168 protein-coding genes, 5 tRNA genes, 4 pseudogenes and 1 riboswitch are annotated in these 200,268 nt (G+C 51.2%); of the genes and pseudogenes, 24 read left to right on the forward strand and 153 right to left on the reverse strand.

Translation table 11 applies throughout. From position 1 onward, the window contains the following. Positions 1-299: 299 nt before the first annotated feature. The 8 genes from LIZ87_RS03705 to LIZ87_RS03740 form a co-directional block, all read right to left on the reverse strand. Positions 300-1,970, reverse strand: coding sequence for a phospho-sugar mutase (locus LIZ87_RS03705; protein WP_227145344.1), 1,671 nt, complete (start codon positions 1,968-1,970; stop codon positions 300-302). Beyond that, positions 1,971-2,972: a glycoside hydrolase family 130 protein gene (locus LIZ87_RS03710; protein ID WP_227145346.1), complete on the reverse strand. Its 1,002-nt coding sequence runs from the start codon at positions 2,970-2,972 to the stop codon at positions 1,971-1,973. It abuts the gene before it with no gap. 1 nt (position 2,973) lies between these two features. Then, positions 2,974-4,593: a response regulator gene (locus LIZ87_RS03715; RefSeq protein ID WP_227145348.1), complete on the reverse strand. Its 1,620-nt coding sequence runs from the start codon at positions 4,591-4,593 to the stop codon at positions 2,974-2,976. Between the two features lie 2 nt (positions 4,594-4,595). Then, complete coding sequence (locus tag LIZ87_RS03720; RefSeq protein WP_178316125.1) at positions 4,596-6,419, reverse strand: cache domain-containing sensor histidine kinase; 1,824 nt, start codon at positions 6,417-6,419, stop codon at positions 4,596-4,598. 70 nt (positions 6,420-6,489) lie between these two features. Continuing rightward, the gene (locus LIZ87_RS03725; protein ID WP_178316126.1) at positions 6,490-7,332 is read right to left on the reverse strand and encodes a carbohydrate ABC transporter permease; all 843 of its coding nucleotides are present in this window, start codon (positions 7,330-7,332) and stop codon (positions 6,490-6,492) included. Between the two features lie 14 nt (positions 7,333-7,346). Next, positions 7,347-8,288 carry a carbohydrate ABC transporter permease gene (locus LIZ87_RS03730; RefSeq protein ID WP_227145350.1) on the reverse strand — a complete coding sequence of 314 codons (942 nt, stop codon included), beginning with the start codon at positions 8,286-8,288 and terminating at the stop codon, positions 7,347-7,349. Between the two features lie 26 nt (positions 8,289-8,314). Further along, positions 8,315-9,727: an ABC transporter substrate-binding protein gene (locus tag LIZ87_RS03735; RefSeq protein WP_227145352.1), complete on the reverse strand. Its 1,413-nt coding sequence runs from the start codon at positions 9,725-9,727 to the stop codon at positions 8,315-8,317. 126 nt (positions 9,728-9,853) lie between these two features. Further along, positions 9,854-11,203, reverse strand: a complete 1,350-nt coding sequence (locus tag LIZ87_RS03740) for an FAD-dependent oxidoreductase (RefSeq protein WP_227145354.1) — start codon at positions 11,201-11,203, stop codon at positions 9,854-9,856. Between the two features lie 390 nt (positions 11,204-11,593). Here LIZ87_RS03740 and LIZ87_RS03745 point away from each other — a divergent pair, with 390 nt between their 5' ends. Together LIZ87_RS03745 and LIZ87_RS03750 are read left to right on the forward strand one after the other, a co-directional pair. Continuing rightward, positions 11,594-12,934 (forward strand): sodium:proton antiporter, encoded by a 1,341-nt coding sequence (locus LIZ87_RS03745; RefSeq protein ID WP_227145534.1) that lies wholly within the window; start codon positions 11,594-11,596, stop codon positions 12,932-12,934. A 13-nt stretch (positions 12,935-12,947) separates the two neighbouring features. Further along, complete coding sequence (locus LIZ87_RS03750) at positions 12,948-14,006, forward strand: cytidylate kinase-like family protein (protein WP_227145356.1); 1,059 nt, start codon at positions 12,948-12,950, stop codon at positions 14,004-14,006. Here the strand turns inward: LIZ87_RS03750 and LIZ87_RS03755 are convergent. From LIZ87_RS03755 to LIZ87_RS03900, 30 genes are all read right to left on the reverse strand, one after another. Next, on the reverse strand, positions 14,003-14,671 hold the full coding sequence (locus LIZ87_RS03755; protein ID WP_178317063.1) for a gamma-glutamyl-gamma-aminobutyrate hydrolase family protein: 669 nt from the start codon (positions 14,669-14,671) through the stop codon (positions 14,003-14,005). The two genes, LIZ87_RS03750 and LIZ87_RS03755, sit on opposite strands and share 4 nt — an antisense overlap. Before the next feature lie 69 nt (positions 14,672-14,740). Beyond that, the gene (locus LIZ87_RS03760) at positions 14,741-17,023 is read right to left on the reverse strand and encodes a xanthine dehydrogenase family protein molybdopterin-binding subunit (RefSeq protein ID WP_227145359.1); all 2,283 of its coding nucleotides are present in this window, start codon (positions 17,021-17,023) and stop codon (positions 14,741-14,743) included. Next, positions 17,020-17,493, reverse strand: coding sequence for a (2Fe-2S)-binding protein (locus tag LIZ87_RS03765; protein ID WP_227145361.1), 474 nt, complete (start codon positions 17,491-17,493; stop codon positions 17,020-17,022). Before LIZ87_RS03765 ends, LIZ87_RS03760 begins: the two co-directional genes overlap by 4 nt. A gap of 71 nt (positions 17,494-17,564) precedes the next feature. Beyond that, the gene (locus LIZ87_RS03770; protein WP_227145362.1) at positions 17,565-18,755 is read right to left on the reverse strand and encodes a YgeY family selenium metabolism-linked hydrolase; all 1,191 of its coding nucleotides are present in this window, start codon (positions 18,753-18,755) and stop codon (positions 17,565-17,567) included. 161 nt (positions 18,756-18,916) lie between these two features. Next, the gene (locus LIZ87_RS03775) at positions 18,917-20,029 is read right to left on the reverse strand and encodes a 4Fe-4S binding protein (protein WP_227145364.1); all 1,113 of its coding nucleotides are present in this window, start codon (positions 20,027-20,029) and stop codon (positions 18,917-18,919) included. 3 nt (positions 20,030-20,032) lie between these two features. Next, the gene (locus LIZ87_RS03780) at positions 20,033-21,433 is read right to left on the reverse strand and encodes an amidohydrolase family protein (RefSeq protein ID WP_227145366.1); all 1,401 of its coding nucleotides are present in this window, start codon (positions 21,431-21,433) and stop codon (positions 20,033-20,035) included. Between the two features lie 48 nt (positions 21,434-21,481). Beyond that, positions 21,482-22,888, reverse strand: a complete 1,407-nt coding sequence (locus tag LIZ87_RS03785; protein WP_227145368.1) for an amidohydrolase family protein — start codon at positions 22,886-22,888, stop codon at positions 21,482-21,484. Positions 22,889-22,916: 28 nt separating this feature from the next. Next, positions 22,917-25,190 carry a xanthine dehydrogenase family protein molybdopterin-binding subunit gene (locus tag LIZ87_RS03790; protein WP_227145370.1) on the reverse strand — a complete coding sequence of 758 codons (2,274 nt, stop codon included), beginning with the start codon at positions 25,188-25,190 and terminating at the stop codon, positions 22,917-22,919. After that, positions 25,177-25,662: a (2Fe-2S)-binding protein gene (locus LIZ87_RS03795; RefSeq protein ID WP_178313740.1), complete on the reverse strand. Its 486-nt coding sequence runs from the start codon at positions 25,660-25,662 to the stop codon at positions 25,177-25,179. Before LIZ87_RS03795 ends, LIZ87_RS03790 begins: the two co-directional genes overlap by 14 nt. Before the next feature lie 54 nt (positions 25,663-25,716). Then, the gene (locus LIZ87_RS03800; protein WP_227145372.1) at positions 25,717-26,343 is read right to left on the reverse strand and encodes a flavodoxin family protein; all 627 of its coding nucleotides are present in this window, start codon (positions 26,341-26,343) and stop codon (positions 25,717-25,719) included. A gap of 23 nt (positions 26,344-26,366) precedes the next feature. Then, positions 26,367-27,308 (reverse strand): FAD binding domain-containing protein, encoded by a 942-nt coding sequence (locus LIZ87_RS03805; protein WP_227145374.1) that lies wholly within the window; start codon positions 27,306-27,308, stop codon positions 26,367-26,369. 63 nt (positions 27,309-27,371) lie between these two features. Beyond that, entirely contained in the window at positions 27,372-27,866 is a 495-nt protein-coding gene (locus LIZ87_RS03810; RefSeq protein ID WP_227145375.1) for a (2Fe-2S)-binding protein, read from the reverse strand. Next, on the reverse strand, positions 27,856-30,183 hold the full coding sequence (locus tag LIZ87_RS03815) for a xanthine dehydrogenase family protein molybdopterin-binding subunit (RefSeq protein WP_227145378.1): 2,328 nt from the start codon (positions 30,181-30,183) through the stop codon (positions 27,856-27,858). The genes LIZ87_RS03810 and LIZ87_RS03815 overlap by 11 nt, the downstream gene beginning before the upstream one ends. Before the next feature lie 36 nt (positions 30,184-30,219). Beyond that, positions 30,220-31,734, reverse strand: a complete 1,515-nt coding sequence (locus tag LIZ87_RS03820) for an ABC transporter ATP-binding protein (RefSeq protein WP_227145379.1) — start codon at positions 31,732-31,734, stop codon at positions 30,220-30,222. Between the two features lie 45 nt (positions 31,735-31,779). Further along, positions 31,780-32,892 (reverse strand): BMP family protein, encoded by a 1,113-nt coding sequence (locus LIZ87_RS03825; protein WP_227145381.1) that lies wholly within the window; start codon positions 32,890-32,892, stop codon positions 31,780-31,782. A 237-nt stretch (positions 32,893-33,129) separates the two neighbouring features. Further along, positions 33,130-34,008, reverse strand: coding sequence for an ABC transporter permease (locus LIZ87_RS03830; RefSeq protein WP_227145383.1), 879 nt, complete (start codon positions 34,006-34,008; stop codon positions 33,130-33,132). Between the two features lie 2 nt (positions 34,009-34,010). Continuing rightward, complete coding sequence (locus LIZ87_RS03835; RefSeq protein ID WP_227145385.1) at positions 34,011-35,024, reverse strand: ABC transporter permease; 1,014 nt, start codon at positions 35,022-35,024, stop codon at positions 34,011-34,013. Positions 35,025-35,139: 115 nt separating this feature from the next. After that, positions 35,140-35,319, reverse strand: a complete 180-nt coding sequence (locus tag LIZ87_RS03840; RefSeq protein WP_227145387.1) for a hypothetical protein — start codon at positions 35,317-35,319, stop codon at positions 35,140-35,142. A 323-nt stretch (positions 35,320-35,642) separates the two neighbouring features. Beyond that, complete coding sequence (hydA, locus tag LIZ87_RS03845) at positions 35,643-37,007, reverse strand: dihydropyrimidinase (RefSeq protein ID WP_227145389.1); 1,365 nt, start codon at positions 37,005-37,007, stop codon at positions 35,643-35,645. A gap of 39 nt (positions 37,008-37,046) precedes the next feature. Continuing rightward, entirely contained in the window at positions 37,047-38,276 is a 1,230-nt protein-coding gene (gene pepT, locus LIZ87_RS03850; RefSeq protein ID WP_227145391.1) for a peptidase T, read from the reverse strand. Between the two features lie 115 nt (positions 38,277-38,391). Beyond that, a complete protein-coding gene (hisIE, locus tag LIZ87_RS03855; RefSeq protein WP_227145393.1) occupies positions 38,392-39,705 on the reverse strand; it encodes a bifunctional phosphoribosyl-AMP cyclohydrolase/phosphoribosyl-ATP diphosphatase HisIE in 1,314 nt (437 codons plus the stop codon). 24 nt (positions 39,706-39,729) lie between these two features. Beyond that, positions 39,730-40,452, reverse strand: coding sequence for a 1-(5-phosphoribosyl)-5-[(5-phosphoribosylamino)methylideneamino]imidazole-4-carboxamide isomerase (gene hisA, locus LIZ87_RS03860; RefSeq protein WP_227145395.1), 723 nt, complete (start codon positions 40,450-40,452; stop codon positions 39,730-39,732). Between the two features lie 235 nt (positions 40,453-40,687). Then, positions 40,688-41,710: a hypothetical protein gene (locus LIZ87_RS03865; RefSeq protein WP_227145397.1), complete on the reverse strand. Its 1,023-nt coding sequence runs from the start codon at positions 41,708-41,710 to the stop codon at positions 40,688-40,690. Positions 41,711-41,743: 33 nt separating this feature from the next. Further along, a complete protein-coding gene (gene hisB / locus LIZ87_RS03870) occupies positions 41,744-42,331 on the reverse strand; it encodes an imidazoleglycerol-phosphate dehydratase HisB (RefSeq protein WP_227145399.1) in 588 nt (195 codons plus the stop codon). A 59-nt stretch (positions 42,332-42,390) separates the two neighbouring features. After that, the gene (hisD, locus tag LIZ87_RS03875; RefSeq protein WP_178315125.1) at positions 42,391-43,680 is read right to left on the reverse strand and encodes a histidinol dehydrogenase; all 1,290 of its coding nucleotides are present in this window, start codon (positions 43,678-43,680) and stop codon (positions 42,391-42,393) included. A gap of 20 nt (positions 43,681-43,700) precedes the next feature. Beyond that, positions 43,701-44,348 (reverse strand): ATP phosphoribosyltransferase, encoded by a 648-nt coding sequence (gene hisG / locus LIZ87_RS03880; RefSeq protein ID WP_178315127.1) that lies wholly within the window; start codon positions 44,346-44,348, stop codon positions 43,701-43,703. A gap of 74 nt (positions 44,349-44,422) precedes the next feature. Continuing rightward, complete coding sequence (hisZ, locus tag LIZ87_RS03885) at positions 44,423-45,691, reverse strand: ATP phosphoribosyltransferase regulatory subunit (RefSeq protein WP_227145401.1); 1,269 nt, start codon at positions 45,689-45,691, stop codon at positions 44,423-44,425. 168 nt (positions 45,692-45,859) lie between these two features. Beyond that, positions 45,860-46,408 (reverse strand): Holliday junction resolvase RecU, encoded by a 549-nt coding sequence (locus LIZ87_RS03890; protein WP_178315718.1) that lies wholly within the window; start codon positions 46,406-46,408, stop codon positions 45,860-45,862. A gap of 80 nt (positions 46,409-46,488) precedes the next feature. Further along, the gene (locus LIZ87_RS03895; protein WP_227145403.1) at positions 46,489-46,965 is read right to left on the reverse strand and encodes a GNAT family N-acetyltransferase; all 477 of its coding nucleotides are present in this window, start codon (positions 46,963-46,965) and stop codon (positions 46,489-46,491) included. Between the two features lie 13 nt (positions 46,966-46,978). After that, positions 46,979-48,358, reverse strand: coding sequence for a DUF6688 domain-containing protein (locus LIZ87_RS03900; protein WP_227145404.1), 1,380 nt, complete (start codon positions 48,356-48,358; stop codon positions 46,979-46,981). A 355-nt stretch (positions 48,359-48,713) separates the two neighbouring features. Between LIZ87_RS03900 and LIZ87_RS22820 the strand changes: the two are divergent. Further along, positions 48,714-48,851: pseudogene (locus LIZ87_RS22820) on the forward strand (aldo/keto reductase); the annotation flags it as partial. Positions 48,852-49,035: 184 nt separating this feature from the next. Here LIZ87_RS22820 and LIZ87_RS03910 read toward each other — a convergent pair. From LIZ87_RS03910 to LIZ87_RS03930, 6 genes are all read right to left on the reverse strand, one after another. After that, positions 49,036-49,836 (reverse strand): MerR family transcriptional regulator, encoded by an 801-nt coding sequence (locus LIZ87_RS03910; protein WP_227145405.1) that lies wholly within the window; start codon positions 49,834-49,836, stop codon positions 49,036-49,038. Between the two features lie 76 nt (positions 49,837-49,912). Beyond that, a complete protein-coding gene (locus LIZ87_RS03915; protein WP_178313311.1) occupies positions 49,913-50,494 on the reverse strand; it encodes a YitT family protein in 582 nt (193 codons plus the stop codon). Beyond that, on the reverse strand, positions 50,491-50,784 hold the full coding sequence (locus tag LIZ87_RS22700) for an alanine:cation symporter family protein (protein WP_330664532.1): 294 nt from the start codon (positions 50,782-50,784) through the stop codon (positions 50,491-50,493). Before LIZ87_RS22700 ends, LIZ87_RS03915 begins: the two co-directional genes overlap by 4 nt. Beyond that, positions 50,739-51,842, reverse strand: a complete 1,104-nt coding sequence (locus LIZ87_RS03920) for an alanine/glycine:cation symporter family protein (RefSeq protein WP_330664533.1) — start codon at positions 51,840-51,842, stop codon at positions 50,739-50,741. Before LIZ87_RS03920 ends, LIZ87_RS22700 begins: the two co-directional genes overlap by 46 nt. Before the next feature lie 29 nt (positions 51,843-51,871). Further along, positions 51,872-52,915 (reverse strand): sugar phosphate isomerase/epimerase family protein, encoded by a 1,044-nt coding sequence (locus LIZ87_RS03925; RefSeq protein WP_227145407.1) that lies wholly within the window; start codon positions 52,913-52,915, stop codon positions 51,872-51,874. Positions 52,916-52,939: 24 nt separating this feature from the next. After that, positions 52,940-54,229 (reverse strand): MFS transporter, encoded by a 1,290-nt coding sequence (locus LIZ87_RS03930; RefSeq protein WP_178313314.1) that lies wholly within the window; start codon positions 54,227-54,229, stop codon positions 52,940-52,942. Between the two features lie 319 nt (positions 54,230-54,548). On the opposite strand from LIZ87_RS03930, the pseudogene LIZ87_RS22825 reads away from it, so the two are divergent. Together LIZ87_RS22825 and LIZ87_RS03940 are read left to right on the forward strand one after the other, a co-directional pair. Further along, positions 54,549-54,719, forward strand: a pseudogene (locus tag LIZ87_RS22825) (DeoR family transcriptional regulator); the annotation flags it as partial. Between the two features lie 18 nt (positions 54,720-54,737). After that, complete coding sequence (locus LIZ87_RS03940; protein ID WP_227145535.1) at positions 54,738-55,367, forward strand: DeoR/GlpR family DNA-binding transcription regulator; 630 nt, start codon at positions 54,738-54,740, stop codon at positions 55,365-55,367. Positions 55,368-55,416: 49 nt separating this feature from the next. Here LIZ87_RS03940 and trpS read toward each other — a convergent pair whose 3' ends face one another. The 8 genes from trpS to LIZ87_RS03980 form a co-directional block, all read right to left on the reverse strand. After that, positions 55,417-56,508 (reverse strand): tryptophan--tRNA ligase, encoded by a 1,092-nt coding sequence (gene trpS / locus LIZ87_RS03945; protein ID WP_227145409.1) that lies wholly within the window; start codon positions 56,506-56,508, stop codon positions 55,417-55,419. A 365-nt stretch (positions 56,509-56,873) separates the two neighbouring features. Beyond that, a complete protein-coding gene (locus LIZ87_RS03950; RefSeq protein ID WP_227145411.1) occupies positions 56,874-57,905 on the reverse strand; it encodes an RluA family pseudouridine synthase in 1,032 nt (343 codons plus the stop codon). Between the two features lie 22 nt (positions 57,906-57,927). Beyond that, positions 57,928-58,728 (reverse strand): SDR family NAD(P)-dependent oxidoreductase, encoded by an 801-nt coding sequence (locus LIZ87_RS03955; protein WP_227145413.1) that lies wholly within the window; start codon positions 58,726-58,728, stop codon positions 57,928-57,930. 85 nt (positions 58,729-58,813) lie between these two features. Next, on the reverse strand, positions 58,814-60,844 hold the full coding sequence (locus LIZ87_RS03960) for a YgiQ family radical SAM protein (protein ID WP_227145415.1): 2,031 nt from the start codon (positions 60,842-60,844) through the stop codon (positions 58,814-58,816). Beyond that, positions 60,841-61,503, reverse strand: coding sequence for an HAD family hydrolase (locus LIZ87_RS03965; RefSeq protein WP_178314481.1), 663 nt, complete (start codon positions 61,501-61,503; stop codon positions 60,841-60,843). Before LIZ87_RS03965 ends, LIZ87_RS03960 begins: the two co-directional genes overlap by 4 nt. A 97-nt stretch (positions 61,504-61,600) precedes the next feature. Then, positions 61,601-62,344: a pseudouridine synthase gene (locus LIZ87_RS03970; RefSeq protein WP_227145417.1), complete on the reverse strand. Its 744-nt coding sequence runs from the start codon at positions 62,342-62,344 to the stop codon at positions 61,601-61,603. Positions 62,345-62,382: 38 nt separating this feature from the next. Then, the gene (locus LIZ87_RS03975; RefSeq protein WP_227145537.1) at positions 62,383-63,942 is read right to left on the reverse strand and encodes an RsmF rRNA methyltransferase first C-terminal domain-containing protein; all 1,560 of its coding nucleotides are present in this window, start codon (positions 63,940-63,942) and stop codon (positions 62,383-62,385) included. A gap of 271 nt (positions 63,943-64,213) precedes the next feature. Further along, the gene (locus LIZ87_RS03980) at positions 64,214-65,068 is read right to left on the reverse strand and encodes a M23 family metallopeptidase (RefSeq protein ID WP_227145419.1); all 855 of its coding nucleotides are present in this window, start codon (positions 65,066-65,068) and stop codon (positions 64,214-64,216) included. 68 nt (positions 65,069-65,136) lie between these two features. Between LIZ87_RS03980 and LIZ87_RS03985 the strand changes: the two genes are divergently transcribed. Continuing rightward, complete coding sequence (locus LIZ87_RS03985) at positions 65,137-66,204, forward strand: nucleoside recognition protein (RefSeq protein WP_178314349.1); 1,068 nt, start codon at positions 65,137-65,139, stop codon at positions 66,202-66,204. Here LIZ87_RS03985 and LIZ87_RS03990 read toward each other — a convergent pair. Next, positions 66,183-66,668 carry a MerR family transcriptional regulator gene (locus tag LIZ87_RS03990; protein WP_178314347.1) on the reverse strand — a complete coding sequence of 162 codons (486 nt, stop codon included), beginning with the start codon at positions 66,666-66,668 and terminating at the stop codon, positions 66,183-66,185. The two genes, LIZ87_RS03985 and LIZ87_RS03990, sit on opposite strands and share 22 nt — an antisense overlap. Positions 66,669-66,794: 126 nt before the next feature. Between LIZ87_RS03990 and LIZ87_RS03995 the strand changes: the two genes are divergently transcribed. Genes LIZ87_RS03995 through LIZ87_RS04015 form a run of 5 tightly spaced genes read left to right on the forward strand, consistent with a single transcriptional unit; the run spans position 66,795 to position 73,051 of the window. Next, a complete protein-coding gene (locus tag LIZ87_RS03995; RefSeq protein ID WP_178314345.1) occupies positions 66,795-67,460 on the forward strand; it encodes an Lcl domain-containing protein in 666 nt (221 codons plus the stop codon). Between the two features lie 11 nt (positions 67,461-67,471). Beyond that, on the forward strand, positions 67,472-68,893 hold the full coding sequence (locus tag LIZ87_RS04000; protein WP_227145422.1) for an MBOAT family O-acyltransferase: 1,422 nt from the start codon (positions 67,472-67,474) through the stop codon (positions 68,891-68,893). Positions 68,894-68,912: 19 nt separating this feature from the next. Beyond that, the gene (locus tag LIZ87_RS04005; RefSeq protein ID WP_227145423.1) at positions 68,913-70,067 is read left to right on the forward strand and encodes a DHHW family protein; all 1,155 of its coding nucleotides are present in this window, start codon (positions 68,913-68,915) and stop codon (positions 70,065-70,067) included. 24 nt (positions 70,068-70,091) lie between these two features. After that, positions 70,092-71,237: a DUF4358 domain-containing protein gene (locus LIZ87_RS04010; protein WP_227145425.1), complete on the forward strand. Its 1,146-nt coding sequence runs from the start codon at positions 70,092-70,094 to the stop codon at positions 71,235-71,237. 41 nt (positions 71,238-71,278) lie between these two features. Beyond that, positions 71,279-73,051 (forward strand): 1-deoxy-D-xylulose-5-phosphate synthase, encoded by a 1,773-nt coding sequence (locus LIZ87_RS04015; RefSeq protein ID WP_227145427.1) that lies wholly within the window; start codon positions 71,279-71,281, stop codon positions 73,049-73,051. 165 nt (positions 73,052-73,216) lie between these two features. Here LIZ87_RS04015 and LIZ87_RS04020 read toward each other — a convergent pair whose 3' ends face one another. The 4 genes from LIZ87_RS04020 to LIZ87_RS04035 form a co-directional block, all read right to left on the reverse strand. Next, on the reverse strand, positions 73,217-73,840 hold the full coding sequence (locus LIZ87_RS04020; protein ID WP_178313201.1) for a vacuolar family H+-ATPase subunit H: 624 nt from the start codon (positions 73,838-73,840) through the stop codon (positions 73,217-73,219). 36 nt (positions 73,841-73,876) lie between these two features. Beyond that, the gene (coaD, locus tag LIZ87_RS04025; protein ID WP_178313202.1) at positions 73,877-74,365 is read right to left on the reverse strand and encodes a pantetheine-phosphate adenylyltransferase; all 489 of its coding nucleotides are present in this window, start codon (positions 74,363-74,365) and stop codon (positions 73,877-73,879) included. Continuing rightward, positions 74,366-74,923, reverse strand: coding sequence for a 16S rRNA (guanine(966)-N(2))-methyltransferase RsmD (gene rsmD, locus LIZ87_RS04030; RefSeq protein ID WP_227145429.1), 558 nt, complete (start codon positions 74,921-74,923; stop codon positions 74,366-74,368). Positions 74,924-75,076: 153 nt separating this feature from the next. Continuing rightward, positions 75,077-75,754 (reverse strand): TIGR00266 family protein, encoded by a 678-nt coding sequence (locus LIZ87_RS04035; RefSeq protein ID WP_178313204.1) that lies wholly within the window; start codon positions 75,752-75,754, stop codon positions 75,077-75,079. Positions 75,755-76,002: 248 nt separating this feature from the next. Between LIZ87_RS04035 and LIZ87_RS04040 the strand changes: the two genes are divergently transcribed. Further along, entirely contained in the window at positions 76,003-76,206 is a 204-nt protein-coding gene (locus LIZ87_RS04040; RefSeq protein WP_178313205.1) for an alpha/beta-type small acid-soluble spore protein, read from the forward strand. Between the two features lie 87 nt (positions 76,207-76,293). Here LIZ87_RS04040 and LIZ87_RS04045 read toward each other — a convergent pair whose 3' ends face one another. The 6 genes from LIZ87_RS04045 to LIZ87_RS04070 form a co-directional block, all read right to left on the reverse strand. Then, positions 76,294-76,809: a nitroreductase family protein gene (locus LIZ87_RS04045; RefSeq protein ID WP_178313206.1), complete on the reverse strand. Its 516-nt coding sequence runs from the start codon at positions 76,807-76,809 to the stop codon at positions 76,294-76,296. A 104-nt stretch (positions 76,810-76,913) separates the two neighbouring features. After that, the gene (gene recG, locus LIZ87_RS04050) at positions 76,914-78,968 is read right to left on the reverse strand and encodes an ATP-dependent DNA helicase RecG (RefSeq protein WP_227145431.1); all 2,055 of its coding nucleotides are present in this window, start codon (positions 78,966-78,968) and stop codon (positions 76,914-76,916) included. Positions 78,969-78,972: 4 nt separating this feature from the next. After that, positions 78,973-79,845 carry an ROK family protein gene (locus tag LIZ87_RS04055; protein WP_178313222.1) on the reverse strand — a complete coding sequence of 291 codons (873 nt, stop codon included), beginning with the start codon at positions 79,843-79,845 and terminating at the stop codon, positions 78,973-78,975. 20 nt (positions 79,846-79,865) lie between these two features. Then, on the reverse strand, positions 79,866-80,576 hold the full coding sequence (locus LIZ87_RS04060) for a Bax inhibitor-1/YccA family protein (RefSeq protein WP_178313208.1): 711 nt from the start codon (positions 80,574-80,576) through the stop codon (positions 79,866-79,868). Positions 80,577-80,637: 61 nt separating this feature from the next. Next, complete coding sequence (locus tag LIZ87_RS04065; protein ID WP_178313209.1) at positions 80,638-82,338, reverse strand: DAK2 domain-containing protein; 1,701 nt, start codon at positions 82,336-82,338, stop codon at positions 80,638-80,640. Positions 82,339-82,351: 13 nt separating this feature from the next. Beyond that, entirely contained in the window at positions 82,352-82,708 is a 357-nt protein-coding gene (locus LIZ87_RS04070; RefSeq protein WP_178313210.1) for an Asp23/Gls24 family envelope stress response protein, read from the reverse strand. 165 nt (positions 82,709-82,873) lie between these two features. Between LIZ87_RS04070 and rpmB the strand changes: the two genes are divergently transcribed. After that, the gene (rpmB, locus tag LIZ87_RS04075) at positions 82,874-83,059 is read left to right on the forward strand and encodes a 50S ribosomal protein L28 (protein WP_066548750.1); all 186 of its coding nucleotides are present in this window, start codon (positions 82,874-82,876) and stop codon (positions 83,057-83,059) included. Between the two features lie 73 nt (positions 83,060-83,132). Here rpmB and LIZ87_RS04080 read toward each other — a convergent pair whose 3' ends face one another. Continuing rightward, positions 83,133-83,270, reverse strand: coding sequence for a hypothetical protein (locus tag LIZ87_RS04080; protein WP_166436606.1), 138 nt, complete (start codon positions 83,268-83,270; stop codon positions 83,133-83,135). A gap of 131 nt (positions 83,271-83,401) precedes the next feature. On the opposite strand from LIZ87_RS04080, the gene LIZ87_RS04085 reads away from it, so the two are divergent. Beyond that, positions 83,402-83,475, forward strand: a tRNA-Val gene (locus LIZ87_RS04085). A 176-nt stretch (positions 83,476-83,651) separates the two neighbouring features. Here the strand turns inward: LIZ87_RS04085 and LIZ87_RS04090 are convergent. The 10 genes from LIZ87_RS04090 to LIZ87_RS04135 form a co-directional block, all read right to left on the reverse strand. Then, positions 83,652-84,077 (reverse strand): GerW family sporulation protein, encoded by a 426-nt coding sequence (locus LIZ87_RS04090; protein WP_178313211.1) that lies wholly within the window; start codon positions 84,075-84,077, stop codon positions 83,652-83,654. Positions 84,078-84,224: 147 nt separating this feature from the next. Further along, positions 84,225-85,229, reverse strand: coding sequence for a DUF2953 domain-containing protein (locus tag LIZ87_RS04095; protein WP_178313212.1), 1,005 nt, complete (start codon positions 85,227-85,229; stop codon positions 84,225-84,227). 3 nt (positions 85,230-85,232) lie between these two features. Further along, entirely contained in the window at positions 85,233-85,529 is a 297-nt protein-coding gene (locus LIZ87_RS04100) for a hypothetical protein (RefSeq protein WP_178313213.1), read from the reverse strand. A gap of 55 nt (positions 85,530-85,584) precedes the next feature. Continuing rightward, a complete protein-coding gene (locus tag LIZ87_RS04105; protein WP_178313214.1) occupies positions 85,585-86,913 on the reverse strand; it encodes a hypothetical protein in 1,329 nt (442 codons plus the stop codon). A gap of 11 nt (positions 86,914-86,924) precedes the next feature. Continuing rightward, positions 86,925-88,181: a competence/damage-inducible protein A gene (locus LIZ87_RS04110; protein WP_178313215.1), complete on the reverse strand. Its 1,257-nt coding sequence runs from the start codon at positions 88,179-88,181 to the stop codon at positions 86,925-86,927. A 1-nt stretch (position 88,182) separates the two neighbouring features. After that, the gene (gene pgsA / locus LIZ87_RS04115) at positions 88,183-88,725 is read right to left on the reverse strand and encodes a CDP-diacylglycerol--glycerol-3-phosphate 3-phosphatidyltransferase (RefSeq protein WP_227145433.1); all 543 of its coding nucleotides are present in this window, start codon (positions 88,723-88,725) and stop codon (positions 88,183-88,185) included. Continuing rightward, positions 88,709-90,091 carry a 30S ribosomal protein S12 methylthiotransferase RimO gene (rimO, locus tag LIZ87_RS04120; protein ID WP_227145435.1) on the reverse strand — a complete coding sequence of 461 codons (1,383 nt, stop codon included), beginning with the start codon at positions 90,089-90,091 and terminating at the stop codon, positions 88,709-88,711. The genes pgsA and rimO overlap by 17 nt, the downstream gene beginning before the upstream one ends. Before the next feature lie 213 nt (positions 90,092-90,304). Continuing rightward, positions 90,305-90,565, reverse strand: a complete 261-nt coding sequence (gene rpoZ / locus LIZ87_RS04125) for a DNA-directed RNA polymerase subunit omega (protein WP_178313218.1) — start codon at positions 90,563-90,565, stop codon at positions 90,305-90,307. A 34-nt stretch (positions 90,566-90,599) separates the two neighbouring features. Beyond that, positions 90,600-91,235: a guanylate kinase gene (gene gmk, locus LIZ87_RS04130; RefSeq protein ID WP_178313219.1), complete on the reverse strand. Its 636-nt coding sequence runs from the start codon at positions 91,233-91,235 to the stop codon at positions 90,600-90,602. 184 nt (positions 91,236-91,419) lie between these two features. Then, entirely contained in the window at positions 91,420-92,298 is an 879-nt protein-coding gene (locus LIZ87_RS04135; protein ID WP_178313220.1) for a YicC/YloC family endoribonuclease, read from the reverse strand. A 292-nt stretch (positions 92,299-92,590) separates the two neighbouring features. On the opposite strand from LIZ87_RS04135, the gene LIZ87_RS04140 reads away from it, so the two are divergent. Next, on the forward strand, positions 92,591-94,336 hold the full coding sequence (locus LIZ87_RS04140; protein ID WP_227145437.1) for an Rqc2 family fibronectin-binding protein: 1,746 nt from the start codon (positions 92,591-92,593) through the stop codon (positions 94,334-94,336). A gap of 21 nt (positions 94,337-94,357) precedes the next feature. On the opposite strand, the gene LIZ87_RS04145 is transcribed toward LIZ87_RS04140, so the two are convergent. Next, positions 94,358-94,678, reverse strand: a complete 321-nt coding sequence (locus LIZ87_RS04145) for a hypothetical protein (protein WP_227145439.1) — start codon at positions 94,676-94,678, stop codon at positions 94,358-94,360. Between the two features lie 194 nt (positions 94,679-94,872). Between LIZ87_RS04145 and LIZ87_RS04150 the strand changes: the two genes are divergently transcribed. Further along, positions 94,873-95,697, forward strand: a complete 825-nt coding sequence (locus tag LIZ87_RS04150) for a hypothetical protein (RefSeq protein WP_178317280.1) — start codon at positions 94,873-94,875, stop codon at positions 95,695-95,697. Between the two features lie 69 nt (positions 95,698-95,766). Next, positions 95,767-96,396 (forward strand): uracil phosphoribosyltransferase, encoded by a 630-nt coding sequence (upp, locus tag LIZ87_RS04155; RefSeq protein WP_178317279.1) that lies wholly within the window; start codon positions 95,767-95,769, stop codon positions 96,394-96,396. A 92-nt stretch (positions 96,397-96,488) separates the two neighbouring features. Here upp and LIZ87_RS04160 read toward each other — a convergent pair whose 3' ends face one another. From LIZ87_RS04160 to LIZ87_RS04365, 42 genes are all read right to left on the reverse strand, one after another. Next, positions 96,489-97,337, reverse strand: a complete 849-nt coding sequence (locus LIZ87_RS04160) for an acyltransferase (RefSeq protein WP_227145441.1) — start codon at positions 97,335-97,337, stop codon at positions 96,489-96,491. Positions 97,338-97,340: 3 nt separating this feature from the next. Continuing rightward, positions 97,341-99,401 (reverse strand): DNA topoisomerase, encoded by a 2,061-nt coding sequence (locus LIZ87_RS04165; protein ID WP_227145443.1) that lies wholly within the window; start codon positions 99,399-99,401, stop codon positions 97,341-97,343. 273 nt (positions 99,402-99,674) lie between these two features. Further along, positions 99,675-100,733, reverse strand: coding sequence for an aldose epimerase family protein (locus tag LIZ87_RS04170; RefSeq protein ID WP_227145445.1), 1,059 nt, complete (start codon positions 100,731-100,733; stop codon positions 99,675-99,677). Between the two features lie 310 nt (positions 100,734-101,043). Beyond that, positions 101,044-102,129 carry an aspartate-semialdehyde dehydrogenase gene (gene asd, locus LIZ87_RS04175; RefSeq protein ID WP_178317096.1) on the reverse strand — a complete coding sequence of 362 codons (1,086 nt, stop codon included), beginning with the start codon at positions 102,127-102,129 and terminating at the stop codon, positions 101,044-101,046. Between the two features lie 201 nt (positions 102,130-102,330). After that, a complete protein-coding gene (locus LIZ87_RS04180; RefSeq protein ID WP_227145446.1) occupies positions 102,331-104,565 on the reverse strand; it encodes a DNA gyrase/topoisomerase IV subunit A in 2,235 nt (744 codons plus the stop codon). Between the two features lie 95 nt (positions 104,566-104,660). Next, a complete protein-coding gene (locus LIZ87_RS04185; protein WP_227145448.1) occupies positions 104,661-106,580 on the reverse strand; it encodes a DNA gyrase/topoisomerase IV subunit B in 1,920 nt (639 codons plus the stop codon). A 343-nt stretch (positions 106,581-106,923) separates the two neighbouring features. After that, positions 106,924-107,145 carry a hypothetical protein gene (locus tag LIZ87_RS04190; protein WP_178315311.1) on the reverse strand — a complete coding sequence of 74 codons (222 nt, stop codon included), beginning with the start codon at positions 107,143-107,145 and terminating at the stop codon, positions 106,924-106,926. 328 nt (positions 107,146-107,473) lie between these two features. Continuing rightward, a tRNA-Gly gene (locus tag LIZ87_RS04195) sits at positions 107,474-107,544 on the reverse strand. A gap of 49 nt (positions 107,545-107,593) precedes the next feature. After that, positions 107,594-109,558: a fructose-1,6-bisphosphatase gene (locus LIZ87_RS04200; protein ID WP_178315313.1), complete on the reverse strand. Its 1,965-nt coding sequence runs from the start codon at positions 109,556-109,558 to the stop codon at positions 107,594-107,596. A 26-nt stretch (positions 109,559-109,584) separates the two neighbouring features. Beyond that, positions 109,585-110,829 (reverse strand): AI-2E family transporter, encoded by a 1,245-nt coding sequence (locus tag LIZ87_RS04205; RefSeq protein WP_178315315.1) that lies wholly within the window; start codon positions 110,827-110,829, stop codon positions 109,585-109,587. A 260-nt stretch (positions 110,830-111,089) separates the two neighbouring features. After that, positions 111,090-112,565: a carbon starvation CstA family protein gene (locus LIZ87_RS04210; protein WP_227145449.1), complete on the reverse strand. Its 1,476-nt coding sequence runs from the start codon at positions 112,563-112,565 to the stop codon at positions 111,090-111,092. Positions 112,566-112,705: 140 nt separating this feature from the next. Beyond that, the gene (locus tag LIZ87_RS04215) at positions 112,706-113,425 is read right to left on the reverse strand and encodes a LytR/AlgR family response regulator transcription factor (protein ID WP_227145451.1); all 720 of its coding nucleotides are present in this window, start codon (positions 113,423-113,425) and stop codon (positions 112,706-112,708) included. Between the two features lie 36 nt (positions 113,426-113,461). Next, on the reverse strand, positions 113,462-115,207 hold the full coding sequence (locus LIZ87_RS04220) for a LytS/YhcK type 5TM receptor domain-containing protein (protein ID WP_178314927.1): 1,746 nt from the start codon (positions 115,205-115,207) through the stop codon (positions 113,462-113,464). Positions 115,208-115,357: 150 nt separating this feature from the next. Beyond that, positions 115,358-115,430 (reverse strand) — tRNA-Thr (locus LIZ87_RS04225). A 64-nt stretch (positions 115,431-115,494) separates the two neighbouring features. Continuing rightward, a tRNA-Glu gene (locus LIZ87_RS04230) sits at positions 115,495-115,566 on the reverse strand. Positions 115,567-115,632: 66 nt separating this feature from the next. Beyond that, positions 115,633-115,706, reverse strand: a tRNA-Pro gene (locus tag LIZ87_RS04235). A gap of 74 nt (positions 115,707-115,780) precedes the next feature. After that, complete coding sequence (locus LIZ87_RS04240; protein WP_178314931.1) at positions 115,781-116,869, reverse strand: hypothetical protein; 1,089 nt, start codon at positions 116,867-116,869, stop codon at positions 115,781-115,783. Positions 116,870-116,952: 83 nt separating this feature from the next. Beyond that, positions 116,953-118,371 (reverse strand): MBOAT family O-acyltransferase, encoded by a 1,419-nt coding sequence (locus LIZ87_RS04245; RefSeq protein ID WP_227145455.1) that lies wholly within the window; start codon positions 118,369-118,371, stop codon positions 116,953-116,955. 25 nt (positions 118,372-118,396) lie between these two features. Continuing rightward, on the reverse strand, positions 118,397-119,767 hold the full coding sequence (locus tag LIZ87_RS04250; protein ID WP_227145539.1) for a sodium-dependent transporter: 1,371 nt from the start codon (positions 119,765-119,767) through the stop codon (positions 118,397-118,399). Between the two features lie 202 nt (positions 119,768-119,969). Beyond that, positions 119,970-124,805, reverse strand: coding sequence for a PolC-type DNA polymerase III (locus LIZ87_RS04255; RefSeq protein ID WP_227145457.1), 4,836 nt, complete (start codon positions 124,803-124,805; stop codon positions 119,970-119,972). 121 nt (positions 124,806-124,926) lie between these two features. After that, complete coding sequence (gene ispG / locus LIZ87_RS04260; protein WP_178316179.1) at positions 124,927-125,991, reverse strand: flavodoxin-dependent (E)-4-hydroxy-3-methylbut-2-enyl-diphosphate synthase; 1,065 nt, start codon at positions 125,989-125,991, stop codon at positions 124,927-124,929. 23 nt (positions 125,992-126,014) lie between these two features. Beyond that, the gene (gene rseP / locus LIZ87_RS04265; protein ID WP_227145459.1) at positions 126,015-127,064 is read right to left on the reverse strand and encodes an RIP metalloprotease RseP; all 1,050 of its coding nucleotides are present in this window, start codon (positions 127,062-127,064) and stop codon (positions 126,015-126,017) included. Positions 127,065-127,125: 61 nt separating this feature from the next. Then, a complete protein-coding gene (dxr, locus tag LIZ87_RS04270; protein ID WP_178316919.1) occupies positions 127,126-128,274 on the reverse strand; it encodes a 1-deoxy-D-xylulose-5-phosphate reductoisomerase in 1,149 nt (382 codons plus the stop codon). A 28-nt stretch (positions 128,275-128,302) separates the two neighbouring features. Further along, on the reverse strand, positions 128,303-129,103 hold the full coding sequence (locus LIZ87_RS04275; protein WP_178316920.1) for a phosphatidate cytidylyltransferase: 801 nt from the start codon (positions 129,101-129,103) through the stop codon (positions 128,303-128,305). 15 nt (positions 129,104-129,118) lie between these two features. After that, positions 129,119-129,838: an isoprenyl transferase gene (locus tag LIZ87_RS04280; RefSeq protein ID WP_227145460.1), complete on the reverse strand. Its 720-nt coding sequence runs from the start codon at positions 129,836-129,838 to the stop codon at positions 129,119-129,121. An 88-nt stretch (positions 129,839-129,926) separates the two neighbouring features. Beyond that, positions 129,927-130,478 (reverse strand): ribosome recycling factor, encoded by a 552-nt coding sequence (gene frr / locus LIZ87_RS04285; protein WP_178316922.1) that lies wholly within the window; start codon positions 130,476-130,478, stop codon positions 129,927-129,929. Positions 130,479-130,518: 40 nt separating this feature from the next. Continuing rightward, entirely contained in the window at positions 130,519-131,220 is a 702-nt protein-coding gene (pyrH, locus tag LIZ87_RS04290; RefSeq protein ID WP_227145462.1) for a UMP kinase, read from the reverse strand. 407 nt (positions 131,221-131,627) lie between these two features. Beyond that, complete coding sequence (locus LIZ87_RS04295) at positions 131,628-132,452, reverse strand: mechanosensitive ion channel family protein (protein WP_227145464.1); 825 nt, start codon at positions 132,450-132,452, stop codon at positions 131,628-131,630. Between the two features lie 101 nt (positions 132,453-132,553). Beyond that, positions 132,554-132,868, reverse strand: coding sequence for a hypothetical protein (locus LIZ87_RS04300; protein ID WP_227145466.1), 315 nt, complete (start codon positions 132,866-132,868; stop codon positions 132,554-132,556). 414 nt (positions 132,869-133,282) lie between these two features. Beyond that, the gene (locus LIZ87_RS04305; protein ID WP_178315595.1) at positions 133,283-133,957 is read right to left on the reverse strand and encodes an RloB family protein; all 675 of its coding nucleotides are present in this window, start codon (positions 133,955-133,957) and stop codon (positions 133,283-133,285) included. Next, complete coding sequence (locus LIZ87_RS04310) at positions 133,954-135,159, reverse strand: AAA family ATPase (RefSeq protein ID WP_227145468.1); 1,206 nt, start codon at positions 135,157-135,159, stop codon at positions 133,954-133,956. The genes LIZ87_RS04305 and LIZ87_RS04310 overlap by 4 nt, the downstream gene beginning before the upstream one ends. Before the next feature lie 158 nt (positions 135,160-135,317). Further along, positions 135,318-136,931 (reverse strand): amidohydrolase, encoded by a 1,614-nt coding sequence (locus tag LIZ87_RS04315; RefSeq protein ID WP_227145470.1) that lies wholly within the window; start codon positions 136,929-136,931, stop codon positions 135,318-135,320. Positions 136,932-136,947: 16 nt separating this feature from the next. Next, positions 136,948-138,426, reverse strand: coding sequence for an alanine/glycine:cation symporter family protein (locus LIZ87_RS04320; protein WP_227145472.1), 1,479 nt, complete (start codon positions 138,424-138,426; stop codon positions 136,948-136,950). 89 nt (positions 138,427-138,515) lie between these two features. Then, positions 138,516-138,689, reverse strand: a riboswitch (Lysine riboswitch). A 42-nt stretch (positions 138,690-138,731) separates the two neighbouring features. Beyond that, entirely contained in the window at positions 138,732-139,682 is a 951-nt protein-coding gene (locus LIZ87_RS04325) for an alpha/beta fold hydrolase (RefSeq protein ID WP_227145474.1), read from the reverse strand. A gap of 294 nt (positions 139,683-139,976) precedes the next feature. Then, positions 139,977-141,767, reverse strand: coding sequence for a Na/Pi cotransporter family protein (locus LIZ87_RS04330; protein ID WP_227145476.1), 1,791 nt, complete (start codon positions 141,765-141,767; stop codon positions 139,977-139,979). Positions 141,768-141,903: 136 nt separating this feature from the next. Continuing rightward, entirely contained in the window at positions 141,904-143,649 is a 1,746-nt protein-coding gene (locus tag LIZ87_RS04335; protein ID WP_227145478.1) for an ABC transporter ATP-binding protein, read from the reverse strand. Then, on the reverse strand, positions 143,642-145,435 hold the full coding sequence (locus LIZ87_RS04340; RefSeq protein ID WP_264467893.1) for an ABC transporter ATP-binding protein: 1,794 nt from the start codon (positions 145,433-145,435) through the stop codon (positions 143,642-143,644). The genes LIZ87_RS04335 and LIZ87_RS04340 overlap by 8 nt, the downstream gene beginning before the upstream one ends. 501 nt (positions 145,436-145,936) lie before the next feature. Continuing rightward, entirely contained in the window at positions 145,937-147,274 is a 1,338-nt protein-coding gene (locus tag LIZ87_RS04345; protein ID WP_178316437.1) for an ATP-binding protein, read from the reverse strand. A gap of 284 nt (positions 147,275-147,558) precedes the next feature. Next, entirely contained in the window at positions 147,559-148,224 is a 666-nt protein-coding gene (locus LIZ87_RS04350; protein ID WP_330664536.1) for a TetR/AcrR family transcriptional regulator, read from the reverse strand. Positions 148,225-148,578: 354 nt separating this feature from the next. Next, positions 148,579-149,874 (reverse strand): phosphopyruvate hydratase, encoded by a 1,296-nt coding sequence (eno, locus tag LIZ87_RS04355; RefSeq protein ID WP_227145481.1) that lies wholly within the window; start codon positions 149,872-149,874, stop codon positions 148,579-148,581. 190 nt (positions 149,875-150,064) lie between these two features. Further along, positions 150,065-151,051 (reverse strand): patatin-like phospholipase family protein, encoded by a 987-nt coding sequence (locus tag LIZ87_RS04360; RefSeq protein WP_227145483.1) that lies wholly within the window; start codon positions 151,049-151,051, stop codon positions 150,065-150,067. Positions 151,052-151,162: 111 nt separating this feature from the next. Continuing rightward, positions 151,163-151,996, reverse strand: coding sequence for a DegV family protein (locus tag LIZ87_RS04365; protein ID WP_178317092.1), 834 nt, complete (start codon positions 151,994-151,996; stop codon positions 151,163-151,165). Positions 151,997-152,256: 260 nt separating this feature from the next. On the opposite strand from LIZ87_RS04365, the pseudogene LIZ87_RS22830 reads away from it, so the two are divergent. From LIZ87_RS22830 to LIZ87_RS04380, 3 genes and pseudogenes are all read left to right on the forward strand, one after another. Then, positions 152,257-152,703 (forward strand): annotated as a pseudogene (locus tag LIZ87_RS22830) (GNAT family N-acetyltransferase); the annotation flags it as partial. 54 nt (positions 152,704-152,757) lie between these two features. After that, positions 152,758-153,276 (forward strand): annotated as a pseudogene (locus LIZ87_RS22835) (dihydrofolate reductase family protein); the annotation flags it as partial. Further along, complete coding sequence (locus LIZ87_RS04380) at positions 153,273-153,743, forward strand: GNAT family N-acetyltransferase (RefSeq protein ID WP_227145485.1); 471 nt, start codon at positions 153,273-153,275, stop codon at positions 153,741-153,743. The pseudogene LIZ87_RS22835 and the gene LIZ87_RS04380, both read left to right, overlap by 4 nt. A 69-nt stretch (positions 153,744-153,812) precedes the next feature. Here the strand turns inward: LIZ87_RS04380 and LIZ87_RS04385 are convergent, their stop codons facing one another. From LIZ87_RS04385 to LIZ87_RS04435, 11 genes are all read right to left on the reverse strand, one after another. Beyond that, on the reverse strand, positions 153,813-154,709 hold the full coding sequence (locus LIZ87_RS04385) for a LysR family transcriptional regulator (RefSeq protein ID WP_227145487.1): 897 nt from the start codon (positions 154,707-154,709) through the stop codon (positions 153,813-153,815). Positions 154,710-154,837: 128 nt separating this feature from the next. Then, complete coding sequence (locus LIZ87_RS04390) at positions 154,838-156,139, reverse strand: GntP family permease (RefSeq protein ID WP_227145489.1); 1,302 nt, start codon at positions 156,137-156,139, stop codon at positions 154,838-154,840. Positions 156,140-156,154: 15 nt separating this feature from the next. Next, positions 156,155-156,751, reverse strand: coding sequence for a hypothetical protein (locus LIZ87_RS04395; protein WP_227145491.1), 597 nt, complete (start codon positions 156,749-156,751; stop codon positions 156,155-156,157). 13 nt (positions 156,752-156,764) lie between these two features. Beyond that, a complete protein-coding gene (gene fadK, locus LIZ87_RS04400) occupies positions 156,765-158,411 on the reverse strand; it encodes a medium-chain fatty-acid--CoA ligase (protein WP_227145493.1) in 1,647 nt (548 codons plus the stop codon). A gap of 53 nt (positions 158,412-158,464) precedes the next feature. After that, on the reverse strand, positions 158,465-159,475 hold the full coding sequence (locus tag LIZ87_RS04405; protein WP_178313462.1) for an electron transfer flavoprotein subunit alpha/FixB family protein: 1,011 nt from the start codon (positions 159,473-159,475) through the stop codon (positions 158,465-158,467). Positions 159,476-159,488: 13 nt separating this feature from the next. Beyond that, positions 159,489-160,277: an electron transfer flavoprotein subunit beta/FixA family protein gene (locus tag LIZ87_RS04410; protein ID WP_178313464.1), complete on the reverse strand. Its 789-nt coding sequence runs from the start codon at positions 160,275-160,277 to the stop codon at positions 159,489-159,491. Between the two features lie 11 nt (positions 160,278-160,288). Further along, positions 160,289-161,431, reverse strand: a complete 1,143-nt coding sequence (locus LIZ87_RS04415; protein ID WP_227145495.1) for an acyl-CoA dehydrogenase family protein — start codon at positions 161,429-161,431, stop codon at positions 160,289-160,291. An 83-nt stretch (positions 161,432-161,514) separates the two neighbouring features. Then, positions 161,515-162,741, reverse strand: coding sequence for a CaiB/BaiF CoA transferase family protein (locus LIZ87_RS04420; RefSeq protein ID WP_178313468.1), 1,227 nt, complete (start codon positions 162,739-162,741; stop codon positions 161,515-161,517). A 145-nt stretch (positions 162,742-162,886) separates the two neighbouring features. Then, positions 162,887-164,071, reverse strand: coding sequence for an acyl-CoA dehydrogenase family protein (locus LIZ87_RS04425; RefSeq protein WP_178313470.1), 1,185 nt, complete (start codon positions 164,069-164,071; stop codon positions 162,887-162,889). 455 nt (positions 164,072-164,526) lie between these two features. After that, positions 164,527-165,159: a class I SAM-dependent methyltransferase gene (locus LIZ87_RS04430; protein ID WP_178313472.1), complete on the reverse strand. Its 633-nt coding sequence runs from the start codon at positions 165,157-165,159 to the stop codon at positions 164,527-164,529. 261 nt (positions 165,160-165,420) lie between these two features. Beyond that, positions 165,421-165,642 carry a hypothetical protein gene (locus LIZ87_RS04435; RefSeq protein ID WP_178313474.1) on the reverse strand — a complete coding sequence of 74 codons (222 nt, stop codon included), beginning with the start codon at positions 165,640-165,642 and terminating at the stop codon, positions 165,421-165,423. Between the two features lie 358 nt (positions 165,643-166,000). On the opposite strand from LIZ87_RS04435, the gene LIZ87_RS04440 reads away from it, so the two are divergent. After that, positions 166,001-166,780, forward strand: a complete 780-nt coding sequence (locus LIZ87_RS04440) for a class I SAM-dependent methyltransferase (RefSeq protein WP_178316247.1) — start codon at positions 166,001-166,003, stop codon at positions 166,778-166,780. 26 nt (positions 166,781-166,806) lie between these two features. On the opposite strand, the gene LIZ87_RS04445 is transcribed toward LIZ87_RS04440, so the two are convergent. Together LIZ87_RS04445 and LIZ87_RS04450 are read right to left on the reverse strand one after the other, a co-directional pair. Further along, positions 166,807-167,433, reverse strand: coding sequence for a GTP pyrophosphokinase (locus LIZ87_RS04445; RefSeq protein ID WP_178316248.1), 627 nt, complete (start codon positions 167,431-167,433; stop codon positions 166,807-166,809). A gap of 345 nt (positions 167,434-167,778) precedes the next feature. Further along, positions 167,779-168,792 (reverse strand): MBL fold metallo-hydrolase, encoded by a 1,014-nt coding sequence (locus LIZ87_RS04450; RefSeq protein ID WP_178316249.1) that lies wholly within the window; start codon positions 168,790-168,792, stop codon positions 167,779-167,781. A 332-nt stretch (positions 168,793-169,124) separates the two neighbouring features. Between LIZ87_RS04450 and LIZ87_RS04455 the strand changes: the two genes are divergently transcribed. Together LIZ87_RS04455 and LIZ87_RS04460 are read left to right on the forward strand one after the other, a co-directional pair. Further along, positions 169,125-169,985 carry a LysR family transcriptional regulator gene (locus tag LIZ87_RS04455; RefSeq protein WP_227145497.1) on the forward strand — a complete coding sequence of 287 codons (861 nt, stop codon included), beginning with the start codon at positions 169,125-169,127 and terminating at the stop codon, positions 169,983-169,985. 23 nt (positions 169,986-170,008) lie between these two features. Then, entirely contained in the window at positions 170,009-170,278 is a 270-nt protein-coding gene (locus tag LIZ87_RS04460; protein WP_227145499.1) for a hypothetical protein, read from the forward strand. A gap of 91 nt (positions 170,279-170,369) precedes the next feature. Here the strand turns inward: LIZ87_RS04460 and LIZ87_RS22340 are convergent, their stop codons facing one another. The 7 genes from LIZ87_RS22340 to LIZ87_RS04490 form a co-directional block, all read right to left on the reverse strand. Next, positions 170,370-170,492, reverse strand: coding sequence for a hypothetical protein (locus tag LIZ87_RS22340; RefSeq protein WP_264467885.1), 123 nt, complete (start codon positions 170,490-170,492; stop codon positions 170,370-170,372). A 138-nt stretch (positions 170,493-170,630) separates the two neighbouring features. Then, on the reverse strand, positions 170,631-172,520 hold the full coding sequence (locus LIZ87_RS04465) for an ABC transporter ATP-binding protein (protein WP_227145501.1): 1,890 nt from the start codon (positions 172,518-172,520) through the stop codon (positions 170,631-170,633). Between the two features lie 3 nt (positions 172,521-172,523). Further along, on the reverse strand, positions 172,524-174,296 hold the full coding sequence (locus tag LIZ87_RS04470) for an ABC transporter ATP-binding protein (RefSeq protein ID WP_227145503.1): 1,773 nt from the start codon (positions 174,294-174,296) through the stop codon (positions 172,524-172,526). After that, a complete protein-coding gene (locus LIZ87_RS04475; protein WP_227145505.1) occupies positions 174,293-174,748 on the reverse strand; it encodes a MarR family winged helix-turn-helix transcriptional regulator in 456 nt (151 codons plus the stop codon). Before LIZ87_RS04475 ends, LIZ87_RS04470 begins: the two co-directional genes overlap by 4 nt. Positions 174,749-175,019: 271 nt before the next feature. Further along, a complete protein-coding gene (gene malQ, locus LIZ87_RS04480) occupies positions 175,020-176,528 on the reverse strand; it encodes a 4-alpha-glucanotransferase (protein WP_227145508.1) in 1,509 nt (502 codons plus the stop codon). Positions 176,529-176,543: 15 nt separating this feature from the next. Then, positions 176,544-177,434: an endonuclease/exonuclease/phosphatase family protein gene (locus LIZ87_RS04485; protein ID WP_178314833.1), complete on the reverse strand. Its 891-nt coding sequence runs from the start codon at positions 177,432-177,434 to the stop codon at positions 176,544-176,546. 102 nt (positions 177,435-177,536) lie between these two features. Next, positions 177,537-179,810 (reverse strand): PTS transporter subunit IIBC, encoded by a 2,274-nt coding sequence (locus LIZ87_RS04490; RefSeq protein WP_178314831.1) that lies wholly within the window; start codon positions 179,808-179,810, stop codon positions 177,537-177,539. Between the two features lie 293 nt (positions 179,811-180,103). Here LIZ87_RS04490 and LIZ87_RS04495 point away from each other — a divergent pair, with 293 nt between their 5' ends. Next, positions 180,104-181,123 (forward strand): LacI family DNA-binding transcriptional regulator, encoded by a 1,020-nt coding sequence (locus LIZ87_RS04495; protein WP_227145510.1) that lies wholly within the window; start codon positions 180,104-180,106, stop codon positions 181,121-181,123. A gap of 82 nt (positions 181,124-181,205) precedes the next feature. Here LIZ87_RS04495 and LIZ87_RS04500 read toward each other — a convergent pair whose 3' ends face one another. The 16 genes from LIZ87_RS04500 to LIZ87_RS04575 form a co-directional block, all read right to left on the reverse strand. Further along, a complete protein-coding gene (locus LIZ87_RS04500; RefSeq protein WP_227145512.1) occupies positions 181,206-182,567 on the reverse strand; it encodes an MATE family efflux transporter in 1,362 nt (453 codons plus the stop codon). Between the two features lie 68 nt (positions 182,568-182,635). Next, a complete protein-coding gene (locus tag LIZ87_RS04505; protein ID WP_178317395.1) occupies positions 182,636-183,409 on the reverse strand; it encodes a hypothetical protein in 774 nt (257 codons plus the stop codon). A 23-nt stretch (positions 183,410-183,432) separates the two neighbouring features. Further along, a complete protein-coding gene (locus LIZ87_RS04510; protein WP_178317394.1) occupies positions 183,433-184,209 on the reverse strand; it encodes a hypothetical protein in 777 nt (258 codons plus the stop codon). 18 nt (positions 184,210-184,227) lie between these two features. After that, complete coding sequence (locus LIZ87_RS04515) at positions 184,228-184,989, reverse strand: hypothetical protein (RefSeq protein ID WP_227145513.1); 762 nt, start codon at positions 184,987-184,989, stop codon at positions 184,228-184,230. Between the two features lie 134 nt (positions 184,990-185,123). Continuing rightward, positions 185,124-186,239, reverse strand: coding sequence for an ABC transporter substrate-binding protein (locus LIZ87_RS04520; RefSeq protein WP_227145541.1), 1,116 nt, complete (start codon positions 186,237-186,239; stop codon positions 185,124-185,126). After that, positions 186,185-186,538 carry a hypothetical protein gene (locus LIZ87_RS04525; RefSeq protein ID WP_227145515.1) on the reverse strand — a complete coding sequence of 118 codons (354 nt, stop codon included), beginning with the start codon at positions 186,536-186,538 and terminating at the stop codon, positions 186,185-186,187. Before LIZ87_RS04525 ends, LIZ87_RS04520 begins: the two co-directional genes overlap by 55 nt. Before the next feature lie 71 nt (positions 186,539-186,609). Beyond that, positions 186,610-187,440, reverse strand: coding sequence for a carbohydrate ABC transporter permease (locus LIZ87_RS04530; protein ID WP_227145517.1), 831 nt, complete (start codon positions 187,438-187,440; stop codon positions 186,610-186,612). Continuing rightward, positions 187,440-188,339 (reverse strand): carbohydrate ABC transporter permease, encoded by a 900-nt coding sequence (locus tag LIZ87_RS04535; RefSeq protein ID WP_227145519.1) that lies wholly within the window; start codon positions 188,337-188,339, stop codon positions 187,440-187,442. Before LIZ87_RS04535 ends, LIZ87_RS04530 begins: the two co-directional genes overlap by 1 nt. Before the next feature lie 175 nt (positions 188,340-188,514). Beyond that, positions 188,515-190,095 carry a response regulator transcription factor gene (locus LIZ87_RS04540; protein WP_227145521.1) on the reverse strand — a complete coding sequence of 527 codons (1,581 nt, stop codon included), beginning with the start codon at positions 190,093-190,095 and terminating at the stop codon, positions 188,515-188,517. Further along, positions 190,092-192,002, reverse strand: a complete 1,911-nt coding sequence (locus LIZ87_RS04545) for a cache domain-containing sensor histidine kinase (RefSeq protein WP_227145522.1) — start codon at positions 192,000-192,002, stop codon at positions 190,092-190,094. The genes LIZ87_RS04540 and LIZ87_RS04545 overlap by 4 nt, the downstream gene beginning before the upstream one ends. Further along, positions 191,983-192,816, reverse strand: coding sequence for a sugar phosphate isomerase/epimerase family protein (locus LIZ87_RS04550; RefSeq protein WP_227145524.1), 834 nt, complete (start codon positions 192,814-192,816; stop codon positions 191,983-191,985). The genes LIZ87_RS04545 and LIZ87_RS04550 overlap by 20 nt, the downstream gene beginning before the upstream one ends. A 157-nt stretch (positions 192,817-192,973) precedes the next feature. Beyond that, positions 192,974-194,122 (reverse strand): aldo/keto reductase, encoded by a 1,149-nt coding sequence (locus tag LIZ87_RS04555; RefSeq protein WP_227145527.1) that lies wholly within the window; start codon positions 194,120-194,122, stop codon positions 192,974-192,976. A 138-nt stretch (positions 194,123-194,260) separates the two neighbouring features. Further along, entirely contained in the window at positions 194,261-195,487 is a 1,227-nt protein-coding gene (sstT, locus tag LIZ87_RS04560; protein ID WP_227145528.1) for a serine/threonine transporter SstT, read from the reverse strand. A gap of 195 nt (positions 195,488-195,682) precedes the next feature. After that, the gene (locus tag LIZ87_RS04565) at positions 195,683-197,092 is read right to left on the reverse strand and encodes a cation:dicarboxylate symporter family transporter (RefSeq protein WP_178317360.1); all 1,410 of its coding nucleotides are present in this window, start codon (positions 197,090-197,092) and stop codon (positions 195,683-195,685) included. A gap of 34 nt (positions 197,093-197,126) precedes the next feature. Further along, a complete protein-coding gene (locus tag LIZ87_RS04570; protein WP_227145530.1) occupies positions 197,127-198,824 on the reverse strand; it encodes an FAD-dependent oxidoreductase in 1,698 nt (565 codons plus the stop codon). Between the two features lie 44 nt (positions 198,825-198,868). Continuing rightward, positions 198,869-200,053 carry a MalY/PatB family protein gene (locus tag LIZ87_RS04575; RefSeq protein WP_227145532.1) on the reverse strand — a complete coding sequence of 395 codons (1,185 nt, stop codon included), beginning with the start codon at positions 200,051-200,053 and terminating at the stop codon, positions 198,869-198,871. Between the last annotated feature and the right edge of the window lie 215 nt (positions 200,054-200,268).

Here is a 200,268-nt window from a genome sequence, read left to right on the forward strand (position 1 = left end):
AAGAAAAGTGGTGCTGGGCGTAATCAACTAGCACCAACTTTGTCTACAGTCTGAGGCAGCCTATCTGGCTGCCTTCAAACTGTAGACAAATGATGCTTTCTGGAATGGGAGCTCGAGGGCAAGGCCCTCGAACTGGAATCACGCAGGTGGAATTCACTTCCACCGTAGTGTAAACGTACGATTTCTAGGGGCTTTTGCCCTTGTACGAGGAAATCGTACGTTTTCCTTAGCATCTGGAATTTATGGCTGCGTCATAAATTCCAACAGAGCGGCGACTTTGTCGACACTCTGAGAGCAGCCTATCTGGCTGCCCTCTCCTTATAACCATAATAATATTTGATTTTCGGCTCTGTTCCTGAAGGCCTTGCACACCACCATCCATCTTCCTCCAGCTCAAAATACAGCACATTGGATTTTGGCAGTCCGCTAGGTCTTACAGCGCCTGTCCTAAGGTCCGTGATGGTTCCTGACTCATAATCCCTCATGGCAAGGACTGCTTTGTCCTTTATCTTTGCCGGAGGGTTGGCGCGCAGGCCGTCCATGCGTTCCTTTATTTTTTGTGCACCCTGCACTCCCTGTAAGGTGACGGTTTCCAGTGTTTCCCTGTAATCTCCATATGTGCGGTACAGCTTCTGCATCTGATCCCAGATCGTCAGACCTTGCTTTTTATAAAAGGCTGCGGCTTCGCAGAGAGCGGCTACGGCTCCCACCGCATCCTTATCCCTGGCGTATGTCCCGGTCAGGCAGCCATAGCTCTCCTCAAAGCCAAACAGGTAGGAATATATTCCCTGTTCTTCATACCATTTGATCTGTTCCCCAATGTATTTAAAGCCTGTCAGCACCTCCATGACCGTTACATTGTAATCCTTCGCCAGCCGATCTATCATGTTGGTTGTCACAATGGTCTTTACAATAACTCCGTTTTCCGGCAGGCGGTTTAGAGCCTTTCTCTGGCTCAGCAGATATTCCGCCAGCAGCACGCCGGTCATGTTGCCTGTAAATGGATGGTACTCTCCCGTTTCACGATCCTTCCCGTAGACACCCAGGCGGTCCGCATCAGGATCCGTGGCAAGGATCAGGTCTGCATCCACCTTTTTGGCCAGCTTTAAGGCCAAGGTAAATACTGCGGGATCCTCTGGATTGGGGTAGCTTACCGTAGGGAAATCTCCATCTGGAAGTTCCTGCTCTGCCACCACATACACATGTTCAAAGCCCAGCTCCTTCAGCACCTCTTTTACCGGAATACGGCCCGTTCCATGGAGGGGAGTATAGACGATCTTCAGCTTATCCGCCATCTCATCTATGATTTCCTGGTGCAGCACAAGCTTCCTGATCTCCTCTATATATGCCTTATCAAGAGTTTCATCCGGCACCCGGTAAAGTCCTGCCTCCGCCGCCTGTTTCTTTGGCATCACAGGGATTGCATGAAGATCTGTGACATGATTGACGCACTGGATGATCTCACTGTCTCTGGGCGCTGTGATCTGGGCGCCATCCTCCCAGTAGACCTTATAGCCATTATATTCCGGCGGGTTGTGGCTTGCTGTGATGACGATTCCTGCCATGCAGCCCAGTTTTCTCACAGCATAAGATAGCTCCGGCGTAGGGCGAAGAGATGGAAAACGGTAAGTCCGTATGCCGTTGGCATTGAGACAGAGGGCAGCCTCCTCGCTGAACTCTTCTGACATGTGCCGTGAATCATAGGCAATGGCTACGCCCTTTTCCTGTCCTCCATGGCGGAGGATATACTCTGCCAGTCCCTGGGTGGCCCTGCGGACAGTATAGATATTCATGCGGTTGGTGCCCGCTCCCAAAATCCCGCGCAGTCCTCCTGTTCCAAACTCCAGGTTCCGGTAAAAACGGTCCTTTATCTCCTCTTCGTTTCCGCTTAATGACTCCAGCTCCTGTCTGGTCTCCTTGTCAAAATAGGGATCTTTGCACCAGCTTCTGTATGCATCCATGTAGTCCATCTATCTGCCCTCCAAAAGCCCCAGCAGATCCTCCAGCCTGGCAGTCGCCATACACTCCACTGTATCAGAGGCGCCGTAATAGATCTTTACTGTGCCATCGTCCTCCAGGATCATGCCTCCCGGAAAGATCACATTTGTGCGGAAGCCTCCCTCCACCTCATACTCCGTCTCAGGAGCGATCAGAGGTTCCTTGTACATCCCTATGATTTTGGATGGATCCTTTAAATCAAGGAGCATGAGTCCGGCACAGTAACGCTTCTGCCACCGCTCCTCCCATCCGTTTTTCCCTCTGGTCCTGTCAATGTCCACCGTATGGAACAGCGTCAGCCATCCGGCCTCTGTTTTAACAGGAGGGGCTCCCGGACCGATCTTATCATTGGCATAGGGCACGTCCTCCACGCCCATTAACAGCTGGGACTCTCCCCAGTATACCAGGTCAGGTGATTTTGACATCAAGATGTCAAAGCGGTCTATGCCTCCCCTGGAGTACACTGGAAATGGACGTTCCAGGCGGACATATTTTCCATCGATCTTTTCGGGGAACAGTACCATATTGCGGTTATCCGGCACGGTTAAGGACAACACCTCTACATGCTCAAAATCATCTGTAACGCCGATGCCTCCGCGCAGGCCGTGCTTTGTATCCACTGCAAAGCAGAGATAGCATCTGCCTTCAATGGCAATGAGCCTGGGGTCATAGACCTTTGTAACATCCGGGTCATGGAGGTCTTCCACTGTGAGAAAAGGCTTATCCTGCACATCCCAATGGATGCCATCCTGGGAAAATGCCAATCCGATCACACATTTTCCAAAGGCCCCTACCCCGTCAAACTGATAATCATTGCGGAAAGCCATCACATACCTTCCGTTAAACTTTACAACGCCTGCATTGAAAATGCAGTCTGCCTCATAGGGGATATCCTTTTTACTTAAAATGGGCTCCCCGCCGTGATAGCGGGTGATCACACTGCTTGATCTTAGTTCCGGGAACATTTTAGCCATGTTATGTTTCTCCTTCCAGTTGATTTCGATATTCCGTAGGCGTACAGCCATAATATTTCTTAAAACAGCTTGCAAAGTATCTCTGGTTGCTGTAACCAGTTTTGACAGCCACATCCTGTATTTTCAGGGTTCCATTTTTCAGAAGCTCCCTGGCCGTCTCCATTCTTCTGCGGATCAGGTATTCCATAAAGCTCTCTCCGGTGATCTGCTTAAAGATCTGGCGGATATAGTTATGGCTGAAATACAGCTTGCCCGAAGCCTCCTCCAGGCCAAATTCTTCATTATCAATATTCTTTTCGATCAATTCCTTTACCTGGAAAACGATCCGTTCTCCCTGGCTCTCATTGACAGAGGCAAAGCGTCTGCAGCACTTTATAATATAGGAGCACAAAACCTCCTTTGCGTCCCGCAGACTGCCATAGGCAAAGTGCTCCTTTAAGTACTCTACCACATCCTCGTCCTCCCATACCTGCCCCTGGCCTCCCGCCTTTAACAGGGTGCTGGAGATGTCAAAAACCAGCTCCACCAGGGAAATACGGACAAAATCCCCAAGCTTCACATCCATCCTCTCATAATACTGCAGGATGTCGTACAGGCATTCCTCCGCCTTCTCCTCCTGCCCCATCTGTATATGGATCAGAAGCTGCTGTTCCAGCTCTCTGGGGCGCTCAAACTGGCCCTTATGACTGCTCTCGCCATTCGCATCCTGATCCCCGAAAAAAAGAACAGGATCCGGATTTTCCAGTGTTCCTCTCCAGACAGATAATGCATCCTTGTAGGAATCCGGGATATGGGTCCACTCTTCATAAATACCGCCGATAATGCACTCTGCCTTGAAATCATAATACCGCTCCATACTCTCTTCAATGGATACCAGCCCGTCCCTTACCACACGGCGGAAAGACTGGACATTGCGGTAATCTCCCAGAAACAGGATGACGATCTGCTTTGCATGGAACCTGGTAATGTAAATCTGACAGCTTTGGGGGAAATAGGTGTCCTTTGTCATAGAGAGAAGATCCTTGATATCGCGCTCCTGCTCCTGGATATTCTGACGTATCCTTAAGATTCCCACTGCACAGTAAGGGACTTCCAGACAGATCCCGGCCGCCTCTGCCTCCTTCTGTATGATCTCCGGACGCATGATCCTCTGGATCAGCTTGCGCACCACCTGCTCCTGCACGATCTGGCGGCTGTCTTTTAACTGCTCCTTCATTTCCTGAATATTATTCATAAGGGTCTTCTGGCGCTCCAGCTCTGTCCTTATTTTGTTCAACACCTCATAAAGCTCATCCGGTGAAAAGGGCTTTAACAGATAATCTGTCACACCCAGGGTCAGCGCCTGCTTTGCGTAGGAAAAATCATCATATCCGCTGATGATCACTGTCTTCACAGGATGCTCCAGCTCCTGGAGCTGGCGTATTAGCTCTAATCCGCTGACAAAGGGCATGCAGATATCCGTCACAAGGATATCCGGCTTATACTCTTTCACGAGCCGGACAGCCTCCCTTCCATCCGCTGCCTTTGCCACCACCTGGAAGCCTTCCATGGACTGGTTGATATTTTTCGATAACAGCTCTCTTACATATTCTTCATCGTCTGCAAGGATGATCCGGTACATATTCAACGCTCCTCCTCTGTGGTCTGAATGGGAATCACAAGCGTAGCCCTGGTCCACTTCTTATATTCGCTTTCCAGTTCCAGCCCGTAGGCATTACCATAATACAGCTTAATGCGCTCATTGACATTGTATATCCCATAGCCGCTGTTTTCACTGATATGACCGGAGGACAGCCCCTTACATATCACAGACAGCCGTTCTGGTTCGATTCCCTCGCCATCATCCTCCACACAGAGCCTTAAAGTCTGGATCCCTGCTTCGTTTGCCTGCCTCTCAACATGGATGCCGATGTAGCCAGCTCCTTTTTTTATCTTGATCCCGTGATAGATCGCATTTTCCACCAGAGGCTGGAGCACCAGCTTGATGATATATAATTCCTTTACGTCTTCCGGGACATCAAATTCATAGTGTATCTTGTCCTTATACCGTATGCCCTGGATCTTCAGGTAGTTGGAAATATGCTCTAACTCCTCCCCCAGGGTAATGACCTCTTTTCCCTTGCTCAGGCTGATGCGGAAGAACTTTCCAAGGGCATTGGACATGATACTGGCCTCCTTTGCTCCCTGGTCTGCTGCCTGCCAGGTGATGGCATTCAGCGTATTGTACAAAAAGTGAGGATTGATCTGGGCCTGGAGGGCCTTCAGCTCAGCCTGGCGCTTCTGGGCCTGCACCAGCCTCACATGTTCCTTTTCCTCCTTCAATGCCTCGATATGGGCGTTTAACTCCTGGATCAGGTGGTTGATCTTCTGGATCATAAAATTAAAGCTGACACTGAGCCTGCCCACCTCATCCTGGTAGGGATAATCAAACTGCTGCCCAAAGTCCTCCTTCTGCGTTACCTGGTTCATAATGGCTGACAATCTCCCCAAGGGGGCTGTAATGCCATGTGCTACCAGACAGATGACTGCAATGCTGGCTATGGCGCACAGGCACACAGTCAGTTCAATGAAATACCGCATCTGCTCCAGGTTTCCGATCAGGGAGCCCGCCGACTTCAAGGCACAGATCTTCCAGCCGGTACCGCTCATGACCGTATAGGTGGCAAGGAAGGTCTCTCCATTCACCTTGACCTCCTTGCATATGGAATTTCGGTTTTCCAGATCCTCCTTAGAAAAGGATTCCAGGATCTGCATATTCTCTTCACTGCAGTTTAAAATATTTTCGTTGTTCTGGTCTGCAATGAAAAAGCTGTCATAGGAGCTGTAGGTTTCCTCCAGAAAGCTGCGTATCCGCCGCTGGCTGATATTTACCACTACAAATACGTCCTTCCTGTTGACCTGGAAGCGGTACACTACCGGTATCACTGTCTCATTGCTGCGGAAGGAAGGGGATTTCATGGCAGGAAACCACTGGATCGTCTTGTCCTTGTCCTCCGCAAATGCCTGGTACAGCGGGGAATCCATAAACCGGAAATCATGGTTTCGTATCACAGTAAAATCGTCAAAGCTCCCTGACTCTGTTTCAATGCTCACAGAGTGGACATACTGATCTCCCTGGCGGAATTCTGATATCACATCTGAGACATTTCCCATAAGGATGGCAGGATTCACAGAGCTCTCATCTGTCAGGTACTGGGACATGGGAGTGTAGAAGGACAGGTTGTTAAAAATAGCATGGACCCTCTTTGTGATGGAGCCCATCTCGTCTGTGAGCTGCACCCGGATCTGGTAGACCATATCCTCTGAACTGGAATAATAATTCTTCAGTGTGTCCTTAAATGCATAGTTATAGAACAGGCTTCCTGTAATCGCACTGTTCAGCAGCAGGATCACCACGCACACCAGTATGATCTTTGTGCGAAAGCGGAAATTCCTCAAAATACTCATCCCATGTCCTCCTATCATGTATAACGCTGACAATATTATACTACAATTTTCCAGGGGGACCTATGTATTTTTATCCCTTCACTGCCCCCGCTGTCAGTCCTCCGATAAACTGCTTGTGGCAGAATGCATAGACCACCAGAATCGGAAGGATCGCGATGGAGGCGCCGGCCAGCATGATATGCCATTCAGCTGCCGCGTTTGCCGAATATTTTAACTGTACGACTGCCACAGTAAGTGTCCTCAGCCTTGGAAGGGAAATGCTCATGATCAATGTGGTTATATAGTCATTCCACGCCTGCCGGAAGGAGAACAGGGCCACCACTGCCATGATCGGCTTGATGAGGGGCAGGATGATCTTAAAAAATATCCCATACAGGCTGCACCCGTCAATGGTGGCTGCCTCGTCCAGTTCCTTCGGTATCCCCTTTACAAAGCCCATGGTCAGCATCACATTAGATGCCTGACCGCCTACCAGTGCAAGGATCAGTCCTGCAATGGATCTGTTCAGATGAAGAGCTGTCAGCAGGTTATAAATGGGATAGAGCGTCACAGACCCCAAAGCGATGAACATAAGCGAGGTGTAGAGTCCTAAAAGCAGCTTCTTTCCCACAAAGTCCCTCCTTGCGAAGGTAAAGCCTGCAAGGGAGGCTGTCAGCGTTGCGAGCACCATCACCGCAACACTGACAAAAATACTGTTCCATGTATATTTTATAAAGTCTGCCTGGATAAAGGCCTGGATATAATTTTCAAAATGCCATGTCTTTGGCAGGAAGCTTCCGCCCAAGGTCAGCTCGCTGTTCGTCTTAAAGGATCCCAGAATGGTATACAGGATCGGATAGATCGTAAATACCACCATGATCCCTATGAACAGGTAGGATATGACAAGGATGGCCGTATTTTTTGTTTTTCTCATGCCTCTCTCCCTCCTTAATAAACATCATCCAGTTTTCTTGAGGCGATCAGATAAACCACCGTTACAATGCCGGCAATAAGGGCTGATACCGTGCTGACAGCAGCACCATAGCCATACTGGGGCGTGATGAAGGTTCCTGCTGAGATCGGGAAGAAGAACTGGTAGCCATACAGTGCCATGACCATCGTAGCATTGGTGGGGCCGCCCTCTGTCAATACCATCACACTGTTCATATCAGAGAAGGCCGCAGTGATGGAAAGCATGAGTATGATCTTTAAGATGGGACCCAGCATGGGAACGGTAATATACCACAGAGTCTGAATGCGGTTTGCCCCATCGATCTTTGCGCTCTCCAAGGCATCCTGGGATATCTGCTGGAGTCCGGCAATGAAATACACCATATAATTTCCAATGCCTCCCCACACAGCGGTGATCACCAGGGTCTTCATGGCATTTTGCTTTCCCAGCCAGTTAACAGGCTGGCTGATGATGCCCCATTCCATCAGATATTGGTTTACCTGGCCGTTATAGACATTGAACAGAAGATAAAATACCAGACCCATAACGGCGGAGCTCATGATTGTTGGTACGAAGATAATACTTTGGAACAGGCCATTTCCTTTTCTCTTCTGGTTTAAAAGCAGCGCCAGGAAAAAGGATATGGGGATCACAAATAGGATCTTTGCGCCTGCATAGACAAAGGTGTTTTTCACTGCCTTCCAGTAGATCTCATCGCCAAATACGCGTATGAGATTTTCCAGCCCCACAAATTTAGGTACGCTAGCTCCGTAGCCTCCATAGCGGTAGAACACATATTTTAATGTCCACAGAACAGGATACACGGAAAAACCCAAAAATAAGATCAGATTCGGCAGCAGCAGACTGTAGGAACGCAGGTTTTCGCGGATCAGCCGTCTGCGTTTTGCCTCTGACATGGTCTCTTTTTTCAGCATCATAAGCCCCTCTTTCTCGCTGCCTTCTTTTATGGATTCATTGGGTCAAAATCAGCGATCTTGATCTCTTTGCCTGAACCTTCTGCAATTCCTGCATCTAAAGCTGCATTGTAGCGGTCTGTCAGGTCCTGAAGCCCTTGAGTGATGTCCATATCTCCCATGATCATCTCAGCCATGGTTTCATACATGTTCTGTCCCTCTACGATCACAGCGTCTACATTTGCCTCCTGAGGAGTATTGGGATATACGCCGTCGCCATCACCTATGAGCAGAGTCGGATTATCCAGATAATACTGTGCAGGCTGGGCCTTTTCGATCACTGCCGGGACAATGGAGATGCCATAGCCCTGTTCATAGTATTCAGCCAGCACATCCACATTGGAGAAGATCGCCCGATATACCTTCCAAGCCTCTTCCAGATGCTCGCTCTCTGCATTGAATAAATATCCGTTCATGGCCTGGTAATGCTCCGCCCCAACCACTTTTCCGTCAGTAACCGGAAGCTGTACACAGCCCCACTCCTGTTCCATGGGGAACTGGTTGGTGTATACACCTGGTTCTGCATGAGTGTAGGACATATACATGCCGATCTTTCCTGCTGCAAACTGAGTTCTTAAGGGATCGATATCCAGGGACTCACATCCAGGGAATGCACATTCCGGAGAAAGGAGGGTCTTCCATGCGCTCGCCAGATTGTTATAACCGGTAAAATCGTATCTTCCATTTTTAAAATCATAGCCAAACTTGATCCCCAGCTCTCTCTCTCCCTGCTTCATCAGGGAACGGCTGAGGGCTGACTGGGCGCCCTTCATATTTGCTGCAAATCCGTAGATGCCTTCTCCTGACAGCTGCTCTGTGATCAGCTTTGCATCATCCACCATCTCCTGTAAGGTCTCAGGTGCTTTTTCAATTCCTACTCTCTCAAAAATGTCTTTGTTGTAGAACAGGCGGCAGGTGGTTGCTGCTGTGGGCACGAAGTAGCATTTTCCATCGATCACATTAAAGTCATCGATCAGGCTGTCCTTAAAGGTTTCCTTAAACTCATCATCCATAAATGGTGTGATATCTGCAAATTTCCCAGCATTGACGTAGTTCTGGAATACCTCCTCCTTATGTACGAACATATCCGGCGCATCCCCGTTCTGGAATACCATGTCCACTGCCTGGGGATAGTTTTCGGAGTAGATCTCATACTTTACTTCGATATTATCTGTGTTGGTCGCATTGTACTCATCCACCTTGCCCTGCATGAACTCCGCATCGTGGCGGTCTTTTGTCCAGACCGTGATCACAGTCTTACCGCCGTTTTCCTCTTTGGCCTTTTCTCCGGTACTTGCCTGGCTGACGGCACCTGTATCAGCCGTTTTGCCTCCGCAGCCTGCCATCACGGCAGCCGCCATAATCGCTGTCATTGCCAATGCCATAAGTTTTTTACTTCTCATTGTAGATCCTCCCTGTCTTCGTTGTCTTGTTGTTTTGTTTTTCATGTCTATATCTTACCGAAATCAGCTTCTCCCGTAAATTCACTAAGTGACGCTGGAATGTTCGTTTTTTGACGTGCCCCGATGTCACATTTTTGACATTTCCTGCTTCATTCCCTTCAGATAGGCTCCCTGCCGGAATAACCTCATGCGGAGAGCGTCAGTGTCTAGTTCACTCATACAAATGCCCTGTTCGGCTGCCATAGCAGCAGCTGTTCCAGCTGCCTGTCCCATTGCAAAGCATGCCGGCATAACACGCAGAGAGGCCTGCATCATCCGGTCGCAGCTGACAGTGCGGCCTGCCACCAGAAGATTATCAATGGTTTGGGGAAGAAGGCATCGGAAGGGTATCCCATAGGATTCTCCCGGAGCATACCGGTTCTTCTGATACCCTGTTTCTGCTGCCTCTGCATCCGCTCCGTTGGAAGCATGGATATCGATCGGATAGGAATAATATGCAATACTGTCCTCAAAGTCTGCCCGGCGCATATAGTCCTCCCCTGTAAGGATGTATCTCCCTCTAAGCCGTCTGGATTCTCTGACACCGATATTGGGACCGCTTAAGGCCAGCACTGCCTGCTCTGCTCCTGGCACATAAGAACGGATAAAATTCATAAGCATCGGCAGCTTCTGCCTGGACTCGATCTCCGCTTTTGTAATGGACTCCCCATTGATCGGATTCCAGTCAAATACATGCCCGAAATTAAAGGAAGCCATGCCCCTTGCAGGAAGGGAAATACCTGCCACCTTTACCTCTCCCGCCGGGAAATCACCATTCTCCTTTGCACGTTCCACTGCCTTCATAAGATTCCCGTTTTCCCCTGTTTTTTCCGCGTATTCGAGAAAACGGTCTGTGTCAAAATTTGCAACCTTAAAGCACAGGGTTCCGCCCTGTACCTGGTCATTCTCATCCCCGTATTCCATCTCACAGCCTGCCATGGCGGACAGGTCTGCATCTCCTGTACAGTCCACCACACAGCTGGCAGACAGGTATTGGAGCCCTGATTTGTTGTGGACCAAAAGTTCTTTTACTTTATGGTTTTCTACATTGCAGTCTATCAGAACCGTATGAAACAGGATATCACAGCCGCTTGCGGTCACCAGCCTGTCAAGTATCAGCTTAAGGCTCTCGGAGTCAATGGGAAGCCAGTCATATTCCTCCAAACGGCCAGGCTTTCTGTCATAGAAAGGGCTCTTCCAGCTATGCTGTTTCAGCTCCTCCAGGATTTCCAGCCCGATCCCGCGTATGATAGTCTCCACTCCATCGGTGTAGGTGCAAAATGCGGGAATAGAAGCTCCTGTTGCCATGCCCCCCAGATATCCGTCCCTTTCAACTAACAGCGTCCTGGCACCGTTCCTGGCAGAGGCAATGGCCGCCGCCACTCCCGCCGGGCCGCCTCCTGCTACGATCACGTCATACTTTTTTTCAAACTTCATTTTAGCATCTCCTTGTCTGTTTTTCCACTTCCCGGATAGCTTTATCTTACCGCAGCTGCCATAAAGGAGTTGTTCACTTTTTGAAGAAATGATGTCATGAAATTGACGTTATCTGTTTCTCTCCAAAAACGCAGGAGTCGGGATTTTTCCGTTTAAAACTATTGACAGGACCAAATGGAAGTGCTATATTACCTGCCGTACGAAAAAGAAGGGAGGCAATTTGCCTTTCTTTTTCATTTTACAGGGTATGTTAAAAGCATATCAATCAAAGGAGGTTTTGTTGTGAACAAATTGATTGCGGTTTTGGCTGGTCTGACAGCAGCTTTTCACGCAGGCTCCATACAGGCGTGGGCTGCTGAAGGCACTGCCGCAGAGAGCGCTGCGAAGGTGATGCCGGCATGGCTGTGTATTCCTTTTGCGGGACTGCTGCTGTGTATCGCCATCTTTCCTTTAGTAAAGGAGGAATGGTGGGAAAAGCACCGTCCTCTGGTGGTTGCGCTGTGGTCTCTCCTGTTCGTGGTGCCCTTTGCTGTACTGTATGGTGCAGGCAGCGCCCTGGAGACTGTGCTGGAATGCATCATAAATGATTATCTGACATTCATTGTTTTGCTGTTCGGCTTGTTCTGTGTGGCAGGAAATATTACAATGGAAGGAGACTTAGCCGGATCGCCGCGGGTAAATGTGATCCTGCTGGTCATCGGTACTCTGCTTTCAAGTCTGATCGGAACCACTGGTTCCAGTATGCTCATGGTACGTCCGGTGATCAAAATGAATTCCTGGCGCAGACGCCGGTCTCATGTAATGGTATTTTTTATTTTCCTGATCTCCAATATCGGAGGGTGCCTGACACCGATCGGAGACCCGCCGATCTTAATGGGATTTTCCAGAGGAGTGCCCTTTTTCTGGAGTCTGAAGCTGTTTCCGGTACTGCTCTTTCATATGGCGGTACTGCTGCTGATTTTTTATTGGATCGACAGGAAAAATTATTGTATGGATATTGCCCGCGGGTGTAAACCGGATATCAGCAAGCCCGGCACGGAGATCAAGATCCAGGGGCTGCATAACCTGGTATTCTTGGTAATGATCGTGGCCGCCGTTATTTTAAGCGGTACTCTGCCGGGGCTGGCAGCATTTCAGGACGCAGAAGGGCGGACTCTCGGCATCCACATATTCCGCGAGGTGACGCTGACCTGGCCGGCACTGATCGAGATCGTGTTGATCCTGGCGGCAGCATTTCTTTCCTTTAAGACAACCAGCCCGGAAATCCGCAGAAAGAACCACTTTACCTGGGGAGCCATAGAAGAGGTTGCTGTTCTGTTTGTAGGGATTTTTATCACCATGCAGCCGGCGCTGATGATCTTAAAGACCATGGGATCACAGCTTGGGATCACAAAGCCCTTAGAGATGTTCTGGGCTACGGGAATATTGTCCAGCTTCCTGGATAATACACCCACCTATCTTGTATTCCTGACTACCACAGGAGCCATGGGTTTTGCAGAGGGCGTTTCCACTGCTCTGGGATATATTCCGTTGAAAATGCTGATGGCCATTTCCTGCGGCGCTGTGTTTATGGGAGCCAATACGTATATCGGCAATGCGCCGAACTTTATGGTAAAATCCATTTCAGATGAAAATGGTATCCGGATGCCTTCCTTTTTCGGATATTTGCTGTGGTCCATCAAGATCCTGGTACCTGTATTTATTCTGGATACCATCGTATTCTTTTTATAAGGAGGGGTAAGCAATGGGATATACAGAACATGATTTAAGAGAACTGGCAGAGCGTATCTACGATCTGGATGCAGAGGTATATACACAGCTTGGATCTTCCCTTGGACGTGTATATAACCGTGACCGGGAGCGCTGTGTGGAGGAGATCGTCCTCCTGATGAAGAACCGGGATCAGGCCCACGTACTGCGGAGCGAGCTGGCATTGATCAGCAATATGGCGCGGACCATTCAGGATAAGGAGCTGCGCAAGCTGGTCATGTCGGAGTACAACCGCATTCTGACAGAGGTAACGAACCTGCCAACAAGCTTTGGAACAGACGATATTAAGGATCAGACACTGGCACAGCTGAATGCGCTGAATTTAAAGGAGCGTTTTTCCGGTGATGATCATCTGATCATCTGTATCAGCCGTGCCTATGGCTGCGGAGGAAGCGCCATCGGTTTCAGTCTGGCGGATTCTTATAAGATTAATTATTATGATGTGGAGATCTTCAATGCGGTGCTCTCCCGGCTGGAGGCTGAGAAAAGCACCGTGGAGGATAAGGCAGGCTTTCCCTACAGCCGCCCGAAGGAGAAAGAGGGCCAGCCCGAATACGGCTATGAGCCTCCGGCATTCGCAGAGCCAAAGAAGCTGACCCTTAGGGAACATCTCCGGGAGTTCAGCCGCTACCATGGACTGCCGAAAAAAGATGCCATCTTCTTTAACCAGAGTGACCTGATCTGCGATATGGCAGCAAAGGAAGATTTTATCGTTATGGGACGGTGTGCAGATGTGATCCTGACAAATAACCGCATTCCCCATGTGAGCATTTATATTACAGCGCCCTTTGAGCAGCGGGTGAACCGGATCATGCGGATGAACAGCAGCATGACAGAAAAACAGGTGCGCCGCCTGGTAAGAAAGATGGATCAGGAGCACACCCGGTATTATAAATTTTACACCGGACGCCGCTGGGGCAATGCCGTTAATTACGATCTGTGCATCAACAGTGCCAGCTATGGAATCGACGGAGCCGTGGAGCTGATCCGCCGCATGGTGGACCCGGTGGCGAAAAATGAGAAGCTGATTTAAAAGCATTTCTCTACAAAGAACCTAAGCACCCTGCTTCCATCCACTGTGTCCTCCCTCTTGTGGGAAAAGCACATGCGTTCCGGGTGCCACTGGACGCTCCAGACCGGAAGGCTGTCATGGTATAATGCTTCCACGATGCCGTCTTCTGCTGAGCGCTGTACCACATGGAGCCCCTTTCCCGGAACATCCACAGCCTGGTGATGGGAGCTGTTGGTGGCAAATTCGCCGCCGTAAAGCTCATAGATCCATGAGCCTTCCTCCGCCCCGGAACAATGTACCTTATCCCAGTCTGCACCCTTATCCCTGGCATGACGCCAGGCAGTATCAATATCCTGGAACAGTGTTCCGCCAAAATACGTATTAATAAGCTGATGTCCCCGGCAGATGCCGAGCACCGGCTTTTTTGCCTTTACAAAGGCATCCAGAATGGTAAACTGTACTTCATCTAATCCCTCATCGATCTCCTCGCTTCCGGCGATCTCCTGGCCGTAGCGCCTGGGATGGATGTCGCAGCCTCCGGGAAGCAGCAGGCCGTCATAGCCTTCCGCCCCGCAGATTTCCTCTGTCAGCACTGCCTGGGCGCCTACGCCCTCTATGGCATTGCGGTAGTTGTCCAGCTTGCTCCTATAGCCTGGAATCAAAATACGAACTGTTTTCTCGCTCATCTTACAAGTCTCCCTCCGTTGCCTGAAGGCCCCAATAGCCTTCGGTTATACGCGGATTTAAGCGTACCATTATTGCAGGGGTTTGTCAATATTCCGGAGTGCTGCCAGCACCTTATCCGGCGTGGCAGGAAGCTCGTTGAGCTCTCCGTGGATGGCATTGCAGATGGCGTTCACCAGGGCGGGGGCTACGGGGACTACGGGGCATTCTCCCAAAGCCTTTGCGCCAAAGGGGCCGTCCGGCTCCCCCTCCGGTGTCTCAATGAAATCCAGATGGAACCGGGGCATCTGGGAGGCGCGGAGAATACCGTACTTTTTCAGAGTCTGCAGAGATGGCTTTCCCGTCCTGTCATAGGAGAGTTCCTCTGTCAGGCCGTAGCCTAAGCCCATCTGAAGGGCTCCTGCCAGCTGCCCACGGATCACCATAGGATTGATGACCCGTCCCACATCGTGGACGGCTGCGTAATCCAGAAGCCTTACCTCCCCGTTTCTCGTATTGACCTCCACCTTCGCAATGTGAACGCCGTAGGAGACAGCTCCCCGTTTGGCCTCATAAGTCTCCACTGCCATGAGCTCTCTCATACTCTTTGACTGGCAGTACAGCATGACTTCGGAAAGGCTGGCATGCTTGGCGGGATCTGTGATGCAGAAGGCCTGGTTATCCTTAAGCTCAATTTTCTCCGGCTCCACGCCTAAGAGCTTTCCCGCTTCCATCTGAAGCTCCTTCTTCATAGCCAGAGCAGTCTTTCTGGCAGCGCTCCCCACCACGAACACACCGCGGCTTGAGTAGTCCCCGATATGCCAGTGGACAACATCCGTATCCGCCGCCACACAGCCGATCCTGTCCATGGAAATGCCCAGGATCTCAGAAATGATCTGCATCTGCATTCCCAGAGTGTCCGTGCCCATATCGTGGGAGCCGGTATAGTAGATGCAGGAGCCGTCCTCGTTCATTTTCAGCATGGGAGTGGTGACATCCCGGTGGGCGCCCACACAGTTATTGCCGTGCACTCCCAGGGCCATCCCCACCCCGATTCGGATATCGCTGTTTTCTGTGGCCTTCTGCTCCTTAAGCCATGCAGGGTAATCTGCCAGCTCCATCGCCCGCTTTAAGCAGTCCTTTGGCCTGGCATTGCCATGGGGCGTGTGGAAAATGGGATCCAAGCTGTCTGGATCCACCATATTTTTCATCTGCAGCTGGGCCATGTCCATGTGAAGAAAGTCTGCGATCCTCTGGAGCTGCCGCTCCCAGCCAAAATATATCTGGGGAGAGCCGTAGCCCCGCATAGCTCCCGCTGTCTCCGTGTTGGTATATACGGGATTGCAGTGAAAACGCATGTGATCGATCTTATAAGCCTTAAAGACCTTGTGGGACATGGCCCCGCCCACATTGAGGGCACTGGAGGCATAGGCTCCCGTATTCAGGTATACCTTAAAATCGGCAGCCTTCAGCGTGCCGTCCTTCATAAAGCCGGTTTTCATATAGCTGATGGAGGGGTGGCGGACACGGGTGGAAAGGATGCATTCCCTGCGGTTGTATTCCAGCTTTACAGGGCGTCCTGTCATTATGGACAGGGCCGCTGCCACAGGCTCCGCAGTCAGCTCCAGCTTTCCTCCAAAGGCGCCGCCGATGGCCGGGGACACCATCCGTATTTTATTGTAGGACAGCCCGAAGATCCTGGCCATGATGACCCGGAAGGCAAAGGTGTTCTGGCAGGGGCTCCAGACAGTGAGCTTGCCGTCCGGCCCGTAGTCTGCAATGGCTACATGGGGCTCAATGGCTCCGTGGTGGACTGCCTGGGTGGTATACCGGTCCTCAAATACGTAATCACACTCCCGGAAAGCGGCCTCCACGTCTCCTGCCTCCGCGTGGATATCTCCCACCACATTGCCTCCTTCATGGATCGGATAGGCACCCGGACTTATGGCCTCCTCGATCTCCGTTATCACAGGAAGCTCCTCATACTCCACCTCAATGAGGCTGGCCGCCTTTTTTGCAATATCTAAGGTATCGGCTGCTACAGCAGCCACCCGGTCTCCCACAAAGCGCACGGTATCGTCAAAGATCCTCTCCGTATCCGGAAGGGAATGTTCCGTAAAACGGACAGCGCTGTTGTAGCGTTTTTCAGGCGTATTCCTGTAGGTAGCCACTGCTCGCACGCCGGGAAGGCTCTCGGCCTTGGAGGTATCAAGTCTTTTTATCCTTCCATGGGCACAGGTGCTTAAGACCAGTCTGGCATAAAGCATTCCCGGCAGCTCCATGTCTGCAACATACATTTTCCTTCCCGTCACCTTCAGGGCCGAATCGCTTATGGGCCTGGGAGTCCCTATGACCTGAAATCCTTCCTCCATCATCCTTCACCTCTCATCCGTGCGGCAGCCAGAAGTATGGCCTCCACGATCTTCTCATATCCCGTACAGCGGCAGAGATTGGGGTCAATGGCCTCCCTCACCTGCTCCTCTGCAGGGGACGGATTTTTATCCAGCAATGCCTTTGCCGACATGATCATGCCGGGAATGCAGAAGCCGCACTGGACAGCTCCCGCATCCACAAAGGCCTGCTGTATGGGATGGAGCCTGTTTCCCTCTGCCAGGCCTTCGATGGTCTCGATCCGCTTCCCGGAAAGCTTCACTGCCCGGACCAGGCAGGAACGGACGGCCGCGCCGTCTATGATCACCATACAGGCGCCGCAGTCCCCTGTCTCGCATCCGCATTTTGTCCCGGTAAGCCGCAGCCCCTCCCGAAGGGCCCGAAGAAGGGTCCACTGGGGCTCCACCGCCACCTGGCATTCTGTTCCGTTGATATTCAGGCTGATCTGTTCCATTATCCTGTTCCTCTTTTCTGTCTGCTTTTCTCCCATGGCAGAATCCGGCTGTATTGTGCCCTTATTTCCGTTTACTTCAAAATGGCCCTCATCACTCCATAGTAGGACTCCACTACCTTCATAAGCTGATCCAGCTCAATATACTCGTCAATGGTGTGTGCCAATGTCTCCAGGGACGGGCCCACCCCGATGGTCTTGATCCCGGCCTCGCCTGCATAGTGGCTTCCGTTGGTGCAGAAATCATAATTGGTTATGGATGGGTCAAGGCCAATGGCCTTCATTTCCCGGTAAATGTCCTTCACCCATTCCTCCTCCTTATCATACAGCCAGCCGGGGAAGAAGCGCTCGGCCTCTATGGTCTCACCTGTCCAGCATGTTTCCCTTCCGGAGGAATAGCTGACAGAAGCTTTCAGCTGTGGATCCTTTTCCATCATCTCATCCAGAAGGGCCTTTATGAGAGCCAGCACGCTTTCCTTTGTCTCTCCGGTGAGAAGGCGTCGGTCATAGGTGGCCCTGCAGTAATCCGGCACAACGGAGGCTCCCGGATAGGGGGAGGATTTTACATCCACAAGCTCTAATATCCCCTTCCCCAGGACTTCATGGCAGGGAGGGGTAAGGCGGCGTATGGCCTCAATGACACCGCACATCTTATAAACGGCATTGACGCCCTTTTCCGGGCTGGCAGAGTGGGCCGGAACGCCGAAGGTCTCTACTACGATCTCCGCCCGGCCGCGCTGTCCGATCTTCATATTCAGCTGGGAGGCTTCTCCAATGACCACATAATCCGGCTTCACCAGGCGGCTTACCTCCCTGGAAGCCACACCCTCGAAGCATTCCTCATGGCATATGCCTGCCACGCAGATCTCTCCCGGAAAATCTCCCTTTAAATCCTCTGCATAGTAGGCCGCAGCCGCCAGCATGGCCGAGAGGGCTCCTTTCATATCAGAGGTTCCCCGGCCGTACATTTTTCCATCTGCGATCTCCGCTCCAAAGGGATCATGGCTCCATTTGGAGGGATCTGGTACAGGGACGGTGTCCATGTGTCCGTCAAACAGCAGCTTTTTGCCCGGCCTTGACCCCTTTATACGGCAGATGCAGTTTCCGTAACGGTCCGTGGTGACATCGGTAAAGGAGTGCTTTTCACAAAAGCGCCTCATCTCTTCTGTCACGGCCTTCTCCTCTCCGCTGTAGCTTTTGATCTGTATCATCCGCTGTGTAAGCGTTATTAATTCTTCTTTTCTTTCTTCATTCAGCATTGCCATTTTCTGTTTCTTCCTCCTTTACTATAAAAGTCCTGCCGCCGGATAGGCGGCATGTATTCAGGTATGCCAAGTGCGCCCACCAGACTTTTATGGTGCGGTGGCGCGTATGCCCGCTGGGCGCATGCAGGCTTCTTCCCGCTAAATTGCCATTTCTGCTGTTTTCAGGGATGTACATCTGCTTTCAAGGCTCCTGTGGGACATACGTCCGCACACAGTCCGCAGTCTCTGCACTGTTTCCCGTCCACTTCCATGTGCGGGAAATCCAGGGAGCGGGCGCCGTAGCAGCATACCTGCTCACATTTTTTACACCGGATACATTTCTCCGGGGAAAAGGAAAAGTCCAGAGCCGCCATGGGCTCTTTTTGGGGGAAATTGGGATGGGCGGCTCTGTTTACCTGGCTGACAGAGGTATAGCCCAGCTCCTTTAACTTCAGCGAAAGATCACTGCACAGCTTCTCCACATATCCGATTCCATGGAGAATGCCTGCGGTACAGACGCCTACCCCCATGGCTCCTGCCATCATATACTCAATGGCGTCCTCCGCATTCATGACGCCGCCGGAGCCATAAAGATTTTTAAGCTCCGGGTATCTGCTGGCGATCCTGTAATTATAGCCCATGGCGATAGGCTTCATGGCTGCTCCCGTCATCCAGCCAAAGCCGTCTGCGCTCATAAGAGCCGGGGCTGCTTTGCGGATGTCGATCTTTAATACAGGGCCAATGGAGTCAATGGCACAGATCCCGTCCGCCCCGTGCTCCAGGCAGCGCCCAGCCGCCTCCACCGTATCCGGCCAGTTTCCGGAAAGCTTGCAGATGACGGGGATATCCACATGCTCTTTTGTATAGTCCAGCATGGGAACAAGGGTATCCTCCGTATAAGAAACCAGCTCGATCATGTGGGCTCCTGCCCTGGCAGCATCCTCCACAATGGCCTTAGCCTCCTCCGGCGTATGGCCAACAGAGGCAATGACGATAGCCCCGGCCTTTACTGCCCTTGGGATCTCAGATTCGTACCAGCGCAGCCTGTCGGTATCTGCCCATTTTTCACAGTTTACCAGAGAATCCTTTCCAAGAATCGCCATATGGTGGGGCGGGTTCACCGCAGGCTCTAAGCGGATGGTCTTTGTCACCACAGCTCCTGCCCCTGCCTGATGTCCTTTTATCATCCCTTCTGCCCCATAGCAAAGGGGGCCGGAGGATAGGATGAAGGGGCTCTGCAGGTGATAGCCGCAAAAGTCAATGGATATATCTGCTCCCTGTTCCTGTTTTTTCATGTGTTATCTCCTTTTGCTCTCCCAAAATTTTGCTGTCATCTCCGAAAGCTCCAGACGTGTTTCTTCCTTATTGATCGTCAGAAGTCTGCCGTCACGTTTCAGCCACCGGCCATTTACCATCACATTTTTTACATGCTCCGGGTTTCGGTAGAGGATCAGCTGATCATAGATGTTGTGCTCATTGACTGGCGTGGGAGTATCTGTGCTGACGGTGATCAGATCCGCCGGCCTCCCTGGCTCCAGACGTCCGCTCTCCAGGCCTAAGGCGCCAGCTCCGTATTCTGTTGCCAGACGGTATACAAGGCTGGCCGGCATTGCCTGGGGATCCTTTAAATAGCCCTTGTGGATCAGGAAGGCGCCGCGCATCACCTCAAAGAAATTGTTGATATATCCGTCTGTCCCCAGTCCCAGGGTCATTCCTGACTGGAGCAGCTGATGGACCGGGGCAATGCCTCCGCCCACCTCACAGTTGGAAAGGGGCATGGATACGCCCTTTACTCCATGATTGGCGAGAATGCCGATCTCTCTGTCAGACACCTGGACCAGCTGGGAGGCCAGAATATGCTCTCCCAGACATCCAAGCTCTGCATAGACCTCCACGGGCGTCTTCCCGTAATGCTCCTTCGTCCAATTTGGCTCATAATCGCTCTCGCTCAAATGCATGTGCAGAGGGCAGCCTTGCTCCCGGCTTATCCTGTCAGCCTCCCTGATAAAGCCTGCAGAGCAGGTAAACAGGGTGTGGATGCTCATGAAGCCCTTTACCAGGCTGTCTGACTTTCTGGTCTCCTTTATGAAGTTCTCATTTTCCTGAAGTCCCAATTTTCCGTTTTCGCTGCTCACGCGCTCACAGGCCTCAAAGGACAAGAGACCACGCAGACCTGACTGCTCTACGGCCTCCCGCTCCTCCCAAAGGGCTCCTGGCAGGGCATTTGGCGCCTCCAGGATATCGGCAAAGGCCGTAACGCCGGATTCGATCATCTCTGCACAGGCCCATTTTGCAGTGAGACGGGCCAAAGCAGGCGTCACCCGGTTTTCCACACAGGGCCACCAGAAATCCCCCAGGAAGTCGGAGAAATCTGACACCATGGTCTCTGCCGTAATGCCGTGGGACAGCACTCCATACATGTGGTGATGGCCGTTGACAAAGCCTGGAAGGATGATCTGACCGCCTAAATCCAAAACCCTGGGATCAGACTCCCGAAAGGCATTCTTCTCAGACTCTCCGAAGGCATTTGTCCCGGATCCGATCGCGCCGTCAGCCTCTGACTCTCCAAAAGCCCTGGCCTCCATTTCACAGAAGGGCCGGACTTCTGTGATCCTTCCATCTTCTATCCTGATCCCCCAGTCCTTCTTTAACCCATCCGGGGCCAGGAGATACCTTGCCTTGATCATAACAGCTTCCATTTGTCCGTCTCCTTACTCTGAAAGTCCTGCCGCCGAATAGGCGGCATGTTACCTGCCGCTGTTCCAGCGGTGGCCCTCCAGGCGGTTGGTAATGCCGCCGCGGATACACAGCTCCTCCGCTGCCTGCTGAGCTGCACGAAGCTCTCTCTTCTCATCCTCCACTGTCAGGATCCTTCCATCCTCCATGATAAACCGCCCATCTACCATGACATGGACAATGTTCTTTAAGGAGGAGGAATAGACAAGAGTGGAGCATGGATTATGCAGGGGCACTGCCTTCACGCACTCATAGGGATCGAACACCACAAGGTCCGCCTTCTTTCCCGGCTCCAGGGAGCCGATCTCCTTTTCAAGCCCCAGAGCCCTTGCTCCGTCAATGGTAGCCATCTCCACCACCTTTTCTGCGGTGATGGACAGGGGATCTCTGGTAGCGCATTTCTGCAGCAGGGCGGCATTCTTCATAAGCTCCAGCATGTCGTTGGCATTGTTGGAGGCTGCACCGTCCACGCCCAGGGAGCAGGTGACACCTGCCTTTAGCAGCGCGGGAATGGGGGCCACGCCGGAGGACAGATACATATTGGAGCAGGGATTGTAGGAGATCTTCAGATCGTATTTTCTCGCCTTTTCAATGTCCTCCTCTGTAAGATGGACACAGTGTACCATAAGAACGTTAGGCCCGCAGATGCCCATGTCGATCATGGCATCAATATCCCATTTCCCGTGAAGGCTCTTCGCCGCCTCCCGGTCAAACTCCGTCTCGGAAATATGTACCGTAAAGCCGGATCCATACTCCTGGGTGATCCTGTAAAGCATCCGGAGGTTTTCCCTGGTATTGGACCAGATGGCCGCCGGAGCCGCCCACACCTTGATCCTCCCATGATCGCAGTTGTGGTAGCGTTCAAAGATATCTCTGATATCGCGCTCCACCTCCTCCTTTGTCTGCATGATACCGGGATGTACCCCAAACTGGACTCCCGTGTCCATACAGCCCCTTCCGAATATCCCCCGGATGCCCAGCTGCCTCATGGCCTTGATGACGCCATCGTCCAGGCCCTCCCTGGGATGGGGATACATGTAGTCCAGATTCGTAGTAACACCGCTGTGGATCCCTTCCATAAGCCCCAGCATGGCTCCGTGGTAGCAGTCCTCCGGCTGCAGGTTGCTGGCAGCCGGAAATGTCATGGTCTCCAGCCAATCCTTTAATACCATATCATCCCCCAGGCCGCGCAGGAGAGTCTGGAACAGGTGGTTGTGGGTGTTGATGAAGCCTGGGAATACCAGCTTTCCCTCCAGATCCATCACCCGGCCCCATTCTCCGTATTTCTCTGTCATCTCCTTGTCAGGTCCAACCTCCAGGATCCGGTCATCCTTAAGGGCGATTGCCCCCTTGTAGAACACCTTTCGTTCCTTATCTACCGTAACAATGATTCCGTTTCTAAGTAAATAACTGATCATAGATCTGGCTGCTCCTTTTCTTATTGTTTTATATCGTAGCTCTTTCTATCTTCTCCAGTGCCTCAAGCACGTCCTGCGGCCGGATCGGCAGGCGGCAGAAGTGATATCCCAGCGCTTCCGACACCGCATTGGCAACAGCGGCTCCCGACGGGACGGTGGCGCATTCCCCGATGCTTTTTGCCCCAAAGGGCCCTGTGGGCTCATAGCTGTCTAAAAATTCGATCCGGATCTTTGGCATCTCATCCATGCGCAGCATGCCGCAGTCCCTTAAGCGGTGCTGCTGCACCCGTCCTTTGCTGTCACAGGACAAGCCCTCGGACAGGGCATATCCCAGTCCCATCATGATACCGCCGTGAAGCTGCCCCTCCACGGCATTGGGGTTCAACACCCTTCCCACATCGTGAACAGCCGTGTAGGCCAGAGGACGCACCTTCCCTGTCAGCGTATCCACCTCCACCTTTACAAAGTGAACTCCGCCGGAGATGGGGACTGCCTTTGAGGAAAATGTTTCTGCCACCACCAGATCTTTTTCGTGGACATTGTGGGCATGGGCCACAGCCTCCGCTATGGTGATGCCGCGGTTCTTCTCCTTCCTGCTCCAGATTCCGTTGCTCTTAAGCTCCAGCTCCTCCGGGGGCAGCTTAAGTATTTCAGAAGCTTCCGAGAGCAGCTTTTCTCTCATACGGTCCGCGGCCTGGAGAGCAGCGCCGCCTCCCACATAGGTGCCCCGACTGGCGTATGCGCCCACATCATATAAGGTAGCCTCCGTATCGGTCTTCACGCAGGCAATCCTGTCCATGGAGATTCCCAGCACCTCGCTCACCACCATCATCTGCACAGTGTTGGAGCCATTTCCCATGTCGCTGACACCGGTGAACATCGTCAGAGAGCCGTCCTCATTCATTTTCAGCATCACGCCTGTGGTGTCGGCAAACACCCCGTAAAGGCTGCTGGCATGGGGAGCCGCGGCCACGCCCGCCCCTATGAGGTAGCGTCCATGGGCCTTTCCGGAGGCCTCCTGCTCCTCCTTCGCCTTTTCCCAGCCAAAGAGCTCCTTGCCCCGCCTTAAGCAGTCCAATACCCGGTAGTTTCCAAGCTCCTCTCCCCGCAGGTCCTCCATGTTGGGTTTAAACAGATTTTTTTCCAGAAGCTCTGTCATGTCCATCTTAAGCTCCCAGGACATCCTTCTCAAAAGGCTGTTCATGGCAAAGAACAGCTGGGGTGAGCCAAAGCCTCTCATGGCTCCGGCCACTGTGCGGTTGGTATAAACGCCATAGGCGTGATAGCGCATATTCGGCACATTTAAAAGCTTGAAAAACTTCCCTCCTGCCGCCCAGGCCACGCTGGATGTTGCTCCGCTCTGGGCCCCTGCATTCAGGCAGGCCTCATAGTCAAGGGCCGTTATGGTTCCATCCTCTTTAAACCCAGCCTTCATGCGGATGGAGGCTCCGTGGCGCGTAAGGGTGGAGGAAATATCCTGGAACCGTTTATACACCAGTTTGACAGGCTTTTTGCAGCGAATCGCCAAAAGGGCGGCCACAGGCTCTGTCACAAGATCGATCTTTCCCCCAAAGCCTCCTCCCATGGCAGGATTGATGACTCGGACCCGATTCATGGGAAGGCCAAAGATCTTGCACAGGTTCATGCGCTGTCCAAATACATCCTGGCTGGGAGTGTATACGGTCAGCTTCCCATCAGCGTCATAGGAGGCCAGGGAAACATGTGGCTCCAAAGCCCCGTGATGGACAGGCGGTACATGACAGAAGTCCTCCAGCGTCCGTTCTGCCTGGGCAAAGCCCTGATCCAAATCCCCTCCGGACAGAGCTACCTCCTCCATCAGGTTCCCGCCCTCATGGATGGGATAGGCGCCCTCCTCCATTGCCTCCTCCGGCTCCAGATAATAGGGAAGGGGATCATATTCCACCTTAATAAGTCCTATGGCCTTCTCCGCGATCTGTGGCGTGTCGGCGGCCACAGCAGCCACCTTGTCTCCCACATACCGCACCACATCGTCAAATACACGTTCAGAGGGCTTAATGGATGCATCTTCGCCGTTTCCATTGTAGCGGACATCCGGTGCATCCTTGTAGCACACGGCTGCCCGTACCCCCTCAAGGGCTTTTGCCGCCGTCAGGTCAATGGAGCGTATCCGTCCGTGGGCAATGGGGCTTTGGAGCACCTCGGCATAGAGCATTCCCGGCAGCTTCATATCTCCCACATAGGCAAGCTCCCCTGTCACCTTAGCCCGCACTCCCAGAACCGGGCTGCTGCTTCCCAAAACACCGTTTCTAAATTCTCTCATGGTCCATCTCCTTCATACGCCCTGCCGCCAGCTTCACAGCCTCCACGATCTTGACATAGCCCGTACAGCGGCACAGGTTATCCTTCATGGCCTGGCGGATCTCCTCCTCTGTGGGGTCCGGATTTTCATCCAGAAGAGCCTTTGCAGACATGAGCATCCCTGGGGTACAGAAGCCGCACTGGACAGCCCCTGCGTCAATAAACGCCTGCTGGAGGGGATGGAGCTCCTCCCCATTTGCCAGCCCTTCCACTGTGAGGATCTCCCTTCCTGCCAGCTTTGCTGCCATGAGCACGCAGGAATTCACAGCCTTTCCGTCTACGATGACCCGGCAGGCGCCGCAGTCATTGGTGCTGCAGCCGCATTTTGTTCCCGTAAGTCCCAGCACCTCCCGGAGCACATACAGGAGCGTCCAATTTTTTTCTATGAATACAGGGTATTCCCTGTGGTTGATCTTTAATACAACTGCTTCCATTTGTCCACCTTTCGTCCCTGTTCTTCAGCCTTGAAACGCTCTGTCGTGATACTCCTACAGGGAAAATTCTGCTTCCTTCATGATCCTGGCCATCACGGCCAGCTTCTTCCCCAGCCTGCGCACATGTGCCATTCCCTGGGGATCATCCATATCTGTGGAGCCGTCCCCTGGATTCCAGAGCATGGGCCCGGAATACATGCCGTCCCCTCCGGTGCACAGGGTCATGCCCTGGGTAAGGTAGAAGTTCTGGATGGCGGACATGGCCATCTCCTGGCCTCCGTTTCTGGTGCCTCCTACTGTGATTCCCGCGCCTACCTTGCGCATAAAAAATTCCGGTTCCTTGATGCCCTTCAGCCATGCTGAACGGAAGCGGTCCATGAAGGTGACTGTCTGGGCTGTCAGGTTCATCTCATAGACAGGGGAGGCGATGATGATGCCGTCTGCCTCATAGAATTTATCATAAAGAGAAGTCATATCGTCCTGGTAGACCGTACAGACATCCGCCCCATCTCTTAAGCATTTATTGCAGTGGATGCAGGGATTGATCTTCCTTCCCCGAAGCTCAACAAGCTCAGTCTCCACCTGCTCACCGGAGTCCTTTGCCGCCTCCAGGGCCGCCAGCAGGGCCGTGTAGGCAGATTTCCTTCGGGGACTTCCGCAGATTCCTAATATCTTTACCATTGTCTCTTCCTCCTTTACTCCCGCTAGCCTTCCCCTTCTTCCACCGGAATGCCAAACAGCATCTGGTTCAATCCCGCCTCTATGAGGTATCCGGCTGTCCGCTGCTTATACTCATAGCCTGTGAGAAGGCCCTTCACGGACTCCATCTCCCTCCGGCAGTTTTCTGCGTAAGCCCTCACAGCCTCCTTTGTGCTGTCCGTCCCAAAGCGGATCCCTGCACCGCCGCCTAACAGGCAGGGCTTTGGAAACATGCCTCCCACACAGGTGAGGGCCTCATAGCCTTCCGTCTCCTGCTGCCATTTCAGATTGATCGCCACATTGATCACCGCCATCTCACTTGAGCGGTTCTTTGTCAATTTGTAAAAGAAATACCGGTCCTCTGGACCCTGTATGGGTATCCTTATAGACTCGATCCATTCCCCCTTCTCCATATACAGCTTCTTTCTGGAGGGATCCGGGAAATAGCAGGTTCTCGCATGCATTCCCTCATGCTTTAAGCAGGCCCTGCACTCCCGGTACAAATGGAGCAGGGGAACCTCCCGAACTCCCTTAAGGCTCCTGACAGCTGCCTCTGCCCCCAGCACCAGAAGGGCGGGAATACAGTCCGAGGCAGGACAGGCATTGGCCGCATTTCCCGCCAGGGTGGCTCTGTTTCTCACCTGGCAGCTTGCCACATGCTCTGCGGCCTGGCACAGAAGAGGGGCCGCCGATTGGGCCGCCGGGGAAGAAATAAGCTCTGACAGTGTCACCCCGGCACCGATCACCAGCCAGTTTCCTTCCTTCCTAAGAAGCTTTAAGGCCTCGATCTGTCCAATATCCAGGAATGTATGCTGCTCATACCAGTTCCGTTCCCGCCCCTTTACCATCAGATCTGTTCCTCCGGCAAATATAACAGACGGATCATCCTCCATCAGCCTTTTATCCACATCACAGGGCGTTTTCAGCCTTTCATATCTGCCAAACATTGCTTCCTCTCAGATTCCATTTTCATTAAACCGGCGCGCCAGAATGCGCTGGCTGAGCCGCCCCTATAAAGGGGCCGCAGCTGCCCCACCATTTTCTTCCGCCACCTCTAAAATCGCTGCGATCACCTGCTCATATCCCGTACAGCGGCACAGGTTTCCTGCAATGGCCTGCTGCACCTCCCTGCGGGTGGGATGGGGCTTTTCCCGCAGAAGGGCTTCCGCGCTCATAAGGAGTCCAGGGGTACAGAAGCCGCACTGGAGAGCGTGATGGCGGATAAATGCCTCCTGAAGGGGATGGAGCCTTGGATCCTCTGAAAGCCCTTCAATGGTCATCACCTGACGCCCTTCCACCAAACAGGCGGGAACCAGGCAGGCGTTTACTGCCCTGCCGTCTAAAAGGACGGTGCAGGCCCCGCATTCTCCGATGCCGCAGCCCTCCTTTGTGCCCGTAAGCCCCAGACCTGTCCTAAGCACATCCAAAAGCCGGTCATCGGGCCTTACAAGCACCATCTCCTCCTTTCCATTGCACAAAAAGCGGAGTATTTTCTTATCTTCCATTGCTGTCCTCCATTCCCATTGCTGCGATCTGCTCCATTGTCACTGGCAGCTTTCTCACAGGCTTTTCTAAGGCATGGGCCACTGCCAGGGCCGCTGCAGCCCCCACCATCTCAGTAGCTGCCTCGGCAACACATTTTGCGCCGTAGACGCCCTCCGGGTCCTCGCACTCGTATACCCGGATATCGATCTCCGGCACATCCAGAGCAGTAGGAATGCGGTAGGAATCCAGGTTCAGGTCAGGCGTCCTTCCCTTATCCAGCCTTACCTCCTCCCAGAGCCCGAAGCCCAGCCCCATCATGATACCGCCGTATATCTGGCCCCGTATCATCTCCGGATTGATGGCAGTGCCCACATCGTGGGCTACCGTGACCTTATCCACCCTGACCTGCCCTGTAATAGTGTTGACCCTGACCTCTGCTGCGCAGACTCCGTAAGCGTAGGTGGTAAAGGCCTCTCCCTGCCCCGTCTTCTCATCTGTCCCCAGAGGTCTGGGAATATACCACTCATATACTGCCATGGGAAGCCCCTGGTATCTGCGGTAGGTACAGATCTCCGCCAGGGAGACCCTTCTAGCCGGGTCAGAAACAAGGTAGCAGCTGCTGTCCTCCAGCCTTACCTCCTCATCCTTGTCCGCCTTTAACAGGATCCTTCCTGATTCCAACAGCATTTTCCCCATCCGTTCACCTGCCTGCCGTACAGACTGTCCGCCCATGGCCGTTCCGCGGGAGGCCACTGTAAGGCCGCTGTCAGGAATGCTGTGGGTATCCACAGATGTCACCGCGATATCAGAAAAGGCAATGCCGCTGGCTTCCGCCGCGATCTGGGCATAGGCCGTACGCAGGCCCTGGCCGATCTCCATCAGGGCCGCGTCCAAAAGAAAGGTTCCGTCCGGCAGAGCTGTAAGCATAGCTCCTGTGGCATCTACGCCCTCGCTTCCCAAAGCACAGCCCCGGTAGCTTGTGACCAGACCGATGCCCCGCCTCCATATACCTGTCTGTCCCTTGTAGGCAGCCCGCTTTTTCTCATAGTCCGTATCCCTTGCAATATCCTCCATCATGTCAGGCAGCAGCGTCATATGCACCAGCTCCTGGCCTGTGGCTGTGCGGCTTCCCCTGTGCAGAAGATTCTTTCTCTTGATATCCAGGGCATCCATGCCCAGCGCGTTTGCCAGCTCATCAATGATCATCTCATTGGTGAAAATGATCTGAGGGGAGCTGTAGCCCCGGAATGCACCCGGGTGCATATTGTTGGTAAAGACTCCGTAGGTGTCTGTGCGGATGTTGGGAATCTCATAGGGGCCTGCGGAATGCACCATGGCCCGGATATTCATCCAGGGAGCCTGGCTGTTGTAGGCGCCGCAGTTCTCCACCTGCGCGGCCTCATAGGCAGTGATCCTTCCGTCTTTTGTGGCTCCGATGCGGATGGTGCTGCGAAATGGATGGCGCTTCATGCTCTCTGCGATGGACTGTTCCCTTGTCAAAGTGAGCTTGCAGGGCCGTCCTGTCCGCCATGTCACCATAGCTGCCCTGGCACTCATAAGGCCCACCACCTCAAATTTTCCTCCAAAGGAGCCGCCAACTGTGCGCTGGATAGCGCGGATCCGGTTCATGGGAAGCTGCAGGGCATCCGCCACAAATTCCCTGGGGGCATGGCCCTGCTGGGAGCAGGACTGAATGGTAATGGTCCCATCATTGGGATCGGAATAGGTGAGAACGGATTCCGGCTCAATGTAGGCGTGCTCCACCAGCTGTGTCTCATAGGTGCGGGTAAGCGTCACATCCGCCATGGCAAAGCCCTGGCTGGTATCACCCTTTCGCAGGGGGTGATAGGAATTTAAGAATACATTTCCCTTTTTCTTTGGATCAGGCACCCCATCTGTCAGCCCCACACCCTCATCACGGATCACAGGAGCTTCCGGGGACAGCGCCTCCTCGATGGTGTAAACGGAAGGAAGATCCTGATACCTGACCTTTACAGCCTTTATCGCCTGCCTCAGGCTCCTCTCATCCTCCGCTGCCACCACTGCCAGGACATCCCCGATAAAACAGGGAGTATCGGTGCAGTAATAATAATCGCAGTAGCTTTTCGGCTTTGGAAAATCCTTCTTGGTGAGGATGCAGGCCACACCGGGAAGGGAGGCTGCAGCCGTGATATCGATCTCTGCCTTGGCATGGGGATGGGTGGTGTAGACGCAGCCTGCAAGGAGCATATTTTTCATCTGAACATCGTCTGCGTAGAGCGTCCTGCCTGTCACCTTATCTACTCCATCCACCCTGGGAAGGCTTTTCCCGATCACCCGGAATTGTTTTTTCTCCATCGCGTGCTCCTTCAATTGCTTTTCATTGCTTTTCTTTCAGCCAGCTTTCTTAGACCCTGCCATCAGCATTCCGATCTCCTGTATGTCCGCATCCCTCTGGTCCATCTCACCCAGGATCTGTCCCTCATAGATCACGCCGATGCGGTCGCTTAGGGACAGCACCTCATCCATTTCTGTGGATACTAAAAGCACGGCACAGCCGCGGTTGCGGGCTGCCACGATCTGCTTATGGATAAACTCCACAGCTCCGATGTCTACTCCCCTGGTGGGATGGACTGCCAGCAGAAGGCTGGGATTTTTTTCCAATTCTCTGGCTACCACTGCCTTCTGCTGGTTTCCCCCTGACAAATACCCGATGGCGATCTCCAGGTCCGGCGTCTTAATGTTGTATTTCTCTACAAGCTGGTTTGTAAAGCCTTTCACCTTTGGCCAGCTTAGGAGCTTTCTGTTTTTCAGATCTGCATTTTTATAGCTGTACAAAATCAGGTTATCCATGAGGCTGCGCCTTATGGCAATTCCCATATGCTGGCGATCCTCCGGGATATGGGACACGCCACAGTCCAGCACATCCTTTGGCGAAGCCCCCGACATTTCCCTTCCATTGATCCTGATGGAGCCGGAATGGCGCTTTGTCAGGGCGGCTATGGCGGAGACCAGCTCTGACTGTCCATTTCCATCCACGCCTATGATGCCGTATATCTCACCTTCCCGCACAGACAGAGACAGGTGGTCCACTGCCATATGGCCGTCCTTGTGGGCCACAGACAGATCAGATACCTCAAGTACCCTTTTTCCGGGAATGACTGCCTTCTTTTCCACTGCAAATTGCACGGACTTTCCTACCATCAATGCTGCCAGCTCCTCCTTTGTGGTCTCACCGGGCAGGACTTCCGCCACCTTTTCCCCGCTTCTTAAAACGCCGATGCGGTCGCTGACCTCCATGACCTCCCGCAGCTTGTGGGTGATGAAGATTACGGACTTTTCCTCCGCCTTAAACTGGCGTATCATCTGGCACAGCTCCTCGATCTCCTGGGGAGTCAGCACTGCCGTGGGCTCATCCAGGATCAGGAGACGGCAGTCCTTGTAAATGGCCTTTACGATCTCCACCCGCTGCTGCTGTCCCACGGTCAGCTCCGATACTTTCGCATAGGGGTCTACCTTCAGCTTGTATTTATCCGACAGGGCGAGGATCCGGTCGGCAACCGCCTTTTTATTCATCAAAATCCGGCTGCCTTCATCCATTGCAAGAATAATATTTTCCACCACCGTCAATGCCGGGATCAGCATAAAATGCTGGTGCACCATGCCGATCCCGTGGCGGATCGCCTTTTTGGGGGAGGTGATCTTCACCTTCTGTCCCTGGATGTAGATGCTCCCTGTATCGGGCTGGGACAGGCCGTACAGGATATTCATCAATGTGCTCTTTCCTGCCCCGTTTTCCCCCAGCAGGCCGTAGACCTGGCCTGTCTCTACTGTAAGATTGATCTCATGATTGGCGCAAAAGCCTGAAAAATATTTGGAAATGTTTCTTAATTCCAGCAATGGAGCCATGACCTCATCCCTCCGTCCTTTGATATGCTGACGCTGTAATGTTGTTTACTGCTTTACCTGGATCTCTCCGCTTGCGATCTTTTCCTTGATGCTCTCAATCTCCTGGTGCTGCTCCTCTGTGAGCATGGACTTCATATCCCGGAAATCTGCCAGCCCGATAACCCCTTCCTTGACACCGAACTTATAGGATATAGGCTCTAATTCTCCTGAAATCTGGTACTCTGCTGCCAGAAGAATCGCCTGGCTGATCTGGTTGGTGGCACTTGTAATGGTCTTTTCCGGAAGCAGCTCATACTGGTCGCCTACAGCTCCAATGGCATACACGCCGTCTGCATCCTTCACTGCCTCAAAGATACCTAAGCCTGCCGCATCTGCATCGTGGGTGATGATGTCTGCACCCTGCTGGATGAAGGCATTGGCCTGCTCCTTTACCTTTGCCGCATCGTCAAAATCTCCTGTATAGGCTGTCAGCGCCTTCACATCCGGATTTACATAGGCTGCGCCCTGGACAAAGCCTTCATTATAATAAACGATCGATGGCACCTCCATGCCGCCTACAGAGCCAACCACGCCTGTCTTTGTTGCCATAGCTGCTACTGCTCCTGCCAGGAAGCCCTGCTCACTGTTCAGATTTTCCAGAGAGCATACATTCGGCTCTGCACATACATCTGTACTGGTAATGCAGAACATGGAATCCGGGTAATCAGGAGCCACATTCATAGCTGCATCTGAAAATTCCGATCCATGGCCAATGATCAGGTTGAAGCCCTGATCCGCATAGCCGCGGAATACATTCTCATAATCGCTGGCGGCCACCTTCTCGGAGTAAGCCACCTTACATCCGATCTCCTGTTCGATCGCCTGGAGTCCCTCATAAGCCTCCTGGTTCCAGCCCTTGTCATTGGCTGTTCCCGGAAGCAGCAGAGCCACCTTATAATCAGCGGGGTCCATAGCCTGGGCTTCTGCACTGCCTTTTGAAGCTTCCGCGGAAGTCTCTGCTGATGTATCGGCCTCCTTTGCCTCCGTCTGCTCACCGGCTGCCTGTGTCTGTGCGGCCGGAGCCTCTGCGCTCTTTCCGCCTGAACAGCCTGCCGCTGACAGGACAAGGGCTGCTGCCATGAGTATTGCACCTGCTTTTGTTACCATTGACTTTTTCATTTCTTTTCCTCCTCACTCTTCCGGCAGACCCTTACTCCAGGTGCCGGATTCGATATTTATATAATGGGGATTTCCCTCATTATCTCTGCCTTTCGCAACTGTTCAGTACCCTCACAGTTACGAGCAAAAATCCATTTAAAATCGGCTTCGCCGATGGGATTTTTGCCTTCTGGCCCAGGTTATCTTACGGTCAGCGCAGCAAGTGCGCAGACCTACTGAACAGTTACTGCCTTTCTATCAATTCTCTCCCTTCCGGTAGGGTTCTCCCAGGGCCGCAGGGCCGCCGGACCTCCTGCCTGTGCCAGCCACGATCAGGATCGTCAGCACATAAGGTATCATCAGGATAAGCTGGCTGGGAACGGCACTTCCCAGCGCCTGGAGCCGATATACTGCCGCTTCACCCGCGCCGAACACCAGCACCGCAAGGAGGGTCCCGGCTGCCGTGTACCTGCCGAAAATGACAGCGGCCAGAGCAATATAACCGCGTCCTGTTACCATTTCCTCGGAAAAGAAGGAAAGGATACCCATGGACAGATACATTCCGCCAAAGCCGATGATGACTGCTCCTGCCATAGTGGCTGCATAGCGGATCCCTGTTACACTTAAGCCAACAGAATCCACTGCCTTCGGATGCTCCCCGGCCGCCCTGATCATGAGGCCGGGTCTTGTCTTATACATGAACAATGTGATCAGGACCACGGCTCCAAACCCTATGTATACGGGAAGGCTGAAAGCGCCGCCTATGGGCTGAAAGCCTGTAAGGGTTTCTCCTGAGTTCATTCCGAACAGGATACGGAACAGGGTGGTGGTAAGCCCGGTGGAAAGGATGTTGAAGGCCACACCCACCACTGTCTGGTTCGCTTTCATTGTGACGGTAAAGAAGGCAAACAGAAGGCCTGTGAGAGCGGATACTGCGGCCACAAACAGCGCTCCCAGCCAGACATTTCCAAATATCCATGTCCCGGCCATCCCGGCAAATGCTCCGATGAGCATCATCCCTTCTGCTCCGATGTTTAATACCCCTGAAAGCTGCATGACCAGGACGCCCAGAGCGGCAAACAGAATGGGAATAGAAATATTTATAACAGTTCCGATAAAACTGATCAGCTCAGCCATGGCTAACGCACCTCCTTTTTTCCTTTCAACAGATCAAGCACCGCAAACAGGATGACTAATCCCTGGAGGATATAGATCACTGCCATGGGCACCTTTGTAAACATCTGTACGGAATTTCCTCCGCTGCGCAGCGCCCCGAACAGAATGGATGAAAGAAAGATGCCCACAGCCCCATTTCCTCCCAGCAGGGAAACGGCAATGCCGTCAAAGCCATAGCCTGCGGACAGGCCTGCCAGCAGCTTGTGCTGCACTCCCATCACCTCCATGCAGCCTGCCAGGCCTCCGAAGCCTCCTGCAACTACCATGGAGAGGAATACGGTCCTCCTTACCGGAATGCCGCCGTAGCGGGCAACCTCATTGCTGGAACCGACCATGCTCATCTCATACCCCTCGGATGTATAATGCCAGAAGATAAAATACAGAAGCAGCGCTGCTGCTGCCAGGAAAAGGCCAATGCTTAGCTGTGTCTTTGGCAGGATGACCGGAAGCTCTGCTGTGGGCTGTATGATCTCTGTCTGGGGATAGGTGCCTGCAGCCTCCTTGATCGGCCCATTTACCATAAAGCCTACCAGATACACTGCAATGTAATTCAGCATCACAGTCGTAATCATCTCATTGGCCCCAAACCTGTTTTTCAGAAAGCCTGCCAGGCCGCCCCACAGACCGCCTCCCACAAAGCCCAGGAAAAGGCAGACCGGAATATGGAGCACGGCCGGAAGCTTTAAATATACGGCTGCAATCGTGCCTGCCAGAGCACCTGCGTAGAGCTGTCCCTCGATACCAATGTTGATCAGGCCGCATTTATAAGCAAAGCCGTAGCTTAAGCCTACAAATATCAGTGTAGTTGCCTTTACCAGGGTAGAGGCAGCTGCTCTGGTGGTCCCGAAGGCTCCCTGGAGCATGACGGAATACACATTCAGCGCGTCCTCGCCCACCATGGTGATGACCCCTGCCCCAATGACCAATGCGAGAATAATAGATATCATCGGTTTTAGCTGCATTTCCAGTTTCTTCATTCCTTTTTCCCTTCCTTTGTCATATTCTTCTTATCATGATCATAGTAAGTGGACATGTCGCCTGACGGCGACATCACCAATTATGAAAGCCGATTGCACCGCGCCGCTGGTAGTTCTATGCTCCGCTCTGGTCGGTGCTGGACGAGTGCCGCAGGCACTCAGCACCCTGCAATCGCCGCCGGTATGAGGAATCCGGCCTGGCGGCCTGCTTCCTCATACCGGCTTGGTTGTCAAATGCCTGTACGTCCTTGCGTGCAAGCACGCAGTCCGCACAGCCGCTTGACAACACTTTCATAGTAAATAAAAAAAATCCTGCTCTCAGTTTCCAATGGACCGGCGGCTTTTTCGGCAAGGCGCTGGAATTGTACAATGAGATTAGGATTTACGAACCACATGGATTATGTAGTTTACGGCTAACAAATCTGATATGACATTATGCGGTTTTCATTTGGCAGAAGCTGCAGAGAGCCTCTTATTAAAACAAAAAAGACGTTTCCAGAAACTTTTGTTTCCGTAACGTCTTTGTTATGCTACTAAAATAACCAATCTGCTTTCAAAAGTCAAACACTTTTTTTTATTTTTTATTTTCTAATGTATTTCCTTAAGGAAAAAAGTTTTTTACACTCTGTGAGGAAGGTATCTGCCCTTTGGCACTTTCGTAAGAACTTTCCCTGCCCTTACAGCCTGATGGCCCCGCAGAAATACATCCCTGACGCAATGGGACACCTCCATGCCTTCATAAGGTGTATAATCCACGGCCTGCATTTGAGACGCAGCCGTGATCATTTTGGGGCAGTCTCTTGTCAGGAGAACGATATCGGCATCGCTGCCCGGGGCGATCACTCCCTTTTTTGGGTACAGTCCCATGATCCTTGCCGGACTCCCAGCAGTGAGTCTGGCGATTTTCGTGTAGTCCAGTCCGCTGGCAGCCCCGCAGGAGTATAGGAGCTCCAGCCGGTGCTCCACTCCGGGCAGGCCGTTTGGGATTTTCCGGAAATCCTCTCTTCCCTGGCTCTTCTGCCCATAGAATAAAAAAGAACAATGATCCGTGGAAATGGTATCCACCACGTCCTCTCTTATCCCCTGCCACAGCCTGCGGCGGTCTTCCTCTGTGCGCAGAGGCGGACTGCATACATATTTTGCCCCCTCAAAGCCGGGAAGGCTATAGCGCTTTTCTGTCAGCAGCAGGTACTGGGGACAGGTCTCACAGAAGACAGACATCCCCCTCTGCTTTGCCCTGCGTATCTCATCTAAGGCCTGGCGTGTACTGGTATGGACAATATAAACCGGAGCTCCTACAAGAGAGGCCATGTCGATCACCCTGGATACAGCCTCATGCTCTACCTCATTTGGCCGGGACAGGGCATGGTTTATGATCTTCTCAGGAGCCTCTTTTCCAAGCTCTTTCCGTCTCTCCTCCAGGATATCTCCATTTTCACAGTGGACCATCAGAAGAGTCCCGTATTTTTTCATCAGCTTTAAAAGCCGGTACAGTTCCCTGTCATCCACTCCCAGATCCCCCTTGTAGGCGGTATAGGCCTTAAAGGTGGTGACTCCCTGGGCGATCATGGAGACGATCTCCTGCTCGATCTGTTCATCACATCTTGACAATGTCATATGAAAGCCGTAATCACAGAAGGAACGCCCTCCTGCCTTTTCATGCCAGCAGTCAAGGCCGGACTGCAGGGAGGCCCCTTTTGCGGGCTCTGAAAAATCCATAATGGTAGTGGTGCCTCCGGCTATGGCTGCCCTGGTTCCCGTATAAAAATCATCGGAGGTCCGTATCTCCCCGCAGGGCATATCAAAATGGGTATGGACATCTACGCCTCCCGGCACAGCCAGGCAGCCTTCGGCATGGATAAGCTTCTCCCCTTCTTTTGCATGAAGGGCTGGTCCTATCTCATGGATCCTCTCCCCCTCTATGCGGATATCCCCCTCAAAGCTCTCCTTTTCACCTATGATCAGGGCATTTTTTATGAGCATGTGACTGCCTCCCTTTGGACTGTCATTTCCATCATTCCATCATGCAAGGTCCACAAAGGAGGATGCGATCTCAACCAGCAGCCTTGTCACCTTCTCCATGGACTCCGCCGGAATGTACTCATACTTTCCGTGGAAATTATGGCCTCCTGTGCAGAGGTTTGGACAGGGAAGGCCCATGTAGGAGAGGCGTGCGCCGTCTGTACCGCCGCGTATCGGCGTAATAATGGGCGTAATACCCAGTTTTTCCATACATGCCTTTGCCTTGTCGATCAGATACATATGGGAAGCGATCTTTTCCTTCATATTGTAGTAGGAATCCGTCACAACAGCCTCTACGGTTCCTTCGCCGTACTTGTGGTTAAGATAAGCGGCTGCCTGGGAAAAGAGAACCTTTTTTGCTTCAAATTTTTTCTTATCGTGGTCACGGATGATATAATCCATTTTTGCCTCCTCCACACAGCCTGACATGGAATCCAGGTGGAAGAAGCCCTCATATCCCTCTGTATACATAGGCTTTTCATCGGAGGGCAGCATTGCCTCAAACTCCATGGCCACGAGAAGGGCATTTTTCATCTTTCCCTTTGCAGTGCCCGGATGGATGTTGCAGCCGTGGATAACGACCTTTCCGGAGGCAGCATTGAAATTCTCGTACTCCAGCTCTCCCAGGGCTCCTCCGTCCACCGTGTAGGCCACGTCAGCCCCGAAGCCCTTCACATCGAAAAGATCAGCGCCCCGGCCTACCTCCTCATCCGGCGTAAAGGCGATGAGCACAGGCCCATGCTCTGTCTCAGGATGGTTCAGAAGATAAGAGGCCATTGTCATGATCTCTGCCACTCCGGCCTTATCATCCGCGCCCAGCAAGGTGGTGCCGTCTGTAGTGATCAAAGTCTGGCCTGCATAACCGGAAAGCTCCGGAAACTCCTTTGTGCGAAGCCAGATATCAAGCTCCCTGTTCAGGCAGATATCGCTGCCATCGTAATTTTCCACGATCTGAGGCTTCACGCCTGTTCCCGAAAAGGCTGGCGCCGTATCCATATGGGCGATAAAGCCCAGGGCAGGAACCGGCTTTTGGGCATTGCCGGGAATGGCAGCATATACATAGCCGTGCTCATCCATACGCACATTCTCTGCTCCCATTTGCTTAAGCTCATCCCTCAAAAGCTTCCCCAGCACCAGCTGCTTTTTCGTGCTGGGCATCTCCTCTGCGTCATCCTCTGACTGTGTATCGTATGAAACATAGCGCAAAAAGCGCTCCATTACCTCTGACATGCGGTGCCTCCTTTTTCTTTTATGTACTCTCGGAATCTCTTTGTGCCCAGGCATGTTCACTTATCGACCACCGCCATAACGAGCAAAACGCGCCAGTGACGCGTTTTGTCGGATTCTAACGGTTCGCCACCTCTTCCGTGATCTCCTCCCAGGTAACGCCTTTTTCTACCATAAGCACCATCATATGATACAGGAAATCCGAGATTTCATACTTGATCTCCTCCGGGTCGGGATTTTTTGCCGCAATGATGATCTCTGTGGCTTCTTCTCCCAGTTTCTTCAGGATCTTGTCGATTCCCTTGTCAAAGAGATAGTTGGTGTAAGAGCCTTCCTTTGGGTGAGCCTTCCTGTCCACGATGATCTGGTACTCATCCTCAAATACCTTAAGGGGATTGGTCTCCTTGTAATCCTTCTCTGCCAGGGTGGTAAAAAAGCAGGAGCGGTTTCCCGTGTGGCAGGCGGCTCCGATCTGCTTTACAGTGGCAAGGATGGTGTCGTTATCACAGTCAATCTTTAAGGACTTCACATACTGGAAATGACCGCTGGTCTCCCCCTTCAGCCAAAGTTTCTGTCGGCTCCTGCTGTAATAGGTCATCCGTCCGCTGGCAAGAGTGGCTTCGAAGGCCTCCTCGTTCATATAGGCCATCATGAGGACCTCATTTGTCTTGTAATCCTGTACGATCACGGGGATCAGTCCGTCACTGTTCAGCTTGAAATCCTTCCATGCCACAGAGCTCTCAAAGGTGTCCACAGAAACGCCGGCAGCCTTTAACTGCTGCTTCATCTCCATCGCCTTGTCCATGGAAGCTTCCTGCAGGGTCAGAATGGCTCCCTTGACCTGCTGGCAGCCAAAGACCAGCTTGAGCTCTTCTGTGAGCTCTCTGGCCTCCTCCTTTTCCTTACAGAGCACCAGGCAGGGCAGGCTGCATTCCCCGATCTCTCCCAGCTCCGCCAGCGTGGGCACGGAACCCGGCGGGCAGAGGATCAGCATGGAGGCACCCAGCTGGGAGTACTCCTCCGCCTGCTTTAAGTAGGACATATCCGGCAGGTAGGCATAGATCTTTTCATTTCCAAACCGGTCAGCCGCCTCCTTCATCATGTCCACATTTTCCTGCCTGCTCACATCCAGGAACACGGCGCTTGCCCCTGCATAGAGGTACTTCTTCACATCCTCCAGCCGCTTTACCCGGCCTCCTGCGATGATGGGAGCCTCCATGGTTCTGGAAGCCTCCTTAATGGCGGCAATGGCAGCCTCATGCCCGTCATCCTCCGTGGAACGGTCGTAGACCAGCACCTGGTCGGCCCCGTTGTCGCTGCAGAGCCTGGAGAGCTCTGCAAGGCCCTCCCCATAGCTTCTTTTTCCATCCCAGGTAAAGGCCTTGCCGCCCTGGTACCCTAATCCTATAATCAGCTTCTTATAATCTGTCATCTGTTATTCTCCAACTATCACATTTTATCTGCCTTCAAAGCGCTTTACTGCCTCTGAAAGCTCCAGGCGCTTTTCATAGAGGGCTTTGCCAATGATGGCTCCCTTCACGCCGGCCTCATAGAGGGCCTGTAAATCCTCCATACAGGATACTCCTCCGGAAGCAATGATGTCAAGCCCTGTTTCTACGGTAAGCTTCCTTGTGGCCTCCACATTTGGCCCTGTCAGCATTCCGTCCCTGGAAATGTCAGTGTATACAATATGCTCCACGCCCATGGATTTCATGTTCAGACAGAGTTCTGATGCGCTGACCGTGCTCACCTGCTCCCAGCCCTGGATGGCTACCATGCCGTTTTTGGCATCCACACCGGCCACAATGGCCTCAGAACCAAATTGTTTTACCATATCTCCTAAAAATTCCGGCTGCTCCACTGCCTTTGTGCCGATGATCACCCTCTTTACTCCCAGGGAGAGCATGAACTCTATGGCTTCCTGGCTTCGGATGCCGCCGCCGATCTCAATAGGGATGGATACGGCCCTTGCGATCCTGCGGATCGTCTCTGCATTGACAGAGCGGCCAGCCAGGGCTCCGTCCAGATCCACCAGATGAAGAAAGGTCGCCCCCTTTTCCTGCCATGTAAGAGCCACCTCCTCCGGGCGGTCAGAATACACGGTGATATCGTTAAATGCTCCCTGACGGAGACGGACGCACTGTCCGTTTTTCATGTCGATTGCCGGATATAATTGCATTGCTTTTCTCCTTTTTTCGTATTACTATGAAAGTCCCGCCGCCGGATAGGCGGCATTAAGTTCAGGTATGCCAAATGCACCCACCAGATTTTCATGGTGCGATGGCGCGTATGCCCGCTGGGTGCATGTAGGTTTACTATGAAAGTCCCGCCGCCGGATAGGCGGCACTAAGTTCAGGTATGCCAAATGCACCCGCCAAACTATCATGGTGTGGCGGCGCGTCCGCCCGGACAGGTCATCCTTGCCCGGCCTCCTGTACGCGGGCCAGCTCCATCCGTCCTGTAATCTCCTCCTCCAGGGCCTTCATGTACCTTTTCGCCTTGCGTCCTCCCGCCAAAATATGGGCAAATTCCTCGTCTGTGATCCCCAAAAGCAGGCCGCTGCTCATCTGGAGTCTGTCAAGGCGCCTATAAGGGATCACCTCGAACTGGTAGGAGGCGGAGATGATATAATGCTCTGTCAGATAAACAGAGGTCCCTTTTCCAAACTCTTTCGCAAAAGCAAGCTCCCTGTCAGCCTGGAAAAGCTCCTCCTCCCTGCCGGCCAGCCGCCTCTTCTGGGCCTTCAGGCGGCGGAGATAGGAGACGGCACAGAACATCCCAGCCAGCAGGATCACAGCCGGAACCACGTAAAATCCAACGGCCCAGGGATACTGCTGCAGATAGCTTCTGGGCACTGCATCCAGGTAATAATCTCCCACGATCTCAGACAGATCCTCCATGGTAAAGGGAAGCGTCATATCGTCAGACCAGAGCTCGCTGTAGGCATCCCTCACATAGCCCATGAGCTCCGGGACGATCCTTTCCCCGTATCCGTATACATCCTCCACAGGAGGCGTATCCTCCTCCTCTTCGCTGTAGGTGTAATCCATCAGCGCCTGGAGCTCCGGCGTGATATCCTCTTCTTCCATGGAAATGATATAAGGCTGGAGCAGATGGTCAAATCCAAAATAATAATGATAGCCCTTTTCCATATGCTCCGCAAAGCTGCCTGTCAGATACTGCAGGCGCACATAGCTGTACTCTCCCGGTTTGATGGAATCAAGCATCACTGCCCTTGCCTGGCGGTTCGCAAAGGCCGCTCTCGCGTACACGTCCAGAAGCCGGCCCGCAAGCAGCGATGACAGCCCCAAAAGCAGACAGGCAGCGGCCGCCAAAAGCCGTTTGTCCCAATAACGCAGAAACAGCATTTTTCCTGACAATGCCTGTTCTCCTGAACTCTGCTCTCCTATGCCCTGCCTCTGTTCTCTCTCTTCCATCTTGCCGCTCCTTGATCTCTTTTGTATGCTGGACTACAGGCTCCCCTTTGTGGAAAGCACGCCAGTGACCCTGGGATCAAACGTTGTTGCCCCGTCCAGAGCCCTTGCAAATGCCTTAAAGGCTGCCTCTATGATATGGTGGTTGTTGAAGCCTGACAGCTGCTTGATATGGAGGTTCATCATAGCTCCATAGGAGACGGCGTAAAAAAACTCCCTCACCATCTCTGTCTCCAGTTCTCCCACCTTTTCCCTGTCAAGCTCCAGATCATAGACAAGGTAAGGACGTCCGCACAGATCTAAGGCGCAGAGCACCAGGGCTTCATCCATAGGAAGGAGCATAGAGCCATAGCGTGCGATCCCCTTCTTATCTCCCACAGCCCGGGCGATCGCCTGGCCCAGCACAATGCCCGTATCCTCAATGGTGTGATGGGTATCCACCATAAGATCCCCCTCCACCTTCACTGTCAGGTCAAAAAAGCCATGTCGGGCAAAGCTGTTCAGCATGTGGTCGAAGAAGCCGATGCCTGTGTGGATGTCGCTTTTTCCGCTCCCATCCAGATTCAGCTTCATATATATCCTTGTCTCGTTGGTGTTGCGTGTGATCTCACTGATCCTGTCCATTGTTCCTCCTGTATGCCGGCCCCGTACCTGTCAAAACGGTCAGGACCTGTCCTGTTATATCACTCAAATCTCACCTTGATGGAATTCGCATGGGCGGTCAGATGCTCCGACTCTGCAAACGCCTCAATATCCTTGTGTGCCTTCTCAAGGGCTTCCCTTGAATAGTAGATGATGCTGGACTTCTTGATAAAGTCATCTACGCCCAGAGGAGAGAAGAACCTCGCTGTTCCATTGGTGGGAAGGATGTGGTTCGGGCCTGCATAGTAATCTCCCAGGGGCTCGGAGCTGTACTCACCGATAAAGATCGCTCCTGCGTTCTGTATCTTTGTCATGACCTCAAAGGGATTTCTGGTAACAATCTCCAAATGCTCCGGAGCAATGCTGTTGGCTGTCTCCACTGCCTTTTCCATGGAATCCACCACAAGGATATAGCCGTAGTTGTCCAGGGATTTCCCGATGATCTCACTTCTGGAAAGCACCTTTAAGAAGCCGTCCACCTCTTCGGAAACCTTCTTAGCCAGGTCCATGCTGGTGGTCACAAGGATGGCGGAGGCCAACTCGTCATGCTCCGCCTGGCTCAACAAGTCGGCAGCCACATACCGCGGGTTGGCGCTGTCGTCTGCGATCACCAGGATCTCACTTGGTCCCGCAATGCTGTCAATGCTCACATGGCCGTACACAGCCTTCTTTGCCAGGGCCACGAAGATATTGCCGGGGCCTACGATCTTATTCACACGCGGAATGGATTCTGTACCAAAGGCCAGAGCGGCGATCGCCTGGGCTCCTCCCACCTTATAGACCTCGGTGGCTCCTGCCAGATGGGCCGCCGTTAGTGTCACAGGATTCACCTTTCCGTCCTTTCCGGGAGGTGTCACCATGACGATCCGCTTCACGCCTGCTACCTCAGCGGGGATGATATTCATGAGCACAGAGGACGGGTAAGCAGCCTTTCCGCCAGGCACATATACTCCGGCGCTCTCCAGGGCTGTGATCTTCTGCCCCAGGATGGTGCCGTCAGGCTGGGCATCGAACCAGCTGTTCCTCTTTTGCTTTTCGTGGTAACGGCGGATATTCTCCATGGAGGTCTTCATGACTTCAAGAAGGCCCGGATCCACCTGGCTCATGGCCTCTTTGATCTCTTCCTCCGTGACGCGGATATTAGACGCATCCACATCTGCGCCGTCAAATTTCTTTGTGAAGGCAAACAGGGCCTCGTCTCCCTTTTCCTTTACCTCGTCCACGATCCCCTGCACGGTCTCCGTATAGCTGCCGTAGTTGTTGGGATCCCTCTTTAGCATGTCCGCCAAAATATTTTTCATGGATGCATTGTCCAGTGTAACGATTCTCATACTTCGATTCCTCCTGTGCTCTATGCCTTTTCCTTCAAAAGGGCCTGAAATTCCTTTATGATCCTGGTGATCCGCTCATTTTCCGTCTTCATGCTCACCTGGTTCACCACCATGCGGGCAGACAGGCTGCACACCTCCTCCAGCACGGTCAGGCCGTTTTCACGCAGGGTGGAGCCGGTCTCCACAATGTCCACAATGACCTCGGACAGCCCCACAATGGGAGCCAGCTCAATAGAGCCGTTGAGCTTTATGATCTCTACTGTCTGGTATTTCTGGTTGTAAAAATAGTCCTTTGCGATATTGGGGTATTTGGTGGCAACACGGATCAGCTCATGGTGCTTTAAGCGCTCCCTGGCTGACTCCGGGCCGCAGACGCACATCCTGCATTTGCCCATGCCCAGATCCATGACCTCGTAGAGCTTGCGGCCCTCCTCCAGTATGGTATCTTTGCCCACGATACCGATATCTGCTGCTCCATATTCCACATAGGTAGGCACATCGTTTGCCTTTGCCAGGAAAAAGCGGATCCCCAGCTCCTCATTTACAAAGATCAGCTTCCTGGAGTCCTTATCCTTCATCTCCTCACAGGAAATGCCGATAGCTTCAAACATTTCCATGGCCTTAGAGGCAAGACGCCCCTTTGCCAGCGCAACTGTCAAATATCTCATCTTAATACAAGTCCTTTCTTTCGCCCCATCTCTATTCCCGTAACGCTTCCGCCATACGGCAATTTGTGCGGAAATTATTCCCCATAAGCAGAGTACGGAATCTCATCTGCAGAGCCATTTACCATATCCATGGCTGTCACGATCCCGCCATTGCCTTTCAGGTAAAGGATATTGCGCAGCCCGCGCCTTTTTGCCATCTCCCTGTAAGCTTCAAGAACAGCCCCTTCCTTCCGCTTCATAGTCTGGACTGCCATGCCCTTTTTCCGAAGAAGCTGGCTTAAGGCCAGGGCCTTCCCCCTGGCAGATGCCTCATACAGGACAATGGTATTTACCAGAGTCACCGGGGTATCGATATTCTGCCGGGACAGGGCGGCCATGAGCTGGTCTACCACAATGGCAAAGCCCACAGCAGGGGTATCCTTTCCAAACTGCACCAAAAGCTTGTCATAACGTCCGCCTGTGACAATATAATCTCCTGTGCCATAGGTGTAGGCCTTAAAGATAATGCCTGTGTAATACTGGTATTTGCTGATCATACCCAGATCGTAGGACACATAGGAGGAAAGGCCGCAGCTCTCCAGGATCTCGTGTACCTCCTCTAAACGGCTGATCGCCGCCAGGGCATCCGGGTTCTCTGTAAGGCCTCTGGCTGTCTTTATCTGCTCAATGGAGCCAAAGAGCTCCGGCATTTTTAAGAAGGCCTCCTTTAAAGACGGTTCCATCTCCTGGTTCTTTAAAAGCTCCTCCACACCGAAATTGTTCTTATTCTCAATGAGCTGGTTTAGCTCCTGCTCGACCTCTTCCTCCAGCCCTGCCTCTTTTAGGAGACTCCTGTAAAATGCCACCTGGCCCAGCTCCACCTGGAAATCCTCAAGGCCTGCTGCCTTTAAGCTGTCGATCACCAGAGCAATGACTTCCGCATCTGCATCTGCGCTGTCGTCTCCTATGAGCTCTGCGCCGGATTCTGCCCGCTCCTTTAAGCGTCCCTGGTAGCTGCTGTTATTCTTAAACGTACGCTCTAAGTAGCACAGGCGAAGAGGCATCTCCTCATCTGCAAAATATTTGGCAACACACCTTGCCACGGCCGGAGTCATATCCGGCCTCAAGACCAGGGTATTATTATCCCTGTCAAAAAATTTGAACATCTCCTGGGAGCTGACGCTTCCTCTGTCCTTGCTGAAGATATCGAAAAATTCAAAGCTGGGGGTCTGGATATGCTCATAGCCATAGAGATATAAGGTGTCCAGGATCTTGTTCTGCACTGCCAGCTTTTTCCTGCATTCTGCATTGTAACTATCCCTGACTCCCTCAGGAGTGTGGATCAGCTTGTTTTTTCTTGTCATGTTATTCCACCTGTCCGCATTGTCATATTGTCATTGAGCTACCTGCCTACTGCTTTCTCGTAGTAAAGTGATAATTCAATGACGCGCATGTTTCATTATAGGAGATAATGCTTCTGTTGTCAATTGGTTTCCGCCTGGAGTTTCCGATAAAAGCATATTGCCGAACCGTTACTGCATGCCTTCATGGCCTCTCTGTTCCAGATCCCTTGCCAGCATTTCCAGATAATGCACCAGCATGTCACGGTGGGCACGGATGCGCCAGGTCTTGTCCACCTCATCATAGGTAAAGCTCTTCCTGCCGCCCTCCTCCATGCGCTTCCAGAAGGCCGCCACATGGGCAAAGGGAAGATAGTACATCTCATCCATGGAGGTGTAATACAGGATAATGAAGGCTATCCCGCCCTGGGCCTCGAATTCCCTCATAAACTGTATCTGGTGGGGATGGATATTTTGAAGGGGAAATGTCTTTGCCGCGCACTCCTTTGCATCAAAGCATACGGGGATCCCCTGTACAGCTCCTATGTAGTCCACCGTACTCTTCTGGTCAAAATAGGCCAGGGTGATGTGGCGGCTGCTCTTTTCGATCTCAATAGGGGTAATGGGGGTGGGGATCTTCTGTATCAGTCCCAGCTTTTTCTCCCGGTAGCTGTCATTTGTATGGTTGATCAAGTCCTCCAGGGTGGACCCCCTAAGCCCCCGCGTGTTCCATGTTCCCATAATGGCCAAAATGTCCTTTCCTACGTTGTCTTTGCCGAAAAGCCCTCACTGAGGCGCCTGCCTTAAGCGGAGGAATTTTCCTATAGTATAGCAGACGAAAGCGTTTTTGTAAAATGATGCTCCTGCCGCTGAAAGCCTATTTTCAGGTACAGGCCTTCCGCCATTTCAGAGGAATTTAATACAGCTCTTCCAGCTCCGTCCCTCTTTGCCTGCTCCAGGAGAAGCTCTGCCATGTGCCGGGCGATCCCCTGGCGGCGGAAGGCCTCGTCCACCCATATGCTGGTGAGCTGGGCGGTCTTTCCCAGGGGATTTTCGTTAGACGGCAGGGTCTCATAGTAATAGACCGTGGCCGTGGCGGCGATCCGGCCGCAGCTCTCCCCCAGAAGGGTGTGACATTGTCCGGCGGTCATCTTCTCCTGGTAAAAATGGTGGATGGCCTCCCGGGCTTTGGGAGGCAGCTCCCTTTCGGAAAACAGACGCAAATCCTGCAGCCTCAGCTCAACCAGCATTTCCACCTCCTGCAGGGAGGCATAGCGATAATTCAAGGCTTCTTTCATTGGTTTTCTCCTTTCATTTTTCCGTCTGCCCCATATCCGTCTCAGCATCTCCCATAGGCGTAATGTACTGCATCGCGATCCTGTTCTCCGGCTTTGTGTCGCACAGATAAATAACTGTCAGAAAGATCCATTCAAGGGGCTTCATCATGATGTAGGTTATATCAGCTGCAAGAGGGCTGCGGATATGGCGGGCAATAGGATATCCGCAGGTGTCGTAGAAATAGCGGACCCTCCTGTGAAGGCCCGGAAGGCGCTCCTCCAATATCTGCTCAAAGGCATTGGCAATGCACAGCTGGCGGTTGACAATGACCCTATGCCCATGGCGCACCCCGAACCGCAGGGGCTTTACCACCCTGCGGTGGCCTCCGGCGGCAGCTGTACAGAGGTAGTGTTCATCGTAATATATGTTCGGAGGAGATATCTGCTGCGACAGTGTCCACTGGCTTGTCTGTGTCCACGCCTCAATGATGCTGTCCGGCTTCTGCCCGATCAGTGTGAGAAGAGCGATCATAAGGCCGAGAAGCGGAAGCAGAAAAAGGAATGCCAGCCAGGGCCAGTTCTTCGAATCATACAGCAGGGCCCTTAAGGCGCCTGAGAGGCCTTTTGTTTTGAGGCTGTCATCTGCGCTGCTGCCTGCTTCCCCTCCTTTCGGATGCAGCTCCTGCCACTGCCCTATGACGCGGCGTATCTCCTTTGCTCCCAGCAGAAGGCAGTTCCACGGAAAGAGCTGCATGAGCAGTACGCCCAAGAAATCTCCCATATAATAAGGAGAGCCATCGGAATGAACGGTCTGCAGAATCCAGAGGATGCACACTCCTCCTCCCATATACACGGCCGAGATCGACAGGACTGTCAGAAGAGGCGGCTGCCTGCGCAGGGGCACAAGGCGCAGGATCAGGTATCCCAAAATTCCGATTGCTGCTAACGTTATGACCGTTGGCAGTGTCCATGTGGCAATGGGCGCATGAACCTGTTTATTGTACAGGGCCACATCCCAGTCCTTCCAGATGATCTCTGTGAATCCACTGATATAGATCCAGCTCAAAAGCACCCCCAGGCCTACGGTCAAGCCTTCGGAAATGCCTTCCATGCTGCTCCTCTCCCGCTTTTCTCCTCTTTTCATAAGATAATAGAGGTTCAGGCAGGTCAGGGCCAGAGGGTAGCCAATGATCTCAGCAATGGCCGCCAGCGTAAGGCCGCCCATGATTCCCCGCGCCAGCAGCTCTGCCAGGCTCCAGAACAGGGATCCTCCGTTCCTGTACGCCTGCCCGCTCCCGCTGAGTGCAATGAGGGACGCCGGAAGCAGGACCACCCAGAGAATTGCCAATAGCAAAAAAGGCCCGCCAAACGCTCTTGCCGGGTTTTTCTTTATCCAGGAAAAAATCTTCTTCATCCTTACTCCTTTTTCTGCATGATGCCATTATTTTTCGCTTTATCGCTAAGCCTGCATGCGCCCGGCGGGCGGACGCGCCACCGTATCGTGAAAGCCCGGCGGGCTCATTTGGCAGCCCTTGAAAGCATACCAAAATCTGCAAAAGCAATAAGCTGTTCTAATTCCAAAAGATTCAGCATAACATGTCCTTTCCTGCTATTTACTTTGTGAAAGGCATATTTCATAATTGATATTGTACTTTCTTTGAATAACCTTGTAAACTATGAATTGTAGAAAGGATGTGTAACTGTTCAATAGGTCTGCGCACTTGCTGCGCTGGCCATAAGATGACTTATACAAATAGAAGGTACACGATATGGAATATGTAACGCTGAACAATGGCATCAAAATGCCCAAATTGGGATATGGCGTATACCAGCCCCCGCCGGAGGAAACAGAGCGTTGTGTAAGAGAAGCGATTGAAATTGGCTGCCGCATCATAGCTACCGCGCAATGGAGGAAGCCCATATTTTACCATACCATCATTTCCTGTTGTGAAAATGATATCCTTCCTTGCAGATGCCGTCAATGGGGAGGGGTTCATAAGGGCAGAAAAAATGAAAGCCCCAGGGCTGCAGCTCTGGGGCAAATTATTTTTCTGCAATGGGAGTTCAGGGGCAAGGCCCTTGAACCGGAATCTATTTCTTTACCGGGAAAAAGATCTCCGTCACCCACTCATCCGGCGGTACATTGTCAAAATGGGCCTTCACATAGATTTCGTAGGGCATTCCGGACATTTTGTAGCCGTTGGCATTCATCCAGGATACGATAGCGCCGTATGCGTCAGGCAGGCCGGAGTAAGGGCCCTTGTGAATGGTAGTGGCACACAGACAGGGCGGCAGGATGACCTCCGCCTTCTCACGCTCTTTAATGCCTACTCCAACCTCGATATCACTGTAGGCCGGATCAAATTCCTGATCGTGGTACATTGCCATGACAATACCGTCTGCTGTGAGATGCTCCCTTGCGATCTTCTCATAGATCTTTCCATAATAGATACCAAATTCCTCCACTGACATCTTCTGGCGCTTTGTAAGGAGCACCAGCTCCTTTGATTCTTTTACGATGATTTCATATTGATTCTGATAGTTCATAATATCACCTGTCCTCTTAAAATCCTCCAGATGGAGTCCCATTTCCCGTATGGTAAGGGCAAGGTGTTCCATCTGCCGCTCCAAGCGGAATTTCTGGTTGGACAGCTGTTTTTGCAGCTGCCGGTTATCAGTAATAGCAAGCAGCTTCTGAATGTCCATCAGAGAGAATCCGTACCGCTTCAGCCTGCCGATCAGCAGCATTGTCCCTATCTGGGAATCCTCGTAATAGCGGTAACCATTTAGTTCATCTGTCTTCTGGGGCATTAACAGCCCGATCTTCTCATAGTGGCGCAGCGTCTTCACACTTACCCCGCATACCTTTGACATTTGTCCAATACTCAGCATCTGACACTCTCCATTCATACTCTGTTTGCTCTGATCCGGATCTGTGTACAGTATAAGCCATGACCTAAGGGACGAGTCAAGTATTTTTAGCTGCCTGTCTATTTTTCAAAAGCATATCCAGCGTCAGCGTCTGTATCCCGGTAAACAGGATCCCCAGTGCCACAGAGGCAGCGCCATAGCTTGATGCCCCTAAAAGCAGCACGCACACATTGATTCCTCCCATTACTACCGCTACATTGACTCTGGGATTCTTTTTTTTCAGGATCAATGCAATCGTGTCAAAGCTGACAGCCGTTGCCTGCTGGCTGATGCACAGATAGTAGCCCCAGCCTACCAGCAGGGCTGCTGCCAAAGCAGCCGGAAGGCGTATCGGGATCAGGCAGATATGAAGAGAATGGAAGATGGAGAAGGACACCATATAGCTGATACCGCCGATCAAGGTTCCTTTCACGTAATGCCCTCCTAAAAAAACATAGCTTAACCCCATAAACAAAAGCATTATTCCATCTGCTACCACCGCCGTATCCCATCCCAGCATCCCAGAAAGGACCATGGAAAAGCTGGTAACTCCCCCATTGATGATCCTGTTTGGGACAGCCAGAAAAGCATATGCAAATGTCATCAGGACATTCCCGAAAATAATCTTTATGATCCTCATTGCTCTTTCTTCTGCTTTTTAAAAAAATCCTTTGTCTGCTCTCTTACCTTTGGCCACAGGATCACGATCGCGATCAGATTCGGTATTGTGAGAAGCCCCAGGGCAATATCCTGGATGGTCCATACAAGCTCGATCTCCAGCAGAGCGCCCACGATACAGAAGCAAGGAAATACGTACTTAAACTTCTCTGCTGTGGAGCGTCCAAACAAAAAGTTCAGCCCTACAAAGCCGAAATACCACTGGCTCATAAGCGTAGTGACGCAGAACAGGAGAAGGCTGAGCGCAACCACATAGCGCAAAGGCTCCCACACACTCGCAAAGGCGTTGATCGCAAGGACATTTCCGGTGCACCGGAATCCAGCACCCCTGTCACGCCCAGCACAAGGCCTGTAATACTGCACAGCACAAAGGTGTCCAAAAACACTTCCGTAACTCCGGTAAGTCCTTGCTCCACAGGATGGTCCACGCACGCAGAGGAATGGATAACAGGCGCAGAGCCCTCGCCGGCTTCATTGGAATACAGTCCTCTCGCCACGCCGCGCTGCATGGCAACGATCATGCTTCCTGCCGCACCTCCTGCTGCCGGCCTGAGCCCCCAAGCGCCCAGCAGGATATCGGAGATGACCTGAGGAACTTTCGTGATATTGGCTATGATGATCAAAAGGCCTCCTGCCACGTAGATGCTGGCCATCACTGGGACCATTTTCTGGGTAACATGTGCAAGACGTTTCAAGCCGCCCACTGTAATGATAAAGATCACAAGGACCAGCAGCAATCCCGTAAGCAGGTAAGGAACGCCAAAATTCTCCTTCAATACACCGCCGATGGTATTGGACTGTATGAAGTTTCCGCTGATGATCTGGATCACCATACAGGCAGCGCAGATAGCTGCCAGCCACGGGGCATGGATGCCATTTTTGATATAGTACATGGGGCCTCCGACGTAAGCACCCGTCTCATCCTTTTGCCGGTAGAGCATACCCAGAACGATCTCCCCATATTTCGTGGCCATTCCCACAAAGGCAGCCACCCACATCCAGAAGATCGCTCCCAGCCCTCCTGTCAAAACAGCAGTGGACACACCTACGATGTTCCCGCTGCCAACACAGGAGGCAACTGCCGTACACAGGGACTGGAAGGAAGTGATCGTCCCCTCCTCCTCTTTTTCCTTTTTCCGGGCAAAGAAGGGCTCCCAAAGGGTTTTCTTCATGATATAAGAAAAATACCGTATCTGGACTCCTCCTGTGACCACTGTATACAGGATCCCCACACCCAGCAATACAAACAACAGCCAATCTCCCCAAAGCCAGCTGCTGAAAACTGCTAATCCATCCGCCAACTTCTCCATCGTTTTCCCTCCTTGCTGCCCCCATAGGCTTATTTCTCGAAATACTCCCTGCACAGTTCTTTGGCATATTCTGCGCTGCGTCTTGCACCCGCCATCTGCTTTGCTAAAAGCTCCTCCAGAAGCTCATTTGATACTTCATGGGGATAATAATACTGTCCCGGCTTTACCTTATCCAGATCATACAGGGGCGCCTCTACCTGAAAGCATCCCTCTCCTACATCTGAAACGCCTCCCATTCCCTTTGAACGCTTAAACTGTGCACAGTATGGATAGCACATTTCTACATTCAGCCGCGCAATGGGCGAGTTCTCCAGCATGATGTCCAAGCACTCCCTCAGATCAATATTGCCCTCTCCTGCCGGCACACCGCATACCACATACCCATACTTATCCTCCGGACAGGGAATGACGATATGATCCTTAAAATGTGTCGTAATGGTATAGGGTGCCATGTTCCTTGCTGCCTTGGCCGGTTCCTCCCACACCATCATCGCATTGCCAAAATCGTAGTGGAGGCCGATCCAGGGAGAATTCACCTGTTCCATCACATGTACCAGTTCCTCCGATGTCTCATATTCGTGATTTTCAAGTGCCAGCCTGATCCTGTATTTTTTTAATACCGGAATGATATTCTTCAGGGAGATGACCGCCTGGTCAAATACGATGGGATCAAAATCCAGCCTGACCTTTCCGAGATCATATTTTCCTTCTCCTCCGCTGTTTCTTTCCTCGCCGCAGTTTAAGGTGATCGGGATATACGTTCTGATGATGTCGGCCCCGATAGCGTCCGCTACCTTGATCACCTTGAGAAGATGCTCATACTCCAGGCCCTTTGTTGCCAGCTCTGCATACATGTTGTATTTCTGCAGAAGTTCCCTTACCTTCTTAAGATGCTGCGGCTGGATGTTGTCCAGGGTTCCCCATTCGGGGTTCAGATTATAGTCTTTGATCAGGTTGATCATCACTCCGTCCAGACCAAATTCATGGGCAGTTTCTATAAAACCAAAAATATCCATCTTTTTATTTTGAAACCAGAGATGCAGGCTCTCTGTATCTAAACCAATCTTTATCATAATCAACACCTTATTCCTTTCGTCTTATTTCTGATGAAGCTTGATCCTGTGGATCAGGAAGGTCGATACCCCAAGTCCCAGCACGGCCCAGCCGATCATGATGCAGAATACAATGCGGAAGCCTGTCATGCCGGGATAGCTGTCAAGGAAATGACCGTAGATCACATATGCAAATGCATTTGGCAGATAGATCACAAGGGATGCCAGGCTCATTGCCGCACCTGTGATCTCTGCCGGAACCTTTACCTCGTCCATAGGAGCAAAAAAGACTGCTCTCATGGTAAACACGATAGCTCCAAAGCCAAGTGTACATGCTGCGCCCAGGATCCAGTTGCCTCCTGCGCCCAGCGTCTCGTGAGGAACCATAAGAAAGGCTGCCATTGCAATGATACACATAAGAAAACCAATGCGTATGTACTTTGCAGAGGACTTACATACCTTATCAGACATAAAGCCGCCCACAGAGCCTCCTACCATCTTAAGGCCGTACTGGTTGATAATGCCATACATACCTACTGCTGTTGCAGGAAGGAAATAGATCTGGTTCAAAAAAGGAATAAAATAGGTAAGTCCGCAGTATACGCAGTATACAGTGAATCCATTGAGCGCCACTGCCCAGATATCAATGCTTTTTACTGCCTGCATCATTCCGTCAAAGGCGCTCTGTGCTTTGTTTACCTCTTTTCCATCGTCTCCTATCCGTTTCTCATCATTTGGTACAAAGATCAGGCAGAGGATACCTGCTGCGATCGTCACTGCCGAAAGAAAAAGCAGGCCGCCTCTTAAGGCTGCTGCGCCCTCTCCCATTGCCTTGAAGATCGCCAGGGCGCTTGATGCGATGATCACATCCACGATGCCGCGTCCCATCTCCAGAAAGCCAAACATACGGCCCTGCGTTTTCTCATCTCCTAAAAGCCTGATCGCCTTTAAGAGCACCGGCCAGTATGTCACCTCACCCAGGATAGCCAGCACGCCGAAGGCTGTCAAAAAGCCCCAGTATCCGGGAAAGGTAGAGAGGTAAATGCCTACTGCTCCGATCCCCACCAATGAACCGCCGATCATATATTTCTTGCTTATCATGTCACAGATATAAATACCGCAGATCAAGCCGATGGTTTGAACAATGCCATACGCGCTGAGCGCTCCGCCGATCTGGGTATTGGTAAGCCCCATAAACTGCTGCATTGGGACATAGAACATGTCCTTCATGGAAGACAGCTTAAATGCAATTCCCCCTGAAAATGTCAGTATACAGAATACCAACCATCGGTTGGGCGCTGCTTTCACCATTTTTGCCTTTGTTTCATTGCTCATATTCCTTTGATCTCCTTTCATGATATACCACTCTGATTTTCTGTACAAGTGGTGTTTCCTTTGTTTTATGGTTGCATTATACTTGCTTTTCCTTGTGTTTTCAAGTGCGAACACAGATAATTACATTTTTTCGTTATTTTATCCAACTTTATTCTTTGGTTTTTGTGCAATATTTTTGGTTTTATTGGTTTTTGAGTCTTCCATCTCCAATGAAATCCATCTTTTTGCAATTTTCTTCTTTTCAAAACGCAATAATTACGTTATAATATACATCAGAACACAATGGGATTCAGAAATGAGATCAAGAAAGGAGCCGCCTATGCTGGCACAGCAGCGTCATACGATCATATTAGAATTACTAGATAAAAATGGGACAGTCTATACTTCAGATCTTGTAAAGAATTTTCAAGTATCCTCAGAAACCGTCAGAAAAGATCTCGCCTATCTGGAGCAAACAGGGCATCTGGTCCGGGTCCATGGCGGGGCTGTCCCCCCAAAGAGTAGACAAATGGCGGTTGAGGAAAATGCAACCGGTATTGCCAGTGAATATATCTCCCTCCAGACACGTAATTCCCAGCACATGAAGGAGAAAGAAGCGATCACCGATCATGCCGTCTCACTGGTAAAGGAACAGCAGGTCATTGCACTGGATTATGGCAGTACCAGCCAGATGATCGCAATGAAGCTTAAGAAAAGCTTCCAATTCCTCACAGTCATAACCAACTCCATCCAGAATGCACTTATTTTGGCCGAATGCCCGAACTTTACCATCATATTGATGGGCGGTATCCTGAGCAAGGAAGAGTATACTCTCAGCAACGATTTTGCCCCCATCTTGGATTTTCTCCATATTGACCTGCTCTTCATGACCGTAACCGGTATTGATCCGGTGATCGGCCTTACGGATCAGCGTATAAATGAGGCAAAGATCCAAAATCAGATGCGCCAGTCTGCCACCCGCACCATCGTCTTAGCCGATTCCAGCAAATTTGGCAGATGCAGTCTTGCAAAAATCTGCTCTTTGAAAGAGGTCGACGCCATCATCACTGACAGCGGCCTCTCTCCTTCCATGGCCCAGGCTGTCCGCGGCTCCGGTACAGAGCTGGTACTTGTGCCGGCTGGTAAGACCGTCCAGTGACAGGATCGAAAAACGGACGGCAGTGATCTGCCGTCCGCTATTTTTACTCTTATGCCTCACTCTGGAAACGCGCTGCCTGTTCTGCGATCAGTTCCTTATCCTCAAAGTAATTGATCTTCATCGCTCTCTTCATCTCAGCCAGGGTCTGGGCAGCCTTCTTCTGGGCCTTGATGCTGCCCTCCTCCAGGATCCGGTAAACTGCCGGGATATCCTTTGCGATCTCCCTGCGGCGCTCGCGGATCGGACGGAGCTCATCCTGGATCACATTGTTGAGGAACTTCTTCACCTTCACATCACCCAGGCCGCCTCTTGTATAGTGGGCCTTTAACTCATCCAGGTTCTTATATTCCGGAAGGTATTTCTCGAAATGCTCATCCCTGCAGAAGGCATCCAGATAGATAAAGACCGGGTTTCCTTCCACCTGTCCCGGATCCTGCACACGAAGATGATTGGGATCTGTGAACATGGACATGATCTTCTTCTTTATCTCCTCCTCGGAATCAGACAGGTAGATGCAATTTCCAAGGGATTTGCTCATCTTTGCCTTGCCGTCAATGCCCGGAAGGCGCATGCAGGCCTTATTGTCCGGAAGCAGGATGTCCGGCATCACAAGGGTCTCGCCGTAGACTGTATTGAACTTGTGGACGATCTCCCTTGTCTGCTCGATCATAGGAGCCTGATCCTCTCCCACAGGTACGGTAGTTGCCTTAAATGCAGTGATATCAGAGGCCTGGCTGATGGGGTAGGTAAAGAAGCCCACCGGTATGCTGGTCTCAAAGTTGCGCATCTGGATCTCTGCCTTTACCGTTGGGTTGCGCTGAAGCCTGGATACGGTGACAAGATCCATGTAATAAAAGGTCATCTCACACAGCTCAGGCACCTGGGACTGGATAAATAAGGTGGATTTTGCCGGGTCAAGACCGCAGGCAAGATAGTCAAGCGCTACCTCTATAATATTCTGACGCACCTTCTCCGGGTTGTCCGCATTATCTGTAAGAGCCTGGGCATCTGCGATCATAATATAGATCTCGTCAAATTCACCTGAATTCTGCAGCTCCACCCTGCGCTTTAAGGAGCCAACGTAATGTCCTACATGGAGACGCCCTGTAGGCCTATCCCCGGTCAGTATAATTTTTCCCATTTGTAACTATCCTCTCATTCTTCTATCAGCAGCCGGATCCGGTCAGAATCCCGGACTGCACAATTTATTCTAGCATACTCCAAAGACGGTTTTCTGTCAAGAATCACAGACCGGAGTTCCGCGTTTCGCGTTTTGTATCACGGCTGACAGGGGGAGGAATGGTGCGACTTTGCAGGACATTAGAAGCACTTAGGCAGCTGATTTTTTCGTTCAGAGCAGTATCAATGATTGTCTGAGCACAGCGAGTTGCATTGATGCTGCTCTGGCCTTTAGAAAAAATCAGATGTCTTGGTGCTTCTTATGTCCGAAACCGGAGCATCCATCCCTCTCCCTGTCAGGCGCGGTGCAAAACGCGGAAGCTCCAGTCACAGAAGGCCTTCCCCCCGCATTACCTTCTCAAACTGCTTTGGCAGAGGGGCCAGAAATTCCCGGCCGGACAGATAATCCAGGGGCGAAGCCACGTGTTCCGGCATCACCAGCTTCCAGGAATGGAGCAGCTGGGATTGTACCCTGTAGGTGCGTTTTACTGCCTCATTCAGCCGGCTGTCGCCATATTTAAAATCCCCCAGGATCGGATGTCCGATGGAGGCCAGATGTGCACGTATCTGATGGCTGCGCCCGGTGATCAGTGTCACCCTCAAAGGGGTCACTCTGCCGTTTCCTGCAAGGGGAACATATTCTGTCATGATGGGCACGCTTCCTTTCACCTCAATCGGGAATATCTCCACCTGATTGGCGGCCTCATCTTTCTTTAGGAATCCGGCTATCATCTGCTTTTCCTTAATCTCGCCCTTTACCAGACACTGGTAATACTTGTGGATGCTTCTGTCCTTGAACACCTCATTCATGATCTGAAGCCCCTGAAGGGAGGTCCCCGCTACCACCAGGCCGCTGGTATTGCGGTCTAAGCGGTTGCAGATGGAGGGCCGGAAGGTTTTCAGCTGGCTGATGGGCAGGTGGCCGGAATCGATCAGATAATCCAGGATATGCTCATTTAAGGAGGTATCCGTATCCCTTGCCTTCTGGGAGAGCATTCCGGAGGGCTTGTTCACAATGAGAATATTTCTGTCCTCATAAATGATATCCAGCCTGGGCTTTCTAGAACCCCCTTCCTTTCTGCCTATCCCTGCGGGATCCGAAACAGAGGGCTGGACCGGCGCAGCTGCCAGGCTGACCGGCCTTGAAAATTTCTCTATGGTCTCATCTGACAGGAAAAACTTAATCTCGTCCCCCTCCTTTAAGCGTTCCGAGCCATCGCACTTCCCGCCGTTCAGTGTAATATTTTTCTTTCGCATCATTTTATAAAGAAAGCCCTTTCCTGCCTGATCCAGGTATTTGGAAAGCAGCTTATCCAGCCTTTGCCCTGCCTCATTGGGGGTGACCATCAATATCTGCATGCGGCATTCTCCTCATCTCAAGTCATTTTCTGTCTCTGCTCCAACCTCTGTCTTCGGTGCATTTATCCATCCTGTCCATGACAGATAGAAGAAAGCCATGGGGCGCCTCCTTGCACAGCAGCCTAAAGCCCTTCATGGATATCCCATATACCGAAAGACCGCGGCCCATGATGCTGTCCCTCAGGGCCTTGGCTACCACCCGTCTGGGGTTTGCCATGAACATCCTCTTATAAAGGGGCATTTCCTTTGCCGTCTCCGCAACATCGAAGAACTCTGTCCGCACAGGACCAGGGCATACGGCTGTCACATAGATCCTGCGGCTCTTCAGCTCCTGGTTCAAGGCCCTGCTGTAGCTCAAGACATATGCCTTTGTGGCAGCATAGACTGCAAAGCCTGGCTGCGGCAGGAAGGCTGCACTGGAGGCATACTGGATGATACGGCTGTTTTCCGGCATATAGGGAAGGACCATTGTGGTGACTGCAGTAAGTGCTTCGCAGTTTAAGCGCACCATATCCGCCTGGTCTGTGACCGAAAGCTCCCCGACATTTCCGATCTTTCCAAAGCCTGCGGCATTGACAAGAAAGCGCACCTTCGGACAGATGGCCCCAAGGGCTTCTTCCAGCTTCTGAAGCTCCTCCCTGTCCATCAGATCCAGCGGGAATTTCCGTATGGGTACTCCTACCATCCCCTCCAGCTCATCTAACCGCTCCTTCCTTCTGGCAACTGCCCAGATCTCATCCAAACCGTCAAAATGCTCCCACAGCTGGATAATGGTCTCTCTTCCCATTCCAGAGGAAGCCCCTGTTACTAACGCGATATTCATATGGTCTCCTTTCGCTGCCGTTTATAAATGCGCTGTATCGGTTCTTCTGCTTCGTCCTCTTGTGGACATGCGATATCGTCCTTCCTTACTTCGGCTTCTTGTGAACGTTCCGGATCGTGCGTCCACGCTTTTTCCCTGCCTCCGGGGCTGCCGGTCCATGGCTGCTGCGGCCTGTGTCGCTGCGGTTTGTGCTCCTTTGCTCTTCCTGTCCGCTGCGATACCGGCCCACGGAATTTTTCTTCCTGTTCTCTCCGCGTCCTGCTGTCTGGCCCTTTGGCCCGGCTCCGCCGCTTTTTCCTGCCGTTCCCTGATATTCTCCATTTCTGGGACGTATCAGACATTTCTTATCATATCCGATCAAATCTGTCCGGCCGGCGATCCTCAGTGCCTCTGCCACCAGCTCGTAGTTCTTCGGATTCCGGTACTGTATAAGCGCTCTCTGCATGGCCTTTTCATGGGGATTTACCGGCACATAGACCTGCTCCATGGTGCGGCAGTCGTAGCCTGTGTAGTACATGCAGGTGGAAATGGTGGAGGGCGTAGGATAGAAATCCTGCACCTGCTCCGGCATATAACCCAGATCCCGCAGGTATTCCGCCAGCTCCACTGCCTCCTTCATGGAGGAGCCCGGATGGGAGGACATGAGGTAGGGCACCAGGTACTGCTCCTTGCCCAGCCTGCCGTTCATTTCCTTATATTCTTTCACAAACTGGCGGTATACGCTGTTTCTCGGCTTGCCCATCCTCATAAGGACCTTGTCCGCCACGTGCTCCGGCGCAACCTTCAACTGGCCGCTTACATGGAATTCACACAGCTCCTTTAAGAACTTCCTGCTGGAATCCGCCAGCACATAGTCAAAGCGGATTCCGGAGCGGATAAAGACCTTCTTCACCTTTGGAAGGGCCCGCAGCTTTCTCAGCAAAGCAATGTAGTCCGAATGATCTGCCCTTAAGTTCTTGCAGGGCTCCGGAAACAGGCACTGTTTATGGGGACAGGCTCCCTTTGTCAGCTGCTTTTCACAGGCAGGGAAGCGGAAATTTGCCGTGGGGCCTCCCACATCGTGGATATAGCCCTTAAAATCAGGCTCCTCTGTGAGGAGCTTTGCCTCCTCCACCAATGACTCATGGCTTCTGGCCTGGATGATCCTCCCCTGGTGGAAGGTGAGGGCGCAGAAGCTGCAGGCACCAAAGCAGCCCCGGTTGCTGATCAGGCTGAACTTGATCTCCCGGATGGCCGGAATGCCGCCCGCTTCCTCGTAGGAGGGATGGTAGTTCCTCATATAGGGGAGGGCGTAAACCTCGTCCATCTCCTCTGTGCTCAAGGGCTTTGCCGGAGGATTCTGCACCACAAACACCTTTCCCTCATAGGGTTCTGCCAGCCGCTTGCCGGAAAAGGGATCCGTGTTGCTGTACTGGACAAAAAAGCTTTTTGCGTACTCCTTTTTATCCCGAAGAAGCTCCGTATAGTCAGGAAGCAGCTCATAGTCGTAGACAGACTCCAGACTCCTCGTCTTGTACACAGTGCCCTCAATAAAGGTAATGTCCTTCACATCCAGCCCGCTGTCCAGGGCATCCGCGATCTCCACAATGGAGCGCTCTCCCATGCCATAGGAGATCAGGTCTGCCTGGGAATCCAGAAGAACGGACCGCTTCATTTTATTGGACCAGTAATCATAGTGTGCCAGGCGGCGCAGGCTTGCTTCAATGCCGCCGGCGATGATCGGCACATCCTTATAGACGGACCGGATCAGGTTGCAGTAGACCGTCACCGCATAATCCGGCCTCTTCCCCATGACTCCTCCCGGAGTATAGGAATCCTCCTTCCTGCGCTTCTTTGACACCGAATAATGGTTCACCATGGAATCCATGTTCCCGGCTGAGACAAGAAAGCCCAGCCTGGGCCTTCCCAGGATCTCGATACTCTTTTTATCCCTCCAGTCAGGCTGGGCAATGATCCCTACCTTATATCCATGGGACTCCAGAACCCTGGAAATGATAGCAGTTCCAAAGGAGGGATGATCCACATAGGCGTCTCCTGAGACATAGACAAAATCACACTGCTTCCATCCCCGGATGCTCATATCCGCCCTGCTTATTGGTAAATAATCATGTATCATTCTTCTGCTCCATCCAACAACTCAAAATAGTCCGTAATATAATCATCTGCCAGGGCCCTCTTTTCCTCCCGCATTTCCTCTGAAAATTCATCCTCCACGGCAAATACGGTCATTCCTGCCCTCTTGCCTGCCAGGATCCCCGCAGGCACATCCTCAAACACAGCGCAGTCCTCCGGCCTTTCACCCAGGCGCTCTGCCACGTACAGGTAGACATCCGGCGCAGGCTTTCCTGCCGCCACCTCGCAGGCAGTGGCGATCACCTGGAAATACTTCCGTATATCAAGGGAATCCAGAACAGCGTCCACCATGGCCCAGCCGTTGCTGGTGGCGATCCCCGCCTTGATGCCCCGGCTCGTGATATGCTCCAGAAATTCCCTCGCTCCGGGCTTTAGAGGAACCTCGCTCCTGTATTTCTCAATGGACATCTCCACCCAGGCCTGTTTGATCTCCTCCAGTGAATCCGGGATCCGGAAATGCTCCTTAAAGTACACGGCCGTCTCGGAAAAGCTCATGCCCTCGATCTCCTTCTGCAGCTCTGCCGGGCATGGAAGACCATACCGGCCCAGATATTCAATATCAATGGCCTTCCACATCCACATGGAGTCGATCAATGTACCGTCCAGATCAAAAATAATTGCTTTTTTTCCGTCTAACCTCATCGTATTTCTCTCCGTTTTTTCTATATCCGCTTCCGGGCACGCCTGGAAGGCAGGCTCCTTTCCTCCAAATGAACCAACAGAATATCACACCGGCGGCTCACTCCGTTCTTCCGGTGACCCGCTCCAGGGCCCGGATCTCATCCCCGCTCAATGGCCTGTACTCTCCCGGTTTCAGCTTCTCATCCAGCACAAGGGGCCCCATAGAAAGACGTTTTAAGTAAATGACCCTGCATCCCACAGCCTCAAACATGCGCTTTACCTGATGAAATTTGCCCTCGTGTATGGTAAGTGTGACCTCCTGGCCCTCCAGGCGCTTTAATACGCCCGGAAGAGTCTTTGTGCCGTCCTCTAGCACGATCCCCTCTGCCATCTGTTTCTCGGCATCCTCCGGAAGACGGCCCTCCAGCCTTGCAAGATACGTCTTGTCCACATGTTTTTTGGGAGAGAGGAGATCGTGGGCCAGGGCGCCGTCATTTGTGATCAGCAAAAGTCCCTCCGTGTCAATGTCCAGACGCCCTACCGGGAAAAGATCCTTCCTCACCGCATCCCCGATCAGGCTGATCACTGTGGGAAAATGCCTGTCCTCGGTGGCAGATACCACGCCCTGAGGCTTGTTGAGCATGTAATACTCTGTCCGCGCATACCCAACCGTCACGCCGTCCAGACTCACGGTATCCTGATCCGGGCGTATCTTCTGGTCCGCCGACTTCACCGCCTCTCCATTTACCTGTATCCTGCCCTTTCTTGCAAGCTCCTTTGCCTGGCTTCTGGTCGCCTGCCCCATCTCTGCCAGGAATTTATCAAGGCGCATGAGCTCCTTCTGTTTTTTTCCTCCTGCCATATCCCATCCTTCTATCCTTTACCGGGCCCGCACAGGCTCTACTGCCACCGCCATCCCGGATAATATTTGTTTTTCAGCGTCATGCCGTTTCCCTTTGCCCAGCCCAAAGAATAACCGCAGTAGGTCACAAGGCACCAGTCCTTTCTCGTCCCTTCCTCCCTCTGAAGGGAGATCGTCTCTCCCTTCAGATACCGCAGCACGCGTTCGTCTCCCTCCGGCAGGTTGAGGACATTGGGATATTCTCCTTTTTTTAACGCCATTGCAAGGGCCTGGGAGGGCTCAAACCTGCCCTTTTTCAGTTCTCCCAGCAGGAGGCCTGTGCGCAGGAAGCGCAGGGGCAGTCCCTGCTCTAAGCCCCGGGGCAGATAGTACACCTGATCCTGGACAACAGAAAGCCTTGCCTCCTCCCAGCAGACCGCACAGGAGTCCAAAAATGCTGCCAGTTCAGGAAGCTTTTTCAGATCAGGCGCTATCTTCCGGCTTTTTCCTGCGGCTTCGCCTAGAAACCGGCCACCCTTCTTTCCTCTTCTCAGCAGGCATTCTTCTCTCTCCAGCGCTTCTCTTACTAAAGTCCCTTCAGACGGCTTTCGGTCATTTACAGTGTCCGCGCATTCTATTGCCTCTGTTCTCGCTTTTCCTGCCCCATTCCGAAACGCTCCTTTTTTCCTCAGCAGCGCCAGAAAATGTCCTTCTCCCCTTACCTTATGGGGAAACAGCCTGATACAGCCTGGAAGCCCCACGCCGTCCACACCTCCCGGCACCCGTGACAGCTTAAGGGGGACCAGCTCCATTTCCGGGTATTCTGACAACAGAAATTCGATGTTTTCCTCATCCTCCATCCGTGAAAAGGTGCAGGTGGAGTAAAGCAGCATTCCTCCCGGCTTCAGCATGGAGACTGCCTGTCTTAAGATCTCCCTCTGTATGGGAGCGTAATAGGAAGGGCCATGCTCCTCCCAGTCCTTTATCATATCCTCGTCCCGGCGGAACATTCCTTCGCCGGAGCAGGGCGCATCCACCAGGATCTTATCAAAAAACAGGGGCCATATCTTCGCAAGCTTGCCGGGCTCCTCGCTGGTAACACAGATATTACCTGCCCCCGTAAGCTCCAGGTTTTTAAGAAGGGCCCTGGCCCTGGAATAGCTGATGTCATTTGAGACCAGCATTCCCTCTCCCTTAAGCTTTGCAGCCAGCTCCGTGCTCTTTCCTCCCGGAGCTGCGCACACATCAAGCACCATATCACCGGGCTCCACCGGGAGCATGGCTGCCGGGGTCATGGCGCTGGCCTCCTGGAGATAGTAAAGGCCCGCATAATAACATGGATGCTTTGACGGCCTTGCATCACTTTCCAAGGCAGGGCTGTCCGGCTGGCTGCAGGCGCTTCCCGGCTCATAGTAAAACCCATTATCCGTCCATGGAACAGGCTCCAACTTCCAGGGTACCAGGGCCTTCAGTTCCTTGGGGGACAGCTTTTGCGTATTCACCCGAAGCCCCGGCTTCCATGGCTCCTTAAAGCTCTCTCTATATAACTGGTACTCCTCCCCCAAAAGCCCCTTCATTTCCTCCAGAAAGGCCTCTGGAAGCTGCCTGATGTCCGTCATCGCCTTATTCCCCATTCTCCTCTAACACCTGCATGCTGCCCATCCGGCGGCATCACCGATTATGAAAGTCGGATTGCTCCGCACTGCTGGCAGTTCTACGCTCCGGTTGGTGCCGGACCAGTGCCACAGGCACGCAGTCCGCACAGCCGCTTAACAACACTTTCATAGTAAAATTAAGCCTCCTGGCATTCATACAGGAGGCTTAAAGCTTCTTTCATTATACGGAAGGCAGAAACGGATGTCAAGCAGTTTATTCTTGCGTTTCCGCATGCTAATAGTCAAACACAAGCCTCCGCCCCTTAAGCCACCGCAGTATCCAGTAGGGATTCACACTCATTTCCTCATAATGGTCTGTACGGATATAGATGCCCACATGCAGGTGGACTTCAAAGTTCCCGGTGGTTCCTTCTGTCTTCCCATAGCCAGTGTCGCCCATATAGCCTAAGAGCTGTCCTGCCCTGACACGTTCCCCTTCCTTTAGGTCACTTGCATAGCCATAGAGATGGGCATAGTACAGATAGGCTCCCTTAGGAGCGCGGATGCCGATCCGCCAGCCTCCCATTTCCAGCCAGCCGATTTTTTCGATCACTCCATCGCTCATGCTGACAACAGGATAAAAACCTCTGGGGCGCTCGCTGCCCATGATATCGCAGCCCTCATGGCGGCGCCCCTCCGTATTTCCATCATCCATTTCTCCTCCGCTCATATAACTCCTGCCATCCATCCAGCCGTCCTCAAATACCACATCCGGCGTATCGGCCCTGATACTTGCCGGGATCGGAAAATATGTTAAGTCCTCCAGCACCGTCTCATAGGCCCCCTTTAGCTTCCGATAGTCCGCAGGCCTTGCAGCCATAAGCCTGTTTTTATGGCAGTCCAGGCTTTCAAGCTCTCTCAGGTCATAATCATGCTCCACCATAAGGGCCGTCAATGTCTCCATATCCGCGCCCTTTGCCATATCGCCCAGTCTCATGGACCTGAAATCATCGCTCTCCCAGGTATAGGGCCCCAGCTGGTAATAGTCGGGATTGGAAGAAAGATAACTGACTAAGGTTTCCTGAAACAGAGCCAGGACCAGTATCACAGCCATGAGAAACATCCCGCCTCCTCCTCTTCCCCTGATCATCCGGTTCAAAGGCATAGCCCGCCGCCTTTCACAATATATTGATACAAATCCATTCTATTCAGGTGGCTATGAAAAAATCCATAGGAGGCATCCTGTCTGTTCTCTGCCTGCTCTTACTGCTGTTCAATCCCTCCCTCGCCCTCACAGGAGCCCGGCAGGGCCTGCTTTTGTGGGCTGATGTGGTGCTTCCCACCCTCCTGCCTTTTATGATATGCTCCGGGATCATCGTCGCCCTGGATGCCATTCCCATACTCACCGGGCCCTTTTCCCCTTTTCTTTCCGGCTTCTTAGGCCTCTCCGGTCAGGGAAGCTTTGTTTTCATGAGCGGCCTTCTCTGCGGCTATCCCATGGGAGCGAAAACGGCCAGTGATTTTCTGGACAGCGGGCGGATCTCCCGTGAAGAGGGACAATATCTCCTGGCGATCAGCAACCATCCCAGCCCCATGTTCATCTTAGGATATGTGATGGCACAGATCAGGGCTGTCTCCGGCCTGTCCCCCGAATGCCCTCCTTGGGCCGTGGCGGCCGCCCTGTATCTCCCTGTAATTCCCATATCCATGGCAGCCCGGCCCATTTACCACGCCGGCCGGCCTGCTCCAAAGCGCCGCAATACCAAAGCGGCCTTTCCAAATACCAATGCTTTGTCAAAAAGCCGGACCACGTCCGGCCGACCTGCCCAAGCTTCCGCAAATGGAAAATTTCACAAAAGCCTGAGATCCCAAAGTGCCTTCAGCCAGCCATTTTCCTTTGACGAACACCTCATGAGCTGCTTTGAAACCATGGTAAAGATCGGAGGTTATATTATGATATTTTCCATTCTGGCAGTGTATTTGGCAGTGCTTCCCCTGCCCTTTCAGGAAACCCTTCCTGCCTCCGTTTTCCCCTTTGTCCGCCCCGCCCTTTTGGGGGCAGTGGAGATCACAACCGGCATCCAGGCCATTGCCTCCTCTGTCCCCGGCAGGACAGGTGCCGTCCTCATCGTGGCTTCCGCCGCCTTCGGAGGCTTTTCCGGCATTTTCCAGACAAAGAGTGTACTTAAAAATGCCGGACTGTCCATCCGGCATTATATGCTCTGGAAATGCGCCCACTGCGCCCTTTCCTGCCTTTTCCTCTCCTACTTCATGCCCTCCTTATAGCGCTGCTCCATATCATCCGTCAGCCGCCGGATGCGCTCCTTGATCTTCCGGATATTAGGAGGCATCTTCTCCGGCGGCATGTTGTCATGTACAGCAGTGGTCCCTGCCTCCAGCGCCACCTCATAGAGCCAGCATTTGTACTTTAACACATCCAGCGCATCAAAGAGCTCTGTGATCTGCTCCTCCACTGCCTCCCGCTGATCCATGATGATCTTCAGGCGCTGCGCGATGGTGGCATCTCCCTGGTCACAGAGAACGGTAAAATCCCGGATCTGTTTGATGGACATCCCTGCCCGCTTAAGGGAGGCAATGATAAATAAACGCTCAAAATCTGATTCCTTAAAGATCCTGTTGCCATTCTGATCTCTTTCCACAAATGTCAGCAAGCCCTCCTTGCCATAAAAACGGATCGTGTGGGGCGACAAATGCAGCCTCTTCGCAACTTCACAGACAGTGTAATACATAGGCCCTTGCTCCTCTTCTCAGCATTCGTTCACAAAAAGTTCACAAATCACATAAGAGATACTCTCTTGACTGAGAGTATACTCTAAGGTCTATGATATTGTCAATACACAAGGAGGATATGACACATGAAAAAACGACTGACCTTACTTTCCTATGGGCTTCTTGCCTTCTCCCTGGCAGCCTGCACCGGCTCTGCCAAACCACCGGCTCCATCCGGGGAAGAATCCGCACCAGCTTCCGTATCTGTTTCCTATGCTGTGGGAGATATCATCCTCGCCGATGGCTCTGCAGTGAAACCAGACAGCCTCGCCCTGACAGAAAGCACCAATTTCCCGGCAGCTGTTATTGCAGAAATAAAAGAGGACGGCACTGCCCTGGGGCTGGGAGTTCACAGAAGCTCCGGTCCTCTTCCGTGGACCCCGGACAAGGACGGTGAGGATGCGCCCGTCTCCGCAGATCCCCAGTCTTCTCCTGCCTTTGCATTTGTGGAAACCTACGCGGACACCCATCATCTAAACGGCGCTCTGGCCTCCGGCTGGTATATGCCGGATATCTCAGAGCTGTGCGCAATCTACGAAAACCGCGAAGAGATCAACGCTTCTCTCTCTAAAATCTATTCTCTTGATGAACATGCTGCCATGGATGGACTCGGCACCAATTGGTACTGGTCCTCCACTCAGTCTGAGACTCAGGAGGACTATGGGTGGTTTGTACATTTCTTTAACGGCTATTCCAGCGACTGCCCTAAGAATTTTACGAATCTTCATGTGCTGGCTGTCCGGGCATTTTAGGGAGGCGTCCTATGGTTTTTAGCAGTCTTCTGTTCCTCTTCCGCTTTCTGCCGGCGATACTGCTGGCCTATTACCTTGCTCCCCCTCCCTTGAGGAATCTTGTGCTGCTCCTATCAAGCCTTCTCTTCTACGCATGGGGAGAACCTGTTTACCTGATCCTGATGGTATGTTCCATCCTTGTTTCTTACACCGGCGGCCTCCTTGTCAGCAGGTTCAGACAGGCGGGAAAACAACGGGCAGCGAAGGCTTCCCTTCTGGTATCGTCTGCTGTCAGCCTGTGCCTGCTTGTATTTTTCAAATATACAGATTTTGCCATCAAAACCGTGAACAGCCTGGCAGGGACTGCGATCCCCCTGCTGCACCTTGCACTGCCCATCGGCATCTCCTTTTACACCTTTCAGACAATGTCCTATACCATTGATGTCTACCTGGGAGATGCGGCAGTACAGAAAAATCTCATTTCCTATGGAGCATATGTGGCAATGTTTCCCCAGCTCATCGCAGGGCCCATTGTCCAATACAAGACCATTGACAGGCAGCTTTCCACCCGTAAAGAGACCACAGGGCAGTTCTCCCAGGGCATCCACCGCTTCATCACAGGCCTTGGCAAAAAGGTCCTGCTGGCAAACAATGCCGGCTCCCTCTGGACTGCGGTGCAGGCCTCATCCTGCTCCCATATGCCGATGCTCACAGCGTGGATGGGCCTTGCTGCCTATACCTTTCAGATCTATTTTGATTTTTCCGCCTATTCCGATATGGCTATTGGCCTGGGGTACATGTTTGGCTTTCACTTTTTGGAGAATTTTCATTATCCGTACGTTTCCAAAAGCATTACCGAATTTTGGCGCAGATGGCATATCTCCCTGGGCACCTGGTTTCGGGAATACATCTATATCCCCCTGGGAGGAAACAGGGTCAGCCGCCACAAGCATATCCGGAATATCCTGGCCGTATGGCTGCTTACCGGGATCTGGCATGGAGCCAGCTGGAATTTCGTTGTCTGGGGCTTATACTACGGTATCCTCCTGCTTTTGGAAAAGTACCTTTTGGGCAAATACCTGGCAAAGCTTCCTGCCCTGTTTCAGCATATCTACTGTATCATCCTTGTCATGATCGGATGGAACCTGTTTGTATCCCCAAATATGGCCCAGGGGATTGACTTTCTGAGGGCGCTGTTTGGCATATATGACAGCGGGCTCATTGACAGAGAGACCATTTATCTTTTCTACAATCATGCTGTCCTGCTCATCCTGTGCTTTATGGGAAGCACGGACCTGCCCCTGCGCATAGGAAAATGGATCTGTACAAGGCTTGCAGGAAAAGAGCTCGCGGCCGCGGCTATAAAAAACGTATTTTATACTGCCATTTTCATCCTGTCCGTATCATGGCTTGTGGACGCAACCTTTAATCCATTCCTGTATTTCAGATTCTGATAGGAGGTGTGATAGGAAAATGGATCCGGAAAGAAAAGACCGGCAGCCTCGCATTACGGTCATTTTGTTTCTCCTGCTGATATTCGGCACCGCCGCAGCAACGATTGTAAAGCCTTCCTCCGTTTTTTCGGAGACGGAAAACCGGGTGCTGGCTCAGAGGCCAAAACTGGAAATAGAAGCTGTCATAAACGGCGATTATGAGACTGATTATGAGGAATACCTGACAGATCAATTTATCCTGAGAGACCGCTGGATCGGCTTAAAAACTGCCGTGGAGAGAGGAGTTTTAAAAAGGGAAAGCAAGGACATCTATTTTGCCGGCGACCATTATCTGATCGAGAAGCATACGGGCGTGTTTGACACGCCTCTGGCCAAGCGTAACCTTGAAGCTCTCTCTGCATTTACACAGCAGTACACAGAACAGTTGGGAAGCTCCCATATATCGGTTCTGATCATCCCCAATGCCGTGGATATCCTGTGTGATAAGCTTCCTCCCTTTGCCCCTCCCGGCAGCGGAAGGGATTACCTGGAGCTGCTTAAGAAGGCTCTGCCTGAAAGCGTCTTCTTTGATGCAGCCCATATCCTTGATGACCATAGGGATGAGGAGCTCTATTACAGGACAGACCATCATTGGAAAACGCTTGCTGCCTTTTATGTATATCAGGCCTGGGCCAGGGAAAAAGGCTGCGCCTGCCCTGAACTCTCTGATTATGAGAGAAGGGCCGTTACGGACAGTTTTGAGGGAACGATCCAGTCAAAGCTGGGAATACGGACCGTCAAGGATACCATTGAACTGTTTCTTCCTGAACATGACATTTCCTGCACAATACATCAGGAAAACCTCACGAAAAATGCAATCTATGATTATGCTGCATTGGACGGAAAAGATAAATATGCTGTCTTTTTGGGAGGAAATGAGCCCTTTCTGCGGATCACCACAGCCGCGGGCAATGGGCGGAAGATCCTGGTGATCAAGGATTCCTATGCGAATTGCTTTATTCCGTTCATGCTGGGAGAATTTGAAGAGCTCCATATCCTTGATCTGAGATACAGCAGCCAAAAATTAAGTAAATTGATCCAACAAGAACAATATACCGATCTTCTGATCCTCTATAATGCCTCCGGCTTTGCAGAGGATATCAGTATGACAAAGCTTACAGCCAACCGTCAATAATTCATCAGAAAGGAGCACCTTATCATGAAACTACTTCGATCTTGTATTGCAGCCCCATTTCTTCTGCTCGCCCTCACAGGCTGTTCACAGAAGCCAGCCCAGACAGAAATGGCCCCCTCCGACATCGTGTCAGCCATTGCTGAAAGCCAGGCAAACCTTCCCGCTCTCACGACCATCACCTCAGAGCATGAAGACTTTGCCACATGGCTGACAGATTATTATCTCATTCCATCGGATCAGGTGGCGGATGGCTCCATCTCCTATGCAGAAGGTGTCGAAGCCAGCGAGATCGCTGTGCTTAGGATGGAGAAGGAAGAGGACTGTAAAACGGCAGAGAACGCATTAAAGGAATATCTGAAAAACAGGGCCGGGATTTTTGAGGGCTATGCACCCCAGCAGGCAGCATTGGTCAAAAATGGCGCCATAGCGGTAAATGGCTGCTTTCTGTCCCTGATGATCTGCCCGGATACGGGAGCAGCAAAGGCTGCTTTTTCAGGCTGCTTTGGAGACACTGCAAAAAAAGCGGACATACAGGCTCTGGAAAAAGCCAAGCTTTCTACTTCTGCCGGAGCAGAAAAGCAGGATTTTGCAAAAGCGGAGGATTCCTATGATCCGGAGGCCATTTTGCAGGCCTGGAGGACTGGGGATGATTCTGCTCTGTCAGAGAAAAACCGCCGTATTTTGAATGCAGCCAAAGACGTTCTTGAAAAAAACATTGACAGCCGCATGAGTGACTATGAAAAAGAGCTTGCCGTCCATGACTGGATCACAGACTGGTCCAGCTTTGACTACAGCGTGTTTGGCCGATCTGCATCAAAGGGCTTTAAAGAAAACAGCGACACACCCTACGGCGTTTTCATTGACCGGTCCGCCATGTGCCACGGCTACTCTTCCACCTTCCAGCTGCTCATGGACATGCTGGACATTGAATGCATTACCGTATATGGCATTCCCGGAAGCAATGGCGTGGAGCACTCATGGAATATGGTAAAGCTGGATGGAGAATGGTACTGTGTAGATGTGGCATGGGATGATCCCATCGGCGGAACACCCGGACATACCTATTTCAATGTGACGAGCAAGTATCTGAGGGACAGCGGCATCCATTCGTGGGAGGAAGGTTCTGTGCCGGAAGCTACTGCCACGGCCTACCGTTTTGGAAGCCATTGATCCGCACAGGCCCATGTGCCTTGCTCAGAAAGGAAGATATCATGAGAAGCGTGTTAGAAAACATCCATACCCCAAAGGACCTAAAACCGTTGTCTGCCAAAGAACTCATTCAGCTGTGCGGGGAAATACGTGAACAGCTGCTTTTCCGCCTCAGCGCAACAGGAGGCCATGTGGGCTCCAATCTGGCTGTCATTGAAGCCACGGTTGCCCTGCATTATGTCTTTGACTCCCCTGCTGACAAGATCATTTTTGATGTATCCCACCAGTGCTACACCCATAAGCTGCTGACTGGCCGCAAGGACGCCTACACCGATCCCGCCAGGTTTTCCTCTGTCAGCGGCTTTACCAATCCCGCCGAAAGTGAGCACGATATCTTTTCTGTAGGCCACACCTCTACAGCCATAAGCCTTGCCTGCGGACTGGCAAAGGGACGTGATCTGACAGGCAGCTCCTGCAATGTCATTGCGGTCGTGGGCGATGGCGCTCTAAGCGGCGGGCAGGCCTTTGAGGGACTAAACAATGCCGCTGCTCTTGGAAGCAATATCATCATTGTGATAAATGACAATGACATGAGCATTGCAGAGAACCACGGCGGCCTGTATGAAAATCTGCAGCTTCTGCGCAGGACAGAGGGGAAGGCCGCCTGCAATCTCTTTCAAGCTCTGGGCTTTGACTATCTCTTTGTCCGCGACGGCAATGACTTCAGGGAGATCTCAGAGGCTTTTATAAAGGTAAAGGATACCGGCCATCCCACCATTGTCCATATGTGCACTGTAAAAGGAAAGGGCTATCCATATGCGGAAGCAGACCGCGAGGCCTGGCATTACATGGGACCTTTTGACAGGAAAACAGGCATGCCCCTTCATCCGGCAGAGCCTGTTGAAACCTATGAGTCCCTGACCTGCCGGTACCTGGCTGCAAAAATGAAGGAGGATCCCACGATCACTGCCATCACTGCCGGAACGCCAAAAATCTTTGGCTTTGACGCCGGACTCAGGCAGCAGTTTCCGGAGCAGTTCGTGGATGTGGGGATCGCAGAGGGCCATGCAGTGGCCTTTGCCTCCGGCATTGCGAAAAATGGCGGAAAGCCTGTATTTGGCCTCAGCAGCTCCTTTCTCCAGAGAGCCTATGACCAGCTTTCCCAGGATCTGTCCCTGAATCAGAGCCCGGCAGTGATCCTGGTCTTCTTTGCAGGAATCTCCCAGGGCAGCCAGACCCATATGGGAGTGTTTGATATTCCTCTTGCCATGAACATTCCGGGCCTCCTCTATCTTGCCCCAACCTGCCGGGAAGAATATATAAGCATGCTGGAATGGGGCCTTTGCCAGACCTCCCAGCCTGTGATGATCCGTGTGCCTGGGATCGAAACAGCCACCAGAAATGCCTCTCTGCTGCCAGACTACCGCTCTCCCGCAAAATATGAGCTTGTAAAACAGGGCGATACCGTGGCCCTTCTGGCACTTGGAAAATGTTTCCAACTGGGATCAAAGGTAAGAGAACAGCTGAAAGCTGTCCACGGAATCCGGGCCACACTCATCAATCCCCGCTATATTTCTGATATGGATGAGGAACTGCTGCGGTCTCTGCCTGAAAATGGACACCAGCTGGTAGTCACATTGGAGGACGGCGTGATCGACGGGGGCTTTGGCGAAAAAATTGCAAGATTTTACGGAACCTCCTCCATGAAGGTACTGAACTTCGGAGCCAGAAAGGAATTTGTGGACCATATGCCAGTGGAAATGCAGTATGAGAGGTATCATCTCACCCCTGACTGCGTGGTCTCTGATATCATCCACGCGCTGAAGCATTTCTAAGCAGGCTTCTCCGCCTGGGGCGGGCCGTGTAAACGTCATACTTTCTCTCCAACGCAGTGCGGCCCTGCCGTTTTTTATTGCATAGGAATCTTTGCAGGAGTCTCATATGCAACAAAAACGGCACAGCCAAAGCTGCACCGTCTCTTACAACATATCTCTCTGAAATTATGCCTCACCATTCTCCTGCTGTCCCTTATCCTGCTCCTCCGGCTGGACCAGTCCGCCAGCCAGCTCATTGCGGTTGGAAGATACGATGTCATAGCTGGACTGCATGGAGCTCATGAAAGAATCAAAACGGCCCTTTGCCCCCTCCATGGTGTGGTTGATGATGGTCTGGAGGCTCCGCAGCATATCATCGGTGTACTGGATAGAGCTCTGGCGGATATTGTTGGCATCGTTGACCGCTGCGTCAACAATGGCCTGGGCCTGGATATTTGCCTGCTCTACCACCTCGTTGGCATGGGCATAGGCACGCTGCATGATCTCGTGCTCATTGATCATCTCTGTAGTCTGCTCACTTGCCTGGGCTACCATGGAGTCCGCCTGCTTCTTTGCATCATCCAGCATCGCGTCTGCCTGGGTCTGTGCCTCGCCCAGGATCGCCTCCTGCTGGCTGATGATCTTCTGGTATTTCTTGATCTCATCCGGAATACGCAGGCGCAGCTCTACTAACAGCTCCTCCAGTTCCTCCTTATTCACGATGATCTTGCTGTTGGACAATGCCTGGAACTTACAGCTGTCTATGTATTCCTCGATCTCGCTGATTAACTGCTCAATTCTGCTCATCATATTCATGTTCTCCTTACACTCTTGGCCTATTTATCCTCACTGCTGCCTGCAGGCCAGCTTTTCCCGCACCTTTTCTGCTATCATCGGATGGAGAAATTCGCTGATATCGCCGTGGTACTCTGCAATCTCCTTCACAATACTGGAACTCAAATAGGAATACCGCAGGTTCGTAGTCAAAAAAATCGTATCGATCTCCGGGGCAATGACACGGTTTGTCTGGGCCATCTGAAGCTCATACTCAAAATCTGTGATCGCCCTTAAACCTCTCACGATCACCCTTGCGCTGTTTTTGCGCAGGAAGTCGATCAAAAGCCCTTCAAAAGACTGCACCTCTACATTTGGCAGCCCTGCTGTTACCTCTCTTAACATATTAACACGTTCTTCCACGGAAAACAACGGAGATTTTGCCTTATTATTCAGAACTCCGATGATGACCTTGTCAAACATTTTCGCCGTGCGCTCAATGATATCTCCGTGTCCTAACGTCACCGGATCAAAGCTGCCCGGATATACTGCAATCCTCATTTACTCCCCCTTGCCAACAAAAATATGCTTGTTGGTCTTGTACTCTTTTGTCTTGATCAGATGATAGCCGGAATCCGCCAGCCAGGACACATCCGTCTCCTTTGAAGCCTCTATGATAATAAGCGTTTCCTCCGTCACCATAGGAGAATGGGACAGGTAATCCAGCACGCGGCGTTCATGGTCATGATTATAGGGCGGATCCATGAAGATGATATGGAAACGGTAATTTCTCCCCTCCAGCTTCTTAAGGCCGGAAATCACATCGCTCTCCATCACCAGAGCCCTGTCTCCCAGCTTTGTCCGCTCTAAATTCTCCCGGATACAGGAAATTGCTTTTCCATTATTCTCGATCATAACAGCCAGGCTGGCTCCACGGCTTAAGGCCTCTATGCCAATGGCTCCGCTTCCTGAAAACAGATCCAAAAACAGGCATCCCGGTATCTGGTTTTGAAGCATATTAAACAGGGTTTCCTTGATCCTGTCTGTGGTTGGCCTTGTCTCCATCCCTTCAACTGTCTTTAAAAGCAGCCTTCTTGCGCTGCCGGCAATCACTCTCATGCAATGCTCCCACTTTTTCTACTTTACAGAAGTAATTTTCATTCCAAACAAGTATAATATGAAAATGTCAGATGTACAAGGGGTTTTTCGCAGTTTTCAGGGTTTTTTGTAGCTACTGCGCAAATTGCCCCATGGCGGAGCAGTTACGTTATTTTATTTGGAAGAAGGGATTCCCTGAGCGATCCTTCCGGTGAATTCTGCGATGTTCATTGTCTGCATATAGATCTTTCCCGGCCCTGTAAGCTTGGTGAGAAACAGGCCCTCGCCGCCAAAGAAAATATTTTTCACGCCCTTCACCATCTCGATCTCATAGGATACGCTGGGTTCAAAGGCAAATACATTTCCGGTGTCCACCTTAATGGACTCGCCGGGAGCCAGCTCCTTTTCCACCAGATCGCCGTCCACCTCTAAAAACGCCATGCCGCTGCCCTGGATCTTCTGAAGGATAAAGCCCTCGCCGCCGAAGAATCCGGCTGATATCTTCTTTGTCAGCACCGTGCTGATCTCCACTGTAGGCTGCGCGCATAAAAATGCTCCTTTCTGGCAGATCAGGCTGGTCTTTGAAACATCCACTGTCATGATCTTCCCAGGCACGGTGGATGCAAAGGCAATGATGCTGTCCGGCCTCTCTGCAGTGTAGGTAGCCATAAACAAGGACTCTCCGGCAAACATCCTGCCAAGTCCCTTCATAAGCCCGCCCTTTACATTGGAATCCAGATGAAAGCCATCACTCATCCAGGCCATGCCGCCTGACTGCGTATACATTGCCTCTCCCGGCTGAAGCCTTACCTCAACTGCAGGGAGTGTCTCTCCTAAAATCCGATAATCCATAAAATATCCTCCTCCTTTTTCTTTAAAAATGAATATGAATTTGAGCAGTCTTCTGTATTAGTATAACACAAAACACACGTTCATTCTCTTACATTAGTCTTAAATTCTCCGCTCCTAATTTTTTACAATTTACGCAGAACCTTCTAGCGTAATATTTTTTTAATATCACATAATAGGATTGTAACACAAAACAAGCCGCGGACATCAAAAAGAACCGGGGCAAAAATATCACAAGGAGGCGTTTTATTATGTCTAACAACTCTAACAGAACAAATGTACCAGAAGCAAAGGAAGCAATGGACAAGTTTAAGATGGAGGTAGCAAACGAGATCGGTGTACCTTTATCTAACGGCTACAACGGCAACCTGACTTCCGCACAGAATGGTTCCGTAGGCGGCTATATGGTAAAAAAGATGATCGAGGCCCAGGAGCGTCAGATGGCAGGTAAATAAGGCCTTCCTTTCTGAATAGGTCAGAAAGAAACGGATCCCCAGGCTGTGTACATGTGCACAGTCCGGGGATTTTCTCTTTTATTGCTTCTATTCAACGATCACAACTTTTCCGATCCGCTCCTTCTCCGACTTCACATCATCTGCATACCCCAGGGCAGCCATGCCGTAGACCACATGGTTTTCCGGAACGCCGAAGGAGGTGAGGATCTCCCTGATCTCCGGGTTGTCACAGATCCCCTGGAGCTGGTTGATCCACACGGAGCCAATCCCCAGTGAGTGGGCTGCCAGAAAGATATTTTCCAGGGCGCAGGCATTGTCCTCCTTTCCATAGGGACTCTCCTTGTCATTTGACGGGATGATGAGCACCTCCGGCTGGTACATATCGTAGCCCTCGCGGCCCAGCACTTTTTCAATGGCCGCTGCCAGCATCCGGATCTTCTCCCGGTTCTTTACCGCTGTAAATTGCCAGGTCTGCCTTCCCATGCCGCTGGGTGCGTGAAGGGCAGCCTTCAGAATATTGTCCAGATCCTCCCCTGGGATCGGCTTATTTAAAAATTTCCTGGTGCTTCTCCTTGTAAGGATCACCTGTAATGTTTCGTTCATGGTCATTCTCTCCTCTTTGTTCCCTGAAGCCAGCCCTCAGTCAAGACTTCTGACAGCTCATGTGTCTTACCGGCACGCCCGGATCTTATGCTTGATGCTGCATGCTACAGGTTTAATTTATCATAGTGGCTGCCCAGATACTGCCCGATCCGCCGGCCCAGCTCCCTGTTTTCTTCCTTCTGGAGCTGAGGATCATCATCCAACAGCCGATTTACCTCCTCGGAGACCTGCTTTAAAATATTCGCATCCGTAAAAATATCTGCCAGCCGAAATTCCAGGTCGCCGCTCTGGCGCACCCCGAAAATGTCTCCTGGTCCCCGAAGCTTCAGATCCTCTGAGGCTATGTAAAAACCGTCATTGGATTTATTCAGGATATCTAATCTCTTCTGGGTATCCTGGTCCCCCGCACCATTTACCATAATGCAGTAGGATTGGGCCTTTCCCCTTCCCACACGGCCTCTCAGCTGGTGCAGCTGGGCCAGGCCGAAGCGCTCTGCATTTTCAATCATCATCACGGTGGCATTGGGGACATTTACCCCTACCTCGATGACCGTGGTGGACACCAGCACCTGGATCTGACCGGCGGCAAAGCGCTCCATGATATCGTTTTTCTCCTTTGGCTTCATCTTGCCGTGAAGGCAGGCGATCTGGATGGACTCCGGAAGCTCCTTTTTCAGGGTCTTTGTATAGTCCAGCACATTCTCCGCCTCGATCATTTCGCTGGCCTCCACCATAGGGCAGATCACATAGGCCTGATATCCGGCAGCGATCTGTTTCTCTATAAAGGCATAGGCCTTTGGGCGGTAATCCTGGCCTACTACACAATTTTTGATGGACTGGCGCCCCGCAGGAAGCTCATCGATCACAGAGATATCCAGATCTCCATACAGGATGATCGCCAGGGTCCGCGGGATCGGCGTGGCGCTCATGACCAGCACATGGGGCATTTCCCCCTTGCTGCTCAAAAGCTCCCGCTGTCCCACTCCGAACCGATGCTGCTCATCCGTTATCACAAGGGCCAGCTTGTCATATACCACCTTTTCCTGGATCAGCGCGTGGGTACCGATAATGATATCTGCCTCATGGGAGGTGATTTTCCCGTACGCAACCCGCTTTTCCTTCGCTGTCATGGAGCCTGTCACGAGAACCGCCTGTTTTTCAATCCCATGGGCTTCAAAAAGCTCTGTTATGGACTCAAAATGCTGCCTTGCCAACACCTCCGTGGGAACCATGAGGGCCCCCTGGTATCCATTGGAGGCCGCCTCCAAAAGCGCCAAAATGGCGATAATGGTCTTTCCGGACCCCACATCTCCCTGGATCAGACGGTTCATCACAAGGCCATTTTCCATATCACGGTAAACTTCCTGAAGAGTTCTCTCCTGGGCCCGGGTAAGGGCATAGGGAAGTCTCTCTTTCAGCTTATCTGCTTCCCGGGAATGAACCATGACAAAGTCAGAGTGCCTTTCCCCGCGGTGCTCCTTTAGCCGCCTTACTCCCACCAGGAACATAAAAAACTCGTCAAATACAAGGCGCTTTCTGGCAAACAGAAGCTCCTTCTGGTCCGCCGGAAAATGGATATGCTCCACTGCGTAATTGATCTCTGACAGCTGGTATTTCCTCCGCAGCCCGGCAGGCATATATTCCCGCTCCATCTGGCGGGCGAGAAGGGCCTGGCGCACAGCCTTCACAATGGTCTTGTTGCTGAGTCCCCTGGTCTGGCCGTAAACAGGCTGCATGGAATGGTTTACCGCCTCATAGCTTTCCGGAGTAAATACCTCCGGCTGCTCCATCACCAGACGTCCCCGTTTTTTTGCCACCCGTCCTCTGAACACATAGGGCACACCGCTTTTCAGATTCGCCCGCATATAGGGCATATTGTACCAGGCCAGCTGAAGGGAACCGGTCAGATCCTTGATCTGTGCAGATACCATCCGCATCCTGTTAAACGTAAGAAGATCCGGCTGCCGCGGGAGAATGGCAGACACGCTCATGACCGCCTGTTCCCTAAGCTGCCCGATAGGCACCGGATCCTCATAGGCATCATATGCCCTGGGATAATAGGAAAGGAGGTCATCAATCGTGATGACCCCTAGCTTTTCAAATAATTTTCCGGTTTTCTCTCCTACCCCTTTCAGGGTATTCACCTGCTGTCCGTTCACGTTGTCAGCTCTCCAATGCGTCCAGGCCCAGCTTGATGCAGCCCATAATGCCCTGGTCATCGTGAAGGCTGGCCGGAACAATGTAATTGTCTATGTCTGCCAGCTCCTTGGTGTTGATGTAGCCGTTTACCAGTTCCTTCACCTTGCCCCTGATCAGTGGGAACAACTGCTCCTGGTGCATAACGCCGCCGCCCAGAATGATCTTCTGCGGTGATAAGATCATAATATAATCGGTCAGAGCCTGTGCAATATAATAGCTCTCCAGCTCCCACACCTCCGGCTTATCGATCAGCTCGATTGCCTTTTTGCCCCATCTGGCCTCAATGGAAGGACCGCTTGCAAAGCCCTCCAGACAGTTGTGATGGCTTGGGCAGATACCGCCGTCCGGATCCTCCGGGTGACGTGTCAGAAGGATGTGGCCTCCCTCCGGATGGAGCATACCGTGGAGCAGCTTTCCATTTACCCACACGCCTACGCCTACTCCGGTTCCGATGGTGATATAGATCACGCTGTCAAGCCCTTTGGCGCAGCCGTAGGTCACCTCGCCCAGGCAGGAGCCGTTTACATCTGTATCAAGGCCGATCGGCACATCCAGCTCTTTTCTGAGATCGCCCAGCAGATCCTTATGGCGCCATGCAAGCTTTGGTGTGTCCAGAATATACCCATATGTTTCAGATCCAGGCTTCACATCCACTGGTCCAAAGGCTGCCACACCCAATGCATCGATCTTCTTGTCCTTAAAATATGCAATGATCTTTGGTATGGTCTCCTCCGGCGTTGTAGTTGGGATCGATACCTGCTCCAGAATCGTTCCATCTTCCTTTCCGATCGCACATACCATCTTTGTGCCGCCTGCTTCCAATGCTCCGATCAACATATTCACAAGTCCCCCTTATCCTAATTTTTCCTGCGTCCCAGGATCCTTAACAGATATACAAACAGATTGATAAAGTCCAGATACAGCTGCAGAGCAGAGAAAATAGAAGCCTTTGCAGCCATCTCAGGCATCTGGCCATAGTAGGCATGGTACGCCTGGATCTTCTTTGTATCATAAGCAGTGTATACCAGGAACAGGAAGATGCCAATGGTGGATACCACTGTCTCAAATGCGCTCAGGTCAATGAACATGGCAAAGATCCAATAGAAGGCCAGGAAGATCAGTCCGCCTAACATAAAGGGGCGCAGACTGCTGAAATTGATATTTCCAAACCAGCCGATCAGCGCCATGATCCCAAAGAACAAGGAGGTGATTCCAAATACCATCCACAGCACTGTCAGATCAAAAAGGATCAGGTAAGCGCAGAACACCACGCCGTTCAATGCCGCATAGAGGAAGAACATCGCTCTTGCCATACCCACAGACATTTTCTCGATCCTGGCAGATAAAAACATTACCACAGCAACCTCTGCGATCAGCAGCGCATAATACCAGTAAGGCATCTGATACACATAGATGATCGCTCTTGTCATATAGCCGCCTACGGCTACGATAAATGTGATCAGCAGTCCGGCAAACATCCAGCCAAAGGTCTTTGCCGTGTACCGTCCCAGGGAATCACCGGATACCTGCGCCTCATAGGAGGGCTGCATTCTCATTTCATCATTCATATTCAATTCTCCTTTTATTTTAATTTTTCGGCTCTGCAGGCATCTTCTCTGCCTGCAGCGCTTACTCTGCCGAAATCATATAGTAATATATGGGCTGACCGCCGTACTGGAGCTCAAATTCCTTATCCGGGAACAGCTCCTCTGCCTTTTCCTTCAGAACAGCTGCCTCTTCCTCCTGCACGTCGCTTCCATAATAAATGGTTACCAGTTCAGACTCCTCATCCAGCATTGCCTTCAAGGCATCTACCGCTGTGCTTGTAACTGCCTTGCCTACAGCCAGCATGCCGCCATCGCCGATAGCCATGATGTCGCCCTCCTCGATGTCCATGCCATCGATGTTGGTGGTACGCACAGCGTAAGTGATCTGTGCTGTCTTTACGCGCGCCATCTCTTCTGTCATGTTCTCCAGGTTTTCCTCCGGCGAGAGGTCCGGCATGAAATTCACCAGGGCTGTGATTCCCTGGGGAACAGTCTTTGACGGGATCACGATAATGTTCTTGTCCTCTGTCAGGTCTCTGGCCTGCTGGGCTGCCATGATGATATTTTTGTTATTTGGAAGGATAAAAATATTGTCGGCATTTACCTTGTCAATGGCATTCAGCATATCCTCTGTGCTGGGATTCATCGTCTGTCCGCCCTCGATCAGGTGATCTGCGCCGATCCCCTTAAAGATCTCGCTCAGACCCTCGCCGCTGGATACTGCGATAAAGCCATATTCCTTGCGCTCGGCCGCGGGCTCTTTTACACCGGATGCCTGGGCTGCCTGTTCCTTTGCCAGACGCTCGGAATCCTGGATCACCCGCTCCTGGTGCTCCTCCCGCATATTGTCCACCTTCATCCTGGAGAGAGAGCCATAGGTGAGTCCCTTCTCAAAGGCAAGGCCCGGATGATTGGTATGGACATGGATCTTCACGATCTCGTCGTCAGAGACAACTACCAGGGAATCACCGATGGATTCCAGATAGGACTTCATTTCCCGCTCATCTGTCTCTGTAAATTCCTTTTCAAGGTTGATGATGAACTCCGTGCAGTAGCCGAACTTGATGTCTGCTGTGTCAATATCCGTCCTGGCTGACCCTGCCGCCGCTCCCTCTGCTTTATCCGCAGTCTGCTTTGGCCGGTCCTCCACAGCAAAATCCACAGTCTTTCCTGTCAGGCCCTCAAACGCTCCCTTTATCACCTGCATCAGGCCCTGACCGCCGGAATCCACTACGCCTGCCTGCTTTAATACAGGAAGCATCTCCGGGGTCTGGTTCAGCACATAGTCGCCGTGCTCGATCAAGGCTTTTGCAAATTCCTCAATGTCATTTGTCTGGGTGGCCGTCTCGATGGCCTTGTCAGACAGTCCCCTGGCAACCGTAAGGATGGTGCCCTCTTTGGGCTTCATGACAGCCTTGTACGCTGTCTCTGTGCCACGCACCATGGCATTGGCCAGGATGGTGGTGTCAATCACGTCCACGGATTTGATTTCCTTTGTAAATCCTCTGAGAAGCTGGGACAGGATAACGCCGGAATTTCCTCTTGCGCCTCTTAAGGAGCCGGAGGAGATGGCCTTTGCCAGCTGATCCATGGTGGGATTTTCAAGAGCCGCTACCTCTCTGGCTGCGGCCATGATCGTCAGTGTCATATTTGTTCCCGTGTCCCCATCCGGTACCGGGAACACGTTTAATTCATTGATCCAGTCTTTTTTCGCTTCTAATCCTTTTGCTCCTGCCAGGAATGCATTCTTCACCATTCCGGCATCAATCGTACTTATACCCACGGGTAACTTCCTCCTAATCAATCACTCTGACGCCTTCCACAAAGATGTTGATCTTTTCAACCTCCAGGCCGGTGAATTCTTCTACTCTGTATTTCACGCTCTCGATCAAGTTGTCTGATACTGCCGATATACTGACACCATAGGATACGATCACATGAAAATCAATGGATATGCGGTTATCTGCAATATCCACATTAATGCCGTGGGTCAGGCTTTCCCGTTTCAGGAGCTTTACAAGACCATCCTTCATGCTGACAGCAGCCATGCCCACGATTCCGAAGCATTCTACTGCGATGGTTCCTGCATATAGAGCAATCACATCCGGGTTGATTTGGATTTCGCCCATCTTATTGCTGATTCGTCCCTTCATACACATGCCTCCAATCTTAATACTAGAGACAGTATACACCATTTTCAGAAAAAAAGAAATAAATTTTTGTTTTTCGCTTGCAAAATTTGAAAACATCTGGTATCATACATTTGTTGTGGATTTTGGTATATGAAATCCAAGTATCGGTTAAGGAGGTGCAATAGTATGGCTAAGTGTGCAATCTGTGAAAAGGCAGCTCATTTCGGAAACAAAGTGAGCCATTCCCATAGACGTTCCAACAAGATGTGGAAAGCAAACGTGAAATCTGTTAAAGTCAAGGTAAACGGTGGAACCCAGAGAATGTACGTATGTACTTCCTGCTTACGTTCTGGCCTTGTGGAGAGAGCTTAATCAGACAGAAACCAAAAGAACTCCGGTTAGAGATGTGCCGGAGTTCTTTTTTTCTTTTCTTCTGCTCCACTTCTCAGCAGCAGAACAGATTATATCCCAGTACCAGACAGCCGATGACAAAGAGAAAAGTAAATATGGTTTCCGGTATAAAAAGGAGCACTGCCATTCCCAGGCCAAAGCAGAACAGCATAAGCCCGCATATTCGTTTCATATCCTGATCCCTCCCAATTTCCGAAGTAAGCGTATTCCCACTATAGTCCATCATATGCAGAAAATCTTTTTTTCATTACTGCTTGACAATCTGCGCTCCCGTGCTAAAATAGATAACAGATGACATTATTTGGAAGCATAGCTCAGCCGGGATGAGCGTTCGCCTCACACGCGAAAGGTCAGGAGTTCGAGCCTCCTTGCTTCCACTCAAGTTTCTATGATCTAATCAGTGCTGTTATCCAGAGCTTTTAAGCTTGGCAATGGCACTGATTATTTTAGTTTCTGTGTACGCACCTAATAAAAATCTGTATTTAACAAAAAACGCGGCCAGCTGTATCTTAAGCCGGCCGCGGACTTTGTGTATTTGCGTATTCTCTGATACCTACTTTACCTCTTCCTTCACAACTCCGGCATCATACCCTGCAGCCGTGTCCTTTGCTGCCTGTACAGTCTCATCAGATACCGCTGGCTTTCCGCCCAGGAATTTGTTGATGAGGTCGGGAGCCATGTCGATGACCTTTGTAACGGCGTCCTGATTCTTGACATTTACCAGCTTTGTCACACCATTCTGGATGACCAGAACAGCGGAGGGACTCATTTTGGCGCTCATGCCGCCTCCTCCCCGCTGCTTCTGCTTGCTCCCCTCGGAAAATGCACCGGCAGCCATACCGCAGGTAACGTCAATGAGAGGGACAATGATGGTCTCGCCCACCTGCACTGGCTCGCCCACCACGGTTTTTGTAGTAACAAACTGGTCCAGACCCTTAAATATTGTTTCAATTGTAGATGTAAATTGATTCTCTGCCATATTATGTCCTCTTTCTCATTCTTTCTCAGGTATTTACTCTGAAAGTCCCGCCGCCGCAGGGCGGCACTAAGTTCAGGTATGCCCAATGCGTCCACCAGACTTTTATGGTGCGGTGGCACGTCCGCCTGCTGGACGCATGTAGGTTTGCTATTTGAGGAAGCCCCTTATGAGCCTGCGGGTGTGTTTGTCCTTCAAAATCCCTATGGCGAGCCAAAGGATATAACCGGCCCGCACCCTGCCCCTCAAAGCTCCTTCCGCCTCCAGTATCGTTTCATCAAATACAGGATGGATGGTGAGATGCCTGTGGCAGAAGGGATAGATCAGGCTGAATGCCTCCAGCACCTGCCCCGTAGTGTATGGGTCCTCAAAGCCAAATGTCAGGCTGCCCTTCCCTTTTCCCGGCATCACGTGGATAAGGAGGCGTTTGGCCTGTTTCAGTACAAGGCGGATAGACGCCTGGTTTTTCTCATCCTCCAGCCATGCCTTTTTTTCTGTCACAAGGTTCTTTCCATTTTTAAGCTTATCACAAATTGAGTAAAAAGAAAACTGAAGTTTCCCTGGGAGCGCTTGGATTTTTCCTGCCAGAGCCCGGATTTTAGCCAGAAGCCTTCCAATACGTCCAAGAGGGGGTGTTTCTGGCTGGCAGTCTGCCTCTTTCACATCGTCCCCCTGCTTCTCCATCCGCTCCTCTGCCTGCCTTCTAAACTGCGCTTCATCCTCCTCAAGCTGCCTGTAAATGTCCTGCTCATCTTCCTCTGTAACATCCTGCAAAACAGCACCCGGAACTTCATCCTCCTGTTTTCGGGGCTGCTTTGGCTCTTCACTTGCTTTCTCCCGGACATTTTCTTTTTCCTTAGGAGCGTTCTCCTCTTCCTCCTCCGGCCCAAAGAGCACCTGCCTCCACAAGGTAAAGCCCAGCACCTTTACCTGCAGGATAAGCCCTGTCTCCCGGCAATAGCTTCCTCTTACCGCCAATGCATGAAGGAGCCAGGTAACCGCAGCATTGGCCCTGGCAGTCTTGATATCATTGTGGTATTCCCCCTGGATGCGGTAGCGCACCGGAACAAAAAGCACCGCAAGGAACGCTGCCAGGAGAAGCCCGAATATGACTCCCAGAAGGACCAGCAGAACGATCCCTATTATTTTCAGCAATCCTTAAGCCTCCTTCAGTGTCTCCATATACTGGATCCAGTCAAATGCACCTGTGGCTCTGTACATATCATCCACCATGTCACGCACCACCTCGCAGGCCTCGCCATAGCCCTTTGCTGCTCCCAGGATGAGGAAATCCTCCCTCTCCCGTTCCGCCTTTGTTAAAAGGGACACAGGGCGTATATCAACTATATGATTCCCGCTCTCAGGCAAAGTAATCACATAGGTGTCCGGCATCCATTTTCCCTCCCGTATCCCTCTTAAGATACGAGACCTGTTTTCTGCGGCCTTTCTGCCCATGTATAAGTGCTTCCACCAGCGCATGTTATTTCCCCTGTTCTGCCTTTCTTCCCTGCTACATCATTTCCATGCTCATGATCTCATGGATCAGCCTGTCAAAGGCCTTCCGCTCAAATTCATCGCTGCAGCTCTCCAGGCTGTTTCTTATATAGCTCTGTGTCTCATCCAGTGAGGTGAAGAAGACAGGCAGGCTGGAGAGAATGCTCGCCATGGAGGCACGCACCAGAACCCTTGGCTGTTCCCTCCAGGCCTCTGTTATGTGTTCAAACAGCTCCTTTTCCTCCCTGTCAAGAAGGGCCTCGTCCACAACCTCCTCTTCAGCTTCCCTGTGCCCGTCCAGACTCATAAAGCTGCTTCCCGACATGAGCAGCTCTGTTTTACGCAAAGCCTCAAAAAGCGGATCGTCCTGCTGTCCCTCCAGGGTGTCAGAGGAAACGCTGCTTCTCATCCACTGCTCATAGTAGGCCTCCTGCTTTCCCTCCAGGAAGGTCAGCTTTTCCGTAACCTCCTCCGGGATAGGCCTTTTATCTCCTGCAGTAAACAAGGCCTGGATATCGGACAAAAGCCCCTTGATCTCCCGTTCCTCCGATACATCCATCATGGAGGTGTCCCTTGTAAGGCATAGCACATAAAGGTCATTTACAAGCTCTGCAAAAAGCTGCATATCCCCAGAAATGTCCAAAAGGGTGTGACCAGCCTCCTCCAGCCTCCCTGCCAGGCTGCGGTAGGCTTCTGCCGTCAAACTGCGGTAATCTGCCCCTTTCAGCTGTCCCAGGATCTCATGGAGCCCCTCATAGCCAGGTTCTGCTGTCTTAGGCTCATACAGGAAGGCCTGGGCCCCCAGGATATAGAGCATATCCTTAAGGCCTTCTGCGGGACCTCCCTTGTAGACTCTCAACGCTTCCTCCACCATTGAAAAAAATTTCTGCTTTGTCAGGCGCACCGGAAGCTGGCTGAGCACTGTCCTAATGCGCTCGTTCATCACTGCGACATCCTTTGTTCCAGTGATATAGTTCATAATATCAGCCGTGAGCGCTTCGCTGTCCACCACCTCGTCCCTGCCGTCCAAAAGCTGAGGTGAAAACCGCAGCTCCAGACGGTTCAGCACATACTCGTAGGCCTGAAAGCTGTCCGTATAAGCCGTTGTCCTCTCCATCTCACGGATGGCCTCCTCCCGCAGAGCGTCCAAGCTCTCCATATCCCGCTTTCCATCAAGAAAGCCTTTCAATATGCCATGAAAACGGCCGGAAAGCTCCTCAAGCCTCTGTCCGGCAAAGCCTTCCTCAAAAATGGTCTCATAATAGGTGTAATAATTCAGCGCCAGCCGCACATAGGCGTAATGGCAGGCAGCAGAAAGCTGTTTTTTTATCCTTTTTCCTTCCACGTTTTCCTCTCCTAACCCTTTTTCTGCTGGTGATCCAGAAGGCAGAGCCGCACCAGATCCAGAGCCTTCATCATGGACTGCTCCCTTATCTTGCTCCGGTTTCCCTTAAACTGGTATCTTCTGGCCTCCACCCGGCCCCTGACAGCACAGGCCATATATACAAGCCCTACCGGCTTTTCCTTTGAACCCCCGTCCGGTCCTGCAAGCCCGGTGATCGCCACACACACATCTGTGCCGGCCGCCTTTGCTCCTCCCAAAGCCATCTCTCTGGCTGTCTCCTCGCTGACAGCTCCCCAGGCCTTCAGGGTCTCCTCCCGCACTCCCAGAAGGCGCATTTTCGCCTCATTGGAGTAGGTCACCATGCCCTCTGTGAATACCTCCGACACGCCGGAGACATTTACCAGGCGGGCAGCAACCATACCCCCAGTACAGGACTCTGCCGTTGACATGGTAAAGCCATTTTTCTTCAACAGCTCCGCCACTGCCATTTCCAGAGTCACATCCTCAGAATCCGTGAAGATGGCATTGCCAAACCTGCTGTGAAGCTCCTGCAGTACAGGGGCAATAAGCGCTTCGCCCTCGCCTTCCGTGCCAGCCCTGGCAGTTAAACGGATATGGACCTCCGCCGTCTTTGCATAGGTTGCGATGGTCGGATTCGTCTGATTGTCGATGAGATCCAGGATCTTGTCCTCCACCTGGCTCTCCCCATAGCCGCAGATCTTCACCATCTTTGACACGAGCACGGCCTGCCTGCGTTTTTGAAGATAAGGAAAGACCTGGCTCTGGAACATGGGATACAGCTCTCCCGGAGGGCCTGGCAGGATTATGGCTGTCTTTCCATTTTTTTCCAGAATGAGTCCGGGAGCCATGCCATTGAAGTTGTCAAGCACCGCTGCGCCTGCAGGCACCGTGGCCATCTTCCAGTTGTTATCCGGGATTTCTTTATAAATATTGTTCCGGAAAAATGCTTCCAGCCTCTCCCTTGTATGAGGATCCTCCACCAGCTCCATGCCCATGACATCGGCGCATACCTCCTTTGTCATGTCGTCCTCTGTGGGCCCCAGCCCTCCTGTGAGGATCACTACATCGGAACGGTCAAGGGCAGTCTCGATCACAGAATGCATCCTGCCGTAATTATCTCCCACTGTTACCTGGTAGTACATATCAAGTCCCAGCATGGCGCATTTCTCCGCCAGATACTGGGCATTGCTGTTTACAATATTTCCCATAAGGATCTCTGTCCCCACAGAAATCAGCTCCACCGTCATGCTACATGCCTCCCTCTGTCAGCACCTTGCTGTTCTTCGCCACATAGTCTACCAGAGAAATGATGGTGAGGGCGACGGCGATCCATACCATGATCGTTGTAACAATGGCCAATGCCGGGAAATTGAAGATCAAAAGCACCACTGCGATCATCTGGAAGGTGGTCTTGAATTTTCCCCAGTAGCTGGCCGCAATGACAATGCCATTGTTTGCCGCCACCAGCCGGAAGCCGCTGATGATGAACTCACGGCTGATGATAATGATGACGATCCAGGCAGGAAGCTGTCCCAGCTCGATCAGGCAGATCAATGCGGAGCACACAAGGAGCTTGTCCGCCAGAGGATCCATAAATTTTCCAAAATTTGTCACCAAGTTATATTTGCGGGCAATTTTGCCGTCCAGAAGGTCAGTCAGGCTGGCTATGATAAAGATCACATTGGCAGCAATGCGCATACTCTGGTTTTCCCCTCCCTGAAACAGCAGGGCTGCAACAAAAAACGGGATCAGACACACACGAAGGACAGTCAGTTTATTGGGCAGATTCATGATACACCTCTCCTATCAGATCATATTCGGCGGCTCCTGTTACCTTCACTTTCACAAAGTCGCCTGACATCAACAGTTCATCGGCATTGACGAAGATAAGGCCGTCCACATTTGGTGCATCCATATAGGTGCGTCCCACATAGGCCGGTTCGTCTGCCACCTTTCCCTCTATCATCACGGTGAGCACCTTCCCCACCATGCTCTCACAGTGTTCAAAGGCGATCTCCTGCTGGAGCTCCATGATCTCGTCCCGGCGCTCCTCTTTTACCTCCTGAGGGACCTGGTCAGGATAAGAATAGGCCGGGGTATCCTCCTCCGCAGAGTAGGGAAATACCCCCAGACGCTCAAACTCCATCTCGTCCACAAACTCCAGCAGCTCCTCATGGTCCTCCTCTGTCTCTCCCGGAAAGCCGGAGATCAGGGTGGTGCGGAGGACAATGTCGGGGATCTCCGCCCGGAGCTTTGCAATGCGCTCCTTCAGTTCCTCCTTGTTGGTACGCCTTCCCATGCGCTTTAAGATGCGGTTGCTGGCATGCTGGATGGGGATATCCAGATAGTGGCATACTTTTTCCTCTGTCTTTATGGTCTCGATCAGCTCATCTGTGATCTCCTCCGGATAGCAGTACTGGATGCGGATCCAGTAGATGCCCGGTATCTTTGCCAGCTCCTTTAAAAGCTTGGGAAGGGACTTCTCCCCATAGATATCCTTTCCGTAAAGAGTGGTCTCCTGCGCCACCAGGATCAGCTCCTTCACTCCCCCCTCTGCCAGCTCCCTTGCCTCCCGGAGCAGGTCCTCCATGGGCACGCTGCGGTAAGGCCCCCGAAGATATGGGATAATGCAGTAGGTGCAGCGCTTGTCACACCCTTCGGCGATCTTTAAAAAGGCGTAATGTCCGCCTGTAGTCACCATGCGCTTTGAAGACTCCTTTGGCAGCTCCGATAGGTCGTGAAAGCAGGAAATACCCTTTGCCTGGCTGCCTCCTTTGCTCTCATCTGAGCCGGAAGCCTCAAAAAGCTCCCTTACGACCCTGCTGATCTCCTCATAAGAGGTAGTACCTAAAATGGCATCTACCTCCGGGATCTCCTCCAGGATCTCCTGTTTATATCTCTGCGCCAGGCATCCTGCTACGATCAGGGCCCTACAGACCCCTTCCTCCTTATAGCGGGCCATGTCCAGGATCGTATTGACGCTTTCCTCCTTTGCATCGCCGATAAAGCAGCAGGTATTGATAAGGATGATATCCGCCTCTGCCTCATCGTCCGTAAAGGAAAGCCCCATGTTCCCTAAAAGTCCCAGCATTTTCTCCGTATCCACCAGGTTCTTGTCGCAGCCCAAGGACACACAAAATAACTTCCTATTTTCCATAAAAACTCCTAATGGTAACTGTTCAGTACCCTCACAGTTACAAGCAAAAATCCATTTAAAATCGGCTCCGCCGATAGGATTTTTGCCTTCTGGCCCAGGTTGTCTTACGGTCAGCGCAGCAAGTGCGCAGACCTACTGAACAGTTACTCCTAATGAACATTTAAGCCATCTCCCGGAAACAGCGGTAGGACTGGTCGGAGATGGCTTATAAATTTATTCGCTGACCTCTTCTTCTGTCTTCTCTTCCTCCGGAAGAACTTTCACCTTCTGGTGGTACAGCTCATCAATGGCAACAGACAAAGGCTTCTTCCCTGCTGCACCTGCAACCATGGGCTCCTCGCCGCCGATCAGCTGTCTGGCACGCTTAGAGGCTGCGATCACGATAGAGTAGCGGCTCTGTACAACCGGCTGCTCTCCTGGCTCGATATCGCTGTTTACAACGTCAATTAAATCTGTGTATGATGGATGTAACATTTTACATTCCCCTTTCAAAATAGTAATATATGATTTACTTGTTATTCTCGTCCAGATGGCACAGTTCATCCCGCATCCTGCTTAAGAAATCCAGGTGATAGGCTGTTCTTCTGTGCTGAAGCTTTATCAGCTGGTGCATCTCCTCCACGCAGCGGTCAATGTCATCATTGATCAGCAGGTAGTCATAAGCCTCCATACCGGAAGCTTCCTCTGCTGCCCGAAGGAGCCTGGCATTGATCACCTCGATGGTCTCTGTCCCACGGCCGATCAGCCTGCGGCGCAGCTCCTCTGCGCTGGGCGGTGTCACAAAGAGGAGAAGGGCTTCCGGAAAACGCTTTTTTACCTTCAATGCACCCTGGATCTCAATCTCCAGGATCACATCCTTTCCCTCTGCCATCTTCTGCTGCACATATTCCTTGGGCGTGCCATAGTAGTGGTTCACATACTGGGCATACTCCACCAGCTTGTGCTCCTCTATCATCTGCTGGAACTGCTCCTTTGAGACGAAGAAATAAGCTTCCCCGTCCTTTTCCCCTTCACGTGGCTGTCTGGTGGTGGCAGATACGGACAGCGCATAGTTGTCGTATCTCTTCAAAAGCTCCTTCATGAGCGTGCCCTTGCCAGCGCCGGAAAATCCGGATACTACCACTAAAATCCCTTGATGTTCCATGCTTCCTCCTGCATCTCTTAGTGTACTCTGGGAGTCTCTTTGTGCCCGATTTTGTGAGATGATTTTTTGTCAGCTGTGCTCAAATTTATGAGGCGTACGCGGCGCATACGTTGATTAAATTTGGGTGCAGCTGGCGGAAAATCAGCCGCAAAAGCGGGTGCAGGGGAGATTCCGAAAGTACACCTTACTCAATATTCTGGATCTGTTCTCTTACCTTTTCAATCTCCGTCTTAAGGGCAATGGCCTTGTCGGAGATCGACAGATCGTTCGCCTTGGAAAGAATGGTGTTGGCCTCCCGGTTCATCTCCTGGGCAATGAAATCCAGCTTTCTTCCCACGCTCTCGCCGCTTAAAAGCTCTTTCCTCGTGTTCTCAATGTGGCTTCTTAAGCGCACAGTCTCCTCATCCACACAGATCTTATCTGCATAAATGACGACCTCTGCTGCAATGCGTCCCTCATCAATGGCAGCTCCATTTAAGAGTTCCTTAACCTTGTCCTCCAGCTTCGTCCTGTACTCCGCCAGGATCTGCGGCGAGCGCTCCTCTACAAAGCTTACCATCTCAGACATATAGTCCAGCTTGCCCAGCAGGTCCTGCTTTAAATGCTCTCCCTCTACTTCTCTGGAATGGACAAACTTCTCTGCCGCAGACTCCAGGGCTGTGGAAAGGATCTCCCACAGATGTTCCTCATCATCCGGAACCTGCTCCATGGTGAGCACCTCCGGAAGCTTTGCCAGAACGGAAGCCTTCATATCATTCTGTACACCGAACTCCTCTTCCATCTTCTTAAAATAGTCCACATACTCTGCAGCCAGGGCCCGGTTATATTTCAGGCAGAGATTTCCCTCCGTATAATCCTCGTAATTGATGAAAAGGTCAACCTTTCCTCTCTGGATATATTTTTTCAGAAGCGTGCGGATGGAGGCCTCAAAGTAATTGAACTTTTTAGGCATCTTGATGCTCAGATCCAGATACCTGTGGTTCACGGCCTTCATTTCGACAGAAATCTTGTATTCATTCGTGATATTCTCGCACCTGCCGAAACCGGTCATGCTTTTTAACATAACGGAATGCCTCTCTTTCGTTTTTACTCCATAGTTAAATATCATTATAATTCATAAGCCGGGGCAAGTCAACCGCTAACCCCTTTTCTATCGGCGGAATTTGTGGTATTCTTATAACAGTTCAGACGGCGGGGAAATCTATGAAAAAATAGCCGTCAAGCTTTCTTGTAAGGCCATTTTTTCATAGATTTCCACATCGGATGGACATCCGATGCTTCTTGTCCGGCCTAGCCGGGCAAGAAGATCCCCCGTCTGAACGGCTGCGTATTCTTATATAAAGGAGTGACATTCCATGGCATTTGACGGTATTACCATTGCAAATCTGGTCCATGAGCTTAAGCACACCTTAGAGGGCGGGCGCATTTCCAAGATCGCCCAGCCGGAAAAGGACGAGCTGCTTATCGCCATAAAGAATAACAAAGAAAACTACAGGCTTCAGATATCTGCCAGCGCAAGCCTTCCGCTGATCTATCTGACAGATAACAACAAGCCCAGCCCCATGACAGCGCCTAATTTTTGTATGCTTTTAAGGAAGCATATCGGCAGCGCCCGCATTGTATCGGTCTCCCAGCCAGGGCTGGAGCGCATTATCCGGTTTGAGCTGGAGCATCTGGATGAAATGGGTGATGTGTGCCGCAAGAAGCTGATCGTAGAGATCATGGGAAAGCACAGCAATATCATTTTCTGCAAGGACGACAACACCATTATCGACAGCATCAAGCATGTGTCTGCCAATATGAGTTCTGTCCGGGAGGTCCTTCCGGGACGTGATTATTTTATCCCGCAGACAGTGGAAAAGGGGGATCCGCTCACCTTGACAGAGGAGGCATTCCGCCGGGCCATGGCTGCCTCCCCCATGCCGGTGCAGAAGGCCCTTTACTGCTCTTTCACAGGTATCAGCCCTATCATTGCCCAGGAGATCTGCCATCTGGCCTCCATTGACGGGGACCACTCTGCCAATGAACTGACAGAGCCGGAGCTCATCCATCTGTACCATACCTTCCGCCTTATGATGGAGGATGTAAAGGAAGGAAAATTTTCTCCCGCCATTGTCTACGAGGATGATATCCCGGTGGAATACGCCTCCTTTCCTCTCACCTGCTTTGAGGGGGAGGGCTACAGCAGAAAGGACTTTGATTCCATCAGTACCCTGCTGGCCCGGTTTTATTCCTCCAGGGACGCTGTTACCAGGATCCGTCAGAAATCCTCCGACCTGCGGCGTATTGTTCAGACAGCCTTAGAGCGCAATTATAAAAAATACGATCTCCAGCTAAAGCAGTTAAAGGACACGGAAAAGCGGGAAAAATACCGGATATACGGGGAGCTTCTGAACACCTACGGCTATGAGCTTTCCGGCGGTGAGCGCTCTTTCAAGTGTCTGAACTACTACACCAACGAAGAGATCACCATTCCCCTGGATCCCCAGCTTTCCGCAAAAGACAATGCCAAAAAGCATTTTGACAAATACAATAAGCTGAAACGCACCTATGAGGCTTTGGCCCAGTTGACAGGGGAGACAAGGGCAGAGATCGACCATCTGGAATCTGTCAGCGCTTCCTTAGATATCGCCCTGGCGGAAAATGACCTGGTACAGATCAAGGAGGAGCTCATGGAGTACGGCTATGTGAAGAAACGCCGCCCCAGCGATAAGCGGCCAAAGGTCACCAGCCGTCCCTTCCATTATCTCTCCTCCGACGGCTTCCACATCTATGTCGGAAAGAACAATTACCAGAATGAGGAGCTGACCTTTAAGGTGGCAAACGGCGGTGACTGGTGGTTCCATGCCAAAGGCATACCCGGCTCCCACGTCATTGTAAAGGCAGAGGGCCAGGCTGATCTCCCGGACCGTGTATTCGAGGAAGCCGGGGCATTGGCTGCCTACTATTCCAAGGCCCGTGACAATGACAAGGTAGAGATCGATTATATCCAGCGTAAGAATATCCGCAAGGTAGCAGGATCTGCGCCGGGCTTTGTGATCTACCACACCAACTATTCCCTGGTAGCGTCTCCTTCCTGCCATCTCACCCAGGTGGAATAAGTCCTTCTGCCTTGCCGGAGGCTATGTCAATGGCTTCCGGGCAGGCCGCGGCAGGGCAGGATGACTCGGCCGGACTCCGGCAAAGCAGGATGACTCAGCGGCAGCTCCGGCAAAGCGGGCGGCTCCGGCGGGAATTCCGGCGGCACAGGAGGTGCAGGCTGTCTCCACAATGGCCTGCCCTCTTTCTCTCACATAGTCTTTTACATACTCCTCCACGATCTCCCCATTTCTCTCTCCCAGAACGCTCTGCAGCTCCTTTAAGGTCAGCTGACCCTTAAAATACATGGCTGCCACCTCCATGGATCCATTTCCTATTGCTGCGATCAGCTCTAACTGCGTCACGTTCCATCCCTCCCTTACCTTTCTCTGCTTTTCGCGCACTTCAATAATATATGAGGGATTTTCCGCTAATATGACGTTTTTTTCTGTCTTCAATAATTTGTAAGTATTTCTTCAAACTCCGTCCACGAATATCCTGTATAATAAATATAGAAAATTAGGCGTCTCTTATCAGACGCATACAAAGGAGGAACCCTATGGATACAAACAAAAAAGTCTTAATTGGGGCCATCGCGGCAGCGGTCGTCATCGGAGGCACAGCCATCGGCTTTATCTTAAGCCGCACCCCGGAGAAGGCAGATCTGTCTTCCATCCACACAGAGGCTGCCACGGAACCGGCAAAGGAGACCATGGCGCCTGAGCCTTCCACAGAGGCCCCCACACAAAGCACAGAGACAGCGCCTGAGGCTGCCTCCAATATCACAGCAAGCATTGAGACCTATACCTCAGGAAAGATCTCCATCCAGTATCCTGCCGTCCAGGAGATGGAGGATACCGCAAAACAGGATCAGATCAACCAGCTGTTAAAGGGCAATGCCCTTTCCGTCATAAAAGCCAATGGCCTGGATGATTCAAAGGACAGCCTTACCGTCAAGTGCAAGGTCATATCCGCTGACAGGAAGCGTCTGACAGCCGCCTATACCGGCACTCTCACAGTAGAAAATGCCGCCCACCCCGTGGATCTCTTCTACTCCAACACCGTGAACCTGACACAGGTACAGAACATTGGCCTGAGTGATTACACAGATGCCTATACCATGGCCGGCTATGTGCTGAGCGATGATGTGGAGTTCTCCGGCATTTCCGCTGATGTGGAGGCACAGGTGCTTGAGTTCAGGAATACCCTGGACATCGATACCCTTACTGCCATCTTTGACTCCGCGGACTTTCCACTGGCTTCCGAGGAGATCTGGCCTGAGTCCTTCAGCTATGAGAAGCAGGGAACCATTTACTTTTCCATGCCTGTGCCTCATGCAATGGGGGATTACGTCATCGTATCTTTTGACCCGTCCACCAAATAATATTTGCGAAGGCACCACATTTGGTATATAATGATTGAAAATTCAACAGATAAAGGAGCAGCAATGACAATGGCAAATGTAATGATTTTTGACCACCCGCTGATTCAGCACAAGATTTCCCTGTTAAGAGATAAGGCTACAGGCACCAATGAGTTCCGTGCCCTGATTGAAGAGATCGCAATGCTCATGGGCTATGAGGCTCTTCGTGACCTCCCCCTGGAGGATGTAAAGGTGGAGACCCCCATCGAAACCTGTATGACTCCAATGATCGCCGGAAGAAAGCTGGCAGTGGTGCCCATCCTCCGCGCAGGACTGGGCATGGTAAACGGCATTCTGGCCCTTGTTCCCAGCGCAAAGGTGGGACATATCGGACTCTACCGCGATGAGGTTACCCATGAACCCCACGAATATTACTGCAAGCTCCCGGATCCCATTGACGAGCGCACCATCATTGTCACAGATCCCATGCTGGCAACCGGAGGCTCCGCTGTCGCTGCCGTGGACTTCATCAAGCAGCATGGCGGCAGGAAGATCAAATTCATGTCCATCATTGCTGCCCCAGAGGGCTTAAAGCGCCTTGAAGAGGCACATCCTGATATCCAGATCTATGTTGGTCATCTTGACCGCTGTCTGAATGAAAATGCCTACATCTGCCCAGGGCTGGGAGATGCAGGCGACAGGATCTTCGGAACAAAATAAGCGGATTAGTATATGGAAATACCTCCAGCAAACAAGGGAACGCATGTGTGGCCCTGTCCGCTGGAGGTATTTCTGTTTTACCGCTTTTGGCGCTATTTAACTACCTTTAAGCTGCTCTTTTTTGTTCCCTTCTTCGCGGTCTTGGCAGGAGCGTCCGCCTTCTCTGTCTTAGCAGGAGCCTCCTCTGCTGCCATAGCCTCAGAAGCTGCTTTTGCTGCCTCTGCTTCCGGAGCTGCCTCTTCCTTCACTTCCGGCTTCTCCTCTTCTCTTACTTCCTTTGCTACAATATCAGACTGGCTCTTGTAAATGGAATCAGCCGGTACGCAGCCTCTTACGCTGGAAAGGGGATATACGTTGGTATTGCGTCCGATCACAGTTCCAGGGTTCAGCACGCTGTTGCAGCCAACCTCCACGCAGTCGCCCAGGATCGCGCCGAACTTCTTAAGGCCGGTAGCCACGTCTCCGTCCTCTGCATGGACCTTTACCAGGGTCTTGTCCGATTTTACGTTGGAGGTGACAGCGCCGGCACCCATGTGAGCCCTGTAGCCCAGGATGGAATCTCCTACATAGTTGAAATGCGGAACCTGTACTTCATCGAAAATGATCGCATTCTTCACCTCACAGGAATTGCCTACAACGGCTCTCTCACCAATGATAACATTTCCTCTTAAAAATGCGCCGTGGCGGATGTTTGCTCCCGGTCCAACGATCATCGGGCCTGCCATCATGATAGTCGGAGCTACCTTTGCGCTCTTGTGTACCCAGATATTTTTGCCGATCTTATTATATTCTGATTCAGGAAGCAGAGAGCCCAGAGACTCAATGAATGATCCAATCTCTCCCAGCACCTCCCATGGATACTCATGGCCGTCGAAGATTCTCTCTGCGATGGTGTGCTTTGTGTCTAACAGTTCCTTCCATGTCATCTCGTTCAATTTCATGTGTCAATTCTCCTTCTTTGTTTTATAAAATACAGCAGCCGCATCAAACAGTCCCCTCATATCAGACTGATTATTCATGCGGATGACATTGACTATCCTTCCTGCTACGAAGCGCTCCAGCTTATCCATGTATTCCTGTGATGTAATGGAGCCCTCTGAAACATAGGTAAGTCCCTTTTCCCAGCTGGCGGTCAGCTCCGGGTTTAAAAGCTGACGTATGGAATGATCCACCACGTCAAATACCATCTCTCCCAGCAGGGACGGCGTGATCACCTGGGTTTTCTTGTTCAGGTTCAGATATTTGATATTGAAAAGCTTCTTTAATATCTCTGCCCTTGTAGCGCTGGTCCCTATACCGCTGCCCTTGATCTGTGCCCGCAGCTCCTCGTCCTCAATGAGCTGTCCTGCATTTTCCATTGCAAGTATCATGGATCCTGAGGTATAGCGCTTGGGAGGCGAGGTCTCTCCCTCTTTTATTTTTAAGTCCGACAAAGTAAGTATATCATTTTTTTTCAAATCTGCAAGCATCTGGAGCAATACTGCCCTGGGAACTTTAGGAGAAGTGTCTGCTCCGGCATCCTTTGATGCCTCTTTGTCTGTCTCCTTCCCATCATCAAAGCTCTCCTCGACGCCGCTTTTTTTCGCCAGGTTCACATCCGCCACCTTCAGATATCCCGGCTCTGAGAGGACCTTAAAGCCCGCGAAAAAATGCTCCCCCTTCCGCTCAATATCCAGGCTGTACTTCTGGTAAACAGCTGCCGGATAAAAAATGCTTAGGAAACGCCGGCAGATGACCTGATACACCTTTTCCGCCAGGGGGGAAAGGGACCTTAGGGCTCCCAGCCCCTGTCCTGTGGGCACAATGGCATAGTGGTCCGTGATCTGCTTGTCATTCACATACCGTGTTTTTGCAATGGTTTTCCAGGCTCCCATATCCAGGGCCTCCTGGGCAAATGCAGCCATGGGCTCATAATTTTTCAGCCCGCCGATATTTTTCTGTATCTCCTTTGCCACTGCCGTGGAGAGGACTCTGGCATCTGTCCTGGGGTAGGTCACCAGCTTTTTCTCATAGAGCTCCTGGACGATCTTCAAGGCCTCATCAGGGCTGATCTTAAACATTTTTGAGCAGTCATTCTGCAGTTCTGCCAGGTTGTAGAGAAGAGGAGGATTCTTTGTCTCCTTCTTTTTCTCCTTTGAAACCACCCTTCCGGTCAGAGGCTCGCCCTCCATCAGCCAGCGGATCAGCTCCTGGGCCTGCGTTCTGTCCTTAAAGCCATTTTCCTTATAGAGATAGGGCGTTCCGAAATATCTCGTGCCCTCCACTGCCTTCCATTCCGCCTCAAAGGGGACCTGTGCGGACTCAAAGGTTCCTATGACACGGTAAAAGGGCGTCTTCACAAAGTTTCTGATCTCCCGTTCCCTGCGCACCACCATGCCTAGGACACAGGTCATCACGCGTCCCACAGAGAGGACGGTAAACTTTGTTCCCAGATAGGAGGACATGGACGGCCCGTATTTTAATGTCAGCGCCCTGGAAAAGTTGATACCCATGAGGTAATCCTCTTTTGCCCTGAGATAAGCGGAAGCGGACAAGTTATCATACTCTGATTCGTCCTTAGCCTCCCGGATCCCTCTCAATATCTCCTCTTCTGTCTGGGAATCGATCCAGACACGCTTCTGCTTCTTCCCCTTGACTCCCGCCATCTGTGCCACCAGGCGGTATATATATTCTCCCTCCCGCCCGGAGTCTGTACACACATAGATCGTATCGATATCCGGCCTGGTGAGCAGCTCCTTCACAATGGCAAACTGCTTTGCCACCCCGGCGATCACCTCGTATTTAAACTCCTTCGGGAGAAAAGGCAGAGTCTGAAAGCTCCACCGCTTATACCTCATGTCATAGGCCTCCGGGTAGCTCATGGTCACAAGATGACCCACACACCAGGTCACCACAGCCTGCTCTGACTCAATATACCCATCCGCCCTCCTGCCCCTGATCTTTAAGGCATCTGCAAACTGCTGGGCTACACTGGGCTTCTCTGCTATATATAATACTTTCGACATTCCATCCCTCATTTTCTTAATCAAACGCGCTGCTCATACAGGCGCGTATTGTTATAGTATACCATGAACTCCCTCGAAAGACAATGGCGTAAACCTTGAGTTTCCCCAGGATATTATGAGGATAGCGTAGGGCAGCCCTTCGGATAGCAGGAAAATGACGGAATAGATCGCAGCTGCCCCATGCACGCTCCGGATCCGGCAAAAGCAGCTCAGCAACGGCAGATTGCAAAAAGCGCGCTCCCCTTTTATACCGGGAAACGCGCTTTTTCTCAGTTATTCCGCATAAAACTTATAAACGGTAGTCGTCCTGTAAACCTCCCCTGCCTTCAATATAGGAGATGGAAAATGCTCCTTATGGCAGGCATCGGGATAATACTGTGTCTCAAAGCAGAACGCATGGCGGCGGTCATAATGGGCTCCGCCCTTTCCTGTCAGCTCATCCTTCAGGAAGTTGGCCGTATAGAACTGGATGCCCGGAAGATCCGTGTAGGTCTCCATCACGCGTCCGCTCTTTGGATCCTTTGCCCTTGCTGCCAGTGAGAGCTCTCCCGGCTCATGGTCCAGCACCCAGTTATGGTCATAGCCTTTTCCAAGGATCAGTGCTGTAAAGGGCTCCTCAATATCGCGTCCCACTGCCTTCATCTCTGTAAAGTCCATGGGCGTGCCTGCCACTGGAGCGATCTCCCCTGTGGGAATGGATACCTCGTCAGCCGGAGTATAGTGGGTGGCATTTAACCACACCTCCTGCTTTAACACATCGCCGCTGCCCTGTCCTGCCAGGTTAAAATAGCTGTGGTTGGTAAAATTCGCCACCGTATCCCTGTCACAGGTCATCTCATAACCCAGCACCAGGCTGTCGTCCTCTGTGAGCGTATAGCTGACCGTGATATCTGCATTTCCCGGATACCCCTGGTCCCCGTCCGGGCTCTTCAGATAAAAATCAAGCCTGCTGCCCTTCTCCGTCTCAGAAGCCTCACATTTCCAGACACGGCTGTGATACAGATTGGGGCCGCTGTGAAGGTTGTTCGGGCCATTATTGGCCTCCAGCTTGTAGTCAACGCCACCAATGGTGATCACAGCGCCGCCGATACGGTTTGCATTGCGTCCAATAGGGGCTCCAAAGTGGGGCGGATTCTTTCTGTAGCTGTCCAGATCATCATAGCCCAGCACCACATCGCCCATTTTCCCCTCTCTGTCAGGCACCATCATGGATACCCAGACAGCGCCTAAGGTGATAAAGGAGGCTGACACTCCATGCTTGTTGGTAAGCGTGTACTTTAGTACCTCCTCGCCCGAAGGCATTTTCCCAAATAATTCTTTCTCCACTGCCATATTTTCCTTCTCCTTTCACAGATAACCTGCAAGCGCCCGGCGGGCGGACGCGCCACCGCACCATGAAAACCCGGCGGCGAAGTTTTCATAGTAAACGGACATGCCTGCTGACGCAGGCATCACCATGCATGAAAGTTGATTGCTCCGTGCTGACGCACTCCCGCAATCGCCGCCAGTATTCGGAATCCGGCCTGCTTCCTCATACCGGCTTGGTTGTCAAATACCTGTACGTCCTTGCGTGCCCTAAAGGACTAGCTTCGCATCGCAAGCACGCAGTCCGCACAGCTGCTTGACAACACTTTCATCGTAATTACTTTGCGGAAATGTACCCCTTTGCTGTCAAAAGCTCTGCACAGAGCACTGCGCCGCCTGCTGCGCCGCGGACCGTATTGTGGGATAAGCCTACGAACTTGTAATCATATACCTTATCCTCCCTGATACGTCCCACAGAGACTCCCATGCCATGCTCAAAGTCCACATCCAGGGTCACCTGAGGACGGTTATCCTCCTCCAGATACTGGATGAACTGCTTTGGCGCGCTTGGAAGCGCAAGCTCCTGGGGAAGTCCCTTAAAGCTTACCAGCTTCTCGATCAGCTGCTCCTTTGTGGGCTTTTTCCTGAATTTCACAAAAACGGCTGCCGTATGTCCGTTGAGCACGGGAACGCGGATGCACTGGCAGGTGATCACAGGGCTTTCTGCCTTTACGATCACGCCGTCCTCGATCTTGCCCCAGATGCGCAGAGGCTCCTGCTCGCTCTTCTCCTCCTCGCCGCCGATGTACGGGATGATATTGCCCTCCATCTCAGGCCAGTCCTTGAACGTCTTTCCGGCGCCGGAGATTGCCTGGTAGGTGGTAGCCACTACCTCATATGGTTCAAACTCCTTCCATGCAGTGAGCACGGGAGCGTAGCTCTGGATGGAGCAGTTGGGCTTTACTGCAATGAAGCCTCTGGTGGTTCCCAGGCGCTTCTTCTGGAAGGGGATCACGTCAAAATGCTCCGGATTGATCTCCGGCACCACCATGGGAACATCCGGTGTCCAGCGGTGTGCGCTGTTGTTAGATACAACCGGAGTCTCTGTCTTTGCATAGGCCTCCTCAATGGCCTTGATCTCCTCCTTTGTCATATCTACTGCGCTGAACACAAAGTCCACGCTGGCGGCAACCTTCTCCACCTCGTTTACGTTCATGACAACCAGCTTCTTTACAGCCTCCGGCATGGGGGTCGTCATCTTCCAGCGTCCGCCTACTGCCTCCTCATAGGTCTTTCCTGCAGAGCGCGGGCTTGCAGCCACCGTCACAACCTCATACCAGGGATGGTTTTCCAGCAAGGCGATGAATCTCTGTCCCACCATACCTGTTGCGCCTAATATTCCGACTCTTAACTTCTTTTCCATAGTCACTTCGTCTCCTCATTGTCCTTTTTGTGATCCTCTGTGGGGGAATCTTTCCCTATCCTATACCAATCCGCGGAAAATTGCAACCCAAATTTCGTCATTTGCGTACATTTGTTTTTGCCACGCGGACAGACCTTTCTTTTTGTATGCGAAGGGCTGTTTCTTCCATTCTTTTGGTTCCAAGGCCCGGTCCACTTTCATCTACAGCCGTACCTTGCTCCCCTTTCCGTCCCTCTTTGCCAATTTCAGACGGTTTAGATGAACTTCCTTCCCTTTATACTCAATGACCGGATCTTCCCCGATCAAAAGCAGCCTCTCCAGCTCCTCATTTTTTGCCAGCTTAATGCCTCTGACGCCTCTGGATGCCTTTTTAAGAACAGAAATCTCCTCCAATGGGAATCTTAGGAACACACCGTTTGAGGTCTGGAGCACGACTTCTGTCTCCTGCCCCACAGGCACCACAGTCACCACGCTGTCACCCTCCTGGAGCTTCGTAGCGGCCACCATGCGGTTATTGGTCTCAAATTCCTCTGCGGGAACCTGCTTTACCATACCCATCTTTGTGGCAAACACCAGCATTTTTTCCTTAAGGTCCTGGGCGCTGGTGAGGTAGCAGATGGTATCCTTTGTGCCGTCATATTTGCTCAAGTTTTCAATTGGCGTGCCCTTATCCCGCAGCTTCCCGGAAGGCACATCCATTGCCTTCAGCTGATACAGGCTTCCGCTGGCAGTAAACAGGCACAGCTTATCCGTGTTCAGGCACCGAACCACATGTACCTGCTCCGTGTCCACGGTCTCCTGGTTCCGCTCATAGGTAGCCTTGTCAAGCAGCTTGCAGTATCCGAATCTGTCCAGAACAAACACCACCTCCTGGACCGGCGCTGCTGCTTCCACATAGACAGCCTCAGGGCCGTCCTCGATCCTTGTGCGCCTGGGCTGGGCAAACTCTGCCTTGATGGCTGCCAGATCTTCCTTTATCACCTGGTTCATATTTGCACGGCTGCTTAGGATCTTTCTGTACTGGCTGATCTTCTTAAGGGTCTCCTTGTGCTCCTTCTCCAGGGCCAGGATCTCCAGACCGATCAGCTTATAGAGACGCATTTCCAGGATAGCGGAGGCCTGACGCTCCGTAAAGTGCAGCTTCTTCGCATCCTCCTCAAAGCCAGGTGCCTTAAAGTGGATATTGGAAACATCGCCGGTGGTCAGGCAGGCCCTTGCATCCTTTAAATTCTTTGCCCCTCTTAGGATCGCAATGATCAGGTCAATGCAGTCGCAGGCAGCGATCAGCCCCTCCTGGATCTCCTGCTTCTCCAGTTCCTTGTTTAAGAGTACATTGTACTTGCGCTCCGTATTCTCATATTGGAATTCCAAAAAGTGTTTTAAAATGCCTTTAAGCCCCAGGGTCTCCGGCCTGCCGTCTGCGATCGCCAGCATATTGACCCCGAAGGTATCCTCCAGCTTTGTCTTCTTATAGAGGATATTTTTGATCCTGTCAATGTCCGCATCCTTGCGCAGCTCCAGCACAATGCGGATGCCCTCCTTGTTGGACTGGTTGGAGATGTCCACCACATCTGTCAGCTTTTTGGATTCGATCAGGTCTGCAATGTCCACAAGAAACTTATTGATCCCTGCTCCGATCATAGTGTAGGGGATCTCTGAAATGATGAGCTTATCCTTATCTGACCTGCGCTTTCCCAGCTCCACCTCAAAACGGCCCCGCAGCTTGATCTTTCCTACGCCGGTCTCATAGATCTCAGGCAGATCCTTTTTGTTGGCAATGATGCCTCCTGTGGGAAAATCCGGCCCAGGCATGTATTTCATCAGCTCCTGCACCGTCACATCAGGATTATCAATATAAGCATTGACCGCATCCACCACCTCGCCCAGGTTATGGGGCGGGATGCTGGTGCTCATACCCACGGCAATGCCCTCCGCGCCATTGATCAGCAGATTGGGAACCCTGACAGGAAGGACCTCCGGCTCCTTCTCCGTCTCATCGTAATTGGGCACAAAGTTGACGGTCTTATCCAGGTCCTTTAAGTACACCTCCTGGGTAAACTTTTCAAGCCGCGCCTCCGTATAACGCATGGCCGCCGCCCCGTCTCCCTCAATGGAGCCAAAGTTTCCGTGACCATCCACCAGGGCCATCCCCTTCTTAAAATCCTGGCTCATTACCACCAGGGTATCATAGATAGAGCCGTCCCCGTGGGGATGGTATTTACCCATGGTATCGCCCACAATACGCGCCGACTTCCTGTGAGGCTTATCATGATCCAGATGCAGCTGGCTCATATCATAAAGGACACGCCTCTGCACCGGCTTTAATCCATCCCTTGCGTCCGGGATCGCCCTTGCAGTGATGACGCTCATCGAGTAATTCATATAGCTTCTCTGCATTTCCTCGCTGTATTCTGTCCGTAAAATCTTTTCCGCCATTTTAACCTATTCTCCCATTTCCTGTCTATACCTGATATCCTGCCTGCGTCTCCTGCCGCTGACCAGCCCAGAAACAGCAGCGGATCTTCCTTTCCCTACGCATCGATCTCCGCCTCATCCGCATGCTCATAGATGAACTGCCTTCTGGGGCCAACTTCGCTTCCCATGAGCATCTCCGTCACCTCGGAAGCCAGCCTGGCATCCTCGATCTCCACTCGTTTCAGTACACGCCGCTCCGGGTCAAGGGTGGTCTCCCAAAGCTGCTCTGCGTCCATTTCACCTAAGCCCTTATACCTCTGCAGGGTAAAATCTCCTGTGTGGGTCTTCCGGTACCTTTCCAGCTCCTTCTCATCATAGAGGTACTGCTCCTCGCCTCTCTTCGGGATCACCTTGAACAGGGGCGGCATGGCAATATACACATGTCCGTCATAGATCAGCTCCGGCATAAAGCGGTACAAAAAGGTGAGCAGCAGCGTATCAATATGGCTTCCGTCCACATCCGCATCCGTCATGAGGATGATCTTGTCATACCGCAGCTTTGTGATGTCAAAATCATTGCCATAGCCCTCTGAGAAGCCGCAGCCAAAGGAATTGATCATGGTCTTGATCTCCGCATTGGCAAGCACCTTGTCCATGGAGGCCTTCTCCACATTCAGGATCTTTCCGCGGATGGGAAGAATGGCCTGGTACTGCCTGTTCCTGGCTGTCTTTGCGGAGCCTCCGGCGGAATCACCCTCTACGATGAAGATCTCACACTTGGAGGCATCCCGGCTCTCACAGTTTGCCAGCTTTCCGTTGCTGTCAAAGGAAAACTTTGACTTTGTGAGCATGTTGGTCTTTGCCTTCTCCTCTGCCCTGCGGATCTTTGCCGACTTCTCCGCACAGCTGATAATGCCCTTCAAGACCTCCACATTTCTGTCAAAATACATCTGCAGCTCATCCCCGGTCACCGTAAATACCGCCTTTGTGGCATCGGCGCTGGCAAGCTTTGTCTTTGTCTGTCCCTCAAAAATAGGATCCGGATGCTTTACCGCCACCACGGCCGTCATGCCGTTCCTGGTGTCTGCTCCCGTAAAATTCGTATCCTTCTCCTTTAAAATGCCTAACTCCCTGGCATAGCTGTTGATCATGGCTGTAAACTTGGTCTTAAAGCCGATCAGATGGGTGCCGCCCTCCTGGGTAAAGATATTGTTGCAGAAGCCTAAGATATTCTCCTCAAAGGTGTCCACAAACTGGATGGCGGCCTCCACCTCCACCTTATCCACTACACCCTTAAAGTAAATGGGATCGTGGACCGGGGTTTTGCCGGAATTCAGCTCCTTTACGTATGCAATGATCCCGTCCGGCTCATGGAAGATGATCTTCTCCTCCTCCCCCGGCCTGCGGTTCTCATAATACAGCGTCAGCTGGGGATTTAAGTAGGCTGTCTCATGAAGGCGGCTCTTCAACCAATCCGCTTTAAATCTGGTCTTCTCAAAGATCTCCCCGTCCGGAAGGAAGTTGATCTGGGTCCCCGTTTCCCTGGTCCTTCCCACCACCGGCAGGAGTCCCTTCTCCAGCTGCACCACCGGGACTCCCTTCTCATAGGCATCGTGATAAACAGCGCCGTCACGGTATATTTTTACGTCCATATGTTCTGACAATGCGTTTACCACAGAGGAACCCACGCCGTGAAGGCCCCCGCTGGTCTTGTAGGCGTTATTGTCAAATTTGCCTCCTGCGTGCAGGGTGGACAGCACTACTCTGGCCGCTGATACCCCCTTCTTGTGCATTTCCACCGGAATACCCCGTCCATTGTCCCGCACCGTGCAGGAGCCGTCCTTTTCCAGGCGCACCCACACGCTGGTGCAGAAGCCTGCCAGATGCTCGTCCACCGCATTGTCCACGATCTCATAGATCAGATGGTTCAGCCCCTTTGAGCCCACACTGCCTATATACATGCCCGGCCGCTTCCGCACAGCCTCCAGGCCTTCCAGCACCGTTATACTGTCCGCATTATATTGTTCCTTTGCCATCATATTCCTCCATATCTGGCGGATATACGCTTATCCGCCGGTCCTATAGTATTAAACCATATTTGTCCGGCTTTGGCAAGTGAGAACCTGATCCGGGGCCGCCCTGCGGGTTGAGTTCAGTCGGCTGCCGGGAGGGCGGCTGGAGCGACTTTGCAGGACATTAGAAGCACTTAGTCAGCTGGTTTTTCCGTTCAGAGCAGCATCAATGATTGTCTGAGCGCAGCGAGTTGCTTTGATGCTGCTCTGGCTTTTCGGAAAAATCAGGTGTCTTAGTGCTTCTTATGTCCGAAACCGGAGCGGCAGCCGACTGAACTCACCCCGCAGAGCGGCCCCGGCACTGATATCATACCTTCGGAAACCCCAGTTCTTCCTCCAGCTCCTTCACGATCCTGCGAAGCTCCAGACTGGGCTCCTGTTTCTCAAAATCCAGGTAGGATAAAAGCTCGAACAGCCTGTCCGGCTTTCCGCCCAGCACAAGATCCAGATCCATCACCAGCCGGTTCCTTTCTTTCTCCTCCTCTGTCATATTCTCATAACATTCTCTGCAACATTCTCTTCTGTCCATTGATCTACTCCTTTCTGCATATTTATGGTACAAGTCTGAGCTATAGGAAGAAAACTATACAACATCCTCCAAAAAAGAAAAACACTGCAAGCCAGCTCAATGCCAGCCTGCAGTATTTCATTCCATGATCAGCTCTTCAGGTATATTAAATTTTCCATTGTCCAATTCTGCATTCGCGGCGTCTGCTTGATTGCTCTCTCTGACGATCTATTCCACTTTCGTTCTGCAATCATTGCAGGTTTCTCCAGATACTTATAAACTCACAGTTCCCAATCTGAGCAAAAAGGCAGCTCTTCAGCACAATGCTGGGAGCTGCCTTTTCTCTAAGAGCAGATGACGGGAATCGAACCCGCCTCCTCAGCTTGGGAAGCTGATATTCTACCGATGAACTACATCTGCAAAAGCAATATTTATTATAGCACATCTGGTAGATTTTGCAAGTTTATTTTTACTTTTTTAGAGGAAACTTTTCGACAATGATGCCGGAATGGTATGCCTCCAGCAGTTCCTCCAGGTCGCGTATCTTTGCACGCAGCTGTTTTCCTGTATCCGTGTCTCCTACCAGCTTGCGGCTGGAAACACGCTTGATGACAATGCTTTCCGAGTAAATGTCGCTCTCATTGGCAATGGCGGATTCCGTGGACTCAAAGGGCTCATGGGCAGCCAGGATCAGGCCGTAGGAGTTGTAGATCAGGGTGTAGCCGGCAATACCGGTCTCCTTCTGATAGGCCTTTGAAAAGCCTCCGTCGATGACAAGGACCTTGCCGCCGCATTTTACAGGATTCTCCCCGTTCTTTGACTTTACGGGCACATGGCCGTTGATGATATGGCTGTCCTCCTCCGGCAGGCCAAACTCCTTCAGGATCCGGTTGGCTACCTCCTCCTTTTCTAACAGGTTATAGTATGGATTCTTCTTCTCCTTGTGGGTCTCCTTCTCCGCTAAAAAGTAACGCTCGAAGGTGGCCATCTTATCCTTTCCAAACAGCGGGGAATTCTCATGGAGCCAGATATACCACATCATATCGCGCCCCCGCTCCCGCTCTGCCAGATCCACTGACACAAAACCCTTCCGGATACAGCTGTCCAGATACTCGTACAGCTCCCTTCCCTTATATCTGTTTCCGTACAGCTCCACCTCCTTAAAGCTGCCGTCCTCATTTAAGGGCACACAGCCGTGGTAGAGCAGGTTGCCGTTGTAGACCTTGTAAAGGCTTCCCTTTGCCAGGAGGAAGCGCATATGCTGCTGGAGCTTTTCACAATTTAAAAATGCCTTCTCCAGACGGTCCATGATGAACGCTTCTTCTTCCGTGAGACCGTATGGATTCAGTGGGTTCACTGTGGGGAAATTCGTATCCAGCATGGGATATTCTTTCCCATCTATGAGGATCGTATCATGCTCGAAATCAATGCAGTGGAGCAGGTTCCGGCTCTCTAAGCCAAATTCCGGATGCTCCCTTATGATCTGGCCCTCCACCTTGAACTGGATGATGGAGATCGCCTTGTGCATTTTGATGTTGAGCTCTGCCTCACTGGGACTGCAGGCGTTTGTTCCCTTGAGCTGGAAGCAGGTGCAGGGATCACTGCCATATGTATCCAGGGCAAAGGTGGCAAGAGGCAGAAGGTTGATGCCATAGCCGTCCTCCAGAATATCCAGGTTTCCGTACCTGGCGCAGATGCGGATCACATTGGCAATGCAGCCCCTCTGCCCGGCTGCCGCCCCCATCCACAGCACATCGTGGTTGCCCCACTGGATATCAAGGGAATGATAAGTCATGAGCTTGTCCATGATGATATGTGGTCCGGGACCTCTGTCATAGATATCACCCAGGATATGGAGATGGTCCACCACAAGCCTCTGTATGAGTTCACAGAGAGCCACGATAAAGGCCTCCGCCCGGCCCAGGCGGATCATGGTCTGGACAATGGCATTGTAATAGGATTCCTTGTCCCGCACATCCATTTTTTCTGTCATGAGCTCCTCAATGATGTAGGAAAACTCCGTCGGCAGGGCCTTGCGCACCTTGGAGCGGGTGTACTTGCTGCCTGCGCTCTTTGCCACCTCAATGAGACGGTACAGCGTGATCTTGTACCAGTCCTCCCTGTTGTTGGCCGTCTCCAGGATCTGGGCCATTTTCTCCCTGGGATAGTAGATCAGGGTTGCAAGGGACTGCTTATCCTGCTTGCTTAAGGTATTCCCAAAGACATCGTTCACCTTCCGGCGTACTGCGCCGGAGCCGTTTTTGAGCACATGGGAAAATGCCTCGTACTCCCCATGAATGTCTGTCAAAAAATGCTCTGTGCCCTTTGGCAGGTTCAAGATCGCTTCCAGGTTGATGGCCTCTGTGGAAGCAGCCGCTATGGTTGGATACAGTTCTGACAGGCGTTCCAGATACCTGATCTGAAGATTATCCATGCTCCTCCTCCTTTCTTTCCATTCGCTTACTTTTTCTTCAGCTCTACATATACCTTTTCCTCTTCGTCAATATAGTCCAGTTCCATATAATCCTCTGTCCTTCCGGACAGATTTTTCTTCACAAGAGCGCCCCTGATATAGGCGGATACCGAGCGGTAGATGACCGCAAAGGCCGGCACTGCGATCACCATGCCCACAAAGCCGAACAAACCGCCAAACAGCAGGATGGAAAAGAGCACCCAGAAGCTGGGAAGCCCAGTGGAGCCTCCTAAGATCTTCGGTCCCAGGATATTGCCGTCAAACTGCTGGAGCACCAGGATAAAGATCAAAAAATACAGGCACTTCATAGGGCTTACCAGAAGGATCAGAAATGCGCTGGGTATTGCTCCGATGAATGGTCCGAAAAATGGGATCACGTTGGTAACGCCGATGATTACACTGACAAGCAGCACATAGGGCATTTTGAGAAATTTCATGGCAAAAAAGCACATGATCCCGATGATCAGGGAATCCAGAAGCTTACCTGTGATAAAGCCCCCGAACACGCTGTGGGCAAAGCGCACCTCGCCGATGATGCGGTTGGCATCCTTTACCCGCAAAAGCCCGTATAGGATCTTCTTTGACTGGGCGCAGAGGGTATCCTTCATATTCAGAAAATATACCATCACGATCATGCCGATCAGGATATTTTTCACCACGGTAAACACGCTTAAGATGCCTGTGGACACCCGGTTAAACAGCATGGAGGCATTTGGCACAGCCTCTGTGGTGAGCCATACCTGGAATTTCTCCACCATCTGCTCGTACAGAGGCATGATAGTGTGCTCCAGGGATGGATTGTCCTCCAAAAGCTTTGTGAGCCACTGGGTCAGGTTGTTGACATTGCCCTCAATGCTGCTCTGGAGTCCCAGGATACTGTCGTAGATCTGTGGAATGATCATCCAGCACAGCCCTGCTACAATGGATAAAAGCACTGCCAGGCTCACGATCGTTGCCGCCATCTTTCCGATCCCCCGCCTTGTGTGCTCTGTCTTTACCACACGCCTCAGTTTCTCCTCTGTCCGTGAAAGTGTGCGGTTGTAGATCGGGAGCATCAGATAAGCCAGCACGCCCCCATAGATGATGGGCATCAGGATCCCTGCCAGCTTTCCAAAGGCATTGGATACCACATCAAACCGCGATAAAAAGAAGCCGAAGGCCACGCTGCAGGCGATCACTGCCAGCGCCGTGACACCCCAGTATATATATTGTTTAAATTTGGGATTTTTCATGATAAATTTACTCCTATGGTGTAAGTTTTGCCTCATTTGGGCCAATCATTCAAAATAGACTGCCATCTGTGGTTTATATCACCAGTATATCATGACTCTATTCTTACAGCAATTGGGATTTTTCGCGGATTGCGCACAGAAGTGGATTTTTACGGTATTTTAACAGGAGGCCGGTGATCCGTTCACCAGCCTCCTTCTTCATTACGAAGTATCCAGCAAAACGCGCCAGTGACGCGTTTTGTCGGATTTTCAGAATACGATCAATCTCCTGATACAGGCACCGGCTTCTCCAGAGAGCCCCTTACCGGAGCCTCCTCCACTGCCGCTGCCTCTGCATTCCTGCCCTTTTTCAACACACAGGTGTATACAAAGGTTCCCAGGCAGGCTGCTGCAAATACCAGGCCTGCGGGGTAGGAAATGGCGGCAGAGAGACGGAAGCCCTCGCTTGCCATTAAAATGTAGGTGCTGCACACAGCCGACATAAAGGTCGCCGGGATGGCGGTGATCCAGTAGCTGCGTCTCCGGCGGAACAGGTATACGGAAGCTGCCCACAGGGAGATCATTGCCAGAGTCTGGTTGCTCCAGGAGAAGTATCTCCATACCGCCTGGACATCCACCTGCGTCAGGAAGGCGCCCACAGCCAGAAGGGGAACCGTAAGCAGCAGACGATTCTTAATCGGCTTCTGGTCAATCTTGAACCAGTCTGCCAGTGTCAGACGGGCACTTCTGTAGGCTGTATCCGCTGAGGATATGGGGCAGGCGATCACGCCGATCATAGCAATAACTGCTCCTACTCCGCCCATGGTCTTAAAGCAGATCTCATACACCACATTTGCCTGGCCGCCCTTCAGCGCCTCTGACAGGCCACCGGTGCCATTGTAAAATGCCACGCCTGCCGCAGCCCAGATAAGGGCGATGATCCCTTCCGCTACCATTGCTCCGTAGAAAATATTGCGCCCCTTTCTCTCATCTGTCATGCAGCGTGCCATCAAGGGAGACTGTGTTGCATGGAAGCCGGATATGGCTCCGCAGGCCACGGACACGAACATAGTTGGCCAGATCGGTGTCTTTGCAGGATGCAGATTCTGCAGGGTGATCTCTGGAATGGTATAGTCACCCAGCACAATGGCACCGCCCACGCCCAGGGCCATAACGATCAGACAGATGCCGAAGATCGGATAGATCTTGCCGATCACCTTGTCAATAGGAACAAAGGTTGCAATGAAGTAATAGATCAGCACCACTGCCAGCCAGAACTTTGCGTCCAGGACAGTAGGTGTCAGCATAGCCAGAAGGTTCGCAGGGCCTGTGGAGAAGGTTACTCCTACCAGGACCAGGAGCACAACGGAGAAAACACGCATGACCTGCTTCATGCCGTTTCCCAGATACATGCCGGTCAGCTCGGACACGCTGGCTCCCTTGTGGCGCATGGACATCATACCGATCATATAGTCATGTACGCCGCCGCCCAAAAGCGTTCCAAAGGTGATCCACAAAAATACGCTGGGGCCCCAGGCTGCTCCTGCCAGTGCTCCGAATATAGGGCCCAGGCCCGCGATGTTTAACAGCTGGATCAGGAAAATGCGGGCATTTCCCATTGGCACATAGTCTGTTCCGTCCTCCATGGTAATGGCCGGCGTCTTCCGGTCATCCGGGCCAAATACATTCGATGTGAATTTTCCGTATAAAAAGAATCCCCCGATCAATAGTGCAATACATCCAAAAAAGCTAAACATATGAACCCTCCTTCTTTTATTTTGCCTTTTATCTTTCTTGCTTTCTTGTCTGTATTATACAAAATGGTCAGAAAAAGAGAAGAGTTCTTGTATGAACTGTAGGTTTTGCCGTATAAACGGTAACATGAGGGAAGATATGGTCAGGATAAGTGCAGGAGCTGCCGCAGTTTACGCACCTTTTCACGGCTTACCGGAAGGATATCCTTTTCAAAGCCCCGCATCTTTAAGGCAACGCTGTTGCTGGCCCAGGGGAACAGCTCACTGACGGCGTTTAAGTTCACCAGATAGCTTTTGTGTATCCGGTAAAAGCCATAGGGCGACAGCTTTTTCTCGTAATCTCCCAAAAGCAGGTTCTCTGCATAATCTCCTGACTGGGTATGAAGAATGCAGGAGCGCCCCTGCGTTTCAATATAGGCGATCTGGGAGATTTCCAGAAACACCGTCTTCCTGTTGGTATTCACTGCCAGCCGCCCTGTGGAGGCCGGCGCAGCCTTCCGTTCCTCCATATTGAGGACACAGCGCTCCAGGACCTGTTTTACCCTCTCAGGCTCAAAGGGCTTTAATATGTAATTCTCCACTCCCAGCTCAAAGGCCTTTACCGCATAGTCTGAATAGGCCGTGGCAAAGATAATGCGGGCGTCAGGCATCATGCGCTTGACGGCAGCTGCCAGAGTCGTTCCTTCCATATCATTTAAATTGATATCCAGGAACAGAATGTCAAAGCTCTGGCTTCCAAAGAGCCCCAGGGCCGCCACTCCGCTGTCAGCCTCAAAAATACCGGCTTCCGGCAATATTTCCCTGATCTGGTGAATGAGCTCGCTCCTCGCCGGGCGCTCGTCATCTACTACTGCAATTTTCACTCTTATCCTCCTTTTTCTTGTGTTAAGCCCCAGGTCCTATGACCTGGCTGTCCCTGCAGCAGCTTCCCGGTACTCCTCTGCCAGCATATCTGCCACCGGGCTGGGAGATATCAGGAAGGCAGCTTCAGAGCCTTCCTGAGAGGAAGAAATCCGGAGTCCTCCCTCTTCTCCATAAATGCTTTTCAGCCGCCTGTGGACATTGAAAAGGCCAATGCTCCTTCCGGTTTCTGAGGCCTCTCCCTCATAGAGCTGCCTTAGGACCTCCGGCGGAAAGCCCGGTCCATGATCCGACACACAGATCGTTACTCCCCCGTCCTGCTCTTCTGCCCTGATCTTCACATAGCGGTATCCCCGGCGGTCCGCACCATGGCGGATGGCATTTTCCACCAACGGCTGCAGAATGAAGGATGGGACCATACAGTGCAGATCCTCAGGAACCTCCATCTCTACCTGAAGCTTTTCCTCAAACCTGGCCTTTTCCAGCTCCAGATAGTTCATTACCTGAAAAAGCTCTGTAGCAAGGCTCACAATATTGCGGTCATTTTCAAGAGTCTGGCGGTAATAGGTTGCCAGCGTGCGCAAAAGAGCCCTGGAGCGCTCCGGATCCTCCCGGCAGACACTGGCAATGGTGTTCAGGGCATTATACAGAAAATGGGGATTGATCTGGGATCTCAGCGCCCGGTATTCCGCTTTCTTTCGCTGGCGCCTCTGATAATCCAGATCAGCCAGCTCCAGCTGGGTGGAAAAGAGACGCGACAGCTCCTTTAAAAAGGTCACAGTAGCATTGGAAGAATGCCACTGTCTTTTGGCGATCAGCACCAGGCAGCCAGCCGTCTGCTCCATCTGGATCAGAGGGGCAGCTACCAGCACATCATTTTTCAGCGCAGGATACAGAGGCTTCTTTTTATCATCAAAGGTGCAGGACAGCGCCTCCTTTTTCTCCATGGCCTCCTGCACATGAGGAGGAAGCCCATGAAAGGAAAAACGCTCCCTGTCCTTCTCATTTGCAGCCAGGGCAAGTATCTCCTTTTTGTTCGTTATCATTACACAGGAGCATTTGATAGACTGGAAAATGATCCCGGCTACCGCCTCCATATCCGGCCTGCTCTGCAGGCCCTTGCGCAGATGAGGAAGACTCTGCTCCATGAGCTGGAACGCAAGCCTGATCCTCCCGGCAGCCGCATTGTCATCCTCCACAAATACGATATTGAAGGTTCCGATAAAGACCACCATGCCGATGGAATTTAGCAGGATCATGGGAAGGGCTATGATTTTTACCAGCGCCAATGCCTGGTCAAAGGGCCTGGCAAGGCAGAGGATGATGAGCATCTGTATCACCTCTGTGGCTGCTGTCAGGAAGAAGCTGCCAAAATTATCCCATCTTCCCCTGCGGAAATAGTGGGAAAACAGCGCCCCCAGCATGCCTTCCGCAAAGGTGGATACCGCGCAGGAAACAGCGGTGAAGCCGCCGATATCAAAAAGATAGCGGTGAGCCCCTGCGATCAGGGCAGCGCCGATCCCCACGGCAGGGCCTCCCAAAAGCCCGGCAGCCAGCACGCCGATCACTCTGGTATTGACAATAGCCCCTGCAACGCTTGTTCCCGTGTAGGTGGACAGGATGCTCATAAGGCCGAAGATCACTGCCAGAGCACATTTTCCCAAAAAGGAATTGCTCTCATCCAGAAGCAGCCGCCGAACAACCGGGATCCTTGTCAGAACCCCGGCCACCAGCACAAGAAGTCCGATATTCAGTATCATATTCAGAAAAATGCTGTCTGCCATAGTCCCCCTCCCGCTCTCTTCTATCACACATTATACATGATTCTAAAAAGCTTGAACAGATAATATTCTGCAGACAAATACAAAACAGAACATAAAAATAGCAGGCAATACAAAATTTGCCTGCTGCTCCATGTCCTGCTCTGTCTGAAAAGCCATTGACGTGATTCGAACACGCGACCCCTTCATTACGAGTGAAGTGCTCTACCGGCTGAGCTACAATGGCATCCGAACATATTCTGTTCTTAAGATGAAAGAAGGCCGCTGCACATGCAGCAGCCTCTTTCTCATGACCTGACCGGGAATCGAACCCGGGTTTACGCCGTGAGAGGGCGTCGTCTTGACCGCTTGACCATCAGGCCTTACATTGGGAAACAATATCTGTTTCCTATGTAGGTGAACAATCCGCTATAAGCTTCTGTTCATAATCGAGGCGACGTGATTCGAACACGCGGCCTCTGCGTCCCGAACGCAGCGCTCTACCAAACTGAGCCACGCCTCGATACCTTTGGTAGTATAATACAAAACCCTCCAGTTGTCAACCATAAATTGTCAAAGTTTTTAAAAAAATTGTAACTATTCCTCTTCCGGCTCATAAAGCCTGTCATAGTCATAATTTCTATAAAACTCCTCCACCCTTTCAAAATACTCCCCTGCATTCTCCTTCGTCAGCCTGTGCTCCCCTTCTGCCATCCACTGGATCAACTGGTCACCCACTGCTTCCGAATAATGGATCACATCCATATAGTTCCCCAGGTCACAGGTAATATCAAACTGGTCATCAAACCCAAACAGCCTTACATTTTCGCACTCCAGAAGCAGCTCCGCTTCCAGCCTGAGGGCTTCCGCATACCTTCTCAGCTCCCCCTTGCTCAGCAGTTCGCTGTCCCAATAGCTGATGCTGTAAGGCGGTATAAAATAGTAAAAAGTGATCTGGGGATTTGCTCTGGCCGACGCCAGCACATTCTGCTCCAGATTCTCTGTCACCATGACCCGGTCTTCCTCTGTAAAGGGCAGCTCTTTTGGGCGCTCCTTCACTCTTCCATAGGTTCTGAGGACTGCCTCCTTCCCCCATTCCTTCTCCGGCGCCCAATTCATATACTCATCAAAGGTCGTGGTATGACCTCCCGCCTTCGTAAGGCCCAGTACGCTCTTCACATTTCCAAACAATACTTCCTTGTTCCAGACATAGTTCACATCATTCAGGATATTTTCATCATAGAGGTAATCCGGATTAGGAGCTGTCTCATTCCAGTCATCCTTATCTGCCAGAAGGAAGTTTCCATCCAGGCTCCGGAGCACTACTCTGATCTCAGGATTATATGCAATCGCCCGTCTCACTGTCTGGTCCACTTCTTTATAGGTTGCCCCTCCAAAAGGGATCTTGATGGATGTCACTCCAAAAAGGCGGTCGAACTGGGAAGCCTTAAAATTCTCTGTCATAGACGTGCCTGTCAGCACGGCATCATAAGCAAAATGACGGCTGATACCATCATTTTGGTAGCGCTCGCTGTCAATGGGATAGCTTAAGCCTTCTATTGGCCCGTGGTAATGGAAAAACGGATCCACGGCTGCCACTACTCCGCCGCAGATGATCAGCGCAGCAAACGTCAGCCCCAGCACTCCCCAGAGCCAGCGCTTATATATCCCTTTGACCATTTTCATATCCTCTGTCTGCTGTTTCAATCTTTTCTCTCCTGTAATCCGCCGCCCTGTTTACGCCGCAGCCGGCCCGCAGGCGGCAGGCTTTAAAACTGAAAGTAAATAAATGTAGCAATCCCTGACAGCGACAACACCGACCATACCAGCATCAGCGCAGTCCCCAGGGCACTCATGACCGTAGGACGAAACTGCTTTTTCGACAAATTCTCCGTGTTCATCACTATGTATAGCGCTATCACATACAGGAGCATCACTGTCGTTACCCTATGGTTCCGGAAAAACGACGGAAGCTCCACCAGCTGAAAGCTCTCGATAAAGCCGGGACTTATCTGCATATGTTCAAACCTTCCCAGCTTTTTTAAGAAAGATACTGCCTGGGAAATGCTGTCGGCCCGAAAGATCACCCAGGTCAGATTCACAAATCCGAAGGTCACCATCCACTGAAATGCCACGTGAAGCCTGTCCCACTGCTTTCCAAAGGCTCTTGTAAGGCATTGTGCCAGCCCGTGGAGAAATCCCCAGAGGATAAAGGTCCAGTTAGCCCCATGCCAGATCCCGCTCACCAGGAAAATGACCATAATATTCACATAAGTCCGTACGCTTCCCTTCCTGCTGCCTCCCAGCGGGAAATAGATATAGGTGCGCAGGAAGCGCGTCAGGGTCATGTGCCAGCCCTTCCAGAACTCCACCGGCGACAGCGCCTTGTAGGGCGAATCAAAGTTCTGTGGAAGCTCCAGACCCAACATCAGGGAAACTCCCATGGCCATATCACAGTATCCGCTGAAATCAAAATATAACTGAAAGGTATATGCCAGCATCACCAGGAAGGCATCCGCTGCGCTTAAGCCCTCCAGCGCTGAAAATCCCCATCCCACCGGAGCTCCAAAGCACTCTGCCAGTATCACCTTCTTAAAAAGGCCTGCAGCCAGCAGCATAAGCCCTCTGGCCAGCTTCTCAGGATCCGGCCTTAAGCGGCTTTCATCCTGAAGCTGCGGCATAAATTCCCAGTGAAGGATAATAGGCCCCATGGCGATCTTTGGAAAGTAGACTGTAAAAAGAAGGTAGTCCCAAAAGGAATACCCTCTTGTCTCCCCTCTATAGGTATCCACCAGCCAGGCAATCTGCTGAAAGGTAAAAAAGCTGATGCCTACCGGAAGAAGGATATCCTTAAAAAAGATATCCTGGGACAGCAGCACATTCAGATTGTCAAGAAAGAAATGGAAATACTTATAGTAGAACAGTACAAGCACATTGGCTGCAATGCCTGCAGCCAGCACTCCCCTGCTCTTCTTTTTCTGAAGAAGACAGGAAAATATCCAGTTCACCACTGCACTGCCAAGGAGCAGGATGAGATACCAGGGATTTCCCCATGCAAAAAAGAGAAGGGACGCCCCAGTCAAAAACAGCTTTGCCCATGTTCCCTTCTTTGCTGCACACAGCCCAAAGTATCCTGCCAGCACGGCAGGGAGGAACACCATTAGAAATAAATATGAATTAAACTGCATACCGGCCCTTCTCTTCCTATGTTCGTTATCCGAAAAACTTTGATGCGTAGCCCTGGAGAAAGATCCCCAGCACGATCAGCGGCAGGATGCAGCTCACATATACTCTTGCCCATGTAGGGAATTTCACGCCCTCTCCCTCATTGGCCTCTGCCATAAACTTCTCAAAGCCCCATCCGTAACGGCTGGTGCAGAACATGAGATAGATCATGCTTCCAATGGGCAGAAGGTTGTTGCTCAATATGAAATCCTCCAGATCCAACACGGTGCTTCCTGCACCCAGAGGTTCAAAACCGCTCCAGATATTAAAGCCCAGAACGCAGGGAACAGACAGGACAATGATCGCAATGATATTGCAGACAGCCGCCTTCCTGATGGAACAGCCTGTCAGGTCTGTCGCAAACGAAATAATGTTCTGGAACACGGCGATAATTGTTGAAAACGCCGCAAAGGACATAAACAGGAAAAACAGGGTGCCCCAGATCCTTCCGCCTGCCATGTGGTTAAATACATTGGGCAGCGTGATAAAGATAAGGGAGGGACCGGAGGAGACCTCAATGCCGTAAGCGAAGCAGGCCGGGAATATGATCAGGCCTGCCATAAAGGCAACCAGGGTATCAAGCAGGGTAACGCTGATGGCCTCGCCGGTAAGGCTCCTCTCCTTTCCAATATAGCTTCCAAAAATTGCCAGGGCACCGATACCGATACTCAGGGTAAAGAAGGACTGGCCCAAAGCGGCAAATACCGCATCGCCTATCCCGGCAGAGGCCATTTTCCCAAAATCAGGCTTTAAATAAAATTCCAGTCCGGGTCCGCCGCCCTCCAGCACCATGGAGTGCACAGCCAGGACTACCATGAGCATGAGCAGACATACCATCATGGCCTTTGTAATGCGCTCAACGCCATTCTGAAGCCCCATCGCACAGATACCAAAACAGATAAGCACTACAAGCACCATAAAAATACCCATGAGAACAGGATCCGCCAGCATATTTCCGAATTCGCCTGCCACACCTGCACCGTCCAGGCCTTCAAAGCTTCCGAGCAGCATTTTAAAGAAGTAAAGCAGCATCCAGCCGCCCACTGTGGTGTAGAACATCATGAGCATATAGTTGCCGCCCATGGCGATATACTTATTCCAATGCCACTTTGTCCCCTTTGGCTCCAACAGGTCAAAGGACAGAGCCGCGCTCCTTCGGCTGGCCCGGCCTACTGCGAATTCCATGACAACGATCGGAAGTCCCAGGACCAGAAGAAATACCAGATAGATCACTACAAATGCAGCGCCGCCGTACTGTCCTACAATGTACGGAAAACGCCATACGTTGCCCAGTCCAATGGCACAGCCTGCTGATATCAGGATGAAGCCCAGCCTGGACGAAAATTTTTCACGTTCCATTTTCATTCCCCCATATATATTTTACCAAACTCTTCTGGCTGTCCCCCACCGAAAGTTTGCCGCTTTACCGCTTTTAAGTGAAGAAAGTCCATAAAAAGCAAGAAAGAGTCCTTGCACAGCAAAGAACTCTTTCACATGTTATCATAGAATCGGAAAAATAGCAACGATTTTGCGCCATAGCTCCCGGCAGCCGTCTGAACTGTTACGAAAAATCAAACAGGGACAGCTGATTTGACTGAGGCAGGTCCTTTAACAATCCCAAATCTGCCATCAGGGAACAGAGGGTGCCGTTTACCTTTGTCCTGCTGCCAAAATCTTCAATGGACAGGAAGGGCCCGTCCTTTACTGCGTCCACCACAGCCTCCGCTGCTTTTTCTCCCAATCCGTCGATGCTGCTCAAGGAGGGCATCAGCTTTCCGTCTATGATCTGGAAATGTCTTGCCTTTGCCCGGTAGATATCGATAGGGATAAAATCAAAGCCCCTCGCATACATTTCCTGGACAACACGCATATCCCGCAGGGTATCCTGCTCCTTCTTTGAGAGGGTATCGGCGCGTTTTTTATAGTCTGCCAGGTAGTACTCCAGCTTATCCCGCCCCTGGCACATGATCTCATAGGAAAACGCGCTGGCGCGGATACTGAAAAATGCCGCATAGTAAGCCAGCGGATAAAAGATCTTACAGTAGGCAATGCGCCAGGCCATCATGACATAGGCCGCCGCATGGGCTTTCGGGAACATGTATTTGATCTTCTTGCAGGACCAGATGTACCAGTCAGGCACACCGTGGGCCTTCATCTCCTCCTCCCACTCCGGTTTCAGTCCCTTTCCCTTTCGCACGCTCTCCATAATGGTAAAGGAAAGTCCCTGCTCCAGGCCCTGGGCAATGAGATAGACCATGATGTCGTCTCGTGTACAGATGGCTGTCTGAATGGTGGCCTTTCCCTCCTGGATCAGGGTCTGGGCATTGCCCAGCCACACGTCCGTACCGTGGGCCAGCCCCGCAATACGCACAAGGTCGGAGAAATACTTCGGCTTTGTATCAAGAAGCATCTGCATGGCGAAATCCGTGCCAAACTCCGGCACGCCCAGAGCCCCTAAGGGACAGCCTCCGATATCATCCGGCGTGATTCCCAGAGCGGAGGTATTTTGGAACAGGCTCATAACCTCCTTGCTGTCTAAGGGAATGTCCTTTACAGGGTCAATGCCTGTCAGGTCCTGGAGCATACGTATCATGGTGGGATCATCGTGTCCCAGGATATCAAGCTTTAGCAGGTTATGGTCAATGGAATGATAGTCAAAATGGGTGGTCACCGTGGAGGTGGTCATATCGTTTGCCGGGTGCTGTACCGGGGTAAAAGAGTAGATCTCCTCACCAAGCGGAAGGACGATGATGCCTCCGGGATGCTGTCCCGTGGTGCGCCTTACTCCCACGCAGCCCTGGACAATGCGGTTGATCTCGCAGCCCCGCTTTCTGGTGCCGCGCTCCTCGTAGTACTTCTTCACATAGCCAAAGGCCGTCTTATCCGCCAGTGTGCCGATGGTGCCTGCACGGAAGGTCTGTCCCTTTCCGAAAATGACCTCGGTGTAATCATGGGCCTTACTCTGGTATTCACCGGAAAAGTTCAGGTCAATATCAGGCTCCTTATCTCCTTTAAAGCCCAAAAAGGTCTCAAAGGGGATGTCAAAGCCGTCCTTTTGAAGAGGAGTCCCGCACACCGGACAGTTCTTATCGGGCATATCACAGCCCGCCATGCCGGAGAACTTCTTTACCTCCTCAGAGTCAAAATCATAGTACCTGCATTTTGGACAGTGATAATGTGGGCTCAGGGGATTTACCTCTGTGATACCTGACATGGTTGCCACAAAGGAGGAGCCTACGGAGCCTCGTGAGCCCACCAGATAGCCGTCCTCGTTGGACTTCCACACCAGCTTCTGTGCGATAATGTACATCACCGCAAAGCCGTTGGTGATGATGGAGTGCAGCTCCTTTTCCAGGCGGTCCACAACGATCTGGGGCAGGTCCTCCCCGTACATCTCATGGGCCCTGTCGTAGCAGATTTTTGTCAGCGTCTTATCAGAATCCGGGATGACCGGAGGGCATTTGTCAGGGCGCACAGGGGCAATCTTCTCACACATGTTAGCGATCTTCCTGGTATTGGTGACCACCACCTCGTAGGCCTTGTCCGGTCCCAGGTAGGAAAATTCCGATAACATTTCCTCTGTGGTGCGAAGATACAAGGGTGCCTGGTCGTCAGAGTCCTTAAAGCCCTGGCCTGCCATGATAATGCGCCTGTAGACCTCGTCCTGGGGATCCAGAAAATGGACGTCACAGGTAGCGCATACCAGCTTGCCGAAATGCTCTCCCAATTCCACAATTTTTTTGTTGAGGTCAATCAGATCCTGCTCTGTCTTGACTGTGCTCTTCTCATCACGGAGCATAAAGGCATTGTTCCCCAGAGGCTGTATCTCCAGATAGTCATAGAAATTCACCAGCCTTGCAATCTCCGTATCCGGCGCGCCGCGCAGCAATGCCTGGTACAGCTCTCCTGCCTCACAGGCAGAGCCGATGATCAGGCCCTCCCGGTACTTATCCAGAAGACTCTTCGGTATCCTGGGCCTTCTGGCATAATACTCCAGATGTGACCAGCTCACCAGGCGGTACATGTTGATACGGCCAATGTCATTTTTCGCCAGGATAATGACATGATGGGTGGGAAGCTTCATGATCGCCTGGGCATCCATGGTGCTTAAGCCGTTTAACTGGTCCAGATCCTCGATACCGCGGTCACGGAGCATTTTCACAAAGACAGCAAATATCTCCGCTGTGGCCCCGGCATCATCTACTGCCCTGTGGTGGTTCTCCAGGGAAATGTTAAGGGCCTTTGCCACTGTGTCCAGCTTATAGCGGTTTAGGTTTGGAAGGAGCAGCCTTGCAATGGATACTGTATCCAGCACCGTGGGGTCAAAGGGGAGTCCCAATTCATCTGCAAAATGGCTGATAAATCCCACATCAAACCCAGCATTATGGGCTACAAGGACAGAATCCCCCACAAACTCCAGAAATTCCGGCAATAATTTATCGATTTTTGGGTATGGAAGAACCATGGCATCGTTAATGCCCGTCAGCTTTTCAATGTCAAAGGGGATCGGCACATCCGGGTTTACAAAGGTGGAAAACCTGTCCGTGATCTTCCCGTCAGCTACCTTTACCGCACCGATCTCAATGATCTTGTTCTTCTGGGGGCTAAAGCCTGTGGTCTCAATGTCAAAGACCACGTAGGTGTCCGCAAAGCTCTGACCCTTTGGATTCTCCACCAGCTGTTTGGTATCGTCCACCAGATAGCCCTCCACGCCGTAGAGGATCTTGAAGCTATCTCCCTTGTCCAGAGCATGATTTGCGTCTGGGAAGGCCTGAACACAGCCGTGGTCCGTCACAGCCACTGCCGGCATCCCCCACTGCTTTGCCCGTTTAATGATGCTCTTGACCTCAGAGACGCCGTCCATATCACTCATCTTCGTATGGCAGTGGAGCTCCACCCTCTTTTCCAGGCTGGAGTCCATACGCTTACTGGTAAAGTCCTCGCCCTTTTTGATACCTACGATGGATCCCAAGGTCAGCTCGCCGTCAAATTTGTCAATGGTGGTAACGCCCTTGACCTTGATGAACATTCCCACATTAATGGCTGCCTTGACCTCGTTAAAGATCTCAGGGCGGATGAACATTTTCACTGTGATGGTGTCTGTAAAGTCTGTCACGTCAAAGGTCAGGATGAATTTTCCGCTGCGCAGCTCCCTGTTTTCACAGGTAAGGATCTGGCCCCGCAGAGTCACCTCGCCGATCTCTCCGTCGATCTTTTCGATCTCGATGAAATCATCCTCAAAATCACGGCCATAAAGCACATCTGGATTGTTGGAGCGCTTGACGGAATATTTCCGGTCTTCTCCAAAACCATTATCCCTGTCCTTTCCCCAGCCCTTTCTTCCTTTGCCCGGCTGAGGCTTTCCTACCTCCGGCTTCTTGCCTCTGCCGAGGATCTGACCGGAGGCCTTGGGATTCTGGGCACTTCCCGCCGGAGCGCCCGCACCATTTCCAAAGGCGGATGCATAGGCTGCCGCCGTATCCGCAGGGCTTAACGCCAGGCTGTCTCCCTCTTCTGCCAGACTGCCGTCTGCCGCCTGGGCCATGAGCATATCCCAGGGTGCGCTGTCATCTGAAGGTGCATTTCCACCCATAAGGCCCTGGGCTGCATAGGATCCTCCCGGCATATTTTCTGCCTGGCCCGGCATTCCCGGCTGTATGCCTGCCATTCCCATGCTGCTTCCGTCCTGCGCTCCAACGCTTCCTTCCGGCATTCCGGCTCCCGGTGTTCCGGATCCGTTTTCTCCGGACTTTCCAGCTCCCGGCACTCCGGCTGCCGGCCTGGCGCTCATGCCGCCCATGGCCGCCAGCTCTTCCTTATGGTTATTCCAATAGATGGCCTGTGCCTCCCGCTCCAGCTTCTCCTCGATCAGCTGGCGCCTTCCATTATCCTTCTTTGGCACGAATTTGAACCGCACCTCCACCGGCAGCCCGCAGCGCTCCCCAAAGACCTTTTCCAGCACCCGCTTTAGCTCCGCTGTCTTATCGCGGTTCACCATGGTGTCCTCAATGGTCAGCACCATAATATCCTCTTTTTCAAAGGTAATCTCCGCCTTGCGGAACATGGTGTACTCGATGATGCTGTAATGCTTCAGCTCCAAAAGCAGGCTGTCTTTATACATCTGCAAAAGCTTTTGGGGCGTATACTGCTCCGACAGGCTGTAACGCTCCAAAAGCTTTATGGTGATCAGCTTGTCCGGGAAAAGCTGATCCTTGATGCCCTTTTCCAGATCATAGATATTCTGCTTATGGATAAGCCTGGTGCTCTTTATGTATACCCGAATAGAGCTTCTATCCCTGGCAGAGGTGATCTTTTCTACCTGTGCCAGGCCTAAAAGCTCTTTTAACGGCTGGGCTATATTTAATGTAGGAAATACTTCCAGAAAATTCTTTGCCATAGATTCTTTCTTCTCTCACAAAACACGGCAGAAGGCCGCCGCCTTCGCCATTCTGCACAGAAAGGCTTGGGAGCCGTGCAAAAGGACCTGCTCCCACTTTCTGTGCAATTACATCGACGTGTCAATGCCCCTCTGCCATAGCGGAAAGTTCTGCCTTAAGAGCCGGCAAAAGCTCCTCCTCAGGAAGCTTCTTCACGATCTCACCTTTTTTGATGAGCAGGCCCTCTCCTACGCCTCCGGCAATGCCGATATCCGCTTCCTTTGCCTCTCCGGGTCCATTTACTACGCAGCCCATGACAGCTACCTTCACATCCAGGCTGTCAAACTCTGCCACCATGGTCTCCACTTTATTTGCAAGACCGATAAGGTCAATGCGGGTACGGCCGCAGGTGGGACATGAAACCACCTCAATACCGCCCTTTCTAAGTCCAAGGGTACGAAGGATCAGCTTTGCCGTCTTAACCTCCTCCACCGGATCGCCGGTCAGGGATACGCGGATGGTATCGCCAATGCCTTCATGAAGGATGATCCCCAGTCCCACAGAGGATTTGATATTGCCGGAGGTCAGGGTTCCCGCTTCCGTAATCCCCACATGAAGGGGATGATCCGTCTTCTCCGATATGATCTCATGGGCCCTCACACACATGAGCACATCTGAGGACTTAATGCTGATGACCAGATTGTCATAGCCCATGCTCTCAATGAGGGCTGTTTTCTGAAGGGCGCTCTCCACGATCCCCTCTGCTGTGACGCCGCCGTACTTTGCCAGGATATCTTTTTCCAGGGAACCGCTGTTGACTCCCACACGGATGGGGATGCCGTACTCCCTTGCCTTATCCACAACTGCCTTTACGCGGCTGCTTTCACCAATATTTCCGGGATTGATGCGTATTTTATCTGCACCGTTTTCAATTGCTGCGATGGCCAGCCTGTAATCAAAATGGATATCCGCCACCAGGGGAATGTGGATCTGCTTTTTGATCTCTGCCAGGGCTTTCGCAGCCTCCATGGTGGGGACTGCCACGCGGATGATCTCACAGCCAGCCTGCTCTAAGCGGTGTATCTGCGCTATGGTGTCCGCTGCATTTTCTGTCTTTGTATTGCACATGGACTGGATCAAAATGGGATTTCCCCCGCCGATGACCCGGTCTCCTATTTTCACGGTTCTTGTATGTTTTCTGTCCATCTCTTCTATTTCCTCTCTTAGAGCTAAAACAGCTTTCTCACATCATTAAACAGTATCAGTACCATAAGTGCCAAGAGCAGAGCCATGCCCGCCATATGGACCATGCCCTCCTTTTCCTTATCAACGGGCTTCCCCCTCACTGCCTCCAGCAGGAGAAATACCAGCCGGCCTCCGTCCAGGGCCGGAATGGGCAAAAGGTTCATGACTCCCAGGTTGGAGCTTAAGAGCACGGAAAAATTTACCAGCATAAGAAGAACTGCCGTGATCCCATAAGGCGCCGCCTCCTCTGTGGCTGAATCAATGGCTGTGACGATCCCCACGGGACCGCTGATCTCCTCCACTGATACAAGGCCGTGGAACATCATATAGAAGCTGTCAAATACATACCGTATCCAGAACTGTACCTCGTAGCAGGCCCTTTTTGCCAGCTCCACGGGATTCTCTGCCCTGCAGACCTTTCCGTCAAAGGCCACGCCGATCTTGTACTGACCGCTCTGCGGGGAATACACAGGCTCCATCTCAGCCTTCATGGTCTCTGTTTTTCCATCCTCTGTCCGGCGTTTCCAGGTAACGGTAACCTCACGCTGGGGATGAGTGAAAAGGTAGGTGGTGATATCCTGGTAGGAATGGACGCGCCTTCCATTGATCGACACGATCTCATCTCCTGCTCGGATGCCCGCAGCATAAGCCGGATAGCCTTCCTCTGTGCCGACCACATACGTCTCATTATAGCCCGTTGCCCCCACCAGTATGAGAGCCAGACCAAAGGCCAGAAGGAAATTAAAGGCCGGTCCCGCCGCTACCACCGATATCCTGGCCCACACGGACTTATTTCCAAAGGCATGTTCGTCCTCATTGGCCTCATCCTCTCCCAGCATCATGCAGGAGCCCCCAAAGGGAAGTATTTTTACAGAATAGCGCGTGCCTCCCTTTTCAAAGCTCCAGACTCTGGGCCCCATGCCCAGGGAGAACTCCAGCACACCGATCCCGTTTAGCTTTGCCAGTAAAAAATGTCCCAGCTCATGGATCAGGATGATCATTCCCAACACCAGCACTGCGATTATGATACTCATCCAGCTGTCACCTGTTGTCAAACCTTTCTGTTTTTTCTGTCAGCCCTGTCCGTACCATGTATTAATACTTCCAGGTGCTCTTTATAAAATCATATGCTTCTCTTTCCGACTCTAGTATCTGTTCCACATTCGGCGCATCCACGACCTTATGGTGCTCCATTGCGCCCTCGATCATGTCCGTAATTGTAAGGTACGGTATCTTACGGTCCAGGAACAGTCCCACGGCCATCTCATTTGCCGCATTGAATACAGTGGGAAGAGAGCCGCCTCTTCTTCCTGCCTCGTAGGCCAGCTTAAGGCCCCGGAAATTTTCCATATCCGGCACATCGAAGGTGATCTCCTTCAATTTTGTGAAATCCAGCCGTCCTCCGGGCAGATACCGCCTCTGTGGGTAATACAGGGCATACTGGATAGGCAGCTTCATGTCCGGTGTTCCCAGCTGGGCGATCACAGCTCCATCCTCGTACTCTACCATGGAATGGATAATGCTGGCAGGCTGCACCACTACCTGAACCTGGTCCATTTCCACATCAAAAAGCCAGTGGGCCTCCATGACCTCCAGTCCCTTATTTACCATGGTGGAGGAGTCAATGGTGATCTTATGTCCCATGGACCAGTTGGGATGCTTTAAGGCGTCCTCCAGCCTGACAGAAGCCATCTGCTCCCTGGTGTATCCCCGAAATGGGCCGCCGGAGGCCGTCAGGAGGATCTTGTGGATCTTATTGCCTGCCGCTCCCTGGAGGCTCTGGAAAATGGCGGAGTGCTCCGAGTCCACAGGCAGGATGGACACGCCCTTTTCCTTTGCCAAAGGCATAATGATGTGGCCTGCTGTCACCAATGTCTCCTTATTTGCGAGGGCTATGTCCTTCCCGGCCTCCATGGCCGCGATGGTCGGACGGATGCCGATCATCCCCACCACAGCTGTGACAACGATCTCGGCGGACTCCTCTGTGGCAGCCTCGATCAGGCCCTCCATGCCGCTTACCACCTTGACATCCAGGTCAGCCACTGCTGCCTTAAGCTCCTTTGCCTTTTCTTTCTCCCAAAGGCAGGCGATCTTTGGCTTAAATTCTCTTATCTGCTCCTCCAGCCTGTTGACACTCCTCCCTGCTGCCAGAGCCGTCACCTCAATATCCTTATTGTAGCGCACGATCTCCAGTGTCTGGGTGCCGATAGAGCCGGTGGAGCCTAAAACTGCAATCTTCTTCATAACTTATATTCTCCCTACTACCCTGGTATCACTTCAAAAATGTAAGTGCAAAATAAATGGCCGGCGCTGTAAAGATCATGCTGTCAAACCGGTCAAGGACACCTCCGTGCCCCGGGATCAGATGGCCGTAGTCCTTGATCCCATGATTCCGCTTGATGGCAGAGGCTGCCAGGTCCCCTACCTGGGAGATCATGGCCGCAATGGCACAGGCAATGGCACAGGCCGCCTGGGGATTTACCAGCTCTGTCAGATGTTCCCGGAATATTGCTCCATAGGCAAAGCCCAGAAATGCCGCTCCTGCTGCCCCGCCGATCGCTCCCTCTATGGATTTTTTCGGGCTGAGTTCAGGGGCCAGCTTGTGCTTTCCAAACATCATCCCAAAGCAGTAGGCGCAGGTATCGCAGCCCCAGGAGCTCAAAAATATCAGCCATACCCGGTAGGCCCCGTCGCTCATAGATCTGGTCTGATACAGAAAGGACAGCATCACCGGCACATAGCACACGCCGAAGAAAGCCCCTGTGATCTCCTCTGTCCTGTACTGCGGAAAGGTAAACACATAGAGAGCCATGAGCATCATAAGGGATGCAATGATCATAAGGGTCAGATACTTCTGCCCTTCCCACCATAGGATCCCGTAATAGGTGAGGGCCGTGGCATAGCCCACCAGCGCAATGGAGCGGCGGTGGATCCCCAGCACACGGTACAGCTCAAAAAGTCCTATCAGGGAAATAACAGCCGACACGGCAAACAAAAGAACGCCGCCCTGTCCTACAAACAGAATAGCCAGAAGTACCAGTATAATTCCGCTTATCAACCGGGTTGTAAACATGGCCTTCTCCTTTCCTTACTTTACTCCGCCAAACCGCCTGTCTCTTTTATTATACTGCCGGATGGCACGTTCTAATTCCTCCTGGTCAAAATCAGGCCACAGGCAGTCTGTCACCACGATCTCCGTGTAAGCCAGCTGCCACAGAAGATAGTTGGAAAGCCTCAGTTCCCCGCTGGTACGGATGAGGAGATCCGGGTCCGGCATATCTGCCGTATCCAGGTAGGAAGCAAAGAGTGCTTCATCCACCTGGTCCGGGGTGCATTTGCCCTGGGCACAGTCTGCTGCCAGCTTTGCTGCTGCGCGGCGGATCTCATCCCTTCCGCCATAGTTTACAGCGATAACAAAGGTCAGCCCTGTGTTGTCCTTTGTCTCCCGCTCCAGGCGATTGATTCCCTCGATAATGTCCTTATCAAAACGTGTTCTGTCTCCAATCATCTTTACCCGCACATTGTTGGCGGAGGCGACCTTTAAAAGACGTACCATATAATAACGGAACAGCTGCATGAGGGCTCCCACCTCTTCAGCAGAACGCTTCCAGTTCTCTGTAGAGAAGCCGTAGACAGTCAGGTACTTAATGCCCATACGGGCGGCGGTCTCTACTGTTTTTTCTACCGTCACACAGCCCTCCTTGTGGCCCATGGTACGGGGAAGGCCACGCTTTTTGGCCCATCTTCCGTTGCCGTCTAAGATCAGTGCTACATGCTGCGGTATTACTAAATTTTCTTCCAGTGCCATAATTCCTGCCTTTCTTTTGTAAGCGTTAGAGGCTGCACATAATAAGGGGGCAGGAGTCTCTCCTGCCCCTGTATTCTTTTATAAAGGATTAAACTGTCATGATCTCCTTTGTCTTTTCCTCTACTGCCTTGTCCACCTTCTCGATCATTTTGTCAGTGAGCTTCTGCATCTTCTCTGTTGCCTGTGTTAAATCATCCTCAGACATATCTCCGCTCTTTTCCATCTTTTTGAAGGCATCATTGGCGTCTCTGCGGATGTTGCGGATCGCTACCTTTGCGCCGTCACCTTTTTTCTTTACATCCTTTGCAACCTGCTTTCTGCGGTCCTCTGTCATCTCCGGGAAGATGAGGCGGATGCAGCTGCCGTCGTTGTTGGGATTGATACCCAGCTCAGAGGTAAGGATAGCTTTCTCGATTGGCTTTAACAGGCTCTTCTCCCATGGCTGGATCACGATCATGCGTGCTTCAGGAACGGAGATGTTGCCTACCTGCTGGAGGGGAGTTGGTGTGCCGTAGTAATCCACCTTGATCTTGTCAAGTACCCGCGGGTTGGCACGGCCGGCACGGATCGTGCCGAAATCGGACAGCAGTACGTCCAATGTCTTATTCATCTTTTCCTCATACATTTTTAATTCTTCCATAAGTTCCTCCTCTTATGCAGCTGACGCTGCTGGTTTTTGATTATGCGGTCACTATGGTGCCGTTAATGCGGCCCTGCATGGCGTTGGCGATTCCATCCTTCTCATTTAAGCTGAATACTGCCATGGGCATCTTGTGCTCCATACACATGATGGAGGCGGTCAGGTCTACCACTGCCAGTTTCTTCTCAATGACCTCCTGGATGGAGATGGTATCGTATTTCTTTGCATCCGGATTCACCTTCGGGTCGCTGTCGTATACGCCGTCAATGGCTTTTGCCAGCAGGATGCAGTCTGCGTCCATCTCAATGGCGCGGAGGGCAATGCCTGTGTCTGTGGAGAAATAGGGATGGCCTGTGCCTCCTGCGAAGAAGACTACCATGCCTTTTTCAAAATATTTGTTTGCTCTGTCCTTGGAGAACAGCTTTGTCATGGAGCCGCACTCAAAGGGAGTAAGTATCTGGGTCATCATGCCTGCATTGCGGAAGATCTCTGATACGTAGATGCAGTTCATGATGGTAGCTAACATGCCGATCTGGTCTGCTTTGGTACGGTCTATGGCTTCACTGGTACGGCCGCGCCAGAAATTACCGCCGCCGATAACGATCCCGACCTGGACGCCGGCATCAACGGAAAGCTTTACCTGGCGGGCGACCTCCTTGACGGTGGCTTCGTCGAAACCTGTTTTGTTCGGGCCGGCAAGGGCCTCGCCGCTGAGTTTTAAGAATACGCGTTTTTTGTTCATGGGTTTGGATGGGACTCCTTGTGTTTTTTTCTTCTTTTTTACGGGCTGCTGCTGCGCAGGACGCGATTTTTGATGGGAAGTACGGCAGAGCGACTCCGCAGTGCGCGCTCACTTCCGCTTCGCTGCAGTTCGCTCACGGGCGTCTACGCTCCGCTCCGGTCCTTGCTAAACGAGTGCCACCGGCACTCAGCAACGCCCTATGAAAAAAGCCTGACAAAAATAGGCTTTCGTGCGAGCACGACGCTGGCGCTCCCCGCGACTCCGCAGTGCGCGCTCACTTCCGCTTCGCTGCAGTTCGCTCACGGGCTTCGCCCTATGAAAAAAGCCTGACAAAGAGAGGCTTTCGTGCGAGCACGACACCTCTCTTTGTCAGACTTTTTTCGCACTGCTCATTGCCTACGTGGACATTATACCACACCCTCCACGTTTTGGAAAGCGGAATCTGATACCACGTGGATATGGGGATATGGGATCGTGATGCCTGCTTCGGCGAATCTTTTCTTGAGTTCCAGCCGGATGTCGCTGCATGCTGCAAAATTATCATCCGGTGTTTTGGTCCATACCGTGGCTCTTATGATGATTCCGCTTTCACCCAGCTCCGTCACAAATACATTCACCTTATTCCCCACGCTTTTATCCTGCCGGATATCCAGTACCAGCGGATGGTTCTCTATGATCTCTTTCATGATCGCCATCGCTCTCTCTGTATTGCTCTCGTAGCTCACAGGGACTGCCATATAGCTTCCTATATAATCATTGGTATAGTTACTGTTTTCCACGATCTCCTTATTGATCACGCTGTTTGGGATGATCATACGGCTGTTGTAATAGGTGCGGATGATCGTATGGCGTACGGTCATATCTTCCACAATGCCGGAAATGCCTAAATTGCTGAGATTTACTTTTTCCCCCACATTAAAAGGTCTGGACCAGCTGAGCATGATCCCGCTGATGACATCGGCAAGTACCTGCTGGGCAGCAAAACCGACGATGGCTACTAATAAGGAGGAACTTGTCAGCAGCGTTGCACTCAGGGTTTTTGTGGTGGTGAAAAGGCCGCTCAATGTAATACAGGCTAATACCGACCAGAGCACCTTCGACATGCTCTTTAAAAACTTTAAATGGATCTGATCCTTATGCTTTAGGATCATGCCGAATACCTTGTTGATGGCGTACATTCCCGCAGTCCACACAATGGCGATAACAGCAATCTGTATGATGATAATGTTCATTCACTTACCCCTTGTTTCTGTTTTATCGTGTTAGTGTACCACAAAAAATAGGAACTGGCAATCTCTTTGAAGCTTATCCATACCACTGTTTTGCATATTGATCATAGGCCGAATTCCCGGAACAGACTCTGCTGGTAATCATGATCAGAGGCAGCTTTCACAATATCTTCTGTCCGGTTGCAGCCTGCAAGGAGCTGATTCAGGCGGTTGATACGCTGCCGTTCCTGCTTTACTCCCTCCTCTACTCCCTGCCGGACTCCATCCTCAAATATCATCTGTCCAATCTGTGTCATGCATATTTCCTCCTTTATCTTATCACGAAATTCATCATCAATGATCTTATCTGTAAATGTCACTATCCCGGCCAATGCCTGCAGAGTCTGACTGCGTTCTCTAATGTGCTTTGCAAGCTCCACTGCCGCTACAATCAGCTTCCGCTTTTCTATTATGCTCCTTTTCTCTCTTTCTCTGCAGGATGTTCCCTGTGCATACCCTCAACTCACACCACCTCCACACTGTATACTGTCAATAAGTGAATCGCCCGCGGAACCCGCGAATTGAATAAATAGATAGAGATACTTCCGAACTTCTCCAGAAAAGAATATCCCAAAGACTTTTTATGAAATAAAAATAAACGATTTTTGTCTGTCTGTCAAATATCTTTGACTAAAAACGCCCCGCATCTTCGTTGAAAAATTTAAGCCGCAGACACATTTCTCGGTCTGCGGCCTTTTTCGCAATCATCCTATGCAAGCGTATTCTCTATCCTGAATAACCATTGTCTGCTGCCCTTGAGATGCCAGTCTCAATTTTTCAATCCATTTACAGCTTCATTCCTTTAAATAGGGCCTCAATTTTTCTACAAGGACATGGACTTTTGTTCCTGGAGCGGCAGCAGAAGGGGATTTTCCTACGTTTATCTTATCAAGCTTTTCAGCATTGGCAATAGCAGCTTCCATATATGGAAAGAGAATCTGGTACATATCTGCACGATTTTTCTCATATTCTCCCACTCCTTGCGCATTCAAGATCTCTGTAAGTTTTGGCCAATAGGTGCTCCTATGCAGGTCAGACTGCATGAAACTGAAATGGAGAAGAAACCATAATTCTATGCACTGGTTTGACCAGATAGCGTGATAGACGGTTTCTTCCGTTGATTCTTCATCACAAAGCTGTGCCGTCTTGTTGATATGATCTGCGGGGAAATCATCGGTATCATAAACCACCCATACATGCTTATATCCATTTGCGGATGAAGCAGCCATTTGTTTTGCTTTTTGAAAAAGATTCAATGTATTATCACCGGCACCATGGATATTAAGCTCAATTCTGTCTGGGTATGCACGATTGATAATATCTTTCATGGCTCCGAAATAGGCTGGTTCTGTCTCAGTTCCTTCTGTGACAATCAGATGGTATTCCGGCTGTATCTTCTTTGGTTTATCGCGTCTTGCTTTCATCCAGTTTTTGTCAAGATCACTTTTCTTATGTGGTTTTAGAGTCATTTAAATCCACCTCCCAACATATTTGAGAGATATGGATCAGCACCATAGCGGCCTTCCAAATACTGCTTATCATAAGCCGCTGTGTTCTTCACCCTGTCATTATCCTCACCGCGGATTTCATGGAGAGAGTAAATCTCGCTTTCATGGGCTTCGTTTTCTGCCGCAAACCAGATCTCATCGCGGCGGAATACCGTATTCTTCAACGTGTACATATCATGAGAGGTAAATAGGAGCTGAGCACCGTACTTGTTGATTTCCTTATTTTTAAATAAAGAAATTACATAACGGAGAAGTTTTGGATGGAGCTTTGCATCCAGCTCGTCTATAATGACCATGCGGCCTTCTCGGAGTGCGAAAAGGATTACAGGAAGAGCAGCAATCAGCTTTTTAGTACCATCGGACTCATTTGAAAAGGATAATTCATATTCATGTGATTGAAGCGTTCTCTTCATAAATAGCTGATGGTTTTCCTCATCATAACGATAATCGGTGATATCAATATCCATGTCGTTTAATGCTTGAATAAATTGGTTCTTATATAGAGCATCCTTCGCAAGCATAATCTGATGCTCTATCATAGGATTCGCATAACTTCTAATAATACAACTCTCAAACCAGGTCATAACTTCGCTAATGACAGAAATATCGTAGTTGATTGCCAGAAATGAAAGATATGGCATCTTTGGATTAACGCTGGTATTCATGCTCTTCTTGCTTACACTATAGCCAAGAGTGATACCCTCTGTCTCACGCTCGAAAATCATAGCCGGCTTCTTACCAGTAATAGCTTTGCGGTAAAGCGACTCAGAGATAACCTCATCATGTTTCAATGAAATGTAGTAGCAATATTCGTTCTTATCAATGCGAAAAAACAATCGAAACTCTGTAGGTTCATTGCAGGAGGTTTCATCAAATAAAAATGGAATAGCATCCACCTTCTGCTGGAGGATGAATTTCTGACGGTTCTTCTCAAGTTCGTGCACTGGTTTAACAACGGTGGAAATAACACATGAAAGAGCCATGAGCAGATTGGACTTACCGCCTCCGTTTGGTCCATATACAACGCTTACCGGAAGCAGATCAACTGCCTTTTCATCTGTAATTAATGTATCCTTGAATTCAGGAAGCATAGCTGCCTGAAAATCTAATGTGGTTTCTCCCTTATAAGACTTAAAATTCCGAAAAGAAAATTGGCATAACATATATTCGCACCTCCTCTCCTAAAAGTATTATATGCTAATAAAAGCCAAAATACAAGTTTTATACAGATTTTAAGAAAAATATTTTCTTAAATGCACATATAAATCGCAAAAGATACCGCAGGTACAAACCACCTGTACCTGCGGTATCTTCTTCTCATTTATCCAAACACCTTCCTGCCACCCACATAGGTCTCTAACACAGGAATGTCTTTTATCTTACTCTCCTCCGTCTCAAAGGGATCCTCTCCCAGCACCACAAAGTCTGCCAGCATACCGGGAGCGATCCGGCCCTTTACGGCCTCCTCGAAGCTGGCTTCCGCTCCGCGGATGGTGTAGCTGTCCAAGGCCTCCTGAACCGTGAATTTCTGCTCCGGAAGGTAAGGGCCTACGTTGTCGTGAAGGGTTGTCCTGGTGACTGCGCACTGGATGCAGGCCAAGGCATCCGGCAGCTCCACAGGGCAGTCTGTTCCGTTGCTGACGGAAACGCCGTCCTTCATGAGGGTCTTCCAGCTGTAGCTTGTAGAGGCCAGCTCCTTGCCCACTCTCTGCTCCACAATGTGGTTGTCGTAGTCCAGGAAAATGCTCTGGGCATATACGTGAAGCTTTAAGCGGCTGATGGCCTCAAGCTGGTCCGGACGGGTGATCTGGCAGTGGACGATACCGTGACGGTGATCCTCCCTGGGATGCTCCGACAGTGCCTTTTCGATGGAATGGAGGACACGGTCTAAGATGGCGTCCCCGATGGTGTGGACTGCCACCTGCATTCCCTGCTCATTGGCATAGCAGATCATCTCATCTAAGGTTTCCTGGCTGAATACCGGAATGCCGCAGGTGGTGGGATCGTCTGCATAAGGGCGGCTTAAAAATGCCGTCCTTGCGCCTAATGCGCCGTCTCCCAGCATTTTTAAGGGGCCGATCTTAAAGCGGTCTGTGCCTGCGCCAGTAATATTTCCGGCCTCCACAAAGGCCTGTAAGCTGGGCAGATCTGTAAAGTTGCTCTGCTCATACACGCGTACAGTCAGCTCTCCTGCTGCCTCCAGCTCCTTGTAGGCTGCGTTTACCGTCTCCCAGGGCACGCTGCGGAAAAGGCAGTAATCGTCTGTCTGGCTGCTGGTGACACCGTAGGAGTTCAGCGCTTTGCAGGCCAGACGGATCATATTTTTCAGGGTTTCCTTATCAGGTACCGGGATGGCATCGTATACGATATCCATAGCATTGTCATAGAAACGTCCATCCGGCTCCCCATTTTCTATGCCGATGCGGCCTCCTTCAGGCTGGGGAGTGTCGGCTGTCACATGCAGCAGCTCCAGCACCTTACTGTTTGCCACCAGGCAGTGGCCGCAGGCTCTGACAGCGTAGATAGGAACCTCTGTGGATACCTGGTCTAAGTCATGGCGGTCAGGCATGCGGTGCACATCCTGGAAATAATCCTGATTCCAGCCACGGCCCATGATCCATGCTCCCTCCACCGGCGGATGGGTCTCCATAAATTCCTTCAGGCAGCTGATCATGTCTGCCAGGCTTTCCGTGTGCTTTGCAAGCTGGGCCGCGTTCAGTGCATTTCCAAAGCCCAGAAGATGCATATGGCTGTCGTTAAAGCCGCTGCACACAAAATGTCCCTCCAGGTCTGAGAGCACATCACCCTCTGCCGCCATCGCCTTTGCCTCGGCGCTGCTTCCGGCAAACAGGAACTTCCCTTTTTCCACTACAAATGCCTCCACAAGAGGCAGGGAGCCGGTATAGACCCTTCCGTTATAGTAAATTGTCTTCATGCTATTACTCCTTCAATTACTCGTTATCCTCATAGAACAGGCGGGCGTTCTTCTCCTCTTTTCCAATCCCAAGATAACGCGCCTTATAATCCTTTAACAGCTTGAAATACTGGCCGGAAAGGATCAGGATCACTGCCACGTTCACAAAGGTAGGAATGGCAGAGGTAATGTCCACTACGGTCCAGATAAAGCCTTGGTTGTTGGTCTTAACCAGGTAGATGGTCCACAAAAGACCAGGCAGAGCGCGGACTGCATAGAAAATCTTCATAATGACATTCTTCACAGGTCCCTCCTGCTTATATAAATGCTCCAGGATCGCCAGATAGTAGGTAAACCAGCCGCCGGAGGTAGTGACGGTAAAAATTACCATGATAATTGCCAGAAGAATGCTTCCCACCGTGCCGAAGCTGCCTGCAAATGCACTTAAGGCAAGAGTTCCGCCATTCGTTCCGTCTGTCCAGTTACCGCTTAAGATAACAGAGAGAGCTGTGATCGTACAAACGATGAAAGTATCAAAGAACACCTCAAAGGAGCCCCAAAGGCCCTGCTCCACAGGATGGCGTGTTCTTGCAGAAGCATGGATCATAGGAGAAGTACCCCAACCAGCTTCATTGGAGTATACGGAACGAGCCATACCAACGCGGATCATTTCGCTGACTGCACAGCCTGCAAAGCCGCCGATGGCTGCAGTACCTGTAAATGCATTTGTAAAAATGGATGCAATTGCGCCGGGAACATGTGTAAGGTTCACCAGGATCATGCCAATGCCCATAAGGATATACAGGACACTCATAAATGGAACCAGCTTACTGAACAGGGCTGCGATCCTCTTTGTGCCGCCGTCAGTGATGAAATAGGTCAGTACGCAAAGCAGTGCCCCCATCACAATAACGCCCTCAATCTCAAAGCCGCCAAAGGAAATCATATCCAGCTTAAATGCACCGGAAACCACCTGTGCTGCTGTCAAGGTGGAAGAGGTTACAAAGAAGGTGGAGAAAATGCCCGCTCCGAAGATGATTGCCGGGATCAGCCAAAGCTTGCCCCACTTGCGCTCCTTTCCCAGACCGCACTCCATGTAGTAGGTGGGACCGCCGTAGAAATCGCCCTTCTCGTTTGTATGGCGGTAATAGCAGCCCAGGGTAACTTCTACCTGCTTTAAGATCATCCCTAAGCAGGCTGTCAGCCACATCCAGAAAACAGCGCCTGGTCCGCCTGCTGCCACAGCAGTTGCAACGCCCGCAATGTTGCCGAAGCCAACGGTTCCGCCGATGGCTGTGGAAATGGCCTCAAAGGAACTTAACATACCCTTTTCATTTTCTTGATGCTTGTCCTCTTTTTCAAGAATGCGGCCTGCCGTGCGCTTTAAGATCCAGCCGAAGTAGCGGAACTGAAAGAAGCCGGAACGGATGGTAAAATAAAGCCCTGTCACTACCATCAGTACGATCAGTGGTAATCCCCAAAGGATACCGTCAAGCCAGTTAAGAAAATCAATCATTTTATTTCCCCCTTGTATTTATCGGCAGTATCAGCCCAAACACAAAAAGCAGCGGTATGAACATACCACTGCTCCATAAACTGTGTCCATGAAACAATAGCTCCAACACCTTAACGGTGAGAGTGCATAGCCTGTTCGACTTATGCCCCAACTCAGACGGCCTACGGCAGCCGCTGGTTTCGGCGAAACTTCCTTTTCCTGTCCTTCCCGGACTCCGTTGTCTCCAGACAGGTACTAATAAGCTCCGCGCCTCTATTGCCGACATTTATTTTATTTTCTTATCATAAAATGATTCTCTTTTGCTGTCAATAGTTTTTTAGTATCTTTTCCAAAAAGCCTGACACATCCTCAAATACCTCCATGCGGCCCGGTTCGTTGAGGATCTCATGGCGCATACCTTCATACAGGCGGCTGGTGATAGCATTGTAGCCCTCTGCTGCCAGAAAACCTGCTGCCTGGTAGAACCTCTTTTTGGAGCCCATGCAGGGATCCTCTGAGCCTGAGACAAACAGGATGGGAAGGCCCGGCTTTTCCGGATGCCAGCCCCTCTTTCCGTAGGTCTGGCACAGGAGCACAAGGAGGGACTGATAGCCGTTTAAGGTAAAGGTAAAATTGCAGTAGGGGCTTGCATTGAAGGCCTCTACCACCGCTTTATCTGTACAGATCCAGGCATGGCTCCTCCCCTCTGACCGGAACGGAAGGTCGAAGACGGTAAACAGCTTATCCATAAGCCTGCTTCTGCTCTGCCCTCCCTTTACTGCCGCCAGCATTGACACAAAGGCCAGGCCCAGGCCTGCAAAGGGCGGTTTGCTGGGGGAACCGCAGACAATAAGGCCGTCAAGGTCCCTCTCATAGTATTTTAAATACACCCGCGCAGCCAAAGAGCCCATACTGTGACCAAAAAGAAAAAGAGGCAGTCCCTGAAAGCGCTTCTTCGCATAGCGCGTGATCTGGTGAAGGTCTTTTACCAGGCCAGGTCCGCCATTTTCATAAAAATAGCCCAGATCCGACATGTTCCTGACACTTTTTCCATGGCCCCGGTGGTCGTGTATCACACAGGCAAAGCCTCTTAAGGCCATGTATTTCATAAAGGGCAGATAACGCTCCTTATGCTCACACATTCCATGGGAGAGCTGCAGGATGGCCCTGGGCCTTTTGGGCAGGACTATGAGGACATCAAGAGGCAGGCCGTCATGGCGCGAGGTAAGAGTAACGCTTTCATTGTAGAGGCTGGTGGTATGAAAATCGGTGTTCATCAGGTTCCTCCTTCGGACAGAATGTCATTCTGAGCAGGCACAGACCGCTCCCGCCTGCCAGAATCCATTATATCACGCGCTTTCCTGCCTGTCATGCTTCCGGTTACTGTTTCGGAATACCGTGCTCCCTGTCATTATCCCCCATCTGCTTCTTTCTATACCTGATCCTGTATCCTCCCTGTTCCTCTATTCCATTCCCTCGATCAGATCCGGCAGCCGGCTGATATTTTTCTTTCCAAAGACCGGCTTCCCGCCTCCAATAACAAGGAACATCTGTTGGCTTTTCAAGCATTCTCATCTCTGCAGCAGCCTGAAATACCGGTCATGGGCCTCCTGGTAAGCGCGGTTAAAGTCTTCATCGCGCCCGGAATGCAGCATGGAGATATAGTCATGTACCTGGTGCTTGATCCCAGGTGTTGCCCTGGCTACCGTTGCCACGCCCACATTGGAGCAGACATCGGAGATGCGCTCTGCTTCTGAGAGCAGATTGAAAAATTCCGTGCCGTTAAATACTCCGCACGCTCCGCCGCGGAGGCGCTCCAGATGATGGTTCTTCAATACATTTACCATATCATCCACAACCTCCTCTAACGGTTCGATCTGGCGGGCCGCCTCCAGCTTCTGCCATTTAAAGGCGTCGCTTGTATAGCCCAGGATCGTATCCAGCAGCTCCCGGAGCACCGTCAGCTCTGACAGGGCGTCCTTTGTAAATACATTATCCTCTTCCTTTAATTCTGTGGCGATCTCTGCAATATTTAAGGCATGGTCCCCCAGGCGCTCAAACTCCGTGACCGCGGAATAATAGTAATTCATGATCTCCACATGATGGTGGGTCGTGATCGCAGCTGAGATCTGGACCAGATAGTTACTCACCCGGTCTGCCATGTTGTCAATGTCGTCCTCGTCCTCCTCGATCTGCTTCACCACCTTTGGATCATACTGGGTAAACATATCAAAGGCCCGGTTGATGTTTGTTCTGGCCATCTGGCACATCAACATCAGCACATCATAGCAGCGCCCAAAGGCCAGGGCCGGGGTACTGATGAAGACAGGATTGAGGGCATCCAGCATCTCATCATACTTTCCGACAGCAACAGGCTCGTCCTTTATGATCCGGTAACTGATCTTTTCATATACACCCACAAAGGGCATCAGGAGCACTGCGCAGGACAGATTGAAGATCGTATTGGTGTTGGCAATGCCGCCGGAATGGATCGCACTGTTCCATATACCATTAAGCAGTCCCATTTTATGTATGACTGCCACTGCTACCAGGATCACCACAGATTCGCTTAAATTAAACAGGATGTTCACAATGCCGACCCGCTTGGCCTCCGGCTTTGCACCTATGTTGCAGACAATGGCCGTTGTCACACAGTCGCCGAGATAAATACCTACCAGCACCGCATAGATACCCCCGAAGGTCAGCTGGCCGGAGGTTGAAAACGCCTGCAAAATACCGATGGTCGCAGATGAGCTCTGGAGTACAAAGGCAACTCCTGCTCCGGCCGCATAGCCGATCAGCGGATTACTTCCCAATCCTGAGAAAAGCCGCTCAACAATACCGCTGTCTGTCAGGGCGCTCACCGCATCCGTCATATTCAAAAGCCCGGAAAACAGAATGCCGAAGCCAATGATGATCTGCCCTATCTTGCCCGAATCCTTAGACTTCATGCCCATAACGATGATAATACCGATGATCAGCGCCAGAGGCGCCAGGGTCGAAGGCTTTAAGAATTGCAGAAATGCGGCTCCCGACGTGTTCAAGTCCAGGAGCCGGATGATCTGTCCTGTAACAGTGGTGCCCACATTGGCGCCGATGATGATGCCCAGGGACTGCCGCAGGGAAATGATCCCCGCGCCCACAAGTCCTGAAGTGATCACGATCGTTGCCGTTGAAGACTGGACCACCGCAGTGGTCACCATTCCCAGAAGAAATGCCTTGAGCGGAGTTCCGGTAACTCTCTCCATAGCCTTTTTCAGTGTGCCTGAGGAACTTGCCTTCAGTCCGTCTCCCATCATGCGCATTCCATACAGGAACATTGCCAGGCCGCCAAAAAGTGTAATTGCACTAAAAATATTCATGTCCATCCACCTATAATCTTTTGTAAGGAGGATATCTCTCTCCTCTTTACAAAGATTTTACATGGATTTTACGTAAAATGCTATAGTTTTTTTTCGGATTTTGTAAGAAAATCTTTTCCCCTTATGAACATGAAGCTTACAGCGTCCAGGAAAGGCTCTGCCTCTGCAGCTGCGCCATATGGCGGTAAATACTGTCCTCCCGGCTCATCAATTCCTGCGGCGTCCCCTGCTCTGCCACGATCCCATCCTTCAGCACCACGATCTTATCCGCTCCGGCAACGGTCCTCATCCGGTGGGCGATGATCAGGACGGTCTTGTCCTTTATCAGGGTAGAGATGGCTTCCTGGACAAGGGTTTCGTTTTCCACATCCAGGGAGGCCGTGGCCTCGTCCATCAGAATAATGGGAGCATCTTTTAAAAGAGCCCTGGCAATGGACAGGCGCTGGCGCTCACCGCCGGAAAGGCAGGAGCCGTTTTCTCCTATCATTGTCTGATAGCCATGGGGCAGCTTTTCGATGAATTCTTCACACCTGGCCGCTTTGGCAGCCTCCATCACGGCTGCATCGGAGGCCCCTTTTCGTCCGAGACGGATATTTTCCATGACCGTATTGTTGAACAGCACGACATCCTGGAAAACGATGGAAAACTTTTCCAGAAGAGTCTCCGGATCAATGGTGCTCACATCTGTGCCGCCTATTGTGATGATACCCCGGCTGATATCCCAGAACCTGGCAGCCAGCTTTGCGCTGGTGGATTTTCCTCCGCCGGAAGGCCCTACCAAGGCTGTCACCTGGCCCTGTCTGGCGGTGAAGGACACGTCCTTTAACACCTGCTCCCCCTCCTTATAGGAAAATCCTACATGGTCAAACACGATATCATAGCCATCATAGGAGGCCTCCTCCTGTCCCTTCTGTACTGGCTGCTCTCTGATATTTTTCATGCGCTCCACCACCAGCAGGGTGGAATAAACTGCCGACAGGTTCTGAAGGCAGGTGCTCAAGGGGTCATACAGCCTGGTAGCTGCCAGCATGTATGCGAGGAAGGTCATAAAATCCAGGGAGCCGGCAGACAGCAGGGAAGCTCCAGCCAGCACAGTGGTAGCCATGCCGATCCTTAATATCATCTGGGCTGAGACCACACAGGTTCCATTGGTGAGCTCCAGACGGATGCTAACGGCTTCCACATTGATCAGCTTTTGATACAGGTTTGCAAGATAGCTCTCTCTCTGGTTGTTCGCCTTGATGTCCTGGATGGTCTCGATGCACTCCTGTATCCCGTCGGAGGCAGCCAGCTTCTTCCCCTTCTGCCCCCGCTCCATGCGGTTAATAAGGGGTCTTGTGGCCACAGCCAGAAGAAAAGACACCGGCAGAACCCATAAAACAGCCAGACCCATCCGCCAATCCATTGACAGAAGCCAGGCAGCGATCAGTGCCGTGGACAGCAGGGCTCCTATTAGCTCGGAGATAAAGTGGCTGAAGGCCTTCTCCACAAAGGCGCTGTCCGCCATAATAGTAGTGGTCAGATCCGCCAGATCACGCTGTCCGAAGAAGGCTAAGGGCAGCTGGCGCAGCCTCTCTGCCAGGCCGATCCTCATATTGGCGCTCTCCTTGTAGGAATCCATGAAGGTAGCATTGTACTGAAGATATTCAAAGAGAAAGATCAGGGCCAGGAGAAAGAAACTGGCTCCCAGATAACCTGCCATCCCCAGAGAAGAAGCCTCCTCCCCCACTAAGGGACCCAGCATGCTCTTTAAAAAGAGGAACAGGAGGCTTATCGGAAGCATAAGCCCGATATTTGTCAGGGCGCAGCAGAAAATTGCCCTTGTCAGGTCCTTTCCGCCCTGCTCCGTCAATGCGAATTTCTTTTGGAGATATCTACTCATCTTTTCCACCTACCTTCCATTCTACTGAGGTCTGATAATTCTGCCACATCTTGGCATACAGCCCGTTTTGCTCCAGAAGGGACTCATGATTTCCCTGCTCTGCCACCCTTCCATTTTCCATCACGTAGATCTGATCCGCATGGCAGATCGTGGAAAGCCTGTGGGCGATCATGATAACGGTTTTCCCCTTTACAAGGCTCTCAAAGGCCTGCTGGATCAGGTGTTCGTTGTCCGGGTCTGCAAATGCCGTGGCCTCGTCCAAAAGTACGATCGGCGCATCCTTTAAAATAGCCCTGGCTAAAGCGATCCTCTGCACCTCTCCTCCTGAAAGGTAGGTTCCCTCCCTGCCCACTACGGTGTGAAGGCCCCGGGGCATTTTTTCAATAATGTCCTCGCATCTGGCTGCCTTCAGGGCTTTTAACACCTCTTCTTCCGTGGCATCCGGCCTGGCGGCACGGATATTGTTCAAAAGAGTGTCCTTAAACAGGCGGCAGTCCTGAAACACAAAGCTTACCAGCTTCATAAGCTCCGTGCTGCCGATCTCCCTCACATCAGCTCCCCCTATGGCCACCTTTCCGCTGTCCGCATCAAAAAAGCGCGGGATCAGGCTTACAAGGGTGGTCTTGCCGCCGCCTGAGGGACCTACAATGGCAGCGGTCGTCCCTTCCGGCACCCGGAGGGATACCCGGTCTACAGCCGGACTGCTTTCCCTTCCATAGGAAAATGTGACATTCTCAAAAGTAATGGTATAATCCTTTGGCATTTTCGGATGCTCTGGCTCTGGAAGAGGCTTTTCCTCCATAATGGCCAGGATCCGCTTCATAGCATCGTTGGCGATCATGGTATTTTCACTGGTCCACATGATCTTGTTCATCATGGATGCGCAGATAGGCGTGAATAAAATATAGAAGACCAGGTCTAAAACCACTGTTGTATAGGAGGCTCCGGCAGCTGCATCACCTGCTAACAGGATACCGGCGGGTATCAGCACTGCAAAAACTCCGTTAATGCTGACCGTGTAGGCGCACATGGGGATGCGCAAAGAAGCAGCGTAATTCACCGCCCAATCACGGTAGCGCAGAATGGAGTCATGAAAGCGTTTAAAGGAAAATACGCTCTGCTGAAAGGTCTTTACAACAGGAATGCCCCGGACATATTCCACTGCCTCATTGTTCATATCCTCTAAGGCGTTCTGGTACTGCTTCATGGATTCTGCAAGTCCGGGCCCCATCATACAGCTTAAGCAGAGCACTCCCAGCGCCATGGGTATCAGGCTGATCAGCCCAAACCGCCAGTCAAACACAAGAAGGAGCACCAGCACGGCTACAGGCGTCACCATTGCTCCGGCCAGATCAGGCAGCTGGTGGGCAAGATAGGTCTCTGTCAGTCCTGCCCCATCGTCAATGATACGCCGGAGCTTTCCGCTTCCCTCCTTCTTAAAATAGCCCACAGGCAGCAGAGTCAGATGGTGAAGGGCAGCTGTCTTCATATTTCTGGCAGTGCGGAAGGCCGACAGATGGGTGCACATGAGGGCGGCAAAATAGATCAGCATGCTTAACAGGGCAGATGCCACTGCCATCCATCCAAAGCCGGTCAGGCGGCTGCCGTCAAGGCCGGACTGCCATCTTAGTACCACCTCCTTTATCACGTTCCACATGCACAGGTATGGAAACAGCGCCACCACAGCGCTGATCCCGGAAAGGACGCAGCCTGCCCAGGTGAGATAACGGTGGTTCCCCGCAAAGGTCATAAGTGTTATCTTTCCTCCCGGCGGAAGCTGTGTCATGATCGTTTGTTTCTTTGTTCCTTCCACTTGTTTTCCTCCTCTCAGCTCGTTGCTTGCCGCAATTGTTAGTTGTAGCTAACCATCAGATATAAGGTACTGCCGCCTTCCCAGCCTCTAATACCTCCTTTTTCAGCCAGGATACCGACGGCAGGATCCGTTTCCTTGCAAGTTTATAACGTCGTTATATAACACCGTTATTATCTCTCTGTTTCTATTTTGCGTCAATAGGATGGAATGTATAATTTTTCTCATTTTCCCATTATCCAAAATAGAATCACCACACACCGTATGTCTTACTTTTTTCGGCAGAACTATAAGGCGGTCTTTGATAATATTCCTTTATCAGCTTGAGGAGATAGCCTGCAGCCTCATTGGGGACAAAGCCGCGCCGGAAAACGGGCAGCTCGGAACGCTGGCTCTAAGTCCGCCCTACCTGACCGCGCCTTGAGGCGCTGGCTTTCTCTTTAATGCTGCCACTGAGTACGAACATGACCGTTTTTCCTACTTTCTCTGCTCCAATGCCAAGCCAATCAATCGATCTGTATGATCCGCCATGAACAAAGGGATGTTCAGAACATCATCATCCAGTTTCAAATTGTCCAGGGAAAACCGGACACGGAGTTTCACTTGTTCCGGAAACAATTCCTTGAATTTCCTGAGGCTCTTGCTGGCAGTATTAGCTTCAGACTTGACTTCAACGGGGAAAATATCATTCTCGCGCTGAATCAGGAAATCAACTTCATAAGGCGGATTGTTCTGGGCCCAGTATCGGGGGACTGCCTCAAACTGTGTGAGCAGGGTCTGCAGCACAAAGTTTTCAGTCAGTGCGCCCCTGAACTCGGTGAACAGGCGGTTGCCTTCACCAAAGGCAGTGGGAGCCAGCAGCGCCAGACGGCGGAGCAGCCCCACATCCACCAGATAAATCTTAAATGCAGACAGGTCATCGTAGGCAGCCATCGGCAGGCCGGGAGCAGCGCTGCGGTAGATTTTATGCACCAGTCTGGCATCCACCAGCCACTGCAAAGCATCTTCGTATTCACGGGCTCTTGCGCCCTCTTTGACAACCTTATAGATAAACTTCTTATTCTCCCTTGCAAGCTGGGACGGTATGGACTTCCATATCATGGATATCTTTGGGAACTCGCTGACATTGGGATGCTTGGCAAAGTCCCGCTCGTATGCACCAATGATTCCGGACAGAGCTTCCTGCATAGCAGAAACATCCCTTGCCTCCGTCCACATTAACACTGGTTCGGGCATACCGCCAGTGACATAATACATTTTCAGCTTCTCATAGAGTGGATTGAAAAAAGCATCAGGAATCGGTTCGATGGTATCCACACTTTCCAGGAATCCCATAAGATTTTCATCTCCGTTGGCAAGCAGAAATTCTGTGAAGGTCATTGGATCGATTTGCATAAAGTTGACTTTGCCTACCGGAAAAGAGGATGGCTTCGCCAGGGCAATTCCCAGCAGAGAACCGGCGCAGGCAATGTGGTACTGCGGCGCATTTTCACAGAAATACTTCATGGAGTTAACGACCTTTGGACAATCTTGCACCTCGTCAAAGATAATGAGAGTCTTTTCCGGCACGATCTTTTGACCGCTGGCCAGTATCAGATTTTGCAGAATACGATCCACATCCTTGGTGGTCTCAAAAAACTGCTTGTATTCCTCATTTTCGTCGAAGTTAAAATAAGCAATATTTTCATAATAGCGTTTGCCAAATTCTTTGAGAATCCAGGTCTTGCCTACCTGACGCACGCCTTTTAAGATCAATGGCTTACGATAGGGTGAATTCTTCCAATCCAGCAGTTTCGATCGAATCAATCGTTCCATGGAAACACTCCTTCACATTTTTATTGGGGTTTCTGTGTATTATAATCACATTTTTATTATATGCTCATCTTACGAAAATTACAACCGATATCACAAAATTGGGCATTAAAACCGCCGGCTTAGCACACCACCAAGCCGGCTGTTTCAAACCATCACATGTTCAATTAGCAATAGAACTCCATCAGATCGGTCAGCTGCTGGAGGCTCATTCCCAGCTCCTTCCTATACTGTATCATATATCAAGCCTCGCTGTCTGGTGGATGCAGGTTTATCCGCTATACGGCTCACAAAAGCTCCTCCAGCTTCAGGATATAGACCCAGCCCGCATGCTGGAACTTTCCCAGAGTCAGGGCACATTCCAGGGCCTCCTCCCTGGAGATATCGTGGGATACGAACTCCTGTATCTGCCGGAAGAAGGTGTGGCAGATAATGTGGATCAGGGACTCCCTAAGCTCCGGCACAGAGTGGCCGATGGATTTTAAGGCCTCTATCATATCCCGGCAGGACTGCTCCTCGATCCCTGCCAGCTTTTCAAAAAATTTCTCGCCGGCTCCCGGCGCCCCGCTGCACAGGATCAGCTTAAACACATCATAGTGGTCGTAGATATAGTTTATCATCCATGGAATATAGTCGTCTGTCACCGTCATCAGCGCACCTGGCTGCTCATGGGGCGGCAGAGCGGCAAAAATCTCATGGACCTTCCGGTACAGCTCCACCAGCTCGTCTTCTGTCTCCTCTGTCAAGGCCTGAAACAGGGCCTCCTTCCCGGAAAAATACCCGTAGATCGCTCCTGTGGTGACAGAGGCCTCCTTTGCTATCCGCCTTAAAGAGGCCCGCTCATATCCATAGGTCAGAAATTCTTTTTTCCCTGCCTCCAGGATATCTGCCTCTGTGTTTTTATTATTATGGATCCCCATACGCTTCTTTCCTGCCTTCCATGTATCATGCATGTTCTGTATTTCTATAACGTTGTTATATTACTGTTATTATGCCTTTGTTTTGGCGGACTCGTCAATAGTTTTGGCGGAAATCTGATATTTTTTCTCAATACCGCCGGCCAGGCTTTTTGTCGCATAGAGGACTCCGAAGGAGTTTCTATAGGAAAAAGAATCCTGCCGCGCAGGATTCTCCGCCTGCGGCGGGTCGCTTCAGCGACATAATTCCATTCCGCCGCAGTGCGATCCTGCCCGGAGGGCTTTTTGTTACATAGGGGCTCCGAAGGAGTTTCCTATGTAACAAAAAAGCAGGGCAAAAGCTCTCCTCCCTTTTTGCCCTGCTTTACAGCTCTTTTTACTATAATTACACTACCGCTTTACATGAAATGCCTCAAACTGGGGATATACGCTTCCCTCTCCCAGCTCCTCCTCAATGCGCAGAAGCTGGTTGTACTTTGCAACTCTCTCCGATCTGCTGGGCGCGCCTGTCTTGATCTGGCAGGTGTCAAGAGCTACTGCCAGGTCTGCAATGGTGGTATCCTCTGTCTCGCCGGAGCGGTGGGATGCAATGGCGGTGTAGCCTGCACGGTGAGCCATCTTGATGGCCTCCAAAGTCTCTGACACGGAACCGATCTGGTTCAGCTTGATCAGGATGGAATTTCCGCAGCCCAGCTCGATTCCCTTCTTAAGCCTCTCTGTATTGGTAACAAACAGATCGTCTCCTACCAGCTGCACCTTGTCTCCCAGCTCCTTTGTCAGAAGCTGCCAGCCTTCCCAGTCTTCCTCATCCAGTGCATCCTCAATGGAGATGATCGGATATTTCTCCACCAGGTTCTTCCAGTGGGCGATCAGCTCCTCTGAGGTAAAGCGGATGCCTGCCTTCGGCAGGATGTATTCGCCCTTCTTTCCGCTCTTCCACTCGCTGGATGCAGCGTCCATAGCAAGGACGAAATCCTTTCCGGGTTCATAGCCAGCCTTCTTTATTGCCTCTAAAATATACCGGATCGCCTCCTCATCGCTGGCAAGATCCGGCGCAAAGCCGCCCTCATCTCCCACAGAGGTAGCCAGTCCCTTTGACTTTAACAGGGCAGCTAACGCGTGGAATACCTCTGCACACCAGCGCAGTCCCTCCTTAAAGCTGGGGGCGCCTGCAGGCATGATCATAAATTCCTGTACGTCTACGGTGTTGGCTGCATGGGCGCCGCCGTTTAAAATGTTCATCATCGGAACAGGAAGGCGGTTGCCGGAAATGCCTCCTAAGAAGCGGTAAAGAGGAATATTCATGGCGGCAGCCGCTGCCCTTGCTGTTGCAATGGACACTGCCAGGATAGCATTGGCTCCCAGATTGGACTTGTCCTTTGTACCGTCTGCCCGGATCATGGCCTTATCAACGGCATAGATGTCAGATGCATCCATTCCTGCAATGGCCTCGCAGATCACTGTATTGATGTTCTCCACTGCTTTTGTAACGCCCTTGCCCAGATATCTGCCCTTATCTCCGTCACGAAGCTCCAGAGCCTCAAACTCTCCTGTAGATGCTCCGCTGGGTGCGGTGCCTCTTCCAACTGTGCCATCTATCAGAGTCACCTCTGCCTCAACTGTAGGGTTTCCTCTGGAATCCAGAATCTCTCTTCCGATCACTTTCTCAATCTCTAAATATTCCATTGATAGTCTCTCCTTTCCGATTTCCGCAGACTTCCCCACCGGAGGGCGGGCAGCCCTCCGGTGAAAGGTATGTGTAATAAGGAGTCCGCATGATTTATTCGCATTAAGTTAGATGTAACTAACCATAGTCATTATACGAAACTTCTCTTAAAACCGCAAGGATCCTTTCTGATAGATTTTCTCACTTTTTTCACGGCATTCCCTTCTGTTCTCTCCGATATTTCCTCTCCCATTTGTCAAAATCCCACTCTTCTGCAAAACAGGCTGCCGCCTTCCTCCCATTCTCAAAAAGAGCTCTGCTCTCTTCCCGGCTGATATTGAAATCCACAGCGCTGACATTCTTCTTCTCCCCGTCTATGCCGATCTCTGTGGGGATCCGTATCGTTCTCTCCGGATCTCCTGCCAGAGAATGGATTTGATCAGTCGCATCCATGCAGGTGGAGACAATGGCCTTCAGATGATCGATGAGATTCCACCGTTCAGGACATGGTGCGCCCCAGGACCCGGTGCAATTTTCCTTTTGGCTGCTCTTAAATTGAAAGCCCAGAGTTGGCCGTACCTGTCCCGCACTTCCATCATCCAGAACCCACAAGGGAAAATTGCTCAAAAGGCCGCCATCCACGATCACATGCTCCCTGCCTATCCTGTCCTTCAGCCGCACCGGCTCAAAGAAAACAGGGATGCTGACGCTCATTCTCACAGCAAGGGCTACGGGAAATGCTCCCGGCTCAAGGCCCAGCTCCCCCAGATCATCCGGCAGGATCAGCAGATGCTTTGAGGTCAGGTCGCTGGCCGTGATCTTAAGCCTTCTGCCCAGCCTGGCTACGTCATCAAATACACGGATCCCTTTCCTGTCCAGCAGCTTCCATATCCATTGCTCCAGATAATCCGTATCATAGATCCCAAAATGCAGCCATATGGACAGCATTTTTCCGAATGTTCCCAGCAGATCCAGTATATCCCTGCCCTTGAATTTCATATAATCGAGGGATTCCAGCTCTTCCTTCAGTTCCCCGCTGCTGTATCCCGCTGCCAGCAGGGCCGCAACCATGGCTCCTGCGGAGGAGCCTGCCAGATCCACGAAAGAAAAGCCTCTTCTCTCCAGCTCCCATGCCGCACCCACATGGCCGATCCCGCGGACACCGCCTCCCTCAAATACTCCATTGCATGGCTTCATAAATACCTCCATCCTATCCATTGACCCAAAATGTCCCCATTCTCCTACAAGCGTATGAGAACAGGGACAAAAATAGACCCGCCGGACAATGGGCAGCGCAAATGCACGTTATTATCTTTTAATATACTGGATCGCCACACACTTTGGCCCGCCCTGAGCCACAAAAACCGGGCTCAGGTCTAAGAGCCTTATTTCCAAACCTTCAAATATATCCTCAAACTGTTTGCGGATAGCCTTTGCTTCCTCCGGCGCATCCGCATGAGTTATGTACAATATGTGCTCTGCACCCAGCCGTTTTTCCCTCAGGTAATCGATGATCCCTTTCACGGCTTGAGACATGGTGCGCTTTACTATAAATTTGTCCAGATGCGTCCCATCCTCTGTAAGCTTCATCACAGGCTTCAGCTTCAGCACAGAGCCAATGGCGGCAGCAACTGGCGTAAGCCTTCCTCCCCGCTTTAAAAAGGAAAAATCCTGGGGGATCAGAAAGGATTCTGTCTCCTTTGCCGCTTCCTCCAGCCAGCTCAGTATCTCTCCTGCCGTGCTGCCTTTTTCCTTCATCTGCTGTGCCCGCTCCACCATATACCGGTGGGGCCCGCAGAGTGTACGGCTGTTAAACACAGTAATGCGGCGGCTGTTCTCTGCCATATGCCTTGCACTGCAGGCTCCCTGATAGGTCCCTGACAGCCCATCTGCCATAGAAATGTTGATAATATCCTTGTCCGGATACGCATGATAAACATCCACCACATCCCCAATGGGCGGCTGGGAGGAACGCGGCACCTGTCCGTCACTGATCCTCTTATAATATTCTTTCATATTGATCTGAAGATCCCTTCCCTCCATCTCCCCAATGTGGACGCAGAGAGGCACTGCCTCAAAGCCAGCCCGGCGTGCTTCTTCCACCGTATATAAGGTAGAAGAATCCGTAATAATCTGAACCATACCCATATCCCCCATTTATACATTAAGTAGTTTTCAAAACTATATATTACAGTTTGCATTACTTTTACTAATACGTCAAGTGTTTTTCGACATTATTTACGCTTTTTTAGCATTTTTTCACATCCTGTTTTGTAGGTTCTCTTTTATGGGATTCTTGGGTCCGGAGCTGCTTGCGCTTTCCGCTGTTGAATGCTATAATACCCCAGTACCAATTTTCAACATCATCTGTATATACATATGGAACGCAGAAAGGAGACAGGATGATCATCCGACAGTATAAGCCCTCTGACTGCCAGGCTATAGCAGAGCTTTTTTACAATACGGTCCACGCGGTCAATGCAGCAGACTATACCAGGGAGCAGCTTTATGCCTGGGCATCCGGGCATGTGGATCCGGAGCAGTGGAATCAATCCTTTTTGGAGCATTACACCCTTGTTGCCATGGAGGGAGAGACACTGGCAGGCTTTGGAGACATTGATGAGTCCGGCTATCTTGACAGGCTGTATGTGCACATGGACTATCAGAACAGGGGCATTGGGACGGCTATCTGCGATGGACTGGAACGCGCAGTTTCCGGAACGGCCATAACAGTCCACGCCTCCATTACGGCAAAGCCCTTTTTTGAAAAAAGGGGCTACAGGACAGTAAAAAAACAGCAGGTGGAACGCTGCGGCATTTTTCTGACGAATTATGCAATGGAAAAGCAGACTGCCGCTGTTGGAACAAAGCCAGGAAATGCTGTGCGGAAAACCGTTCTTTTCATCGCCATGAGCCTTGACGGATACATTGCGGATAGCAACGGCAGTGTGGACTGGCTCCAGGGACAGGATGAACATGCAGAGGAAAATGACAGCTATTCTGTCTTTATAAAGGACATTGACACTGTTATCATGGGCTGGAAGACCTATCATCAGATCATAACCGAATTATCCCCTGAGGAATGGGTATATAACGGTCTTAAAAGCTATGTGATCACCCACCATGAATGCTCCTCCACCGAACAGATATGTTTTGTTCACGAGAATCCCTGCTCTCTCATAAAGCGCTTAAGGCAGGCACCGGGAAAAGACATCTGGGTCTGCGGGGGCGCCAGTATTGCCGGGCAGCTTATGAAAGAGGATTTATTTGACAAATATTATATTTCGGTCATTCCTACCATTCTGGGAGGCGGTATCCGGCTTTTCGGTCCTCTGGAAAAGGAACGAAAGCTGAAATTGACCGGCACACGATGCTGTAATGGGATCATAGATCTGATATATGAACGGAGGGACGAACATTGAATTTGGAATACAGAAAAGCAGCCATTTTCGATTTGGACATTCTCACGAAAACACGGATTCAGGTTTTGCGCGCAGCAAACCAGCTGGAGCCCTCCGTTGACATGAGTGAGGTAGAAAGAGAAACACAGAAGTATTATAAGGCAGCGCTGTCTGACGGCAGCCATGTGGCATATCTGGTCTTTGACAGGGAAGTATTTGCCGGGGCCTGCGGGATCAGCTACTACACTGTGATGCCCACATTCCATAACCCCACAGGCAGAAAGGCTTATGTGATGAATATGTATACACATCCCGATTACCGCAGAAGGGGCATTGCCCTAAAGACCCTGGATCTCCTTGTCCAGGATGCAAGAGGCCGCGGAATCACCGCCATTTCTCTGGAGGCCACCGACATGGGGCGGCCATTGTATGAGAAATATGGATTTGTTCAAATGGAATGTGAAATGGAATTGCCCTCTAATGGATAGAGGGGGCATGAGAGCTTGAGGGCAAAGCCCTCGAACCGGAATCACGCAGGTGGAATTCACTTCCACTACTCATATCATAAAATCCGGCAGCTGCCTCTCATGCTCTACCATAAATTCCGCAAAATCCTCCGGTGCCTTTGCCATATAATTCTTTTTGCTGTACACCATATAGACAAGGCGCGTGTCCTGAGGGATGTCGGAGATGGTGACCTTTTTGATCTGGTCAAATTGTTTTAGGTAAGGAGTGTCGGCTGCAATAGCCGCCTGGTTCGTGGCTGTGACGACCCCGCCGATGGAGATCTCATCATCATAAGAAAAGCTGCATTCCACACCATATTCCCGCAGCACGGCCCGGACGGTCTTTCCGATGGGAAGGGTCTCACGATAGGTGGTGAGAGGATAGTCCGTCAATTCCTTCAAACAGACCTCTTCTCTTTCCGCCAGCGGATGATCCTTTCTCACCACCAGTACCAGCCTCTGGGCCAGGATCGGCACAAATTCCAGCTCCGGATCCTCTGTTTTGGAGCAGAATGCAATATCATATTTCCCTCTTTTCAGCCCATCCAAAAGATGCAGGGTATGATCCTGATAGATGTTAAAGACTGCCTTTGGATTCTTAAGCTCCTTATAATCCTGGACCGCCTGGGGTATATAATCCCCCAGGATCGTAGGAATGCAGCCGATATCAATGATGCCTCCCATCGCTCCTGATTTGCTTTTTGCCACGGCGATCCCCTTGTCCAGCTGGTTCAGGGCTTCATTAACATATCCGTAAAATTCCTGTCCATATTTTGTCAGCTTTACATTCCTGCCCTCCTTCTGGAACAGAGAGATTCCAAGCTCCTGCTCCAGGGAAGAGATCGAGTCACTGAGACTGGGCTGGGTGATATAGAGCTCCTTTGCTGCCTTTGTGTAATGCTGCAGCTGCGCCAGTTTCCGAAAATAATATAATTGCGATAAATTCATAAAAATTCCCCCATTGTTGCATGCACTCGCCATAAAAAACAGCCTTAGCTATATCATAACACAATGGGAGAATTTTGTGAATCAATTCACAACCTTGAGTTTCTATATTTTGCACTATATTGGTCCTGTCAGAAGATCAGCCCCGCTGTGGCCAGTAATGCCGCCGCCAATCCTGCAACTGCCGCCGGAATCGTCGTTCCCAGGATGATATGCTTATAGCTCTCCTTCAGGCTGCATCCGCAGATGGACATGGTGAGAATGGCCACAGAGGAATTCGGAAGCTTATTGAGGATCAGAGCAGCTTCTGTCACGATCCTGTGGAGTGCTCCTGCATCCACTCCCATGTCCAGAAATGCCTGGCCAAAGCTCTCCAGGAAAATGGTCTCACCGGAAATGGCAGAGCCTGTCAGTCCTGTCAGCACAGCGGTTCCGAAATAAGCCTTGATATAGGCCGGAATATTCATGGACAGCACCGCCTCCTGCAGGCTCTGAAACGCCGGTGAAAGCCCCAATACCTTAGAGAGTCCCATCACGGCCGCCACCGTAAGCATGGAATTCAGCCCTGAGCTGCTCCCCGTTTTAATAGCTATTTTTACATTTTTGATGCGCCTATACTGTGTGACGATCACCAGCAGGATCCCCAGAGTAAGGGAAAACAAGATACTGGTGGACGTTCCCCAGCTGGAGGTTGCCACTACCGCTGCCAGAACCGCAACAAAGGGAAGCACCGCCATGGCAATGCCCGGCAGTTCCTCATCCGGTATCACAGAAGCATTGTCCGTATACATGGCAAGGAGCTCCTCTTTCGTATGCTGGCTGCGGCTTTTTTTCTGGGCATAATTAAAATAAAGAAAAAAACTGGCGGCAAGAATCCCGGTGCAGATCACAGACAGCCCCGGTGCCGAGCCAAGGGAGGTACCCAGATAGCTGTTTGGAAGCACATTGCAGATATCCAGGGAATACATGAAGCCATTGCCGCAGGCTCCGCCTCCCAGCAGCATGAAGGGGAGCACTCTGCGATCCATCCCATTCTCCCGGAGCAGATTGTCCGCTATGGGATACAGCACAAAGACCATGATATATCCATTGATCCCCAGCAGTGTAATAAAAAAGGTACAGAGCAGGATCACAAGCCCCACCAGCTTCGCCCCAAGCTTATCTGTCAGAAATTTGGCAACCTTTGTCGCCAATCCCGTTTCCAGTACCAGCTGTCCAAAGACACCTCCCAGGCCAAGGATCAAAAACCAGGACGCCACAAAGCCCCCGGCTCCGGCGGAATAGGTTGTCAAAAAGCCGTCAAAAATGTTCAGGCTGCTGGTTACTAAAATGACCAGTGCCGTAATTACAGTGGCAGTGATCATATCGATTCCCTTTATGATCATCACCACCAGCAGCACAATTGCCGCGATCAATCCGATTGCAGATAGCATAGCGTTCCTCCCCATTTATTTTACTTTCCCATCGTCCGGCTCCTTGCCTGCGCCGGACTGCCAATGGGCATTCATTTTGTCAAGCGGGACCTCGATCAAGCCTGCCTGTTTCCCATATACATAGATGACAAAACCACGTTTGCATCGGAATACACACTCCAGGCACGGATCCTCATCACAGTAAGCAAAGGCATCCGTATCTGCCAGCGCAAACACCATAGGAGACCGTTTGGTATCGGATACGTATTTCAAATATCCTCCTGTAAAGGTTTTCAAATAGATCCACTCCGGCTTGTCCTTCGCAGACAGGGCTTTCCATGAGACACGCACCGCATTGTCATTGTAGCCTCCCGTGATCTGATATGTAATCTTCAGAGAATTTCCAGCATCCTCCTGTGTCAAAGGCGTAAGCCGCTGCGCCCTCTGGCCGCAGCAGACGATCTCCTTCTCCTCTAATACGCTGCCTCCGGTCACCGGAAAAAGGGCGCCGCAGCTACTGCAGCGGTAAAATACCACCTCCGGGCACTCTCCCGCTCTCGGCTTTCTGGTATCCCGGCATCTCCGTTGGCTAAACACCTGCTCGCTCATCACATCACCACCCGTTTCCTGCATATGAACTATTTCTTTATTGCTTCTCCCCGTCCATCCTTCTCTGAAGTTCCTCCCGGAGCAGATATTTCTTCACCTTTCCGCTGCCCGTATGGGGGATCCGTCCGATCAGCTCCAGACGCTCCGGCCAGAAGCGCTTTGGCACCTGTTTTTCCCTCAGATATGCCTTTACCTCCTCAAGGCTTAAGTCCTCATGGCCCGTAAGGGGCACGGCAAATGCACAGATCCGCTCCCCCATCCGCTCATCCGGCATGCCGATGATCGTATGGTCTCCCATTCCGGGACATCCCTCCAGATGATCATTGATCTCATTGGAGTTTAGATTTTCTCCTCCCCGTACGATCATATCCTTCTTTCTGCCGATGATATGGATATTGCCGTCTTCATCCATGACGCAGAGATCACCGCTGTGAAACCAGCCCTCGTCGTCCAGAACGCCGTCTGTCACAGCCCTGTCCTTCAGGTATCCCACAAAAACATTGGGGCCTCTTGAGATTTCCTCCCCAGGCATTCCTTTCGGCACCTCCCTGCCATCGTCATCCACTACCTTTACCTCAATGGCCCCAAGGGGTCTCCCGGAGGAGGTGCCGTTAAAGGCCAGAACCTCCTCCGGTCTTACAAACACATGGGGCACGCTTTCTGTGGAGCCATAGACCTCACAGAGAAGGATGCGGAATTTCCATGCCTTCCGGATCAGATAGCCCGGCACCGGCGCTCCTCCGCACAGGTAAAATTTCAAAAACGGCAGATCGCCTCCATTGTTTTCCAGTTCCCGGAGAATGTCATAGATAAATGGCGTTGCTCCCATGGAATAGGTGCATTTTTCTTTGTTCATCAATTCAATGGCTTCCCGGCAGTAATATTTCTGCTGCAGCACCAGCTTTGCCCCGATCATCATGGTCGCGATCACTCCATGGTGGAACCCTGTTGCATGATTTAAGGGAGCGGGCATGAACATGATATCCTCCTGTGTCAGCTTCAGCTCCTTATAAAAGGCCTCCTCACTGTAGCGGATATTATCATGGGAAAGAAGAACCCCTTTTGTACCTCCTGTTGTACCGGAGGTGCAAAGGATCGCTGCAATATCCTGTCCTGTCAGCTCATGGACACACTCTTCCTTTTTTAGCGGCTGATACTGTGCGAGAATTTCCCTTAAGGAGACCAGACTGCTGGTCCGTTCCCTGGCAGAATCCAGGAGAACCACTCCTTTCAGGGAAGGGATCTGGTCCATCACTGCCAGGATCCGGCTTTCATAATCGGTCTTATGAAAAAAGGTCGGGCCGAAATAAGCCTTTGACTCCGTGATCCTCATGCTGCGGATCAGCTCCTTTTCCTCGTAGCACATGGCAATAGGATGGACCACTGCCCCTGCCTTCAGACAGGCAATGGTCAGCAATGCGAATTCGCTCCAGATGGGCAGCTGGAAGGATACCACATCTTTCGGCCTGACACCGATCGCCTGCAGATAAGCCGCAACCCTTGATGCTGCCTCGTCCATCTGCCGGTAGGTATAGCGAAAGCCCCTGTCATCTACCACGTATTCCCTGTCAGGACACCGCTTTACGGTATCCTCCCAGCAGTCCAAAAGGGTCCTGTTACCCCAATACCCGGCCTCAAGATATTTCTGCCTCTGCAGGGGATTTATTTTTATCTCATCAAACATAGGCTACCTCCTGACAAGGAATCGGTCTGTGGGCCTGACAGCGCCGGGGCATATTACCCCTGCTGTCTTGCCTTAAGCTCCTTTACCAGTGCCGGAACCACCTCAAACAGATCGCCTACAATACAGTAATCTGCAACCTCAAAGATGGGAGCTGTTTCATCCTTATTGATCGCCACAATGGTGCCGGACTCACTCATGCCGGCCACATGCTGCACTGCTCCGGAAATGCCGCATGCAAAGTAGATCTTCGGGGATACGGTGGAGCCGGTCTGTCCCACCTGCTTTGACTGGGGCATCCAGCCTGCATCCACAGCCGCACGGGAACAGCCCACAGTTCCGCCTAACACTGCTGCCAGCTCTTCAAGGATCGCAAAATTCTCCCCATTTTTCATTCCACGTCCGCCGGATACGATCACCTCTGCCTCATCCAGCCGCATTCCCTGATCCTCTGCCGCCTTGATGAAGTCGATCACCTTTGTACGGATCTCCTCCGCAGGAGTGCGGATCTCCTCCACGATCACCTCCGGCTGGTTGTCAGGATCTGCAGCCGGCTTTTTAAATGCCCCGGGCCTGCAGGTTCCCATCTGCGGCCGTGTCTCACTGCAGAGGATCTGGGCGTACAGGTTGCCGCCAAAGGCAGGGCGCTCCCAGACCACATTTCCTGTCTCCTCCTCTACGCTTAAGGCCGTACAGTCTGCTGTCAGGCCTGTGTGCAGGCTTACTGCCAGCTTAGAGCCAAGATCACGTCCATTGACCGTAGCTCCTACCAGAATGGTATTGGGATCATATTTTTCCACCAGCTTTAAAAATGCATGGCCGTATCCGTCTGCGGAGTAATGTTCATACTCATCGCCTTTCACCACATATACCTTATCAGCGCCGTATTCTGCTGCACCTTTTACGGCTGCATCCACTTCTTTTCCAATGACAACGGCGCAGAGCTGCTGCTTTAAGCCGTCTGCCAGCTTCCTTCCCTGTCCCAGCAGCTCGAAGCCCACGCTCTTTGGCTGGCCCTGAAAGCATTCGATAAATACCCATACATCCTTACATGTCTCAAAGCTCATCGTCATAACCTCCTTACAGTACTTTGGCTTCTGTCAGCTTGCTGATCAAAGAGCCGGCAATCTCAGCAGGGCTGCTGCCCTCGATCGTTACACCTGTAGCGGTGCGCTTCGGTGTAAAGGTTGCCTTTACCTTTGTGGGTGATCCCTTTAAACCAATTTTGGAAGTGTCAATATCCGGGAAATCAGCAAAGGTCAGCTCCGGGATATCGCAGCGCAGAGAGTAGAGCTTTCTGCTGACGGTGGCATATCTGGGCTTATTGCTTTCCTTTGTTGCAGTGCACAGTACCGGAAAAGAGGTCTCGATCACCTCAATTCCCTCCTCAACCTGGCGGCGGGCGATCACCTTATCTCCTTCCACCTTCAGATCCAGCACATAAGTCAGGCGTGTTGCACCCAGATGCTCTGCGATACTGGGAGCTGTCTGGCCTGTATCTCCGTCAATGGCCTGCTTGCCGCCCAGGATCACATCAAAGGGACCCAGCTTTTCAATGGCCTGAGACAGAATGTAGCTGGTAGCGTATGTATCAGAGCCGCCAAAGGCCCTGTCTGTGATCAGGTATCCCTCATCTGCCCCCATGGAGATTGCCTCTCTCAGCACAGCCTTTGCCTGCTGGGGCCCCATGGAGATCGCCACCACCCTGCCGCCATAGGTATCCTTCAGCCTCAGGGCCGTTTCCAGGGCATTTTTGTCAAAGGGGTTCATAATGCTCGGAACACCCTGACGGATCAATGTATTTTTCACCGGATCAATCTTGATTTCTGTGGTATCCGGAACCTGCTTTATGCAAACAACGATGTTCATTTTGCTACCTCCTATTTGTATTCCTTCTTCAGTACATTGGCGATGGTCAGTCTCTGAACCTGGTTTGCACCCTCAAAGATCTGGAACACCTTGCAGTCACGCATCAGCTTTTCGACAGGATACTCTTTGCTGTAGCCATAGCCGCCAAAAATCTGGACCGCATTGGAGGTCACCTCCTGGGCACAGTCGGAAACAAAGGTTTTGGTGATGGACCCCTCCTTCTGAACCAGACTGCCCTGATCCATCATTCTCATGGTATTGTTCACCAGGCATCTGGAGGCCTCTGTCTTGATCGCCATATCAGCTAACATCTGCTGAACCATCTGGAAATTGATAATAGGCTGGCCGAACTGTTTTCTCTCTTTTGCGTATTTCACAGACTCATCCAGGGCGCGCTGCATAATGCCCACTGCCATGGTTGCCACAAAGGCACGTGACAGATTCAGCGCGTTCATTGCCAGCTTAAAGCCGCTGCCCTCAGCGCCCAGCATAGCGGAGGCCTTGACCCTTACATTCTCAAAGGTCACATCCGTGGTATTGGAAAGGCGCAGTCCCATCTTGTTCTCATGCTTGCCGATGGTAATGCCGGGTTCATCTGCATCAACGATAAATGCGGAGATCCCCTTATTTCCCTTCTCCGGGCTGGTCTTGAAAAAGCCCACCATGATAGATGCCAGGGCGCCGTTGGTGATAAAGGTCTTGTTTCCGTTTAAGATATAATCGTCTCCATCCTTTACTGCCGTGGCACGCATGGCTCCCGGATCAGAGCCGGCATTTGGTTCGGTCAGCGCAAAGGCTGCAAATTTTCCAGGCTTCACAACATCCGCAAAATACTTGCCCTGCTCCGGTGTTCCTGCCAGGATCACATTGCGCAGCGCCACAAAGGAGGTCACAAAGCTGATGGCATAGCCTGCATCCACCTTTGCCAGTTCCTCGAAGATCATGGCGGTGGTCTCATAGCTTAAGCCTGTTCCGCCGTACTCCTCCGGGATCTCCAGCATGTGAAGTCCCATCCGGAAGCCCCAGTCAAATAATTCCCTTGGGCACTCGCCCTTCTCGTCTGCCTCCTGGACATAGGGCTTGATCTCATTTTCTGCCATCTCACGGACCATGGCGATCAGAGCCTTCTGCTCCTCGGTATAAAGTAAGCTCATATATTTTCACCTTTCCTTTACTATGAAAATCCTGCCGCCGAATAGGCGGCTTGTATTTTTCTCTACTGATCCCGGCCGCCTGATCACAGCCTGCGAAGCTTTGTCTCCCCGGTGGCTGCACCGCTTGTCAGGGCCTCTTCGATCTCCTGATCGGAATATCCCAGCTGCTTCATGATTTCAACGGTATGTGCTCCCTGAGAACCGCCGATCACATACTCCGGCTCACCCATGGAGCCAAAGACAATGGGGCTGGTAGGCATAAAGCGTTCCCCGGAGGGATATGGGATCTTTGCCAGGACATTGTTCGCCATAGCCTGCTCATCCTTATAAATGTCAAGGGGCTCATAGGCAGCCTCACAAGCCAGGTCATTGGCCTTAAACATGGCCATCAGCTCATCACGGGTGAATCCGGCCATGGCCTCATCCAGAATGTCCGTTACCTCAGAATTTAAGTGGTTCTTGTTGACCTCGGCACAGTGGAGGTATTTTTCATTTCCGATCATATCCTCCCTGCCAAGGAGCCTCATGATCTTTTCATAATCCCTGTCATATTCCGGACAGCACAGAACCAGCCATTTGCCGTCCTTTGTTCGGAATACATTATTAAAGGGATTCGGCACCTCTTTCCTGTTCTTCGGATACTGGTTGCCGTATTGGGCGGAAATGATGCCTGTGCTCAGTGCATAGACGGCTGCGTGATGAAGGCTGACTGTGATCTTGTCACCTGTCCCCGTCTTCTCACGGGCATACAGTGCGGCGCAGATCCCAGATGCCAGTGACAGAGATACCTGGAAGTCACCGAAGCCGTTGGTAGGGATCATGGGCGCATCGCCGCGGTTGACCGTGGTGCCGAACACACCGCCTCTTGCCATATAGCAGGTCACATCAAAGCCCGCCGTATCCTTCTCCGGCCCCTTCTCTCCATAGCCAAGTACCTGGGCAAAAATCAGCTTTGGGAATTTTTCCTTTAAGGTGTCGTAGTCCAGTCCCAGCTTTACTAAAGATTTTGTTCTTGTGTTTGTCACAAAGACATCTGCTTCTGCCAGCAATTTATATGCAATCTCAAGACCCTTCTCTGATTTCAGATCCAGGGTGATGAAACGTTTATTCATGTTTGCAACGTCAAAGGCCAGATTTTCGTCATCTAAAAAAGGCATGTTGAATACTGCGCCCTGGGTTCTGGCCGGATCCCCTTTGGCTGATTCAATTTTAATACAATCGGCTCCCCACTCGCCCAATACACGGACAGTGGTCGGTGCCGCAAGATAGGTTGTCAGATCCACAACCTTGACTCCCTGCAGTGGTTTCACGGTAATCCTCCTTGGCTGATCTGTTAAAAAATGCAGCCGGTTTCCGTCCTTTTGCGGACATGCTCCCCGGTATGGGTTCCCAGGTGTCTGAAACCAGCTGCTTTCTATACGGTTGCTATAGGGCTGCCTTCGCAGGCGGAAACGCTTATAATACGTACTCCATGTGAGCACCATGCTTGATGGTATTTCTGGAGATGGTGATCCTCTGTACGGTAGGAGCTCCCTCCTCCAGCCACATAGCGCGGCAGTCACGGTACAGGCGCTCTACAGGGCCGTACTTGCAGTCCTCAAAGTAGCCGACGCCGCCGAAGATCTCCAGCATCTCATCGCTGACCTTTCTGGTGGTGTCAATGCTGAACAGCTTGCACATAGCAGCCTTTTCCTCAATGTACTCGCCGGTGGGGTTCTCCTCATAGGCCTTTGCAAAATCGTAAACCATGCAGCGGAGTGCATGCACCATCATGGACATATCGGCGATCTTGCAGCGGATGGCCTGACGTGTTCCGATAGGCTTGCCGAAGGTTACACGGTCAGCAGCATACTGTAAGGACAGCTCTAACATTCTCTGTGCCATACCTAAGTTGGATGCAGCAATGTGTGCGCGGGATACGGACAGTGAATGCATTGCGATCTCAAGTCCCTGACCCTCTTTGCCTAAGAGATACTTCTTGTCGATCCTGCAGTCAGTGAACTTTAACTCGCCGTGTCCTGCACCGCGGCAGCCCATCATATGAGGCATATTGATCACCTCAAAACCTGGAGCATCCATTGGCACGAAGAAAGCGGAGAGTCTGTCATCCTTACTGGAGTCCGGATTGGTAACAGCGATCACATAAGCAAATTCGCAGCAGTCTGTGTGGGAGATCAGAGTCTTCTCGCCGTTTAATACGTAATAGTCGCCGTCCTTCACTGCGGTGGTATGTAAGTCAGCGCCTGTTCCTCCGGTAGCCTCGGTCAGTGCAAAGCAGGTGAATACGGACTTATCCTGGAACTTGTGCATGTACTCATCCTTTAATTCCTTGCTGCCGTAGTCATCCAGGATCCTCCAGTTCAGATCCATTGCGTAGTGAAGATGCATACGCATGCCGCCCGGTCCTCTGGAGAACTCCTCCTGTACCTGCAGGATCTCAAGCTCGTTTAAGCCCCAGCCGCCGTACTCCTCAGGAAGGGAGCAGCGGTATAAATTATTCTCGATTGCCAGATCGTAAAACTCCTGCGGGAATTTATTGGTGACCTCAACTTCCTTCTGGATCTCCTCCAGCGGTCCCTCTGCCAGTTCACGGATCTGTTTTAAATATGCCTGGAACTCTTCTGCGGATAATTTACTCATTTCATATTCCTCCTTGAATATTTTTTAACAATTTCGATGGTTTAATTATATAATAGAACCCTTCCGAAATCTAATCGTCCCTTCCCCGCTTTTCGAAGGCAATTCATAGCCTTCCGCCTATAGATTGTATATTTCCGCGTACATTTATAGGTTTTAGCCTATAATTCAAATAATTTTGTATCTATTTTATCTGTTTTTACATCTTTTTTTCTTCCGTCCATTTTTCTTTGCATGATTTTAACCATAGACTTTTCCGGGAACCACCAGGTTGTTTCGTTCCGAAATTTTGTTATTTGTTTATCGTGCAGAGCTGTATCTTTGCCTTAACAGGCATCAATAAACGTCTGGAATATTTTTTATTTTTCCTCTCACAGACAGCTTTTAAAATAAATAAAAAGGATATTTGGCTTTTTGTTAACCAGATATCCTTTTTGATCAATGCTTATACGAACGTTTCAAACATGCCCTGAGGCAGCAGTCCTTGCAGCCGCAAAGCACAGAGGCGCCATACCGCCCTCCAGCAATTCCTGCTCCATCATTCCGAAGCCATGTTCTTCCAGGTAGGCGATAAAACCTGCCTTATCCCATTTGTAAAAGGTCCGAAATCCCATAAGCTCCATCATATGGATCCGCAGTCCCGGCCCCTTCCCTTCCTTCCGGACAAAGGTTGGGGCAAGCAAAAGCCCGCCCGGCTTTAACACACGGCTGATCTCCGTCAGGGCGGTCTCCGGATGGGGCATGATGTGGAGGCCATTGGATATCACCACTGCGTCAAAGGAGCCTGACGCATAGGGCAGACAGGTGGCATCCTGAACAGAGAAATGCAGACTGCGGGGACGGCCTCTTTTCTTCGCCTCTTCTATCATGGCCTCGGAAAAATCCGTAGCCTCCCACAGGTGTACCCTTTTTGCCAAAAGAAAGGAAAGCTGCCCGCTCCCGCAGGCCAGCTCCAGAACATTCATGTTCTGGCCCAGATAAGGCTCCATCCGCCTGCCGACCTCTTCATATACTCCTCTGCTGCTCTTCATAACAGGCCCATAAAGCCTTGCAAAGCGCTGCCAGAAGCATTTATTATCCCTTTCCCTCATAGCCTATTCCTCCTAACTGGTCCTGCCAAGCTGCGCCAAAGGCGCCGCGGACCACTTTCAGATACTTCGTAATATAAAAGGCGGACTGCCCGCACAATCCGCCTGATCGATATGAAGTGGATCTATCTCTTCTATTAGTATAGGCTAACCAAAATCCCATATCAATTATCTTATTGACTTTTTTTCTCAATAGTATTGCTTTAGAGGCTCCGATGGCTCTGGACCCTCTGGCAGAGAGGCCGGTATTTCACTTTTCCTCTTCTATTTCTTTCCCCTGCTTAATTCCTTAAAGTTCAATGAAACCATGGTGACCGACAGCAAAAAGGCCATGGTATCGGCAATCGGCCCCGCATACAGTGCCCCGTAGTGAGCCAATGTATTGTTCATCACAATATTGACTGTCATGGTAATGATCTGGTTGATAAAATTGGAAAGCCCCAGCTTTACAATGGCGATCACGCACCCAGGCCGCAGGCCCAGCATCCGAAACCGGATCTGAAAGGTGTGTCAACTAATTTACTCCCAGTACAGACGTTGACTATTTTTATCATTAGCACCATTTTCCGGCTTCTCTGCTTTGACAGAGAGGTTAGTTCATGCTAACATTACAGTTGTTATACTTTTCTTAATGGAGGCGGAAGAGCAATCTTGATCTCTTAAAGGAAAATTATGATATGGAAAAGACATTGTTTTTGTACGATGCGCTGGGCTGCTACGCACAGGGAGGCTTTGAAAGCCTGATACAGAATTTAAACGAACGGTTATAAGACCTGCAGACATGCTCCCCATGTCTTTTTATATAACAAAACCTAACAGCTGTTATACAAGGAGGATTGATTTCATGAAAAAACCAAATTATGGGAACTGGATTCCCAAAACCCTGATGTACTGCCTGTGGGGCGGAACTGCTGCCTTTGTCGCCCTTTGGCTCCTTTTCACCTTTGTATGGCATCTTCCGCTGTTTAAGGGCCTCTTTCTTCTTCCGGCCCTTCTCTCTGCTGCCATGTCCCTCTATATGCAGCTCTGCCGCCATGCTTTCTCCTTTGACGGAGGAGGCATCATGGCGGACATCCACAAGGCACTCCTCTCCCACCTTTCCTGGGATGGCCGCGGCAGCCTCATCGATATCGGCTGCGGCTCCGGTGCCCTTGCCATCCTCTGCGGGAAGACCTGGCCCGGAGCTAATATCACAGGCATTGACTACTGGAGCAGGGAGTGGAATTACGCCAAGGAGCAGTGTGAGGAAAATGCCCACATAGAGGCGCTATCCCACATCACCTTCTGCCAGGGAGATGCGGCCAGCCTGCCCTTTGCGGACGAATCCTTTGACGCTGCTGTCAGCAATTTTGTCTTTCATGAAGTACGGACCCAGCCGGACAAGGGTAAGGTGGTTCGGGAGGCCCTCCGGGTGGTGAAAAAGGGCGGCCCCTTTGCCTTCCATGACCTGTTTGAGCAGAAGCAGATCTATGGAAATATGGAAACGCTCATCGAAGAGCTGAAGGCCGAAGGGATCACCGAGATCCACTATCTGCCTCACACGGAAAATCTTGACTGCATTCCCTGGTATATAAAGGCTCCCTGGCTGCTGACTGGTCTGGGTATCCTCTATGGAGTGAAATAAGAGAAAAAAGGCAGGTGCCTGTGCCATCAGGATCCTGCCTTTTCTATATGGAGTTCATTATAGGTCTCAAACCGCTCTTCGATTTTTTTTAGTGTTTCCGCATAGCCTAAAAGCTCTTCCCTCACCTCCTCCTTGTGGGTAATATTCTTCTTATAACAGATCCTGTGCTCCATGCTCGCCCAGAAATCCATGGATATGGTCCTGAACTGGGTCTCCACCGGAAAATATTCCATGCTGTCCAGACAGTAGATCGGAACCCCCACCACAATATGATAGCTGCGGTATCCATTTGGCTTTGGGGAGGCAATATAATCCTTTTCCTTCATCACTACCAGGTCGGCCTGCCTTTTCAGGCTGTCTGCCATATCGTAGATATCCTTTACAAAGTAACAGATCACACGGATCCCGCAGATATCCTGCAGATAATCCTTTGCATTGATGCTGGTATCCAAAAGCCCCATTCTCTTAAGCTTTTCCTCCACGCTCTCCTTTGCCTTTATCCGCCACTGTATATTGTGGACAGGCCCGCAGGAGGCCTGCTCCTCCTTTGGGCCTCTGTTCAGCTTTTGGTTCAGTATCTCCAGCCTCGTTCTCATGATCCGGCCTGCATCTTCGTAATGTGTGATCAAATCGTGATATTCCCTGTCTGTCATCTGCTTTCCCTTTCCCGGCACCGGCACCATGTATTACGGATTTCGGATCAATGTACCGGGCTGCCGCCCAATGCCGCTGTCCAAAACAAGCATATTATAAAGGAAAGCTATGAACATTCGGTGAATTATCTTTGAAACATACACAGCCGTTCACTGTTTCGGACGGTTATCGTCCTGACACTGCCTCTGCCTCCCACTCTGTCAGTCCGCCGCTGTAGATTTGAGATCGATGCAGCCTCCGGGCCGGTTATCGACTGGGAGGCAGAGAGGACTTACCGCTAAAAGGTCGTTTTCATAAACCGAGAGGAGGAAGGCCAGCCGGCTTCCCTCCTCTCGAACTTTTGATCAATCAGCCAGGAATGACACATGTTCTCCCTGGTACACATTTCTCACAGCTCCCATTGCCTGCATAGGAGTGCTTGGAAGCTCTCCGTTCACAAAAGCAATGGCATCCTCGTATGCGTAGCGGATATACTCACTGCCTGACGGATACGTATGATGGCCTGCAAAGATGTACTTCACATCATCCTCATAATCCATCAGCTTCTCCATGCTGTTGATATAGGCTTCCATGTCAACTCCGTCGCCAAACATGACAACGGGGCCTTCCTGGACACTGTCTCCGGTGATCAGAATCCCGTGACTGCGGTCAAGCAGGGCAATGCTGCCGTAGGTATGGCCTGGGATCTCAATGATCTCAAAATGAAAATCACCGCAGCTTATCACATCTCCCTCGCTGATATAGGTAATATCCAGTCCCTCCGGCAGCAGATAGGCGTCTCTTTCATTGATGCAGCAGGAATCAAAATATACCATGCCGCCGATATGATCCGGATGTCCGTGGGTCAGGACCACCTCCACAGGCAGGTCCGTGATCTTACGTACCTCATCCAGCACATGGTCATCCTCCATAAGGGTGTCGATCAGCAGCGCCTTATCCTTCCCCACGATCAGATAAGCCCTTGTGCGCGGCTCATCCAAAACATACATATTGCCGGTAAACTGCTTTGCCTCCACCGTGATATTGCCTCCCCACATACTGGCGGATCCCTCCTTTTCTTCCTCTTTGCTCTGGACTCTTCCGTTCTCTGTCCATGCGCCGTCTGCATTTACCTGATAGCCGTCCGGCGTTGTGGCGGCTGTGACAAGGTAGCCCGTCTCATCAAAATAATAGCACTCTGAGATCCCATCCTGGTTGCCGTCCAGCCATCTCCAGCTGTTCATCGGATAAGACCCGTCCTCCTCCTGCCACCACCAGCCGGTATCATTTGCCTTCCACTCTCCGGCCAGGGAGGTAAACGGCATGGACATTGCCATAGCCGCAGCAAGCATTACTGTCAATGATCTTCTTTTCTGCATCTTCCTTCTCCTTTTCCATCTTTCTTTTGTCTGTGCAAATAGCCAGTCTTTCAAGGATGGGCGCAAAACACCCATAATAAATAAAAAAGGACTCACTGTATTTCACAGAGAATCCCTATGTAGGCCAATGCTTCCGGCTCACTGTATTTATTATAAACCACAGGAAAAAAAGAAGTCAATGAGATCATCGGGAATTTCACAGAAAAATCACAGCCTCCTCATGCAGTGCCTCCCTGCAGTACTGCTCTAATTGTTTCCTATCTGTCATTCCCTTGCCTTCCTGTGCCACAACATGATATTATGAAACAAATGTTATTATTGGAGGTAATCAAATGAGCATCGACAATCTGATCTGCTTTCTTCTGGTTGCTGAAAACTTAAGCTTCGCAAGGGCTTCGGAGTCCCTCCACATCTCCCAGCCTGCTGTCACAAAACAGATTAGCTCTCTGGAACAGGAGCTGGGGGTATCCCTTTTCATCCGCTCCACCCGCCATGTTGAGCTGACTCCCGCAGGCATGTCCTTTTATAAGGATGCCAAAGTGATCGTTGCCAAAACCCAGACAGCTGTCAGCCGCCTGAAAAACCACAATACGAATCCTGCGTCCCTCCGCATTGGCTTAAGCAACCCTTCGGCCCTTACATACCTGACTCCCCTGCTGAAAGCATTTCATGAAAAACACCCTGATATCTATCCCAACATCATTGTTCCGGGGTATAAGATCGCCATGAACCTTTTCCTGGAAAACATGCTGGATGTGCTCTTTTTCCACAGAGAAAATCTTCCAAAGAAAAAAGACATCTCCTTCTGTGAACTGGAAAGAGATCATTTATGCTGCCTGGCGCCTGCCGGTCATCCCCTGGCTGCAAGAAAGTCCCTCTCCTCCAGGGAGCTGGAGAACATCCCCCTCATTGCATGCAATCCCTTAAATGCGCCCCAGGCCATGGCTGCCTTTCAGCAGCAGTTTCTGACCTCCCATCCTGCCAATAAGGTCTTTTACTGTGAGGATCTGGAAACTGCCCACTGTATGGTTGCTGCCGGGATCGGCCTGTCCGTACTGCCTGATACCCTATGCATAAAATCGCCGGATTTTGCCGCTGTTCCCCTTGAGGAAGCCCCGGAACTCTCCTTTGGCATTTTTTATCGCCCCAAAAGCTCCAATCCGGCCTTAGGGGACTTCTTAAGGCTTATTTAGCTTCTGCAAATATCTTTTTCCGGTTGCCCGCAACCGGAAACGCAGACAGCAGGAAGGCCTCACCGCAGCTGACAAGGGTATTGTTCATGACAGCCATCACGGCTGTGGAGGCGATCTGGGAAATAAAACTGGGGACCCCCAGGGAAGCCACTGTTTTTACCAGAGAGAACTGCGGATCAAAGAAATGTAAACATGATCACATTGGTAGCGGCATTTCCCAGATATCCCACACCTTGCCCGATAAAGATCTGATCCAAGGGGATTCCGTTCTGTTGTTGTCTGGCCCATTTTAAAACCTCCTGTCTCAGCCTCGAAGGCCTGTTCCCGCGCAAATGAAAAGGGCCTGTACAGATCTGCTCTGTACGCCGGCCCTTCCCATAGCTTTTAGTACACATGTTTTTTCTTCTTGCCAGTCTGCGCCTGTTCAGCGGCTGTGTGATCCGCCACGTTTACCTTCGGAACTTCCTTTTTCTTTTTCGGCGGATGCTTTGGGTTCTTGTCTGCCATATCTGTCACCTCAATTCTGTCAGCTTTCAATTAAAATGCAGTTTACTTGTTGTATTAGCACTATTAGCAGATGAGTGCTAACCTCCTTTTTTAATATAACAGATACGCAGCCTGTTTTGAATTGAAAATATCTTATCATTAATAACTAAAAGTTATTATATTTCCTGTGTACAGCTGAAAATACCGTCCCTTCTCCTCCAGAAGCTGTTCGTGGGTTCCCCGCTCAATGATCCGTCCATGCTCCAGGACCATGATACAATCCGCATTCTTTACCGTCGACAGCCTGTGGGCGATCACAAAGGTAGTCCTTCCCTTCATCAGACGGTCCATGCCCTCCTGCACCAGGGTCTCTGTCCTGGTATCAATGGAAGAGGTTGCCTCGTCTAAGATCAGCACCGGCGGATCGGCCACGGCGGCCCTGGCAATGGCTAACAGCTGCCTCTGCCCCTGGCTCAGATTGGCTCCGTCCCCTGTCAGTATGGTCTGGTACCCCTCCGGCAGACGCTTGATAAAGCTGTGGGCATTGGCAAGCTTCGCGGCGTTGATGCACTCCACGTCTGTGGCATCAAGGCGGCCATAGCGTATATTGTCCATCACTGTCCCGGTAAACAGATGGGTATCCTGGAGCACCATGCCCAGGGAGCGGCGCAGGTCTGCCTTTTTAATTTTGTTGATATTGATGCTGTCATAGCGGATCTTGCCGTCCTGGATGTCGTAAAAACGGTTAATGAGATTGGTAATGGTCGTCTTTCCCGCCCCTGTGCTCCCCACAAAGGCGATCTTCTGTCCCGGAGTGGCATAGAGCTTTATGTTGTGCAGGATGGGCTTTCCCTCATCGTATCCAAAGTCCACATCGTTGAAGGTCACATCCCCCTTAAGCCTTGTGTAGGTAATGGTTCCATCGGCCTGATGGGGATGCTTCCAGGCCCAGAGTCCGGTACGGCTCTGACTCTCCTCCAGGGAGCCGTCCGCATTTTCCCTGACATTTACCAGCTCCACATAGCCCTCGTCCTTCTCAGGCTCCTCGTCCAGAAGCTCAAATACCCGCTCCGCTCCGGCCAGTGCCATGACGATGCTGTTCATCTGCTGGCTGATCTGTGTGATGGGCCTGGTAAAGTTCTTATTCAGGTTCAAAAAGGCTACCAGTCCTCCCAGAGTCAGGCCTCCATGGCCGCTCAAAGCCAGGGCTGCTCCCAATACTGCGCAGAGGACGTAGCTGATATTTCCCAGGTTACCGTTGACCGGCATCATAATGTTGGCGAACTTATTTGCCTGGCAGGTGCTCTCCCGAAGCTGATCATTCAGCTTTCGAAACTGTTCCTTGCTCTGTTCCTCGTGGCAGAACACCTTGACTACCTTCTGCCCCTCCATCATTTCCTCAATATAGCCGTTGACCCGACCCAGGCTTTTCTGCTGCTCCCGGAAATACCGGGAGGACCGGTCGCCTATTTTTGATGCCGCAAGCAGCATGATCCCCACCATAACAAGGGCCATCACTGTCAGAGGGACATTCAGGACCACCATGCTGATAAATGTGACAGCCAGCGTCACAAAGGAATTAATGATCTGCGGGATGCTCTGGCTGATCAGCTGGCGCAGGGTGTCCACGTCATTGGTATAGATAGACATGATATCGCCGTGGGCATGGGTGTCAAAGTAGCGGATGGGAAGGGATTCCATGTGGTGAAACAGCTGGACTCTCAGATTCCTCATAGTTCCCTGGGTGATATTGATCATGATGCGGTTATAAAGATAGGCGCATAGGATCCCAACAGCATAGACCGCAGCCAGGCTTCCCACCGCCTTTGCCAGGGGCAGAAAATCCGGCGTCTTCTCCCTTGTCAGCGGCAGGATGTAGTCATCGATCAGGCTCTGCATAAAGAGCGTCCCCCGCAGGGTTGCCAGGGCAGAGCCCAAAATGCAGATCACCACACAGCCAAAGGACCATTTGTAGTCCTTCAGCATATATCCGAGAACCCGCGCAAGAACAGGTCCCGGCTGCGTCTTCTTCTTTTTCTGTATGCTCATCGCCTACACCTCCCTTTCCGTCTGATTCTCCGGAGAAGCAGCATGGTCGAAATCGCCGCCTCCATTCATCTGGGTATCATAGATCTCACGGTAGATCTGATTGGATTCCAGCAGCCTCTCATGGGTGTCGAAGCCGGATATCTGCCCATCCTCCATTACCAGGATCCTGTCGGCATCCTGGACGCTGGAAATCCTCTGGGCAATGATCAGCTTCGTGGTTCCCGGTATCTGCTCGCCAAAGGCCTTCCGTATCCTGGAATCCGTAGCCGTATCCACTGCGCTGGTGGAATCATCCAGGATCAGCACCTTCGGTTTCTTTAACAGGGCCCGTGCAATGCAGAGCCGCTGCTTCTGGCCGCCTGAGACATTAGCTCCTCCCTGCTCGATCCAGGAATGGTATTTGTCCGGAAGCTGTTCAATAAATTCATCTGCACATGCCTGGCGGCAGGCCTCCCTGCACTCCTCCTCTGTAGCGTCCTCCTTGCCCCAGCGCAGGTTGTCAAGGATAGTTCCGGAAAAGAGGACATTTTTCTGGAGCACCACTGCCACCTGGTTTCTCAGAACCTCCATATCGTAAGAGCATACGTCCCTTCCTCCCACAAGCACCTGTCCCTTGTCCGCATCGTACAGACGGCTGACCAGATTCACAAGGCTGGTTTTTCCGCAGCCAGTCCCTCCGATGATCCCAATGGTCTCCCCGGAGTCAATGTGCAGGTTAATATCACGCAGTGTCTCCTCACCGCTGCCCTGCTTATAGGAAAAAGCCACATGGTTAAAATCAATGCTCCCATCGGAGATTTCCCTTACCGGCTCCTCCGGGTTTGTCATATCCGTCTTTTCCTCCAGCACCTCTGCAATACGCCGACCGCTGGCAGCGCTCATAGTCAGTATGACAAAGACCATAGACAGCATCATGAGGGACATCAGGACCCCCATCACATAGCTGAACATGGAGGTCAGCTCACCTGTTGTCAGGTCCCCGATCACAATGTAGTGGGCCCCGAACCAGGACAGACCGATCATGCAGCCGTACACCACCAGCATCATAACGGGATTGTTCAGAGCCAGCAGGCCTTCTGCCCTGACAAAGAGGCGGTAGAGATTATCTGCTGCTTTTTTGAATTTCTCATCCTCGTATTCTTCCCTTACAAAGGCCTTTACCACCCGGATGGCGGAAACATTTTCCTGGATGCCTCCGTTTAACTCGTCATACTTATCAAAGACCTGTTCATAGAAGCGGACTGCCCTGCTCATGATCAGAGCCAGGGCAATGGACAGCACCAAAATTGCTGCCAGAAAAATGAGGCTCAGCCTTCGGTTGATCACAAAGCACATGCACAGACTGCATACCAGCATCAGCGGAGAGCGGACTGCGATCCGAAGGCTCATCTGATAGGCGACCTGCATGTTCATAACATCCGTTGTCATGCGGGTCACCAGGCCGGCGGTGCTGAACCTGTCAATGTTGGAAAAGGCGAAGGTCTGGATATTCTCATACATTCCCTCCCGCAGGTTTGCGGCAAAGCCTGAGGAGGCCTCTGCGCCGTACCGACCTGCCATCACGCCAAAATAGAGGCTGAAAAATGCCAGAACCAGCATCAATGCTCCATAGGCGTAAACCATGGTACTATTTCCTGCCTCAATCCCCTTGTCAATGATAGATGCCATGATGAAGGGGATGAGCACCTCCATCAATACCTCCAGAGCAGTGAAGAGGGGCGTCAAAACGGACACCCGTCTGTATTCGCCCACGCATTTTAACAATGTTCTTATCATATCGGTTCCTCCATTCTGTCAGCGGACGTTTGCTTTAAATTCAAAAGCATCCGGCAGAGGACCTGCTCTGTAAGCTGCAATTCCTGCCTTGATATTCCTCTGCACATATCCTCACCTCGTTTTTTCAAAAAGTCTTCTACTTCCTGCTGCTTTTCATAGGCCTTTTCTGTCAGAACAAGCCTCTTTTTTCTGTCATCTGCAATATCACCCTCTGTGTTCAGGTATCCCTTTTTCTTTAGACTCTTCAGGATCGTAGATATGGTTGCCTTTGATATTCCAAAAGCCTTTTGGATATCCTTTGCATACAGAGCCTTGGAATCCTGGGACAACAGGTGATTTAACATAATGCACTGGCCGGAGGTAATCCCCAGATTTTTGGCATTTGACCTCTCGTACTGCTCCAGCGCTGCTTTTATTTGCTTTAAAAGACAATTGATCCTGATCTCTTCCATGTTTTCCACCTCTTGATCCGTGCGGTTTTCTGACTGCATCCCTTCCTATGTTCGCGGCCAAATGATTTGCATTCAAACCATATGCCTTAAAACATTATAACTGCCTGTGGGCTGTAAGAGAATTGAATATTTCTTATTATCAATAATAAAAGGTTAATAATGTTGTAAAACAGGCTCCTGAGCGGGAACGCGCAAAATAAAAAAGAGAGCGGCTGCAGGCATCATCGAACTGCCTGAAGCATCTCTCTTTTGGTTGTATAAAGTCTCTCCCTCACTGCCCTCCGGCATTCAGGCGCCCATATCTTCTCGTCATCTCATAGATCTCTTTCTGCAGCTCCACGCTCAGCTCCTCTTTTTGCAGCCTCCATTTCCAATTTTTACCAACCGTGGAGGGCTGGTTCATCCTGCAGGAATTGTCATAGCCCAGATAGTCCTGCATGGGAATGATGCACAGGCTGGCGCGGCTGGCCATGATCAGGCTGATAAATGACTTGTACAGGCGGTGGGACGGAGTGTAGTGGTCGCAGAGATAATCCCGCGCCAGCTTCCGCTCCTCCTTTGTAATGCTGGTAAACCAGCCTGCAATGGTCTCGTTGTCATGGGTTCCCGTATAAGCCACGCTGTTCTCCGGGTAATTGTGAGGGAGATAGTCATTGGCACAGCCGGAATCGCGGGAATCAAAGGCAAATTCCAGAACCTTCATGCCGGGAAAGCCGCTTTCTTTCACCAGCTGGCGGACAGAATCTGTTACATAGCCCAGATCCTCGGCAATGACCTGCTTCCATCCCAAGGCTCTTTCCACATGGCGGAAAAGGTCGATCCCAGGCCCCTTCTCCCAGTGTCCGTTCATGGCTGTCTGATCTCCATAGGGAATAGAGTAATATTCGTCAAACCCACGGAAATGGTCGATGCGCACCACATCATACAGCCGAAAACAGTAAGCGAGGCGGGAGATCCACCACTCATATCCTGTCTGCCTGTGGTAATCCCAACGGTACAGCGGATTGCCCCAAAGCTGCCCTGTGGCTGAGAAACCGTCCGGAGGGCAGCCTGCCACCGCCACAGGGACATTGTCCCCATCCAGCTGAAAGAGCTCCGGATGTGCCCATGCATCCGCGCTGTCCATTGCCACATAGATGGGGATATCGCCGATGAGCCGGATCCCCCTCTCATTGGCATAGGCCTTTAGCGCCATCCACTGCCTGTAAAATACAAACTGCATATACTGCTGGAACTCAATATCAAAATACAATTCCCTGCGGTAATAGTCCATGGCATATCCATAGCGCAGACGGATATCCTCCGCCCACTCTGTCCAGGGCTTTCCTCCAAAGCGGTCCTTCACTGCCATAAACAGCCCGTAATCATCCAGCCACCAGCGGTTTTCCTCCAGAAAGCGCTGATAGTCCTGGTTCTGGCTGATATTGCTGCGCTCGTAGGCCTTGCGAAGAAGGGGATACCGATTCCTGTACATTTTCTCGTAGTCAATGCTCTCTGCATTGTCTCCCAGATCAGCCTCCCCGCATTCCTCCTCCGTGAGCACGCCCTCCTCTATCAGCGCCTCCAGACTGATAAAATAGGGGTTTCCTGCAAAGGTGGAAAAGGACTGATAGGGGGAATCCCCGTAGCTTGTGGGGCCCAAGGGCAGGATCTGCCAGTAGCTTTGCCCCGCCTCCCTCAGCCAGTCCACAAAATCGTGGGCGCTTTTTGAAAAGCAGCCGATCCCATGATTTGACGGAAGGCTTGTGATCGATAGTAAAATACCGCCAGCTCTGTTCATATGAAAAATCTCCCCTTAATGTTCGATTATTGCTTCCCTTATTTCTATCGTGACTCCATAGTGGTCGGATACCTGGGGCTCCCTGGTTCCGCTGCATATGACTCCGGAAGAAAGTACCTGCCTGCGTTCACTGCTGAATATATAGTCCAGCCGCATTCCGCTTCCGGCCTCCTTCTTTGATGAACGCTCCCTCCAGCCATCGATCACCTTGCTCACTGTGATCCCATCATCCCTTTTCTCTGCCAGCACATACGTATCCAGCCAGCCGTCCCCGCAGACAAGGTCATAGCCCTGCCCCCGCACCTCTGCCGGGCTGTTAAAATCCCCAAGCAGCCAGACGCCGGCTCCTGCCGCCCTTTTCTCCTGCAAATGGCGGTCAAGCGTCCTCCACTGGCGTTCAAACGGTTCCTCCTCATCATCCCACCAGCCCATGTGCACCGAGTAATACCATGATGTCTCTTCGCCCTTTGTCCTGATCCCCAGGACCTTCCTGGTCTTCCAGTACTGATAATCAGAGGACCTGCTGATCTGAAGCTGCTCTGCCTCCTCAATGGGGGCACGGCTGAAGATCGCCATGCCCTCGTCATAGATCCCATAGCCCACCTTTGCCGGCATCCAGCTCCACTCATAGGAAAGTCCTTCCCCAGCCAGACGATCTGCAAGCCACGCAGCATAGTTGTCCTGACGCAGCGGTATTTCCACGCCCGGGCAGGGGCGGTATCCGGGAACAGCTCCTGTTTCCAATCCGCAAGCCCCTCCCAGAACAGGAGACGCAATGGTCTGGTTCACCTCCTGCAAAGCCAGAATATCCGGCTTTTCCCGCAGCAGCACCTGCACAAACTGCTCTCTCTTCTGTTCAAAATCCGGCTCCGCCAGACTGTGTGTATTGATGGTCATGATCTTCATGAGCCTTTCCCTCCCGGAAATCTTGTCAGCCTATGCCAATTTGCCTGCCGGGCTTTCATGACCCGTCCTCTGCGCGGGCACAGGCGTTCTCTATGTATTACTCTATAAAATGTCATTAATATCTGATTTCAGTACATCCGCCTTAGGCCCGTAGACAGCCTGGATCCCATTGTCCTTTTTAAGGAGTCCCAGCGCTCCCTCTGCCTTCCATGCAGGAAGCTCCGCTACCTTTGAGGGATCCTTCACCGTGACGCGCAGACGTGTCATGCAGGCATCCACCAGCGTGATGTTCTCTCTTCCGCCTAATAATGCGATGATCCTTTCCGCCTGACTGCTTCCAGAGCCATTGTTTCCGGCTCCGCTGCCTTCCGTTCCTGTGGCCTGAGGAAGATTCTCCCCATCCTCTCCGCCTTCGTCCGTATAGTTACCCAGACGTCCCGGCGTTGCATATCCGAATTTGCCGATCATAACGTATGCCACAAGGTAACCGATCACAAAAAATGCCACAACACAGATCAGAAAATTCACCACATCCTGCCCCAGTCCGGCCTTTAGGGACATGGGGATCCTTGTCATAAATTCCAGATTGCCAAAGGAGTGCTGACGCAAAGGCAGGATGCCTGCCATTGCAAAGGCGCAGCCCTGGAGGATTGCGTATACCACATATAACGGCAGTGCGCAGAACATGAACATAAATTCCAAGGGCTCTGTAACGCCGGTCAGGAACACGGCCAGGACCGTGGATAAAAACATGGAGCGGTAACGCTTTCTCTTATCCCCGTCCACACGGCGGTACATTGCCAGGGCAACGCCTAAGAGCAGTCCGGTGGCTCCGATCATCTGTCCTACCTTGAAGCGGGCCGGTGTCACGGTGGTAAGCAGGTTCGTGTAAGCTGCCATATCACCTGCGTCCTTAAAATTGATCAGATCCGTTACCCATGCAAGCCACAGCGGATCCTGTCCAAATACCTGAGAACCGGCGTTGATGCCTGTCTGGATGGTATAGGTTCCTCCAAAGGAGGTGTAGTTCATGGGAATCGTCAGCATATGGTGCAGTCCAAAGGGCAGCAGCAGACGCTCCAGGGTCCCATAGATAAATGGCGCAAATACCGGAGAGGTGGAGGAGGAATTGGCGATCCACACGCCGAATGCATTGATCCCTCCCTGCACCACCGGCCATACAACTGCCAGCACAGCTGAAATGATGACAGACCATGCGATCACTACCATGGGCACAAAGCGCTTTCCGTTAAAAAATGCCAGCGCATCCGGGAGCTTGCGGAAGTTATAATACTTATTATATATCATTCCGCCTGTAAATCCAGAAATAATTCCCACAAAAACACCCATATTCAAGGCAGGAGCCCCAAGCACGGAGGTGAAATATCCATTTACCAGGATCTCCTTCCCAAACAGTGTATGAGTCACGGCCTCCGGATCATTTAACATAGCGCTCGTCACACCGAAGATTGCTCCGGTAATGCAGTTGATGAGCACAAAGGCGATAACAGCTGCAAAAGCTCCGCCTGCCCTCTCCTTTGCCCAGGAGCCGCCGATGGCAACAGCGAACAGGATATGCAGATTGTTGATGATAGCCCAGCCAATGTTTTCCATGGTACTTCCGATCATGAGCACTGTATGGATATCAGCGCCGCCCATCTGCACCAGCTTTCCAAGGCTGATCATCAGCCCGGCTGCCGGCATCACTGCGATCACCGCCATCAAAACCTTTCCCAGCTTCTGCAGAAAATCAAAATTGATCTTTGCCTTTTTCTTCTCCGTCCCTGCTGTCACAGCCTCCTCTGCCTTCTGCCCGAAATTCTTTCCTGCAGCCCCCTGTTCCGGCAAAACCTCTCCGGATGGCTTCTCATTCCCATTCATGCCGCCGGCAGCAGCAATGGATTCCTCCTCTGAAAATGTAATTACCGCATCCTCGCCAGCTCTCACTCTTCCGCCATGGCCCTGCAGGATCCTTCCTGACACTCCCCCGCACACCAGTACCGGTGTGACCGGATTGATATCCCGCTCCTTCAGATATGCCAGATCGACCTCTGCTATCCTATCCCCGGCCTTTACCTTATCTCCGGCCTTCACAAATACCTTGAAGCACGCTCCTTTTAGGGCAACTGTCTCCAGACCCACATGCACCAAAAGCTCCAGCCCCTCCTCAGACCGGAAGCCAAATGCATGCATGGTGTCTGCCACCGATACCACCTCTCCCGTTACCGGGCTGAGGATCGTTCCATCCTCCGGGATCACCGCCATGCCATCTCCGATGATCTTCTGTGAAAATACAGGATCCGGAACCTGCTCCAACGCAACTGCCTGCCCGGTAAGCGGAGACAAAATCCGCAGGCCATGTTCATTCTTATTCATCTTCCTATAACCTCCCACAAAATTTTTTGCATTCTTCGTGCAATTTTATGCTTGTTTTACGCAATCGCTTGCATTAAATATAATCCTTTTGCACGCCATTTGTAAACAGGTTTTTCAATCAAATCCCTTTTTCTATCTTTTTCACAAAAACGCTGCCAGTCAATTGTGCAATTTTTCCATTCCCATTATGCAACATTTCTTTTTAATTGCACTGCATTGCATGATCCAATTGACTTTTCCCCTGCATTCCGATAAAATGTGGGTATAAACGGCTTGTGGAAAGGAGAATCACTATGGCTGTCACAATCAAAGAGGTGGCCGCGCTGGCCGGCGTGTCGCCCTCCACTGTTTCCAGGACCTGCAAGAACAATCCCTCCATCAGCGAGGAGACAAAGGAAAAGGTCAGAAAGGCCATGATTGAATTAGGCTATGAGCCTAATTTCCAGGCCAGCAATCTGGCAACACAGAACTCCCGTGCTGTCGGGATCATACTTCCGGTATCTGCAAGGGAAACCTACGAAAACTCCTTCTATCTGGAGGCCATACGCGGTATCAGCCAATTCTGCAACCAGCGCCAGTACGTCAATACCATTATCACAGGACAGACAAATGATGAGGTGCTCCAGGTCATCCGCACCATGACCCGCAGCGGCCAGGTAGATGGCTTCATTGTGCTCTACTCCAGGCAGAGCGACCCGGTCATAGAGTATCTTTACAGCGAAGGCCTTCTCTATGTTCTTATTGGCAAAGCCTACCATTTTCCCAACCAGACCATATACATCGACAATGACAACCTTCTGGCCGGCCAGGAGGCCGTAGAATACCTCTGCCATCTTGGCCACAAGAGGATCGCCTACATTGGCAGCGACAGCAGCCTCATGTTCTCCGCTGACCGCAAAACGGGATACCAGCTGGCGCTGCAAAAGCACGGCCTTCCCGCTGATCCCGATTACTGCATCGAGATCCCTTCCATACTGAAGGATTACTCAGAAAAGATCCGCCGCCTGCTGACCCTTCCTGAGCGCCCCACTGCCGTTCTGGTAAGCGATGATATCCTTGCCGTTGCCCTGGAGCGGGTGTGCCTTGAAAATGGCCTCTCCATACCGGAGGACTTATCCATCATCTCCTTCAACAACTCCCTGCTCGCAAGGCTGACCTCCCCCCAGCTGACCTCTGTGGATGTAAACTCCTTCCAGCTGGGCATCGAAGCCGCCTCCCAGGTGATCAACCACATAGAGAACCCCAACCTGCTGGCGACAAAGATCATCGTTCCCCATCATTTGATCGAGAGGAACAGCTGCAGAGCCTTGTAATCGCCATAAAAATCCCCATGGGAATCGCTGCCTTACGGCACTCCTTCCCATGGGGATTTTTTATGCGCACCCTTGCGCTCCATTATGTATGTTTGCTGTCTGCCGTACTGGCACGCCTCTTTTCCCTGCACAGCTGGTTCATATAGTTGCAATAAGGTATCACCACCACCGGAAGCGTGACAAGCCACGCAAGGATCGTCGCAATATAATATGCATATTCCCCCATCAGAGGAGGCAGCGCCAATACGGAAAAGATCCGGGCTGCCAGCTGCAGGAATCCGGCGTACATGGGATACTTCACGTGCCCCAATGTCTGAATGGCGATTCTATACAGATACATAGGAGCCATGATAAACATTCCCAGTGTCAGCACCCGCACATATGCCACTGCCACATGAAGTGTCTCCCCATACAGAGTATCTGTCTTGGACAGGAATACATTTACCAGCTGCGGTGCCAGCCCCTGGACGATCACATTCAGGATCACAGACAGGGCCAGTGACAACAGGACGATCTGATGCTGTCCTTTTCTGACGCGCTCATGCTTTTCCGCTCCGAGGTTCTGGCCGATAAACACCGACAGGCCTGTCTGGATCGCCATGACAAGGGACTCCATCAGTGTAAAGATCTTTGTAGCCGAGGAGATCCCGGCTGTAAAGAAGGGGCCTATGGCATTTACATTTCTTGAAACAAAGCTGCCGCCTACAGAGATCACAGCACTGTTCACAAACATGGGGATCCAGAGGCTTATCACCTGCTTCATCAGCTTTCCATCAAGCTTCCAGTAGGAAAATTCCCAGGTAAACATAGAGCTCTTCCACAGAGGAACCAGCGCCACCAGCATCGCTGCAAACTGCGCGATAACCGTGGCAAGGGCACCTCCCTTCACGCCCCAGCCGAACACGACAATGAACAGAATATCTAACGCCACATTGATAGCCGTTGATACGGAAACCGCATAAAAAGTGATCCTGCTGTTTCCCGATGCCCTTAAAAGGGCCGCAGCCACATTGTAGATGAGTACAAGAGGGATTCCCAAAAGTACGATGGAGAAGTAATCCCCTGTCATCCGGATAATGTCCTCCTGCACCTGGAACAGCTGGAAGATCTCATCCAGATAGTATTCTGCCAGAACGGTCAGCACTACCGCCATGCTGACCGTAATGGTGCAGGCGTTTCCGACGATCACCTTGAGCTTCTCCCGGTCATTCTCCCCCACGCTGTAGGAAGCCAGGATGCTCAGGGTATTGGAGAGATCCCTGGCAACTGCATTGAGAAGCCAGGTGATCCAGGAGCAGCTGTTTACTGCCGCCAGCGCCCCAATTCCAATAAAATTCCCTACGATCACAGCATCTGTAATATAATACAGCTGCTGAAAGATATTACTGAAGATCAGAGGGACGGAAAACATCATTACCAGCCTGACAGGGCTTCCCTCCAGCATATTTATGTTTTGTTTGTTTTTCTGTCTTGCGATATTCATCATCTTATGAAGGTCTGCCCATCCCGGTCTTACATCTTAGCCATTGCCTGCTCGTCTGTGTAGTGCTCGAACCAAATATAATATACCTCTTTGCCGGGATCGGAGACAAGGTCATGGTCCGCTCCGGCAGGGATGAAGCTCCAGTCTCCTGCATGATGCTCCACTGTCTCCATATTGTTCTCTGCCTTATAGCCTACGCTCATATGGAAATTGGACTCGCCGAGGCAGTAGTTCCACTGATGTACCTTTGGATGGCCCTTTTCTACGGTTCCCTCTCCAATGGCTCTGGTGGTGCCGAGGATGACTCTTCCATGCCACTTCGGGCAAAGGATCATTCTCGCCTCGGTATTCGGACCCTTGCAGTCCTGAATATACTGGACGCATTCGCTGTGAAGTCGGAAATATGGAAGCCTGATATGCCATCTGTCAAAGGCTGCTCTGTCCCATTCATTCATCTCAATCACATTGTAGACAAACTCCATATCCTCGATAGCATGGATCTCATACTTTTCCTTATCCATAAATGGCACGTAGAACGCAACCTCTGTGATTTTATGTACTCCATCGCAGTCTGTAAGCTCGCCCTCGCCCTTTCCGAAGAAAATGATCACGGATTTATCTGCATAAAGCTCCGGGACATATTTGCTGCCTGCTTTTAAAAAGCACTTGCAGCTCTTAATACCGCCGTTATAAATCCCTGGAAGAAGCTCCACCTTTGCAAAACCGTTGTCATCAAACTGAGCTCTGGCTGCAATGTCCTCAGCCTTTTCTACATAAAAATTCTTTTCATACTCTCTTTCCATCTCCATGTCTCCTTTTGATCACCTTAGTGTCTTAATTTATCCTCCAGCTTATCTCCCTTTGCGAGAGTGAGCATAAAGTCGCGCTCCCTTGTATAGTGCTCATACCATACATAGAAGACCTCCTTGCCCGGATCTGCCACCAGGCTGTGATCCGGTCCTGCCGGAACAAAGCTGAAATCACCGCCCTTCTGAACAACCGGCGCCTGGTGATCCACGCTGAGGTTAAAATCAGCATTTCCTACGCTGTAATTCCACTGTGCCACTGCAGGATGGCCCTTTTCATCAGTTCCCTCTCCCACAGCGCGTACAACGCCCATGAGGATCCTGCCCATCTGTCCCGGTCCGATCACCAGCCAGGAGGTGGTATTCGGCCCCTTGCAGTCCTGGTCATAGATCTGCCCGTCCGTATACTTTAAGAAGAACGGAAGGTGAATGTGGCTGTGGTCAAAGCGCTCCTTATCCCACTGGTTCATCTCCACCACGCTCATGATAAATTCCATGTCATCCGCTGCATGGATCGTAAAGGGATCCTTATCAAAATTCGGAAGATAGAAGGACAGCTCCGTGATATTATGCGCTTCTTTCGTATCCGTCACATATCCCCGTCCCTTACCGAACATATATACCACGGTCTCATTTTTATACAGCTTTGGACTGATCTCGCAGCCGGCCTTCAGAAAGCACTTATAATTGCGGATGCCTCCGTCATAGCTTCCAGCCAGCACTTCTGTCTGGAAATAGCCGGCTTCATTGTACGTTACATCAATATCCTCATTTCTAACAATAAAATAACCGTTCATAAACGCTCCTTCTATGCCTTATTCCATTTCACCCTTTGCAAGCTTTACAATATAGTCCCTGGAACCTCTTGTAAACTGCTCATACCACACGTAAAATACTTCCTTGCCCGGCTGGGCGATCAGGCTGTGGTCCGGTCCTGCCGGAATAAAGCTCCAGTCGCCTGCCTTTGTATGGGTGGTCTCGCCGTCTACGGTCAGGTCAAAGTCTGCATTTCCAAGACAGTAGTTCCACTGATGGACTGCCGGATGGCCTTTTTCATCGGTTCCTTCTCCCACAGCCCTGACAACACCCAGGATAACATGTCCAAGCTGCTTCGGGTTCAGCACATGCCAGGAAGTGGTATTCGGGCCCTTGCAGTCCTGATCATAACGCGGACATTTGCTTAAAGGGCGGAAATAGGGAAGCCGCACATGCGAGCTCTTATAATCCTCCCAATCATAATCGTCCATATCCACCACGGACTTGATAAACTCCATATCCTCAAATGCATGGATCCTGTATGGGTTTTTATCAAAGTCCGGGAAATAGAAGCTAACCTCCTCCTCAATGGCATTTACACAATTCTGGTCTGCCACATAGCCCTTTCCCCTGCCGAACATATAGATCACAACCTTGTCCTTGTAAAGCTCCGGCACGATCTCTGCCCCTGCCTTTAAAAAGCCTTTATAGTTGCGGATGCTTCCGTCATGGCTTCCCTCCAGAAGCTCTGTGACCGCAAACCCGTTCTCATCATAGCTCTTTTCTATCTCATCCGCTCTTGCAATATAAAACTTACTCATCTGATTCTACCTCTCTGCCACAGCGTTCTTTTTTCAAAAAACTCCGCCGCCGGATAGGCGGCATGAATTAAGGGATACAATATGCGCCCGCCAGACCTTCATGATCCGTTCCCGTCCGCCGGGCGCATACAGGTTTAGCCGTAAATACCTTCGCTGTAGTCCTTAAAGATCTGCTGGTATCTTTCCAGGAACTGCTCTCTGGTCTGAGCGCCTGCCACATATTTCGCCCAGTTTTCCTGCATATCAGTGTAAATGGAGGACGGCATGTATACGAAGATGTTCTCAACGCCTCTGCCTGCTGCACACATATCAATTACATCCTTTGCGATCGACGGCAGTGCCTCAGATACCTCCAGACCCTGGATAGAGGTCGGGCTGCCCATAGTCTCCTGGTGCCAGATCCTTGCGGCGTCAGAGGACACAATATAGCTTAAGAAATCCTTTGCGCAGGCAACCTTGTTTGGATCATCATTCTTTGTAACGCTGGCAGAGATGGTTGCAATTGCCATCTTATTCTTAGCCGCATCATTGGAAACCGGAAGGATATCCTGCTTCACATAGTCAAGCAGCGCCGGATTTGCATTCTGGATATTGGGTGTCTCATAGGAGCCTTCGCCCACTAGCATTGCGCACTCCTCCGCAAAGAATGCATTGCGGCAGGTCCACTTATCTGCGGAAACAGCGCCCTCCTGTGCATATGGGATCAGGATCTGCTCATAGGTATCCAACAGCTCTGTCATCTCAGGATCATTTGCAAGGTCAACATCCTCCCCTGCCATCAGCTTAGCCAGTGTCTCCTTGCCGCCGTCCGGTTTGTTAAGCAGCCAGTAGTTGCCTACATTGTTGAACAGGTTCAGATAAACCTCTGCCCATGGAAGCATAAAGGGCTGGATTCCCTTTGCGTCCAGATCCTTACAATACTGAAGGAGCTCATCTCTGGTCTGCGGCGTGTGATCCCAGCCGGCTTCCTCCAGAATACGGGTATTATAGAGGATTCCCGTTCCTTCCATGTATACCGGCATAACCAGCATACCGTAATCGCCATTTGTACCATTTGCGATCTGGTCTGCTGTCAGCATGTTGTAGGCCTCACAGCCAGTGCTTAAATCTTCACAGTACTGCCACCAATCCTGCCTTCTGATGCCGTATCCGAGATTGATGATGTTGGGCAGCTCACCTGCGGAGAGTGCGGAGATCAGAAGGTCATCGTACTTGTCAGAGCTCGGGAAGGTAGCCGTGATCTCACCGATCTCAGGATGCTCTGCCTATACGCATCGATCAGGATGTCGAAATTGTCTGTCCACTGTCCCAAAGGCATCATAATGGAAAGATCTACAGAACCAGCCGGAAGGCTCTTCACATCAATTGCCGCTCCCTCTGCTTCTCCTGCAGACGTCTCTGCAGCGGCCTCCCCCTTTTCAGCTGCTGCAGTCTCAGCGGCTGTTTCAGCTGCCGTTGGTGTTGCGCTTTCAGAAGAACCGCATCCCGTCATGCCGGTTGCTGCCATGGCTGCCGCCATAAACAATGCCATCACTCTTCTTTTTTTCATAATCCATTTCTCCTTTCGTTTAGATCCTCTTTTATTTATAAATTTGATCACTCAAATCTATATTTCTGCTTTTAGCCCTTTACTGCCCCCACTGTGGCGCTGCTTAACACCTGCTTCTGCGCAATCACAAAGAAGATAAACAGCGGCAGGATAGACAGTGTAACGGCCGCTACCGCAACATCCCATGAGAACAGGGCTTCATTGAACAGCGACATCATAGCGATCTGAATTGTCCTCATCTGAGGCTTTGTCAGGATAAACTGTGTCATCAGGTAGTTATTCCAATACTTCAGCACCTCAAGAGAGACGATCGTAAACATGGTTCCCTTTGTAAGCGGGAATACGATCCTCCAATACAGGCTTATCGGCGTACATCCGTCAATCACTGCTGACTCCTCGATTTCAATGGGCAGTGACTTGACTGCGCCGGTAACCAGGAATACGGACATCGGCAGTGAAAATGTCCAGTTGCTTATGATAACTCCCAGATAGCGGTTTCCCAGCTTCAACAGACCGATCATCTTAGCAAAAGTGATCATGATGCATTGAAAGGGCACACTCATGCCGCAGAGGATCAGCACAAAGCAGAGCCTTGTAAACCAGTTGCTGTGTCTCGTGATCCAATACCCCGACATTCCGCTTAAGATCACAATCCCGACTGCCGAGAACACAGTGATGATCAGTGTATTTGCCAGCACCCTCGGATAATGCAGCCGCTCCCATGCCTCTGCAAAATTACCCAGAGTAACGTTCTTCGGAAGCGCCGCAATATTTGCAGCAATCTCCGAATATGGTTTAAATGAGTTTAACACTGTAAAATACAGGGGTATAAGCACCAGGGAACAGCTGAAAACAATAAACGCCAGCGCCAGAAGTGTTCTTATTGTTTTATTCCGTTTCATTATAAGCTCACCTCATTTCTGGAAGTTAATTTCAACTGTCCAAAGGAAACTGCCAGCAGTACAATGATAAACAGCACGGACTTCGCTGCGCCGTAAGCGATCTGATTGCTCCGAAAGGCCGTTGCATAGATATTCATCATCACGCCCTCCGATGTTCTGTAGGGGTTGCCGTTGGTAAGTGAAATGTTCGTGTCATAGAGGAGCATTGCCCAGTTGATCGCAATAAACAGGCATCTTGTGGTTGTTCCCTTTAACAGCGGAATCGTGATGGATTTCAGAGTCGTCCACTTAGAAGCCCCATCCACGGTTGCCGCCTCATAATAATCCTTGGAAATCGCTGCCAGACCAGAATTATAAATGATCATCAGATAACCGGAAAGGGACCAGGTCATAACGATCACCAGAGCCCAGAAGGAGGATTCCGGTGTGGTAAACCACTGCTGTGAGAACCAGCTGATCCCGCTCCACTGGCCAAACTGGACGAACACGTTCTGGAAGATAAATCTCCACAGAAAGCCGAGCACCACGCCGCCGATGATCCTGGGGGCATAGATCAGAGCCCGCCAGAAGTTCTTATAGGGGATGTCCCCTGAAAGGACATAGGCCCATGCAAAGCCGACCAAATTGGAGATGATCACGACAAAGGCGGAAAACTTGATCGTAAACCAGAAGGAGACCCAGTATGTATCATCCTTCACTGCCCTGAGGTAATTTTTGATCCCCATAAACTTGAAGGTCGGATCAATGCCGTTCCAGTTTGTAAAGGAATAGAATATCTCGCTTACCAGGGGGATGAGGAACAGCAGCGTAAACAGCAGCATGGTCGGTCCAACAAACAAGGCATAATCACCAATTGTTCCCAGCTTGACCCTCCGCTTTATGCGTATTTTTTTATTCATAATAAAATAATCCCCCTTCTCTGCAGTCATTTTAACGAAATAGCAGGTGTATTTTCCTTTGCCATGGTGATATATTACCACTCTCACCTTTCTATTCGTACATACATTTTTGACTTGAAGGGGGATTATTTTGACCTTTTGGAGGCCATATTTTTTGAGATCTGCCTGTAAATCCTTACGCTTCCTGACGGTATTGCGCCGGCGTCATGCCTGTTGCCAGCTTGAACTGCCGTGAAAAATATTTGGAATCAAAATATCCCACCTGATCTGCGATCTCCATGACCTGCAGGTCCGTGGATTTTAATAATTCCTGTGCTTTTCTGATCCTGATATTGTTCAGGTATTTTGCCATCCCGATCCCGGTATGTTTTTTAAATGCTCTGCTTAAGTAGTCCTTATTCATATGAAAATAGTCTGCACACTCCTGCTGCGAAAGCCTCCTCATATAATTGAGCTCAAGAAAATCCACTACCTTCGGCATCATCCCTGAGGCGTTTAAAATCTGCTTCCTGCTCTCCATAAGCTCTGCCGTACTCTTTAAAAAATATTGATACATCCTGTTCAGGACGCCATCCCAGGAGCCCCCGATCAGGACATCTCCAAAATTTTTCTCCGTCCCGCTTAAAAGGATCTCTTCATCTGCGGTCTCAGCAGCATTTTCCCACTTTCTGTACATCTGGAAAAAGCTCTCCCAAAGATTGCGCAGAAGGCCCACTGTGCGGGGCTGGCCGTCCATAACTGCCTCCCCCCACATGCCGAGCCTCTCCTCCACAGACACAATGTTCCCCAAGATCACCGCGGAGAGCAGGGCATTTTCCATCTGGAGGTTTCCCTTCAAATGGAGCCTGTGCATTCCCTGCTCATATTCCCTCACAGAAAAAATACCTGTACCGGCAATATGATCCGCCGCCACTCTGGCCTCCTCCCATGCCTGTTCCAGCTTCTCCGGGAAGTTATGGATCCGGCTGCAGCCCAGATTGATCATACAGTTTTCGCTGACTGCCAGCTTTTTCAGAGCAAGAATCTCCTGATCAAAATCCATCCTTCCAGTTCCATAGATCAGGATCACAATATCCATGGAGGGCTTCATATTCTGAAACACAGTTCCCTTCTCCTCTGCCTCCAGCTTTTCCTGCATTTTATTGACAAGACGGCTCACCTTCAGCATATAGCCCTCCTGGTGGACAGAAAGCGTGCTGCCCGTACAGTGCAGGATCCTGCAGCGGTCAACGGACTGAAATCCCTGGGATATCCGGCAGAGCTCATCGTATGCCCTGGCGGAAAGCTCAGGCCGGAATAATTTGCGCAGAAGCCCATGCCGATAATCCGGCGATACCTGCTTAAACTGCTTATCCACTGCAAATTCCTCCTCAGCCTCCGGCCCGCTATGAAGCTGGGAGACAGCCTTCTCCACGGCCTCCCGGAGCTTGTCCTGCTCAATGGGCTTTAGCAGGTATTCCAGAGCTCCAAGGATAAACATGGCGCGCACATATTGAAAATCATCGTGGCCTGAAATCACGACTACCTTTGTGTTCAGCTTCCGGTCATTAATGTAGTTCATAATATCCATGCCAAACACTGGCCCGATCACCACATCCACAATGGCAAGCTCCGGCCTCTCCTCCTGGATCATCTGAACAGCCTCGTCAACGCTCTCCGATGTCAGGACCGTATCAAACCCCAGGCTGTCCCATGGAAGCAGCAGCTGTATTGCATCTCTTACATGGCTCTCATCATCTACGATCAATACCTTCATTCTTCCACCTCCCGGAAAGGCTTTGCCTTTAGCGGAACTGCAAACTCCACACTGGTCCCGCCAATATTATTTGCGTATATTTGGAAATCACAGCTTCCAAAGCTCAACAACAGCCGTGAAAACACGTTTTCGATTCCAATAAAGTGATTATGGTTCTCATCTTCTCTGACGGAGTATTCCAACGCTGCCACCTGCTTTTTCTCTGCCGAACCATTCTGATGTAACAGCTTTTCCCTGATCTGATCCATTTTGCAGCATATCTGCCTGACTGTATCATCTGCCACAGGGATGCCGTTATCCTTTATCAGCAAATGGAAGCCGCTTTCCATCATATTGATCTCCAGTTTGATCACACTTCCGCTCTTTCTCATAAGATTTCCGTGAGTGATGGAATTTTCGATCAGCGGCTGGATGGACATTTTAGGAATCTTAAAGTCAGCGCTTCCCGGCCCGGCCTCGTAGATCATCGTAAGCTGCTGTTCAAATCGCATCTGCTGCAGTGCAATGTAGCGCTTGATATACTCGATCTCCTTATCTGCCGATACCATAGGCGGCTCTAAGACCATGGCATAGTGAAGCATCTGGCCAAAGGAGGAGATCATCTGGTACTGCTTCAGATTATGATCCTTGAGGGCGTTGGTTGCAAAGCACTGGATGACATTATAAATAAAATGCGGATTGATCTGAGCCTGCATTGTCCGAAGCTCTGATTTCATGTAAGCCAGCTTCAGCTCATATTTCTGGATCGCATGCTCCTTTAAGGAATCCATCAGCCGCTGGTACGAATCGATCAGAGATCCGATCTCATCATTTTCATGATAGCTGATATAATCGCTGATCTTCCGGTCCTGATCCCAGCTCCGGCTTTCCCTCTCCTTCTCCATATACGTTGTGATCTGCCGGATGGAATTGACATATTTCAGAAGCCGTACGGAAATCAGGATCAAAAACACAGCAGCCAGGGCTCCAAACAGCATCAGGATGGAGATCATCTGGGCGGTAGTCAGGGCATAGACGCTCTTATCCGGAGCAGCCTTGATGACGCTCCAGTCAAAATAGCTGGAATTGATCTGGGTTTCCGTGAAAAGCAGGTTCTTATGGCGTACCATAACACCGTTCTCATCCGCCCTGCAGTACCACGGATAGTATTCCAGAAAGCTATCCATTTGAACTTCCGGATTACTGGAGGCAATGATCGTATTCTCCCTGTCGATCACGTACACCGTTTCCTCCTCTGTATTGATCACGCTGCAGTTCTCTGTAATAAAGGAGATGGGCAGGTCAATAGCCAGATACGCAATGGGCTTCGGATCTGCGGGGAGGTCGGAGATCGGAAGCCATACCGTGATCACCTGCTCGTTTGCCGGATACATCTCCATGGAAGGAATATTGTGTCCATAATCCGTTTTTATATGAGTTGGCTCCACATAGATTTCATGGAAGCTCTGCATGTCAGGGGTATCCATTCTGCTATTGATCCCGGCGCTGGAAAATTTCAGCAGCCTCGGCTCATAGAGGATCGAAAGATTTTCATGAGGCATCACCAGACAGATCTGCGATGCAGCTGTGGAAGCATAATAGATGGACTTAAAATATTCGGTAATACGCGCCTCATTATCCTCCAGATCCCTTTGGCTGTGGTGGTTTTTCAGAAATGCCATCAAAGGATGATTGATATAAACGGATCTTGTGGCTGTTATCATGCTGCTAATATAATGATCAATGTTGTTCCCTGAAACTCTTGTATCAATAACCGCCTGCTGCTCATAGCGTTTCAATGCATTATTCCTCATGGAGGAATACACGAACAGTGAAAATACCACGCTGAACAGGATCATGGACATTGTGACGTCAAATATGATTTTTTGACCTATGCTGATAAATTTATCATTCCTCTTCTTTGCCATAAACCTCCTCCATCATAAAATTTAAATAGGTAAGGGATTTCCTCCCGCAAATCCTGCTCTCCGGCCTGCAGAAGGTTTCTAAGGCCAGCGCTCCCTCATAGCGGATATCCTTAAGCCCCTGTAAAATCTCCCGGAAATTCATATGCCCATGGCCCGGATAATATCGATCATTGTCCGCAATGTGTACATGCTTCACCCAGACTCCCGCCTCCCGGATCGCGTTTCCCAGATCGCTTTCATCAATATTCATGTGTACCGTATCAATATGGAGACCGATCCGCTTGAAGGAATGCCCCTCCATAAAATGGACACCGCTCTTTATGTTGAAGAGGAAATCACTCTCATAATGGTTCATGATCTCATAGCCGATGGTCACATCATACTGCTCTGCCAGCCGGTCCAGAGCGTACAGGCTTTCCTCCACATTGCCCACGAATTCCTCCGGGGAGCCCGCATCCCGGAAGCGTCCCTGCATAGAGCCTATGATGACCAGCCCATGATAGGGGCTTACCGTGATCATATGCTCCCTCAGACACTCAATGGCCCTCCTTCTCACAGCAGCATCATGGTCTGCAATATTCAGATGCCACGCTCCATAAGCGGCTCCTGTACCGATAGATGTCAAGGTCAGATAATTTTGCTTCAGCTGCTCTGCCAGAATTCCCCTGTCAATCTCCCTCGAATCCCGGATATGCAGCTCAACTCCATGATACCCGTCCTCTGCCATCATAGGAAAAATGTCCTCATATCTTCCACGGTAAACAATAGGGGCATTGGGCCCCGCCTGCAAGCTTCCCGTTGTTGCTATTATCATAATCCTTTCCCCTCCTGAATAATAGAATAATACATATTGAGATTTTTCTCCATTATCCAGTATTTTTTCAGTCAGGTTAACTAAAAATACCGGGCCAAAGGTGGATTTTATTGACATGTTATAAAATCCATCTTTGGCCCGGTATTCTTTTATCTTTCTACTTTCCGAACAGCTCCCTCGCCTGCCTCATATTCTCCATGATCCCCACCCCAAATGGGCAGCGGGTCTCGCAGGCTCCGCAGCGGATGCACTCTCCTGCGTGGTGCGGCAGGACCTCGTAATGCTCCCTGACGGTCTCCGGCACCCCTCCCTGGGCCCTTGCCAGGTTGAGGAACTTTGTCACTGACGCCACATCGATCTGCTTAGGACAGGGAGCGCAGTGGCTGCAGTACATGCAGTGGCCCTTCCAGCTGATCTTGGGGAAGGCGGCAAATGCCATGGCGTAATCCTTCTCCTCATCGGAGGCTGTCTCATAGGATGCGCTGGCCTCCAGCTGCTCCACAGAATGAGCCCCTGCCAGGACCGTCGCCACGCCAGGGCGTGTTAAGGCATAGTGCAGGCACTGGTAAGGCGTCAGCGCCCTGCCTGCCGGAGACAGCCTTTCATCCAGGAGATCGCCGCCGCCAAAGGCCTTCATCACGGTCACTCCCACTCCCTGCCTCTGGCAGGTTTCATATAATTCCTGGCGCTCCGGATCCATATTTACTAACGGTTCTTTATAATTTTTCTCATCCCAGAGGGCATTGACATCCTCGCTTGCCGGCTGCAGGTCATAGCAGGGGTTCACGCTGAACATCAGCACCTCGATGAAGCCGCTTTTTACTGCCTTAAGCGCCACCTGAGAATTGTGGCTGCTGAGGCCGACATGACGGATGATCCCCTCTTTCTTTAACTCCAGCACATAGGGAAGCACGGGGCCTTCCGTGATCACCCTCCAATCCTCCAGGGAATCCACATAGTGGATCATCCCCACATCAACATAGCCGGTCTCCAAGAGGGACATCATCTCCTCCACGCCAGCCTTTACGTCATGGATCTCCCTGGTGCGCTTATACTGCCCATCCTTCCACACAGAACAGACATGGGACTGGATGATAAATCGATCTCTCCTCCCCTTTAAGGCCTTCCCCACGCTGGACCGCACCTCAGGATTGGAAGTGTAAAGGTCAAAATAGTTGATCCCCAGCCTTTCTGCCGCATCAAAGAGCCTCATGGTATTCCTGCACTGATCCTCTTCAAAGCCCTCGCAGCCCATACCGATCTCGCTTACCATAAGCCCTGTATTTCCCAGCTTCCGATAATTCATATAACCTCCGCCTATTACCAGCTCTTTTTCTCTTTGGAGCTGTCATGTCTTGATCTTTGCTCCTCTACCATTTTCGAGGCAAATGTCACCTACTATCTCATAAAGCTTATGCGAAGGCGGCAGCCTCTTAGCCGCCTTTTAAAATTCCACCTTTTCCCCGCGCTTCATCCTGTCATAGAATTCCGCAGTTGCCGCAAACATCACGTCCCCGCTGGAATTTAACGCCGTCTCCACAGAGTCCTGCACCACACCGATGATAAAGCCAACTGCCACTGCCTGCATAGCAATATCATTGCTGATGCCAAAGAGAGCACAGGCCATGGGGATCAGAAGCAGGGAGCCTCCTGCCACGCCGGATGCGCCGCAGGCGCCCAGGGTTGCCAGCACGCTTAAGAAGATTGCGGATGCGATATCTACCTCCATTCCCAGAGTATGGGCCACAGTCAGTGCCATAACTGTGATCGTGATGGCTGCACCGTCCATATTGATGGTCGCACCCAGCGGGATCGATACGGAATAGAAATCCCGATCCATCCCCAAACGCTCACAGAGAGCCATATTCACAGGGATATTCGCTGCAGAGCTTCTGGTGAAAAAGGCAGTCACACCGCTCTCCTTCAGACAGCGCAGTACCAGCGGATACGGATTGCGCTTCAGGAAAATGGCTGCGATCAGCGGATCCACCACCAGTGCAACCACAAACATACAGCCAACCAGCAGAGCCAGCAGACGGCCATACTCATAAAAAATGCCGAGACCATTTTCAGAAACAGTCTCAAATACCAGTCCCAGGATTCCAAAAGGCGCAAGCTGGATCACCCAGCGGACTGCCTGGGAGACCACCTCCGCCAGATCGGAGATCACCTTCAGAGTCTCCTGTTTTGCAAGCTTCTTAAGGCCCAGGCCAAAAATGATGGCCCAGAACAGGATTCCGATATAGTTCGCACCTGCCAGTGCGCTCACCGGGTTAGATACCATGTTGGTGATCAGGTTGGACAGAACCTCTCCCAGTCCTCCCGGAGGAGTGTTGGTGGCTGCCGCCACATCAAGACGTATGGTGACCGGGAAGAGAAAGCTGCCTGCCACTGCCACAATGGCTGCCAGCAGCGTGCTCAGCATATACAAAAAAATAACCGTGCGGAAACGGCTTCCGATACCCACATTTGCATTTGCCAATGCGCTCATGACCAGTACAAATACCAGGATTGGCGCGATCGCCTTCAGGGCCCCCACAAATACACTTCCCAAGATCGCGATCACAGTAACCTGCGGAACAGCCAGTCCCAATGCCGCACCGATGGCCATGCCGATCACAATGCGTACAATGAGGCTCAAACAGTTCCATTTGAGAATCATCTCTTTCATCTTAAATCCCTCTTTTTCCTTCGTTTATTCTATTGCTTTCCCTTGATAATGCAACATAAAAAAGTATATTGAAAATCAGGCATTTTGTCAACAAAAAAGGAAGCCCCGGACAAGCCTGAATTTCCTTGAAAATCCAAACACATCCGGGGCAGATCCTATGATCTCATGTTTCTGCCGGCATCAAGGCCCTTTGCCTTATGCCCTCTTCTCCTGCTGATGCAGGCTCATATCATTGTAAGCTGTCTCATTCAGGCTTCCCATGTGCTTGTCTACCACAAGTGCATTGGTCAGGGAACCTGTTACGTTCAGCATGGTTCTTGGCATGTCGATGATCGGGTCGATGGCCAGGATCGGGCTAACCATTGCAAACTGTGCGCCCATACCTACACCGGACAGGCCTACGGAAGCTGCCATGGTTGCAGTACCTGGGATACCGGCGATACCTAAGGAACCAATGGTTACAACGAAGATCGTCATTACGATCATGGTGACATCGATCGGAGTTCCTGTTACATTGCATACATAGATGATGAGCAGAGATGGGAAAATACCTGCACAGCCCTGCATACCGGCGGTGGTACCGAAACCAGCTACAAAGCTTGCAGTACCCTGATCAACGCCCAGCTTCTTTGTCAGAGTCTCAATTGTCATAGGAAGGCAGCCAACGCTGGAACGGGATGTAAATGCCATCAGCATGGTAGCATAGGACTTCTTCATATAGGTCACAGGATTCAGACCATGCACTGCCAGCAGGATCAGCTGGATGGTAAACTGTACAGCGGCTGCAATGTAAAGTGCAATGATAAACTTACCAACCTCAAGGATGGAGGACAGGCCTCTCTGAGCGATCGTATTTGCCAGCAGGGCCATAACTGCCCATGGCATATAATCCAGGATCAGCAGGGCCATATTGATCATTGCCTTGTGAGCTGCATTGATCAGGTCATATAATGGCTTTGCGGCCTCTTTGCTCTCATAGTTGATCCACCAGATCGCCAGACCAAGGAACGCAGAGAAAATAACCAGTCCGATGATGTTGCTGTCTACCATTGCTCCGACAATGTTGCCCGGGATCAGGTTCTTGATGGTGGTAGCTACAGGAGTGATATCCTTTGCTGTTGCAGTTCCCTCTTCTACCAGGGTGGCGCCCTTGCCTACACCAAACAGCATGCCGATAGTAACGCCTGTCACAGAAGCGATCGCAACCATACCCATGGTGACAGCGATGGTCTTCTTCACCAGCAGGCCCATGGTCTTGCCCTGCTGCATGTTGATGATAACCTGCATGATAGAGACCATAACCAGCGGAACCACGATCATCTTGATCAGGTTAATGTAGCCGTTTCCGACCATTGCAAACCAGGTGGTAGTCTCTGCCACGAATGCAACATCCATGGGAGCATCCGGGAATCCGGCAACGAATTGGATCGCCAGGCCCAGTACCAGGCCAAGGCCTGTACCAATCATAACTACTACTGCGAAATCCATATGTTTTTTATGATATAAAACATGGATCAGATAAAACAGAGCTGTAAGAACAGCCAGAAAAACAATGGTCTTAATATCGCTTATCATTAAAAATTGTTTAAAAAATACGCTTTCCATACCCCGACTCCTTTTCTTTTGTTTTAATCTTCAGCTACATAAAGTTATATTCTGTAAGTATTTTGTCTCGTCCAGTTGTCATATCTGTAAAGTATTCATAACAGCTTATTCCCAAAAATGATCCGGAAATATTGAAAATGTTGTCAAAGCCGCAGCCCTTTAATGCCATGATGGCGTTATAGCTTCTCTGGCTGGTCCTGCAGTGTAAATATACCGGACGGTCTTTGGGGATCTCGGAAGTCCTCTGCCTGATCTGCCCCAGCGGGATATTAACCGCGCCCACAAGGTGGCCCATCTCAAATTCCTCAGGCGTTCTCACATCTATGATGCAGGCGCCGCTCTCCACCAATCCTCTGACCTCGCTCACATGAACCTGCTTGAACACGCCATGCAGAACATTCAGGCCTACCAGTGCAGCCAGATTGACCACATCTCTTGCTGTGCCAAACACAGGAGAATAGCAAAGCTCCAGTTCCTTTAAGTCCTCCAGAGTGCCGTTCATAGCGATCAGGGTAGCGATGACATCGATACGCTTGTCCACATTGCCCTTTCCTATGGCCTGGGCCCCCAGGATCCTTCCGGTAGGCACTTCAAATACCAGCTTAAAATGGATCGGTGAGCTGCCCGGCATCAGGCCTACTTTATCCATCGCCATGGTATAGACCGAATCACAGGGAATGTGATTTGCCTTTGCCGTCTTTTCATTCAGCCCTGTGGCTGCTGCATTGAGCCCGAATACCCGGACTGCACAGGAACCGATCACCCCTTTGTTGGTTCCCCGCATACCGTACATGGCATCAGCAGCTGTCCTTGCCTGGCGCAGAGCAGGTCCGGCCAGGGGAAGCTTCACCGGCTTGTGGGTCAGACTCTGGTACACCTCAATGGCATCTCCCACTGCATAGATGTGGGGATCGCTGGTACAAAAGTCCGGCGTCACCTTGATCGCACCTGTTTCACCGATCTCCAGTCCGGCGTCCTTTGCCAGCCCGGTCTCAGGCAGCACGCCGATGGCAAGCACTACCACATCTGCCGGCAGTTCCTTCTCCGAACTTAAGATCACCTTGTCTTCTGTGATCGCTTTTACGCCATCTCCTAAAAACAGATCCACACCATGATCAGAGAGCTCCTTATGCAGAATCTGGCTAAAATCGTAATCAAAGGGAGCCATCACCTGGTCAGCTGCCTCCACTACGGAAACATGCTTTCCGGCCTCCTTCAGGTTCTCTGCCACTTCAAGGCCAATGAAGCCGCCTCCGACTACAACTACATCACGGCTGTCCTTCAGATTCACATATTGATCCAGCTTCACAATATCGTTTACGTTGCGCACTGTGAACACGTGAGGCAGGGATACCCCCTCGATGGATCTCGGACGGATAGGACTGGAACCAGGAGATAACACCAGCTCATCATAAGACTCTTCGTATTCCCGGCCAGTGGCCAGATCCCTGACACGTACCTTTTTTCCGGCACGGTCTATGCTGCACACTTCATTGTTGATCCGTACGTCAATATCGTAGGAAGCCTTAAAGCCTTCCGGAGTCATCAGTACGAGATAATCCTTGTCCTCTACAGTTCTGCTCAAATAGTAGGGAAGGGAACAGTTGGAGAAGGATACATGCTCTCCCCTCTCAAATATGGTGATGGATGCCTCTGCATCCAAACGCCTGATCCTGGCTGCCGCAGAAGCACCGCCGGCAACTCCCCCTACAACAAGCACACGTTTTCCCATGTTTTCACTTCCTTTACAATTCAGTTGTAGTACGATTATGGCGATTATAATGCTTTAATGTTTGTGATGATCCTCTCCACAGCAGTCTTGATATTCTTTGTATCCGTAGCAAGGTTAATGCGGACAAAGCCATGACCGGTAAAGCTGAACCACTCTCCCACATCGCAGGCCAGGCGGCATTTATTCTGGATAAACTCTGCTACTTTGTCACCCTCCATATAGCCCCTTAAGTCGATCCAGGACAGATAGGTTCCTTCCAGAGGAGTTACCACGATCTTGGGAAGCTCCCTGGCAAATTCCTGCTTCATATAGTCATAATTGTGACGGATCAGGGCTTTTACGTTTGCAAACCACTCCTCGCCGCCGCGGTATGCAGCCTCCACACCTGTAATTCCCATCAGGTTCACTTCCGGAGAACCAATGCTCTTAATATAAGCATCATAGGTTTCCATCAGCTTCTTGTCATAAATGATCACGTGAGAATGGATCAATCCAGCCAGATTGAAGGTTTTGGATCCGGCGTTCAGGATGATCAGCATATCCCGGTACTTGCCGCCCTTCACAACAGCGGAGGATGTGAAAGGATTCTCCTCGTATGCAAAATCCTGGTGGATCTCATCGGATACGACCAGCACTCCATGCCTGCGGCAAACATCAAGCATGCCGTCCAGTTCCTCTTCTGTCCATACGCGGCACACTGGGTTATGGGGAGAGCACAGAATGAACATCTCTACATTGTTATCTGCAATTTCTTTCTCAAATTTTTCAAGATCCAGGCTGTAGTGGCCCTCGTGATTATCCAGGTCGCATGTTACCAGCTTCCTTCCGGTGTTCAGTATCGCATCATAGAATGGATAATATACCGGAGGACAAATAATAACTGATGCGTCTTCCTTTGTGTAAGCCCTCACTGCCGCATACAGGGAGCCTACCACACCTGTGGCAAAGCGTACATTCTCTTTGGCCAGATCCATGCCATGGTGCTTTTTCTGCCATGCAAAAAATGCATCATAATAGGAATCTTCCACCTTGCCGTAACCAAATACACCGTGTTCCACACGCTTTGTCAGCGCTTCACGTACTGCTGCAGGCGACTGGATCTCCATATCAGCGACCCATAAAGGAAGCAGATCTGCATCCCCGAAGATCTCCTGAAGAGAGTCCCACTTTAATGTGCCCGTACCCCTTCGCTCAACACAGTTTTCCCTACAGAACTTCTCAAAATCCATTTTACTACCACCTTTCCCTCATATTTACCAGTGCCATTAAATATTGTTCACTAGCTGAACAATATTATATTTTATTTTATGCTTTTTGTCAATATGCTGTGGTATATTTCTAAAAAATTGTCCATTTTTACAATAAAACTTCTATTTTTACCGAAAAATAGTCAGACTGTAGACAAAGTCCCGAGCGAGAGCTCGGACTTTTCTACATTTATCGC

This window comes from Lacrimispora sp. 210928-DFI.3.58 (assembly GCF_020554865.1).
Taxonomy (GTDB): domain Bacteria; phylum Bacillota; class Clostridia; order Lachnospirales; family Lachnospiraceae; genus Enterocloster.

Coding starts and splice junctions, on each gene's coding strand:
- LIZ87_RS03705 (WP_227145344.1), bottom strand. CDS start 1,970: ATGGACTACATGGATGCATACAGAAGCTGGTGCAAAGATCCCTATTTT.
- LIZ87_RS03710 (WP_227145346.1), bottom strand. CDS start 2,972: ATGGCTAAAATGTTCCCGGAACTAAGATCAAGCAGTGTGATCACCCGC.
- LIZ87_RS03715 (WP_227145348.1), bottom strand. CDS start 4,593: ATGTACCGGATCATCCTTGCAGACGATGAAGAATATGTAAGAGAGCTG.
- LIZ87_RS03720 (WP_178316125.1), bottom strand. CDS start 6,419: ATGAGTATTTTGAGGAATTTCCGCTTTCGCACAAAGATCATACTGGTG.
- LIZ87_RS03725 (WP_178316126.1), bottom strand. CDS start 7,332: ATGAGAAAAACAAAAAATACGGCCATCCTTGTCATATCCTACCTGTTC.
- LIZ87_RS03730 (WP_227145350.1), bottom strand. CDS start 8,288: ATGATGCTGAAAAAAGAGACCATGTCAGAGGCAAAACGCAGACGGCTG.
- LIZ87_RS03735 (WP_227145352.1), bottom strand. CDS start 9,727: ATGAGAAGTAAAAAACTTATGGCATTGGCAATGACAGCGATTATGGCG.
- LIZ87_RS03740 (WP_227145354.1), bottom strand. CDS start 11,203: ATGAAGTTTGAAAAAAAGTATGACGTGATCGTAGCAGGAGGCGGCCCG.
- LIZ87_RS03745 (WP_227145534.1), top strand. CDS start 11,594: ATGCCGGCATGGCTGTGTATTCCTTTTGCGGGACTGCTGCTGTGTATC.
- LIZ87_RS03750 (WP_227145356.1), top strand. CDS start 12,948: ATGGGATATACAGAACATGATTTAAGAGAACTGGCAGAGCGTATCTAC.
- LIZ87_RS03755 (WP_178317063.1), bottom strand. CDS start 14,671: ATGAGCGAGAAAACAGTTCGTATTTTGATTCCAGGCTATAGGAGCAAG.
- LIZ87_RS03760 (WP_227145359.1), bottom strand. CDS start 17,023: ATGATGGAGGAAGGATTTCAGGTCATAGGGACTCCCAGGCCCATAAGC.
- LIZ87_RS03765 (WP_227145361.1), bottom strand. CDS start 17,493: ATGGAACAGATCAGCCTGAATATCAACGGAACAGAATGCCAGGTGGCG.
- LIZ87_RS03770 (WP_227145362.1), bottom strand. CDS start 18,755: ATGGCAATGCTGAATGAAGAAAGAAAAGAAGAATTAATAACGCTTACA.
- LIZ87_RS03775 (WP_227145364.1), bottom strand. CDS start 20,029: ATGAAAAAACAGGAACAGGGAGCAGATATATCCATTGACTTTTGCGGC.
- LIZ87_RS03780 (WP_227145366.1), bottom strand. CDS start 21,433: ATGGAAGCTGTTATGATCAAGGCAAGGTATCTCCTGGCCCCGGATGGG.
- LIZ87_RS03785 (WP_227145368.1), bottom strand. CDS start 22,888: ATGATCAGTTATTTACTTAGAAACGGAATCATTGTTACGGTAGATAAG.
- LIZ87_RS03790 (WP_227145370.1), bottom strand. CDS start 25,190: ATGAGAGAATTTAGAAACGGTGTTTTGGGAAGCAGCAGCCCGGTTCTG.
- LIZ87_RS03795 (WP_178313740.1), bottom strand. CDS start 25,662: ATGGAAGCAGTTGTATTAAAGATCAACCACAGGGAATACCCTGTATTC.
- LIZ87_RS03800 (WP_227145372.1), bottom strand. CDS start 26,343: ATGGTAAAGATATTAGGAATCTGCGGAAGTCCCCGAAGGAAATCTGCC.
- LIZ87_RS03805 (WP_227145374.1), bottom strand. CDS start 27,308: ATGTTTGGCAGATATGAAAGGCTGAAAACGCCCTGTGATGTGGATAAA.
- LIZ87_RS03810 (WP_227145375.1), bottom strand. CDS start 27,866: ATGGAAGATAAGAAAATACTCCGCTTTTTGTGCAATGGAAAGGAGGAG.
- LIZ87_RS03815 (WP_227145378.1), bottom strand. CDS start 30,183: ATGGAGAAAAAACAATTCCGGGTGATCGGGAAAAGCCTTCCCAGGGTG.
- LIZ87_RS03820 (WP_227145379.1), bottom strand. CDS start 31,734: ATGGCTCCATTGCTGGAATTAAGAAACATTTCCAAATATTTTTCAGGC.
- LIZ87_RS03825 (WP_227145381.1), bottom strand. CDS start 32,892: ATGAAAAAGTCAATGGTAACAAAAGCAGGTGCAATACTCATGGCAGCA.
- LIZ87_RS03830 (WP_227145383.1), bottom strand. CDS start 34,008: ATGGCTGAGCTGATCAGTTTTATCGGAACTGTTATAAATATTTCTATT.
- LIZ87_RS03835 (WP_227145385.1), bottom strand. CDS start 35,024: ATGAAGAAACTGGAAATGCAGCTAAAACCGATGATATCTATTATTCTC.
- LIZ87_RS03840 (WP_227145387.1), bottom strand. CDS start 35,319: ATGAAAGTGTTGTCAAGCGGCTGTGCGGACTGCGTGCTTGCACGCAAG.
- hydA (WP_227145389.1), bottom strand. CDS start 37,007: ATGCTCATAAAAAATGCCCTGATCATAGGTGAAAAGGAGAGCTTTGAG.
- pepT (WP_227145391.1), bottom strand. CDS start 38,276: ATGTCAGAGGTAATGGAGCGCTTTTTGCGCTATGTTTCATACGATACA.
- hisIE (WP_227145393.1), bottom strand. CDS start 39,705: ATGACAGATTATAAGAAGCTGATTATAGGATTAGGGTACCAGGGCGGC.
- hisA (WP_227145395.1), bottom strand. CDS start 40,452: ATGCAATTATATCCGGCAATCGACATGAAAAACGGACAGTGCGTCCGT.
- LIZ87_RS03865 (WP_227145397.1), bottom strand. CDS start 41,710: ATGGAAGAGAGAGAACAGAGGCAGGGCATAGGAGAGCAGAGTTCAGGA.
- hisB (WP_227145399.1), bottom strand. CDS start 42,331: ATGGACAGGATCAGTGAGATCACACGCAACACCAACGAGACAAGGATA.
- hisD (WP_178315125.1), bottom strand. CDS start 43,680: ATGAGAATCGTTACACTGGACAATGCATCCATGAAAAATATTTTGGCG.
- hisG (WP_178315127.1), bottom strand. CDS start 44,348: ATGAGATATTTGACAGTTGCGCTGGCAAAGGGGCGTCTTGCCTCTAAG.
- hisZ (WP_227145401.1), bottom strand. CDS start 45,691: ATGACAAGAAAAAACAAGCTGATCCACACTCCTGAGGGAGTCAGGGAT.
- LIZ87_RS03890 (WP_178315718.1), bottom strand. CDS start 46,408: ATGGGAACATGGAACACGCGGGGGCTTAGGGGGTCCACCCTGGAGGAC.
- LIZ87_RS03895 (WP_227145403.1), bottom strand. CDS start 46,965: ATGAAAGAAGCCTTGAATTATCGCTATGCCTCCCTGCAGGAGGTGGAA.
- LIZ87_RS03900 (WP_227145404.1), bottom strand. CDS start 48,358: ATGAAGAAGATTTTTTCCTGGATAAAGAAAAACCCGGCAAGAGCGTTT.
- LIZ87_RS03910 (WP_227145405.1), bottom strand. CDS start 49,836: ATGCTGAGTATTGGACAAATGTCAAAGGTATGCGGGGTAAGTGTGAAG.
- LIZ87_RS03915 (WP_178313311.1), bottom strand. CDS start 50,494: ATGAGGATCATAAAGATTATTTTCGGGAATGTCCTGATGACATTTGCA.
- LIZ87_RS03920 (WP_330664533.1), bottom strand. CDS start 51,842: ATGGAGAAGTTGGCGGATGGATTAGCAGTTTTCAGCAGCTGGCTTTGG.
- LIZ87_RS03925 (WP_227145407.1), bottom strand. CDS start 52,915: ATGATAAAGATTGGTTTAGATACAGAGAGCCTGCATCTCTGGTTTCAA.
- LIZ87_RS03930 (WP_178313314.1), bottom strand. CDS start 54,229: ATGAGCAATGAAACAAAGGCAAAAATGGTGAAAGCAGCGCCCAACCGA.
- LIZ87_RS03940 (WP_227145535.1), top strand. CDS start 54,738: ATGGCGGTTGAGGAAAATGCAACCGGTATTGCCAGTGAATATATCTCC.
- trpS (WP_227145409.1), bottom strand. CDS start 56,508: ATGGGAAAAATTATACTGACCGGGGATAGGCCTACAGGGCGTCTCCAT.
- LIZ87_RS03950 (WP_227145411.1), bottom strand. CDS start 57,905: ATGCAGATATTGATGGTCACCCCCAATGAGGCAGGGCAAAGGCTGGAT.
- LIZ87_RS03955 (WP_227145413.1), bottom strand. CDS start 58,728: ATGAATATCGCGTTAGTAACAGGGGCTTCCTCTGGAATGGGAAGAGAG.
- LIZ87_RS03960 (WP_227145415.1), bottom strand. CDS start 60,844: ATGATACATGATTATTTACCAATAAGCAGGGCGGATATGAGCATCCGG.
- LIZ87_RS03965 (WP_178314481.1), bottom strand. CDS start 61,503: ATGAGGTTAGACGGAAAAAAAGCAATTATTTTTGATCTGGACGGTACA.
- LIZ87_RS03970 (WP_227145417.1), bottom strand. CDS start 62,344: ATGGCAGGAGGAAAAAAACAGAAGGAGCTCATGCGCCTTGATAAATTC.
- LIZ87_RS03975 (WP_227145537.1), bottom strand. CDS start 63,942: ATGACGGACATCAGGCAGCTTCCAGAGGCCTTTCTGGAGGAAATGAAG.
- LIZ87_RS03980 (WP_227145419.1), bottom strand. CDS start 65,068: ATGATCAGGGGAAGAGGAGGAGGCGGGATGTTTCTCATGGCTGTGATA.
- LIZ87_RS03985 (WP_178314349.1), top strand. CDS start 65,137: ATGAAAAAATCCATAGGAGGCATCCTGTCTGTTCTCTGCCTGCTCTTA.
- LIZ87_RS03990 (WP_178314347.1), bottom strand. CDS start 66,668: ATGTATTACACTGTCTGTGAAGTTGCGAAGAGGCTGCATTTGTCGCCC.
- LIZ87_RS03995 (WP_178314345.1), top strand. CDS start 66,795: ATGAAAAAACGACTGACCTTACTTTCCTATGGGCTTCTTGCCTTCTCC.
- LIZ87_RS04000 (WP_227145422.1), top strand. CDS start 67,472: ATGGTTTTTAGCAGTCTTCTGTTCCTCTTCCGCTTTCTGCCGGCGATA.
- LIZ87_RS04005 (WP_227145423.1), top strand. CDS start 68,913: ATGGATCCGGAAAGAAAAGACCGGCAGCCTCGCATTACGGTCATTTTG.
- LIZ87_RS04010 (WP_227145425.1), top strand. CDS start 70,092: ATGAAACTACTTCGATCTTGTATTGCAGCCCCATTTCTTCTGCTCGCC.
- LIZ87_RS04015 (WP_227145427.1), top strand. CDS start 71,279: ATGAGAAGCGTGTTAGAAAACATCCATACCCCAAAGGACCTAAAACCG.
- LIZ87_RS04020 (WP_178313201.1), bottom strand. CDS start 73,840: ATGATGAGCAGAATTGAGCAGTTAATCAGCGAGATCGAGGAATACATA.
- coaD (WP_178313202.1), bottom strand. CDS start 74,365: ATGAGGATTGCAGTATATCCGGGCAGCTTTGATCCGGTGACGTTAGGA.
- rsmD (WP_227145429.1), bottom strand. CDS start 74,923: ATGAGAGTGATTGCCGGCAGCGCAAGAAGGCTGCTTTTAAAGACAGTT.
- LIZ87_RS04035 (WP_178313204.1), bottom strand. CDS start 75,754: ATGGATTATCGGATTTTAGGAGAGACACTCCCTGCAGTTGAGGTAAGG.
- LIZ87_RS04040 (WP_178313205.1), top strand. CDS start 76,003: ATGTCTAACAACTCTAACAGAACAAATGTACCAGAAGCAAAGGAAGCA.
- LIZ87_RS04045 (WP_178313206.1), bottom strand. CDS start 76,809: ATGAACGAAACATTACAGGTGATCCTTACAAGGAGAAGCACCAGGAAA.
- LIZ87_RS04055 (WP_178313222.1), bottom strand. CDS start 79,845: ATGTTGATCGGAGCATTGGAAGCAGGCGGCACAAAGATGGTATGTGCG.
- LIZ87_RS04060 (WP_178313208.1), bottom strand. CDS start 80,576: ATGAATGATGAAATGAGAATGCAGCCCTCCTATGAGGCGCAGGTATCC.
- LIZ87_RS04070 (WP_178313210.1), bottom strand. CDS start 82,708: ATGAAGGGACGAATCAGCAATAAGATGGGCGAAATCCAAATCAACCCG.
- rpmB (WP_066548750.1), top strand. CDS start 82,874: ATGGCTAAGTGTGCAATCTGTGAAAAGGCAGCTCATTTCGGAAACAAA.
- LIZ87_RS04080 (WP_166436606.1), bottom strand. CDS start 83,270: ATGAAACGAATATGCGGGCTTATGCTGTTCTGCTTTGGCCTGGGAATG.
- LIZ87_RS04090 (WP_178313211.1), bottom strand. CDS start 84,077: ATGGCAGAGAATCAATTTACATCTACAATTGAAACAATATTTAAGGGT.
- LIZ87_RS04100 (WP_178313213.1), bottom strand. CDS start 85,529: ATGGGCAGAAAGGCCGCAGAAAACAGGTCTCGTATCTTAAGAGGGATA.
- LIZ87_RS04110 (WP_178313215.1), bottom strand. CDS start 88,181: ATGACGGTGGAGCTGATTTCTGTGGGGACAGAGATCCTTATGGGAAAT.
- pgsA (WP_227145433.1), bottom strand. CDS start 88,725: ATGAATCTGCCCAATAAACTGACTGTCCTTCGTGTGTGTCTGATCCCG.
- rimO (WP_227145435.1), bottom strand. CDS start 90,091: ATGGAAAATAGGAAGTTATTTTGTGTGTCCTTGGGCTGCGACAAGAAC.
- rpoZ (WP_178313218.1), bottom strand. CDS start 90,565: ATGTTACATCCATCATACACAGATTTAATTGACGTTGTAAACAGCGAT.
- gmk (WP_178313219.1), bottom strand. CDS start 91,235: ATGGAACATCAAGGGATTTTAGTGGTAGTATCCGGATTTTCCGGCGCT.
- LIZ87_RS04135 (WP_178313220.1), bottom strand. CDS start 92,298: ATGTTAAAAAGCATGACCGGTTTCGGCAGGTGCGAGAATATCACGAAT.
- LIZ87_RS04140 (WP_227145437.1), top strand. CDS start 92,591: ATGGCATTTGACGGTATTACCATTGCAAATCTGGTCCATGAGCTTAAG.
- LIZ87_RS04150 (WP_178317280.1), top strand. CDS start 94,873: ATGGATACAAACAAAAAAGTCTTAATTGGGGCCATCGCGGCAGCGGTC.
- upp (WP_178317279.1), top strand. CDS start 95,767: ATGGCAAATGTAATGATTTTTGACCACCCGCTGATTCAGCACAAGATT.
- LIZ87_RS04160 (WP_227145441.1), bottom strand. CDS start 97,337: ATGAAATTGAACGAGATGACATGGAAGGAACTGTTAGACACAAAGCAC.
- LIZ87_RS04165 (WP_227145443.1), bottom strand. CDS start 99,401: ATGTCGAAAGTATTATATATAGCAGAGAAGCCCAGTGTAGCCCAGCAG.
- LIZ87_RS04170 (WP_227145445.1), bottom strand. CDS start 100,733: ATGGCAGTGGAGAAAGAATTATTTGGGAAAATGCCTTCGGGCGAGGAG.
- asd (WP_178317096.1), bottom strand. CDS start 102,129: ATGGAAAAGAAGTTAAGAGTCGGAATATTAGGCGCAACAGGTATGGTG.
- LIZ87_RS04180 (WP_227145446.1), bottom strand. CDS start 104,565: ATGGCGGAAAAGATTTTACGGACAGAATACAGCGAGGAAATGCAGAGA.
- LIZ87_RS04185 (WP_227145448.1), bottom strand. CDS start 106,580: ATGGCAAAGGAACAATATAATGCGGACAGTATAACGGTGCTGGAAGGC.
- LIZ87_RS04190 (WP_178315311.1), bottom strand. CDS start 107,145: ATGGACAGAAGAGAATGTTGCAGAGAATGTTATGAGAATATGACAGAG.
- LIZ87_RS04200 (WP_178315313.1), bottom strand. CDS start 109,558: ATGGATAATCTTCAGATCAGGTATCTGGAACGCCTGTCAGAACTGTAT.
- LIZ87_RS04205 (WP_178315315.1), bottom strand. CDS start 110,829: ATGAAAAATCCCAAATTTAAACAATATATATACTGGGGTGTCACGGCG.
- LIZ87_RS04210 (WP_227145449.1), bottom strand. CDS start 112,565: ATGTTTAGCTTTTTTGGATGTATTGCACTATTGATCGGGGGATTCTTT.
- LIZ87_RS04220 (WP_178314927.1), bottom strand. CDS start 115,207: ATGGCAGACAGCATTTTTCTGAATATGATACTGAATATCGGACTTCTT.
- LIZ87_RS04240 (WP_178314931.1), bottom strand. CDS start 116,869: ATGAAAATGGTCAAAGGGATATATAAGCGCTGGCTCTGGGGAGTGCTG.
- LIZ87_RS04245 (WP_227145455.1), bottom strand. CDS start 118,371: ATGCAGTTTAATTCATATTTATTTCTAATGGTGTTCCTCCCTGCCGTG.
- LIZ87_RS04250 (WP_227145539.1), bottom strand. CDS start 119,767: ATGGAACGTGAAAAATTTTCGTCCAGGCTGGGCTTCATCCTGATATCA.
- LIZ87_RS04255 (WP_227145457.1), bottom strand. CDS start 124,805: ATGGCAAAGAATTTTCTGGAAGTATTTCCTACATTAAATATAGCCCAG.
- ispG (WP_178316179.1), bottom strand. CDS start 125,991: ATGGACAGAAAACATACAAGAACCGTGAAAATAGGAGACCGGGTCATC.
- rseP (WP_227145459.1), bottom strand. CDS start 127,064: ATGAGTATCATAATCGCAGTGCTGGTGTTGGGAATGATCATCCTGATC.
- dxr (WP_178316919.1), bottom strand. CDS start 128,274: ATGAAGAAGATTGCAGTTTTAGGCTCCACCGGCTCTATCGGCACCCAG.
- LIZ87_RS04275 (WP_178316920.1), bottom strand. CDS start 129,103: ATGTTTACAACCCGGTTGATAAGCGGAATTATACTGGTACTTCTGGCT.
- LIZ87_RS04280 (WP_227145460.1), bottom strand. CDS start 129,838: ATGGCACTGGAAGAAAATTTAGTAATACCGCAGCATGTAGCACTGATC.
- frr (WP_178316922.1), bottom strand. CDS start 130,478: ATGGAAGAATTAAAAATGTATGAGGAAAAGATGAATAAGACATTGGAC.
- pyrH (WP_227145462.1), bottom strand. CDS start 131,220: ATGAACAAAAAACGCGTATTCTTAAAACTCAGCGGCGAGGCCCTTGCC.
- LIZ87_RS04295 (WP_227145464.1), bottom strand. CDS start 132,452: ATGAACATTATCATCATACAGATTGCTGTTATCGCCATTGTGTGGACT.
- LIZ87_RS04305 (WP_178315595.1), bottom strand. CDS start 133,957: ATGACTCTAAAACCACATAAGAAAAGTGATCTTGACAAAAACTGGATG.
- LIZ87_RS04310 (WP_227145468.1), bottom strand. CDS start 135,159: ATGTTATGCCAATTTTCTTTTCGGAATTTTAAGTCTTATAAGGGAGAA.
- LIZ87_RS04315 (WP_227145470.1), bottom strand. CDS start 136,931: ATGAAGACAATTTACTATAACGGAAGGGTCTATACCGGCTCCCTGCCT.
- LIZ87_RS04320 (WP_227145472.1), bottom strand. CDS start 138,426: ATGATTGATTTTCTTAACTGGCTTGACGGTATCCTTTGGGGATTACCA.
- LIZ87_RS04325 (WP_227145474.1), bottom strand. CDS start 139,682: ATGAACACCGATTTTCATACCACCAGCCTCTACAATGAAAGCGTTACT.
- LIZ87_RS04330 (WP_227145476.1), bottom strand. CDS start 141,767: ATGAATATTTTTAGTGCAATTACACTTTTTGGCGGCCTGGCAATGTTC.
- LIZ87_RS04335 (WP_227145478.1), bottom strand. CDS start 143,649: ATGAGTAGATATCTCCAAAAGAAATTCGCATTGACGGAGCAGGGCGGA.
- LIZ87_RS04340 (WP_264467893.1), bottom strand. CDS start 145,435: ATGACACAGCTTCCGCCGGGAGGAAAGATAACACTTATGACCTTTGCG.
- LIZ87_RS04345 (WP_178316437.1), bottom strand. CDS start 147,274: ATGGAACGATTGATTCGATCGAAACTGCTGGATTGGAAGAATTCACCC.
- LIZ87_RS04350 (WP_330664536.1), bottom strand. CDS start 148,224: ATGCATGATACATGGAAGGCAGGAAAGAAGCGTATGGGGATCCATAAT.
- eno (WP_227145481.1), bottom strand. CDS start 149,874: ATGGAATATTTAGAGATTGAGAAAGTGATCGGAAGAGAGATTCTGGAT.
- LIZ87_RS04360 (WP_227145483.1), bottom strand. CDS start 151,051: ATGAAGCCATGCAATGGAGTATTTGAGGGAGGCGGTGTCCGCGGGATC.
- LIZ87_RS04365 (WP_178317092.1), bottom strand. CDS start 151,996: ATGGTTCAGATTATTACGGATTCTTCTACCTTATATACGGTGGAAGAA.
- LIZ87_RS04385 (WP_227145487.1), bottom strand. CDS start 154,709: ATGAATTTATCGCAATTATATTATTTTCGGAAACTGGCGCAGCTGCAG.
- LIZ87_RS04390 (WP_227145489.1), bottom strand. CDS start 156,139: ATGCTATCTGCAATCGGATTGATCGCGGCAATTGTGCTGCTGGTGGTG.
- LIZ87_RS04395 (WP_227145491.1), bottom strand. CDS start 156,751: ATGCAGGAAACGGGTGGTGATGTGATGAGCGAGCAGGTGTTTAGCCAA.
- fadK (WP_227145493.1), bottom strand. CDS start 158,411: ATGTTTGATGAGATAAAAATAAATCCCCTGCAGAGGCAGAAATATCTT.
- LIZ87_RS04405 (WP_178313462.1), bottom strand. CDS start 159,475: ATGAGCTTTGAGACATGTAAGGATGTATGGGTATTTATCGAATGCTTT.
- LIZ87_RS04410 (WP_178313464.1), bottom strand. CDS start 160,277: ATGAACATCGTTGTTTGCATAAAGCAGGTTCCGGATACCACAGAAATC.
- LIZ87_RS04415 (WP_227145495.1), bottom strand. CDS start 161,431: ATGAGCTTACTTTATACCGAGGAGCAGAAGGCTCTGATCGCCATGGTC.
- LIZ87_RS04425 (WP_178313470.1), bottom strand. CDS start 164,071: ATGAGTAAATTATCCGCAGAAGAGTTCCAGGCATATTTAAAACAGATC.
- LIZ87_RS04430 (WP_178313472.1), bottom strand. CDS start 165,159: ATGAGGGAAAGGGATAATAAATGCTTCTGGCAGCGCTTTGCAAGGCTT.
- LIZ87_RS04435 (WP_178313474.1), bottom strand. CDS start 165,642: ATGCTGGGCCTGCGGCCTGGGTGCGTGATCGCCATTGTAAAGCTGGGG.
- LIZ87_RS04440 (WP_178316247.1), top strand. CDS start 166,001: ATGAAAAAACCAAATTATGGGAACTGGATTCCCAAAACCCTGATGTAC.
- LIZ87_RS04445 (WP_178316248.1), bottom strand. CDS start 167,433: ATGACAGACAGGGAATATCACGATTTGATCACACATTACGAAGATGCA.
- LIZ87_RS04450 (WP_178316249.1), bottom strand. CDS start 168,792: ATGCAGAAAAGAAGATCATTGACAGTAATGCTTGCTGCGGCTATGGCA.
- LIZ87_RS04455 (WP_227145497.1), top strand. CDS start 169,125: ATGAGCATCGACAATCTGATCTGCTTTCTTCTGGTTGCTGAAAACTTA.
- LIZ87_RS22340 (WP_264467885.1), bottom strand. CDS start 170,492: ATGGCAGACAAGAACCCAAAGCATCCGCCGAAAAAGAAAAAGGAAGTT.
- LIZ87_RS04465 (WP_227145501.1), bottom strand. CDS start 172,520: ATGAGCATACAGAAAAAGAAGAAGACGCAGCCGGGACCTGTTCTTGCG.
- LIZ87_RS04470 (WP_227145503.1), bottom strand. CDS start 174,296: ATGATAAGAACATTGTTAAAATGCGTGGGCGAATACAGACGGGTGTCC.
- LIZ87_RS04475 (WP_227145505.1), bottom strand. CDS start 174,748: ATGGAAGAGATCAGGATCAATTGTCTTTTAAAGCAAATAAAAGCAGCG.
- malQ (WP_227145508.1), bottom strand. CDS start 176,528: ATGAACAGAGCTGGCGGTATTTTACTATCGATCACAAGCCTTCCGTCA.
- LIZ87_RS04485 (WP_178314833.1), bottom strand. CDS start 177,434: ATGAAGATCATGACCATCAATACACACAGTCTGGCGGAGCCGGATTTT.
- LIZ87_RS04490 (WP_178314831.1), bottom strand. CDS start 179,810: ATGAATAAGAATGAACATGGCCTGCGGATTTTGTCTCCGCTTACCGGG.
- LIZ87_RS04495 (WP_227145510.1), top strand. CDS start 180,104: ATGGCTGTCACAATCAAAGAGGTGGCCGCGCTGGCCGGCGTGTCGCCC.
- LIZ87_RS04500 (WP_227145512.1), bottom strand. CDS start 182,567: ATGCTGGAGGGAAGCCCTGTCAGGCTGGTAATGATGTTTTCCGTCCCT.
- LIZ87_RS04505 (WP_178317395.1), bottom strand. CDS start 183,409: ATGGAAAGAGAGTATGAAAAGAATTTTTATGTAGAAAAGGCTGAGGAC.
- LIZ87_RS04510 (WP_178317394.1), bottom strand. CDS start 184,209: ATGAACGGTTATTTTATTGTTAGAAATGAGGATATTGATGTAACGTAC.
- LIZ87_RS04515 (WP_227145513.1), bottom strand. CDS start 184,989: ATGAGTAAGTTTTATATTGCAAGAGCGGATGAGATAGAAAAGAGCTAT.
- LIZ87_RS04525 (WP_227145515.1), bottom strand. CDS start 186,538: ATGAAAAAAAGAAGAGTGATGGCATTGTTTATGGCGGCAGCCATGGCA.
- LIZ87_RS04530 (WP_227145517.1), bottom strand. CDS start 187,440: ATGAAACGGAATAAAACAATAAGAACACTTCTGGCGCTGGCGTTTATT.
- LIZ87_RS04535 (WP_227145519.1), bottom strand. CDS start 188,339: ATGAATAAAAAAATACGCATAAAGCGGAGGGTCAAGCTGGGAACAATT.
- LIZ87_RS04540 (WP_227145521.1), bottom strand. CDS start 190,095: ATGAAGGTATTGATCGTAGATGATGAGAGCCATGTAAGAGATGCAATA.
- LIZ87_RS04545 (WP_227145522.1), bottom strand. CDS start 192,002: ATGGCAAAGAAGAGGAATGATAAATTTATCAGCATAGGTCAAAAAATC.
- LIZ87_RS04550 (WP_227145524.1), bottom strand. CDS start 192,816: ATGATAATAGCAACAACGGGAAGCTTGCAGGCGGGGCCCAATGCCCCT.
- LIZ87_RS04555 (WP_227145527.1), bottom strand. CDS start 194,122: ATGAATTATCGGAAGCTGGGAAATACAGGGCTTATGGTAAGCGAGATC.
- sstT (WP_227145528.1), bottom strand. CDS start 195,487: ATGAAAGAGATGATTCTCAAATGGAACTGTTTGAGCCTCATTGTACGC.
- LIZ87_RS04565 (WP_178317360.1), bottom strand. CDS start 197,092: ATGGAAAGCGTATTTTTTAAACAATTTTTAATGATAAGCGATATTAAG.
- LIZ87_RS04570 (WP_227145530.1), bottom strand. CDS start 198,824: ATGGGAAAACGTGTGCTTGTTGTAGGGGGAGTTGCCGGCGGTGCTTCT.
- LIZ87_RS04575 (WP_227145532.1), bottom strand. CDS start 200,053: ATGGATTTTGAGAAGTTCTGTAGGGAAAACTGTGTTGAGCGAAGGGGT.